Origin of the sequence: Gluconobacter kanchanaburiensis NBRC 103587 (assembly GCF_007988905.1) — a bacterium.
Classification (GTDB): domain Bacteria; phylum Pseudomonadota; class Alphaproteobacteria; order Acetobacterales; family Acetobacteraceae; genus Gluconobacter; species Gluconobacter kanchanaburiensis.
Window position 1 is genome coordinate 1 of the sequence record NZ_BJVA01000002.1, and the last position, 230686, is coordinate 230686.

Sequence of the window (230686 nt, forward strand, 5' to 3'; positions counted from 1 at the left end):
CACCATGCAAAGAGTAATAAACCCGCTTACCGCACGAAAATAGTCTCTTTTGAAGGCGCAAGGGTTATGAGGCGCTAGAGGCGCGTATCTTCGATGAAGCATTATGTCCGAAATCGCTCTGAAGGCTTGAGAATTATCAGTTTGACTTTGCAACATAACAAAGGACGAGAATGTAGATTAGATCATAAAAACAGCATAATCTTATGAAAAAATAATATGAATGATAGGCATATCATTACAAGCACATATTAGGCTCAGGACCCATTGGTTTCATTACCGAAATCCGATTCAGTCTCCCGCAAGGAGACTAGAGATGAGCGATCTGTTTTGGCTGACGGACGATCAGATTGAGCGCCTGCGACCGTTCTTTCCCAAGGGCGACATGGGGATCTTCGCCCGGATGATGGATGGCCCTGTCTACCGAAAAGGCGGAGCCTCAAACCATTTCGGAAGGCTCAAGGACTGGAGACGGGTCGCAGCGCACTATGATAGAGGCCCCGAGTGTCTGCTTTGGATCTCTCAATGCCCGATTACAGACATCGAGAGACGTCCGTTCGGAATTGAAGAAAAAGATAGTCGGCGTAGCCCTTCTCGTTTCAGCCGAAGAGCGTATTCCGCCCCCCCCCTCTCGTTCAAGCGGGGCACTCTGCCTTCAAGTGGGCGAGAAAGGCCGGATTTGTGAGGATCATCTTGCTGGAGACTTCCATGCCGGCGGGGTCTCTGGCGACGTATTTTCCGATATTTTAGCGCTGCCTATGACAGTATTATAACTGATACGATGGTTGGATAACGCAAAATATGCTGGAGAAATCTCAACCCGTTATCTGATTGTACTGGTAACCTACAGAATCAAAGGATCGTCTGCTCAATATCCGCATAGTCGGTGGACAGACATCGATCTTTCCAACGCAAAATATCTGCGCTGGTACGGGTGGAAGCCGCTGCCCACATTGCATGAGCATCGCTGCCGAGCACTAGACGTAGCGGCGCTCCGTTATCCTTGACGGCCTCGACCATGATAGACGCTGCGATCTCGGGGTTACCAAGCTGCCTGCCGGCATTGCCGGAAAGTTGTTTTTCGATCGGTCCGACAATCGGCGCATAGTCAGGGATACGAATGGCGGGACGGACGATAGTATCTCCCTCGAACTCAGTACGAAATCCGCCCGGCTCAACGAGCGTCACGCGGATACCAAGATCCCTGACCTCTCCGGCAAGCGCTTCGGTCCAGGCTTCGAGCGCGAACTTGGTAGCACAATAAACGCCAAGATCAGGTACCGCGACGAGGCCGACTATACTGGAGACATTGAGAATATGTCCCGAGCGGGCGGCACGCATATGCGGCAGGACGAGGCGGGTCAGCTCAATCGCGCCGAAGCAGTTAACCTCGAAGGCATCACGTACCTGCGCGATATCCAGCTCTTCCGCTGCACCATTAATGCCACGTCCGGCGACATTGGCCAGTACGTCGATCCGCCCAAATCGATCGAGGGCGGCCTGCAGAGCTTGCACTCGAGAGACGGTGTCGGTCACATCGAGTACGATCGCGAGGCCTTTACCGTCGGTATCGGTAACGATGTCTTGGAGCCGTTCGATCCTCCGGGCGCAGGCGACGACAATATCGCCTGACGCCAACGCTGCCTTTGCGAGTTCGCGCCCCAACCCTGACGACGCGCCGGTGATAAACCAGACCTTCTGCTCGGACATTTTTTAAGACTTTGTCATATCAATGACGAAACGGAATTTCACATCCTTGCCCACGACGCGATCAAAAGCAGTCGCAATTTGATCTGGACGGATCAGCTCTACATCGGCAGTGATTCCTCGTGCTGCACAGAAATCGACAACTTCCTGTGTCTGTGCGATGCCACCGATCATTGATCCCGATAGATTGCGTCGGGCTGTATTGTTCATCATCGCATTGTAGCCATCGATCGCTTCCAGTGCGCCGACATTGACCAAAGTCGCGTCTGTCTTGAGCAGGTTCATGAACGGTTGGATTGGAAAGGCCTGCGGTACAGCGGCGATGATCAAATCAAAACCCGGGCCAGAGCTGTGTATCTTTGTCTGATCGCTCCACAAGACTGCCTCTCTGGCCCCCATCCGCAACGCGTCAGCCTGCTTACCGGCCGACGTGGTGAAGACGGTAACTTCGGCCCCCTTCGCTACAGCAAGCTTGACCGCCATGTGCCCCAGCCCCCCCCCAGACCGATAACGCCGATCCTCATCCCCCGGGAAGCCTTCCAGTGCTGGAGCGGCGAAAAGGTGGTGATGCCGGCGCATAGCAACGGCGCCATGCCGGCCAGGTTCACACCCGGCGGGATCCGGATGACAAATTTCTCCGTGACGACGACCCCGGTCGAATAGCCGCCCTGGGTGATTCCACCAGATATCTTGTCAGGCGACGCATAAGTGAGCGTCATGCCATTCAGGCAGGCATGCTCGCGGTCTGCGAGGCATTCGACGCAGTACCCGCAACTATCGACCATACAGCCGACACCGCCGATATCGCCGATACGAAACTTGGTGACCTTCGGCCCTACTGCCGTTACGCGGCCGATAATCTCGTGGCCCGGCACCATCGGATAGTGCGCAGGCATCCATTCCTCGCGTACCATATGGATATCGGAATGACAGATGCCACTGTATAGAATCTCCATCTGCACATCGTTCGGACCGAGAGCGCGGCGTTGGATTTTCATTGGAACAAAACTGGATTTGTCAGTCGCCGCCCAGGCAGAGGCCGTAGTTGGTCCGAGATCGGAGGTCATTACCGTTGTTTTGGCGGCGGCCGCACCAGCTATCAGCCCAGTCGCCGCGAGGCCCGCGCTGCCGATGAGCAGATTGCGACGATCAAAAGACGCCACGATATGGTTCGGATCGTCGCATCGACTGCACATGATGAGAGCTCCTTTTAATATCCAATTTGAAGTGAGCAGACTTCACCCGTTCCTCTGGAAGGGGCGATGCCAGATCAATATTCCTGCGACGTCGGGCGGAAGAGGATCTCGTTAATGTCAACCTCAGTCGGCTGTTCAATCGCAAAGGCGACGACACGGGCAAAACTATCCGCCGGAATCGCGTCTTTGTAGAATTCTTTGATACCCGCCGCGATCTCGGGAACGCTGACGCTGTCGGGCAATTCGGTTGCGATTGCGCCTGGTGAAATAATTGTCGTGCGAATGTTGTAGGGTTTCACCTCTTGACGGAGCCCTTCCGAAATTACCCGCACTCCGTGTTTTGTCGCAGCGTAGACGGCAGTACCAGGGGACACTTTATGACCCGAAACCGACGATACGTTGATGATGTGGCCGCTCTTTTGCTCCTTCATTACGGGGAGAGCTGCGGCTATGCCATAGAGCACGCCCTTAAGATTGACGTCGATCATGCGATCCCAATCGTCGATCTTCAGCATTTCCAGCGGAGAGGAAGGCATGAGGCCCGCATTATTGATGAGCACGTCGACCCGGCCGAAGGCTTTTACTGTCTGGTCGACCAAGGCTTGCACCTGCTCTGCGCGGGTCACATCAACTGCGACAGCAAGCGCATTACCGCCGGCAGCATTGAGTTCTGAGACCAGTGCTTCAATGCGATCGGTGCGGCGTGCGCCGACGACAACTGTGGCTCCGGCAGCAGACAGGGTGCGAGCAGCGGCTTCGCCGAGACCGCTGCTCGCACCGGTGATAACCACGACCTTATTCTTGATGTTGCTCATGTTTGCTCCAGAGTAATAGTTAACTGGCAGCAGCCAGTCAGCCCCAATTGCAATGAGAGTATAATAGTGACATTATTTTTTCGATTATATGCAAATAAGTGTCTTTCTCTTGCCTATTTATGGCAATCCGCACAAATTTGAGAGATGAATGAACGAGATATCCGCTTTTGTTGCAAAGAGGCTCGCCACGGGGCCTAACGGGATTGATCCGACCGGAATAGAAGGCGTTCATGTCTTCTGGACCACCAGCCCGACACCGCCGGAACCGCTGGTCTACGACGCAGGGATCACGATCCTGTTGTGTGGGCGAAAGAATGGTTCGGTTTCCGAACGTAACTTCGTTTATGATCAGGATAATTATCTCGTTGTAACGCTACCAATGCCCCTTTTCTGCTCGCACGAGGCAAGCACAGATGCGCCGCTGTGTGGACTGTTCATAGCGGCTTCCCGTGAGGATTTATCCAGCCTGATACGGGACATGGATGATCGGCAACCGATCGCGCCGCGTTCAGGGGCCAGCGCGTTGGCACCGGCCCGCATCACGAACTGGATGAGAAGGTCGATTGAAAGAATGGTAGTCGTCATCGACGATCCGCTTTCCGCACGTGTGATTGGGCCAGCACTCCGTCGGGAACTGCTGTTCCACGCGCTCTGTGGTACGTGCGGCCCCTCGCTCGTAACCTATGCCCATCAGACCGGCGACGATGGCCGCCTGGATGCACTGATCGAAGCAATCCGGGCTGACATCGCCCAACCGGTCAGCGTGAAAGCTTGGGCAGAGGCGGCGGCTATGAGCCTGTCGGCATTCCACCGCGCCTTCCGCCGCCGCACCGGACAGTCGCCGCTACAATACGTGAAACGCCTCCGCCTCCATGCCGCCCGCGATATGATCCTTTATGATCGCGCCAGGGTCGGCGACGCTGCGCGTCGCGTCGGCTATGAAAGCGTCTCCCAGTTCAGCCGAGAATATCATCGGCATTTCGCCGTCGCACCTGCAACGGCCCGCCATATTACGGAGGCCCTCTAGTATCTGTTTTTACTGCCACAGGGGCTGTAACCTGTGAGACCGCTATGTCCCAAACGCGATCTTCCCGAAAATATCGGCTTTCACCCTCCACTCTTCCCACTGCAATGTCCGCCTTGAAGCATATGCCGTTGGTCTGCTTCAAATTTATTAAGCAGACCGGCAGAATGTTGGCTCAACCAAAGCCAGCTGACATTTTCTGAGAATGTTTGTCTCTCAAAGCCCAGTGAAGGGGCGTTCCGAGGATCAGGGAACAACGACGATTTTGCCGATCTGGGCATTACTTTCCATGAAACGGTGCGCCTCACTGATATCCTCAAGTTTGAACACCTTGGCGATAACGGGCTTGAGCAGATCATCCGCCAGCCCCTTGCTGATAAACGCCTTAGCGCGCTCCAGGCGTTCCTGATCTCTGGTGATTTCGAAAAGCTGGTATCCCCGAACTGTCAGATCTTTGCCAAGAAGCGACATGACAGGAACAGCAAGTGGGGTTGTGTCCAAGGCTCCATATTGAAAGAAAACCCCCAGATCAGACAATGCTTCAAGTATCGTTGCGACATATGGACCACCCACCGGATCGAAAGCCAGCCTTGCGCCCTTGCCGTTGGTAATCTTGCCGACTTCTTTAACGAGATCCTGCTCTTCCGTTGCAATAACGTGCTTTGCGCCATGCTGAAGAAGCTCTTCGCTCTTATTGGAGTGGCGTGTCAAAGCGATCGGCGTTCCCCCCAGCATGTTCACGATCTGAATGGCGGCAAGTCCGACACTGCTGGACGCCGCCCGGATCAACACCGTATCGCCCTTGGCGAGTTGTCCGATATCGACCAGCGCGCCATAGGCTGTGGTAAACATCATCCAGGTCGCAGCCGCCTCTTCCCAGCTAACATTCGGCGGGTTCTTAACGACGCCGAAAGCCGGTGCATTCACAAGTTCGCCATGAAGCCCGTATTCGCCCAGCATGAAACAGGGAATGACACTGACAGCATCTCCGACGGCAAAACCGCTGACATCTGGCCCGAGAGCCTCGATGAGGCCTGACGCCTCGTAGCCAATGATGGCGGGAAACCGAGGCTCCGTGACGTAGTTTCCCGTACGGAACATCACTTCCGCGCGGTTCAGACCCATTGCCTTTACGCGGATCTGAACTTCTCCGGCCTTAGGTGCCGGAACGTCCTTGTCCACGACCTCGAGAACCTCAGGCCCACCGGTCTTGTTGAAAATGACTGTCCTGGCCATGGGTCTTTCTCCTGATTACAAATATTGCGTTGCATGACGGCCGAGAGGAACCCGGTCGCTGTTTCAAGTCATGAGAAGTCAGTAAAGATTGGCGGTCTCATCCATCGGCACCGGCTCCGGGCGCGGCTGGTTGTTGAGCCACCATGCACCGTAACGCGTATACTGCGGCGGCACGCTAATCGTCGTTCTGAGCTGGTCTGCTGCACTGCGAACCCAGAAGGGATCACGCAACATGGCCCGGCCAATCAAGACAATATCGGCTCTCTCGTTGGATACGATGTCCTCGGCAAGATCGGCAGTTTCGATCATGCCGACCGCCCCGGTCATGATGCCAAGTTTTTCCTTAAGAAGCGTTGAGGCCGGAACCTGATATCCCGGATAGCTGTTCACCTTGACCCTGGCGATGCCACCAGACGAGCAGTCGATCAGATCAACACCTTGTTCTTTCATCCATTGGCCATAGATCATGAAATCTTCCGGCGTATTCCCACCCTCTACATAATCAGTGGTCGAAATCCTGACGAAGAGCGGGCCTTCCCATTCTGGCCGTACAGCCTCAAGAATATGACGCAGGATGCGATAGCGATTTTCATGGTTTCCGCCCCACTTATCTGTCCGCATATTCGCCAGGGGCGAGAGAAATTCATTCAACAGGTAACCATGAGCCGTATGGATTTCCAGCACGTCAAAGCCTGCCTCGCGGGCTCGGATCGCCGCGGCTTTGAACGCGGCGATGATATCAAGAATTCCTTCTTCGCTCAGGGCGTCAGGGGTTTTGTGTCCCTCAGCAAACGGAACCGCAGACGGAGCCACCGGAGGAAGGTGCTCTATTCCCAACATGCGACCAGCATGTCCGATCTGTGCGCCTGCCTTTGCTCCCATCTTGTGAATGATATCCACAAGACGGCTCAGGCCCGAGACATGTTCGTCGGACCAAATGCCAAGGTCTCCCGGACCAATCAGGCCATTTTCCAGAATACCAAGCGTTTCAGGAAATATCAGCGCGGCGCCGCCTAGAGCGCGGGCCCCGTAATGGATCAAATGAAAGTCGCTTACGAAGCCGCCCGTATCCGCCGAATGCATGCACATGGGAGACATCGCAACACGGTTTCTGAATGTCGCACCTCGAATGGTGAAAGGCTCAAGGAGTTTCATCGAAAATGCCTTTTCTTCTCGTCTTCCTCCTGTGAGAATAAGGCACTACAACCCATTATAAAAATACGGCTTAATTGTACATATACTATACAAAAGTATACTAAGGAGGGCGTTTTTATGCTTACGAAGAAGAAAAAACGCTGGGATGATATCCCCGGCTGTTCCCTTGAAGCCGCCCTGAACGTGATTGGGGGTAAGTGGAAAGGTGTTTTCCTTTTCCATCTTCTTGACGGCACCATGAGGTTCAATGAATTGTCCCGACTGGCTCAGGGCGCCTCCCCGCGCCTCATCGTCAAACAGCTTCGTGAACTGGAAGAAGATGGACTGGTGAACCGCAAGGTCTATGCTGTCGTTCCGCCGAAGGTTGAGTACTCACTGACCGAAGAGGGACACAGTCTCCATAATATCCTGCATGCCCTGAGTGAATGGGGGGATCTCTGGGTAGATAATCATCCGGTTGAACCCGTCACAAAACCTTAGATTTTGAGATCAGGAATGTAGAGCGTTAGGCTTATGACTTGAACATGGTGATTACTGCGAGGCAGCTAGCTGAGAAAGACAGTCGAGTATCTGACGTAGCGTGTACGACCGCCTGTCAATCTTTGAGTTATGCATCATAGGCGTACTCTCCAGACGCGCCGCCCACCCAAGAAACGGCGCGTCGTTCTTTCATACAGGAACAGCATCAGCCGCCGGATTGCGAAGATCGTCCAGCGTGATTGTCTCGCCGAATACGCCCCAATCAGTGGTCGGAACGTCACGTAGGACAATGTAGACTGGAACCAGATCGGCTTGATTCAAGCCAAGTGTCCTCGCGATCGCGCCCGTGAAACCAGAGATTAGTTTTTTCTTGGCCACGGCATCGAGGCCCCCCTGAAAAGCATTGACCTCGATACTGATAACCTTGCGACCTCCTGGCTTGCCACCATGATAGACGGTTCCGTCGTCATAATCGCGAAAGTAAATCCAGGTGGTGCTGCGCACGAAGGGTGTGTTGGGCAGACGCTCGGCATCAAGCGCGATTGTGGTGAGCGTGTCAGCAAGCTCATCCCGCTTCGCCGTCTCAAAAGTACCGACAGGAGCATTGATGTAAATCAGGGGCATGTATGTTCTACCTTAATTGAATTTCGTAACAACGACATAGCCGTTGGTTTCAAAGGTTGGCATGCGATCGAGAACCGATTGTACATCCTCAAGCGCTACCTCCTCGGTGATATGCTGGCTTGGTTTCAAGCGCCCTGCAGCAATCATATTCAGCAGACCAGGGTATTCTGATTGCGGGTTTCCCAGGCTGCCGGCCATCGACCATTCGTTGAACACCATCAAATCGATCGGCATGGTTAACTGGCCTTTATCCTCTTCGCTGCTGAGCCCGACTGTCGCAAGACGTCCTCCTTTGCGAAGGGAGTAAAGCGCGGTCAGTGTCGCTTTGCTGACACCAACCGCGTCGATTGAGACATGCACCCCACGACCACCGCTGATTGCCTTGACCCGCTCACCAATCTGTTCTGGGGTCAATCCATCAATATTGATCGTAGCGACAGCTCCGAGTTTTTTTGCTGCTGCAAGCTGGGATTGCTTGCGGTCCAAGCCAATGACCTGGGCCCCGAGTGCGTTGGCAATCTCTACCGCGGCAAGACCGACGCCGCCGAGCCCGACCACGGCAACAGTCTCACCACCACGAACAGCCGCGCGGGAATGCACAGCCCGATAGGCGGTCATGTAGCGACACCCCAGAGCCGCAGCGTCGAGTTCGGTGACGCCATCCAGCAACGCCACACAGTTCAGTGTTGCGTTCGGAACCCTGACGTACTCCGCCCAACCACCCGAACCCTCAAGTAAAAACGGCCACGAAGCGTTATCACACAAATTCTGTGTTCCGCTGACGCAGCAAAGACAATGCCCACAAGCAAAATTGAAGGGCACAGTGACCCGTGTGCCAGGCTGGTTACCGATCACCCGGCTACCGACGCGCTCAACAACGCCGCCTATCTCGTGGCCAAGTGTCGTGGGCATGGGCAGCTTAAGACCAACCCAGCTCCAATCGCCATTCCACAGATGCCAGTCAGTACGGCAGATGCCAGAGGCTGTTACTCTGACGAGCGCATCATCTTCGCCAATCTCTGGGATCGGAACGTTATGGATGACAAGAGGTTTGCGGAAATTCTCTACACGTAAGCTGCGCATGATTTTCTCCAGAAGAGGACACATACGAAGTTGCGCATTCATCAAAAAGTGCACAATGCTGAATGTTATGACAACGACATTCAATAATAATGAATTGGAAGGCCTTGGCCTTAACTTGCTGTTGGTACTCAGCATTATGGCCAGGGAACGCTCAGTCACGGCGACCGCACGCCGAATTGGAGTGGGTGGCCCTGCCGTTTCCATGGCATTACAGCGATTGCGGAATGTCATCGACGATCCACTCTTCGTGCGCACCAAGCAGGGAATGATTCCGACAGCACGTGCGCTTCAGCTTATTGCTTTAGTTGACCCGTTCCTCACGCAGATGAGGATTTCGCTTGCCGCTCCGGCTACGTTCAACCCACACACCACGGAGCGGACCGTCAGGATCGCAATTGCAGACGACCTCGAAGCAGTTATTTTGCCCGGCCTTCTGGAGGCTTTGCGCTCACAGGCGCCAGGCATTACTCTGATTGTTCGCGACGCGAATTATCAGGCAATCGATGCGATCATCGCGTCAGGCGATGCCGATATTGTTGTCTCTGCAATCTTGAACGAACATCCGACACGCGCACCGCACAGAATACTGTACCGTGATCACTTCGTGGCGTTATTTGACCCCAGTCAACTCGACACAGCGGGACCTCTGGAGCTTGGCACCTATACGAAAACTCCGCAGATACTTGTCTCGCCACGTGGCGAGACAAGTAGTCCGATGGATCGCATGCTGGAGGAATTAGGTGTTTCCAGAAATATTGTAGCCGTAACAAGCAAATTCTCTAATATACCGCCCATTCTGCAGCGCAGTGCATTACTCTGCAATATACCATCTCGGAGCGCTCTTGTACTTGCAAAAACATTCGGCCTTATGGCCAGCCCACTGCCTTTCTCATCCCCGGAAATCAATATCGGCCTTGCGTGGCAGGTTGCGCTTGAGCGAGACCCGCTCGCAGATTGGTTCATCGGCTTGATCGTCTCACAATTTGAGAGCGCGCTTGTCCCGACCTGAAGTGTCCACTTTGCGGACAGACGGCACAGATCCGACACATGGATGTGGGCAACAGGTGCGCTTACACCCTCATAGCCGACATCCAAGCGAGCGTAACGGTTTCCCGAAAGCCGACATTGCCATCAAAACAGACATAGCGGGCTGACAGGTCGGAATGCCTACTTATGGAGATTTGCGATAAGCTTTCGAAATGGGCTGCTTCATCCAGCACTGACAATAGATCGTGGCGGCGGTGGAGGCACTTTCAAAGCCTCTCCACCTTGAGTTTCGGATGCCCATGGTCCTCATGATTAGGGCTATTTTAATATAAACGGCACTTTAACGATTCGCTGACCGAACCGTACACATACATTAGCGTCCCCCACCCCGACTTGCATGATGGGCATAGTGATTCGGGAAATGGCGTCGTGCGAGCGCAACTCGCGCATTTTTCTCAGAAACAATCACGAGGTATCCGGATAGATACTTTAAGACCCGGCCCGTCGGTGCGACCTGATAATTCGATTGTGCCGTCGATTCTGTCGATAGCCCGGGCAACGATGGCTAGACCAAGTCCGCTCCCTATACCCGGCGTGTTGCCAAGCTGGTAGAATCGGCGGAAAACGTCAGCCCTGCTTGCTTCAGGAATACCTGGTCCCCGGTCGGAGATGTCGATACGGAGAAATTGCGAGCTATCTTGCCCTATCGCATAGAGCCGGACCTCAACAATTTTACCGGAAGCCGCGTGAATCATGGCGTTTTCGATCAACGCCGACAACGCTGTTTCCAGCAACGCGGAATCGGATGTGAGGATCGTCGGTTCGTCGCTGTCAAACGAGAATGCGATGCCGCTTTGCGCAGCAAGGAGTGCCTGTCGCGCTAAAATCCCACCAATAAGCTCCGCAACATCAAATTGTGTCCGGCTGGCGCTTCCCGCGTCCAGACGGGCCAACAGCAGCATGCTGTCTGTCAGCGACCGAGCCTGATCAATAGATTTAAGCAATGGGATCGTTTGCACGCTTGAGAGATCCGTGGTTCGCACCAGCAACTCAGTATACATGCGAATGGCGGCCAAGGGCGTGCGCAGCTGATGCGCGGCAGCATCGGTAAAGGCCTGTTCATGTTCGATGCCACTTCGAACGCGCGCGAAAAGCGTGTTCAATGTACCGATCAGGCCGCCGAGCTCTCGAGACCAATGGGATGGGTCAAGCGGGTCGAGATCCTGAAAGGAGCGGCAACCCAATTGCCTGTTTAAACGCCGCATATCCGCAAGACCACTGCGAAGCATGTTCCACAGCAAAAACGCACTAACAAGAACAAGAAGATTGACCGGAAATACGATTTCGTGAATCAGGCTTATGAGACTCCGGTTGATGTCGGCCCGACGCTCGCCAACAATAATCAACAGGCCATAATGCGGAACGTCCATCCCATATGAGCGCCATCGGTCTTGACCAAAAGTATGAAGACCTGGATTACGCGGGATGATGGCATCGGGTGGCGCATTCTCAGAATGAACAATGTCGGTTCCATTCCGAAAGACAGCGAACATGCGCTTTTGCTCGCCGGTACGGAAAGCCAGCCTGTCTTCTGCGCTCAGTAGGTCTTTCGGAAAATGCGTATCGGCACTTTCCGAAAGCTCTTCCTGCATCAGGGCGTAAAGCATGTTCGCACTGACCCTTAAGCTGCTGTCCGAGGCTCTGTCGATATCGGAACGCGCCATGACGTACGCGATGCCACCAGCCGCCGAGCCGAATGCGATCAACAGCAGCAGCATACGGATATAAACGGCAGCCGTCAGGGAGCGCAGACGCATCGACAGGATACTCTTTATGTCTCTATTTCGGGACGGTATAACCCAGTCCGCGCGCCGTGATTACGAAATCAGATCCAAGCTTGCGTCGAATGGCTGATATCGCGACTTCGATTGTGTTGCTGTCATATTCCTCACCATCATCATATAGTTCATTAGCTAGGTCTGCCTTCGAAACAAAGCGACCCGCACGGCGCGAAAGTAGCGCTAGCAATTTAAATTCCTTGGCAGTCAGATACACCGGCTGATCGTCCCGGTGCACGACACGCCCTCCTAGATCAATGTCCACGCCCCGGATGGACACGATGTCGGACAGGCGCCCCTCCTGCCTACGAATTTGCGCGCGTATGCGTGCCGCCAGTTCGGCAAGATCGACAGGCTTGACAAGGAAATCGTCTGCTCCGGCATCGAGACCCGCGACACGATGTCGGGGATGCTCCCGCGCTGTAAGAATGATGACGGGGGTGTAGGTGGATTGCCGACGGATCTGGCGAAGGATCTCTTCGCCAGACAGAACTGGCAACCCAAGATCAAGGAGCGCAACGTCAAACCGTGACTGTGTTAAGGCGGCGACTGCCGCCTCGCCGTCCTGACACCAACAGACATTATAGCCATCCTCTTCCAATGCGACCTTAATTGCCATTCCAAGCAGGTCATGGTCTTCCACAAGCAGAATCTGCATCGGATATCCTATCCCGGTGCGAAAAACAGCCCAAGGATCGCGGCCCCGCCCCATTACTGTAGTCGCCAAAACGACATTGTTCCACATAGCATCTGACGCGCCGGAGAGCATAAGATCGCATGATCCGCGAGCTATGTGGATCAAAACCCGGCCTTCAATGTCGCGACGATAGCCAGACCCGGCGCGATTAAATAGTCCGGCGCCGTGCCCTGCACTCCGTGTGCCGTCACGGCGTTTGTTGTCACACTCTGAACACCAGACAGGTAGTTATTGTTGGTAAGATTAATGAAATTAAGCTGGATCGTCGGGCTCTTCATCGGCCCGTATCCCGGCATCCGCGCGCCAACAGATGCGTTCATATCGTAATATCCTGGGATGTACTCGTCGTTCATGAAGGTGGAATATTGCCGTGACACGTAACGGATGCTGTAGTTCCAGAAAAACATGCCATTGTCCCAGTCGATGCCCAACGCTCCTGTCCAACGCGGCGAGCGCACGGCCGTCTTACCGCTGGTCGGCAGGCCGGCAATATTATTGTCGATCGTGGCATGCAAATATTGGCCGGAAACATAAGGACGAAAATGCCAGAACGGCCGCGTCCCTGCTTCAATACTGACGCCGTCAGACGTCTGGCCTCCAGCATTGATGTCAACCGTCTCCGCGCCGTTCGTGCCGGAAATGACGCTCTGGATCTGCCGATTGGTAAAATTATAGTGGAAATAGGTCGCGCTGGCGACGAGTAGCGGCCCGTTATAGCGATAGCCGATCTCTTCCGAAATCGAATACTCGTCCTTGATGTTCGTGATGCCTTGGACTGAAATCCCGTGCCCGTAATAGGCATTGTATAGGGTTGGGGTCGCTGGCGAACGGAAATTCGTCGCGACACTGGCGAAGATCTGGTGTTCCTTGCTGAACTGGTAGCGCGCCGAAAGCGCCGGCAGGGGCTGGAAATTGTTCAGGACAACCTTATATTGCGGGCCCGGCAGTTCATTAGTGCCATTGCGATTGACCATCGCTACCTTGAGTCCGGCATCTACCATCAACTTGCCGTCAAAGTAGGTTGCACGGTCCCCCGCGAAGAGCGCATTGACGGTCGTGATCGTCGAGATGTTCTGGTTGGCAAGTAACTGTCCATTGGAGAGTTTAATATTGTCGGTTTCGCCGAAAATACTAATGGGATTTCCGTTTAAGGTAACGGGCGACAAGATGACCGAGTCATGGTCGTTCGAATAATCAAACCACCATCCCAAATAGACGTCATGGTGCCTGCTGATCCTGTAATCGGTTTTCGCCGTGAAACCGCCCCGATATTGGTCGTTCTGAAAGGCCATTAACGTCATGGCGTTAGTCGTGCCATCTCCGGCCGGCTGGGCATAGGGCAAATGAAGCGATTGCGTGATGGATTCCGTACCAAGGAAATTACCGTTGGTATTGTTGATAAAGGCACCCGTCGAACTATTGCCGTAGCCATGCCAGAAATAGGGCGTGACATCGAGCTTCCAGTGATTTGTCAGCGTGATATGGGAGGGCGCGCTGAGCAACAGGTTGTCGTAAGGGTTCCGATTGAGCCGCCAGTAATTCTGACCCTCCGGCCCAAAAACATATTTGCGGTCCCATGTGAAATTGCGGCCATAGGTCTTCCAGTCTGCCATCGTCGTCGAGGGCCACGTGTTTTCAATGGAGTCACGATAGGCTCCGACGAAGGTGACGCGATTGTCGTCGCCCCATTCCTTCACCGCTTTCCAGTCCATGTTCCAGATTCGGTCGTGACCGGGGCCGCGCCAGGCATCATCTTGCTGATTGGCGTATGAAATATAAGCGCGCACACCGCTATGGCCGATCTCGCCTGTGTCGAAGCGGACAAATTCACGGTGATAGTTGAACGAACCGTAGCCGAGCGTCACAAGCCCCCCGTTTTTGTGCGAGGGATCACGGTCATGAAAGGAAAGCAGACCTCCCGAACCGTTGATGGTCGGCGTGTCAAGATTGGAAGAGCCTTGTTGAACGCTCATATCTTCCAGATCTTCGTTGCTGGCGAATTCCGACGTATCGATCGTATAGATCCCGACATCAGTGGCAGGGGCACCCTCCCATGTTATCGCCATTTCGGATTGATCAAGGCCGCGCAGCGAGATGGTACTCCCCGTTACGCCAAACGGATCGGCAGATCCCACGACGATGCCCGGCAGCAACTGTACCAATTGCAACGGATTTTGGGCCGGTGATTGCTTCTGGATAAAGTCTCGGCTGACGGTGCTAACCGATTTTGGTGCCGTCTCAGGCTTAATGAGACCGCCACCCGGTTGCAGCCCCGTCACGCCGTCCGCTGACCGGTGACGACGGAGCGTCACGATGATTTTTTCCTCAGCCGGCTTCATCGCGGCGCCGGTAAGGACTGGTTGGACTGGCTTGTCGGACCTCGTGGGGACGGAGGACGCGCGGTAAGCATGCCGCATAGGCAGGTTTTTAATTGGTTTCTGTGCATAGGCATGAACGCTCAGGAAGGCACTCGTACAGGACAGAAGGCATACATATGAGCGAAGACCAGCCATGATTTTAATGGAAACCAGCATCGTTCAGAACCATAAACCATCGGCCCGCGAACCGAACTTGTGCATACTGCTGCGCTGGCCATGGACTTCGTGCATCTGGAAGAGCTGCGTATAGCTGAACCGCACGCCATCCCAGATAAGGGCTTTTTCTAGTGCCATCTCTCCGACTACACTGATCATCGAGACATACGACGTATAACCCATTCGCAGGCCATTAGCGTAATAGCGATCCGTCAGGAACGCTGTGGCAATGAAGCCGTTTTCGTCCTGAAGGACGATGATGCTGTGTGGGTCTGCTGGCTGCAAATAAGTCGTCTGAGCTCTCGTTGGAAAAATATATCCGGCATTTACTAGAAAACCCAAGAACACGATCGGCAGTCTAGACCTTCGTATCGTGGCACTCTTCGACGCCTTGATATTATTTGCCACCAGAGACTCTCCTTTCTCACGTAAGGCTGACCTTGTAACGCATCAACCTGATGTGAACCTGAAGATGGTGGGGAGAGTAACGAAACCGCGACAATTACGCGGCTTGATCATATCGACCCGACCGAACGGGACATCCAGAGCAACACATCCAAGAAACGAAAATGTCACAGTTCAGCCCCTCCCCCGGCGACCGCTAGAACCATCGGGGATCAGCGGGAAGACTCTCTCATTGGACGTCTCAGGCATCAGGACCGTGGCTCATTCAAGCTGACCTCACAAAGTCAGCTTTGGCTCACTTTCCGCCGCACAGGGAATTGCGGTCACCAGAAAATCGTCATTACCACACAACTGCCGAATGGCGGCAGGCGGCTCAATTGCAGATTGGCTGACAGCTTTATGAGTGCTTGCGATCCTCCTCTCCCAATAACCGAATTCAGCCCTCGCCCTTAATCGCCTTTCTGCTCGGTCTTCTTTTAAAACTTATCAAGTTCACTATTTCTCCAGAAATGGCTCGCCTTAGTCGATTAACAGCGGTCGGGCGCGTCACCGTGCTATGGTCGTTCAACAGAAGACGCGGCGGCCTGTACAGTTCGATACCTCGGGGTGGACATCGAGGACGTTCTGGCACTGTCTGAAGCTACGGATCTCTGAAATCGAATATGCCTCGGAAATTCCCTACCTCCTCCCTGTTACGGTAACACCCAAGGAGGAGCCCATGAGGCAGCATCTTTCAGATAACGCACCGTCCCCACACAAAATCGGTGTGCGGGAGTTCCGGGGAAACCTGACAACGTATCTGCGCCAAGTCAGACAAGGCAGGGCGATCTCCGTAACCTCTCACGACCAGGTTGTCGCTGAACTGCGTCCGTCGGCTGCTTCCTATCGCCCGCGTCGTCAGCCTGGAGCTCTTCACGTGCAGATCAGAATGAGCGACGATTTTAACCAGCCCCCTCTCGCCGTCCTTGAGAGCATGGACCGTGATCTGTGAAGGTTCTACTCGATACGCATGCATTGCTGTGGAAGGGTTCTCTCTGCTGCCAATACAGCCTGAACACCTTCAGATCCTGATGTCTTTGCCTCTGCATCATCATGATCCGTTTGACCATCTCCTAATGGAGCAGGGAAAGCTGAACACGCCACATTCCTTTCGGAAGACGGACAAATGGATCAGTCCCCCATCACGCGAATACGCTGTTCGTAATTTGAGTAGGGTATTGATTGTGACGTGCTCCTCTTTTTGTATCCAGTTAAAAAGAGCACGTCAGGCATAACGATAACCGTATTGGCTCATTTAATACCAAAAACGGTCCAAACGAATGCCCCATGTACCGCTGTTTCAGGCGCCTTTGTCGTCCTCAAGAATGTAATGCTCCACATCCAGCTCGAGAACAGCACAGATCGCCCTGACAACCAGCATATGGTCGTCGCGCTGATCTAGTCCCGAGACGGTTACGGAGCCAATCATACCAGTTTTATCCAGCATGATCGGGAAGGATCCGCCAGAGGAAGCATAATCAAAGAGCGGCAGACCATAAAGCTCTTCAAGAGTCGCATCCTTGGCTGTCATTTCAAGCCCGATTGCATAGCTGCTCCTTCGATAGCGTTCGGCTACGTTGCATTTGCGACGGATCCAGTCGGTGTTGTCCGGCGTCGATCCGGGTAGGGCGAAAAAAAACAGGGGACGGTTAAAGGTTCGGACGTCGATGGTAATCGGTGCCCGGTTCGTATGCCCCCACTCCCTCAAGAACTGGCCCAATTGCCATGCATCGGCTTCATCAAATTTCGCAAAAACGAGTTCACGCTCCTGCTTTGCGATCATCCGCAGGTCATCTGCTATAGCCATGCAATCATTTCCTCTTTGGTGAGATCCAGCCCTACAGATTTTTTCTCGAAGGCGGATCGGTTTGCTGCTTCGATAACGGCCATGACGGCCAACGCCTGGATCGGCGGGACGGGGTTCGGGCCAATACCGGTCAGTGCGTCCGCAATGCCAGCATAATAGCGCCGCTGATCGCCCGTGAGTGCCGGAATTTCCTGTTCCGATCCATTTTCATCATAAGCATAAAGCGGGTCAGGATCATGCCCCCAACCGGTTTCACCAGGTAACATGTCCGCAAGGAGTTGGGCCTCCTGCTCATCCTGTCTACGCTTTATGATGCTACCTCTCTCGCCATGTACGACAAAACGCGGCACTCCGCCTGCAACGAGCATACTAGCATGCAGGATCACGCGATGCCGGTCATACTCCAGCACGACATGGGCCCAGTCGTCAGACAGTGCGCCTTCACGCTGCATCATCAAGTCGGCATGCACGGCGCGAGGCAGGCCAAACAGGCATAACGCCTGATCGACCAGATGCGGGCCAAGATCGAACCACAGACCGGCCCCAGGCTTGTTGCCTTCACGCCAGCGCTCACGGACAACGGGCCGAAAGCGGTCGATATGAGATTCATAGTGCGTCACTCGACCGATCAATCCGCCTGCAATCGCATTTTTCACGCTCAGAAAATCACTGTCCCAGCGCCGGTTATGGAAAACGGATAGCAATTTCTCCTGCTGCGTGGCCAAGGTTATCAGTTCGCGCGCCTGCGGCAGAGTTAGCGTAAATGGCTTATCCACGACAACGTTCTTGCCAGCCAGCAATCCCTGTCGTGCCAGTGGGGCATGAAATTCGTTCGGTGTTGCGATAACGACAAGATCGACATCCTCGTTCGCCATAAGGATTGCAGGATCGACATCAACTGCAACATCAGGCAGATCAGCATGGACCTTCTCGCTGTCGCTCGACGCAACCCGAGTAATCCGCATGCGCGGCTCTGCCATTAGCAGAGGTTTGTGGAATGTCTTGCCCGCAAATCCGTAGCCAATCAGGCCAACGCGGATTACGGGAGGAAATTGGCTCATGATCCGATACACCTTCAAGATGCTATGATGAACTCCGCATTTGACTGCTTTACATCCAGGCCAACCTGAGAACGGTCCGAATAGATACGGCAGAATTGCGCCAAATCAGCGACATGATGCGGTTCAACGTGGTCAAATTTCAGGTGATCAGCGAGCAACCACGCTTCGCTGGCAGCATTGATCATTGTCCGTTTCATGTCGGCATCGCGTTCCTCACCCGCGGTCACTGCTCCGCGAGCACTGACCGCGCAGGCTCCAAGGATGGCGATATCGGCACGATAGAGACTCAGAACGGATCGAGCAGCTGCACCGGAGAATAGCCGTTGCCGGGAATCCCATTCCCCACCCGCCAAGATTAACCGAAGTGCCGATCGTTCCTCTATCTGGCTGGCGATGTCGAGCGAATTGGTGATGACTGTCGCCGATACTGTCAGAGCTTCGGCCAATGCAAGCGTTGTACTCCCAGCATCAAGGAACAGCGTCGCCCCAGCCGGAACAGCCGCAGCCGCAGCTGCGCCAATCCTCTTTTTCTGCTCGGAAAACAGAATAGATCGTGCCGTGCGCGCCATTCCGCCAAGATTAATCGACACGGCACCGCCATGTGTCTTGTGAAGGGAGCCCTGTTTTTCCAGTTCGCAAAGGTCTCGCCGGATAGTGTCATCCGAGACGCCAAGGAGTACCGCTGCTTCTGACACGAGCAGTTCATCCGTGTCTGTTAGCATGGCGAGCAGACGATGTTGCCGTGAAAGTTTTCTCATATGCCGCCACTAACAAATACCGCATATAGATGCAATATAACGCATTATGCCGCATTTCGTACCCCACATAGATTAGGACTGAGGATGGCGACGCGGACATAAACTTCGGTGAGTCGACAGTTGAGCTCCAGGGTCGTCAGATGCTGTCCCAACAGATGAAAGGTTCTAAAAAATCCATGGTTTTGTGTGTATTTCCGCCGCCTGGCTTTTCTTTCAGGCGCTTGAGCGGCGTGGCGGGATTATCTGCGCGCCGGCCGTCATCAACAGCATCTGGAACAGTTTGATTCGGTGATTGGCGGCTACTGACCAATCAGACCGGCCTCAGCAGCTCACTTACAAAACAAATCCGCCCCTGCTTTAAGCCCTATTCTTTGCCCAGACAGCAGAAGAGGCTTTATCCAGAATGATCGTAGCGTTGTCATGGAGCCGTACGGCGGTGGCGCTTATCGCCTCGCTGACGGGGCCGTTAAGGGCTTTGTCGATGATATCCGCCTTGCCTGCTCCGACCGCGACCAGCAAAAGACGTCTGGCTTCAAGAATGGTACCCACCCCCATCGTCAGCGCATGCGACGGGACCTGCTCCGGATCATTATCGAACATGCTGCTGTTCTGACGTCGCGTGATGGCATCGAGCTTGACGACGCGCGTCCGGCTGTCGAACGCGGAGGGTGGTTCATTGAAACCGATATGGCCGGTCTCACCAATCCCCAGAAGTTGCAGGCCGATGCCGTTCGCGGTCCGAATGGCATTTTCATAACCCGCACATTCCGCATCCAGATCCGGCGCGACACCATCTGGAACATGGATCCCTCTGGCAGGCATATTAACATGCGCAAAAAGACGCTCGTGCATGTAGCGGTGATATGAATTCGGGTCCGTGGCCGGCAGACCGGCATATTCGTCCAGATTGAACGACGTCGTGCTGGAAAAATCCAGGGTCCCGGCCTCATGTTGCCGGACCAGGATCCGGTAGATGCTTTCCATCGTACGGCCTGTTGCCAGACCGAGAACCGGGGTCGAAGAAGCACGGATCTCGGCCGCGATCATGTCTGCGGCCTGCTCGAACGCCTGAGACGGCGTATCCGTGACGATAATTTTCATACTCTACGTTTCCCATTGACCCAGACTTCGATGACACGAAACCTGTCATCGAGAACCGTGAAATCTGCCAGAAGATCCGGCGCAATCATCCCTCGATCATGCAATCCGAGATAGGTGGCAGCATTTGTGCTGACCAGACGCGCCGCCTTCGGGAGCGACATTCCGGCGTCGATGGCGTTGCGCAACGCCTGATCCAGCGTCAGGACGCTTCCGGCGAGCGTTCCGTCCGGCAGACGCACCACGCCATCGCGGATCAGCACGTCCTGCCCGCCGAGCTGGCTTGGTCCATCGGGCTGCCCCGTGCCGCGCATGGCGTCCGTCACGAACAGCAGACGGTGCCCCATCACACGCTCCGCCAGACGGAAACTGGCGGGGTGAACATGATGCGTATCGAAAATCATTTCTCCATACGCCACGTCACTGCACATCAGGGCCGTGACCGGACCGGGCCGACGCCCCTCAATAGGAGACATGGCGTTGAACAGATGCGTGGCACCGACCGTTCCTCCGGCCGCACAAACCAGACAGATGGCACGTTCCGCGCCGGCATGGTCCGTTGTGGTATGCCCGAGACTGACCCTAACACCCGCCTGCGCAAAAGCCTTCATGGCCGCAGGTGCATGGTCCAGCTCCGGCGCGATGGTCACGACGCGGACACAGCCGGTCCCGATGGCTTCCGTCACATGATCGGCGGTCGGTTCGAGAGTGAAAGGCGGCTGGGCCCCTAGCTTGTGCGGACTAACGAACGGCCCTTCCAGATGCGCGCCGTAAATCCGTGGCCCGTCCCGCAGGCCCCGGTCACAGACCTCCGCCACGGCCCGCAACGCGTTCATGACATCCGACCAGGGCGCGGTAATCGTAGTCGGCAGGATCGTCGTCGTGCCGTGCCTGAGGTGAAAGCGGGAGAGCGTCTCGATGGCCGCCACCCCGTCCATCGTATCCGCCCCGCCGCCGCCATGGACGTGCCCATCAATGAAGCCAGGCAGGATATAGCGCTCCACCACCGCCGGCAGAGGCATAATTTCACGGATATGGCTGTCAAAACCGACGCGTCCCGACACGACACGGTCGCGCAGCACGATATTGCCCTCAAGATGCATTCTCATTGTTCCTGATCCAGAAGTAACAGACCTGTCTGACCATAACGTCGGGCATAAAGCAGAATGGCCAGATAGGACGGTAGGACGAGAAGCGAGAACGCGGCCTGAAAGCCGATGAACGGTTTCAATGCGACATAGATCTGCGGGATGATGCCGCCACCGCTAAACGCCATGACCATCAGGGCGGAGGCCAGAGGGGTCCATGCCCCGGCCCCCCGTATGGCGATCGGAAAAATGGTGGGCATCAGCATGGCATTGGCCGCTCCCAGAAGTGCTACGCAGAGCACGGAAGCATATCCGTGAGTCAGGAACGCGACGATGGTGAGCAGCCCGCCGGTGAGGCAGGACAGTTCCATGAACCGTTCCTGGGTCAGGAAGCGGGGAACGATCAGGAAGCCGGCAAGATAGCCGCCGAGCATTGCAGCGAGCGTCAGGGACGTGAAAAATCTGGTCTGGGAGAGAGGAAGACCAAAGCCCTGCCCGTAGGTTCCGATAGCGTCCCCGGCCATGACCTCGATGCCCACATACACGAACATCGCGACAATCCCGAACAGCAGATGAGGCCTGAAAATACGACGGCGGTCCGTCGGGAAGCCCGGCAGTGGAGCGGCCTGAAGATCCGGCAAGGGAAACATTGCCACACCGATCGCCGCAGCAAGCAGGATGATGGCCATCGTCATGTACGGAATGTAGATGGCCTGAACAAACCCGCTCAGAAGCGCATTGCGCGCCGCAGGATCAGCGGCTTCCTGCAAACGTTGGGAAATACCGCCGATATCGCCCATGACCACTGTCGCCAGAACGATCGGCGCCATGATTCCCGCGCATTTGTTGCACACGCCCATGATGGCGATGCGCTGGGCGGCCCTTTCGGACGGACCGAGCAGGCTGACGAGCGGATTGATAACCACCTGCATCAATGAAAGGCCCGCTCCCATCACCAGCAGGCCGCTCAGTGCACCAGCGTAGAAGCGCAGGGCAATAAACTGTCCGAACAGTGCCACGCCCGCTGCACAGAGAAGCAGGGAGCAGGAAAGTCCTCTCCGCAGACCCAGCTTACGGGCGAAAAACGATGCAGGCAGGGAGAACAGGAAATACGAGACATAGAACACCATCGGGACGAGGAAGGCGCTCATGTCGCTCAGGCCAAAAGCCACCCGAACGAACGAAATCAGCGGCCCGTTCATCCAGGTCACGAAGCCCATTATAAAAAAAACCGCCGCCGCAACACCAAGGGGCGCCAATCCATAACGGCCCGTCAGACCGTCCTTGCGTGCGAGGGGCATCACGACGTCAATCCAGCAGCACACAGTGCCTGAGATGTCCGGTCAATCCACGCGTCATCCGGGTTCCAGCCCGCCATGCGCGCGGCATTGAGGAGCCCTCCTCCCACCGGGGGAAGGCGTGGCTGAACCGGTGCGCCATGCCGGGCTGCGATAACATCGCGCAGAAACGAACTCTGGAAGGTCCCGCCCGCATAACTCCACGGCAACGATGTCCCCGAGAAGCGGCGCTGGGCAGCGTCGATATGAGAACCAAGATGATTTGCGGCTTCGCGCATCAGGCGTTTAGCAGGTTCAAGCCCCTGTTCGGCCAAGTCCGAAACATGCCGTGCAAGAGCTGCAACACGGGCACGGGGGTGCTCAAGCGTTCCATACCATGCCAGGAGCGCCGCACCGCAGGCCTCCGGTGCAGACGGAAGTCCCATGATGTCCGCGAAGGGTGCGAGAAAGGCCAGATCCTCCTGATTACGTCCATCCAGCAGCATCGTCAGCAGCGAAAGCGCCTGCCGCCCGATCCAGAAGGCACTCCCCTCATCTCCGAACAGCCCGCCCCAGCCTCCAACCTTGATCTGGCCGCCCCTTCCGTCTGTCGCCCATGCGACCGAACCGGTGCCGGACAGGAGAAGGACACCCGCATGTCCACCAAACGCGCCGGTACACGCCATTTCCACATCACTGGTAAAGCTGAATGGGCGCTCGAATGCTCCCCTGACCACATCTTCCTGTTTGCGGCCCAAAATACGTGTTTCACCGTAGCCTGCGATCCCAAGCGAGAGCGCTGCCGTGGTCGCCGGAATCTGTGTAAGTAGAGACTGCAAAACGCCCTGCCAATCACTCTGGTCGAAAGGATTGGAGCCCGCAGCACGAACCACAGGTCCTACTGCACCATCCCGGCCAAGAACGACCAGAAGCGTCTTGGTCCCGCCCCCATCTATCGCCGCGATGCAGGGGGCCGTCATCACGGAGGCCGGAGGGCTGATCTTTATGGTCGGGTGTAAAGCAGTCATGTCTCGACGTTTCTTTGGGGGCGGAGGGAACGGCTGGAGAAATCAGTATAGAGCACCCTTTACGCGGGGTTTATCGTGCTATCGCAGGACCGTAAAAACCAGTCTGGAAAAATGACCTCTCTCATAACGGATCACAACGTCCTTATGGTCACTGGCGTGGCTTGAACTCACGGCATCGGTCTGGACCTGAATCCGCATATTACCCGCTTCCCAGGAGTTTCTGTCGATTTTCAGTGTGTCCGCGCAGGGATCATGCAGCGCGAATGTCACATGGTCTTTCCATGACACCAGCGCCTGTCCCTGTTCGATCGTGACATCAGCCGCAGGGGTGTCAGAAATCCTCAGAGTGCCCACCTGTCCACAGGATGTGCGCCACTGAACGGCCAGAGGGTGGTACTGCGATCCTGCATCCACCCCCCGTTGTAGATGCGCTGTTTCTCCACCTGCCAGAAAATTCCTGTCGACGCGTGCACTTACACTCCGACTGCTGTCGATCCTGCGCGTCAGATCATGCGGCTGCGTCAATGTCAGAAAATCGTTCCCGATGCTGTCAGGAAGCGTAGCTTTCAGAAAGACGAATGTCGGCGCGAACCACAGATCCGCCAGATGCGGTGTCTCAACCGTCATGGTTGCCGGTAATGGAGCCTTCGAACGCGGCACGACTGTTCCAATCCAGTCTCCAACCAAGGCCACATAACTTTCCATGTCCATACCATAAGCACGGTCATAAGGACCGGCCAGGTTTTTCATGGGCGCGCTGTAAAACGTGGCGATATCCAACCATAGTCGCTTCGAAATATCGTCTCCCGACGATTTCATGAAGTTTGTGGATCCGTAGCGTCGCCACAGCCCCAGCCCGAACAGATCCACGCCGTAATAAGTCGGCGAGTTGTATTCCATAAATGACTGGTTCTGACGAAAGATAGCTACCGTATCATGAACCCACTTCTCCCTGATGCCAGCCATTGCACTGTCGCGCCTGTAAACGGCATCTTCGTCAAGCAGTTGTCCGAACATGATCGCTATATTTGTATAGGATGGCAAAAGACGTCTGTTATGCAATTCCCCCTGCACGGCCTGACGAATAGACTCATGCAGACGTTGACGCAGTTCTGGGGGAAGGCGTGATCCAAAGACATGCAACGTCAATGCAAACTCACAGCCGATGAATTCCCGCCAGTTCGGATCATATTCCTTCCAGGCAACCGCTTTTTCCGTCGGCAGCGGCTCATCGGGTGAACGTCGGAAACTGCCGGCCCACGGAGACTCATGGTCTGTTCCATCCTGTGCCGGATACTGATTGTCGAGAATAACGCCCAGAATACGCTCTGCACGCTGCTGGTCTGAAGGGCCGTTTCGCATCATGAGCCCAAACGCATACCAACTGCTTTCGCGTATCGGATGCGACACCGGATGAGATGAACTGAGAACTGTCCCGCGCAACAGACCAACAACAGGATCGTAACGCCCATCCATGGATGCCATGGCCTCTTGAAAAATCCAGCTCTGCCGAGCTTGATCTGAAATACGTGCTTCAGGTGCACTCCATGCAGGCATCGATAAGATCATACCTGCACTCAGACACAGAGCAACGGGCAGGAACCGGGGGAGGCGTGACAAAACCATGGACCTTATATCTCCAGACATAAATTTGTTCAGATCTTCAGGAAAATGCGTCGCCGCCAAAGCAGCAGATTCAAAACAAAGCACAGCCCCACATAAGTAAGAGCCCACCCAAGCGAGGCAATTTTTCCAGCACCGAACATTCCAAAACCATGGTCGTAACTCCACTGCCAGAGCGTGACAGGGAAAGTCCCCTCATGGACGACCAGCGTCGTCATCAAAGCGTGGCCGAGTTCTGAAAAAACGTAAGCAAAAATTGCGTTCGAGCCGAAAATGACGGCACCCCCACAAACAGCCTGCGCGAGACGAAAACGGCCTTGGATCCGGCGGATATCAAACAGTTCGACACATCCGGCGAGAAACAGGAAAGAGGCTCCCGCACAGACCAGGGCATAGGAACTGGTCCAGAGGTTCTTGTTCAGGGGAAACAGGAAAGACCATCCAGCACCGGCCAGGAAAGTAACGCCGCCAAGACAGAGCAGGCGCCAAACCTTCTCCCGGTCATTTTTTTCCTGCATGACAAGTCCCGCCAGTAGCCCGAATAGCGTCGTAGCAACACTCGGAATCGTGCTCAGGAGCCCTTCAGGATCTCGAAAACCATGGTGGAGACGTCCGGTATGAAACAGGGTCTGCGTCAGTGACACACAGGCCTGATCCAGCCAATTTGCAAGATTGTCATGAATATCGAGCAACGGAACCTCCGTTCCTGGCAATCCCAGGCCAGGAAGGGGCATCATGCACAACAAAACCCAGTACAGCAGCAAAAGCCCAAAACTTGTAACAGCGATGGAGACGAAGGATCTGGCATGGACGTAAAATAGAACTGCAACAAAATAACAGATGGCAATACGCTGAAGCACGCCGAAATATCGCATTGTTGTCCAGCCGAATGTCGGAAACACATTAATCAGAAGCCCGATCATGAAAAGGATCAGAGCCCTTCGTGCAGCCCGACAGAAAATAGTCGCGCGTGGAGTTTTCTCGCGAAAGGGGCGCCGCATTGCAAAGACTACCGAACTCCCCATCAGAAACAGAAAATTCGGAAAGACCATGTCCGTCAGTGTCATACCATTCCAGACACTGTGCTGGAGTTGAGAGAACGTATGGGAAGCGTCCATGCCGTCATTAACCAGGATCATGAAAGCGATGGTCAGCCCGCGATCCACATCAATCGCCAGTGAACGACCCTGCTGGGCGTCAGCGACCACACCCTCTTGCACCTTGCCGATAGAACTCATGAAAGGACGATCCCGCTCATTCCGGCTGCCTGAACGGCCGGAATGACTGTAAAAATATCAAAAGATGTGCTCGCCGCCGTCACAGGCCGGTGGAAATGGACGCCATGATGCCGAAATTCGATCCGACATTGTAATTAGGCGAGCTTCCAGAGATGGTCGTACCATAAATACCTTTATACGACCGGGCATTTGCGGTAACTCCGGCAATTCCGGAGAGATAGTTGTTGCCTCCCATATTCTGCATGTTCAACTGGATTTGCGGATGCTTGAAAATACCGAACTTCGGGGCAAGCCGATACCCGAGAGTGGTATTCGCCACCACGTAACCAGGCATCTTTTCGTCGTTCATGAACGTGGCATACTGGGAAGAAAGATAACGAAGCTGGAAATTCCCAAAGAAGCGTCCATCATCATACGACAGCCCAAGAGAAGCCGTAAAATGCGGGCTCTGGACTGCTGTTTTACCCTTTGTACGGAGGTAATCGTTACCAACCTGATAATTATTATCGATCCGCGCATCCAGATACTGCCCGGAAACATAGGGACTGAAATGATGCCAGGGCTGTAAACCAAATTCTACCTGCGCACCACGCACCGTTTCACCTCCCACATTCATCGTCTGATCAATCAGCGTGGTCGTACCGGCAATATATCCGCTGGAAGTCACCTGATGATTCGTCAGGTTCAGGTTAAACAGAGAAGCAGATACATTATAAAGACCGTGATGGCGGAAGCCGATTTCTTCTCCGATTGTATATTCGGGTTTGAGAGAACCCGGTTGCGAAACAGCCGTGGAAGAGGACGGGTCGAAGTCCTGCACTTGTGTCTCGCTACTACCTGGCACGCGGAAAGCTGTTGTGGCGTTGAAATAAACCTGATCGCGCTGCGTAATGTCGAAACTGGCTGCGACCTGCGGAAGCGGTTCGAAATAGTTCCGCACACTCTTGTAAGGGTCAGCACCCGGCATGTCTTCTGTGGCCTGACGCGAGACCATGGCAGCTTTGATTCCGGCCTCAAGATGCAGTCTGTTTTTCAAAAGATTCAATCGATCGGACAAAAACAGTGCATTCGTCTGCTGCAGCAGATTGAGATTATACCCTCTCAGCACTTTGCCATTCTGCAGGATAATGGGGTACTTCCCATCCATATTCGCAACATTGCCGTTCAGATCTACAGTGGAATAGGAATTTTCTTCCCAGTGTGTTGCATAGGAATACCAGTATCCAAAAGAGAGCGTATTATTGCCCCGTTTCCAGTCCAGAGACGTCGTCAGGCCGCTATTCTTGGCATTGTAATAACCAATCCCCATCGCTGTAACCTTGCCATTTACCGTATAAGGCTGGTTCAAGGGACCGGCTGGCTCGGTTCCATAGTAACTTCCGTCAGCAGAAAGATTTGAAGCCCCGGTGGCGGGCGAATACTGAAGAACAAAATATGGCGTTGCGTTGAAGGACAGTCCGCTTCCAAGATCAAGGTGAAGCGGTGCTACGATGGTGATACCATTACGGTTCTTCGTTTGGAATTTGTAATAGGCCGTATCGCCAGGCGTATATTCCTCATTAAAATTGAAACTGCGTCCGTATTCTTTCCACTGAGCCATGGACGGACGTCGAACAGAATTCCAGAAAAGGCGCGTATAGCTGAAAACAACTCCGAAAGAGTTCGATTTACCCCATTCTTTTACGAATTTTGCATCGGTATGATAACGCCGCAGCACACCAAAGCCTCGATCCATATGGCCATGTGTGTTCGAAAATGACAGAAAGCCACGGATTCCTGAGTGTCCAATATCACCCGTATCAAACCTGACGAACTCCTTATTGACGGAATAATTACCGCCCATCAGATCAAGATATCCTCCCATTTTATGAGACGGGTCGATCATTTTCGCGGAAATCTGGCCGCCAACGGTATTATACAGCGGCGCAGTCAGATCAGGCGATCCCTGTGCGACGGTAATACTGCCAATATTTTCGTTATCAACATAAGTGGATGTAAATGGCTCATAATTGAAAGCGTCGGCAACAGGAGCCCCTTCAAACAAATACCCGACTTCCGACTCGTTCATTCCGCGCATTGAGAGCGCGTCGCCCGTCGCACCCATAATATCCTGGCTTTGATAGGCGACACCCGGCATCGCGGAAATAAGCTCGTTGATATTGGCTGTGGGAGACTGCTTTGCTAGATAATCCCGGGTTACAGTACTCTGCGACCGCGGAACCCGCTGCACCCCCATCATTCCCCCACCCGGCGTCGTATTCGTCACACCATTGGCAGAAGTTATACCGGCATGAACGGTCATGGCCTCCTCGGAGCGCGCTTCAAGCGACCGGGGAACGAGACGTTTACTGGAGACCGCCGGAGAGGACTGCGTAGTCGCCCCTCGTCTTTTTCCCTGACCCGAGACTCCTGAAACATGAGTTTTATGAGGATGTTTTGTGTCTGTTGCCGCAAAAGATGCGGTGGCATTCATTGCTGAAATACAGCTTGTCGCAATGAGCAGGCGTCGTTTTGTATACCACATAACCAGACCTCATTTGACGAGAGGATTGTTCCGGATTCAAGACATATTCGATCTCGAATTAATTTCCCATAAGATATTATATGCTCTAAATAAATTTCTTAGAGAACTTATTGGTGGATCTAAAGCCATGAATGAAACAGTTTTTCCCGATGGCATCGCGCGTAACATCGTCGCACTTCTTGCACGGCAAGGAGGAATGACGCGGTCGGATATCGCTTCAAGCCTGCAACTGAGCAAAGGACGTGTATCGGTTATTACGGGCCAGCTTATGTCCCAGGGCATCATCGAGGAATACGCGTACGTTCCGAGCAGCCGGCGTCCGTCATCCCTGCTACGGCTCCATCCGAAATATGCGTCATTCATCGGGATCAGTCTTCACAACCGTGAAGCATCCGCAGTGGTGATTGATCCGAACGGTACGGTTCTGGCGAAGACGTTCTTTGAACGTGGAGATGATTATGAGACAAGCATCCGGCGCATGAGTGAAGCGGTAACAACTCTCAAAAACGAATGTCCGGAGGAAACAAACTTCGCGGCGGTAGGAGTGGCGCTCCCTGCTTATGTCTCGATGGACAAACAGGTCTGTATCACGTCGTCCGTTCTGGGCTGGGACAATCGCGACGTCAGCACGGCGATTTCAAAAGAAGTGGGGCTCCCGGTTTTCGTTGAAAACGATACGAATGCCCTGGCGGTCTACGAAAGCATGTTCGGTGGCATGCGTAATATCCCTGCGTTTGTCGTCATCGCTGTGGGGGATGGAATCGGCGTGGCCTACACAATTGATGGTTCGGTCCATCATGGTGAATATGGAGGTGCAGGAGAACTTGCCCATCTTCCCGTAGCCCGAAGCCTTACTGAGGAGGCGCCCCGTCCATGTCGGTGTGGAAACAAAGGCTGTCTGGAAACAGTTTCCTCATCTCAAGCTATCAGAGCTCGTGCAAAAGAAGTTGGCCTTCCTCCGAATATTCATCTGATCTCTACAAAAGCCCGCGAAGGAGACCCGGAGGCTCTCCGGATCCTGCATACCGCAGCCAATAGTCTGGGTTATGCAGCCGCCAGCCTGATTCAAATTCTGGATCCACGCCACATTATCATCGCGATTGAAGACGACCTACTGCATGGCGTTTTTACCGCAGCCCTGCGACAGTTTATCGAACAGAATCTGATGCCAAGTTTCAATCGACCTGAACGACTTCAGTTTACTTGTTATGACACTCTTGTATGGGCCATCGGGGCGGCAGGTCTGGCGTCAAGAAAGCATCTCTTCCGTTCACACTAACGAGTGCTGGGTTTGAAACAGTTTTATATTGCATGGGTAGAGAACACTGATCGCGAATCAATGCTTACTTCCAAGATATTTAATATAGAACAGAATAATGATCAATCCGTCTTCAACTCAAACCTTCGGAACATACCTTATTAAGGATCTATAGTTTCCTTTATTAAATTCAATCATAAAATTTTGAGCGTTTTGTTGACGATTTTCAAGGTGTTTCTGCAGTGACGCCGCGCCAGGGATGCAACCAGCCCAGGCCTTCGGATGTCGAAGCACGCGGGTTATATTCGCATCCGATCCAGCCACGATAACCGGCACGGTCCAGCAAAGCGAAAAGATAGGGGTAATTGACCTCACCTTCGTCCGGTTCATGCCGATCGGGAACGCTGGCCGCCTGAATATGGCCGATTGATTCAAACAGAGCCTCCAGTCGCACCGCAAGGTCACCCTGCATGATCTGCGCGTGATAAAGATCGAACTGGATCTTCACATTATCTGCCCCGATCAGATCACAGACCTTCTTCGTTTCTTCCTGATAGTTCACAAAATACCCGGGCATGTTACGCGTATTGATTGCCTCCAGAACGATAGTCAGCCCAAGAGACTTCGCCTGTGAGGCCGAATATTCAATATTCCGCAGATAGGTTTCCATCTGTCGTGCATACGGGATGTCATGATCGCGCAGGCCGGCCATGACATGCAGTCGGCTGTTCCCAAGAACCTGAGAGTACTCCAGTGCCAGCCCAATCGTACGCTGGAACTCCTCTTCACGTCCCGGGAGTGCCGCCAATCCACGCTCCCCCTGCTCCCAGTTTCCAGGAGGAGCATTAAATAGCGCAACATGCAGATCGTTTCCCGCTACGCGGGCCTTCAGGTCCTGCCTGTCAAAAGCATAGGGGAACAGAAATTCGACGCCTTTGAACCCATCGCGCGCGGCGGCGTCAAAACGCTCGAGAAATTCAAGCTCCGGGTAGTTCATGGTCAGGTTTGCGGCAAAAGCAGGCATGGCACGAGACTTCCTTTGTGATGAATTACGAGACGAACGGCCACAGGAGGCAGGTTGCCAGAAACCCCAAAATGCCAAGGGTCGTTGTTAGAACAGTCCAGGTCCGCAGACCGTCTGCAACATCAATTCCGGACAGTTTTGTGAAGATCCAGAACCCTGCGTCGTTCACATGAGACACCGATAGTCCTCCCCCCCCCCATAGCAAGAGCCAATAGAGCAAGTTGGTTGGGACTGGCATGCATCTCAGAAATCATCGGACCGAGAATTCCGGCGGTCGTCACAAGAGCCACCGTCGTAGACCCCTGCACCGCGCGCAGGATCATGCTCAAAATGAAAGCCAGTGCGAGGACAGGCAGTCCGGTTGTGCGAAGCATGTCGGAGATGACGTGGCCAATGCCACTTTCCACCAGGATATTTCCGAATACGCCGCCACATCCCGCAATCAGGATCACCATTGCGACGCCAGGCACTGCTGAGCCGATAACGGTCGAGACCTGTTCAAAACTCCATCCCCGGCGCAGTCCCAGCGTATAGCCTGCAAGAAGCGTATCAAGCAGAAGAGCTGTTATCGGCGAGCCAATGAGATGGGCCGTTCCTGCGTAGGAAGATCCGGACGGAAGAAAGATCGACAACATAGTCCCGAGCATGATGAGGACGATCGGAAGCAGGATCAGGCCTACAATCAACCAGAATCCGGGAGGCTCCGCCAAAGGCAGTGCGTGAATAGACGACTCTGGTTCAGCTTTGAACGTCTCGCCTTCACATCCGCTAATCGCTGAGCGAATATCTGGCGCGTAAGTGAACTCGCGTCGCGTCATACGCTGCGCAATCAGGGCACCTGCTCCACAGACGAGCAGGGTTATAGGCACCCCAAATGCCAGAATACGCCCCATATTCGCGCCAATCTGAGCCGCAGCAGCGGCAGGACCTGGGTGGGGTGGCAGGAACGAATGCACCGTCAACATGGCCGCGCACATCGGAAGTGCGAAAACCATGAGAGAGCGCCGGGTCACGTTCGAAACACCATACAGCAGAGGCATGACCATGATCACGCCAACCTCGAAAAAGACCGGAATGCCGATCAAGAAACCTGCGAGCGTCAGTGCAAGCGGGACGCGTCTGTCCCCAAAACGGGCGATAAGATCACGCGCGAGAACCTGAGCGCCACCTGAAATCTCAACGATTTTCCCGATCATGGCCCCGAGGGCAATGATAATGGCGATATGTCCCAGCGTTTTGCCCATCCCTGCTTCAATTGCAGGCACGATCTTGGCCGCCGACATCCCAGCAAAAAGAGCAACGAACATGCTGACGATCAGCAGCGTCAGGATCGGATGAAGCTTGAAACGGATAATCAGCACCAGCATCAGCACGATGCCGGCAATGGCGCTGGCCAAAAGAACCATCGGGGTCATATCAGGATCTCTCCTGCTTTCGAAAAGGCCAAGTCAGTCCCATTTCACCCCGAACACAGCCGCAATTTCCGCAAGTGCGGCATCATCCAACGGCGCGGGCCGTGGCGTGGTCATCAGCCAAAGGCGCGCCGTTTCTTCGAGTTCCGCCAGTGCATCACTGGCACTTGTCACGCTGCTGCCCCACACGACGGGTCCGAGCCGATCCAGCATGATGCCGTTGACAGAGGAAGCCAGTTCGGCCACCCGGGCTGCCGCTTTCGGTGAGCCCGGACGTTCATAAGGAATCAGCGGGACACGCCCGATTTTCATGACCTGATACGGCGTGATCGGGGGCAGGATGGCATTTTCGGCGTCCACCCCCGCCAGGGTCAGCGCAACAAGATGGGTGGAATGCGTGTGGATGATCCCGTTGCAGTCCGGTCTCTGCTCATAAATCCTGCGATGCAGAGTCACCGTTTTGGAGGCGCGTGGCCCGGAAACCTGATTTCCTGCAAAATCGGTTTTAGCAATTCCTTCAGGCGTAAGACGTCCCAGACACACATCCGTGGGCGTAATGAGCCATCCGTCCGAGAGGCGCGCGCTGATATTTCCCGCACTTCCGCTTGTATGCCCGCGCGTATACAGATCCCGCCCAATCGCACAGATTTCCTCGCGGCATGCTCTTTCATCAATCATGACTGATCTCCTGACAATGCCCGCAGCGCCTTTTCAAAGAAGTCAGCCTCACCGAAATTGCCTGATTTCAGGGCGAGTGCGAGCGACATGTCGCCCGTTGACACGGTTGCAGGAACGCCTGGTGCAATCGGCGCGCCGATACGCAGGCCTTTGACGTCAAGAGACTGGACGACGGCTCCTGACGTTTCTCCACCGGCGACGACAAAACGTCTGACACCCCGATCTCTTAAAGACCGTGCGATAAGGCCCAGCGCGTGCTCGACCATTTCTCCCGCCTTCTGGGCTCCTATTGCGGCCTGTACCTGCCTGAGTTCATCGGCCGGGCTGGTTGCATAAATAAGGACGGTCTGATCGGTATGAGCGTCGAAGAAGGCGATCGCCTCCTCTACAACCGGCTCACCGGCAGCCAGTTTCATAACATCAATCCGGTATGCTGGCCGCTTTGCCTCAATCCACCGTGCCACCTGAAGATTTGTTCTCAGCGAACCACTGCCGGCAAGCACAACGTCCTTTCCTGCCACGACCGGCAGAACAGCGGCATCAGCACCGGACAGTTCGTTATTCGTCCTGAAATTTTCGGGCAGCCCCAGCGCAATCCCCGACCCGCCCGTAATCAGGGTATGATCATGGCAGGCCTGTCCGATCACTTTCAGATCAGCTTCGGAAATCGCATCGACAACAAGGAGGGTAGTCCCCTCAGCCTGGGCCTGTTCGATTGCTGCCCGGACATGTTCCGCGCCCTTCAGGACAGTCGGAAAATCGATCAGTCCAACAGTTCCCTTTGACTGCGCCTGAAGCACGCGTACGAGATTGGCATCCTTCATCGGTGTCAGAGGATGGTTCTGCATCCCGCTTTCATTGAGAAGCGCATGACCGACAAAGAGATGGCCATTATAGACCGTACGCCCATTAGCGGGAAAAGAGGGCGCGGCAATCGTGACCTGCTGGTCTAAAGCTCTGGCCAGAGCTTCCGCAACTGGGCCGATATTGCCATGTTCCGTGGAATCAAAAGTAGAGCAGTATTTGAAAACAATCTGTCGGCAGCCTGCGGCCCGCAGGAAGTCCAGAGCGGCCAGTGACTGCTCCACGGCGTCCCCGGCGGCAATCGTGCGCGATTTGAGGGCGACGACGATAGCTTCGGCATCCGCGATCATCGGATCGTCTGCCTCAGGAATACCAATACTCTGCACCGTTTTCATACCGGCACGGACCAGTGTGCTGGCAATGTCGGTCGCGCCTGTAAAATCATCAGCGATACAGCCGATAAAGGCCCCGCGCCCGCTCATGCTTTTTCTCCCCCATCGGAAGAGGGAAGCGTGATTCCGGGAAAAATCTTGATGACTGCCGAATCATCTTCCCGACCATGTCCGGCCGCAGACGCGTTGAGGAACATCTGATGCGCGGTCGCCGCCAGAGGCAGGGGAAATTTCGTCCGACGGGCCGTATCAAGCGCGAGACCAAGATCCTTGACGAAAATATCCACCGCTGACAGCGGCGTATAATCTCCTGCAAGAATATGGGGCACCCGGTTTTCGAACATCCAGGAATTGCCGGCACTATTGGTGATGACTTCATACAGGGTCACCGGATCGGCGCCTTCGCGCAGGCCCAATGCCATGGCTTCGGCGGCCGCTGCGATATGAATCCCCGCCAGATGCTGATTGACGATTTTCACACGCGTGCCGACACCGACCTTAGTCCCGAGCCGATAAACCTTGCCAGCCATGGCAGGCAGAACCTTTTCGGCACGGATGTAAGCGTCTTCGGGCCCGGACGTCATCAACGTCATCTCGCCGGAAGCCGCCTTGGCGGCCCCCCCGGACATTGGCGCGTCCAGCAACCAGATATCATGCTTTCTCAGACGCGCCTCGAGCCCCTCAATGAAGGCTGGCGCTACGGTCGCACAGGAAATGACCAGAGAACCCGGTTTCAGCGCCTCGACTGCTCCCTGCTCTCCGAAGAGGACCTGCTCGGTTTGCTCTGCGTTCACGACCTGAATGATCAGGACGTCACAAGCCTCGGCGAGAGCGGTGGGCGCAGTATACGCCTTCCCTCCTTCAGCTTCGAACGCAGTCAGCGCTTCCACACGCACGTCATATGCACCGACACGAAACCCTGCACGCAGCAACGATTTCGCGACACCATGACCCATCGCTCCAAGGCCGATCACTCCAATCTGACCGGCCTGATCCTTACCGTGCATCGCCATTCCCCATCTGAACCGTTAAAGTGTTCCTTGCACCCTCCGTACAGAGCAGAGGCGCCTTAAGGAGAATAGTTCACAGATTTTATGATAGGTCTAATGCAAAAAACGTTATGTTTCATGTTCTTCATGTTATGTTGAGTTCATGCAAGAGAAGCAGCTTTTACCCCCCTCCTGGTTCGTCGATATCCGGCTGAAATTCCGGCATCTCCAGCTATTACAGGCTCTTTCACGCCACAACACGCTTCAGAATGCCGCTGAAAGCCTCGGTCTGGCACAGCCAGCCGCGTCACGGCTTCTAGGGGATCTCGAAGATGTGATTGGTATCCCCCTTTTTCAGCGGGAAGGACGCCGCCTTGTGATCAACGCATATGGCAGCGTCCTGACCCGACACGCCAACAACCTGCTCGATGAGCTTGACCGCACCCGGGACGAATTCAATGCCCTGCTTTCAGGCGGAGCAGGGAACGTCTCCATCGGTGCCATTGACGGACCCGTTGTCGACCTGCTGACGACGGCCGTGCTCAATATCCAACGAGACAATCCGGACATATCGCTCGAAATCCGTACCGGATCGAGCATTGGTCTTTTTCATGATCTGATGAACGGGGATATCGACATCATGATTGGTCGTCCGCCAGAAGATACGCGGAGCATGGCGTGTCATTATACTCCAATCGGGGAAGAACCCATGGTCATCGCGGCGCGTCAGAACCATCCTCTTTTCAGGAAGGCGACGCCGGTTCGACTGGAGGACATGGCACCTTTTCCCTGGGTCCTGCAAAGAAAAGGGGGAAAATCACGCAGCAGGCTGGAGAGCATCTTTCAGGACAGAAACCTACCACTCCCAAAAGACATCGTCGGCAGCGACTCTCTGGTGATGACACTCGCTTATCTGGAAAAAACAGATGCGCTGACCGTGCTCTCCGCTGCGGTCGCCAATCAACAGGCCAAATACAGGCAGATCCAGATTATGTCGTCCGATGTGAACATCGCCATCAGTTCATACGGAATTCTGATGCTCAAATCGCGCAATCAGTCCCGCCCCACCATGACGGTTCTTGACGAACTGGAAAAAACGCTGCGCCCGGTGACGGGGCGCTGAGCCTAGTACCCTATGTCCTGAGAGGGAATCCCGGGCGTCTGGCGAGACACCCGGTTGGCACCCTAACAACTGGGTTTGAACAGCGAAGTTTCGTCAAATGTGGAGAATACGAAAGACCTTTAAGATCCCTCCAACCATTCAAAATACTCATTTCAGCTCATATTCATTGAATACCAGGTCCTCTGAGCCTCCATTCGTAATAACATATGTCCCGGGATCAATGAGAAATGCATCCGCATCCTGGGTTGTAATTTGCGTCACAGTTGAATTTTTCTTGGTAGAAATAATCCTATTTCCTTTAAATACTACACGAACACCCGGCCCTTTTACCGTGTAAACACCTGTACTTTCTCCCGGTTTCAGCTCAACGTGCCAGCCATAGACAGTGGGTTTGTCCAAGGCCAATTTGAATCCTTTAACATCAGATCGATCTCCTGCACCGAAGCCCTGTGGACCGTTCTTCTTGATCTCAAAAGCAATCTGATGGTTGAGAGTTGTACCTGTATTGGTAATCCTATCCACTTCGGATTTACCTTGATGAGGTCCGAAACGAATATGACCTGTTTCCATAACAGCATATTTCACCGGTTGACCAATATACTCAACTTTGACCGGGCTGCCGCTAATATGAGTATTCACATAATCCAAATGCTGCTCATGCCACATTGTACGAACGCCCGGAAGCAACAGCACACGCATTACTCGAACGTCTTTGGTTTCATATATGACGTGATGTAATGGCTCATCTTTCGTTTCCACTACAGGCTCCCCATCTGGCCCTTTCGATGGGAAAGCATATCCACACCCCACAGATGAGAGATACAACGCCAAAAAAAGAACCAACGAATAACGACCATTAATATTCATGATACGACTCCCATTTATATTTGTTTCATCATTTACATGAGAGGCCATTTTTTTAGATGCACCCCTATAACCCATGCCTAATATCCATTCACAAAAGCCGCCCCAACTGTAAGGTCTACAGAGCTGAATACTTGTTTCAATCACCTGCAGGCCTCCTTTCATCCGTTGTTGCCTGCCGGATCTTCGCCACTTGTGGCGCCGTCATTGCCGCTCCGTGATTGCCCCAGCTCTGACCAAGAAAAGTGACAAGATCGGCAATCTGCTGATCGTCCAGAACTTCCCGGTAGGAGCCCATCACCAGAGATGACGGCGCAGCCGAAACTCCGGGAAGCCGTCCGCCACTCAAAATGATATGAGCGGTGGAAGTTGCATCCGGTCCCTGAAGGACCGGGTTCCCGGCAAGAGGGGGAAATACGCCGGGATATCCCCGTCCGTCCGTCCGATGGCAGGCCGCGCAGCGATCAACATAAATCTTCGCCCCTTCCGACGGCATCTTTCCGGCGAATAACTGGCGTGACACCGCATCATCATAACGGAACGTCTCGACCGAAACGCCTGGCGGCGGACCAAGCGTCTTCAGGAAAGCCGCGATCGCCGCCAGATCATGGTCATTCGTCAGAGAGGTCGAGTGCGTGATGACACCGTTCATCGCACCGAATGTCGCGCCATGCCTGTTACGCCCCGTTTTCAGGAAAGCCACGATATCCTCGGAGGTCCAGCCCACAAGTCCACCGGCGTCATCACTCCGAAGACTGGGCGCAACCCAGTTGTCTACGATGAAGCCGCCGGACAGATATTTCGGCCCATCCGCTGCAGTCTGAGCCTTTTCGGCGAGAACGAGATTGCGAGGCGTATGGCAGCTTCCACAATGCCCGGGACCTTCCACAAGATAACGGCCACGCTCGACCAGAACATCGGTCGTCTCATCATGAGAGGCAGATGGTAATGGAGGCGCAGGTGAAGGCGCAAAAAGCAGACGCCAGATCGCCAGAGGCCAGCGTGCTGACAATAACCATGGAATATCAGGCGCCCGGTTCTTCAGGCTAACCGGCGCAACACCCTGCGTGAGGTAGGCGTAAAGGGCACGCAAATCCTCATCCGTCATTTTCGAATAGGACGGATACGGCATCGCCGGATAAACGCTCGACCCGTCTTTTCTGATCCCGCGACGCATGAGACGCACGAAATCATCGTAGCTCCAGGTACCTATCCCGGTGTCACGATCAGGCGTGATGTTGGTGGAGTAAATTGCCCCGAGCGGCGACTGAAGGGCCAGTCCACCCGCCAGATACTTGCCATCATGAGCGGTATGACATGCTTCGCAGTCGCCCAGAACAGCGACATACGCTCCCCGTTTGATCAGATCTGCATCATCGGCATATGCCCCGGATGACTGCAGAACGCAGATCGCTCCCGCCAGTACCGGAAGAAGGCGCCGTTTCATTGTTTTCCGCTTCTTCATGCCTGCACCATTGGTCCGGGAGACTTCAGATAACGCTCCCTGATTGCCTTTGCAGACCAGTAAGCCAGAGCCGCAACGATACCCGTGGGATTGTATCCGATGCCCTGCGGAAACGCCGATGATCCGATGACAAAGAGATTGGACACGTCCCAGTGCTGGAGATAGCGATTGACTACACTGTCCTTTGGGGAAGTTCCCATGATCGCGCCACCCGCGATATGCGTCGTCTGATAATGACGAAGGTCGAATTCCTCTCCGAACTCCTTCGTCTCGACCGACATGGATTCAGGCTTCATGGCCCGACCGATATCCGCCATCCGGTCCGTCACGTAGCGGATCATCTTCACATCATTATCGTGCCAGTTGAACGTGATCCGCAGCAGCGGACGCCCGGCAGTGTCGCTATAGGTCGGATCAAGAGACAGGTAGCAGTCGCGAAATGCCATGTTGGTGCCATGGGCATGGATCGATATCGTGTGCTGGAAGTTGTCTTTGACGGCTTTCTTCCAGTGCGCGCCCCATTGCGGTGTCCCCTTGGGCACCGTGGCGCTGCTGATCGGCTTGCTTCCGGCCTGATTGACCCAGATGGGCGCGCCACCAACAAAGCCCAGCGGCCCATGATCAAAATTATCCGCATTGAAATCATCGATCGCAACACCGTTGCCTCCGGCCCCGATGAACGGATTGGTGAATTTGTCCTGCCCGAAGAATAGCGTTACGCCGGATTCATTCTGATAGACAAAATTACGTCCAACAGTCCCCTCGCCCGTCTTGGGATCGTAAGGCTGTCCGATCCTGGACAAAAGAAGCAGATAGGGGTTGTTGTAGGCAAAACTGGCCAGAATGACGATATCGGCGGTCTGACGGATTTCCTCTCCTTTGGAGGTCCGATAGATCACGCCCGTTGCTTTCTTGCCTGATGAGTCCGTCTCGACTTTCAGGACGTCACATTCGGCTCGCAGTTCAAAACGACTTTCGCGCTCAAGTGCCGGCAGGATGTTCACATTCGGAGACGCCTTGGAATAGTTGTAGCAGGCATAGCCGCTGCAAAACCCACAGAACGTACAGGCTCCCATTTGGCATCCATAAGGATTGGTATAGGCCTGTGACGCATTGGCGGACGGGATGCGGAAAGGATGATACCCGCATTCCGCTGCGGCCTTGCTGTAGAGTTCGGCGGAATAGGTATTCTTCATGGCTGGCAATGGAAAAGGCGTTGAACGATCCGCATCGAACGGATTGCCATTGCCTACGATCTTCCCATTAACCTTATAGGCCTGCCCTGACGTCCCGAACACGCTCTCGGCGAAGGCAAAATGCGGCTCAAGCTCTTCATAGGACACGCCCCAGTCCTGAATAGTCATGTCCTGTGGAATAAAGTCCTTCCCGTATCGTTCCTCGTAATGACTGCGCAGACGGAGTTCGACCGGCGAAATGCGCCAGTGACATCCCGACCAATGCAGCCCGGCGCCACCGACCCCCGTTCCCGGCAGAAATGCCGCAAGCTGTCGGTAGGGAGCCGCCACCTCACTATCACGATGGCGCACCGTCACCGTCGACTGCGAGGGCTGAAGGAAAAGAGCATGCCGGGTGTTGTGCGTAAGTTCGTCAATCGACGAGGGATACGCCCCTTCAGGCCAGGTGTCGCGGCGCGGACCACGTTCCAGCGCAACGACGTTCAGCCCCGCCTGCGTCAGTTCCCGCGCCATGATGGCACCGACCCAGCCAAAGCCGACAATCACCACATCAGTATGTTTTTCGTTACGAGAAACCATCATACGCCTCCCTGCACACCATGACCGCCAACTGAAACAGGCGGGAGGGGATAGCGCGCCCCATAACGATCAACCCAGTCTGTAAAATCTGCACGGGCACCGGGGAAGCCGATCATTTTCCAGGCTCCCATTTCGTAGTTCCCGCCATGTATCGGATCAGCGAAATAGCCTTCTTTGCAGTTTTTCAGGATCTGCCCGAATAGAAGCTTCGACGGTATGGGCGACAGCGTGATGCTTCCCTTCTCCATCTCGCCGATAATCCGGTCACGTTCTCCCGCATCAAGCTGATGGAATGGCTTGCCATAGCGTTGCATGATCGCACTGTGCAGCGCGGGAAGACCCTGTTGGTAGATATCTCTAGGCGTAAAAAGGAATTGATAGCCTAACGCAGCAGAGGTCTTCATCATAGGCGGCCGGAGATACCATTCGCTTCCGTGGCCGTAAGGCGTATTCATCTGCCGATCAATGAATTCAGGCACATGCGCCTCAAGCGCACCCGGCCCTTCGGCATCCGCGGGAATCAACCGGTCTACAAAGCTGTTCAGTGTGTGCCAATCGTTATCGGGGAAAAATACGGGCCGATAAGCATATTCACTGTCGGCAGCTTCTGACACGCCCTCCGAAGGGAAATAGAGCAAAGCTGCTGCAACAAGACCCAGCGCCGTCCCCTGAAGCATAGCGCGACGACCACAAACCAGTGGACCGTCCTTTCGCGATCTAACGCTCATTCTCCAGACACCTTTGCAAATTCGGCAACATTGCCACGCGTGTCGATGAAATCATCTGCCGGGATGCAGATCAGAACCGCTTTTGATGCTCAGGCGCGCAGCAGCAGGCGCATCCTCTGGACGGCTGCATCCGGCGCGGCAAGCACCGGAATACTGACAGCAGCCTCCACCGCTTTTAGAGCTTCAGATGTTGAGAAATGGGCAAGCATGATGACATCACAGTGCTTCAGACGCGGCGCATATTCAGCAACTAGACGATTATGTATTTCAACGTCACCACGACGCAGTGCATCAATGGCGTCAGGCACAATGATTGTTTCCAGTGTAGCCTTTGACGATGCCTGCTCCCGGAAAGTCTCAAACTCCTGCTCCATTGTCACCACGGATGGCGCAAATGTCGCCAGCATCCCGATACGCGTACCCTTTTCCAGCGCTGCGCGGAACATGGCCTCATTGGGACGGAGCACAGGAATCGTCAGCTCGTTTTCCAGCACGTCAATTGCCGGACCAAATGCAGAGCACGTGATCATCAGACCCTGCGCCTGCATGGACGCCCCATATTTCCCCAAAGCGACAAATCGCTCCGACAGATCCGGAGACAGATCAGCACTTTTTTTACGATCAATCGTCAATCCATCATCAAGCAGGTTGACGATCTCCGCCTCCGGCCAGAGACGACGAAATGCCTTCTGAATAGGCATCATTGCCACCGGAGTAGCATGAAGAAGGACAATACGCGGGCTCATTTCATCATTCCCTGAAAACAGACCACGGCATTACAAAAGCCGGAATAAATGTAAACGCTTTCATATTTTGAATACCCGGTAAAGTGCAAACTCATATTTGGCCCCTCACGAGATCGTAACTTGCTGAACGACGGGTAAGTCATGCCAGGAAAAACCAGTTTTCCTTTCATCAGCCAATCTGCGGTACGCCTTGCGTCGCAAGGGTCAGGCGATAGATGGATGTATGACATGCCATGAAAAGCTGATTTCGATGAACGCCCCCGAAACAGACATTCGGACAACGTTCGGGCAGGTCAATATGTCCGATCTGCCTGGCCTGCGAATTGAAAATCGCAACCCCGTCCAGACCCTCACCTGATCCCCATCCACACCACAGGTTGCCGCTGATATCCGCACGCAGCCCGTCCGCCGCCCCTTCTGCACAATCCAGGAAAACCCTTTGGCTGGAGACCGTGCCATTTGCGGAAACATCATACGCCCATATCTGTCGATGAGGGGTGTAACGGGATGCGATGACATAGAGGGTCTTTTCGTCGGGAGAGAAACATAGGCCGTTTGGCCCAGGCACATCCTCCAATACAGCCTCGGTCTTCCGCGTCCGCGGATCGATCCGATAGACGCGCGCAGCCTGAACGGGCGGCAGATCTCCTTCGGAAAAATTCGGCCCGAAAGCCGGATCCGTAAACCAGATGGCACCATCAGAAGTGCAGACGATATCATTGGGAGAGTTGAAAGGTTTGCCGTCAAACCCGTCCGCAAGAACAGTGATCCGGCCATCGGCTTCCGTACGAGTGATGCGCCGGGTGGCACATTCACACGTCAGAAGCCTGCCCTGACGGTCAACCGTATTGCCATTAGAAAAATTCGATGACGCCCGGAAAATGGATGTCTCTCCAGTCGCCTCGTCCCATTTCATGATGCGATTGCCACGGATATCACTGAAAAGCAGAAGATTCGCCTCTCCCAGCCACACAGGGCCCTCCGTCCATTCAAATCCTGTTGCGATCCGCTCCACAACGGACAGAGCGTTGACGCAGGCTTTGAAAGCAGGATCGAGGATCCTGACGGCAGGGTCCGGCAGCCTAAGTGAGGCCTGCCACATAGCCGCATGAGCGGGATGCCACGACGAAAGAGACGCGGCTGCACCTACCAGCGTCACGGAACCGAGAAATGATCGACGGTTCAATATGATGCTCATCTCATCCCCGCAGATTACCTTCCAATAGCAATTGAAAGCGTTTACATCTTTGGTCTAAATGTACCATCACCCAATTTGATATTTTTGTATCACTTTGTTGTTATTTATGGATAACAAATCACAATGACTCACCGACCCTCCTCAGCCACCAAACAGTCCCGACAGCAAAAAAGACGACGTCTAAGTCCGATCACAGGAGCCATCCTGTGCGCATTTTTCGTGCAGGACGTTCATGCGGCAGAGCAATGGGCTATCTCGGCAAATGACGGCCATACAACGACCAATACTGCCGGAAAAATGATCACTGCCCGGACGATCGTTCCCGACAGCCTCTCCCTGATCCGATTCGAGCATGGCTTGCCTGCGTTGGGAAAGACCCTTGATCTACCCACCTCGGTCGAAGGACCTCCAACAACAGTCTGGATCGCTCCGGATTCACACTGGGCCATCGTCACAGCCGGGTCGCACGCAGGCGCACATGCGGGAGATTCTGTTATCGAAGATGATGTCGTATCGGTTGTAGCCATCGACCACGCCACCCCGCATCTCGTCCAGACGCTCCACGCGGGCCTGGGCGCAAGTCAGGTCACCGTGTCACCGGATCAGAAATGGGCACTCGTTGGAAACCGGAAAAGCGGAACAGTCTCTGTCTTTTCCGTCACACACAGGCAACTTCACCCTGTCCAGACCCTGAACATGGGGGCCGACAGCAACCCGGCCTCGGTTCTTTTCCTGCCGGACGGGCAACATGCCGTGGTTGTACTGCGCGGCCGTCATCAACTCGCTCTCCTCGACAGGCGCGGAGACGGTTTTGGCATACGAGAACAGCGTCTTGATCTTGGCCATGCCCCCAATACGATGGACGTCACCGGATCGGGCCTCATCGCCATAGGAGATCAGGACCCCGCACACCCCACCGTGCACCTGGTGCGATTTAACGAGGGGACGTTAAATCTGCTCAACACAGTCCCAGTTGCCCCCGGCCCCGAACCCCTCCGTTTTTCTCCGGACGGGCGCTACCTCGCCGTAGGTGCTGTCGACAACTCCAACAAAGATCCGTCGAAACACGGAACTCTTACACTCTATCGTGTTGACGGAAGCAGCCTGGCGCCCGTGGCGAGTGAAAACGTCGGACGCTGGCCCCAAGGCATCATGTTTTCTCCAGATGGTCACACCCTTGTCGTGCAAAACACGACTGACAAGACCATGACTGTTCTGAAATGGGACAGTATAAGGCTGCATCCGGTCGGCACCCTCCCCATGACAGCCGGGCCGGCAGCGGCCGCAACGTCATGGTAAAGCCCCCCAGACCGCTAACGGAAACGCAAGCATTGAGCACAATGAACCCTGACCACCCATCGCCCAGAAAAAACAGGAGTTCAAACAGCGACGGTCGCACGCGCCTTCCGGTCGCGCAGGATGTCGCGGAACTCGCGGGCGTTTCCATCGCCACAGTGTCCCGTACCCTGAACGAACCCGAGAAAGTGAGACCGGCAACACGCGAAGCCGTCATGAAAGCGGCTGCGGAACTTGGCTTTGTGCTAAACAGTGCCGCACGCGCGCTGAGTACGCGTCGCTCCTCAACAGTTGGCGTGATCGTGCCCAGCTATGGAAACGAGGTGTTCGTGCGTGCGCTTTCCAGTTTTCAAAGAACGATGCGGGCTGCGGGATATCAGGTGCTGGCGGCCAGTTCCGAATACGATCTCGCTACCGAAATGCAGGAAGCTGCGTTTCTCTTGCAGCGCGGCGTTGATGGGCTGATGCTGGTTGGTGGCATCCACGATCCAGACCTGTATGCGCGCGCGGAACGCAGTCAGGTTCCCATCATCCAAAGTTTCAGCCTTTCAGACCGTGAATACTGTGTTGGCTTCGATAACCGGGAAGCCACATTCCGGGCCGCAAACTACCTGCTGGATCTCGGCCACAAACGACTTGCCGTCGTCACCGGCACACGTGAAAACAATGACCGAGCAGCCCCACGAGCCGAAGGCGTGCATCTTGCCATGGCAGAGCGCGGACTGGAACTCAGTCCGGCGCATGACCTGATTGTCTCGTCAGGAATTGTAGCTGGTCGGGATGCCTTCGGCCAGCTGATGGGCGGTCCGAAAGAGCAACGACCGACAGGCATTATTTGTGGAACGGATGAAATCGCACTGGGCATCATGAGCGAGGCATCAGAGAGAGGCGTCGATATTCCCCGCACTCTTTCCGTAATCGGTTTCAACGATTCAAGCTTCTCCGCCGTTCTCTCGCCACCCCTTACAACCATTCGTGTCGATGCCGATGAAATCGGGAAGTCATCGGCTCTCGCTCTACTGAACCTCATGGGCGCCAAAACGATGGTCCAAGTCACCCGGATTACCCCGGAGCTTGTCCTTCGGGGAACTGTAGCCCCGCCGGACAAGCTCTAGGGACAGACCTTTCTGACGAAGCTTTCGTTCAGCTCTTCGACGGAATTCACACCCAGCATCGCCATGTCGCGCATGATTTCGTCGCGCATGATGCTATAAGCATGCTCCACCCCTCTCTGACCGTCATAAGCTGCGGCGAATAGAAAAGGCCGTCCCATCAGCGTGAAATCCGCTCCCAGAGCCAGAGCCTTGAGGACATCGGACCCCCGGCGAATACCGCCATCAATGATGACCTTCATATCTCCCTTTTGGGACGCGATCTCTGGCAGAACACGCAGAGGCGCCATCGCATAATCAAGTTGACGGCCACCGTGGTTGGAAAGAATGATGCCGTCCGCGCCATGATCCCGCGCCATGAAGGCGTCATGCGGGGAAATGATGCCCTTGATGACCAGAGGTCCGGTCCAGCGCTTGCGAATAAACGCAATATGCTCCCAGGTCAGCTTGTCTCGCGCGACGGTATTGCGAACTTTGCGGGACATCATCGGCGGACCGCGATCGGCTTCCGTATTTTCAAAATGCGGCGCACCGTGCTTCACGAAGGTTCTGGCCACAGTTCCCAAAAGCCAGCGTGGATGGGTTACACTCTGCATCATCACACGGGGAGTAACCCGGATCGGCATAGCAAATCCTGACCGGATATTATGTTCGCGATTGCCAAGTATCGGCGTATCGACGGTCACGACGAGATTTCTATAACCCGCGGCTTCGACCCGGTCGAGCATGCGCGTGATCCGATCAAAATCCCCGGCAAGATACCCCTGAAACCAGGCATCAGGATTGACGGAAATGACGTCTTCCAACCGGATCAGTGAAGAGGCGCTGAGAATCATGGGGATGTTGCATGAGCGGGCCGCACCCGCCAGCGCGAGATCCGCACGATAGGCGACGAACGCTGCCCCCCCTAAAGGCCCGATCGAAAATGGCGCGGAATACGTTTTCCCGAACAGGCTGGTCCGCGTGGAGCGTGCCGAAGTATCAACCAGCGCACGAGGTGTGAAACCATAATCCTGATAGGCTTGGCGGCCGTTGCGCATGGCGCTTTCCGTTTCCACACCGCCTGCGACGTATTGATAGATCATGCGCGGAAGTAAAGGCTTGGAGTGTCGCTCAAAATCATCGAGCGCGAGAACATCCCGCAAACGTGCCGGAAGAATCCTAGGCGCTGCCTTAAGCGCTGTGGAAAGAACAGGAGGAGCAGTCTGCGGAAGACCGTCCGCCGCTTTTATGATGTCACCCATTTTCAGACATACTCCTGCGCTCAAATCCAATATGTAAGCCTTTACATTCTCTTTATGTCCCTTTCTGCGCCTGTTGCAAGGGATACATGGTATATCCTCGCAGTTTCAGCTGTTTATCCATAACGTCAAATTTTCGAAGAAATAAATATATGTTATTGTTTTTGTTTTGTTTTTTTAATTTGTTCCGCCAGAATTCTGTGACCTGCCACTTGGCAATCACGCAAAAATGAGCCTCATTTCACGGAGGGTTATTACCCCCCCCTCAAGAATATGTAATCGTTTCCAAATTGCTATTCGAGATTCCAACTCACGTAAGACAGGAGAACTTATGACTTGCGGATTTTTCGCCTATGTCGGCTGCTACACGACTGCGGAGCGACAGGCACATGGCCGGGGGATCAACGTTTACCATGTGAACGACGCATTCACGGAGTGGAAGCATCTTCAGAATATGCCGACACCCGACAACCCCTCGTTCCTTTCGCTGGATCGCAGCGGAAACCATCTCTGCGCCGTCCATGGAGACCGCAACCATATCTCGTCTTACGCTATCGATCGCCAGAACGGCGTTCTCCAACACAGATCTGGTGTTGAATGCGGCGGACGCAATCCCGTTCATCTCGTTTTTGATACGACCAACCGCTTCATCGCGATCCCGAATTATGCTGACGGTACGCTCACGTCAGTTTCTTTCGATGCAGCAAACGGCATACTCGGTGCAGTCACGTCATCCACAACACTCCCGGGAGAGCGTGGTCCTCACCGTGTCGAACAGCAGTCCTCTCACCCTCATGGCGTGACATTCGACCCCGCAGAACGCTTTCTGTATGTCCCGGACAAAGGCTTGGACCGTATTTTTGTATTCCGGTTCCAGGAGGGCAATCTTCGAATCGTCGACAGCATATCAACACGTGAGGGCGCAGGCCCAAGACATATTGTCTTTCATCCAACCAAACCTTACGCCTATGTCATCAACGAACTGGACTGTACGGTAACGTATTATCGTCATGATTCCGAAACCGGTAAGTTGACCCCTCAACAGATTGTTCAGGCTCTTCCCGAAAATTATACAGGAAACGGAAGAGGAGCAGAAATCGCCCTTTCCCCGGACGCAAAGTCGGTCCTTGTCTCCCTTCGTGGCGCTGATCTGATGAGCGTCCTCTCCATAGACGATAATACCGGAATGGTTCTGCTCACCCAATCGACCGGGAGTGGAGGCAAAACGCCAAGATTTTTTACAATCACTGTACCTACATCAACAGTTCTGATCGCCCACGAAGCGTCGGACACGATAGGCCGCGTCGCCTTTACGGCTCACAAACTGGACATTACGGGTGTTCAGCACTGTGTGGAGGTTGCCAGTCCGAGCAGTATTGTTCTCACGCCGGCACCAGATCAACCGGCCTGAAACACCAGAAAACTTTCGACTGGCAAAGACAGGCATATCTTTTTACTAGAAAATCTGAACCGTCGATTTAAAGCCTAGAACATGCGCCGTCCGCAGATTTCTTTGACCGTTCGGGTTAAAGAAAATCTGATAATCCGGCGCAAACGCAAACCCCCGGGTTACCTGGATCTGATAATTGACTTCAAAAACAGCGGCATTTTTCTGGACACCCGTCGCATGATTGGGCATCAGACTTACCGCTCCCTCTTCAAGATAATTCGCCTCCGTAGCACTAACGCCACCAGCAATTTTTTCATACATCCCTATGAAATTTAGTGCATCCTGAGGACGTGAACGAATAAACCCACGATTGATAAAGCCGAAATAAGTCTCCCAGCGTCTGAGGGCAATGCGTGGATCATTGAGAATGAATCCCCCAATTAGTGTGGTGCCTGACGAAGCAGGCGCTCCCTGTGGCTGCCAGATTTTCTGATCCGTTTCGAACCATGCACTCCAGCTCCTATTATGCTGCATCGCCTTTTTGCGCGTCACGCTAAGCGGCAAACCGTTAACATCATAATAGTTATCCGAAACCGGAACCGTCAGTAGGCGTGCGCCAATTTTATAATGGCCCGCGAGTTTGTGTTTCGCCCCAAACTGCGGCTCCCACCCTACCTCGACGGGTATCGACTGGCCAAGAACGGCCGACCCGCCACTGAATTTGAAGCCACTCCGGTTGTAGAGGTTGGAGAACATACTTTTCTCAGGAAAATAGACAGCGGCCTGAATATAAGTATAGCGAGAGGGGCGTCCACGAATGCGGGTTCCCCAGACACCAGCTGGATAACGACCAATATAATCATTATCACTCACAGCCCTGGGACGGCCACACAGACTGTTGTTGATAAAATTACAGAACAAGGGCGAGTTGGAGAAATCCGCTAGTTCAGTCATACGGCCGCCTGCAATCGCCAGTCGACCGCCGAAAAGGTTTTCCTCACCATAAGCCATAACCAGATGGACGACGACATTCCCCCCTCCGCCATAGATTTCCGACGCATGACCCAACCAGTCACCAAACATGCGGTTGGCCGTCGTACCATAACGGCTTGTAAAAACGGTATGTGTTGCAAAACCGCGCAAACCAATCAACTTATCCCAGTTCATATGTAGAATCGTACTGATCTGCCCCGCGTTACTTGCTCCCTGACGATAATTTCTGAAACCCGGCGTAGGTTTGCTAACAGCCCCTGTAAATTCATTTGTATTAGACATCAGGAGCGCGATTCCGTGCGCCCTCAACCAAGCTTTCACACCGAAAACATCAGGTAATAATGCGGGGGGATTTTCAAATGGCGGCACCACCGGTCCATTCAGAGGCGTGGCGGGAAGCGGCTTTGCGACCCGAACGCTGGCATCATAAGTTGGCTCAGCCTCCTGAATCGTTTGAGCATATGCGGAACCACAGAACAGGGCTGCACTGCCGATCAGCAATGCAGCCGAATACCTCACAGAACCAGAAATCATGATCGTTACTTCTCGCGATTTACCTGGGCTCAAGACCGGATTTTCTGAAACGTTCCACTGATTTCGGCTCACGCAGGAAGGCAAGAAATGCCTCAACCCTCTCTTTCTGGAAGCTGTCAGCCAGAGACGCCCCCGAGAAAGCCGTGACTTTCTGAATTTCTTCAGGAAGGCCTCCTACGATTTCTGTTCCTTCGATTGCCAGAAGCTCGCTGATCTGCTGGACAGCGAGATCAGCCTCTCCCGTTCTCAGCTTTTCTGCGGAAAATCCGGAAGGAATGCGGGTCGCCCGAGCATTAACCGCTTCAGCAATGCCAAGCCGCTCGAGGAGAGGTGCAAAATACAGACCGCTTTGACCACCAAGCGAATAAGCAACCGAGCGGGCCTTCAGCAACGTCGCCTTGAAAGCATCGACTGTCGCTATATCAGGATGCTTCGCCCCACTGGCGACACCGATGCCAATTTTCGAAACCACTAGTGGCACCAAGGCATCTGGCGCGACAATTTTCTTCTCAACAAGTCCCTCCAGCGCGTCATCAGTTACAATGATCCCGTCAGGTCTTTTCCCTTTTTCAAGCGATGCAAGAATGACCGTCGTAGGGGCCCATTCAATAACAGGCTCCAAGCCCGTTTTCCGGACGAAATCCTGTAGAATTCCGTCATCGAATGCACCCTTTACAACCAGAGCCACGCTCAGTGAAAACTGCCCTTGCGACATATCCGCCTATCTCCTTCGCGCAGATAAAACAAAGAAAGCCACGCCAATCTCTCGAAAACCAGAATCTGCGCGGCGTCAATGAAAACGCTTACACTAGACATTTTCTTTCGCGTTAAACACGTATATGTGATATATATCACAATTATATGGTATATGCATCTATATATCTGATTATAGGAGATATTTTTATTTTTTTATCTTTCTAAAAAGCCTAAAAATCACTGCCTCATATTCTTGTCTCAGCTTTTTGGATTGTTTGAGCGGCACGCATATGATGTAAGCGCCTTTCATTAGAGCGCCATATGGTCTGGTTCTGGATATAAAAACGGCTGGGTAAATCAATGCCCGCCACTGAGGTGTATCGTGACAAAAGGACGCTACAGACTGGTCATTGCCGTGCTGCTGTTTGCGCTTGGAATGATCAATTATACTGATCGCGCTGCTGTCGGCATTCTAGCGCCTCAGATACAGCGCGATCTTCACATCACGCCCTCGCAGCTGGGTTGGGTATTTAGCGCCTTCTTTTTTAGCTACGCAATCTTTTCCTTTCTGGGCGGCTACCTGTCCGACAAATTCGGGCCAAAGCGCACCTTTGGCGTTGCAGTCGTGAGCTGGTCGGTTTTCTGCTCGTTGACCGGAGCGGTCGCAGCGCTATTCCCACTCATTATCGTGCGTCTGTTTTTTGGTGCTTCTGAAGGGCCGATGAACTCCACCACCAACCGAATGGTCACAAACTGGTTTCCCAGAAAAGAAACAGCCCGTGCCCTGGGCTTCACACTTTCGGGACAGAACCTCGGGAGTGCGGTGGCCGCACCACTGGTGATTTCTCTGGGGTATTTCTTTGGATGGCGACTGGCATTCGTTATGCTTGGCGCCATCGGTATTCTCTGGTGCGTCCTGTGGCTAACCTTTGCATCCGATCGCCCCGCGGAAAGCCGCCACGTCACGCCCGAAGAGCTGGCGCATATCACGTCCGACCGCTCGGAAGCCATCCTGCCAAAAGGAAGCGCGCCTCTGAGACATTACATTCTTCGGCAATCCACCTGGGGTCTGGCTCTCGGGCTATTTGCCCTCCTTTACCCCCTCTATATTTTTGTTTCCTGGATGCCCAGCTATTTCACGAACGTCATGCATGTCACGCCAGCGGGACTTTCCGTTGCGGCAGGCGTTCCATGGATTGGCGGTTTTCTTGGATATTTCCTCGGTGGCTTTATTTCAGACCTGTTTTTTAAACGCAGTGAAAACGGACTGAAGGCCCGTAAAACGACCACGATCGTACCCCTTCTTTTGGCCACGATCACCCTTTCCGTCATCCCGAGCGTTCACTCCGTAACCGCGGCTGTGGCACTTTTCACGTTATCCCTCTTCGCGCTGTCGATGGGGACCCAATCGCTCTGGGCCATGATCCATGAAGTCACACCCGTCATCTATATGGGTACCGTCGGCGGCTTCATCCATTTCCTTGCCAACATGTCAGGAGTCATTGCCCCTGCCCTGACAGGCTACGTTATCGAACACGCCACCAGCGGATATGCGTCCGCCTTCTGGATCGCAGCAGCCGTAGGCCTTTTGGGGGGCCTGAGCATCCTAATGCTGGTGCATAACAAGCGAATTCCTTCGCACGGCCATAATCCGTCGGTAGCATCTCTGACAACGGGACGTTCCTGATGCGCAAAATCTCCACCTCTTGCAGCACCAGAGTGGCTATATGCCTTGTAGCGTGCTCGGCACTGGCGTCCCTGCTGCCCAAGGCACAGGCCGCGGACGTGACGCTCGCTGAAAAAGGTCGATATATTGCGACCGCAGCCGATTGCCTGGCCTGCCATACCGCACCTGGTGGCAAACCCTTTGCGGGTGGCTACCCGATCATAACACCTGTCGGAACAATCTATTCGACCAATATCACACCAGCCCCGAAGAGCGGCATTGGTGACTACACAAAAACAGAGTTCTTTGATGCTGTTCGCCGCGGAATAGGACACAACGGCAAACGGCTCTACCCGGCCATGCCATATACGTCCTACGCTGCCATCACCAATGACGATATGGAGGCGCTCTACGCCTTCTTCAGGTCCGAGGTTGCACCTGTCGAACAGGAAAACAGGCCCGATAATATCCGTTTCCCATTCAGCATCCGCTCGGGCATGGCGCTGTGGAACTGGCTTTATCTTGATACACGCACGTTCCAGCCACGACCTGGAGAAACATCACAGGTCGCGCGTGGCCGTTATCTGGTGGATCATCTGGAGCATTGCGGTACATGCCACACACCGCGCACTCTCTTCATGGGCCCGGCGAATGGACGCGCTCTATCGGGCTCGGTCGTCGGTGCGTGGTACGCCCCCAATATCACGACTGACAAGATCGCCGGCATCGCTGACTGGACAGACAGCGATCTCAGGAATTACCTGACATCGGGTCACGCGATGAATAAAGGCCAGGCGGCAGGCCCAATGGCAGAAGTCGTCACAAACAGTACTCGCTTTCTTACGCCAGACGACGTCGATGCCATGATCGCATATCTGCGGGAAGTCTCCCCGATTGCCAGTAAGGAAAAACGTTCCCGGACATCCTACGGCTCCACAGAACCGACTGAAGATATCGCACGTGGGCAGACAAACCCTGACGACAGGGGCTGGAAAATTTTTAGTGGTTCCTGCGCATCATGCCATCAGGCACAAGGACAAGGAATCAACGTCTACCCCTCCCTGACGCACAACTCTGCCACTGGCAGCACCAACGCCCGCAACCTTGTGGCGACCATCCTGACTGGGGTCGAGAGGCAAACCGGTGAGAATGCGGTCTTCATGCCGGCGTTCGGGCCCGGGGCACTTTGGGTCAATCGTCTCTCGGATCAGGATATCGCTGATGTCAGTAATTTCATTCTGAAGGCGTTCGGCAATCCATCTGTGCAGATCGACGCACGCTATGTCGAGAAACGCCGTGCCGAGCTGACGCCATGACCAGATCCTATGTCCGTTTGTGGAGCGCTAAACCATGAAACAACAGTCTCTCTTCGCAACGGCTGTATGTCAGGTGTCCAGACGCAGGCTTCTGCTTGGCGGTCTGGCATTCGGAAGTATGGGCCTTCTTGCGCCCCGCGGGCTGACCAACACGCCCAAAGCTTCTGATGTAACAGATTTTCTTATACTCTCCGAATTTCTGACGGGCAGGAAGACCTTGAGCGTCACCTTGGCACGACGGTATTATCTTGGCCTGCAGGATCAGTTCCCGGACCTGGCAGTCAGGATCGCAAACCTGTCCCGGGAGATTCACGCCTCGGGGGTTCAGACCATGGATGACTACCTCAGTCATGGCCCCTCCCCCGAAGCACGAAACACCGCAACAACCATCGTCTCCGCCTGGTATCTCGGTGTAATCGGTCAGAATCCGAAAAAACAAATGATCGCCTATTCCGACGCCCTGATGTTTCAGGCTGTCGCAGGAGCCCTGGTCGTTCCCTCATACGGTGCCGGCCCCCTCGCATGGGGCAACCGTCCTGAACCTTATATGATGCTCAAGGGAGTGTCCGATGAGCAGTGAAACCCTACATGCGGACGTTGTCATTGTCGGCTCAGGCGTCTGTGGCGCCCTGATCGGCGCTCAACTGGCAAAAGCGGGAAAATCCGTTCTCATTCTGGAGGCCGGACCGCGGGTCAAACGTCGCGACATCGTTGAAACCTACCGGGATGCTCCCGTCAAACTGTCTTTGGCAAACATGAAGCTTCAGGGAGCAGGATCGCCGTTTCCAAGCCTTCCTCACGCTCCATCCACTTATGGCGACTATCTGGAGCAGAACGGGCCGGTCAAATACAACACGAGTTATCTTCGGGTTGTCGGTGGCACGACGTGGCATTTCGGCTCCGCACTCTGGAGATTGCTGCCCAGCGAATTCAAACTCAATTCGCTATATGGTCGCGGGCGGGACTGGCCGATCGGCTATGACGACCTCGAAAAATATTATGACCTAGCTGAACTGGAACTTGGTGTCAGCGGAACGGATGATCAGGACGAAAGCGGGGCTGGCGGAAACCCCTCTCCGCCACGCACAGCACCCTATCCCATGAAGCAGGTCCCTCTGACCTACATGTTCAAAACACTGGCCGAAAAACTGTCAGCCGGAGGATATCACCCGGTCTGGGAGCCCCATGGCCGGGCAACGCGTCCCTATAATCAAAGACCAGTCTGTGCTGGAAACAACAACTGCAACCCGATCTGCCCCATCGGCGCGAAATATGATGGTTCGATGCATTGCGACATCGCCGAAAGCCGTGGGGCGACCATCATACCCAACGCTGTTGTCTACAGACTTGAAGACGATGATACGGGACGAATTCAGGCGCTGTGGTTCAAACGTCCCGACGGTTCAGAACACAAGGTTACTGCAAAGGTTTTCGTCGTTGCCGCTCATACGATTGAAACACCCAAGCTCCTTCTGATGTCCAAAACACGACATTCCCCGAACGGAATTGCAAACAGTTCGGACATGGTCGGTCGCAACCTCATGGATACCACCGGCATCAGCGTCACCATGAAAACCCGCGACCCGATGTGGCCCGGACAAGGGCCGACAGAACTGCTGGTCTTCAATAAGCGTGAAGGCGATTTTCGCCGCAACGCTGCCCAGTACAAGATCAAGGTCCGCAATACGACCCCGGTATCCCAATACGCTGCTACTCTTCTGGAGCAGGGCGTTCTGGGCACAGAACTTGATCGAAAAATTCAGGAGCTTTCCGCCCATACACTCGCCTGGGCCGTAGACTTTGAAGTTCTGCCTGATCCCGCAAATCGTGTGACTCTCAGCACGAAGAAATTCGATGCTTTGGGACTGCCCGTCCCGTCACTCTACTATAATCTCGACGACTACTGGCATGCGGGCACCGAGCTTGCCATGCAGGATCTCAACAACTTCACGCAACTTCTTGACGCGGACATTATCAAGAAGAACATGAAATTCGAAAATCGCCAGCACCCGTCCGGTACGACAATCATGGGAGATAATCCCAAGGATTCTGTCGTGAACCGTGACTGTCGTGCTCACGATCATCCCAATCTCTACATCGCAGGAACCAGTGTCATGTCTGCAAGTACATGTATGAACCCCACCCTGACGGCTGCAGCACTGTCCCTGCGAATAGCTGAAAGGATACAGGGCGAAGTATAAGGCCTGAAAACCGGGACATTTCCAACTCGGAATCCATCTTTCTCCAAAGCAGAGTTCCGAGTTGGAATTTAAGGGGTATCGATCATCCGATCCTGCGTTTTCGTCTCAAAATCAGAAGCGTCGTGACGTTCACGAAGCTGGCTCGACGGCTCTCCGAATGTTCGATTGACCATGCGACCACGTTGAACGGCTGGCCGCTCCAGAAGTCGATCCGCCCATGCTCTGAGGTGGGGATAGTCCTGAACACTCAGGAACGTGGCAGCGTCATTATAGAGCCAGCCTTCCACAAGTCCTCCGTACCACGGGAAAATGGCCATATCGGCAATTGTATAGTCTGGTCCTGCTACGAAAGCACTTTCCGCAAGGCGCCGATCAAGCACGTCCAGTTGCCGTTTAGCCTCCATGGCAAAACGATTGATCGCATACTCGATTTTCTTCGGCGCATAAGCATAAAAATGCCCGAAACCACCCCCGATATAGGGCGCGCTGCCCACCTGCCAGAAAAGCCAGTTCAGGCATGTTGTCCGGAGAGCGATATCTTTGGGAAGAAAGGCACCGAATTTCTCGGCCAGATACAGCAGGATCGACCCGGACTCAAAAACGGCCAGAGGCTGGTCACCGCTGTGATCGACAAGAGCCGGAATCTTGGAATTGGGATTGATCTCCGTGAAACCTGAGCTGAACTGCTCCCCCTCGCCAATCCGGACAAGCCAAGCGTCATATTCGGCCTGTGAATAACCCGCGGCCAGCAGCTCCTCGAGCATGATTGTGACTTTGACCCCATTGGGGGTGCCCATAGAGTAGAGCTGAAGAGGATGTCGACCAACCGGAAGCGCCTGTTCGTGCGTCGCGCCTGCGATCGGGCGGTTTATGCTAGCAAATTTACCGCTTGGAGCCATCCAGGTCCAGACTTTGGGTGGTGTATAATCAGGGGAGCCGCTCATGACACTGTTCCTTTTGACACTGTGGATAGACTGGTGGGGTACATGGCCTGACGCGCGTCTTCATCCATCACGGTCTTGAACACGTGCCCGTTCACAATGGCATGTGCACGATCGACTGCAGGACGAGCGTTCATCATCTTCATGAAACGCCTCAGATTGGGCCAGCGTTCAAGCGGTCTCTCTTCACCTTTCATAACCCGCGCTGCCCGGTCCAAGCCAGCCCCATGCCGACATGTCCGCAATCGTATAATGATCGTCGAGAATGAAAGATCGATTTTCCAGATGATCATTCAGGAACTGTATAATGCCGGTTCTGCTATCCCGACGTTTCGTTAGCAAACCTGCCTCTCGCACAGAGATTACTTTTTATTTATACAGAATTATCGAAATTCGTTTTCCACAAGAAATTCTGCATAAATGTTTTTTTAATTTTAACAAAAATAATAAAAAAATCTCCATAAATCACGATTTAAAAGACGTTGTATTTCCAGATCCGTATCGTCATGGTTCCCTTCTTTGCTACCCTTGTCGGGAACCGAGCTGAATGAATGCCATCGTCGTCACCGCACTAAGGCGACCACTCACCTTTGTCGTCCTATCGATCATGATCGTGCTGCTTGGCGTGATGTCGATCCTCAAGACGCCGACCGATGTTTTCCCAAACATCAAGGTTCCGGTCGTTGCGGCAATCTGGACTTACCCGGGACTTCTGCCCCAGGAATTTGCAGGTCGTATCACCTATAACTTCGAACTGGCCGTAACCACGACCGTTCAGAATATCGAGCATATGGAGTCCAGCTCCTATTACGGCCGCTCGATCGTCAACATCTATTTCCAGCCCGGAACATCGGTCGGGACCGCCGAAGCCGAAGTATCGGCTATCGCGCAGACCGTGCTGCTCGGGCTCCCGCCCAAAGTCCCGGCACCGATGATCGTGGCCCTGAACCCGTCGCAGGTTCCGGTCATTGCCCTTCAGATGACGTCTGACAAACAGACGCCCTCCGATCTTTTCAAGCTCGGTGTCATTCGCGTTCGTCCGCTCCTCGCCACGGTTCCCGGCGCCATCGTCGCCCATCCTTACGGCGGCATGGACAGCTTCGTCATGGTCTCTCTCGACCAGAAGCAGCTTCAGGCCCACCACCTCTCCGCAGCAGACGTTCAGGCAGCCCTGACCGCCCAGAACATTGTTCTGCCAGCAGGTGACCAGAAGATCGACGCGACGGACTGGATGGTTCAGACCAACGCTGCCCCGGAATCCATGGACGATATCGCCAATATTCCGGTCAAGCGCGTTGGCAATGCGGTCATCTATGTGCGCGACGTAGCCTCGGTTTATCGCGGTGGCCATCCCCAGACGAACCTTGTGCTGGTCAAAGGCCGCCAGGGCGTCGAGATGATCACCCAGAAAGGCGGCACGGCTTCCACGCTCGATGTGGTTGCGGCCACCAAAGCCCTGCTCCCGCGCCTGAAAGCGATCCTGCCGCCTGACGTCCATATCTCCATCCTGTCCGACGCCTCCATCATGGTGAAGGATCAGATCAAGGATGTGGTTCAGGAAATGATTACCGCGTCGTTCCTGACCGGTATCGTGGTTCTGCTCTTCCTCGGTTCCTGGCGCTCGACGGTCATTATCGCGACCTCAATTCCGCTGGCCATCCTGTGCTCGATCATCGCGCTTGGATGGGCCGGTCAGTCGATCAACGTCATGACGCTCGGTGGTCTCGCGCTCGCAGTCGGTATTCTCGTCGATGACGCCACGGTGATGATCGAGAACATCGATACCCATCTCGAAATGGGCAAGGATCTCGAAACTGCGATTATCGATGCGGCAAACCAGATCGTCATCGCGACCTTCGTCTCCACGACCTGCATCTGCATTGTCTGGCTGCCGCTGTTCGAGCTGGATGGCGTTGCAGGCTACCTCTTCATGCCGATGGCTCTTGCCATCATGTTCGCGATGATCGCGTCCTTCATCCTGTCGCGAACCCTTGTTCCGACCATGGCGAAGTACCTTCTCGCAGGACATGTGCATCACCCCGTCGGCGCACCTGGTCCGGATGAAGACCCGTACGGAATTCATGATTCTGCGATCGACATCTCGAATCCGCATGCGACCCAGCGTCCGCCGTCCGGCTTCTTCAGCCGCTTCCAGAAGGGCTTCGAGGCGCGCTTCACCAGCTTCCGTGAAGGATACAACACGATCCTCACACGCTGCGTGGAACGCCGTGGCGCTTTTGTCGGCGTCTTCATGATGCTGTCCATCGCATCCATGGGGCTCTATTTCATCGCAGGACGGGACTTCTTCCCCGAAGTGAAATCCGACGCCCTTCAGATGCACATGCGCGCACCGCTCGGAACGCGTATTGAAGTCGCAGGCCGGATTGCCGCCCTCGTGGATGACCGCATCAACCAGCTTCTGCCGGGCAAGGTCGAGAACATCATCTCGAACTGCGGCCTTCCCGAAGGACCGCATAACCAGGCCTTCATCCCGACCCCATCCATCGGGACGCAGGATTGCGATCTGACGATCGCCCTGAAGAATTCAGAATCCCCAGTCTGGGATTACCGTGCTCTCCTGCGCAAAGATCTCTCCAAGCGCTTCCCGGGAACGGTCTTCACCTTCCAGCCTGCGGATCTGACGAACAAGATCCTGAACTTTGGTTCCGCTGCTCCCATCGACATCCAGCTTTCCGGCCCGGATGCCATGGAGAACTACAACTATGCCAAGCACCTGATCGGGCTGATTCGCCAGATCCCGGGCACGGCGGACGTGAATATCCAGCAGACAATGTCTACGCCGACACTGTTGGTGAATGGCAACCGAACCTTCAGTCAGGCGACTGGCGTGACAGAGAACGATCTTGCAACCAACGAACTGCTGACGCTTGCCGGTTCAGGCGTCGTCGATCCGCAGTTCTGGCTTGATCCGGTCGACAACGTTACCTTCCCGCTCAACGTCTACACGTCACAAGACCAGCTCACCCATCTCAATGACCTGCTGACCATCCCGGTCGACAAGGGAGACGGTGACCCCAACGACAAGACCCAGCTTCTGGGCGCCATTGCCAATGTCGTGGCAGCCGGCACCCCGGGCGAAGTGTCGCACTACAACTCGATGTCCGAAATCGACATCTATGTGAACATCGAAGGCACCGATATGGGTTCCGTGCTGGACAAGGTGCGTCAGGTCGTCGCCCACGACGATCATAACAAGCCGACCTCCGCCGAAGTCGATATCCACGGTCAGGCCACAACGATGGCAGGCGCCTACAAGCAGCTCATCATCGGTCTCGCAATCTCGATCGTCCTGATCTATCTGCTGATCGTGGTGAACTTTCAGTCCTGGCTGGACCCGTTCATCATCATCACGGCCCTTCCGGGAGCACTCGGCGGCATCGCATGGGCTCTGTTCCTCACACAGACACGACTGTCCGTGCCGGCCCTGACGGGTGCCATCATGTGCATGGGAACCGCAACCGCGAACTCGATCCTCGTGGTATCCTTTGCCCGTGAACGACTCGAAATCCACGGCGATGCACTTAAAGCCGCTATTGAAGCCGGGTATGGCCGTATCCGACCGGTCATCATGACCGCGCTGGCCATGGTCGTGGGCATGATCCCGATGGCAACATCGAACTCGACCAACGCGCCCCTCGGCCGCGCCGTGATTGGTGGCCTGATCGTCGCAACGATCTCGACTCTCCTCTTTGTTCCCTGCGTATACGCAATCCTCCACAACCGCACATCGCGTCAGAAGGAAATCGCCTGATGGCTACCTCCCCCAAACTCATCGCCGCTGCGGGAGGGTGCCTCCTCGCGCTCTATGTCGGCTATATCGTGGTTGACCGCATTCATGTCTCTACCGCCCTCGCGGTCGAGACCAAGGAAAATGCTCTGCCCGACGTTGCCGTCGTCAAGCCGATCCAGTCCCCCAAGAAGGTCGCCCTGACGCTGCCCGGCAATATTGACGCCTGGTATCAGGCCCCGATCTATCCGCAGGTCTCGGGCTATGTGAAGATGTGGTACAAGGACTACGGTGCCCGCGTGAAGCAGGGCGATGTTCTGGCCGAGATCAACGCCCCGGCGCTGGACGCGCAATACGCACAGGCGAAGGCCGATCTCGCGTCGATCATGGCCAAGTACAACCTGTCTAACGTCACGCTCCAGCGTTGGCAGGCCATGGGCCGCTCACAGTCCGTCTCGGGGCAGTCCGTCTCGGTCGCACAAGCTGACCAGCAGTCCGCCAAGGCGCAGGTCGAAGCCGCCGAACGGAACGTTGCTCATTTCGAGGCGCTCGAACGCTTCAAGACGATTGTCGCACCCTTCGATGGTATCGTTACCTCACGTGACATCAATGTCGGCGACTACGTCCATGACGGCGGCGGCAATCTCAACGCTGCTGGTGCGGCTTCCGAACTCTTCACCGTGGCTGACGTCCACAAGCTGCGTCTCTTCGTCTCCGTGCCGGAAGTTTTCCAGTATGTCCTTCAGCCGGACATCACAGCCGACGTCAGCGTGCCGCAGTTCAAGGACCGCAAGTTCAAGGCGAACTTCCTGACGACCGCACGCGGCTATGATCCGAACACCCGCACCTCCACCACAGAATTCGAGATGGATAACCCGAACGAAGTGCTGTGGCCGGGCACCTTTGCTTCGGTGGAGCTCAAGGCGAACAATGAGAACTCACATCTCTACGAAGTTCCCACGAGTGCTCTGGTCTTTCAGGAAAAGGGCATGCAGCTCGCTGTGGTACGGGACGACAACACGGTCCATTTCCAAAATGTGACGGTCGGACGCATGGCTGATACGGCAACGGAAATTCAGGCTGGCATCGGCCCGAACGACCGCGTGATCGCCAACCCGCCAGCGGATGTGCTCGAAGGTGACAAGGTCAACGTGACCGTGCCGCAGCGCGGCTACAACCAGTCCGGCTTCGGAAAAGAGAACGAGTAAGATGATTCCATCCTTCTCCCGCCTCCGCCGCACCGGTTTGGTCTGCGGCACCGCCCTGTCGCTGCTCGGTCTGTCCGCGTGCGATCTGGCGCCCACCTATAAGGCTCCGAATCTTGTCGTCCCCGCCTCATGGCAGGGGCAGGCGCCGTTTGCCGTGGCCACACCCGCGGATACGGCACTGCCCACCAATTGGTGGACCATGTTTCAGGACCCACTACTGAACGATCTTGAAGCCCGCGCCACCTCGGATAACGGCGACATCCAGGCCGCTGCCGAGCGCTTCATTCAGGCGCGCGCCCTTGTCGTAGCTGCGCGTTCGGAACTGCTTCCGCATGTCGCTCTTGAAGCCGGGGCGTCGGACAACAAGCAGTCCGCTGACCGTCTGTTCCGCAACGGCGCGACCTTGACCCAGACCGAAGAGGAATATGGCGGTCTGGCATCATGGGAGCCTGACTTCTGGTCGTCCATCCGCAACCGCGTCCGCGAACAGAAACAGTTCGCCCAGCAGCGTGCGGCCGATTTCGCGATGGCCCGTCTGAGTACTCAGGCCGAGCTTGCGCGCGACTATATCCAGCTTCGTGGCTACGATGCGCAGGATGCGATCTATGCGCAGTCCATCGGCTACTATGAGCGCGCCGTTCATATCACCGAGAATCAGGTTCAGAACCAGGCCGCTCCTCGCCTCGATCTGGCGCGGGCACAGGCGCAGCTCTACACCACACAGGCGGCGCGTCTGGATATTCAGGCCGCAAGACAGGTTACGGAACATGCCATCGCGGTGCTGACCAACATCTCACCGTCGAGCTTCCATATCCCTGCCAGCCCTGAGTTCCATTTCGTTCAGCCGACGATCCCCACGAACGTTCCTTCCACCCTGCTCCAGCGTCGTCCGGACATCGCATCATCCGAACGCGAGATGGCACAGGCCAATCGTGAAATCGGCATTGCGCGTGCGGCTTTCTATCCGCATATCGCCCTGCGCCTGAATGGTGGTTTCTCCGCCAATGGCTTTGATCTGGCCAATCTGGCCAACTCGCTATGGACCTATGGCGCAACGCTCGACATGCCGCTCTTTGATGGCGGACTGCGTCGGGCAGAGCTTCAGAGAACATGGTCAGCCTATCGGGAAACGCGCGACGACTATCGCATGAAAGTTCTGTCGGCCTTCCGCGAAGTGGAAGACGGTCTGTCTCTGACCGAACGTCTGACTAAGGAAAACGCGGCGCTGGAACAAGCGGTCAAAGCCAATCTCGCCACGCAGAACATGACCATGACGCTCTATCAGGGCGGCGTCGGAACCTATCTTGAGGCCATCTTCAGTCAGGAAAACACGCTGGAAAGCCGCATCCATCAGGTCGAGATCGCAACCCGTCTGTACCACGCGGACGTGGATCTGATCCGAAGCCTCGGCGGTGGCTGGAACGTGAAGGACCTGCCGACCATGGACCAGACGCTCTCGATCACTCCGCTGCAATACGACAATCTGCACCACCCGAAACCTGTTGGAGACGTCACAATCTCACAGCATCCGGAGCAGTTCGAAAATATAACGCAGCCGATAGTTTCCCGACCCTGACGCCATACAGTCACTGAAGGCAGTCATCGAAGGAATTTTTTTGGGAAACCGCTGGCATCCTCGATCAACTCGGGAATGCCAGCGACACACTGAAACTAGCCACGGATTTTCCTGCCGTACTTTAGCAAAATAATTTGCCATCTGGACCATTATCGGTGTTTAGGCCTTCTTCAAAGGAGGTGACAGGCATGCTAGCCGAGTAGCTCTACAGGCTCAGGACCCATTGATTTTTATGGGGAATTTTGATTCAGACTCTGTAAGGAGACTGAAGGTGAGCGACTTGTACTGACTACAGGATGACCAGATGGATCGTCTGCGGCCGTTTTTCCAAAAGCCACGGTAAATCTAGCGTTGATGACCGCCGCGCGCTGAACGGCATCATCTTTGTGAACCGTAATGGCCTGATGCGCCCGGGAATACGGCCCCCACAAGACGCTCTACAACAGCTGGAAACGTTGGGGCGACATGGGCATATTTTCATGCGGATGATGGGCGGTCTGGCCGCCGAAAAGACAGAGCCTCAGACCATCATGATTGATGCGACCTATCTCAAAGCACATCGCACGGCTTCAAGCCTGCGGCTAAAAAAGAGGATCCAGGCCGCCTGATCGGTCGCACCAAAGGCGGTATGAATACGAAGCTACATGCGCGATCACGGATAAGACCGGACGACCGCTGAGCTTCTTCATAACGACGGGACAGGCCCGTGATTACACCGGTGCCGCTGCTCTGCTGGACAGCCTCCCTATGGCACAGTGGATGCTGGCGGACCGGGGTTATGATGCTGACTGGTTCCGGGGTGCTCTGGAGGAAAAAGGGATCAGGCCCTACATTCCGGGACGGAGATCCCGCGGAAAACCAGTCAAATACGACAAACGAAAATATAAACGTCGCAACCGCATCGAGATCATGTTCGGAAGGATCAAGGACTGGCGGCGGGTCGCAACATGCTACGACAGATACCCCACCGTCATTTTCTGGCTATGTGTCCTGATCCTAGGACGGACTTAACAGCTTTTAAAACGATACATCCTCAGGATAGGCCCAGAACAACCGCAAGGCCGATTGCCCGCGTAAATTCCCGCTTTATCAGAATCTGCTCAAGAATACGTCCGACGACATACAGAAAAGCAAACAGACCGCAGAAGACATATGCCGATGTAGGCGAAAATTTCTTCGCCTTTTTCTCTTTGTCCCCGGTATCGTCTTTTTTTTCTGGCGCCGGTGCACCCAGAAATTTATCGATGGAATTCATCGGAGGAACTGCGTCTTTTTTCTCGCCGGGACTTTTCTTGGCGTCGATCGCCGCCGATGATGCAACCGAATGGGATGCCGACGTCAGCAGAGCTGGTTTCTGATGATCTCTTGTGAACTCGAAGACTTTTGCAAACCCGAAAAACAGTGCTGGCGCCAAAAAGCAGAGCAAGAGTGTCCGACTGACGAGATTATATCTTAATCTTCGTCCGTGCTCACTGGCTTCCACGTTCAGGACGCCAGAGTCAAATATCGACATCTTGTCCTGCGAAGGCTGGTTTTTTTTCTTGAAAACCAGCCTTTCCTGAACGCGATCATATGTTGTCCCCGGGACCTGGAACAGAGCATCAAGTTTTTCAAACGCCTTGTCGGTCGAGAGATCCGGTGCGAGTGGTACACTACCCCGAACACACCAGATCCAGTCTATGAAACGCAGGTTCAAGTGTCGTTCCTCTCTAAGGGAAATTACTGCCAAACTCGTTTCAGCTCACACGGCTCCGCACAGAGGCCGGCTGTATTCCAAGGCGCTTTCTGATCTTGCGCCTGACTGTCTTGAAAGCCTGAAGGTAAGGATAGGTCATCTGCTCGCGCACAGACATCCGACGACCGCCCTCCATACCCAGAAGCTCGGCTTCACCATCCACACAGGTTCCAAACATGCGATCAATGAAAATATAGGTATTGGAAAAATTACTGCGACTGGCCTCAAAATCCCTGGAATGGTGCAGGCTGTGATGTTCAACGGTATTGAACAGATATCTCCACCACCTGGGTGTATTGAAGCGGACATTGATGTGCTGATAGACGGAAATCGCCATGGTCATCGCGCCTGCAAGCAGGAAAGCGCGCGGCACGAAATTGAAAAATCCGCCCATACCCAGTCCAATCAGGAAGAGCTCAAGCGGATTGCCGACTGAACCCTTATTCACATTCAACTGGGTAATGTAATGATGCACGGAGTGCGGCAGCCACAAGGGATACCAGTTATGCATCCCACGATGCATCCAGTACTGCCCGAAATCAAAAATAAAGGAAATTAGAAACGCCTGCACGAGTATGGGAAGCCCTAGAAACCAGTCCAGCTTTCCAACATGCAGGTAGCCCTGAATATAATCAGCGACCGCATCGCTACCGGCATAAATTTCGATATACTTAATGAGAGTATAGCCCAGACCGACATAGAAGAGATCAGTGACCAGCTCTTTCCATGTCAGTTGCCAGCTTCTGTAGCGAGGATTGACCCATTCCAGTCCAAGCAGAACAGCCTTGAATACGACAGAGATCCAAACGGCCGTTGATGCCTTCGCAATCGAGTTCGGCGCGTAATACCAGAACAGGATCAGTCCGAAGAGAACTGCTGGCTGAAAATAAGTGAAGAAAAAAAGCTTCACCGGGCCGCCTTCGACCTTGGGAATGTTTTCCCAGCCGATCGTTACCGGAGCTTGTGTTCCAATCACCCGTTTTCCGACACGAATTCCGTCCATTGTAACCCCCTGCAGGCTTGTAGCCAGATTGGTACGGACCAAGATTGATTCGGAGTTAATCAGAAACTTGCATTCGAGGTCATTACGTCAATCGACGTATAATTGCGCGACAAGCATATTTTTCGGAAGAAACTCTCTAAAAATACGCCCTTCCGCTTTAATAAACACAGGATGTCACGCGATTTGAGCAACCTCACAAAGATTATCATTTTTATACACACGCGATGACCGCGACAGCCTGCCCTGCACGGACCGGCTTACCAGGAGAGGCCCTGATTTCGCGGATCACCCCGTCGGCAGGCGATTGCACAGCGATCTCGATCTTCATGGACTCCAGCACCACGACAGTCTGACCAGACGTTACAGTATCCCCTACCTTGGCCAGAACCTGCCAGACGTTTCCGGCAATATCGCTCTCTATGGCCAGTTCACCCTCTGCCAGTAACGTCGCGTCTTCGTCCTGTGCAGACGTTTCCTGGGTTTCGAAATGGTCCAGACCGGCTTCGATCCAGTACCGTCTCTCAGCCTCAAAGGCTTCTGCCTGGCGCGCGCGAAACTCCGTGATTCCTTCCGCCTCACGCTCAAGAAATTTTTCATAGTCCGACAGGGACAGTTCGCTCTCTTCAATCCGCAGATCATAGCGTCCGACCGGAAAGTCGCGCCGGATTTTTTCAAGGGTTTCGGCTGAAACCGGAAAAAACCGTAACTGATCAAAAAACCTCAGCAGCCACGGCTTTCCTTCAAAGGCTTTCGGCAACGTGTAGCGGGCCCACATCTGCAATGTGCGTCCAACAAACTGGTACCCGCCGGGCCCTTCCATCCCGTAGACACACAGATAGGCCCCCCCGATACCGACGGAATTTTCAGCCGTCCATGTTCGCGCGGGATTGTATTTTGTCGTCACAAGCCTCTGCCGTGGATCAAGGGGCGTCGCAACAGGGGCTCCGAGATAAACATCTCCCAGCCCCATGACGAGGTAACGTGCGTCAAATACGGTCTCCCGCACGTCCCCGATCGTTTTCTGACCATTGATCCGGCGGATGAACTCGATATTGCTGGGACACCACGGAGCATCCGGCCGCACCGTCGTCATGTATTTCTCGATGGCCAGCCGGCAGGCAGGATCGTCCCATGAAAGCGGAAGATAAACCGTTCGGGACGCAACACGAATATCCCTGCGTTCGATCACGTTCTTCCAGAGACCCGCAATCTCAGACAGCAGATCGGAGAGAGGCAGGCGTTCAGGCACGAAGTGAACCTGAAGCGAACGTATGCCGGGCGTCAGATCAATCACGCCCGGTGCCCGGACCTGCTCCAGGGCTTCCATGAGAGCATGCACGCGGAACCGCAAGGCGATATCGAGCCTGGCGTCTCCAATCTCCAGAAGCAGCGACGTGTCTCCCGCCAGCCGTCCGACCAGACGCTCCTCCCCTTCTCCGATATCCAGAACAATCGGAGACCCGAGCGGGCATTGGGACCATTGCGACGGAAGAGGGGAAAGAGAGGCAATTTCCTCATTCTGGCTCCGGGCAATCTCACGGGCGGTCTGCACCGTGACAGGCACGAATCTGATACGGTCCCCGGCTCTGAGTTGTCCAAGTTGCCAGAGATCGGCCTCGATCACGGTCGCAGGGCAGACAAATCCTCCAAGGCTGGGCCCATCCGGCCCAAGGATGACGGGCATATCTCCCGTAAAATCCACTGCCCCGACCGCATAGGGATTGTCATGGATATTGGAGGGATGCAGTCCTGCCTCCCCTCCCGTATCACGAACCCATTCCGGACGGGGACCGATCAGGCGGATCCCTGTCCGGTTTGAATTGAAATGAACTTCCCACTCAGATTCAAAGAACCTGTCGATATAGGCAGGTGTGAAATATTCAGGCGCCCCGTGCGGGCCATAGATCACACGGATCGTCCGTATTCCACACGGACTGGCGCACAACTCTGGCGCAAGGGTCCGCTCCTCCGGTTGTACTGCGGCAACGCCAACATGCAGGACGTCGCCAGCCCGCAAAGGCCGACCGGCATGACCACCGAATTTGCCAAGCGTAAATGTGGACCGGCTACCAAGGTAAAGCGGGACATCCAGACCTCCACTCAGGCACAGCATGGAACGGGCACCGTCCCGCGTCATGCCGAAGCGCAGCGTCTGCCCGGCACGGATACGGAAGACCGTATTCATCACGAGCGGAACACCATCAAGGGTAATCGCGATATCCGCGCCGGTCACAACAGCAGAACTCTCGACATTGAACCGCAGAGACGGTCCCGTCATGATGATCTCAAGACCTGCTGCGTCCGAAGAGTTTCCGAGCAGCGCATTACCAAGGCGGAAGGCTCTGCTGTCCATGGGACCGGAGGGTGGAACACCGACAGCCCAGTATCCCAGCCGTCCCGGAAAGTCCTGAACCGTCGTCTGGGTTCCGCCCGTCAGAACGTCGATCGTGGAAGGACGATAAACAATCTGTTCAAGGCATCGCGTCCATGGAGCACCAGACGTGAACGGCACTTCAGAAAGGATCTGCCGCAGATAGGCCCGGTTCGTTTCCACGCCGTAGAGCGATGTTTCTGCCAGCGCCTGATCAAGTCTCTCGATCGTCTCAGCCCGCGTTGGTGCAAAAGCAATGACCTTGGCGATCATGGGATCAAAGAAGGGGGAAATTTCGGCTCCTGCTTCGAGCCAGGTATCGATACGCAGCCCATTTCCTCCTGCCCGGGGAAAGCTGACTTCGGTCAGCAGACCCGGTGCGGGCTGGAAATTTTTCCCTGGATCTTCAGCATAAATACGTGCTTCGATCGCATGTCCTTCAGGCTTCAGTCGGGCCGCGAGGACGGTGAGAGCTGGAAGAGCACCGGCGGCAAGTTCGATCATCCAGCGGACCAGATCGACCCCCCAGACCTCTTCGGTTACACCATGCTCGACCTGAAGACGTGTATTGACTTCAAGAAAATAGAAATCTTCCGCGATCGTATCATAAACAAATTCTACTGTGCCCGCGCTTCTGTAACGAACGGCCTCGCCAAGACGGATCGCCGCAGCGCAGAGAGCGTCCGCCATACCAGACGGCAGACCTGGAGCTGGAGTTTCTTCTACGACTTTCTGATTGCGTCGTTGGACCGAACAGTCCCGTACGCCAAGCGATATGACTCCTCCTGCTCCATCGCCAAAAATCTGGACTTCAAGGTGACGTGCGCGTTCGATGTATTTTTCGACGAAAACGCCGGAATCACTAAAATTGTTCTCGCCCAGCTGCCGAACAGTCTCATAGATTCCAACGAGTTCCTCCTCGGTCCAGCAGACGCGCATCCCGATGCCACCGCCCCCGGCAGTGCTCTTGAGCATTACCGGATACCCCACCCCGGCCGCAGCCTGGCGGGCGTCTTCCACGGACTGAAGCAGAGGAGAGCCCTGCAACAGGGGAACGCCCTGCGCACAGGCAAGAGCACGCGCCTCATGTTTCAGGCCAAAGGCCACGAGTTGCCCTGCCTCTGGGCCAATAAACCTGATCCCCGCAGCCTCACAGGCGTCAGCGAAAGCCGCATTCTCCGATAGGAAACCATATCCAGGATGAATCGCCTGCGCACCCGTCTCAAGGGCAATTTCAATGATACGCTTTGCATTCAGATAGGTCTGCGAAGGACCGCCCTCTCCGAGAGAGACCGCGATATCTGCGTCTCTCACATGCAGACTCGCCACATCCGCTTCGGCATAAACCGCAACTGAGCCGATGCCCATCTGTCGTAACGTTCTGATGATCCTGCACGCGATTGCACCACGGTTGGCAATAAGGACGCGATCAAACATGGCGCGACAATCCATATGATGAGCGGGAAAGGAAAGGTGTCATGGCTTCGAAACTCCGGTCACACGTACGCCAAACAGCCTTACAGGCCGCTACGGCTTTCATCTCCCGGGCTTTTGTCCCGCCGTGTAACCTCGAAGCCGAGGCCGCGTGCTCTCGGACCAGACTCCCAACATTCATTGGGGCGGAACCCTAGCGCGCCATTGCCATCAATCTTGTTCCGTTCAGAAAACGGGTCAAGGAGAAATTCAATGTTTCGCGCGGATTTTAATCCGGAAAGAGAATCCGTTTTCCGATCGCAATATTGCCCTTGCAACTTCATACCATGACCGATATGAAAATATGAAAGCCGCTAGGGTTCCGGTCCAGTTTTTCTGGATGGCTGGTCCGAGAGCGCGCGGCCTCGGCTTCGAGGTTACACGGCGGGACAAAAGCCCGGGAGATATTGAGATGCCGGAAATGGCGTCGCATATCTTTCGTGATGTGTGCGCCATCTCCGTCTGAATAGACCGGAGAAGAACGACAATGAAGCCGACTTTATGTCTTCTCGCCCAGGCCTGTAGCCGGAAACGGCGGGGCTGTTCACTCACGGCTCGGTACGTCCGATGATCGGCGCCGATACGGTCAGGCCTTCTCCCGCATCCCCACCGCATAGTGTGGACAGCGAGTATCTCGCCCGTCTGGGATATCAGCAGGAGTTGCGGCGGGACCTCGGGCCATTCGCATCCTTTGCTGCCGGATTTTCATTTGTCTCGGTCCTGACCACCGTCTTCGAAATGTTCCCCCTGGGTTATTCTTTCGGCGGTCCGGCTTTTTTCTGGACATGGCCGCTCGTTTTCTTCGGGCAGTTCTGCGTAGCTCTCTGCTTTGCCGAGCTCGCTTCCCACCTTCCGGTCGCCGGCGCCATCTACCAGTGGTCTTCGCGTCTATCGGTCCGAGACGTGGGATGGATTGCAGGTTGGCTGACGCTGATCGGATATATCGTCAGCGTTTCCGCGATTGCCATCGCCATGCAGTCCATCCTCCCCAGCCTGTGGAGAGGGTTTCAGTTCATCGGGACGAACCCTGATGTGACGACCCTGAGCGGCGCAGAAAATGCCGTCATTCTGGGAACAATCACGATCCTTGCGAGCACGATCATTTCCTGCGCGGGAGTGCGCATTTCTGCATTCGTCACGGTTGCCGGGGTCTATGCGGAAATTGGCGGATTATGCCTGCTTGTCGCGGCGCTCTTTCTGAACACCAGACGGGGTTTCGAAGTGACGCTCGATACATCGCACATGGCGCCGGGCATGTCCGGGCATGGGGCATTTCTGGCTTCAATGCTCATGGCGGTCTACGTCATGTACGGGTTCGACAGCGCAGCCGAGCTCTCGGAAGAAACACATGATCCCGCCCGCACGGCGCCTCGTGCAATCGTAAGATGCCTTCTTCTGTCTTTCGTAGCGGGTGGACTTGTGATCCTTGGAGCCCTGATGGCTGCGCCGTCGCTGTCTTCGGGAGAGCTTGCGACGATCGGTGTGCCGTATGTCATCAATGCCATCACATCAGGAATCGTGGGGCACCTTCTGTTGGCCACTGTCGCGATTTCCGTTTTTTCGGCAACGATTGCGATCCAGACATCCGCCTCACGCGTTCTTTTCTCCATGGCGCGGGACCGGGTCATTCCCGGCTGTGAGCAGCTTGGGCGAATTTCCAGCCGCACCGGGACGCCGATCGCCGCGACAGTCTTCGTGGGCGTCCTCAGTGCCGCGTTCCTCGGGGTTAATTATGGCGACGCGTCGCTTTTCGGCGCGATTACATCGTCCGCCGTAGGTGTGACGTATTTCGCCTATCTATTGGTAACGGTTCCGCTGCTGTTCCGACGCTGGCAGTGGCTAAGATCGGACGACGACTCCTCATTTGAGTTTGAGACGAAGGGACGCGTCCGCCGTGCATTTGTTAATCTCTGTGCCGTTCTATGTGGGGCGCTATTTCTTCTCAACACGCTCTGGCCCCGCACCGCGGTCTTCGATCCAGGTGGAGAACGGCCTTACATGGTCGCATTTCCTACCGCGTTCCTGATGCTCGCGCTTGGCAGCGGGATCATCGTGAAGAAATTCCAGAAAACCCCCTCCGAAGCCTAGCCCCTTCCAGACGGCGACATGACAGGCGCCACCGACAAGGAGACACTCCATGGCCAATCCGGCTGAATTTCCGACACTCACCCCGACCCTCTACCGGGAAACCATTCCCGGAGGTGGCCACCGCTCTCTTATCCTGCGCGCAGGGCAGAAACTCCGCCTGACCGACCTTGAAGGGGGCGCAAACCTTTCGCTCATGGCTCTCAACCCGAGACAGATGACCGAGCGGCTCAATCTTCCTGACTCCCTCAAGGCCCAGCACACTGCTTTCGTCACGGCGGGACACTGTCTGTATTCGGATATGGGGCGCGTCCTGCTCGCGGTCACGGACGATACCTGCGGCTGGCATGACTGCTTTGGTGGCATTCTGAATGCTGCCGAAGTTCATGAAAAATATGGCGATGGTCGTTTTGGAGATCTGCGGAACGGTTTTTATCGCAACGGTTTCGAAAACCTTCTCGTGGAAATGGGTAAGTGGGATCTGGATGCGCCTGACATCCAGATGGTCGTCAATTTCTTTAGCAAGGTCGCGGTCGCGGATGGCGGCTTCCTTGAGTTTGTCGAGGGCAATTCAGCGCCTGGCAATTACGTCGATCTTTACGCACCGATGGAAACGCTCGTCGTGATGACGGCTCTTCAGCACCCCATGGACCCCTCACCTCATTACGCGCCCAAACCTGTGGAATTCTCTGTCGAGGATGTGCGGGACACCAGCATTACAGCCGCATGTAGGCAGTCATGCGCGGAAAACGGACGCGCTTTCTACAATACGGAACTCTTCTGCCTGTAAGGACCCGAAACGATGTCGATCATCTCCAGCACGCTCGACCCTGCCGATGCCGTCTCCCGTCATGTCATCGGCGCCGGAGAGCCGTATGTTTTTGACGTCAAAAAAGGCCAAACGCTCCGTCTTCTCGACCTCGAAGGCAATCAGGCCATCGATACGCTTTTCTACAATGCCACCAATACCCGCGAGCGCTACGACGTCCAGCGCACTATCCGGCGACAGAAAGCCCTGTTTCTGACAACGGGCACCGTGCTGTATTCCAATCTTGGAAATCCGCTGGCCACGATTACCGCAGACACCTGCGGACAGCATGACACGCTGGGCGGCGCCTGCTCGCAGGAAAGTAATACGGTCCGCTACGCTACCGACCGCTATTACATGCACAGCTGTCGCAACAATTTTCTGTGCGGCTGTCTTCAGGATGGGCGCCTGACCAAACGCGATCTGGCGCCGAACATTAATTTCTTCATGAATGTGCCCGTGACGCCGGACGGTACGCTGGTCTTTGCAGATGGCGTTTCCGCCCCGCTGAAATATGTTGAGCTGCGCGCTGAAGTCGATCTGATCGTCGTCATCTCCAACTGTCCCCAGCTCAACAATCCCTGCAATGCGTGGAATCCGACCCCAGCAGAAGTGCTCATCTGGGACTGATTTTCATAACAGACGAAGGACTGGACGATGTTGACAACCCTGCCCGACCTTGCCCCGCACACGCTGCTGACTTCATATCGCGATGGAACACTCACGCCCCGTGATCTGATTACAGCGCTTCGGGAAAAAGCCCTGGCGCTCAACAGCGATTATCATGCCTTCATCCATGTGCTCGACGAGGATGAAACGGAGCCCTATCTCCAGCGGCTCGAAGCTCTGGAAGACAGGAGCCTTCCGCTCTACGGTATTCCATTCGTTATCAAGGATAATATCGACCTCGTCGGAATTCCGACGACCGCAGCCTGTCCGGCCTTCGCGTATAGTCCCGACGAAACCGCTACCGTGGTCCGTCGCATTATCGATCTGGGCGGTATTCCGGTCGCCAAAGCAAATCTTGATCAATTCGCCACCGGCCTGAACGGTACGCGCTCGCCATATGGGATCTGCCGCAACAGTGTGCTGCCCGAGTATCCGTCGGGCGGTTCAAGCTCCGGCTCATCACTGGCCGTGGCACTGGGTGTGGCGAGTTTCGCCCTTGGCACGGATACGGCGGGAAGCGGCCGTATTCCCGCTGCCTATAACAACCTCGTCGGTCTCAAGGCCACGCGCGGGCTGATTTCGACCCACGGGGTCGTGCCAGCCTGCCGGACCCTAGACTGCACGACGCTCCTGACAGCCTCTGCAGAGCAGGCCAGCATGCTGTTCTCCCTGCTGGCCCGCTTTGATCCCGCCGATGATTACAGCCGGCACAACCCGCAATGGAACGCGGCTGCGGCATTCGGAAAGGTCCGGCCCGGTTTCCGGTTTGGCGTGCCGGCACATCCTGATTTCGCAGGATGCACGGAAAGTAAAACCCTGTTCGCAGACGCTGTGGCGCGTCTGGAAACCTTGGGCGGTATCGCCGTTGCAGTGGATCTGTCCCCCTTTCTGGAAGCTGCGAGACTCCTTTATGAAGGTCCATGGGTTGCAGAACGTCATCTTGTCGTCAGGGATCTACTGACACGCGATCCCGAGGCCATTCTTCCCGTTATTCGCGCCGTTCTCGAAACCGCGCCGGGCTACAGCGCCGGGGATCTGTTCTCAGCCCTTTACAGACTTCAGCACCTCAAGGCGCGCTGCGATGCCGTGATGGACGATCTGGACTGTGTCCTGACCCCGGCCATGCCACGCCCCGTCACGCTCGCTGAGTTGCAAGAACAACCTGTGGCCGCGAATTCCCTGCTCGGCGTCTATACCAATTTCATGAATCTGCTCGACTATTCAGCTGTCGCCGTCCCATCGGGTTTCATGGCGAATGGTCTACCTTGGGGAGTGACCATCTTCGGCCGTTCCTTCACGGACCAGTATCTTCTGAGCGTCGCCGATGCGTTTCAGAGAACATCGGCGCTGCCTCTGGTGGGCGGTCAGACGCTCGGGGCGCCTGTTGTCGGACGCGCGGCCTCAAACGACAGGGCGAGAGTCGTTGTCTGCGGCGCGCATCTCGATAATCTGGCGCTCAACTGGCAGCTTCGGGACCGACACGCGCGCCTCGTCAGGGTCGCCAGAACCGCACCAGATTACCGCTTTTACGCCCTTGCAGGTGGCCCGCCCCTGCGGCCGGGACTGGCACGTTGCGCAGAGGGGGGGCAGGCCATCGAAGTCGAGGTCTGGGAACTGCCCTCAGCCGAACTCGGTTCGTTCCTGACGCAGATTCCCGCGCCCCTGGGGTTGGGTAAGGTCGAGCTCGAGGATGGCAGCTTCGAAACCGGGTTTATCTGCGAAGGCGCGGCTCTCTCTTCCGCTACGGATATTACGTCCACCGGGGGATGGCGGGCGTGGCTCTCCTCGGGCGGCCCGTCAACAATATCGCCCTGACACGGCAAACACCTACAGTCAGGCAGGTTTCAACCAAGCTTCCCGATAACGGAGCGGATCCGTTGGGAAGCAGTTCCGCAACAACAACGCAGCTCCGCAGCCTGTGGGGGTCGAACAGGGAGAATGCAATGTATCAGGCATCCACCGAAAGGCCTGCACACGGCCAGACAGAAAGGCGCCCTACCCGGCGCCCTGAAAAACGCATCGGGCAAGGTGCCAAAAAAGGTACTCCCATGCGGGAAGATCAATGGTCGCAGGAACGTCCCGGATCAGGATTTCCACGAATACTTGTGGCCGATACACCCTCTCCTTCCCTGCGCCGTCTGGCCGAGGCACTCGAACAGGCCGGGATGACTGCCATGACAGCGCCGAACGGCGAAGCCATGCTCGACACGCTGAAAGCCGTCTCGCCGGACCTTGTCGTCATGGAAGTCGCGCTGCCGGGTCTGGGTGGTTTTGAAGTAGCCAACCGGATCAGACACGATCCAACCTTCAGCCATATTCCGTTCATTTTTAGAACGGAACAGATGGACACGCAGAACGTTCTGCGCGGACTGGCGGCAGGAGGTCTTGACTACATCTCCAAGTCCCGGCCCGTTGAGGAAATGGTAGCCCGGATACAGGCCCATCTCCGAGTCACCTTCGAGACACGCACATTGCGTCTGACACTGGATGCCTGCCACCGGCCCACCATCGGCGTGACGGCGGATGGCTGTCTGTCATGGCATACCCCGGCTGCTGCTTCGCTGCTATCCGGGCTTTTCGTCTCGTGGCAACCCCACATGCCACTTCCGTCAGCACTTCGCGACGTCTGTGCTGAACTGGCGAAACAGGGGCCTGCGTCGGGACACAGGACTATCGAACTGAACGGCGCGATGAGAAGTACGATCGAAGGTGGAAGCCTGGAATGTATCGCCGGGGCCGCAATGCCTGATGGAACACTCGGCGTAACCCTTCTGCTGCGTCGAGCCGGGGAAGAAGAACGGCGCCTCGCTACGCGCCATAATCTGACCACCCGAGAAGCACAGGTTCTCTTCTGGATCAGCCGTGGCAAATCGAACCGGGACATCAGCGAGGTGCTTGGAATCAGCGCCCGTACTGTCAACAAGCATCTCGAGCAGATCTTCGCAAAACTGGGGGTGGAAAATCGTGCCTCCGCGGCTGCCATCGCCGTCAAGACTTCGACGAAGTAACCGGGAATGCGACAGCTCTCTCACAACATCCCCGGCAACATCTCCCCGTCCGGAAAGATAGATCTTAAGCGCGTCCGCGCACTGCTTCAGGCAGGTCGGCCGCTGGCTGCGCGACAAATGGCGATAAGCCGGGCTGTTCGCGACCCAGCCAGCGCAGAAGCAAGATTTCTTCTGGGCATCAGCGAGATAACGCTCGGCAGGATCCGAGAAGGGGTCGGGCATCTGCGTGAGGCGATTTCTCTGGCACCCTCGGCAGAATATCATGCCCAGCTCGCGCGATGCCTGCTAATGCTGAGAAAGGACGGGGAAGCACGTTCGGCCCTTCAGAATGCTGCCGACTGCCTTGCGGGCGACGGAACAGCAGATGCCCTGACCCATGATACGCTCGGATGCGCCTATGCCCGGCTGGGGGATCACACGGCGTCCCTTCCACATTTTGCCGCTGCTGTACTGGCGGAACCCGGCAACGCTCAGTTCCGATACAATCAGGCCATCGCACTGAGTTTCGTGGGCGATGTAGAGGCATCCGAAAACGCTTTCGAAGCCCTTCTGCATCGCGAGCCTCATAACGCCCGTGCCCATCACGGGCTTGCCGGGATCCGGCGCCAGACGGCCGCACGCAATCACGTTTCCCGCCTACGGACAGTCAGGAACAAAGCGCAGGATCAGGAAGCGCGGCTTCTGCTGGGATATGCACTCGCCAAGGAGCTGGAAGACATTGGTGACGCGCAGGATTCGTTTCGCTGCCTTCTCGACGTTAACAACGAATATCGCAGCCAGATCTCCTATGATTTTGCCGAGGACGAACGGATCTTCGATGCCATTGAAGCCAGCTGGCCACAATGCGCTATCGCTCCCGTCACAGATCCTCCGGCCCAGGCGCCGATTTTCATCCTCGGGATGCCACGAACAGGCACAACGCTCGTCGATCGCATTCTTTCCTCGCATCCGGATGTGGTCAGCGCAGGCGAGTTGCAAGCCTTTCCACTGTCGGTCAAAGCCGCCTCGGGAACACGCTCGCGCAACGTGCTCGATGTCGAGACAGTCCTTCACGCCGCTGGAAAAAATCCCGGACAGATCGGCCGATCCTACATGGAACGCGCCGCCTCTCATATTCCGCCAGATGGTCTGCGTTTCGTCGATAAATTTCCGGGGAATTTCCATTATGCCGGGTTGATCGCACGCGCCCTTCCCAACGCTACGATCCTCTGTCTGCGTCGTCATCCGATGGATACAGTAGTCAGCAATTTCAAAAACCTGTTCGCGACGACCTCCCGCTATTACCAATACAGCTATGATCTGCAGGAAATCGCGCAGTATTACGTTCGTTTCGACCGGCTGATGGCTTTTTGGAAAAAGGCTGTCCCGGGCCGAATTCTGGAAGTGCGGTACGAGGATCTCGTCGAAGATCAGGAGCGTACAACCCGACGTATTCTGCAACACTGTTCCCTGCCTTGGTCCGAAAACTGTCTGGCATTCCACGAGAACGCCTCCCCCGTTTCGACCCCCAGTGCAGCGCAGGTCAGGCGTCCGATCTACCGCGACGCACTCGCCCGCTGGCGCTTGCATGAAGAAGCCCTTGCCGAAGCACGGGCGATATTCACGGCAGCCGGCATCCCTGTCGAGCCCATAATTTCAACCGGAGTTATGGGCGTTTCGTCGTCCCGGACGTCATGACGGCGGATTGGGAGCGCAATGCCCACTTCCCGCCAGACATCATGTCTTCACACACCATCTTCAAAAGAAAGAGAGTTTCATGAGCGACACTTCCCTTACCCCGACGCCAGACGCCTCCGCCCCGACACCTGTTCTGACGGTCTGCGTGACCTGCCGTCGCGGCCTTTCCACGGCTGAACTTGGTGATGCCCCGACACCGGGACGCCAGTTTTTCAATGCACTGGCGGATGAAGCCGACGAGCTCGGAATTATGCTTCAGAGCGTGGAGTGCATGTCCCTGTGTGGTCAGGGAGGCACCGCCACGATTTCAACAACCGGCAAACGGACCCTCCTGCTGGGAAACCTCGGCATGGAAAAGATTGACGATTTCAAGGAGTGGCTCAAACTCTACAGCGCCTCGAAAACGGGCATGGTGCCGGCCTCCCGACGCGCTGCCAGCCTTTCGGACATGATCATTGCGCGACTTCCCCCCGATCTGACCACTGACAAAAAGTAAGGAACAATTTTGATGACGGAACCTGTCGTCCGCCGCCTCGACATTGCCAGTGCCCCGCTCTCGCGGCGGGAACTTCTGATCGGTGGCGGGCTTTTACTGGCGTTCGGCAGGTCCCGTCCGGCCCGAAGCGAGGTGATACCCAATCGTCCCAAGCGGGATCTGATCTCCGGCCCCACAATCTCCTTTGATGGGCTGATCCGTATCGCATCCGACGGAGTGGTCACATTCGTCGTCCCTAATATCGAGATGGGACAGGGCATCTACACAACCGAAGCGATGATGATCGCGGAAGAACTCGAGATCAGCCTGAATGACGTAAAAGTCGTAACAGCCCTGCCACAGGATGTGGACAGTACTTCCTCCGACATCCTCAGGACCCTCTCAACGGGTGGCTCCCGCTCCGTTCGCAAAAACTGGATCCCACTTCGGCAGGCGGCAGCATCTGCGCGCCTGATGTTGATTGCTGCGGCAGCGGAACGCTGGAAAGTGGATCCGGAGAACCTTGTTGCAGAAAAGGGCTTAATCCGGGACAGAACCAACACCCTTCACGCGTCCTACGGAGACCTTGCACAGGATGCTGGCCGCCAGCCTGTCCCCCGGGATATCCCCCTAAAACCTGCAAACCGCTGGACGCTGATCGGCCATCCGGTCCCACGCATCGACATTCCCGTAAAGGTTAACGGACAGGCCGTCTTCGGCATCGACGTCCACCTCGAAGGGATGCTCGTCGCGGCCGTCACAGGGCCGCCGCGCTGGGGGGCTACGGTCGTCACTGTCGACGGCCAGGCAGCAAAGACCATCCCCGGCGTCATCGACGTCGTCCACACCGCCACACATGTCGCCGTCATCGCAACACGTTATTGGACGGCTCGCAAAGGGCTCGCCGCGCTAAACATTCACTGGAACGAAAATAACGTTCCGGATGTCTCTTCCAGCGAGATCAGGGAGATGATCGAAAACGCTGCACAAACCGTGCCCGAGATCATTGCCCATGACGATCCCGGAACCGATGAAGCCCTGAAACGCGGACGAAGAGTTCAGAGCACTTATGATCTTCCGTTTCTTGCACATGCGCCAATGGAACCTCTCAACGCGACCGTCCATGTACGGTCCGATGGTTGCGACGTCTGGGTCGGAACACAGGTTCCAACCCGCGCACAACAGGTCGTCGCAAAAATCACCGGATTGCCCGAAGAAAAAATCGCCATCCATAACCACATGATAGGCGGCAGCTTTGGACGCCGGCTTTCGACAGACTTTCTGGAACAGGCAACCATGCTGGCCTCCGGGATCAATCGTCCGGTGAAATTCATCTGGAGCCGCGAAGAAGACTTCCGTCAGGACCTGTATCGCCCCGCCTATCACGACAGAATCGAAGCAGCTCTCGGCAACGATGGATTTCCTCTCGCCTGGCGCCATCAAATCACAGGACAATCCGTCGTCGACCGCTTCGCACCCGGTGGTCTGCCTCAGGGTAGTCTGGATGCTGACGCCGTCGCGGGTGCTGTGGACATTCCTTATAGCATACCCCATCGCCGGGTGGGGTGGGTCCGGGCCCGGACGCCCGTCCCTGTCGGATGGTGGCGGGGTGTAGGTCCGGCTCATAATGCCTATGTCGTTGAAAGCTTCATCGACGAACTTGCAGTGGCTGCCAACATTGATCCGATTGATTACAGACTGAAACTTCTGGCTCATAACCCACGGTCCGTTGCGGTTTTGCAACTTGCATCCGCTGAAAGCCACTGGACCATGCCGCTTCCCCGTTATTGTGGCCGTGGCATCGCATTGCATAACGCGTTTGGAACACATTGCGCAGTCATTACGGAAGTCAGCGCAGCACCAGGGGAAGCAATTTCAGTACGCCGTGTGACAGCAGTAATCGATTGTGGAGTGGCCGTTAACAGAGACGGTCTGAAAGCACAGATCGAAGGCGGAATCCTGTTCGGATTTTCGGCGGCGCTTTATGGACGCCTCAGCTTTGAGAACAGCATGCTGGAACAAAATAATTTTAATAGCTTCAATGCCATGCGCATAAATGGCACGCCCGAGATAAACACGCTCATCATTGATAGCCACGAAGATACAGGCGGTATCGGAGAAGTTGGGACAGCGGCAGCGTTTCCCTCTCTTGGTAACGCCCTTTTCAGCGCTACAGGTCAGAGACAGCGCTCCTACCCCTTCAGCCCCCATCCCGCAGCATGAGAGTTATCTTCTGTTGATCCAATAAATTTCAATCCGGGTTTCTGGAACCATTTAAGAGATTATTTCATGGCACGCGACGGCTCAAAAACCGGCGCTGCTTAAACGTGTTCGAAGCAATAATCTACAATATTTTCCATAAGATACGTCAAACAACATATATCAATATCAAAACGAAATCTTCAGAATGAATGACGTTGCACAAGCATTCTCCAGACCCATCAAGGAGCCGACATGGCCGTGATCTCTTCGCAAAAACTGCGTCTGTTTTGCGCCACCGCCCTCGTTGGCTGCGCCGTTGCACCCGCTTCGGACAGGGCTCTGGCAGCAGTGGTCCAGCCTCTTCCACAGACCGGAATGAAAAAAAAGCCGTCTGCTGATGCCAAAGTACAACCGCCAGAAAAGCGGCCCCAGATTGTTGGGGCGAGTGCAAAAACAACGTCCAATGCAAAGTCGATCGAAGCTGCGGCGGATGAATCAATTGTCGTGACATCTAGCCGTCGCGCGACAAGCGTTCAGAACGCTCCTACGAATATTACCGCGATCAGCGCGGAAACGATCAAGAACGAACGGCTGGATGATATCAAATCTCTCGGGGCGCTTTTACCAGGTGTAACGGTCGTCAATTCTGGGCCAAATGGCGCCGGCACCATCGTTATGCGTGGTATTTCCACAAGCGGAACGAGTACAAACGGCGTTTTTACGAACAATGCGGTTGGCGTCTACCTCGGCGAGGTGCCGATGTATCTTGATTTCATGCTTCTCGACATCAACCGGGTCGAGTCCTTGCAGGGGCCGCAGGGAACGCTGTTTGGCTTGGGCACCCTTGGCGGTACCATTCGGTATATGCCAAACCGCCCGAATACGGATAAATATTCGATATCGGTGCATGGTCGGGTTTTTGGTCAGTATCACTCTACCGCTCCTGGCGGCGATGAAGACGTAACCATCAACCTGCCGATCTGGAAAGACCATGTCGCGTTCCGTTCCGTGACAGGTTATTATGATGATCCGGGCTATATCGATTACAATTACGTTCTTAAACAGCCTGGTGTCTCCAACCCGCAGCCCGCCGGTCCCAACAGTTTCGGCACCTCGGCACAGCGGTCGGAAAATTTCAGCCGCCATAGTGGTGTAAACTTCAATCATACCCTGACGACACGTAACCAGCTTCTGCTGCGTTACAACGACGATCTCAAGATGTATCTGACATACGCCCATCAGCAGACCAAAACCGACGGCCGGTCTGCTACCGGCGCGGGCGTCATGAGCACGGGTAACTGGGATGGTCCGTGGCGATACCTGGAACCGGTTGACAGAACCGGCGATCTTTTCAGTGCGGAAGTGCACGCAAACCTCTTTCATATCGCGCAGTTCGTCAGCACCACGGCATTTACACATCAGGTCATCGACACGAAATACGATAATACGGATCTGCTGCTGGATCTGGATTATGGATATCAGGCTTTTCCGCAGTTTTCGTCATGGAACAAAACCCATGATGACTATCGACAGTTCAATCAGGAACTCCGACTTGTCTCCACCCATAAAGGTCCGTTCAGTTGGGTCGTCGGCGGCTTCTACAACAAATTCAACACGAACTCAGTCTATCGTGAGCATGTTCCCGGCTTCTCCGAATGGGGTGTCGCAAACGGCTTTGGCAACGTTTACCGCCCGGATGAACTGGAATATGCATCCCGCGTCGAAACCCAAACTGCAGAACGCGCCCTCTACAGTGAAGGCACCCTGCATCTGATGAAAGACCTCCAGATCACAGGAGGAATCCGGTATTTCGATTATGATGCTTCAGACAGCGGTGGCTCAGGCCTCCCTCTCTATCAGACATATCCGACAATCAAACTGTCGAACGCAGGTGGTGGAACCGGCTCCAATGGCATCGTCTGGAAAGCAAACGCATCCTACCGTTTCAACCCTCAACTCATGACGTATTTCACCTACAGCACTGGTTATCGTGTAGGTGGGTATAATCGTGTGGCCCCCTGTATTCTGCCTCTAAACACATCGGTACAGAATATCTGCGCCCTTTCCAATGAAATCAGCTATAAACCAGACAGAACCCGCAACATCGAACTGGGTTTCCGTGGGAACCTGTTCCATAATAGGTTCATCTTTTCAATCGATGGCTATCATATTGACTGGCTCAACGTGCAGGTCCCCAGCCAGACAGTTTATGGCGCGGTGGGTATTACCACCAATGGCGGGCGCGCCGTTTCGAACGGTTTTGAGTTCTCGGGCTCGCTCAGGATTACCCGCCATTTCAACCTGACGGCCAACTACGCCTATGTCGATGCGCATCTGACCGAGGGTGTGGCCAATCTGGTCAATGGTGTCGCCAACGCCTATGCGGGTGATCGTTTGCCAGGTTCCATGAAGAATTCCGGTGCCATCACCGCCACATACATTCTTCCGATTGATGACAAAAGCACGCTCAGATTTAACTGGATGGCGGCTTATTCCGGCTCGATCTACTCGACTGTAGGGCTTCGGGATTACGGAACGCGCATTCCAAGCTACGTTACACACCGGGCTTCCATTTCCTATCGTATCGGAAAATGGAGCACGTCGTTTTTCGTGAACAATATCTTCAATCAACGTGCCATTACGGCTGTAAGCCATCAGAGTAATACGCTTAATGCACAGGTGACAGGCGTGACAGAACGGTATTATGCGGAGAGCATCCTCCCCCCCCGTGTCATTGGTGCAGAAGTAACGGCAAATTTCTAGGAGGCCTTGTGTGACTTTTCCGGTTCCGACAATTCTGACTGAGTGGAAGTGACTATGCTCCAGTTCCCATCTTCCTGGACACAGTCAATAGCCCTGACCGCTGCTTTTCCACTCCTGCTTGCCGCCTGCGCCAGCCAGCCTTCCGCAGCCCCGCAGGAACATGCTCAGGTGGTTCCCGGTTTTGCGGATTTCATTGCCGTGGATGGCCAAACGGTCTGGCTCACGAACAGAGGCCGCGTGGAACACTGGTCCCGTAACGGCAAATTGGCACAGGTTCCCCTACATCATCCATGCGGTGGCATGTCGGTAGGGTTCGGTTCCCTATGGGTAGCGGACTGCGCCGACGGGGTTCTCAACCGGATCGATCTGAAAACCGCGACACTGTCGGCCGTTGTGAAAACCGGAATTGCAAATCCAGAGGGCGAAATGAACGTCGTCGTAGGCGACGGCTCTGTCTGGGTCGCAAGTAGCAGACAGGGCAAAATTACCCGTGTAGATCCGCGCGACAACAGTATCGCGGCCGTTATTCCAGTAGATGCCGATACCTTTTATCTTTCTTTCGGCCTGGGATCACTGTGGGCGACAACGCCCACGCTCAGAGAACTTCAGAAAATAGATCCTGCAACCAACACTGTGGTCCACAAAACTCCCCTTGGGGCCAATCCCGGATTTCTCGTAGCAGGAGAAGGCGCCGTGTGGGTGCAGGAACAGGGCGACGGCACTGTCGCGCGCATTGCCCCGGATACCGGAGACGTAACCGGCCGCGTAAAAATCTCCAAAACCCTGAAATACGGCGATATCGATGCCGGTGGCGGAAAAATCTGGCTGCGCACAACTACCGACCAGACGTATGTCGTCATCAACCCGTCCACGCTTGGCATTCTCGCACGTACGGGAAAACAGACTGGGAGCGGCGCTTTGCGTTATACCAGTGAGGGTGTGTGGACAACATCACACGACATTCACACACTCTCCTGGTGGTCTCCGGCATATAGACCCGCAAGTCTGAGTCAGTAGGCCAAGATCTAAGGGGCTCGTCAGTTCCCTCCGGCTACAGTGAGGACTAGACGGAGCCCGCTTCAGACGCTCAGTGAAAGCCACCGGCGGCGATCAGGATCTCTCCCGTAAGCCACCGGGCATCGTCAGAGGCAAGAAAAACGGCGATCGGTGCGATATCGGACACCTCGCCTACGCGTCTGAGAGGCGTCTGTGCGATGACAGCGCGTTCGCGTTCCGTCGGAATCATATTCGCTGTCTGGGTGCCTTCCGTTCTTGTCAGGCCCGGATTGATCGCATTGACACGGATCTGCCTTGGTCCAAGTTCTTTGGAGAACGATCCGGTTATCGCATCCACCGCTCCCTTTGTGCCAACATAGACCGCCGCATTGGGAGGGGTGACGTGGGAGCAGACCGAACTGATGTTGATGATACTGCTTCCCTCACCCAGATGGGGAACAGCAGCCTGGGTCACCTGAATCAGCCCCAGGACATTGACATTGAACTGCCGATGGAAATGTTCCTCGGTAATATCCTCAATAGGACCAAACTCGTAAATTCCGGAATTATTGACAACAATATCCAATCGTCCAAACGCTTCGACAGCCGCGGAAACAAGAGTCACCGCGCTTTCCTTCCGTGACACATCACCCTGCACAGCCAGGGCGTTACCTCCTGCTTCGACGATAGAGTTTACAACAACGGCCGCCTCCTCTGCACTTGCAGCGTAATTGACAATGACCGCTGCCCCTTCCGCCGCAAGGGCTCTGGCGATCCCTGCCCCGATCCCTTTTGACGCGCCTGTAACAATCGCCACTTTTCCCGAAAGCTTGCCCATCACCAATCCTGCTCGCAATGCGTCGTGCCTGTGCATCGTATTCAATGCGGCAGCAGCGTAGCAGATAGGCGTGAGTGAGGCGCGCCCTTTATTCCGAAAAAAGAACGACATTACTCCAGAGTGCCGCTCCTGTGCTGCCACGTCGGTGAAAGCAGGGAGCCTCAGTGCGGTCAGCCGTAAATGATCATGCCACCATTGACGTGCAACGTCTGTCCCGTCACGAGGAAGGAGGCTGATGTTTTCCAAGGAAGCGTCGCAATCCTGTTCAACATCCGAAACCGGCAAGTGTTGCGTCACGATCCTAACAGATGACTGATAACGGCCTTCCCAAGCCACTCAGGGAGTAATCCGCAACCTACTGGCCCTGACAATCGGACTAAAACGCATGTTTGCTAAGACACAGTTTGTGATCCCAGCAATTAGTTTTGAAACCGTTCTCGTAAGCCAGAGGGTTTCAGGTATGGTCAGAGTGAGCTGGGACGGTATTGTTCGCCGTAAAGTCTACGGGCTTGAAATCCTTGCAGATGGATCCACAGACCATCAGATTGTCGAGCGACTGATACTCGATCTCGACTATCCCCAAGAACTGGTTCGTCCGCGCTCCACGCCGCCCGCAATGATTATCAAACGGTGTCGTATAAATGGGCATATTATAACGCACTGTCTGCATGTAGAGGGTGCGAAATGGGGTTTTTTCAGAACTCTCCACCTTCAATTTGCACGCTATAACCCTGCAAACACGAGCCAAACGCATCAACCAACGGTTCTTCGGTCCCTCCAGATGTCAACCGCCAGACACCTCCATCTCTTCACCATCATGCCGTCATCAAACCCTGAATTTATCACCTCATGAAAGTAACGCGTGTTACAGTAGGATGGAATTTGCGCAGGGTCCGATATGTCTTTCTTCCGCTTCGCTGTCATCTCATCTTTCGGGATTATTGCTGTCTCAGCCCTCTTTCCCGTTTCTGACAGCCGCGCGGAAGGGAATTCTCCTTCCCCTCTCACCTTTCAAAGAACGTCTCTCGATGCCACAGGCGAACATCCAGCCATCTGCCTGCATTTCGACCGGAACCTGAACGCCCGGGACGCCTCCACGCTCGCTCATTTCGTTCATCTCCATCCGGCCATTCCCTACACGCCGCGCATCCAGGGCAGCTTGTTCTGTCTGGATGATCTTGCCTTCGCGCAGGCCTATCGTGTGACGGTAGACCCCTCCTTTGCCTCGGCCGACGGTCGCCATCTCGTCTCGCCCCTGCTTCTGAATGCACGCTTCGGGCGACGCGATTCAAATGTGGCTCTCAGTGGTGACGGCTTCATCATACCGGGCCGGACATCCGAACGTGCCACCCCTCTGGCCATCGAGAGCGTCAACGTTACGAGTGTCCGGGTGCGTGTCTTCCGCGTAGCGCCACCCCGGCAGGGCTCAGGTGTCACGACAGTCGACAGCAATGCCCTCAATCTCAGCCAGACGCGCTTTCAGCCCTGGACGTTCCGGCACCTGCTGGACACAAGCATGCGCGAAATCTGGCACGGTACGATGGCCATCGACAGTGCTCCCGACCGAACGGTCACGACAGGCTTTCCGCTGGCGGATACCATCGGCGCGGGCCGCTCAGGACTTTATCTCGTCACTGTGGAAGACGCGGCACTTCCCCGCAACAAAAGCCCCGTCGAAACCGCTCTCGGCAAAGGCGAAGACGATTTTTCACTCCTGCAGGACAGGTCTATCTCCGCTCACTGGGTCAATCTCAGCGATCTTGGCCTGACAATGCTCCGGGGCGAAGACGGCCTGACCATCAGTACACGCTCATTGATGACCGGTCAGCCCACGCAGGGCATCACCCTGACGGTGCAGGCGCGTGACGGCGGCATTCTGGGAACCACCACGACCGACGCCAGCGGACTTGGCCGTTTCAGTGCCTCCCTGCTGCGCGGGACCCGGGCCGACCGTCCCGCGATCCTGCTGGCCGAAAAAGGCGACGATTTCGGATTTCTGCGCCTTGATCGACAGTGGTTCGACTTCTCCGAACATCATGTCGAGGGAACGGACGACGAAACGCCCGCAGGTAATCGCGCCCTTGTGCAGCCCGACCGCGGCATTTACCGCTCTGGCGAAACCGTCCATCTTCTTGCCCTGCTGCGGGACCACGCGGGCAGAGCCCTCCCCAATATACGCCCGACGCTGGTCCTACGCCGTCCTGACATGATGGAAGAGCGCCGCATTCTTCTGTCCGATGGTGCTGATGGAGGGTATGCGGTCGCGCTGCCGTTGAGCGCAAGCGCTCCCACGGGTCTATGGCGCGCGGAGATCCTGCTTGACCCTTCGCTTCCACCTGTCGGTTCCGCGCGGTTTGCCGTGCAGGATTTCGTTCCCCCCATGATCGAGGCCAGCTTCAGGGCGCCCGCTTTCGCAACGGCAGGCCAGGATGTGGTGATCGACGCTTCGGCCCGCTTCCTGTATGGCGCGCCCGGCACGGGCCTCAAAAGCGACAGTTCCTATCGTATTGTGCCCGCCACAGATCCTGTTCCCGGATACAAAGGCTGGGCGTTCGGGTTCGAGAACGAGGATATCCCGACAGGCGGCGGCGATATCAGTGCGGCGCCGACCGATCATGACGGGCATACGCGGCTCGCATTCACGCCGGACATTCCCCAGGGCCTTACCCGGCCTCTGGCCATCGATATCCGCGCCGGATTTCTGGATCCCATGGGACGTCGTGTCGGCGAAAAGCTGACTGTGCCTGTTCGCCGCACCGCTCCCCTGATTGGCCTGCATATGGCGGCGGACGCCTCTGCAAGCACCGGAAGCGCCGCCGTTCCAATTGATCTCGCGGGATTCACCCCGAACAACACACCTTTCGCCCGCGCCAAAATTCACTGGACGCTTTCACGCGTCAATCAGATCTATAACTGGTCCCATACCGCCGATAACGGCTGGACCTTCAGCAGCCACACGGTGGACGTCCCGATGCGGTCGGGGGATGTGACCACCAGTCCTCAGGGCACGGCGCGCATCGCGCCCGTTCTGGACTGGGGCGAATATCGCCTCAGTGTCACGCCATCTGACAATGACGGCGCCATCGGGAGTTCGCTGCATTTTCAGGTGGGCTGGGGCAGCAGCGGCAATGCCAGTGCTCCGGACCGTCTGCCCCTCAGCGTCCGCGATCCCCATCTTGCGCCCGGAGCCAGCACCGTCATCCATATTGGCGCCGGTTTCGCGGGACAGGCGCAGGTCACGATTGCAACGGACCGCGTGCTGAATACCCGCATCGTGGACGTGCCGAAAGACGGACTGGATGTCCCGGTGACCGCCAGGCCGGACTGGCATTCCGGGGCCTATGCGCTGGTCACGCTCTATCGCCCGCTGAACGGCCCCTCCGGCCTGCGCCCACATGATCCTGTCCGTGCGGTCGGCGTGGCGTGGATCGGTATCGACCAGAGCGCGCACCGGCTGGACGTAGCGCTCGACGCGCCCGCCACGATGGTTCCGCGCCATCGGATCACCGTCCCCGTCACGGTCCATGCCAGAAACGGCCTGCCGGTCAGCCATGTGCATGTCGCGGTATCGGCCGTGGATCAGGGCATTCTCAATCTCACCCATTTCAGGCCGCTGGACCTGTTCGACCACCTGTATGGCCGTTCCCGTCTCGGACTGGACATGCTGGATAATTACGGCTCGCTCCTGCTGAGCGACGCAAAAACCGGGGCCATCCGCTTCGGCGGCGACGGCGCAGGGGAAAGCGGCGGGGCGGACGGCCCACCCATCCGGACGACAGAAAGTGTAGCGCTCTTTGACGGACCCGTTACGCTCGATGCCGCCGGGCGGGGGAGTGTCTCGTTCGACGTGCCGGATTTTGACGGACAACTCCATCTGATGGCAGCGGCCTGGAGCGAAGATGCCGTCGGTAACACACAGCGCGACATCACAACGCGGGACCCGGTTTTCCCGGATCTTGGTCTGCCGCGCTTTCTTGCACCCGGTGACAGCGCACAGGCCCAGGTTTCAATCGTGAATGTCACCGCTCCCGCAGGGCGTTATGACGTGGACGTCACGACAGATGGACCATTGCACGTCGTGGGGCCGGCCAGGGTGAATGCCACCGTCCGGACCGGAAGCCGCGTCGATCTGCGCATCGGACTGGCCGCGGCCGCAGGACTGCCGCAGCGCACCGCGATAGGTCATGTTCATCTCACCCTGCATCGACCGGGATCGTCCGTCCCCCTTCTGACAAGAAGCTGGCCCATCGGCATCCGGATGGCGCATATCCCCGTCACCGCCAGTCAGACGGCCCTGCTCCAGCCAGGCGCCACGAAGATCTGGGACCGGGCGGGACTTGCGGGTTTCGACCCGATGAACACACGGATCACACTGGGTATTTCTGCATCGGGTGGCATCGACACCGTAGGGCTGATGCAGTCCCTGCAAGCCAGCGTCTGGGGGGATTCAGACACGCTCGCCGCACAGGCCCGTGCCCTGCTGCAAATGCCTGCTCACACTCCGGACGGGGAGCCGGGCAGAAATGTCCGAAGCGTCATCGACATGCTTTTCGATCGCCAGAACCCATCCGGCGAAATCGGCCAGTGGGAACGCTCCGATGGCCGCAGCCTTCCCGACGATCTGGACTACATCGCCGATTTCCTGACCCGCGCCAAAGCGGCCGGATATAAGGTGCCGGACGATCGCTTCGGCCTCCTGCTGGATTATATCGAGAGCGGGCAGATGCAGTCCGGCTCCTCCTATGACGACGATCCCGGCAGCGACAGGGAAGCGGCGAAGCTGAACACGCGCGCCTATGCTGCTTATGTACTGGCACGTGCAGGACGGCTCCATCCGGAAGGCGTCCGAAATCTCGCAGCCCTGCTGGTCTCCAGACAGGACGGCGGGCATGTCAGCTATGTCTGGGCGGGAACGGCGGGGTCCAGCGCGCAGGCCCCTCCGATGGCGCTGGGCCATCTCGCGGTCGCACTCGCGCTCGATGACGCTCAGGACGATGGAAGTGCCACTTCCCCGGGGGCACTGTTTGATGCTGCGGTTGCAGCCCTGGGACCGGCTCGCACCGGAAAGCCCGGCCTTCTGGACTATGGATACTGGACCTATGTCCGCGACCTTGCAGGCCTTGCGGCGCTGACGGCGGAAGCGGGGGACGACCGCCGCACCCGCCTGCTCATAGACCGTTTCGGTCAGCTCACGCTCGCTCCCGACGCCCTGCTGGACGCCAGCAAAACAGCCCTTCTGGAAGCCGCAGGCGCCATGAACGCCGATACGGAAGGCCGGGCGGTCAGGATACAGGGGCATCCTGATCCCAGACCGCTTCATCTGCCCCTCGTCTATCCCGTCACGCCTGCCACGCTTGAAAAAAATGTGCGCGTCGAAAACACAGGCCGGAAATCCCTGTTCAGCACATTGACTGTCTCCGGCGAACCGGCGGGGAATGTCGGCCCTCTGTCCAACGGACTGACCCTCGACATGCAGGGATACACCCTGAGCGGCACCCCCTTCGATCTGACGCATATGAAACAGAACGACCGCTTCATCGTCAGTCTTCAGGGCAAGGCTCTCAATCCGGGAAGGTATACGGTGGGTATCACCAGTCTGCTCCCGGCAGGATGGGAAATCGAGAGTATTGTGTCCCCAGACGATGCGGCCGGAGCACAACGTTTCGGACGGGACGATGAGGACGACCGCACGAAACCGCCCTATGCATTTCTGGGTGTCCTGAGCCAGACAGAACATACAGCCGCGATGGACGACAGGTTCAGCGCGGTCGTGAATTTCAACATGGCCACGCCCAATCCGGCAGAGCGAGGCTTTCATGTCGCCTATGTCGTCCGGGCCATCTCGGCGGGTCATTTTGCACTGCCCGAAGCCGTCGTCAGCGGGCGTTATCGTCCGGGTCTCATGGGTCGCACCGCTGCGGGAACGGTCGAGATCGCAGCTCCGTGACAGCAGACGAGCACCCTGCCGAAAAAGCGGAGAGCAGGCCAGCACGAGCCTCTCTTCGGGCGGCGCGTCTGGCCTGTCTCCTAGCCGCTATCGTGATCGGTGCCCTGTTTGTGATCGATCGTCTCAGCCCGCCGGACCTGCATCGCGCACAACAGGCAGCCCTTCTGGTTCAGGCCCGTGACCATACACTGCTCGACGGTCATACGGCCTCTGATGGCCTCTGGCGTCTGCCCGTTCAGGCATCCCATGTAGACCCGGCCTATCTTCAACTTCTCATGACAACGGAAGACCGCCGTTTCGATGATTATCCGGGCGTAGACCCGGAAGCACTCGCACGCGCATCCTGGCAACTGGCACGACGGGGGCATATCGTTTCCGGCGGTTCGACACTGGCCATGCAGACGGCCCGTCTCCTTGCGCCCCATCCTCATACATGGTCCGGAAAACTGCGCGACATACTCCGCGCTCTTCAGCTTGAATGGCATTTCGGACGGTCCGGGGTTCTGGACCTGTACCTGACCCTCGCCCCGGAAGGCGGCAATATCGAGGGTATACGAACGGCATCCCTTCTCTATTTCGGACACGAGCCGGATCACCTCACCTCCGCCGAAGCCGCCATTCTCGTAACACTTCCCCGGCGTCCTGCTGCCTTTCGTCCAGACATGCATCCCGATGCCCTGAAGGCAGCGGCGTTACGCACCCTGCGCCGGGCCTCTCTCGCGGTCCCTGCAGACACATGGCCCAGTAACGCATGGTCGGCTCCGACAAGCCACGGCGTCCCCCACGAAGCCCCCGAACTGACCGGACATTTTCTGAGTGCAGGGCGCGGAGGAGTCGTTCTCACAACGCTCGACGCATCGTTGCAACGGAGTGTCCGGCACGTTCTCGCCAGCCAGGCAGCGCCTTTGCGCGGCACCTTCGCGGCTCTGGTAGCGGACCATGAACGACGCATCATTGCCTGGGTTGGCGGCGCTGAACACATGGCTCCGGGAAACGCGATTGATGCCGTCCTGACAGCCCGCTCGCCCGGCTCCGCCCTCAAGCCCTTTGTGTATGGCATGGCGTTCGAGAAAGGCTGGATGACTCCCCGCACCCGGCTGAACGACAGTCGCCTCGCCATCGGAGGGTATGCGCCGCTGGACTTCGACCATACGTTTCGGGGCGAAACCACTGTGAGCGAAGCACTCCAGCTTTCCCTGAACGTTCCGGCCATTCAGGCGCTGAATCTGGTGGGACCAACCCGTTTCATGGAGCGCCTGTCCAACAGTGGAGCGCGCCTGCATCTACCGAAAAATCCTGATGGTACTCAGAATGCTCCCAGTCTGGCCATCGTTCTGGGCGGTGTCGGAATATCACTTCATGATCTGACAATGCTTTATGCAGCGCTCGACCATGATGGGCGTGTCGCCCCGCTACGCATCGAATTGACGGAACCGGGAACGGAAAATGCCGCTTCCGGAACGCAGCTTCTGTCTGTTCGGGCGAACGCTGATATCCGTACAATCCTGCGTGGTACGGCCCCTCCGGCAGGCGTGGCCTCATGGGATCGCGTCGCATTCAAGACAGGAACCTCCTATGGAAACCGCGATGGATGGGCGATGGCCTCCACTCCGCAGGCCACCATCGGGATCTGGGCAGGCAGGCCGGACGGCACAGCCTCCCCCGGTCTGACAGGACGCGACACAGCAGCGCCCTTGCTGGCGGATGTCCTCTCGCTTCTTCATCCAGACACGGCCCCAGAAACCACTCCGATGAGTGCTCACCATGCGGGTGCAATCTTGTCCCCTGCGCTCCAGACCCTGTCGCGCGGAAAAATGCCCCAGATTATCTTCCCGCATGATCACGCCGATATCGAAAGCCGCTCCCCGGATGGCGGGATGCTTCCCATTGGTCTGGAAGCATCCGGCGGCCAGCCCCCCTATCGCTGGTTCGTTAACGGCATGCCGCTGACACTGCCACCCGGTGCGCAGCCGTTCTGGACGCCGGATGGAACAGGATTTGTCCATATTGCACTGGCGGATGCGGGGAATGGACATGCGGCCGTAGATATCCGCGTGCGCTGAAAATATGGGGGAAGCGGATGATCCCCCAATGCTTTCAGTAAGATGACGTACCGGCTGTTCCCTTAACGATTGCAATTCCGGAGCTGGTGCCCAGGCGGGTGGCACCAGCGGCGACCATCGCGTCCGCAGCAGCCCTGTCCCGCACGCCGCCGGAGGCCTTGACGCCCATATCCGGGCCTACCGTCTCCCGCATGAGCTGAACGTCCGCGACCGTTGCGCCGCCTTTGGAGAAGCCGGTGGACGTCTTGACGAAGGCCACGCCGATATTCTGACAGATCCGGCACGCGGCAGTTTTCTCCTCCTGCGACAGAAGGGCCGTTTCAAGAATAACCTTGAGCGGGACGTTGCCGCAGGCCTCGAAAACCTTGCGGATATCGTCTTCGACCGCGCCCAGATCGCCGTCCTTCAGCCAGCCGATATTCAGCACCATGTCGATTTCGCGGGCGCCCTGCGCGATGGCCTGCCGCGCTTCGAAAGCCTTGGCGTCGGGAAGCATCGCGCCCAGCGGGAAACCAACGACGGCGCACAGAACCACCGAGGAATTCTGAAGCAGACGTGCACAGAGGGGGACACGGCCTGAATTGACGCACACGGAATGGAACCCGAATTTCCGGGCGTCCTCGCAGAGGCTTTCAATCTGCGCGCGCGTCGCATCGGGCGCGAGCAGCGTGTGATCGATCAGTGTAGCGTAGGAGGAAGCGGTCATTGTTGTCATGGTCATTTCAGTTCCCTGTACTGTTCCGGGAGGACGTTTCCTGGTCGAGACCGGCGAGCGTGGCGTCGTATTCCTGCGCGTTCAGCAGACCGGTATGGACCGAGAAAGACGCCTTCTGGCCGGGTGAGAGCTGCCGGACATTGCCCTTGCGGCTTTCCGCCAGATACCCTTCCGGATCGCAGGTGGCGGGCAGAACGAACCCCGCGACATGATAGTCGGGGTCGTGAAGGACCCAGCGCGTTGCATGCGTGAAGTCTTCCGGCGCGTAGCGGGTATAAAAAGCGGCGCCATCAGGATGTCTGAGAAAGAAATGGGCATTGCCGCCCTGATCGGTGCCGACATCCCCGAGAAAGCTGACGATCTCCGGTTCATACATCGCCGGGGAGTCGAGTTTCCGCATCAGCCGCGGGTCCCTGGCCAGTTTCGCGATATAATCGCGCCACTGATCGGTGGGATGGACATGGGCAGGCACACTGGTGCGGACCCTGATCTCTCCGACGCCCAGAGGCTCCACGAAAGTGCCGTCAGGAACATAGGCGTAATTGGCATGGGCCATATACATGAGGTCCATGGATTTTCCGCCCCGGTTGAGGACGTCCATTCCGATGTCGAAGGTCGCCTCCCCTGCGCGCAGGGTGACGGACGGCGTTGCGTCATAACGGTTTCCGAAACCTTCGACGTGCCGGTAAATCCCGCCCAGCGTCAGGGCTGAACCGTCTTCGCTGATTTCAAGCCAGGCCTCGTCCATCCGGGCACAGGGCATCTCTCCGTGCAGCGGATGAGTGTCGTCCGGGCCGGGACAGCCGTTCCGCAGCAGGCCCGCATGAAACATGAAACAACCATATGTGCCGAGGATCGTCGGGCTCGGCACCGGCTGGTCGAAAACGGACGTCATGCGCAGGTCCTGCCCGTCAAAAACAGCCGACCAGATCATCTGCCCCATGAACGGCAGAATAATCAGGCCGCCCCGCTCATTTTCGAGCGAGACGGCAATTACACCGGACGGATAGGTCCAGCCGCTGACGGTAAAGGCACCGGATCGAAGCAGCGTGCGCTTTTCAAAGCCAAAAGTGCTTCTGTCGAGAGGAATATGGATCGTCACAGACACTTACTCCGCAGGCACCAGAGGCGAGACAGGCAGGGTGCGGGCGATCGGGCGCCTGTCGCAGTAACGACCGAACATCACAATCACGACGAAGCAGACGAGCGGCACGATATAGGCCATCTGCATATTGCCGCCCGAGGCGTCGGAAATCAGGCCCTGAATGAGCGGCAGCACACCGCCGCCCACGATGCTCATGACCAGAATGGAACCGCCAATGGCCGTATCCTTCCCGAGCCCTTCGATCGTCAGGCCATAGATCGTGGGCCATGCCGGTCCCAGGAAAACGCTGACGGCGACGGCCGCATAAACGGCGGAAATATTGGGGACAAGAATGACGTAGAGCAGGATCGCGATGCACATCACGGAATACAGGGTCAGCACGCGGGCGGCCGACATGCGCTTCATGAGAACGTTGGCGATCATTTTTCCGAGGAAGTAGGCCGCGAACGTTCCCATCAGGAACCATGAGGCATCATGTTCGTGCATGTGCCCGAGTTGCATCGCCAGGCGGATGGTGAAGCTCCACACACCGACCTGTGCCCCGACATAGAGGAACTGGGTCGCGACCCCGAACACGAATCGCTGGTTCCGGAACAGCCGTCCGAGGGTCTTGCCAATACTGGAAAAATGCTCGTCCTCGGCGCCTGTGGCCGTGTGATACAGGCCCTTGCAGGCCGGATAGCGCGTGCAGACGATCAACACGAAAATCACGATCAGAACGGCGATCATCCATTTGTAGGGGACAAGCGTGTCCTGGATCATGGCCAGCTGCTGCTGGGCAGACGTCATGCCGGCCGTAGCGGGAGCAGGCTCATGGAACATGGCATGGCTGCCGACGAACACCCCCGTAATCGCACCAAAGGGATGAAATGTCTGGGAGATGTTCAGCCGGCGCGTACTGCCCTCGCGGGGGCCGAGAAGCGTGGAATAGGTGTTGCTCGAGGTTTCCAGAAAGGACAGGCCCGCGGCAATGACGAACAGCGCGCCAAGGAACATTTCATATCGGGCGAAATAGGCGGCGGGAAAAAACAGGCAGCAACCGACCATGTACAGCCCCAGCCCGAACAGGATCGTCGCCTTGTAGCTGAAGCGGCGGACAAAAAGGGCCGCCGGGATCGCAAGGAAAAAATAGCCCAGATAGAAAGCCGACTGGACGAAAGCCGTCTGAAAGTCCGAAAGGACGAAAGCTTTCTTGAAATGCGCGATCAGCACGTCGTTCATGCTGGCGGCCGCGGCCCACAGCGAAAAAATACAGCATAGCAGGATGAAGGCGAACCAGGGCGTACGGTTCAGATACAGCCCGTCGGGGGTTTGTTGGATCGGCTCTTGATTCATGATTGACCTCGGTCGGCCGGGCGCGACGTGCCCATGTGCGTGTGATGTTTCAAAATCTGGTCAGGCGGCGGTGCGCTGGTCCCGGAACCGTTCGAAAGCGGCGCTGTCCGGATAGGAGGACTGCGTGCCGAAGGCCGTTACGGAGCATGCGGAATAGGCGACGGCCTCTTCCATGGCCGTGCGGATATCGTGAGTTTCACTCCAGACTTTCGCGAAACAGCCGACGAACGCATCTCCAGCGCCGGTTGTATCAACCGCGTTCACCCGGCAGGCAGGAATGTGCCATTCACCTTCGCAGCCAACATAGAGTGCGCCTTTTTCGCCCAGTGTCGCGATGATGTGTGTGCAGCCATTGTCAACCAGGCTGCGGGCCGCGGCCTGTGCCGTTTCAAGAGAGGTAACAGGCATCCCGCTCAGCAGCGCCAGTTCCGTTTCGTTCGGTGCAAGGAAATCCAGCTTTGCCAGACGTGCCGGATCCAGCCCCGCGACGGCGGGAGCGGGATTGAGTAGTACGGGAATCCCGTGTTCGGCGGCGAAATCGATGGCCGCATAGACGACCTCAATCGCAATTTCGAGTTGAAGAACGATCAGCGACGACTGCTTCAGAGCATCGGCGGCATCCTTGATCGCGATGGCATCCATCGCGGCGTTGGCCCCCTTGATGATGAGGATGCTGTTGCCGGAATCCGGTCGCACAAAAATAGGGGCAACGCCGCTGGAGGCGCCGGGCACTTTCCGGACATGGCGCGTATCGATGCCGCAGGCCTGTAGATTGGCGATCGTGCCGTCGGCGAAGAAATCATCGCCGACGCGTGTGACGAAGACCACATCCGCGCCCAGCTTCGCAGCCGCGACTGCCTGATTGGCGCCCTTCCCCCCACAGCCCAGCGAAAAACGGGGCGCTTCGAGCGTCTCACCCGCTTCCGGCATCCGATCTACATATGTGATCAGATCGACCATGTTGCTCCCGATAACAGCGATACGATTCATTGATCCCACCTTTCCGAATCCTCTCGGACGGTGTGATACATAACATTAGAATTCCGCCTGTCATCACATTTTATAGTTATAAATATAACTCTATAACGTTACCATTTAGGCTATGTTGATTTCCCAATCCGGACAGCTCCCGGTCCACCGCCATTCATATCAATGCATAAAAATGATATATCGGACTGAAGACTATAAATTCAGTGCATCTGATGGAGATGACATGGGCATTCTGGAACGCAGCCATCTGACGATCATTCGGGAAGTGGCGCGTGAGGGTTCGCTTACCGCGGCAGGTGCGCGCCTCAACCTGACGCAACCGGCTCTCAGTCATGCCGTCCGCAAGATCGAGATGCAGCTTGGTGTAAAAATCTGGCGTCGAGAGGGGCGGACGCTCGTTCTGACGCAGGCGGGGCAATGGCTTTTATCGCTTGCGAACCGCCTTCTGCCGCAGTTTTCACTGGCCGAGCAGCGGCTGGAACAGTTTGCCAATGGCGAGCGTGGAACGCTGCGGATCGGGATGGAGTGTCATCCCTGCTATCAGTGGCTTCTCAATGTCGTCTCACCCTATCTCGAACGCTGGCCGAAGGTGGACGTTGATGTGCGGCAGAAATTCCAGTTTGGCGGGATTGGGGCCCTGCTGGGAAACGAAATTGATATTCTTGTAACGCCGGATCCGCTTCACAAACCGGGCCTGAACTTCACGCCGGTGTTTGATTACGAACTGGTTCTGGTGGTGGGCCACGGTCACAGGCTGTATGGCACGCCGTCCGTCACTCCCGAGCAGCTTGCCAGCGAAACACTGATTACCTATCCAGTGCCTCCCGAACGTCTGGATATCTATACCCAGTTTCTTCAGCCGGCCGGTATTGCGCCTCGTCAGCAGAAGCAGATCGAAACCACGGATATCATGCTGATGATGGTAGCCCATGGACGGGGGGTGGCGGTTCTTCCGCGCTGGCTGGTCGATGAATATGCACCACGCTTCGATCTGCATGCCCTGAAGCTCGGGGACGAGGGCATTGCGAAACAGATCTTCCTTGGTCGGCGCGAGACAGACGACGATATCGAATATCTTACCGATTTCGTAAAATCTGCCTCCGAACCCGGAGCCGTCGTCTGACAGCATCGCATATGCCTAAAGGCGCGGAGTGGGTGAGGCCACCCCGCGCCTTTAGAACGACCGCAGAACTGGAAAGATCAGGCCGCAAGTTCTTTCCGGACGATCTCGGCACCGGCGCACAGAGCATCCAGCTTGCCTCTCGCAACGCGACGTGACAGGGGTGCCATCCCGCAGTTGGTGGACGGATAGAGCTTGTCGGCGTCCACGAACTGCAAGGCCTTTCGGAGCGTCGCAGCGACTTCTTCAGGCGTCTCGACGGTGTTCGTCGCCACGTCGATGGCGCCGACCATGACCTTCTTGCCGCGAATGAGTTCGATCAGATCCATCGGAACGCGGGAATTTTGACATTCCAGGGAGATCAGATCGAGGCTCGACTGCTGGAGTTTCGGGAAAATCTCCTCGTACTGACGCCACTCGGACCCGAGGCCTTTTTTCCAGTCGATATTCGCCTTGATGCCGTATCCATAGCAGATATGGACAGCCGTCTCACACTTGAGACCTTCGACCGCGCGCTCAAGGGCGGCGATGCCCCAGTCATTGACTTCATCAAAAAAGACATTGAATGCGGGCTCGTCAAACTGGACGATGTCCACACCCGCAGCTTCGAGTTCCCGGGCTTCCTGATTGAGGATCTTCGCAAATTCCCAGGCGAGTTTCTCGCGGCTGCCGTAATGGGCGTCGTGCAGCGTATCGATCATCGTCATCGGGCCCGGAAGCGCCCATTTGATAGGCTTGTCCGTGAGCTTGCGCAGATATTTCGCGTCCTCGACGAAGACGGGCTTCTCACGTGTCACCGCGCCCACAACGGACGGCACACTCGCTTCGTAACGATTACGGATCTTGACCGTCTGGCGGTTTTCGAAATCGACGCCATCAAGATGTTCGATGAACGTCGTGACGAAATGCTGGCGTGTCTGTTCTCCGTCACTGACGATGCTGATCCCCGCACGATCCTGATCGTCGAGTGTCAGACGGAGGGCGTCCTGCTTGCCTTCGACAAGCTCTTCGCCTTCCAGTCTCCAGGGGGACCAGAGCGTTTCCGGCTTCGCGAGCCAGGACGGCTTGGGCAGACTACCAGCGGTAGAAGTGGGAAGCAGTGTTTTCACGATTGATGACCTTGTGTTTTCGATTGATCAGGCAGGAAACCGGGCAGACCACTGCTCGAGAATGTCGCGATGTGGCCTGATGAAGGTTTCTTCAGTGAAGCGCCCCTGCTCGATAGCCAGTCTGCTGCGTTCCTCGCGATCATAGATGATGCGCGTTGTGGAATAGTCCTGATGGCCGAGGCTTGGACGGTAACAAGCCGCGGCCGGCGAGTTGGCGTTATAAATTTCCGGGCGGTAGACCTTCTGGAAGGATTCCATCGTGCTGATGGTGCTGATCAGCTCAAGGCTGGAATAATCGGCCAGAAGATCGCCGAAGAAATAGAAAGACAGCGGCGCAGAGCTGCCTTCAGGCATGAAATACCGGACCTTCATGCCCATTTTCCCGAAATACTGATCCGTCAGGGAAAATTCCCGCTGCTCATATTCGGCGCCGAGGATCGGGTGATGGTTGCCTGTCCTGTGATAGGTCCTGTTGCTGGACACACTGAGGCAGATTACCGGCAGCTTTCCGAACTTCTCCCGATAGGCCGGAGACTGCACGAAAGCCTTGAAAAGATTGCCGTGTAGGTCTCCGAACCGGTCGGGAACCTGGAATTCGGTGCTGTCGCGGTTATGTTCCAGAAGAAGAACACTGAAATCATAGTCCCGAACATAAGACGAGAAATTGTTTCCGGTCATTCCCGGAATACGAAGTCCCGTGACGTTATCGATGATGGACGTGTTGAGGATTTCGATCAGGGGAAAGGTTTCAGCAGTGCCACCAAATGCCGTTTTCATGTCCACCGACACGATATCGAGCTCGATCGCATACCGGTCAGCCTGCGGATTATCCCAGGACGCCAGTGCATTGAAGCGGTTATCAATCATGCGGAGAACATTACGCAGGTTTTCCTGACGGTGTTCCCCTCTGGCCAGATTGGCGAAATTGGTTGTCAGACGTGTATTTGCAGAAGGAACATAGTCCTCGTCAAACCTGAGCATTTTTACTTCAAATGAAATATTCGTGGACATTTCCGTCTCTATCCCATCCCCGGAAATACACCTAACCCTCTACCGGACTTATACGGCATGGTAGGCGCATTTCATTTAACCGGCAGAGAGCTTCATGCCGTTTTATGTTGCCGACGTTGAGGAGGGTTATGCCGGAACCTTTCATTGAACAAAAATGATTTTATTTCATAAATGTATGAATTTCGTTCATGCGGTTCTGAATGACGATTTTTAATCGACATCCGAAAGGTCCGGAAAAAGCCACGGATTGTGATCTGATAGCGATTATTTCATCTACAAAACATGTATAACAATAATTCGTTGCAATCAGGATCCGTACGCCTTGCAGCATCCCCTCGCAGGTCACAGCCAGTTGGTGGGTATATTGGTGATCGGGGTCTGGGCAGCAGGAATCTGGCGTGAGGGCGAGCAGAAACCCTGACAGACGCGCCGGGTTCGCGTGTCATTCTCTACAACATCCTATTGCTGGCTAGTTCGGAGATACTGGCGGACTTCGGCAAAATCGTCGCGAACAACAAGGTGAACGTCGCCTCCGCATCTTTCGACGAAGGCGAAAACGCCTATAGCGATCCTCTTCCCGCCAGGGACCCGTTCGGGATCAACAATGCCCTATGCCGAAACGGCGGGTACTTCACAGAGCGCCTCCAATCCGGAACGGACGACGCCTGCGCCACATCTTTCAGTAGAATTCGAGATTGTCCGCCTGAAGCCAGGCCGTCGAACCCGGTGCGCAGGACAGGCCGATTTCGATATCGGTGATATCCCGCCCCGTCCATTCACGCCGGTGGGGATTGACCGTGGCCGTCAGCCCGGAGAACGGAATCCGGATTTTCTGCCACCGATCCGAGAGTGGGAAAGAGCTCGACCAGGACGCTCCGACCGTGCCGTTCGCAGTCAGGCTGGCCTTGCAGGCCGCACCACGGACCTGAAAGGCAATTCCGTGATACGACGAGACGTCCACGGGCAGGACCGCCCCCGCTGACAGTGGGACGGACACACCAGCATAAGGCGTTTTCTGCTGCGCCATGACGGCGGTGATGAACAGCACATGCCCCTTGCCGCCATCACGCAGCATGACGCCGGAGACCTCCACCGTACGATCCGGCCCGCGATCCATCGTATTGGTCCGCAGCGTGTCGAGAGACGAACGCCCGTCCGGCCGCTCGAAATCATCGACCAGTTTCGCGGCTTTTTTCGGTGCGGGCCAGCCAGGCCTTGCGGCTGCAGGAGGCGCATCGAGCCCGTACAATGGCTTTCCGTCCACCATGGTCATCGCGACATTATGGATGTCGGCAATCCTGTTCCAGGGTCTGCCGTCGAAAACCGTGATATCGGCACGCATCCCGACGGCAATTACGCCCCGGTCCCGGTCCTGTCCGATCAGGACAGCGCTGGAATGCGTCGCAGCCGTGAGGGCCTGCGCCGGTGTGAGACCGGCACGGACCAGAAGCTCAAGCTCATGCAATGTCGACAGGCCATGCGGGGTTGCGGGCATCCCGGCATCCGTACCCACGCCGATGACAACGCCGGCACGGAAGAGCTTGCGGACATTGCGCAGGGCATTGTCGAACAAGGTCGTGTTCGCAACGACCTTGTGACCGGAAGAGTGAACCCATTTGTCCGGATCAAAAACCGAGAGTGTCGGGATTTCACCCATCCCGCTGTCCCGGATGAAACGGACTTCGGCATCAGTCAGCACCCGGTCCTGAAGACCATGCGCCAGCGAATCAACCTTTGCCCGCGCCGCAATCAGCCCCCGTTCGACGGTCAGGGTATGGGTCATGACCTTGAGACCATTGGCATGCGCCTCCGCCACGGCGGCGGCCAGCGTGGCCTCGTTCATGCTGGTATTGTCGGGCATGCGGTTGTAACGCCAGCCATCCGAGAAGATCTTGATAAGGTCCGGATGATAGGCCACGACCGCGTCGATCGCCGCCTTGGCGCTGTCCGGCGAGTTGATCCAGCGCGTGGTATTCTGGTCCGCCCAGTCCGCTCCATGGCCACCTGGCGTGCTGATCCGGGCGGCGAAATTGACATGCGGCGCCTCAAGCGTCGCAAGCCAGGCCCGCAGCGGTGCATAGGCTTCAGGCGCCTCGTTGAAATCGCTGACGGTGGTCACGCCCGAACTCAGATAGGCCGCGGCAATGGACGGAAAATCGGACGGCTCTCCCGCAACGGTCCAGTGCGTATGAAGATCGTACAGCCCCGGCGTAACGGCCATGCCATGCACATCAATGACATGCGCATCGGACGGGACGGGAAGATCTTTTCCCAGTCCGGCGATCCGTCCGTCACGGATGACAATCGTCTCGTGCACCGCAGGCGCGCCCGTTCCGTCGAATACCAGCCCTCCCACGATCGCGGTCGTCTCCGCCATCGTCAGCGGCGCCATCGCGAGCATCAGGACCGTTCCGAGGCCCATGGTCATCAGGTTGCGTTTCATCATGAGCGTCTTTCTGTTCTTGACGGTCAGGGTTACAAGGGGCGTACGACCGGATCAGATGGGGGCATCTTCCGACAGCCATCCGCCCTCACCGCCGATGGGTGTTCCGGGCGGGATATTGGCCGCGGGTCGCGCCGTTTTGGTGGCTTCGCGGCCCAGTCGCGCCTGATCCTTCAGCAGGGCGCCCATTTCCTGGCACCATACGGCATCATCGCCCTGCCCGCTCACCGCAGTGAACCGTCCACCAAGCTGCCGGATGGCCCCCGACAGCGCCAGGGCCACATCCGGCGTCGTATGAGGGTCGTCGCGTGTCTGCGCTATGCTGAGGATGGTCCGGTATGCGATGCGTCTCTCAAGGGTCGTCTGGTGGCGGGAGGCGACCTCCGACGTCAGACGACCCAGCAGATCATCCAGGCCCGGAAGGGCCGGGTCACGGGCATGCTGGAGCACCAGCCGTTCCAGACGGCTTGGAGCCAAAAGGGAATGCAGAGTGATTTCCGCCGCCGTTTCCGCAGCGTTGAGCGGATCGAAAGTCGAGGATCCCGCCATCCGGAAGACTTCAGTATCATACTGGGGGTCGGGGTTGCCGTTCACCCCCGACGACAGCATGAGCGTCAACGCGGGCGAAATCCCCAGTACTTTGGGCGACAGCGTCTGCAACAGGGCGTCGATTGCCTCGCGCTGCTGCCCGCCATCAACCGAGACAGGAAGCGGGCTCTGACCGTCCACCACGGCATAACGGTAATCAAGTCCGCCAATCAGCTTGCCGACAGCCTCGACGTCGTAACGGTGCACCAGCCACAGCGGCACGAATTTGCGCCGGAGATCGGACAGCCGTTCGCCGGGGTGCAGGACGTGGGGTCCGAAACGGGACAGTGCGATTTCCCGGATCTTCAGCATCTGCTTCAGATCCGCAGGCGTATCGGCGCCATCGGTCCACATATTGTTTCCGGCCATCGCGGAATCACTGTCCCGTCCGTCGATGTCGGTTCCGAAACGCAGTCCCTGCGCCTCGATCGCGTGGGCCTTACGGGCGGCGGCCACGTCAGGATCCTCGCCCGCTCCGGGCTGGCCGTACAGCCAGTCGATGGCATAACGGTCCCAGACGCCGACGCCTTTTGCGTAAGCGTCCGAGAAATCCAACCGGTCTCCCACGATTCCGATCCGGGGGCCGGGATAATCCATTACCGATGCCCGGTTCTGCGTGCTGGCGTGGAAGTTATGCACGAGACCCAGCGTGTGACCCACTTCGTGGACGCCGAGCTGTCGCAGCCGGTCGAGCGAAATTTTCACGGGATCGTCCGCACGGCCCGTGTTTTCATTCTCCGTTCCCGCGAGGGCTTCGAAAATGATGATATCCTGACGCAGACGCAGGCCTTCGAGAACCACATTGCCGCGGATGACTTCACCCGTCCGGGGGTCGATCACGCTTATCCCGTAGGAATAGCTGCGGGTCTGGCGTTCATTCCAATTGACGATGTTATAGCGGACATCCTGCGGATCCACTCCGGACGGCAGGATCCTGACCTGAAAGGCGTCAATATAGCCTGCGGCCTCGAACGCCTGGTTCCACCACGCCACCCCTTCTGCCAGAGCGGAGCGCACCGGCTCAGGGGCGGCGTTGTCAATATAGTACACAATTGGCTTGACGACCCGCGAGCGCGGCGCAGACGGATCGGTTTTGACCAGCCGGAAACGGTTGGCGTACTCGATCAGGACATTCTGCCCCAGCGGTGCCCCAAAATCATATACTGCCGTCCCATGACTGCCAGAGCGGATGTCCAGTCTACGCGGTACATATCCCGGGCCGGGAAGCCGCACGAGCGAGTGATGGACGATGAAACTGATCTGATGGGGGTCGGGGGAAAGCTGGCTGATTTCCTTGCCCGGAGCGTCGGAGGCGAAAGTGAGCACAGCTTCGGCCTCCACGTTGTCGGTAAAGGCCTTCACCGTGGTGGAATCGACCTGGCTCAGGGCGGGAACCTGATGGAAGCCCTTCCCGCCAGACTCCACCGTATCGGGCAGCTTCATGCCGCCGCCATTCAGCGTCTCGGCAATCGCCATCGTGTCGTGCGTATAGAACGGAGACAGATCGACGACCGTTTGTCCGGACGGCCCCGTCGAGACGATATCAAGCATCGCGATGACACTGAACGGGAAGCTTCTCTTGACCCCCTCGCGAGCATCGTCGTCGCCCCGCGACATAAATTTCGGGTTCTCGAAAACAACCGCAACCCGTGATCCGATCCGGCGGAACGCGAGGATCCGGGTCGGGCCGAGCATTCCATGATCGAGACGGATATTGGCCGAGCCAATCCCGGTCCGTAGGGCGCTGGCATAAAGATAGCGCCCATAGACACCGTCGCTGTCCGGCGCGGGAAGCGTCACCAGTGTTCTGCCGTTATGCGCATCGGCATGAACGGCAAGAAGCGGCGCCTCAGTGAAGTGCTGAGCCTGATCCTGCGCCGACGCTCCCGGAACGGCACTTGCAGCGACAATGGTGCTGACGAGAAGCAGCAGGCGGAAATTCCGTACGGATCGAAAACATTTTAAAGCGAACATCAAAAATTTCCTGCATTTTCCCCAAGGGAACGCAGAGATTTTCAGAAGAAACGCCTGTCAGCTTCGAAAAAATCCACGTTCCTGCCGATACGATGCCGTGCCGGTTTCAGAAACTTGTCGTCACCGCCACACGGAAAACACGTCCGAGATAATTGTAAAGTGATTCATTGGTCTGGGCGAAAGCCGGGACGTTATTTCCATCCGGACCGTTGCCGACCAGAACCGGTTTCGAGTTCAGCATGTTGTTCATGACGAATGTCGCCCGCACCGGATGATCATAAGCCGTGAAATCATAAGCAATCGACGTATCGAAATAGACCGCGCCCTTGATACGGTTGTTATTGATCGTGCGGTGCTGGGGCGTCGAGACAGGGCAGTTCGTGGTGCACTGGACGTAATCATTGCCATACACACCGGAGCTGAAGCCGCGCGCGACAAGATTGAAGGTGAGGTCATCGACCTTGTAGAATGAGCTGATCCGGTAATTCCACTTCGGCGCACTGTAATCACCCGCCAGGCTTCCACCGTTCACACCCGCGTAGTTGATCGGATAAACGTTGTTATCAACCGTGTTGGAGATGTAATGCGTGATTTCTCCATGTACTGAGAATGAGCCCGGCAGTTTTTTCCAGATCTTGGACAGGCGGAACCGGTAGCTGGCCTCGATATCCAGTCCGCGCTCTTTCTGGCTGGCGAAGTTGAACGGCTGAAGCAGGATGCTTTGCAGGACACCATTCGAATAATGGATGTTATTGCACCATGCCGTTCCGCCGGAATAGCAAAAATCTACCGCATTCTGACCGGTCACAGTTCCGATCGCGTTGCTGATATTGATGCTGTAATAATCAAAGGACGCCATAAATCCGGGCAGGAAACGCGGGCTGATGACCGTTCCCACAGTCCAGGTGTTGGACGTCTCCGGGGAAAGGTTGCGATTTCCGGTCCGGATCTGTGTGAAAGGCTGCGATCCGGGATCGGGGGAGTTTGCAGGCAGGACGACCGTGTTGTTCAGCGACGTGCCTGCGGCATAAAGCTCATTCAGGTTGGGCGCACGGATATCGTGGCTATAAGTCCCACGGAACTTGATGTCCTGAATGGGCGCATAGGTAGCCCCCGTCTTCCAGGTCTCGACGCTTCCGGATGTGGAATAATCCGTATACCGCCCGGCACCATTGATATCGACGCCTTTCAGAACGGGCAGGTCAAGCTCCACATAACCTTCCTTGACATTGTAGGAGCCCTTGTTGGCCAGAAAGTTGCCGTACTGCCAGCCTGACTGATAGGCGGAGTTCACATAACCGGACACGGACTCACGGCGCCAGTCTCCGCCCATGGCAATAGCGGCATTTCCGCCCGGCAGGTGGAACATGTCTCCGCCGATATCGAAGGAGGCGACGTGCTGCTGGAGAACCTGTTCGCGCGCCGGCTGTCCTGTCTGGCCACCATAAATATAGTTCAGCGCCGCAGCGGACGGGCCACTCGTTCCCAGTCGGTCAATGGGCACGCAGCCGTTGCCGGGATTGGTGATCGTGGACCGGCACATGATCTGCCCGTTATGCATCACCGCATCCTGGGCCAGAGCCATGCGGGAAAGATTCCATGTATTCTTCAGACGGATATCGTCGAGCGTCCGACCATACTGATAGTACCAACCCCAATGCCAGTTATTGCCTGCAAACTTGAACTTCCCGTTCATGCCGCCGACATAGCGGAAGACCTGGCGGCTTACATCGCTGCCCGGCACCGGGAAACCCGCATTACTGGTTCCCATGTTGAAAGAATTCAACCCCGCAGCCGCCATCTGGCTGGCAACCTGGGAGTAATCCCGGTTCAGATAGGCATTATCGCGATTGATCGTTACACCGGTGCTGGGGGTCTGCTGATAATAGCTGCTCCCGATATATTTATTCCAGGAAAACTGGCCGAAGATCTCGGTATGCTCGCTGATGTCATAGGACGTACGGTTGAAGACACTGATCCGTTCCTCGCTCGGTGTGAGCGAATTTGTCCCGACATGTCCTTTCAGGGTCTCGTCCGTATCCCCGCCGATCATGTAAGGGCTGGAAGCCGTACTTCTTACCCCATATTTGAGCTGACCTGTCTGGCCGGGCGCACCGAAATAAGTTCCTGCAAGCGGGCCAGAACTGATCAGGCCACCTGACGTATATGTAGACGGCCCGAAGCCCGACCCCACCAGACGCTGGGGCTGCCCATTGGTAGCGGTATAGGTAGGGTTATTGATCTGGAAGTATCCGCTGTCGTTCCAGGAACGGTCGATCGTATCGACGCCGAACTGCTGATAATACTGCGCATCAAGCAGGACATGAAGTTTCCCGTTCAGGAACGTCTTTCCCATCGTTGCATTGAGCGTATAGTTCGGATCATCCGCATAGGTCGTGAAGCCTGTATTCGCTGACAGTTTCAGACCTGAGAATTTCTTGTTCAGGACAAAATTGACGACACCTCCTACCGCATCCGAACCATACTGCGCGGAAGCGCCTCCCGTGACGACTTCCACGCGCTCAACAAGATTCTGAGGAATGGTATTGACGTCCACCAGTCCGGTAATCGAGGACGCAACGGACCGCTGACCATCGATCAGGATCAGGGTACGGTTCGCACCGAGACCACGCAGGTTGACAGCATTGATACCGGCAAGGCCTGATGACAAAAATCCAGAACTGGTCGCGGATGTGCTCGCCTGAGTTACAGCAGGTAGCTGGTTCACCAATTCCGAAATATTGGCGGGAACCTGCGCGGCGATATCTTCCCGACCGAGAACCGTGACCGGAGTGGGCGAACTGAAGCCGTTACGGACAATATGGCTACCCGTCACCGTCACCTGTTCGGCTGCGCCACCGTTGACTGAAGCAACCTTGTGCAGTGCTTTCCTGCGAGAACTGGCACTGGTCGTCGTCGCATGCGCAGATTTAGATTCGGATACGGAATGTTCTGAAGAATTTTTTTTCTTTTCAACAACTGACGGAGCGTCAGCCCCTTTCACTTCAGCGGCACAGACAGCTGTCATCGGCAGGACACACAGGATCGACGTTGAAAGGAGAGAGCGAGAAAAAAGACCCAGCGGGAATCCTGATTGCGCCATGGGAGTAAAGCCCTATGCTTGATAGTATGAAAATAAAATTTACATACATTACAATGCAGAAACAACTAGAATTGTTCCGCAGTCGCGCTTTGTCGTGATGGCGTTCCGGGAAGCAAAAGGCGGTCTGCCGGAGGGCCTTCCCGACAGACCGCCTTTTGCTGCTTCAGGTCTCGGAGGCGTCCGGTTCCGGAGTGTTCGCTGCACAGGCGGCGCCGAAGAATGAGACTGGCGTTCTGGCTTCTTCATTAACATGCAGGCTGAACACGTCCGGACGGGCGTAATGCCCGGCAACATCCAGATCGTATTTGCCACGGATAATGTCATCGAGGTCGATATCAGCTGTCAGAATTGCCTCGCGATCATGGACCGGTCCTGCAATGATTTCTCCCAGCGGGCTGACGATGACACTACCGCCCCGGATGAGGACGGTCTGCGGGTCGCTCCCCTGATGACAGACATAGTCTTCCGGCGCGTCCCCTCGGGTCATGAACTGGCAAGCACTCAGCACAAAAGTCCGCCCCTCATAGGCGATATGCCGCATGGAGGCCTGCCAGATATCACGCTCATCGACAGTTGGGGCACACCAGAGGCTGATCCCGCGGGCATACATGCTCTGGCGTAGGTCCGGCATATAGTTCTCCCAACAGATGGCAGCGCCCAGACGTCCGATTTCTGTATCGAACACGGGGATGGTGGAGCCGTCTCCCTGCCCCCAGACCAGACGTTCCGTTCCCGTCGGCATCAGCTTGCGATGTTTGCCCAAAAGCGCACCGTCGGGGCCGAAAAAGAGCGCCGTGCAATACAGGGTGGCACCGTCGCGTTCGATCACGCCCACCACCAGATGCGCCGCCATGTTCGCCGCGAAGGAGCCGATCCGGTCCGTCTCCGGCCCTGGCACCGCGATCGCCGATTTCCAGTATCGCAGATAGTCGTCCCGACCCTCGGGGAAACGGCTGCCCAGTACCGCTCCGAAATTCAGGCCCTTCGGATAGCCGCCAACATAGGCTTCAGGGAAAACTGCCAGTTTCACGCCTTGCGCCGCCGCGGCCTCACAATGCGCCTGCATGCGGTCAAGGGTGGCAGGCGTATCAAACAGGGTCGTTCCCGCCTGAATGACGGCAACGCGTAGCTTGGTCATAGATGCTCTCTCGCGTAATGGGTCGGGACGGTCGTCCGCTAATCGTCTGGCACCACCAGACGGCAAAGACGATAACAGTCCTGACACCAGACGCCAGAATCCGCCTTCAGAATTCGCTAACTATAGATGCCGGGAGTGACGGGCTCTCTTACAAAGTGACAGGGGCGCTCATGCAGGGTGTTCCCAAACACCCCAAGACGTTCCGCTCGCAATCATTGAGAACGCCCCGGCCGTGGTCAAGATTCTGCCAGAACCGGAGCGGCAAAGCGCCTGTTTTCCAACACAGGCAGGATCTTCCGGGCGTGAGCGATCCGCGCAGGGTCCAGCGTTGCGAAGCCCAGCGCCGGCGATTCTCCGAGAGCCAGCGTCACGACGCCCAGCGGATCGACAACCATGCTGAAACCTGTGTTCCGGGCACCACATTCCCCGACAGCGACGACGTAACAGGTGTTTTCGAGCGCACGCGCCACCGCCATGATTTCCCAGTGCCGCTCCTTGCCCGGCCCCCGCACCCAGGCGGCGGGCAGCAGGATAGCATCCGCGCCGGACAGGGCGAGATGACGCGCCAGTTCCGGGAAGCGGACATCATAGCAGGTCATCAGACCGACTTTCATGTCTCCGATCCGGACAATGGGCGGCAGGTCCAGTCCCGGCGAGGTCCGCTGGGATTCCTTCATGCTGAAAGCGTCATAAAGATGCAGCTTGCGATATGTAGCGAGGAAGGCGCCATCGCGCAGCACAAACTGGGTATTAAAAAAGCGTCCTTCTCCATCCGGAACGTTGACACATCCCACGACGGCGATGCCGTCGCTGGCATTGCGCAGTCCTTCCATGAACGGACCGTCCAGAGGCTGCGCCGTCCGCGGCAGAAGTTCCGGATTGTTAATGTCCTGCGCGAGAATACCCTCTGGCAGAACCAGAAGTTCGGCACCGCCTTCCCGCGCCTGCGCGATCAGATCCAGACACTGACGCTGGTTGGTTTCCCAATCCGGCGCTACGGCAAACTGTCCCAGAGCAACTTTCATAATGACGTCCTTCTCGCCCGGGTCATAACAAATGCCCCGCCATGTCCATCGTCACCATGCCTCACCGGACAGAAACCGTGAAGACGAAGACGTCGGCTTTCATGGTCTTTCAGAGCCGGAGAACGTGCCTGAGGCGGCCGATACTTTTTCTCACACCATACCCGCCTACCGTTCGAGGGGAATATTTCGAAGAAATCTTAATGGTTTAACATTCCCATTTTCATATATCAGGACATTCATCAGAATTATTTAAATATCCAAAAAAAATTATCGCCGATTTTTGAAGTCATTGGAAAGAATCCATCCAGAATGAAAGAAATTTTGTTTTTAGAAAAAATAGCCTCAGACATAACGTTCACAGGAAAATTGCAATCACACTCTCGTGAATCCAACTCCGAATCATGACGCATATTTCCAGAACGCTGGTTGCATTCAGAGCATCGTTTACGTCTCCGGAGACTGAAAATCTTTTTAAAAGCTATCCCATGCCAGTTCATGCACATGCTCTTAGACATCTTTTGACATGGGGAACTTACTTGAGCCTGCTTGATTTCCGCGCGCCGCGTTCACGAAAGTTTTCGGGACGTGGATATCTGTTTCTCGGAACGGCCTTGGGTCTGTTTCTGCTGGGGAGCAGAGCGAGGGCTGACGACGATATTGTTTCGAAAATGGAACAGGAAATGAGTCGCCTTCAGGCGGCGCAAGCCCATGTGCAGGAAGAGCAGCGCGCCATCAATCACGACATGGCCATACTGAAAGAGGAAATCGCGCGACACCATACGTCGGCCGGCGGCGCTTCAAGTGTTTCCCATGGTGTCGTGGCTGGAGGCCCTGCCGCCCATCAAATTAGTGAACCGCTCTCCGAATCTTCCGGTCATGCTGGTCGCGTGACGACAGCAGCGCTTCGTCGTCACGCGACCAGCACAGGTGAAGCTGTGACGCCTGTTCGGAACATTAACACGACTTCCAAGGAGAGGCATGGATCGGAGTCCGCTTCCGGTATGCCACATGGCGGCGTAGCACGTCGGGACCTCTCCCTATCTCCCACTGGCCGCGGCCTCGTCGATACCGACAAGGGATCGGAGTTTGATGTCGTGGGTCATCGCGCCGAAGATGTCGTCGTTCATTTCGCGGAAAACGGTGTGGGTCCCCATCCGCGTGAAACGCTCGGCGCGCAGGCCGCCGGTGCGGTAGGCGATCACGGCGTCTTCCATCTCGGGCCAGTCACGCTCATGCTAGGCGGCTTTGTCGATACGGCAGCCGTGCTCGAAAACCGCCATATCGCCTCCGACACGTTCAACTACTGGCAGGACATGCCGTATCCGAACGAGCCGCGCTATCACACCAACAATTTTGACGGCGGCGCCCGCTACAGCCGCCTGTCCCTGCTCGCACGTGGAAATATCAACTCCGAAGCGACGATTTCCGGCTTTTTCGAATCCGATTTCGGTGCGGGCGCGGTCACTACCGACCCTTATGAAAGCAACAGCTATTCCTTCCGTCTCCGCCAGGCGTACCTTGCCTATGATGACAACAAGGCGGGCTGGCATTTCCTTGGCGGTCAGGCGTGGAGCCTCCTGACGCCGGGCCGTGCGGGTATCGTCGCGCGACAGGAAAGCCTTCCGGAAACGATTGAAGCCTCCATGCTCGCGGGCCAGACCTGGTCGCGACAGTGGCAGGTCCGTATCGTGAAAGACTTCTTCCATCACCGTCTGTGGACCGGCCTTTCTATCGAAAATCCAGCCACGCTCTATGACACGACCGGCTTTTCCACCAGCAACGGTGCTGTGTCGATGCCCAACGGCTCCACCGTCACGATCGGCGAAAATGGCGTCGGCCTCACCAACGACACAACCAATTTCTCCAACGAAATCGCACCCGACGTCATCGGCAAGGTCGCCTATGATCCCGTCTGGGGCCATTATGAAATGGAAGGCATCCTGCACTTCCCGCATGACCGCGTGACGATGGGCCATACCGGCCATAACAACACGGCTATTGGCGGTGGCGCGGGTGGCTCCATGATCCTGCCGCTCATCCCCGGCAAGGTGGAACTGCGGATGGCGGGCCTCGCGGGCTGGGGCATCAACCGTTACGGTTCCGTCCTTCTGCCCGACGCCACGATCAAGGCCAATGGCAGCCCGGACCCTCTCTTCGGCGTTCAGGCGCAGGCCGGCGTCATCGCGCACCCCAATCCGCGCATCGATGTCTATGGTTATGTCGGCACCCAGCGGGTCGGCCACTCCTATTTCAATTCAAATGGCGCGTCCTATGGCTATGGCAATCCCGGCTATTCCAATGCCGGTTGCCTTCAGGAACTCTCCACGCTGGCCTGTACGGCCAATACACGCGCCGTCTCCGAAATCACGATTGGTGGCTGGTGGCGTTTCTTCAAGGGCCGTTTCGGAACCGTCGAAGCGGGCACGCAGCTCGCTTATGCGCGTCGCCAGATCTGGTCCGGTATCGGGGGGGACCCGCATACCAGCATGAGCCAAATCTTCTTCGATTTCCGCTACCTGCCATTCCAGTAAAACCCGGCGTCCCAGTCAGGCTTCTGTCCTGTCCGGGACGGTTTTTCTGTCAGTGCCGAAAAACCGCGCATAGAGCGTTGGCAGAACGAAGAGCGTAAGGAGTGTGGAGGAGACGAGCCCTCCGATCACGACGGACGCCAGAGGGCGCTCCACCTCCGCGCCCGATCCGCCCGAGAACGCCATCGGGAAGAAACCCAGACTGGCCACGGATGCCGTCGCCAGAACAGGCCGCAACCGGCTTCGGGCTGCCTGAAACGCCGCATCTGCCGCCGCCAGCCCCTGCTCCCGGAATACGCGGATCTGGCTGACCAGCACCACACCGTTCAGGATCGCCACACCAAAGAGTGCAATAAAGCCGATCCCCGCCGCGATGCTGAACGGCAGCCCCCGCAGCGCCAGCATGAAAATACCGCCTGTTGCCGCCATCGGCAGATTGGCGAATACGAGCGAGGCCGCGCCGAACGACCCCAAAGCTGCCACCAGCAGCAGGAAAATCAGCGCCAGCGCGATGGGCACGACGATGAACAGCCGGTGCAACGCGGATTGCAGGTTCCGGAACTGCCCGGCCCAGACCATCCGGTAGCCCTGCGGCATCTTTATTTTCTGCGCCACTGCCTGCTGGGCCGCCGCCACGAACGAACTCACATCCCGCCCGCGGATATTGGCCTGCACGATCACCCGACGGTGAATATTATCCCGGTCAATCCGCGCCACGCCGTCCGAAAGCGTGATATCCGCGACCTGCGACAACAGGACCCAGCCTCTCCCGTCGGCACGCCGCACCTGTAGATGTCCAATCCGCTCCGGAGAGCTGACAGCGTCTTCCCGCAGACGAACCTGCGTAGGAATAATTGCCCCCTGAACCGTTACGGGTTTGCCCACATGCCCACCCACGGCCTCCACCACGGCCAGAACATCCGGGACCGAAACCCCGAGCCGACCCGCCGCATCCCGATTCACGTCGATATGCAGAAACGGGACCGTGCCACTCCCCTGCAGGGCGACGTCGGCCGCGCCGGGGACGGTTTTCAGAACGCCGACAATCTGCCCCGCGATCCGGTCCAGCTCCGCCAGATCGTCACCATAGACCGAGATCGCAAGCTGCGTCCTCACACCTGCCAGAAGGTCATCCATCCGCATCTGGATCGGCTGGGACCAGGAATAGGCGGCATCGGGACGTGCCTTCTGAAGGGCGTCATTGAACGCCGACACCAGTCCGGCCTGTGTCCGGGCGGTTTTCCACTGGTCATGCGGCCGCAGGAAAATGAAGGTGTCCGTCTCGTTCGTGCCCATCGGATCGGTCGGGATCGCCGCCGTGCCCGTGCTGCTGACGACGGTCCGGACCTCCGGAAAGGAACGCAGGATTTTCTCCTCTGCCGTCACACCGTCCAGAACCGTATCGAGGGACGCGCCGGGCAGTCGTGTCGACGTCAGGACGAGCGACCCTTCTTCAAGCTGGGGCACAAACTCTCCGCCCAGTCGTCCGCCCACGACCATCGCCAGCAGAAATGCCGCCACCGTTACGACCAGAAGTCGCCCGCTATGGTGCTCCGTCCAGCGCAGGCCGGGTTCATACCAGCGCCGGATCTGCCGCACGAAGGCCGTTTCCCGATCGTCCTGTCGCGCGCGCATCACAAGAGCCGCAAGGACAGGCACGCAGACGAAGCAGTAGGCCAGTGAGGCCAGGAGCGCCATGATGACCGTCTGCGCCATCGGCCGGAACATTTTGCCCTCGATCCCCTGGAGGGTCAGCACCGGCAGATAGACCATGACGATGACGAGGATCGCGAAACTGACTGGCCTTACCACAGCTCTGGCGGCATCCGCCGTCAGTTCGGTGAAAGGTTTGCCCGCCCGGTTTTCGCCCCGTTCGACCATGATATGTTCGACCACGACGAGCGAGCTGTCCACAATCATTCCGAAGTCGATCGCGCCCAGACTCAGCAGATTGGCCGAGACGCCGAACAGCCGCATCCCAGCCATCGCCGCCACCAGAGACGCCGGAATGACGGACACGATCACCAGTGCCGCCCGCCAGTCTCCCAGAACGACCACCAGCACGACGAGCACCAGAATTGCGCCGATCAGCAGGTTTTCCTTGACCGTATGAATCGTCTGGCCCGTCAGGTCCGCCCGGCTGTAGAACGGTTCCAGCGTAACGCCCGGCGGAAGCGACTGACGGATGGCCGGCAGGGCACGCCTTATGGAATCCAGCGTCGCATTCGAACTTGCGCCGGTCTGCATCATCACGACACCAATGACCGCCTCGCCCTGCCCGTCCCGCGTTACCGCGCCGAGCCGTGTGCGGGGTCCTGCGGACACAACGCCCATATCCCGAAGACGGATGACGTGACCATCAACGCCGAATTTCACGGGTATGGCGCCGAAATCCGCCAGACTACCCACGAGTGCACGCCCGACCACGACGTTCTGTTCGGCATGATGCGCAATCCAGCCACCGCCTGAGGAGGCATTATTGGCATCCACCGCCTGCACGATATCGCCAACCGAAACACCAAAGGCCCGGATCCGCGCAGGATCGACCGCCACCTGGTAGGTCTCGACCGCGCCGCCATTGACGTTGACGTCCACCACACCCGGCACAAGCCTGAGCTGCGGTACCACCGTCCAGGTCATGAGACGGTTCAACTCCATCAGGGAGTGGCCGGCTCCCCTGATCTGGAGTTGCATGATCTCACCCATGCCCGTCGCCAGCGGTCCCATCGACACGCCGATCCCGGGTAGCGTGATGCTGTCCCGTGCACCCTGCAGCCGCTCCGCGACCCGGGCACGGTCCAGATCGATATCGGTCGCGTCATCAAACTGGAGATAGACCGCCGACACACCGGTTCGTGACACGGAGCGCAGGTCCGTCACCCCCGGAATGCCCGTCAGGCTGGCCTCGACGGGAAGGGTAATGAGTTTTTCAACTTCTTCCGTAGCCAGTCCGGGCGCTGTAACCGACACCATCACCTGCTTGGGAGAAATATCCGGCACAGGCTCGACCGGCAGACCGGGCACCGTCATCAGACCGCCGATCATGAGTGCAACAAGCAGTCCCAGCAGGACCAGACGGTTGGACTGGAAAAGGCGCAGCATGAATCCGTTCAGTCCGTATCCAGCCCGCTGAGGAGCGACATGGATTTCAGCGCGAAACTGCCCTCCGTTACCACCCTGTCACCAGCACGCAGAGGACCTTCCACAACGATATCATCATCAGTGGCGAGTCTGACCTTCACTTCACGGGGCGCATACTGCCCCTCGGCCGTCTGGACATAGACGAGATCGTGCCCCTCGATGGTCTGGAGGGCCCCGACAGGCACGATCAGACCGTCAACGGCCTCGCTGGTTTCCAACGCAGCGTCCAGCATGATACCCGGCCTCAGAAAAGCCGAGGGCTTCTCCACCACACAGACCACGCGTACCAGACCCGTCACCGGGTCCGCCACGCCATCAATGGTTGTGATGTTTGCGCGGAACGGCGCGATATGGGCATTGCCAGAAGGTCTGACGGTTACGACGGCGCCCGAAGCAATGCGCGATACTTCGTCGGGCCGAAGATCCGCGACGATCCAGACTCCCGAAAGGTCCACGACCGTCGCCACGGCCTGCCCCGGCGTTACATCTGACGCCACGGATGTCTGGATGGACTGCACCACGCCACGCACGGGCGAAATCAGCGTCGACGCCTCGTCCTGCACGATTTTTTCCGTCACGGAGGTGAATTCCTCCGTCAGGCGGTGCTCGATCAACCCGATATCCGCTTCCCGCGCCACAACCATGCTGCGCGCCTGCTGCACCGCCGCCTGACGACGCCTCACTTCTCCGGCGGACACTGTACTACCGACAAGGGCCTGCCCACGCCGGTACGCGAGTTCGGCCTCGCCGAGCGCCGCCTTCGCCGATACCAGCGCCGCCTGGTTCTGCTCCATCTGAAGGTGTAGGACATGCAGTGAATGATCAGTGTAATCAATGAGTGACTGACCCGGCGCCACGGCCTGCCCGGGTGTGACATGCACCGCCGTGACCTTTCCGTCGCCACTCGTGCGGATGATGACCGTCCGCGACAGATCCGCACTGACCCGCGCCAGAGCCGGGATGGTGTCATGCAGCGTACCCGAGCGAACCAGTGCGGTTCGCAGACGCTCGCCTTCGCGCGCCTCGCCCCCCAGCTTCAGAGGCTGCATCCAGTCCGGCCTCCCGGCGCTTCCTTCGCCGGCCCGGGCCATGCCGAACGTACAGACAGTAAGGCCGCACACCAGAAAACGCATCAGCCGGCTCATGGAATGGTCCCCGTGGCGATCCCCATCCGGATGACTGCCGCATGCCAGGCAATCTCCGAACGGTTGAGATCCAGAAGTGCACGATACGCATCCACCCGCGCACGGAGCGCCTCGATCAGTGGCGTTTCTCCGACCCGCCAGGAGCGCTCCATCCCGTCGGCCCGGCGCAACATGGAACTGGCCTCAACCCTTGAATTGGACAGGGTCGCGGTTGCAGCCACCAGATGCGCCCGGACCTGGGCCATCTCGTTACGCACGGCGCGGCGCGCTTCGACTTCCTGCCGTGTGGCCGCAGCCATAGCGTCGCGGGCCGCGGTTTCACGCGGCGTATTCGTTACGGCACTCGGCAGGGGCACCCGGAGGTTCACTCCTACCTGCGTATCCCATGGGCTCTGATACTGCCCCTGATCGATAGCGGCGACGCCGATTTCAGGGTTGGGCATGAAGCTGCGGCGCACCAGTTTCATCTGGTCCTGCGCCGCAATCACCGCCTGATGCGCCGCGCGCACCCGCGGGTCGATATCCTCGACCCAGCGTGAGTCACCGGCGCGTGTCCGGGACAGCCACTGCTCGTCCGCCTGCGTGATATCCGGCACCCCCGGCAGGCCTGTCAGGGTTCGCAACTGGCTCGACGTGGTTTCAGTTTCCTCGAGCGCCATATCCGCTTCGCTCCGCGCCTGGGCAAGCTGGGCCTCAACGGCCTGCCGGTCCGAAACCGCGATTTCTCCGGCATGTTCGGCCCTCTGCACATCGCTCTCGATCCGCCGCAGGGCCGCCACCGTGGCCAGAGCGGCCGTCCGGCGGCGCATTGCCATGATCACGGCTCCCGTCGCGTCCACGACCCGCACCGCAATCGACATCCGCTCCACATCAAGGCGGACCAGCGCCGTTTTCGCCTGGGATTTCGCAACGTTTTCCGTGGCCGTTCCCTGCCCCGGCAGCCACAGCGGCACAGAAACGCCTCCCTGCCAGGTGATATATCCATGATTGGAGCCGCTGATGCGATCATCATAATAATCGCCTGTCAGGGTGGGGCCGCCGGCAAACCAGGACTGTGCTGCTTTCGCCCGCGCATCCGCGGAGTCCTGATTGATCTCAAGCTCGGCCCTGACCGGATCTGCCTTCCAGGCGGCCGCAATCGCATCATGGATAGACAGTGGCGCTCCCAGCCCCTCTGATGCACAGGCAGGCAACACACCACAGACCAGCGTCAGAAGCCAGAAGACTCCCGCATGGCTGCGCCACGCCTGCGCGACAGGAAGGGAAGGAAATGCCATTCCCGTCTATTCCCCTTCCCCGCCGGACGTGTCAACGCAGACCCATCCGCCCGGCCGTGTCGATTGCCGGTTTCCCCAAACGGTCTTATGACACAGGAAATAAGATCCATTCTCAACTGATCCCATTTCCCGGAGTGCTGTTTCATGCTCATCCATGTGCCCGGCGTTCTTTCGCCTGAAGAAGTCCGGTATGTCCGCGAGCGGCTGGAGGCCGCCGAATGGACCGATGGCCGCATTACTGCGGGCGAGCAGTCCGCAAAAGCCAAGCTGAACCTCCAGATCCCACAGGACTCCTCCGAATGCCGTGAACTTGGGGAAATCGTCCTGCGCGCGCTTGGCCGGAATCCGACCTTTAACAGTGCTGCTCTCCCCCTGCGGGTCTACCCGCCGCTGTTCAACCGCTATGACACCGGCATGCATTTCGACGCCCATGTAGACAATGCCATCCGGCCGATCCCCGGCGCGGGCATGCGCATCCGTACCGACGTTTCGTCCACGCTCTTCCTGACCGGACCGGACGACTATGAAGGCGGAGAGCTCGTCATTCAGGACACATACGGCACCCAGAGTGTCAAACTTCCCGCTGGAGATATGGTCCTCTATCCCTCGACCAGCCTGCACAGCGTCAACCCCATCACAAGCGGCAGTCGCTGGGCGTCGTTCTTCTGGTCGCAGTCCATGGTGCGCGATGATACGAAGCGCAGACTGCTCTATGAATTCGACTGCTCCATTATCGAAACACGCAAAGCGCTGCCCGACAGTCACCCCGCTGTTCTTGGGTTGACCTCGACCTATCATAATCTTCTGCGACAATGGGCCGAACTCTGACCCCGACGACCAACCCTCGAACCTTTACTCTGTGACTCCAAATAAAAACTAACACAATAACCTGAAGAAAAAGATATACCAGACAAGTCCCGAAAATTTCTTTCGAAATGACCATCATAGCCTTTTAACGAACGCTTAATTATTATAGGATAATACTCAGGCCTCCTATCGAGAGAGTCAACCTGAGTGATGGAAAAACATGAGGATGCAGGTAGAAATACCCTAAGCTATGGGAATCACTGGCCCCAGAGCTCACGCGATGACTTCGTGCTACATGCTCTGGACTGCTCCGCCATCGTCGCCGTCACCGATACGAAAGGACGAATTCTTTCCGTCAACAGCCGGTTCGAGGAAATCAGCGGTTACAGCCGCCACGAGCTCATCGGCAATGATCATCGCATGCTGCGCTCCGGTCAGCATGACAGAAAATTTTTCCGGAACATGTACCGGACAATTGCCTCAGGTCATGTCTGGCACGGCGAGATCTGCAACCGCCGACGGGACGGGTCTTTCTACTGGGTCGATACGACCATCGTTCCGCATGTCTCCGAAAACGGCAAGGTTACAAGCTATGTCGCGATCCGTTTCGACATCAGCTCGCGCAAACAGGCCGAACATCATCTGAAATCCAGCCGCCAGAAGCTTCAGAAAGCCGTCAATACCGACTTCCTAACGAAAATTTCCAACCGGCTTCATTTCTCCCACACCCTGCGCCGTGTTCTCCGGACGAGCACAGCCAGTCATATCTGTCTGGCACTGCTGGATGTGGATACCTTCAAGACGATCAACGATACATCCGGCCATGACTCCGGTGACCGTCTGCTACGGAAGGTCGCGGAAAAGCTCCAGTCGTTCCAGAGCGAGCACTGCTTCATCGCCCGCATCGGGGGGGATGAATTCGCCATTCTCATGACGGGCAGCATGCCCTCAGCATTCGAAGCGATTCTCGAGGATATTCTGGCCCGGATGCGTTTCAGCTTTCGCAGCCGCACCATCAACCATGCCTGTACGGTCAGCATCGGCCATGTCTGCGTTCCACTGGCAGATGCCCGGGAGAAATCTCTTCTAAAATGTGCGGACCTGGCTCTTTACGCCGCTAAGACCAGCGGGAAAAACCGTATCCGCGGCTATCATCCCGTCATGGAAGAAAAACAGGATCTTGCGGCCCGTCTCCGCCGACGTGTCCAGACCGGGCTCCGCAACCAGAGCATTTCGGTTTTCTACCAACCAATCTTTTCCTTGAACATGCCAGGACGCATTTCCTTCGAAGCGCTCCTCCACTGGGACCACCCGCAACACAAAGTCCTTTCCCCCCAGTATTTCCCGGAAATCTTTGGAGACCCCCGTCTGGCCTTGGCCCTCAATACGTTCGTGACACATCAGGTCATGAAGGACATGCGCCGCCTGCATGAACAGAACATCAGTTTCGAACGGATCGCCATCAACGTGATGTCCTCCGACCACGAGGGCACGGAAGTCTTCCGCAAAATCGCCTCATGCGCCGAAGAAATGGGCGTTCCTCTTGATGCCCTGGCTCTGGAAGTGACGGAGAATATTTTCGCCCGTCCCCATCACAAACAGATCGAGGACGAACTCGACACCCTTCACCGCAAGGGCGTACAGATTTCTCTTGACGATTTCGGGACGGGATTTGCGTCCCTGACCCATCTCAAGACAATCACGTTCGACTATGTGAAAATCAACAGGGCTTTCGTAGCAGGGCTCGAACGCCATGGAACCGATGCCGCGATTATCCGGGGTGTGATCGATATCGTCCATAGCCTGGGTCGAAAGGTCGTGGCTGAAGGCATCGACAATGCAACGCAGGTTCGCGCCCTGTTGGAGATGGAATGCGATTTCGTACAGGGAGATTTTCTGTGCGAGGCGGTACCGGTCATCGATATTCCGGCCGCTCTGGAAAAGATCCGCTGCAAGGCACTCCTGTAAAAAGCCCCACAGCAGGATCACCCTGACGGATCGCTGGATCCGTCAAGGGAAGGTCTCAGAAACGCTGATCAATACCGGTTAGAATCGTGCGGCGCAGACCATATTGTGGCGCGCCCACACCGATGCCACTGCCATCACGCAGCAGATATGTACGATCGAACAGGTTCGTCACGTCCAGACGCAGTTGGGTGCGCTTGAGGAAGGGCACATGGAACAGATTGTTGAACGACTGGACGAGTGAGAGGTTGAACGTCGCATACTGCGGGACGGAAGCCCCGTTCGGCGTTGCGCCATCGGCACGCAGGCCACTGCCGTAAACCATTGTGGCGGAGAGACGCAGCGGATGGCCCGTGCGGTGGAAGAACGAATAGCTTCCGCCTGCCGAAGCAGTCCAGCGCTGGTCATGATCCAGATGGATCCAGTGCTTGCTGGTATAGGCCAGATCATCCGGATCAAAGTTCCACTGGGCAGTGGTGATGTCCTTACCGATAGCCCGCGACCACGAGAAATTGCCGTACACACTGAACGCGCCCCGGGTGTAGTCGGTAGCAAATTCGTATCCGTTGACCTGACCGCGCCTGTAGTTAAACGCCGAGAGAATGACCGGAGAGCCGAACTGCCCTTCATCGATCATGTTCTTGGCCAGTTTCACATAGGCATCGAACGACGCATGCCAGCCGGGCAAAATCGTCTGGGAGAAGCCCGCGTCGAAGTAATGGTCACGCTCTGCCTTCACGTTGCTGTTTAGGAACGTGCCCGGGGCGGCGGATGTATTGACGAACTTGTTGAGCGACGTGCCACCAACCAGTTCAAACGGCGGCGGCGTGAAGTAACGCGAATACCCCGCATGGAACGTACCACCGCGCCAGGGCTTGTAGACGATGTTCAGACGCGGGCTGACCTGCTTGGCGTGCGTGTATTCATCCACACCATCAAAGCGCAGACCGTAATTGACTGTCAGGTTCTTCACAGGACGCCACTCATCCTGCGCGTATAGTCCGTACATCCAGCCCGTGCGGCCCGTTCCGTCATGGATGGTCAGCGGATTGTCGGAATAAACCGCATCACCGTCCGCATCCTCGCCACTCTGGGGGTAAACGGTCGAATCCGACTTGGACACGTTCCGCTCCACATAGATCTGATAGCCGAAGCGAACCGTATGGTCCTTCGCGGCCTGCCAGGTCGCGTCCGTCTGTGTTCCGGTTGAGAAGACCGAACGCGCCGCACGCTGGGCAATACCGTTATAGATCAGATCGCCCAGCGGGTCGGGCGAATAGCGCAGGGAGCTGTAACGCATGACGGCGGAGGTCTGGAAACTCAGCTTTCCCATGTCTTTCTGCAGGGACAGAATGCCGAAATCCGTGATTTCCTTCTGATGCTCGGTTAGGCTGGAGCTGTCACCGTTGCCATAGAGTTTCTGGGACAGATCACTACTGGCAAAGGACGGGCTGGCGAACTGACGCTGCTGTCCCGGATTATTGGGAAGCTGGTACTCCGCATTGGAAACGCCGGCCGTAAAGCTGATCCGGGTGTTTTCATCGACCGTGTAACGACCATGCCCCAGAAAATGATACTGATTGGTCAGGTCATGCAGGGCGTTGAAGCTCGACGTTGTATTTTCGATCCCGACACGGTTGTGAACGAAATCACCAGTGGCGAACCAATCCCACTTTCCGTGATGTCCCCCGAACTGAGCGGACGGGAAGAAATAATCTCGTGCCCCGCCGTAGATCGAGACGTCGCCACCGGCATCGGAATAACCGTTCTTCGTTGTAATATCGATCACACCAGCCTGAAGGAAACCATACTCGCTCGGAAGGGCACCCGTCGTCAGCGACATGGAATGGGCGAAACGCGTCATGAGCGTCTGTCCGAAAACGCTCATACCTTCTGGAAGCGCCACACCGTCGAGGCGGAACTGAACTTCGTTATGGTCGCCACGGATATGGATCTGGCCATAGCTGTCCTGGGCAACACCGGGTGCCTGAAGCAGCAGACTGTTCATACCCGCGTTGTCGCCGCCCGGATTGGTCTCGATAGCCTGCCGCGAGAAGTTGTATGTCGTGGCACCAGTGGAGGGCTGGAGCGCGGCGCGCGCGCGTTCGAGATGGGCGTTGACACTGACATTGTCCTCACCGAGACGGCTGACTTCGGTGGTCGTCGTTCCATGTTCGTTATCGGAATGACCAAATCCGGCGCGTCCGACGGTGCCGGCGCTGTCTTCGACCGGCCCTGAAACTGGCGTCGAAACTGGTGCCGAAACCAACCTGGCGACCGCAGTGCGAACAGCGGGCTTGGCTGCCGTCGTTTTTGTCGGGGATGCGGACGTGGTCATCTCCGTCATGGTCTGGGCAAACGCCGGACCGGCCAGGGCTGTAGTGCACCCCAGAAGCAAAACAAAGGAACGCGCGGACACGAAGGATGGCATGAAACCCCCGGTTAAGGATGAAATCTGGCGATGAAAAGAGATCGGACGGAGTGGCATCCGGATCGGGTCGATCTTTTAGGATGTTATATCATAACAATTCAAGGGGTTTTACGCCTTAGGGCAGCTCTATTATAAGCACGCCTGTCCCAATCGGTTTGCGGTGTGTCTTTCCGGCACGATTCCGCTTTTTGTTTCTTTCTGGAATCTCCTGTGACCCTGCCGCTTCGCAAGGCGCTTTTCCTGAGCGCCACCCTCCTTGGGCCCTCCCTTTCCGCCGTATCCGGCGCCTGTGCGGCACCTCATGCAAAACAGACGGGCGCGCAAACCGGACATTCCGTGCCGCCAAAACACTCCTTTCCGTCTGCCCGGCCAGTTCTGCACGAGGCAGCCCCACACAGACCGGCGCGCACGCCTGCTCCACAAAACCTTCAGTCGCATAACGCCGAAACGATTGCCGTCACGGCCCGACGGACGGACTTCGCCTTTGCCGCAGCACAGCATAGCCCGGACGCCGACACGCGCCTGACTGCCGACCGCCTGACCCAGCGCGGTGTCGTGACCCTGCGCGATCTGGAGCGCGTAGCCCCGAACCTGACGATCCAGTCCATCAACGGCACAGCCTCGACCAATTTCTACCTGCGCGGCGTCGGCTTCAACGACTTCACGATGAACAATATCCCGACCGTCATGACCTATTTCGATGACGTGCCATTCGCATTCTCAACCATGTCGAGCGGCCTGATGTTCGATCTGGCAGACGCCACCGTCACCCCGGGCCCGGTCGGCACCACACACGGCCAGTCCGACACAGGCGGCGAAGTCCGCCTCCGCACAGCCGACCCGACCAGCACCCTGCATTACGGCGTCAGTCAGGACATCGCCTCCTACGCCCGCAGCCGGAGCGAGGCCTATATTTCCGGCCCGATCGCCAAGGGGCTGGATTTCCGTCTGGCCGGGCAGATCCGACAGGGCGGCGGCTGGCAGACCGACCCGCAGAACGGCGCCCATCTTGGAGACGCGGATTCCTATGCCCTTCGCGGCAAACTACGCTGGCACTCGGACGACAACCGCACCACGATCCTGCTTTCCGGCCATTTCGTGCAGGACAACAGTCAGGTCGTCACCAGTCAGGCCGTCCACCGCCTGATCGGTACAGCCGCTCTCCCGCATCTTGACCAGACACAGGCCGAATGGTCCTCCCGTTCGCAATTCGACAAACTGATCGGACGCCCCGAAGGCCTCAAACCCAGCGAGCACAACCAGTTCTGGGGCTGGGACCTGCATATGGACCATGATTTCGGCTTCGCGAAAGTCACGTCCGTCACGGCTTTCGAAACCGAGCGGCAGGGCGAATATACCGATCAGGACGGTACGTCCCGCTCCGAAGCCGACACCTACCGTACCATCAGCGCCAATGCCTTCACGCAGGAACTGCGTCTGGGTTCCAGCAATCCCGACAGCCGCCTGCAATGGGTGGTCGGGGCGTTCTATCAGCGCAGCCGCATGAAACAGCGCTTCTTTTTCGATTACACGGACTATGCAGCCCGCGGTTACATGATGGCCACGTCCTTCTCCATGAATCAGGAGAGCACGTCCGAATTCGGCCATATCAGCTATCGCCTGCCACATAACATAACGCTGTTCGCAGGCCTGCTGCACGAAATCGACGACCGCAGCCTCCCCGGCCTGACGTCAGAAATCTTCGGCGGCAGAACCAGATCCTTTCACGGGGAGAGCACGGCCGCAGCCCAGTTTGCGGGACAGGTTGGCGTGTCATGGCAAGCCACGAAAAACACGCTCGTCTATTACAAGATGAGCAAGGGCTTCAAACCCGGCGGCTTCAGCGCCAACAACACCCAGATCCAGGCCCAGCTCGACCCGTTCGGCCCCGAAACGGTTCTGACCTATGAACTCGGCTTCAAGAGCGACCCAATCCCGAACGTCCTCCGCCTGAACGGAGCCGCTTTCTACAACGACTTCCACAACCAGCAGGTCGTGGGCACGGTGCTGATCCCGAATTACGGCCCGCTTAGCGAAATCACGAACGTCCCAAAATCCGAAAGCTGGGGCTTCGAAGGCACAATCGAACTGCACCCGGTGCGGCATGTGTTCGTCACGCAGAATATCGGCTGGCAGCGCGGCAATTATCAGGACTTCCTGAACGTCAATCGTGCCGCGACCAATGCCGCCTATGCCAAGACAGGCGTCTGGCGGGCCGTGAACAGCAATTTCGCGGGCGTGGATAATGGTCAGCCCAAGCTGACACTCAACGGGCAGGCCGAATGGCGGCAGGCGCTGACGCCGGGACTGGGCTTCGATATCGGGCCGGACTGGTCCTATCGCGGTAGCCAGGCCATCGCGGTCGGCGGCACAGGCTTTTATCGCCTGCCGCCCTATTTCCTGCTTGGCGCCCATGCGACCCTGCGTCCCTCATCGGGAAAGTGGGAAGTCACGGTCTACGCCTCAAACCTGCTCAACCGCAGCTTTTTCGAAAGCGGCGGTATGGCAACAACAACCTATTTCTATATCCCCGGTCCGCCGCGCTTCATCGGCGGTCGTGTTTCATACGGCTTCTGAAGCGCGCCGGCGGATCAGCAAGAAATCAGACAGTGCGCCAGCGACTGGATTTCCTGCACGTTCTTTTCAGGATTCATGGGCTCCCGTCCCAGCATGTTCATCGCCCGAAAATGGATTGTGCTGAGAAGCATGTCGAGAACCGTGTCCGGGTCCTGGCAGAAAACCCTTTCCCCCCGCCGGGTTGCGCGCTCAAAAAAGAGAGCCATCTGCGCCCGGGCTGGAGCCACGCTGGTTTCCCACAGGACCTGCCCGAATTCCTGGTCGTGAACCGCTTCACCCAGCAGGGTCCCATAAGTCCGCCCTAGCGGAGTGGCGAGAAACCGGACGCGGGCGGCGATCAGAGCATCTACGTCTCCGGCGAAGCTCCCCGTATCGATCTGGGGCGTCAGGTCGTCACGCCACAGCCGGATGGCATCGAAGAACATTGCCTGTTTCGTCGGCCAGCGACGATAGACCGTTGCGGTCGAGACGCCTGCGGAGCGGGCGACGCGGCTGATGGTCAGGCCCTGATACCCTTCCTCCACCAGAACCTGCGCAATGGCTGCAAGGATATTGTCCTTGAGCTTCAGATTGACAGGCCGCCCCGGCGCACGGGGAGCAAGGCGTTCACGGCCGAGAACGCGAAAATTCTTTAGCGGTAAAGTTTGTGTCACTACAGTCTGCGACATGTGCTGTTTCCCCGACCGTTTTCAGTCAACTGTCATCATTCCTGAATACTAATAGCTATTCAGATATGGACTGAGCGTTACAAGACGCATTTGCGTTTATAGGGTAACAAAATATGTCTGTTTTCTTCAGGGTAGTCCGTGAGATGCGACAAGGGCCTGTCTTTTCGCCCCGATAGCCGCCGCATCCATGGGCTGGGCTCTTGCAGACGCCACGTCAGACAGCGCAATACCCGTGGAAGCTGTTCCAAGACCTGCCGCGTAGGTTACGACAGCGGCAATCTCGTCATCGGACAGCATCCGGAACGCGGGCATGAACCCGTTATAGGATTGCCCGTTGGCCAGGATCGGCCCGTGCAGACCGTTCAGCAGCACAGCCGCCAGATAGGCTTTCCCTGCATCTGTCCTGGCGATCTGCCCGACGCGTCCGGCGAGGGGCGGGAAATTTCCCGTTCGCCCCGCACCCGAAGGCCCATGACACATCGCGCATTTGCCGCGATAGAGCGCCGCGCCGTCCACTCCCGTGTCCGCAGCCACACCGGATACCGGACCCGACGTCATGAGCGCCGATCCGAGAAGAATCCCCTGAAAGGCCGCAAGCATGATCCTGAAACCGTAACACCTTGTCATGGCCTGAAACCCTCCGGAATGTGCAGTACCCTAGCAGTAGAGAGGGATACTACCCCCCGACCACTCCAAAAGCCATCGGCACACTTGCCCTTGCGCGTCTTTCTCAATCTCGCAAACACGCCTATTCTGCCCATACTTTCCTGCCGGATATCCGGCGCAGCCGGCAGAGGTTCCGCATGGCCCAGAGCGAAACACCCCCGTCCCCGGACGGCACAAAGCGACGGGACCTGCTTGCGACCGGAACCCTCGCCCTTGGGTGCGCCGGAGCGTGCGCCCTTGCCGTTCCCTTTCTTGAAAGCCTGAAAAATCCGGCCGCCTCCTTCCAGTCGGGCGGCATGCTGGACGTTGATTTATCCAGCCTCGCTCCTGGACAGGACATGACCGTTCAATGGCGGGACTGGCCCGTTTTCATCCAGCGTCGGACTCACGAAATGCTGGCTGCGCTCCAGAAACCTACCCATCTCGCGACGCTTCGGGATGCGGACTCGAAAATCCGCCAGCAACCTGTGGACGCCGCGAACTGGCACCGCTCGGTGCGCCCGGACTATGGTGTTCTGATCGGGATCTGCACTCATCTGGGCTGTGTCCCGTCGTTTGAAAAACCCGGTTCGACGCCAGGGGCAACAGGCGGATATTTCTGTCCCTGCCACGGTTCGCATTTCGATGCCGCAGGCCGTGTCACGCAGCGCGCGCCCGCCCCGTACAATCTGCCCGTCCCCCCCGTGACTTTCCTGTCCGACACGAAAATCCGCATCGGCCGAAGCGCAGGCGAGCCGGGATTCAGCATGTCCGATATCCAGCAGATCTGAGTTCCGAAGACATGCCCGCCCCCACCAGGAAACCCGCCCCATCTTCCAACTGGCTTGACCGGCGCTTTCCGATCAGAACGCTTCTCCATCGAGAATATGTCACCTTTCCGATGCCGCGGAACCTCAATGCGCTTTGGAGCTTCGGCGCCTTTCTGATCGTGACGATAGGCTTTCTGATTGCCAGCGGCCTGTTCCTTGCCATCAACTATACGCCCGACATCGCCCAGGCCTTCGCCAGTGTTGAAGCCATCGACCGGCAGGTTCCCTCCGGCTGGTTTCTGCGCAGCCTGCACATGGGCGGTGTCACGATGCTCTTCGCCTGCCTGTACATCCATTTGGGGCGGGGACTGTGGTACGGGTCCTACAAAGCTCCGCGTGAACTGCTCTGGCTGACGGGGCTTGGGCTGATGCTGATGGTAATGATTACGGCTTTCGCAGGCTATGTTTTGCCCTGGGGACAGATGTCCTACTGGGGGGCGACCGTGATCGTGAACGCCATGCGCGCGGTTCCGCTGTTCGGCAGACCCGTGTCAGAACTCCTTCTGGGCGGTGAGGGCCTCGGCAATATCGCGCTGCACCGGCTGTTCGTCCTGCATTTCGCGATGGCTTTTGCAATTCTGGGCGCCATTGGCGTGCATGTCGCCACACTGCATGTCGTGAAGTCCAACAACCCGTCCGGCATCGATCCCGCCACACCCCGGCAGACCCTGCCATTCCATCCCTATTACACAAGCCGGGATGCCTTCGCTCTGTGCCTCTTTCTGATGGTGTACGCGGGGCTGGTCTTCTTCCTCCCTGATCTTCTGACTCTCGCGGACAACTACGTTCAGGCCAACCCGCTCGTGACACCTCGAGATATCCGTCCAGAATGGTATTTCGCGCCGTTCTACGCCATTCTTCGCGCCGTTCCGTCCCGTCTCAGTGGGCTGTTTCTAGCCTGCGGAAGCCTTGCGGTTCTGTTCGTACTTCCCGCACTCGACCGCTCTCCCGTCCGTCCGGCCACCCTTCGGCCGCTGGTAAGACTGTCGCTTCCTCTGGCCTTCCTGTCCTTCATTCTGCTGGGGATTGCCGGCATGCACCCACCCACCGAAACCTGGCTGATCGTCAGCCGGTTCGCGATGGCATGGTGGTTCATTCACTTTTTGGTCGTGATGCCCCTCGCATCGGAACGGGAGATCACGTCATGATCCGCCGGGCCTTCATTTCCGCATCCGCTTTTGCGATCTTCTACGGACTGACTGTCGTCCCGGCCTCCGCCGAAACACCCGCCCAGCGCGGTTTCGCGGTTTTCCAACAGGTCTGTAGTGCCTGCCATGGTATGGAGCATGTACATTACGGTGATCTGACCGCGCTGGACATCTCCTCGGACACATTACGGAAATGGGCCGCGGATCAAGACTTCCCCGACGGCGTGGATGACAACGGCGATCCGAAAACGCGTCATGGCACGCTCTCGGACCCCATTCTTGCACCCTACCCGAATGCCGCCGTAGGCCGCCTCGCCAATCATGGCCTCCTGCCACCCGATCTGTCCCGACTGGCCATGACACTTCCTGGCGGGGCGCACGGCATCCGGAACATCCTGCTGTCCTACGCCCCCACCCCGCCCGGCGTAAAACTGGATGAGGGCCGGTATTACAATACCGCTCTGAAATGGAAGCATATCGGTATGCCTCCGCCGCTTCAGGACAACATGCTGACATATGCGGACGGCACCCGCGCCACCACTAACCAGATGGCCAGCGACGTCTCGGTGTTTCTCGACCGTATCGCGCATCCGCATGCCCTTCAGCGCAGGCGGATCGGCGTCTTTGTGCTCGCCTATCTTGCGGTCATGGCTGTTCTGACATTCCTGCTGCAACGACGGATCTGGAAATCCTGATCCTCCGTCCCTGTCCTGAGAGGCTTACATCCGCGAAGGATCATCCATGCGATGGGCGGCATGATAGGTCAGGGGCATGACCGTAAGCCCCTGAACCGTCTCGATCACGTCGAGCTCCCGATTTCCCATCAACTGGATCAAAGCCTCTCCCGCAGTGTAGGTTCCCTCAACGAAAACGCTGCGCGCCCCCTGCAAAAGTGCTGCGTCAACCAGAACGGGACATTGCGTTCGCCGCGCCAGTTCCGCGACCGCCTGATCGAGAGATTTCGGCTCGATCCGCACCATCGTCCTGCGGATGGGGCAGAGATCTTTCGTCCGCGTCACGTCATCGGCCAGACCCGCGCCCGTCGCAGACAGCAGGCACAGTAACGCTGCCACGGCAGGCCCCAGCCGCGAGAACCGGTCGACTACAGGACTCAGGACACGTCCTCTCTGATGCAGGCGATCCCGCATGGTTATGGCTCTCCGCGCTCTGCGCATTCGTTCCACCCATCACATGGACGACTGCATCAGAACGGACAACGTCCCGTATAAGGGAAAGCCGGACTGCTCCCGTTCTTTTGACCAGACGGTTAGAAGGTTGGCGGCGTGCAGGCGCTGACGATTTCGCATCCCTCAGGACTTACACACCGGAAACGATGCGGCTGACGACTGTCAAAGTGATAGGCATCTCCCGGACCGAGAACTTCGCTCTTCTGACCGACGGTGATTTCCACCTCGCCGCGCACGATGAAACCGCCCTCTTCACCCTCATGGGCATAGACTGCCGTTCCCGTATCTGCCCCTGGCGCATAAATCTCCCGCAGGATCTGAAGACTGCTGCCGAACTGTGGAGCTCCGACCTGCCGAAAAGTCACCCCTCCCTGTTCAAACGCTACAAGATCATCAGAACGGTGAAAGATCTTCTCCGCGCCTTCGGGCGCAATGCTGAAAAACTCCCCCAGCGTTACCGGAACGCCATCCAGAATCCGCTTGAGCGTGCCGACAGACGGGTTCATGTCCCCGGACTCGATAAGGGAAATGGTGGAGTTGGTGACGCCTGTGCGCTTGGCCAGTTCCCGCTGTGACAGGTTCCTGGCCATACGGACAAACCGCAGGCGTGTTCCCAGATCCATTCCCTCGCCTTCCTTCCTGTCGCCACAGCAGTATGTCATATCGAAACAGAAAGGAAACCTGTAAAATCGGTTCCTGACGGGGCATTAGGAAGCATCCTGCATACCCGTCTGCCATTTCGCACGAAGATCAGGGCGGAACGTCTGGCCGCAACAACCGTTCTGGAGTAAAGATCCTGCCGGAGCTAGCAGCTCCACAAGACCTGATAGATCTCTGGACTTTCCGGACATCCGATCAACACTCAGGGAATACACGCGGGAACACCAAAGGCCAGGAAGGATTACAGATGCTTTACGCTTCGACAGGATGCTTCACCATTACGGTGGCCATGGGCATCTGGCTCGCCATCTTCGCGGCCCGTTACAAACGACCTTTCAGCTTCCTTACCCCCGCACATGTCGGATCGGCTGTGGCGGGTGCGATCTTTCTGGTTATTGCCCTGACAAACGGTGACAGCCGTCTGATGCTGAATGTCGCACTGGCCGTGGCCATTACAGCCTTTGGCGTTCTGATGGCCTTTTTCCGCAGGCGTGGCGCCATGATCGCGCCACTTTACATGTGTCACATCCTGCTGGCGGTAATGTTCTATTTCTCAATGGTCTGCTTCACCATTTTTCCGAATTTTGGTCTTAACTGACTTACAGAACCGTCAGGCTCATCCAGATCATATAGGCCGCAACCATGAAGATGACGCAGGCAAAGAACGTCGTCAGGGCCGCACCCGAACCAGACAGGCGCTTTGCCGCCCTGGTACCTAGGAAACTGCCGATTACGCCGCCCGTCACGAACAGCGCGCCCATCACCCAGTCCACATAGCCTGAAAGCATATAGCTCAGCGCCGTACTGGCTCCCAACGCCGCCACAGCGACCAGCGACGTGCCCACTGCGTTCAGGATAGGCATCCGCGTACAGGCGATCAGCGCGGGGACAATCAGAAAACCGCCTCCGATCCCGAAAAATCCGGACAGCACGCCTGTTCCAGCTCCCGCCATCATCACGCGCGGCATGTTCTGGCGGTTGCAGGCTGCCCCCGCCTCACCCTTGTTCCGCCGTCCGCGGATCATGAGGATCCCCACGACGACCATCAGGATGGCAAAACAGAAAAGCAGTTTCTCGCCGTTAACCGCCTTACCTGCGGCAGCACCAATCAATGCGCCCACCACGCCGCAAGGCGCGAAAATCCCGGCACATTTCCATTTGACCGTTCCTGCCCGGGCATGGCCGACCAGCCCGGCCAGCGCATTAACCGCCACCGCCATGGCACTCGTTCCAATGGCAACATGGGCATTTTTCACGCCCACGACATAGACCATCAGGGGGACGGCCAGAATGGAGCCGCCTCCTCCGATCAATCCGAGCGTAAACCCGATCAGAACGCCGCAGAGCAATTCAAGGGCAATATGCACAATCCGCTCAGCCGCCCTTTTTCGCAGTCAGCGGCTTGGGCGCAACCATGAGTTCGCGTCCTTTGAGCATCCCGTCCCAGTACATCAGGGGCATGACGTATTTCTTGAGCCACCATGCCAGACGGGTTGGTTTCTGCCCGTTCAGGAGCCATTTCGGCATCGTCGGCGCAAGCTTCCCGCCATACTGGAACTCGGCCAGCACAATCCGTCCGTTTTCCACAGTCAACGGGCAGGCGCCATAGCCTTCATATTCCGAAACCGGAGCCTGATGCTTCAGGAACGCCAGCACATTGGTCGCGACCACAGGCGCCTGCACCCGCGCCGCCGCGGCCGTCTTCGCGGAAGACGTTCCGATCACGTCCCCGATGGCGAAAACATCCGGGAAACGGACATGCTGAAGTGTCGCCGGATTAACTTCGACGAAGCCATCCGCCCCCGCCAGAGCGCTCTCGCGAATGATCTGCGGCGCGCTCTGCGGCGGCACGACATGCAGCATGTCGAAGCTCCGCTCGACCCGCTCCACCGTGTCCCCAACCTTACGCTCGAAAATGGCTTTGCGGTTTGGCCCGTCCACTTCCAACAGCTTCGATCCGGTCTGAAGGTCAACGTGATAGCGCCGGATGTATTCCATCAGCGGCGGCACGAAGTCCTTCACACCGAACAGGCCCGGCGTGGCGGTATCGAATTCGACCGAAATACCGTCCAGAACGCCCCGGCGTTTCCACGCATCGCACGAGAGATACACGGCCTTCTGCGGCGCACCCGCGCATTTGATCGGCATGGGCGGCTGGGTAAAGATCGCCGTGCCACCTTTGAGCTGCTGCACGAGCTGCCATGTATAAGGGGCCAGATCGAAGCGATAATTCGACGTCACGCCGTTCTTACCCAGCGTTTCCGCCAGACCGGGGATGGCGTCCCAGTTCAACGTGATGCCCGTCGCCACGATCAGCGCGTCATAGGATACGACCGATCCGTCTCCAAGAACGACTTCATGCACATCCGGCCGGAACAGCTTCGCCGCCTGCTTCACCCAGACGACATCCTTCGGCATGACGTCAGCCTCCTTGCGGCGCGTCTGGGCGGCCCGGAAAACGCCACCCCCCACAAGCGTCCAGCCCGGCTGATAGAAATGTTCGTTCGACGGCTCGACCACACCGATCGACAGAGTCCGGTTACGCCGAAGCAGGCTCCCCGCAACCGACAGTCCTCCTGCCCCGCCGCCGATAATCAGCACCTGAAAATGGGCAACATCCCTGCGCGGCATTCCCGACCCCGCCGGGACAGAGACCGAAGGAGAAGAAGCCGCGAGTTCCTCAAGGCGCGGCCGCAGGGCGCGTACATCCACACCCGCCTTTTCCGCTGCGGCAACGATCTGTGCGACCGGGCGCTTTCCTGCTTCCGCCAGCGCCCAGATATGGGCCGCCCGCGTCCCCGACCGGCAATAGCCGACAACGGGACCGGGAAGCGTATCAAGGGCCTGCCGCGTTCTGGCGATCTGATCCGCATCCGGTACTGTTCCCGTTCTCACGGGGATTGCTGCAAACGCCATCCCGGCTTCCGTGGTGGCCTGTTCGATCGCCGTCATGTCCGACTGATCAGGAGCTTCCCCGTCCGGCCGGAAACACAGGATCGTCCGGAAGCCCTCCGCTCTGAGATCCGCCACGTCTTTCACGGCGATCTGCGGGGAAATGGCATAGCTTTCAGTAAGGGAACGTGTCGGCATGGGAACTCCACCAGGGGACGTGAAACAGGAAAACAGGCGCGTTTGCACACCGTCTCTGACACCGCGGACGCAGTGTCAGAGACGGTTGACCGGGATCTTGATGTAGCTCACGCCATCGGCTTCCACCTCGGGCATGTGACCGCCGCGCATGTTGACCTGAACGGATGGCATCAGCAGGCGTGGCATCGCCAGCGTGGCATCCCGGGCCGTCCGCATTTCGACGAATTCATCCTCGCCCGCACCATCATGGACATGAATATTATAAGCCCGCTCGTGGCCAACAGTCGTCAGCCACGCATATTCGTCCCGGCCCGGCGCCTTGTAGTCATGACACAGGAACAGCCGCGTCTCGACCGGCAGGGACAGAAGCCGACGAATGGACCGGAAAAGCTGCCGCGGATCGCCACCTGGAAAATCAGCGCGGGCCGTTCCGAAATCCGGCATGAAGATTGTATCGCCCACGAAGGCCGTATTGCCGATCACGAAGGCCATGTCGGCTGGCGTATGCCCGGGGACATGCAGCACCGTGACCGGTAATTCGCCGATCCGGAACGTTTCTCCATCCGTGAACAGGTGATCGAACTGCGATCCGTCCCGCGCAAAACGCGTCCCGGCATTAAAGATCTTGCCGAACACCGCCTGAACACGAGTGATATCCGCACCGATACCCAGTTTCCCGCCAAGCTGCTCCTGAAGCCAGGGAGCCGCCGACAGGTGATCGGCATGCGCATGAGTTTCAAGCTGCCAGTCCACGAGCAGATCTTCGCGCACGACATAATCAACAATCGCCTGCGCCGATCCATGCGACGTACGCCCTGCCGCAGCGTCATAGTCGAGCACGCTATCAATCACGGCGGCGTGCCGTGTTACGGGACAATGAACGACATGACTGGCAGTATTGGTGGCTTCATCAAAGAACGTACAGACGACCGGAGCAGGCGCCGCGCCTTCGTTGGTTCGCCCGATCTGAGCGGTCGCGGCCTGGATTGCTGCGTCCTGCATGGCGCTCACCTTCTGCCTGTGGAATAGCTTTACGATACTTTCATTAACTGTTAAGTTAATATTGTAAGTATTGCATGTCAAGCGCCCTGATGCTTTTGGAACCGGATCATGATCGCATCTTCCTCCGTCGAGACTTCCTCCCTCCCCAGATGCACCTCCCTGCGTATTGGCGACCGCGCTCCGGATTTCAGCGCCCGCACCACGCATGGCGAGTTCATCATGAGCGCCCTGCGCGGGCACTGGGTGCTGTTGTTCGCGCACCCAGCGGACTTCACGCCCGTCTGCACGAGTGAATTTATCGCCCTCGCCCGAAGCGCCGAAGAGTTCCAACAGCGCGACTGTGCCCTGCTCGGGATTTCGGCTGACAGCCTTCCCGCCCACCTGGCCTGGGTCGAGGCCATTCATACGCAATTCGGAATCCAGATCCCCTTTCCCATTATCGAGGACCCGTCCCTTGCCGTGGCCCGCGCCTATGGAATGATCGACGGAACAGCGCAGGACAGCGCAACAGTGCGTTCGGTTTTTATGATCGACCCCTCCGGCACAATCCGCTCCATCCTGAACTATCCCGCCACGGTCGGGCGCTCCGTACCCGAACTGCTGCGCCTGCTCTGCGCCCTTCAGGAAGTGGATCGTGCCGGCACCCTCACCCCCGAAAGCTGGCAGCCGGGCGACCGTACCGTGGCTCCACCACTCCAAACGCAAGCGGCCGTGGAAAAAGCGGGGGCAAAATGGTTCTTCCAGCCCGCGGGAAAAACACGCCCATGACGGTCCTGCTCCCGCTGGAAAAGAGCCGCGAACTGGCGGAATGGCTTCGGGTGCTAGCCCAGCCGCAACGGTTGATGATCCTCTCGGCCCTGCTTGACAGCACCCATGCCGTCAGCGAACTCGAAACCATGACGGGGATCGGCCAGCCGACGCTGAGCCAGCATCTCGGCGCCTTGAGGCGCGCCGGCCTGATCGAATCCCAGCGCGAATCCCGTGCCATCCATTACTGCTGGAGCGATGGCGCAGACGCACGCCGGGCACGGGTTCTGTTGATGAGTCTGCAACCCGGCGCTCTTCCGCCAGAACTGCCCGCCCCCGCAAACACGACCGATACCCCGTCCGCACCGGCGGCAGCCGCACGGTTTGCACGTATTCTTTATCCCTGACAGTCCTCAAACAGGAATTCTACGGTCCATATTGGACAGATCACACGCAAAAGCAGTTGTGATAAAGTCTCGCCTGAGTGAAACCGGGAAACCACCCACACGCTTACCTGAGGGTAAGGAGAATACATATGAGCCGTTATTTCATCGCCCTGACCGCTCTCACCGTCACCGTGGCCCTTGGGCCGGTTCAGGCAGCCTCCGCCGCAACCCGCGACCAGCAGAAGGCCGCCTGCCAGGGAGACGCCATCCGCCTGTGTACGTTCGCCATTCCCAATGAAGCGAAAATCACGGCCTGCATGAAAAAGAAGCTCGACCAGCTCTCCCCGAAATGCCGCGCCATGTTTGCGCCACTCCAGTCGTCCCAAAAAAAACCGGCCCCGAAGCCCAAACCGGTCTGATTTCCCACCTTGCAGAAGGCATTAATACAGAATTTTATGTTTTCACAACTCCTCCCGCGCCCGTGACTGGTTCACACGCGGGAAAAACGCTATGACGATGGTAGTAATTTTTGAGAGAACACTGACACCCTATGGCGTGCGTCAGGGCAAGATCTGACATGACGGATCAGGTGTCATTACTGGACAGACCGCAACAATGACGCGACAACACGACCGCCGCAAAGTAACCCTCAAGGATGTCGCGGCGCAGGTTGGCGTCTCCCATACCACAGTCTCCAATGCCTATATCCGCCCCGGCCAGCTCTCCGCCGCCCTGCGCGAGCGGATCCTCGCAGCGGCACAGGAGCTCGGCTATACTGGCCCTGACCCGGCCGCCAAACAGCTTGCTACCGGACGCGCTGGCGCACTGGGCTTCCTATTCAGCGAAGACCTTCCCTATGCCTTCTCCGATCCTGCCATCCTGAGCGTTCTGAATGGCGTTGCAAAATCCTGCGATGATCTTGAAACCGACCTCGCCCTGATTTCCGCTGGAAGCAACCTCCGCAACCGCGCCGCTCCCGTATCGCTCGGCAATGCAGCGGTAGATGGCTACATTCTCTATTCCGTGGCGCCTGACAGCCGCTGCGTCCTGATGGCGCAGCAGCGCAATGTGCCCCTTGTGGTGGTGGACCAGCCACGCCTCAGCGGCGTGCCCTATGTCGGGATCGATGACCGGGATTCCGCACGTCGTGCCGCGAAGACCCTGCTTGATCTGGGGCATCGCCATTTCGGAATCCTCTCTCTCAAGACCGCTCATGATGGCTATTCCGGCCCGCTGACGGCCATGCGCCGCGCCAATATCGCCCACAGCACGATCGCCATGCGGCTTGAGGGCTATCTTCTGGCCCTGAAAGAGGCAGGGATTGCCCCCGAAGACGTGCCAACATGGGAAATCCCCATCAACTCCGAGGAAATGGGGGCGGAGGCTGTCCGTCACCTGCTGAAACAACCACGCCGACCCACCGCGATCCTTGCCATGAGCGACCGCGTGGCTATTGGTGCGATGGGCGCCATCCGCTCACTCGGACTACGCGTTCCCAAGGACGTGTCGATTTTCGGCTTCGATGATATCCCCGCGGCCCAGACCCACGACCTGAGCACCATCCGCCAGCCTCACGAACGCAAGGGCAGCGAGGCCGTGCGTCTTCTCGGAGCAGGAAATGGCGGCGAAAACGTCATTCTAGAAACAGAATTAGTGCTGCGCGGCAGTATCGGTACGCCCGCCTGACAGAAAATCCATATCTCGCAACCTGGGTCCGGAATAATCCGTCGCGTCCCGACAGATCACGGGATATCAGGCCAGCCCGGATATACAGACAGAGTCGGGCCTGATATCGTCCTGAAAGATTTCAGCAGGACCATGTCGGTAGCATTGCACGGGAAAGACAAAATCATGCAGCACGAGTTGCAGCGTTGCGCCCTGATTACACGCTGGGGAACCGTGGTGACCAGAGGCGATACTCCTGGCACCCTGAAACAGGCCCCCATCAACGCCAGCACACCTCTTGAAGACTGCTTTCCCGTCTATTCCGACGCCCTCAGGCTGAAGACCGATATTGAAGGTATCGGGCCTTTCATTCTCGAAACCGAGGCGGGTCATACTTATCTCAAGGCCCGGGATGGCTATCTCACAGCGCATGAGGACGGCTCGGTCAGGCTGTTTCAGGAACTTAAAAATCCCTGGGAGCAATTTCTGGTCCTGACCCGACAGGAATTCGAACGCTTCTATTTCTTCGTCACCAATAGCTGGATCGACGAAGATGGCCACATCATCAGACCGTCAGACATTGAATCCCTTGAATACATGCGCCTGCGTGTCGGGGAGAATTTCTTCAATATCGCGGAGACATTCATCAACAATTCCGACGGCCTCGTCTGCCGGACCCGGGGAGACTACATCTCGGACATGGTCGTGTGGAACGACCTGTGGATGCCGCATCGCTACAGGCTCTATCGTCCACTGGTCTATCTCTGCGCTTTCGGGATCCGCTATCTCGACACGCTGGATCTCTGCCTGCGCTCACTATCCGAGTTCGGAAAACATACCGGCGATATCCTGATTGTCAGCGATCTGGATGAAGAGACGCTCAAGGAACACTGCCCGGCGACAGCACTCTTCAACTGTCATGTTTGGACCCTGCATGGACAGGCAGGTCTCGACTTCTACACCGCACGTTTCCGCATCGCGCAGTGGAAACCGATCTACCAGTTCAGCCCGCTGCTTTACATGGACACCGATGTCGTCGTGGACAACGATCTCAACGGCTTGTTCGAAGACATTTTCCGCAGCGACAAGATGTCTGCGCAGAAGGAGTTCTTCACGCGCCTTCAGACCAGCCCCTCGATTGGCTCCCAGCTTTTCGAGAAAGACGAACGCTGCCACTCGCGGGATCTGAACGTTCCGGGTTTCAATTCTGGCATTCTATCCATTCCCCGGATTGAAGAGTTCGACTTTGTCCTCAACATGATCCAGTCCTGCATCTACCGTTTTTCGGAAAAAGTGCAGAACCGGCACGAACTCAGCCATTTCGATCAGAGCATCGCGAACTATATCGCAGTGCTGACACAGAGCTTCGACCTCGACTTCCTGACGGAAAAAGTCAGCTACTACGCGACGGGCGCTATTCGTTCCAACGATTTCCATACGCCCGAACGCGAACAGATGAATTATACTGGCTTCGTCCATTTCTGGGGCACGGGCGAACGGATAGAAGCCATGTCCACCTACATGCAGTCCATACGCGATCACGTTCCTTTCGAAGGCTGGACTGTCGCAACGCCGGAAGATGTGGAAGACGAAACCGCCGCCGGAGAGGGGGACTTCGCCGGCGGCCTGATCACGCAGAACGCGGCCTCCGAGCAAGAGGCTGCGCAGGACTGACGCGAAAGCGTCAGCCCATCCTCTGTGCCAAGCCTGCTTTCAGAGAGGGATGTTCAGGATCCCGCTAAAGGCATCGATCCGCAGATCTGGCTGGAGCGCCTCGCATTGCGGCGCGCTTCCATGGCCGTAGCTGGCCCAGCATGATGCGATCCCGGCATTGCGGGCGAACTGGAGGTCGGCGGCCGTATCGCCGACCATCAGGAACTCCGAGCGCGACCTTTGGGGAAACAGCGGCAGAACGCGCTCCGCCATGACGCGGGGATCCGGCTTGTGCGGAAAATTCGGCTCCGAGCCGATGACGCCAGCGAAGAAGGATGTCAACCCGAACCGCGCGAGGCTCGCACAGACCGTGGGCGCATGTTTATTGCTGAGAATGGCGAGGATTTTCCCCTTCTCCTTCAAAGCATTCAGGCTTTCCACGACACCGTCGAACAGGACGGTCTCTTCCGCGTCCGCCTTTGGATAAAAGGTGCGGTAATGCCGGACGAACGCAGCAGCATCGTCTTCGTCACTCTCCGGAACCATGGCCTGGAACAGCGTCTGGAGAGTGCCTCCGCGCGTCAGTTCCTGCCGAAGCGCTTCAGGAGACGGAGCGGCAATGCCACTGGCGCCGAACGCTTCTGTCAAGCTGCGAAGAATGGCTGGCTGCGTCTCCGCCAGCGTGCCGTCATAGTCGAGAAGGAGGATCGGAAAACGTGTCATGCCTTCCTTTTCCCCTGCCGCGCAGTGAAAATCCATCCCCTGCGCCACAATCCGCAATGCTTGTCGGCCGCAACGCTTATCGGCCGTTCATTTCAAGGAGTGCCTTGATCCCCGGCAGAATCGCGATCAGCAATCCGCCCGGCGGTTGCGGAGCATGGAAAGACGCCAGCATGCTGGCTGAATTTTCAAAGGCCGCTTCCTGCTCCTGAAGCAGACGGTTCGCGTCCATTCTCCAGGCCGAGCCGTTTCGTCCGTTGAGGACATTCAGCCCGGCGCGGGACAACTGGCCTACGGCATGGGAGACAGGCACAACGGCCTCAAGAGCCGGAAGTCCTTTCGCACTGGTCACGAATGCTGCATCGTTATCGACCCAGCGCTGGAGCATCCGTTTCAGCGGCTCAGCCAGCGCCGTTTCACCCTGCGCATAACGCCCGGCCATCGTATTGAACTGTATCGCCCCGAACGAATCCGGCTCAGCCACCGTCACGGGAGCCGACAGCATCGCCCCGTCACTGGCAGTTACGAGATGGTTGAGCGCATAATTGCGGACGGGAACCGTCACATCCGTCAGAACCGCCAGAGGTCCGGAGTGCCCGGGCACCATGGCCTCACGCAAGGCATCGCGATGTTGCGTTGCCTGCAATCCTGTCACCTCAAGCTCCGCCATCACGACTGGAAGACGGCGCTCCAAATCGGGAATATCCCGCACGTCCTGCGCAGACCAGAACCGCTCGGCCAGCGCGGCCATCCGGGGCCACAGCCGCGACTCCAGCATCGGTTCGGTGACCATTTCCGCCCAGAGTGTCCCCTCCGCCCCCAGCACCAGTTTTTTCTGTCCGTCATCCAGAGACGATGCCTGAGGATCCAGCGTGAAAGGGCGATAGAAATCCGGATTTTTGGGCGGAAATTTCGCAAGCTGCTCCGCCGTGATGCCGTCTGCCCGCGTATCAAACGGATCGACAGCGTAATGCGTTGCCGACGGGCGCAGCAGATCAAGATAATATCCTGCGGACACGACAACCGGATGTCCGGCGCGTGTGGCGGACCCTGTCCATTTCGACGCGCGCCAGGGTTCGACGACCACGTTTTTCGGGATGGGAGCTTCGCTGACTTCGTCCCACCCCATCATCACATGCCCCTGCGCCGCAATGATGGCGGCGACCTGACCCGTGAATGCGGCCTGAAGCGCCTGCGCCGTCTCATAGCCATGCGCTTTCATATAAGCTACGATCGCCGGGTTTTTCGTCCACTGGGAAGACACCACCTCGTCGCCGCCCGCATGGATATAGCGATCGGGGAAAAGATGCCCCATCTCGCCATATAGCCCCCGCACAAAGCGCAGGGTCTGCGGATTGGTCGGGTCCAGCGCGGCGTTATTGAGGTTCAGCCCCTTATTGCTCATGTCCGGCAGCGGCTGCGCGCCAAGCTCCGGATAGGCCTGCACGATCGCCAGCGCATGTCCCGGCACGTCAAATTCCGGCACGACACGAATGCCGCGATCAGCCGCGTAGGCCACGACCTCGCGGATCTGCGCCTGCGTATAATACTGTCCCGCAGGCGCCTTGGTCTGAAGCTGGGGGTATATGCGGCTCTCGACCCGGAAGGCCGCCCCGTCACTCAGATGCCAGTGCAGCACGTTGAGTTTGACCAGTTCCATCGCGTCCAGCTGACGCTCGACCGTTTCAACCGTATCGAAATGTCGTGCCACGTCCATCAGCAGACCGCGCCATGCAAACCGGGGCGCATCCTCGATATGCAGACGCACGAGGACCGCTCCGTCCGGCGTCGAGCGCACGAGTTGCAACAACGTTGCCAGCCCATGAAGCACGCCCGCAGGCCCGTCTGCCTCCAGCCTCGCGCCGGTTTCAGACGTCGTGAGGGCGTAACGCTCCTTTTCATCAACGCTCAGATACGCCCGGTCCTGCCCTGCGGAGATATGCAGCACATATGGCTCGCCTTTCTCCTCCGGCCCGATGGTCGCCGCAAGATGCGTCATAAATCGCGTGACCGCCCGTTGCAGCAGAGGCGACGGGCGCGTATCCCACACGACCTGCACTCCAGCCCCAATCGACGCTACGCCATTGGAAACCGAAACGCTCTGCGGAACCGGCAGCAGCGTCCCGTCCGCCCTGGCCTGAAAGGTTACAAAACCTGCCAGAACGCTTCCTGCAAGGAGCAGTCTCACCGCGCCGCGAACCCCACGGCGAATGACCTGGCCGCGCCGTGAAACTGTCTGCATCATCTGAAGCTGTTCCTGAGTCTGGATTCAGTAGGACTGGGTAGGTGTGTCAGGGCGTATCGGAGGGAGGAAGAGCCTCAAGCATGCGCTGCGCATCACGGGCTGAAAGCGCGATACCATAGAATTCATGATAGAAAGACCGGATCGAGCGGATCATGGAGGGGACATCTACCTGTCCTGTCCGGACGATCTGCCTCGCCCAGATCACCTGCAGCAACAGTTCCGGCCCATAGCGGTCCCACGGGAACAGGCCTGCGGGGTTGCGGTAGACCCGGCCGGACTGAACTGCCTTCACCTTCGACCAGACAGGATCCTGCTTCAGGCCTGCCGGATCGCCTGTGTTTGCGCCAACGATGACGATGTCCGGATTCCACGCCAGAACCTGCTCTACGGATACGGGCTGCTTGTTGCCGTGAACACCCTGCGCGGCATTCCGGCCGCCCGCACTGCGGATCCACTGATCGATGATGCTGTCATCGCCATCGACCCGAAGCGGTTTGAGCGATTCAACATGCAGGACACGCGGCCCCTGCGGATCGGTTGGCGCCTGTGAGACCGCCTGAAGGAAGGCGATCCGATAGGCCTGGGCCCGTTTTGCTGCGATCGACGTCTGGAGCAGGGTGGCCGTACCGTCCACGCAATCGAGCATGGCATCGAAGCGGTCGAAGCCTTCGGGCGCCACGTTCAGTCCCGCCCGTTTCAGGGCATCGGCGGAATGACTGGAACTGGTAACAAAGACCAGATCGGGATGAAGGGACAGAAGCTCCTCGGCGTTCAGATTCCCCGGGTCCAGCGTCTCGGCCTTAGCCAGAGACGGCACCAGCCGGAACATCCACGGCAGCATCGAGGGACGCGCGACCGTCCCTACGATGCGCTCCTGCGCCCCCAGCATGATGAGCGTCGCATTATGCGCGTACCACCCTTCCACGATCCTTGACGGGGGCGCGGCGCAAGCGTCCGACACGGGCAATCCCGCAAGCCCGAAACCGCACAGGGCGGCTCCGAGCCCCCCCCGAAGCAAAACCTTGGGGAATACAGGAAGCAATGCCCTGAAGGATCTGCCGGAACGCAGTCTGTGGCGACACTTCAGGATGCCTGACACTGTCATTCGTCTTCCTCTCCCTGATGGAAAAAGCGGTTCCCGGCATGATCCGTCTGATGCAGAGGCACACCGTAAAGCGCCGTCATCCGCTGCGCCGTCACAACATCGCCCGGCACGCCGTCCGCCTCGATCCGCCCATGATCGAGGATCAAAACCCGGCTGGCGCGGACATACAGCTCCTCCGGCCGGTGTGAGGTGAGCATAACAAGACGCCCCTCACGTGCAAGCTCCGACAGCAGCGCCATGAGACGGATCTGATGCCCGTAATCCAGCCCCGCCATCGGCTCGTCCAGCAGCAGCCCTGCTGCATCCTGCGCCAGAGCCCGTGCCAGAACGACACGCTGGCGCTCTCCGCCCGAAAGCTCCGTTACTGGCCGTTCCGCCAGTCTCTCAAGACCCATACGCTCCAGCGCGGCCTCCACCGCCCTGCGGTCTTCCGGCCCTGATCGCCCCGTCAGTCCGGAATGCGGTACCCGGCCAAGCTCCACCATCCGTCGTACCGTATAGGGAAACGTCGCGGCATGGGACTGCGGCACATAGGCCAAATGACGCGCAATGGCGGAGGCGGAGCACGCCCGCAGGGACTTTCCCGCTAACAGAACCTCTCCGGCAGAAGGTTTCAGAAATCCCATCAACAGGCGCAACAGCGTGCTCTTCCCGGCCCCGTTCAGCCCCAGAAGCCCGACCAGTTCGCCGCGTTCCAGCGAAAGATCGATACCTTCAAGAACGGGATGCTTCCGCCCCGGCTGGGTGAACGTCAGATTCCGACAATACAGGAAGCTCACCCTACCCCCCGACGCAGACGTCTGAGAACGATGATGAAGGCCAGAGCCCCAAAAAGCTGGGTCACGATCCCCAGCGGAACTTCTCCGGCCGTCAGACTCCGGGCGCAGGTATCGGCCAGTACCAGCCCGGCCGCCCCCAGCAGCGCACAGACCGGCATCATGTTCCGGTGCTCTGCTCCCGCCACCAGCCGCGCAACATGCGGCACCAGCAACCCGATCCAGCCGATAATTCCTGCCATCGAGATCGTCAGGGCGCAGGCGAACGTGGCGAGGACAATCACCATCGGGCGCATGACACGGACGGATACGCCCAGACTGCGTGCCTCGTCATCTCCCAGCGACAAAACATCCAAAACCGGGGCGCACAGGACCAGCGCTGCCGTCAACCCGATCAGGGGTCCCGACACCCAGGCCAGTTCCTGCCAGCCACTTGGCGCCAGACTGCCCAGAAGCCAATCCACGATGGCGGGAAGCTGATCCATCGGATCGGCAAGATATTTCACAAGCGACAGCAGAGCCGTGAAGATGGCATTGCCAATCAGGCCACCGAGCAACAGGCTTAGGATTCCGCCCTCTGGGAGTGATCTGCCGATCAGCAGCCCGCATCCGACAGCCAGAAGGCCGCCGGCGAACGCCCCACCCTGCACGACCGATACCGCGCCCCCCAGAATAATGGCGACCGCAGCGCCAAATGCCGCCCCGCTCAAAACGCCAAGCAGGTCTGGTGAGACCAGTGGGTTGCGAAACACAGCCTGATAGGAGGCCCCTCCGCAAGACAGGGCACTTCCAACAAGAAGAGCTGCCAGAATACGTGGCAGCCGGGCCTGCATGACGACAGTCCGCGCCACCGGATCATCAGTGGATGACAGGTGCAGAAAATATCCAAAAACGCCCAGAACGCGTTGCGGCGACAAGGGAAAACGACCGAGACAGAGCGCACACAGCACGCTCAGCACCACCCCCGTCAGGGCAAGCCACCGGATCAGGACAGGGCTGGCGGAAATGGCGGTTCCTTTCGATCGAGACGACGGACAGATCCGGCGCAGAGCGAGCATAGGCCATGCATCCACGAGTCACCAGAAGCTGATCCGGCCTCTTCCGGACCGAAAACCTTCGACTCAAACAACCTCGGGCAATCATTTAAAGAATAGGATTTTTATGGCACCCGGTGTCATTATATTCATAGCAAACCAGAGCGCTTACCGAGGCCAATGTAACAGCCTCAAGGATAAAACCTGCAATATCCTGACCGTAATCGGGGCGGATCGATACGTCGGAATACTGCAATCAGGACCGATAAACTCCCGAATTTATGCCTGATTCAATCAAAACCTGTGGTATTTTCATGACGGTGACTGCATTTATTGCAGGAGACATACGGTTTTGAGATAACGCAATCTTCCCTTTCACGGGCTCGTGCCCTAGGTTGCACGCAACAGTCGCCTTTTGTGGCAAATGATTTCAACTCTGCCGGGACAGTTCTAGCATGCTCAAACGGATAGCTGCCGCCGTCATTGGCCTTGGCGCAGTGGGAGGCATCGGCTTTCTTGCCTATGCTTGGTACCCCGCCATCGCCCCGATCCCGCGGCCTGCCGCGTCCTCCTTCTCCGCGGACGCCATCAGCCGGGGCGCCATCGTCGCCAATGGCGGCTATTGCGCGGAGTGTCATACCCGCGTGGATGGCAAGCCCGGCCCAGAACTAGCCGGCGACTTCAAGATGGCCACACCCTTCGGTGACATCTTCTCGTCCAACATCACGCCTGATGAAGAATGGGGAATCGGCAACTGGTCGCTGGCTGCGTTCAAGCGCGCCATGAACAAGGGCATCGCCCGCGACGGTTCGCAGCTCTACCCGGCCTTCCCATTCGACCACTTCACCAAGGTCAACGATCAGGACGTTTCGGATCTCTACGCCTATCTGATGACGCGCCCGGCCGTACATCTGAAGCCGCGTGACAACACGGTTCCCTTCCCGATCAACATCCGTCTGACCGGCCAGGGCTTCTGGAAGCTGCTGTTCTTCACTCCGGGCCGCTATCAGAACGACCCGAAGCACGACGCACAATGGAACCGTGGTGCCTATCTCGCCGAGGGCAACGAACACTGTGGCGCCTGCCATACGCCGCGCAACCTTCTCGGCGCAGAGAAGATGAGCAACCTCTATGATGGTGCGGTCATCGACGGCTGGATCGCCCCTCCGCTGAACGACCACAACCCGACGCCGGTCGTCTGGACCGAAGACGAGCTGTTCCAGTATCTGCGCTTCGGCGTGGCGCCGCTGCATGGCTCCGCCGCAGGCCCGATGTCGCCCGTTCCGCACCGCTTCCTCTCCAAGATCCCCGAGGCAGATGTGCGCGCCATCGCGCATTACTATGCGGACGTGGACAAGGCCGCTCAGCGCAGCAGTGGTGATCAGGCCGCGATTGCACGTGCCATGCAGATGTCGGGTCGCGACCTGACTGGTCCGCAGACACTGGACGCAGATGCCCGGCTGTATCAGGCCGCCTGTGGCGCCTGCCATTACAACTCCGGCCCGAACCCCGTTTCGGGACGTCCGGAACTGGCGCTGAACAATGCTGTCTGGCTGGATGAGCCGAACAACCTCTATCAGGTCATGCTGCACGGCATTACCGCCGAGGAGGGTCAGGATCACATCTCGATGCCGAGCTTCTATACCGCCCTGTCGGATCACGACATGGCACGTATCGCAGCCTATCTGCGTCGTACACGCACCACGCTGCCCCCCTGGACGGATCTGGAGAAGAAGGCCGCAGCCGCGCGCGCCACGCTCGAAGCTCCGCCCGTCAACGCTTCGCACTGATCCGGGCAGGACTGGGAAAACAGGACATGACCACGAAATTTGAACTCAACGGACAGCCCGTCACGGTCGACGCCCCGGCAGACACCCCCCTGCTCTGGGTCATCCGTGATGATCTGAACATGACCGGCACCAAGTTCGGTTGCGGCATCGGCGAATGCGGCGCCTGCACCGTCCATGTCGGCGGCCGCGCGACGCGCTCCTGCATCACACCGCTTTCCGCCGTCGAAGGTGCTTCGATCACGACGATCGAAGGTCTGGACCCGGCAGGAAACCACGTCGTGCAGGTCGCGTGGCGTGACCAGCAGGTGCCACAGTGCGGCTACTGCCAGTCCGGCCAGATCATGCAGGCTGCAAGCCTCCTGAAGGACTATCCGAACCCGACGGATGAGCAGATCGATGGTGTGATGGGCGGCAGCCTCTGCCGCTGCATGACCTATATCCGCATCCGCAAGGCCATCAAGGACGCTGCTTCGAAGCAGCAGGAAGGCGCCAACAATGGCTAAAATCGAACAGATTGCGAAGAAGAGCGACGCCACGCGCCTCTCCCGCCGCAGCTTCCTGATGACGGCAGCCGGCAGCGGGCTGATGTTCGGTTTCGCCCGCAAAGCCAGCGCTGCCGTGACCTTGCCCACCGCCATGCCTCCCGAAGCTGCGTTCGAACCGAACGTCTGGTGTGCCATCGCGCCCGACGGGTCGATCAACGTCAATATCGTGCGCGCCGAAATGGGCCAGCATGTCGGCACCGCGCTCGCCCGCATCATCGCGGACGAAATGGATGCGAACTGGGACAATATACGGATCACCGAAGTCGACACCGCTCCGAAATGGGCCGGAAAATACGTCACCGGCGGGTCCTGGTCAGTCTGGGATACCTGGGACACGTTCCGTCAGGCCGGTGCCGCGGCCCGGACCGTGATGCTGGAAGAAGGTGCAAAGCTCCTCGGCACCACACCGGAGCGCTGCACCGTCAGTGAAAGCGTCGTTGCTGCTGGCGGCAAGAGCGTATCCTTTGGCGATATCGTCGCCCGCGCCAAGCCGACACGGAGCTTCACGCCGGATGAGATGGCGAAACTGCCGCTCAAACCGGTCACGAACCGTCGTCTCATCAGCAAACCTGTCCCGGCGCTCGACATCCCGGACAAGACGACCGGCAAGGCAATCTACGGCATCGACGTCAAACTCGACGGCATGGTCTATGGCCGCCCGAAGATGCCGCCGACACGCTACGCCGCAAAGGTCATTTCCGTTGACGACAGCGCGGCGAAAAAGATCCCGGGCTATGTCCGCTATGTCGTACTGGACGATCCCTCCGGCATCGTTCCGGGCTGGGTCGTGGCTCTGGCCAAGACCTATCCCGCCGCGATCCGCGCCGCGGACGCCCTGAAGGTCCAGTGGACGCCCGGGCCCACGATCAACGTCTCGGAAGCCGACATCATCGAACACGGGCGCAAGCTGACGCTCGATCCGAAGAACGGCACCCGCGTTTTCAACGACAAGGGCGTGGATGAGGCGCTCACGATCCATCCGGCGCAGGTCTTCGAGCGCAGCTACACCTGTGCCTCGGTCGCGCATTACCAGCTTGAACCGGTCAATGCCGTGGCCCGTCACGTTGACGGGATGTGGGAAATCCACACCGGCAACCAGTGGCAGTCGCTGATCCTGCCGCAGCTCGCCAAGGCGCTTCAGGTCCCTGAAGAGCAGGTCGTCATGCGTACCTATATGCTCGGCGGTGGTTTCGGGCGTCGTCTGAATGGCGATTACTGCATCCCGGCCGCGCTCGCATCCAAGGCAATCGGTGGCGCACCGGTCAAGCTGATCCTGACCCGCTCCGACGACATGGAACTGGACTCCATCCGCTCGCCGTCGCTCCAGACGATCAGGGTTTCGCTGGACAACGATCGCAAGAAGATCACGGCGATGGATTACGTTGCGGTAGCCGGCTGGCCGACGCAGGTCATGGCGCCTGCCTTCCTCGCCACGGGCGAAGACGGCAAAAAATATGATCCGTTCGCCATCGCGGGCGCGGATCACTGGTACGAGACGGGTCCCACCCGCGTCCGCGCCATCAGCAACGACCTCGCCAACGCCACGTTCCGTCCGGGCTGGCTGCGTTCGGTCAGTGCGGGCTGGACACCCTGGGCTCTGGAATGTTTCCTCGACGAACTGGCCCATTCCACGAAGCAGGACCCGCTGGCGTTCCGCCTGTCGATGTTCACCGCACAGGGTCGCAATGCCGGTCAGGCTCCGAACTCCGTTGGCGGGGCCAAGCGTCAGGCTGCCGTACTCCAGCGTCTGGCCGACAAGATCGGTTACGCCAACAAACAACTCCCGGCTGATACCGGAATCGGTATCGCCACCAGCTTCGGCCAGGAACGCGGCATGCCGACCTGGACGGCCGGTGCGGCGCAGGTCCATGTCGACCGCAACACGGGCGTCATCACCTGCCAGAAGCTCTGGCTTGTGCTTGATGCTGGCACCATCGTCGATCCAGGCGGCGCTCTCGCCCAGACCGAGGGCGCGGCGCTATGGGGCCTGAGCATGGCCATGTTCGAGGGCACCGAGATCGTCAACGGTACGATCAAGGACCGCAACCTCAACACCTATACGCCCCTGCGTATCCCCGATGTGCCCGACATGGACATCGAATTCATCCAGAACACCGAAAAGCCCACAGGGCTTGGTGAACCGGGCGTCACGGTCATCGCGCCCGCCATTGGTAACGCGGTCTTCAACGCCGTAGGTATCCGCCTGCGTCACATGCCGATGCGTCCCGCGGATGTTCTGAGCGAACTGAAGCAGCACAAAGGCTGAATGCTCAGCATACCTTGCAAAAAGGCCGCAGTTCCGAACCGGACTGCGGCCTTTTTCATGGACCTTTCCGATCTGGAAAATCCAGAGACAACAAGGATGGGTCTTGCCAAGCCTCCCAAAAATCGTGAGAGACTGACCCGTTCTGGAACTGGCACAGCAGCAGGAACCGGAACGACGATGCCCCGCCGGGAAGAGGACGAACTGTGAGCTGGTTTTACGAGGAGCATGGCGCCCGCAAGGGACCAGTAACCGCCGACGGCATGAAAGCCCTCGTCACGGAAGGGATCATCGGACATTCCACCCTGTGCTGGACTGAGAGTTTCGGTGGCGAGTGGCACCCTGCGGGAAGCTGCGTTTTCTGGCCGCCCCAGCCGGAGGGCGTTCCGCCGGCCCTTCCCACCAGCCTGATCTCGAACCGCTGGCTGTGGCTCAGCCTGATCGGCCCGTTTTTTGGCGGCATGGTGATTGGAATACTGGAAGGCTTCGGCCTTATTCCAGAATTCGCTAGCAATATCGGTTCCACGATCTTCCGTATCGGCATTTTCTACTGCGCGCTGATCATGGACCGTCGAAGCCTGCTCGCAGCGGGTTTCCGTCCTGGCACGATGCTATGGATCCTTCTGCCGCCGCTTTATTTCTGGCGGCGCATCCAGATTGTCGGACACGGAATGCTGCTTTTCTTCCTGTCGGTTCTGCTCTTCCTATGCGAATTTCTTCCGGCCCTGACCAATGTCTGGCACATTCTCCCCGATGGGGGACTGTCCAGCTATGTATCGCGGCGCTCCTACGACCTCTGAGCCGTCAGCAGTAGCGGCGGTAAAACGCTTCCACGCGGGCTGCCGCAGTGGCGATCCGGTAACGCGACATATCCCATAGGCAAGCTGAAGACCCTTCCAGCCGTCGCAGCCCCTTCATCAGGTCTTCCAGACTGTCCGGAGCAAAAAGACAGTCCGGCATATCGCACAGGATGTCCTTCAGACCGCCGACCGCCGAAGCACAGACCGGAAGCCCCGCCTCCATCGCTTCCAGCAGCACCAGACCGAACGCCTCGTGACGCGACGGCACAACAAACGCGTCAAACGCCGCCAGCAGATCAGGCATATCCGTACGATACCCGGCGAAAACAATATCACGCCGTCCTGCTGCTTCCGCTTCCAGCGCCCTACGTTCCGGACCATCTCCCACCAGAACCAGCCGGGTGCCGGAACACAGAGCAGCCTGTTTCCAGGCCCGGATCAGAAACCCGAAGTTTTTCTCCGGCACCATGCGCCCTGCAGCCCCGATCACGACTGCTTCCGGGGAAAGATTCCACTCCTGTCTCAGCTGTGTCCTGAGTTCAGCCCGCAGGAGGGGCGTGGACGAAGAAGGCAGTGTCCAGTTCGGAATGACCGCTGAAGCAGCACGTTGCCGTTCCGGCAGCCCTGCCTGCTGCCATGACGCCACACAAACAAGCCCGTCGTGAATACTGTAGCTGCGTCCGCGATAGTCTGTATGCAATGTGGCCAGAAGGGGAGCGCGCCCCGCCAGCCCCGCCCGTTTCAGCCAGCTTGCCCGGGCCGAGGCCCGCCCGAGATGGGTGTGGACGATATCATAGTGGCCGCTCCGCATCTCGCGCGCCAGTGTGCCCAGATATCCTGCGGCCCCTGCCCTGAGTATTCTTACACCCGGGCCGAGATAGCGGGTGATATCGCCACCCGTCCGAGGATCGGCGGTCCTGCGTTCAAGCAGGAGCGTGACGTCATGAATCTGCGCCTGAATGGCTGTAAGTTCCGCAACATGACGCTCCGTCCCCGCGAATTCGCAGGTCGACAGACAGTGCAGAATTCTCAGTTGGGACGTCACACGCTGCGTTCCTTCCCGACGACGTGACGGGCCATCAGGACCCGATCCGTCCCCCGGCACTCCATACACCTTCGATAACAGTCCCACGACGGCCCGCCATGCGCTGACGAGGCGGGTGCGGCTGACAGGCCACGAGATAAAGCCCCACGGAGAACAGGATCATGGAGATCGTGTTCAACTGATCGATCAGCCAGAAGGCGCCTGCCGGGGCGCCCATGTTCCGGAAGAACTGATAAGCCAGAAAACCAACGGAGAGCAGCCGCATCGCCCGCAGCATGGGGCGGAGCGGGTTGAGCATTCCGGGGCGCACCATCGGCGCGGAGCGGCGCATCCCAAGAAAGAAGGCCAGACTGACGCCCCAGATCAGGATGCCGTCAATCATCGTCCCGAGCGTGGCGCCGAACAACAGAACTGGCAGCAGGAGCGAAAGACCGTTCAGCATCAGCGCCCCAAGCTGACAACTCAGACCAAGATGCAAAGCCGTCAGGCGTTCGGGCAACCGGTCGGCCACGGACTGGAACAGATGATCGATCAGCCAGTCATCCATCCGGACAAGAGTTTGGGATAGGGTCATTGCGGGAAGTCTAGCCAGCCCTCCGCTGCTCTGCACATATTTTTTTCTTCATGAAACGCCGGATGTGCGTCCAGAGAGCAGCCGTGAGAGGCCGATGCTGGACAGCGGCCGTTACAGACGGTTTACTTGCGACGACATCACGTTTTCCACTGGAAAGTCTCCGCTTCATGTCCGCACTCTCCCGTCTGTCGCGCCCTTCCCTGCTGACCGCTTCCCTGCTGGCGGCCTCCATGCTGGCGCCGCCGGTGCTCGCGGAGGCCCACGCCGCCGCCACACCCGAAGCGGTCGCCAGCGCGGCTACAGCGACAGTGACACGGGCGACGCTCTCCAACGGTCTGCGGGTGATCGTGGTGCGTGATACGCTCGCTCCGGTCGTGCAGACCATGCTGAATTATGAGACCGGCTCGGTGAACGCGCCCAAGGGTTTTCCTGGCACCGCGCACGCCCTTGAACACATGATGTTCAACGGTTCGAAAACTCTTTCGCGCGACCAGCTCTCCACCATCAGCGCGCAGCTCGGCAACAATGACAACGCCGACACGACGTCGGACGTCACCCAATATTACTTCAAGGCCCCGGCCAGCGACCTGGACGTCCTTCTGCGGATCGAGGCCGGACGCATGCGCGGCCTGAACATCACGGAAGCCGAATGGGCCCATGAAAAGGGGGCGATCGAACAGGAGGTTTCCCGCGACCTGTCCAGCCCGATCTACCGCTATCTGTCACAGATCCGCGCAGCCCTCTATGCCGGAACGCCTTACGAGCAGGACGCTCTCGGCACCCGCCCGTCCTTCGACGCTACAACCGCCCCGCTACTGAAAAAATTCTATGACTCCTGGTATGCGCCCAACAACGCCGTTCTGGTGATCACCGGTGACGTAGACCCGCAGGATACGCTGAAGAAGGTCGAGGCTGCTTTCGGCAGCATTCCCGCCTCCACCCTCCCCGCACGCGGGATCGTTTCCCCGACCCCGGCCAAGGCACAGAGCATCGCACTCGATACCGATCTCCCGATTGGACTGGTGACGATGGCCTGGCGCATGCCGGGGCAACGTGATCCCGATTATGCCGCGACCACCCTGCTTGCCGATGCCATCAGCAGCCAGCGCGCCGCCCTTTTCGACCTCGTGCCGTCCGGCAAGGCGCTCGATACGGGTTTCATGTATGACCCCGACGCACAGGCCGGTCTGGGCGTGGTCTATGCGGGCTTTCCCAAGGGCAGCAATCCCGGCGCGGTGCGGGCCAGCGTCGCCGCCATCATGGAGAATTTCCGCACCCACGGCATTCCGGCCGACTTGATCGAAGCGGCCCGCCGCAAGGAAATCGCGGCGCTGGAATTCAACGCCAACAGCATTTCCGGCCTTGCCGAAACCTGGTCCCAGGCTATCGCCATCCAGCATCTGAACGACCCGCAGGATATGCTGGCCGCTTTCCGCAACGTCACGAAAGATCAGGTCGATGCACTGGCGAAGAAACTGCTCGACCCGGCCCACGCCATCAGCGCGACCCTGACGCCTAGCGCCTCCGGCAAGCCGGTGGGTGAAAAAGGTTTCGGTGGCGCAGAATCCTTCAACACACCGCCTTCCGGCAAAGTGGCCCTCCCGGACTGGGCGCAGCAGGCCCTCGCACGCCTGACGATCCCTGCCGCGGCGCCGCTTCCCGCCGCCTATACACTGTCCAATGGACTGCATCTTCTCGTCCAGCCCGAGCATGTGAGCCATACGATCGAACTGGTCGGCTCCATTCGGCAGAACGCGGATCTGGAACAGCCCGCCGGTCAGGAGGGTGTGGCCGATGTGACGCAGCAGATGTTCCTGTATGGCAGCAAAACGCATGACCGTCTGGCGCTTGCCCGCGCACTCGACGACCTGTCAGCAGATGAGGAAGCCGGTTCCTCCTTCTCACTGAGCACCCTGACGCCGAATTTCAGCAAAGGCCTCGCCCTGCTTGCGGATCATGAGCTGAACCCCGCTTTCCCGGAAAAAGCCTTCCGCGTCACCCAGATGCAGGCCGCGCAGGCACAGGCCGGCGAACTCCAGTCTCCGGGCTATCGTTTTGGCCGCGCGGCACGCAAAGCGCTCGTTCCCGCTCAGGATCCGACGCTGCGTGAAGCGACCCCTGCCACGATCGGAAAGCTGACCCTCGCCGACGTTCAGGCCTATTACGCCCACGCCTATCGTCCGGACCTGACCACCATCGTCATCGTCGGCGACATTACGCCAGAGGCCGCACGGGCCGAAGTTGAAAAAGCCTTTGGAGGCTGGAAGGCCACAGGACCAAAGCCCGTGGTCGATCTGCCTGAAATTCCCCTCAGCCGTGCCTCCCATGCCGTGGTCGCCGATCCCGGGCGCTCCCAGGACGAAGTCAAGCTGGTTGAGACCATGGGCATGAAAGTGACCGATCCGGACCGCCATGCGCTCGCCGTTGGCAACACCATTCTGGGAGATGGCTTTTCATCGCGCCTGATGCAGGATCTACGCGTCAAGACGGGGTATGTTTATGGCGCAGGAAGTGGTTTCAACTATTCCCGCACCCGGAGCGGCTTCGGCATCACCTTCGGCGCGGATCCGGACAAGGTCAGCAAGGCACGGGCTCTTGCGGTCAAGGATGTCGAGGACATGCGCAATACACCTGTCTCACAGGAAAGCCTTGATCTTGCCAAGGCGTCCCTGCTGCGGAGCCAGCCGATGTCGCGCGCAAGCTTCACCGCTCTGGCCGGCAGCTACCTGTCCCTGATTGCTTTGGACCTGCCGCTCGACAGCCCGGCAAAAGCTGCCCAGGCTATTTATGACATGACCCCTCAGCAGGTTCAGACCGCTTTCCACAAATGGGTCCGTCCGGCAGATCTTGCCCAGGTCGTAATGGGCCCGCAGCCGAACTGACAGGGCGCCAACCACCTCCAGCAAAAAAGGCCGCGGATTGCTCCGCGGCCTTTTTTCGTCTGTTTTCCCTAACCGGATCAGGGGCTCGCCCAACAGAAGCGAATCGGCTTTTCAGCCGATCAGCCCCTCGTCCTTCAGAACGCGCAACGCATACTGGATACGATGCTTGTACAGATGTTCGGACTGCGTCCGGGCCTGTGCCTTGCGCGCCATCGTGACGCGCAGATCATTGTTCTCAAGATAGGTACCGACCAGCCGTTCGAAATCCACACGGTTGGAGAACACCGGGATCTCGTCTGCGGAATAGTAGCGACGGATCTCGTGCGTATCCTCATGGAAAACCTGAAACGCCCCTGCCAGCGCGGCTTCGAACGTCCGGGGTCCCGGCGTGGACGGCGCGATGATGAAACGCTTGTTCTCGAAGCTCAGCGAACGGCCAAGGTTCAGCACCAGCTTGGAACGGCGATAGAGTTCCACAAGCTGGGACTTCTCGATCCGGGCATCGGAGAACCCGATGCCCAGTTCACCCCAGCCCGGTCCCACGATCTTGATGTTCAGGTCCCGCAGGACCGGGAGAAGATTGCGAACGATGTCCTTGCGGTTGGTGAACGCCACACCGCAGAACAGAACGTCGATCGTCTTTTCCGAGTTCGCATCAATTTCGCCGTAATGCAGCTTCGGGCTGGCTGCCAGCGGCAGATGAAAGACGCGCTCACGCTGGTAGAAATTGTGCCCCCAGCGGTCGCAGGAGAAAATCACGTCGAAATCGTCAGCAATGCGGTAGTTCGCATCCTGCTCATAGGGATCTTCCGTCGCCCAGAAGACCGTCACGGCACCGATCTTCTTCGCTTCACGGCAGACCTCACCGAAATATGTGCTTTCCGGCAGATAGGAACCAATGGCGAAAACGATCGTCGGCTTCAGGATCCTGATGGAACTGGCAGCGGCCGAAATATGAACCGCCGTGACATTATCCTCACCGAAACAGTCCGCCCAGCCATCCATAATGGATTCACGGATCTGCGCATTGGCCTGGCTTTCGTACCTACCTCCGCTGCAGACAAGAACCCGGCCGGTCAGGCTGGCATTTTTGCTCCGGTCTTTTGCCGGCTTCACGGCCGTTTCATTCACTGCGTCCATAACGTTCCTGTTCTCCCCAACCCTTCTTGACCGTTTTTTACCGGTCATGTCATGCAATGCAGGTCTTGATGATATCCGAAAGTTGCTGCCGGAACCGGACCGGAGAGCAATCACGTTCGATCGCACCGAGCGCCCCCTGCCGCAGATTTTCCCACAGTTCCCTGTCCTGATAAAGCCGCTCCACCGCATTCGCGAACGCCACAGGGTCGTTCGCGGGTGCAGCGAGCACCTCCATACCGTCCGCCCAACCCACTTCTTCGCGAAGGAGCGTCGTTACCACCTGCGGCAGACCATAGGAGGCGGCTTCATGAACCTTGAAAGGAATTCCCCCCGCAAAGCGGGTCGGCGCCACGAAGACCCGATGCCGGTCGAACAGTTCCCGCGGATCTCCGACTGGCCCCATGATCTCGACCCGGCTGTTTCCGGAAAAAACAGTCATGTCCACATCGGGGCCGACATAGCCCGCAATCGTGAAATGAATTTCCGGCGGCAGCATCTGGTCCAGTAGCGGGAGTACGTCCTCCACGAACCAGATCAGACTGTCATGATTGGGAGAGCCTTCATCATGGATCGCGCCGAAAAAGAGAATGTTGTGACGCGCCTCAAACGGAGCCGGGGTCGGCTGTGAGAAGAGCTCGTGTCCCAGCACGGAGACATGATCATAACCCGCACGGCGCACAAGATCCGCATCATGAGCGGTCACCGCAACGATACGCTGGCAGAATCTGGCACAGTCCAGTTCCTGATGAAGCATGTCGTCCAGACTGATATCGGCTTCCGGCAACCCAAGAACCCTGATGCGCTCCAGTGTCCGGGGAGTCGCGATCACCTCGGTATCCAGAACCGGCCCCGCTGCTGGCAGGTAGCGATTCGACTCATTCAAGAGTGGCAGCAGACGCGCCATGTTATGCGTCCGGCCGATCCACAGAAGATCGTAGTAGCCGACGCGTTCCTGTAGAAAGTCAGCAAAGTCAGACAGATCCTGATCGACGATCAGCTCGACCGTTTCAGGAAAATCTCCAAACAGGTCAATCGCGGTCTGGTCACGGCGCATGATCGGAAAAACCGTGACCTGATATCCCAGCGCCGTCATTTCACGGATGATGTCGTTGGAGCGGACATATCCCGACCCCAGACGACGCAGCGGGAGACGATCCTCAATGAAAAGGATCCTCTTGCGCTGACTGATCCGGTGTTCCCGTCCCAGAACGGCGTTCCGGATATGGGCAGGCTGTTGGTAACGCAGGAAATCCTGCTGGAGCCGCGCAAAGGTCTTGAGATTGCCCTGAATCAGGGCATGCGAACCGGCAGCCCCCGAACTGCCGAACTCCAGATGCTCAATCGCCACACCGGGATCATAGACGATCCGCATTCCGGCCCGAATGATGCGCACGCACAGATCCGCATCTTCGAAATAGGCCGGCATGTAACGGGTATCGTATCCCCCGAGACGCCGCAGCAGGGCCGTTCTGACCATAAGGAAAGCAGCGGAACAGTAATCGACGTCCCGGACAAAATTCGCTGTTGTCAGATTGGGGTCATCTTCCCGCAGATACCCGTAGGTCGCTCCATCGCGCCAGATGATCGAACCCGCTTCCTGAAGATGCATGTTGGTCCGGATGAGCTTGCCGCCCACGGCCCCGATCCCCGCATCAGAGCGCAGACGTGCGAGAGCATGGACAATGGCATCCGGATACAGGCGCACATCGTTGTTCAGATACAGGACAAAAGGCGCTTCCGCCTTTTCAAGAGCAAGATTGCACCCCTGCAGATAACCGATGTTATGCCGATATCGCAGGATCGTGGCGCCACGGACCATGCGCCCGATGTGACGCGTCTGGTCGTGGGAGCCCGAGTCCACCAGAACAAGCTGGATGGCACCGGCGTAATTGGCCCGCAGGGACGCCAGCGCCTGCGCTGTCAGAGCGATCCGGTCATAAACGACCATCAGAACACTGACTTCTGGAATGCCGTGGACCGTAAAATCCAGGGGATGCCGGACCAGCGACGGCAGAATGGCCTCGGCTTCACGCTCGAAAAGAATCCGGGAGTGTTCTTCCGGCAGTTCGGAAACTGAAGCAAGAGCAGCCATCCGTCCTTCGCCCAGCCCCGTCCGGCCCGCGACCAGATGCGCAAAAGCGCTGTCATACAAGCGATTGCGGACGTCGTTACGGACCTGTGTCTGCGCCAGATGCGCTGCCAGATCGACCCCTTCCTGGGGGATACGGCCTTCCTGCGCACCATAGCGCACGAAATGATCGTACCCGTTTCGGAAATAGCCATTCTCCAGAGACGGCACCATGTCGGGACTGGACTGGGCGTAATATTGCTCGGAGAAAAATTCCTGCGGATCGAAGAGCCTCGGCGTCTCGTTCGTCAGGTAGTGATGCAGGGCGCTCGAATACTGACCTGCGGCGATCTCCTGCCTGACTTCCGGATACCGCGTCAGATACCAGACCGGATCGAAATACCATGATACGCGCCCCGCATCGGCGACATGCGCCGGCAGGCCGAGCCACGAGCTGAACAGGCCGATCCGGCTGTCAAAATGGTCGGGAAATGTCAGGGACAGTTCGCGGCAGAGTTCCTCATCAAAAAAGTGATGCCCGCGATAGTAATGGCTTTCCCCGGTTTCAAGGTAGTGATCGTAGCCATTACGAAAACCGTTTTCGTTGAAGAAACGCTGGGTCAGCTCGGGGTAGCGGCGGCGATAGCCGGGTTCGTCGAACAGCCAGTGCGGCGAATGGGTTTTGTACCCCGTCGCCATGTAATGTTCGAACCCCGACGCCCAGTCCTCGCGGATCAGGCCCTGACGCACATCCTTATGGGCGTCCCGATACCACATTTCATCAAAGTAGCGGTTGGGAGAATGTCCGTAGCGCTGGCCCGTCTGCAGGTAGAACGCATACGGGTCTTCCTGCCCTTCCTCCCGCATCCAGTCCCGCACCTCGGGGTACCGCAACAGATACCACTGGGTATCGAAGCGGGACCACCGAGGCTCGCGGTTTTCCCTCACAGGCCTTGAAACACCATCGGACATCAGGGCAAACCTCCCGCCTGCGGGTCAGGAAACGACTTTTTCCGCAAGCAGGCGCTCTGCCCGTTCGATGTTCCGGGATTGGACCTCCGCATGCTCCACGGACAGGACTGCGCCGTTGTCGAACGTCACGGAAATATCCGTCATCCGCGACCCGAAAACATCTCCCACCACGTTGACGAGAACGAAGCGGTAGACGCCATCCAGCGGCCGCGCATAGCCTTCAAGCGGCATGAACTGACCGCTGAACCCCACACACAGAGGTGCATCGCGATGCACTGTGCCGACATCCATGCGTGAGACGCGCTCCATCGCAAAGAAGACGATGTCATCACGGCTTTCCGAAACCAGGCCACCATAAATCTGTCCCGCACGGGACAAGTTCCGGAAGAACATCCAGCCACGAACCGACAGAGCCCCGTCCGGCTGCAGTTCGGATGGGGGATCACCAATCAGGCCACTAAAGCCATCAATGTAGTAATCGAGGCTTCCGGCCGTATAGGGATGCATCTGATGCTTACCGATCCCGGACAGCTTGATACCGCGCATCAGACCATCACTGTGGGACACGCGCCGGAAATCGGAGAGGACGGTATCGTTGGACGGTGCAGAGCGGATGATCTTGTGAATCTTACCGCCTTCGACCTCGATCTGCATAGGCGTGAGCTGGAACGCGCCCTGACCGTTGATCACGTTGATCAGGCCGATCCGGAAACGCCCTTCACACCATTTACCGCGCAGAGCAACCTTGCCGGAGAAACCGGCACGACGAGGTGCATTGCCGAAAAGCTCCGCAATATCCGCACGGATCTCACGCTGGCATTCAAGGAAGATCATGGCGCTGTCAGCATCGTCGCCCAGCAACACCGCAAACATCTGCCCCGCGGAGCTGATGCCCGGAAGGATCATCCAGCCGCGAATATGGAATTCCGGCGCGCCCAGGAACGGCTCTTCCTCGATATCGGAAAAGACATGATGGCAGATGTCGTCAATGTAGCATTCCGCGCCTTGAACCGAGAACCAGTCGGTAACGGGAACCGGCATTTCGACAGACAGGTCGCGAGCGGTCGGCGGATCGAAAATATGACGCGGCGGAGCCTGATGGCGCCAGGACGCATGCGGAAGCAAATGGACCTGCCCGGCGTCAAGGCGGAGTTCCGACACGCCCATTTCCCGGCGGGGCGCCATATGGTGATAGAGGCTGAGCAGTTCGTCAGCGTAATCCCGGGCATGCGTCCAGAGCGCCGGCGTGATGTTCTGCATGATGGTACGGCGGAGCGGTTCGGAGGAGCGCAGCAGTTCCAGACGCTCAAGCACCATGCTCGGACGGCTGATGGGTACCTTGAAGCCGTTGACGCCGTCCTCAACGCGATCCCCCAGTGCTCCCACATCGGTCACGATGGGGATCAGTCCGTTCTGCCAGGCTTCTGACAGGGAGATGCAGTAGGTCTCGGGCCAGATGGAAAGGTTGAGTGCAACATCTGCGACCTTCAGCGCCTCGATATCACCCATATCGTAACGGCCATAGATCTTGACATTCGGACGCGGGGTGGCGGTCAGAACGGCTTCATATTCCGGATGCACATATCCAAAAATATGAAAGACGAAATGATCCGGGTGGGCGATATCGATCAGGTTCAGAATCGTATCGGCGCCTTTGGTCCGCAGGAAGTTCCCGACAATGGCGACGCCCAGCGGACGGTCCCCCAGCGGCTCGTAAGGCTTCATCAGAACCGGGACAGTGTTGTCCGGGCTCGGGATCCCCATCACCAGACTGCGCTTGGTATCGAGAACCGGATAGATCTCGTGCGTCAGATCCCGCGAATGGACCGTGCCAAACAGGATGGCATCAACGGAATGCAGCATCTTGGCCACGAAGGCGCGTCGGGTCTGCTCGCCGCCGTGATCAACGTTTTCCGACGCCTTGAGCGTGATGTCGGCAGCGAGAACGGAGCGCACCTCGTCTTCGACGTAACGGAGTTCATGGTTGAGCAGGTTGTAGCGGGCCGAGAGCAGCCAGAAATCATGGGCTGAGAAAATGACGCCCGCACCATTAGCCTTCGCAATGATGGGCAGGGACAGCGCATGATGACCCAGATGCTGGAAATGAACGATGTCGATATTGTACTGGCTGATAACGCTCGAAAACGACATTTCCTCGGGCGAATCGCACAGAGCATCCTGCCAACCCACTTCCGGCACGTCGAAACGTTCAAGCTCCTGCCCGTTGGCCGTCGTGAGGCGGCAGAAATTGCCGCGACGCAGCCAGTAGAAATATTCCACATCCCGCGACAGAAGTGTGCACAGACCCTGCTGGTAGACTTCCACGCCACCCCATGCCTGTTCATGGATAGTGGAGTGCGTGCACATCAGAACCCGCAGTCGCCGACGGCGGCGCAGCGGAGCAGGCGGCTCGGCGTGACGTCCGAAATCTGCACCCGTAATGTCACGCATCTTCTGGAGCCTGTGCTCATAGAGATGCTGGGACAGGACAGACTTCTGAGCAGCCAGTGCCGCGGTGCGACGCGCCCCCTTCTGCTGGAGAAGCTTAGCGATGGCGTCCACGACCTGATTGGCGTCACGCGCAAGGGCAATGCCATTTACGGTCTCGAAATGCTCGGCCCCCATGCTTTCCGGCGCCTCCACGACCTGTGCCGCACCCGCGAGTGCCAGTTCGAAAAAGCGCGGTCCCGGTGCGGTCGCCTGACTGACATCTCCATGACTGGCATAGTCGCGGAACATCGTCAGGGTGACGGCGCTGACATTCGCAAAATCGATGAAGGCTTCGTGGCTGATCGGGCGCTGGATGGCTAACGCAGCCAGATCTGCCGGAAGGGGCGGCAAGAACTCATTTGTGGGGCAAACAAGCTTCAGCCGGGCATCGGGAAATGCAGCGATGACCTTGCGCAGGGTATGGACCCGATTCGGCCACATCGTTCCAGCGAAGAAAATATCATATTCCAGCTCGGCGGCAGGAAGAACGCTGCGCTCATGAATCGACGGACTGGCGGCGAGCGGGAGATAATGCCCCTTGCCGTGATAGTGCTCGGCGCAAGAGGGATCGTTGGTGAAGACGTAGTCGAAGAGTTCAGCATTCTCGACGTTGAAATCCCGCATGAACGGATCTTCGAACGTCCAGAGAACCATGGTCTTGAAGGCAGGGCGCACGCGACGAATCAGCGGCAGGTTGATTCTCTGGGCGTCCAGGCAGATCAGAACGTCATGCTCGCCAGCGGCTGCGATGCCTGCCAGGCTCATGTTGTCAGCGACAACGACCTGCTCCTTGCCGAAGAGCGTCTGAGCCGCCCTCTGGACGGCTAGCGTCAGATAGGAATTGGGATTGTGGGTATAATTCGTATTGTAAATGACCGCCATCAATCTCCTGGGCGCGGACGCCCACTCCCATTTCTAACTGGACCGCCGTTTTCTTCCCGGGACATGCATCCTGTCGATGACATTAATATCCCGCATATTTTGTAGCTGATGACTTGAAATATCAAAAGCCCATCGTGAAAGATTAACGTCAAACAAAAAAAGGGTCGCCGAAGCGACCCTTTTCATATCTAGCCGAAGGAGCTTCCGTTCCCTCCGCCCACCGAAGCAAAAGCTCAGGCGTCCGTGTTACGACGGCGGATGGCGGCACCAAGGATATCGCCCAGGGACGCACCCGAGTCAGAAGACCCGTACTCGTTGATCGCAGCCTTGTCTTCCTCGACCTCGCGGCCACGGATCGTCAGGGCCAGCTTGCGCGATGCGCGGTCAACGGAGACGACCTTGGCATCAACCTTCTCACCAACAGCGAAACGCTCCGGACGCTGCTCGGCCTTGTCGCGGGCCAGCTCGGCGCGACGGATGAAGCCGGTCAGGACGTCGTCCACCTTCACTTCGATGCCGTTGCTCTGGACAGCGGTCACGACGCAGGTAACGACAGCGCCCTTCTGAACGCGGGACAGCGTGTCAGCTGCCGGATCTTCCTGAAGCTGCTTGATGCCCAGGGAGATGCGCTCCTTCTCGGGATCCACATCGAGAACCTTGGCCTTGACGACCTGGCCCTTCTCGTAGTGCGCCATGGCTGCTTCGCCCGGCTCGTCCCAGGACAGGTCGGACATGTGAACCATGCCGTCGATGTCTGCGGAAAGACCAACGAACAGACCGAATTCGGTGATGTTGCGGATCTCGCCTTCGATGATCGAACCGACCTTGTGCTCTTCCTCGAACTGCTCCCACGGGTTGCGCTGAACCTGCTTGAGACCGAGGGAGATGCGGCGCTTGGAGCTGTCCACATCCAGAACCATGACGTCGACTTCCTGCGAAGTAGCGACGATCTTGCCCGGATGGACGTTCTTCTTCGTCCAGGACATCTCGGAAACGTGTACCAGACCTTCGACGCCCGGCTCCAGCTCCACGAATGCACCGTAGTCGGTGATGTTCGTGACGCGGCCCGTGAAGCGTGCACCAGCCGGATACTTGATGGCGACGTTTTCCCACGGATCAGCTTCAAGCTGCTTCATGCCGAGGGAGATACGCTGCGTGTCCGGGTTGAAGCGGATGACCTGCACGCGAACCGGCTGACCGATCTGCAGGGCTTCGGACGGGTGGTTGATGCGCTTCCAGGCGATGTCAGTGACATGCAGGAGGCCGTCAACGCCGCCAAGGTCAACGAACGCACCGTAATCGGTGATGTTCTTGACGACGCCGTCGAGGATCATGCCTTCCTTCAGGCCCTGAATCAGCTCGGAACGCTGTTCCGCACGGGTCTCTTCGAGAACGGCACGACGCGAAACAACGATGTTGCCACGGGCGCGGTCCATCTTCAGGATCTGGAACGGCTGCGGCTGGCCCATCAGGGGTCCGACGTCACGAACCGGACGGATGTCGACCTGGCTGCCCGGAAGGAACGCCATGGCGCCGCCGAGATCAACCGTGAAGCCGCCCTTGACGCGACCATAGATCGTGCCGTTGACGCGCTGGTTGTTGGCGAATGCACGCTCCAGAGCGGTCCATGCCTCTTCGCGGCGAGCCTTCTCGCGCGACAGGACGATGGAGCCGTCACGGTCTTCGTAACGCTCGACATAAAGCTCGACAACGTCGCCCGGCTTCACATCCGGGGCAACGCCGACGGGGCCGAATTCCTTAAGGGAAACGCGGCCTTCGCTCTTGAGGCCAACATCGACGATGGCAAATTCATCGGTCAGGCGGACGACGCGGCCCGTGACGACGGAGCCGTCAAAGCCGGTGTCGCGGCCCAGGGTCTCGTCGAGGAGAGCTGCAAAATCTTCGTGAGCGCGCTCGGTCGTGGGGGTCTGAGTGGCTGAAGCCATGTAGATACGATATTCCCGGATGCCCGTTCCGCAGGCGGAGCAGATATCCACGTCTGCGCCAGATTCATGAAGAATCCGACGTCTCCCCGCTGCCGATGAACGGTCAGATCGGGTTATTGGCTGTTCGATCCGCCTGCCAGACGCGGGACGGACCATCCCCCTCCCCTTCGGGGCGGGCGATACGGTGCACCAACACCGTGCGGGGGCGCGATGTCAATAAAAAAAGCCGTTTTTCAGGCGCTCCGGCGGCAGTTCAGCCTCGCGGCCGACGCAGGGCCACGATTTCGCACGCCTTATCAAGGACCTCAGCGGCGGACAGGCTGTCCGTCTCGATCAGGACCGCATCCGCCGCCTGAACCAAAGGCGCCGTTTCGCGCGTTGAGTCACGTTCGTCCCGCGCCACGATTTCCGCGACCGCAGCCTCCAGAGCCTTACCGTCTAGCGGAGTCCCGTCCGTCACCTGATGGTGGCGACGCAAAGCGCGGGTGCGCGGAGAGGCCGTGATGAAGAACTTCACATCGGCGTCCGGAAAAACGACGGTTCCGATATCGCGTCCGTCCACGACCGCGCCGGTTTCGGACGCGAAGACCCGCTGACGTTCCAGAAGCGCGGCCCTCACCGCGGGCTGCGCCGCCACGAGAGAAGCACCACGATCAATCTCGGGAACACGCAGATCCGTGCGGGCCAGGTCTTCCTGTTGCAGGGCCTGCGCTTCGCTGGAGGCATCGCCAGCCGGGTCCAGCCCGGCATTCACCACTCGGCGGGCGACAGCACGATACAGCAGGCCGGTATCGAGATAGGGAAGGCCCAGTTTCGCGGCCAGGGCTTTGGCAAGGGTGCCTTTCCCTGCCGCCGCAGGCCCGTCAACGGCGATGACGAGTGGGCGAGCCGTCACGCCGTCAGCCCCGCACCCAAAGCGTTCATCAGGTCCACGAAACCGGGGAAGCTGGTTTCGATGAAGGCCGTGTCGTCCACCTTCACGGGCTTTGCAGCTGCCAGACCCAGCACCACGGCGCTCATGGCAAGACGGTGATCCATATGGGTTTCGACCGTTCCGCCGCCGAGGGGCGCATGAGAGCCTTTCACGATGAGATCATCTCCGATCACTTCGGTCTCCGCGCCGTTCACGTTCAGCAGGGCGACAGTGGACGCCAGACGGTCACTTTCCTTCACGCGCAGCTCCTCCAGCCCCCGAAGACGGGACGAGCCCTCCGCGAAAGCGCAGGCCACAGCGAGGACCGGGTATTCGTCGATCATGGACGGCGCACGCTCCGGCGGAACCTCCACCGCTTTGAGCTGGCTGTGACGGACGTGCAGATCCCCAACAGGCTCGCCCCCTTCCACGCGCTCGTTTTCGATAGAGAGCGAGGCCCCCATTTCGATCAGCGTCGTGAACAGCCCCGTCCTCAGCGGATTGAGGCCCACGCCTTCGATCCAGATATCCGACCCCGGCACCAGCAGGGCGGCAACAATCGGGAAAGCCGCCGATGACGGATCGCCCGGAACGATAACATCGCGGGCCGTCAGCCTGACCGGCCCCGTCAGGGTGATCCTGCGTCCTCCGGCCTCGAAACGCGACACGTCCACATCGACGCCAAAATGACGCAGCATGTTTTCAGTATGATCGCGGGTTGCGACGGGTTCTTCCACGATCGTAGTGCCCTGCGCATTCAGGCCGGCCAGCAGAATGGCGGACTTGACCTGCGCGGAGGCCACCGGCAGGCGGTATTCGATTGGTCGCGCCTCGCCTGTTCCCCGAATCGCCATGGGAAGGCGACCGCCCTCACGCGTCAGAAACTCCGAGCCGTTGGCAGCCAGAGGGGTCGTCACGCGCCGCATGGGGCGCGAACGCAGGGACGCGTCCCCCGTCATGACACTGTTGAAGGCGTGCGATGACAGGATCCCGGACAGCAGACGGGCGGCCGTGCCGGAATTGCCCATGTCCAGTACGTCTGCGGGTTCATTCAGGGCTCCTACGCCGCGGCCATCGATGATCCACTCGGCACCGTCCCGAGTAATGATCGCGCCAAGCGCGCGCATGGCGTCAGCCGTCCGCAGCACATCTTCGCCCTCAAGCAGGCCACTGACATGCGTGCGGCCGGAAGCGAGGGCGGCGAGCATCAGTGAGCGATGACTGATGGATTTGTCACCCGGAACACGGGTGCGGCCGGAAAGTCCCTTGGGGGACGCGGAGACGGTCAGGGGGCGCGAGACTTGCATGATGATGTTCTTGCTGGGGTGTCCCGCACCTGTCAATCACCTCGTGAATCATGCCACATCGGCGCAGTCATGCGCCAAAAAACCGTCAGGAATCATGCTGCAGGATTTGACAGGGCGCGCACAAGCTGGCATGGCCGCGTTCCTTATTCGAGGCATCAGCAGGTTCCCGCACAATGGCAAAACCCGAACTTGGTCTGAAACGGACATGCGTTGAGTGCAACGCCCGCTTCTATGACCTGAACCACGTCCCTGCGGTGTGCCCGAAATGCGGCACAACGCAGCCGGATGATTCCCGTCTCAAGCGCAGCGAACTTCCCCTGCCGGAAGAGAAGGATCCGAAGCCCCAGGCCAACGAGCATGAGGACGACGTGGATCTGGAAGTCGCCGATGACGAGGACGACGATGATGTGATCGCTCCGGACGACGATCTGGACGATGACGACGATCTCAGCAACGACATCGAAGTTCCGAACGACAAGGATGACCGCGACGACAACTAAGGTTGTCCTCAGAGTCTTCCACGCTGTCATTCTGGCAGCACTGATGGGCGGCTGCACTGATCCGGAAGGCGTTTTCGCTCCGGACAGCGCAGCCGTTCGCGCGTTCAGGGCCCGGCTCGACAGCCAGCCCAGCGCCACGGCCGTACTTCAGGCCGCCTGTGCGCTCCCGATCCGGGTCCAGCATCTCGGCGTGGACCGGCCGGTCACGGAAGACATCCTGACGCTTTTGCGCGTGACTGAAACCCATCAGGTTATGACACGTCACGTCCGCCTGCTCTGCGGCGATACAGTCCTGTCCGACGCCTGGAACTGGTATGTACCCGAGCGGCTGTCTCCCGCCATGAATACCCTGCTGGAGCAGACCGACACGCCTTTCGGGCGCGTGGTCCAGCAGACAGCCTTCAGACGGCAGAGACTCGAAACACTCTTTCCGGGACGGCATTCGGGAATCGTGTTGCAGAACCGTGCTCTTCTGCTGCGTGGGGCCGATGACGCACCGATTTCCCTCGTCGTGGAAGATTATCTTCCCGCGGCCCTGCGTCCCTAAGACTTCAGGATGCGGGCGACCAGTTCAGATGCTGCCCGCTGTCGAGCGCCAGCATCTGTCCTGTTACGGAAGGAAGCGCGAACAAGGCCAGCACGGCATGAGCAATTTCTTCCGGAGAAGAGCCGTGCCGTAGAGGGGTGCGGGCGCACATCTCGTCGAAATGCTCCTGCGTCTGACGTGCGGCTGGCAGAACCGGGCCGGGACCGATGGCGTTGACCCGGACTCTTGGCGCCAGAGCAAGCGCCATGGTCTGCGTCAGGGTCCACAGCCCCGTGCGGGACACGGTATAGCTGACGAAATGCGGCGTCAGGTTCCATACCCGCTGATCCAGCATGTTCAGGATCAGCCCTTCTGCTCCTTCAGGGAGCGCCTGCGCCATGGCCTGCGACAGGACAAAAGGCGCCCGAAGGTTGCTCTCCAGATGCAGGTCCCAGCTTTCACGGGTCACACTGCCCATCTCGTCGCGAACGAAAGCAGAGGCATTGTTGATGAGGATGCCCACCGGACCGAGCGCGGCTTGCGCACGGGGCAGAAGCGCTTCGACCTCGTCCTCGCGCTGCAAATCCGCCTGAAGGACGCATCCTCTGCCCCCGATCCGGGCCAGCAGCGCTTCGGCATCGCTGCTGCTATCACGGCAATGAATGGCGACGGCGAATCCCTGCTCCGCAAGCATGCCCACGAGCGCCGCGCCGATGCGCCGGGCACCGCCCGTCACCAGAGCGACACGGGGAACATGCGGCGAAATCCGGAACGGCATCATGCTTGAAGAGTCCCTTCTCAAAGAGACCGACGGGCTGTCAGCGCGGCGGCGAGCGTACCGTCATCCAGCACGTCCAGCGCGCCTCCCATCGGCACACCATGGCCGACACGCGTGACGGTCACCCCGGTCGACAACAGGCGCTCCTGAAGCCAGTGCGCCGTGGTCGCACCTTCAACCGTGGCGCTCAGGGCAAGAATAACTTCCCTCACCCCGCCTTCTTCGATCCGTTCGAACAGGGGACGAACGTTCAGATCATCCGGGCCAAGACCCGCCAGCGCGGACAGCGTTCCGCCCAGAACCTGATAGACACCCCGATGAACACCTGCGCGCTCCAGCGCCCAGAGATCCCCCACGGTCTCGACCACGCAGACCAAGCCCCGGTCCCGTCCTGAATCGGTACAGATATGACACGGATCTACGGTATCCAGATTACCACACAGGCTACAGGTTTTCACACTCGTCGCCGCACGCTCCATGAGATGGGCGAGCGGCAGCATCCGGCTTTCGGGCTGGCGCAGAAGTGCGAGCGCGGCCCGACGGGCGGAGCGCGGTCCCAGCCCTGGAAGACGGGCGAGCATGGTAATCAACTGATCGATGTCGCCGTGACCCATCATGGGCGGGATATCTCCGTCAATCGGGTCAAAGACGCTGCGTCAGAAAGACCGGATCAGAACGGCAGCTTCAGACCGGCCGGCAGATCGAGACCACCCGTGACGTCCCGCATGGCTTCGGCGCTTGCGGCTTCGGCCTTCGTCTTCGCATCCGTATAGGCGGCGACGATCAGGTCCTGAAGCGTTTCGATATCGCTCGGATCGGCAAGCTGGGGGTCGATTTTCAGATCGCGCATTTCGCCCTTCCCCGTCAGCCTGACCGTCACAAGACCAGCACCCGCCGCCCCTTCGACGACCAGCGACGCCAGACTGCTCTGGGCCGCTTCCATCTTGGCCTGCATCTGGCTGGCCTGCTTCATCAATCCGGCAAGGTTCTTCATTGTATCGTCCTGTTCAGTTCAGATCATCTTCATCAAGGAAATCGGCATCCAGTGGCGCGAATTCCAGATCGGGCGGTTCATCATCGGTCAGCGGCACCGTGATTTCCGGCGGCAAACCATATTCATCAAGGGAGTGATCCTGCACTTCGCCGATTTTCGCGCCCGGAAAGGTTCTCAGAATGGCCTGTACCAGCGGATGCTGCTCCACAGAGGCCTGATTGATCGCCACGACCTCGGCGCCCTGTTCGTCAAGCGTCGGCTCGCCCGCAGCGGTCGAGGCACTGACGCGCCACTGGCCGGGATAGACACGATCCAGAAGTTTCTGGAGCTGACGTTCAATCCGCGCCTGCGGTTCTTCGGCCCGGATCTGCACATCTGGCGGCGAGAACCGCACAAGATGAACGGCATTGCGCAACAGACCATGCAGCACCGGCTCGCGTTCACGCGCCACCATCGCCACCATCTCGCGCCATGTGCGCGGTGCGGGTTCGGGCTGCGGTTCAGGTTCGGGTAACGGCTCGGCGTAACCAATGCCCGGCTCGATGATTTCGCCGCCGTTGGCAACCAGCCGGACATGCGCGCGCGGTGACGGACCACCGGATGTCTCACTAACACTGGCGCCTGCCAGACCCGCCGAAGACAGGCCGTCGGCGGAGGAGCGTGTCGTGGGAGAAAAGCCTTCTCCCGCGGACGGGGATCCGGTTGACCGGGATACCGGCAGAGAGAGATCCTGCCCGCCTTCCGTCAGCTCACGAATCAGCCTGTCCGGCGTCGGCAGCAGGCTGGCGTGACACAGACGGATCAGCAGCATCTCCGCCGCCTGACGGCGATCAGGCGCTGTCTCGACCTCCTGCACACCTTTGAGCAGGATCTGCCAGGCCCGCCCCAGAACCGTATTGGATAGCCGATCCGCCAGCGCCATGCCCCGCGTACGTTCGGCTTCCGGCAGGTCCCGGCTCTCCCTGAGCGAAGGAATAGCCTTGAGGCGCGAAATCAGATGCAGCAGATCCAGCAGGTCCACCAGAAGGACACCCAGATCGGCACCCCTCGCATAGGCCTGATCGGTGAGGTCCAGCGCATCGGCGACCCTCCCCGCCATGAGAGCATCCAGCAGATCGAAAACCAGCCCCCGATCCGCCAGACCGAGCATGTCGGCCACGGCATTGGCATCGCTGGCCCCCTGCGCGATCGCCTGATCGAGCAGCGACAGCCCGTCACGCACCGAGCCGTCAGCCGCACGGGCGATCAGGGCCAGCGCGTCTTCCGAAAGGGTCGCCCCTTCCTTCAGCGCGATATTGTGGAAATGCCCCGCCAGAAGGGACTGCGGGACACGACGCAGATCGAATCGCTGACAACGCGACAGGACCGTGACCGGCACCTTGCGCAGTTCTGTCGTCGCGAAAATGAACGTGACCTGCGGTGGCGGCTCTTCGAGGGTTTTGAGCAGCGCATTGAAGGCGTTGCGCGACAGCATGTGGACTTCATCGATGATGAAGACTTTCATCCGCGCCTGCATCGGACGAAAACGCGTTGCCTCGATGATTTCGCGCACGTCATCCACACCGGTGCGGGAGGCAGCATCCATTTCCAGGACGTCTGGATGACGGTCCGCCAGGATGGCCGTGCAGTTGGCGCAGACGCCGCACGGATCCGCGGTTGGACCACCCGTGCCGTCCGGACCAATGCAGTTCAGGGCACGCGCAATGATGCGGGCCGTCGTCGTTTTGCCGACGCCACGCACGCCGGTCAGCATGAAGGCATGCGCCACACGCTCAAGCTCGAAAGCCCGGCGCAGAATCCGGACCAGCGAGTCCTGCCCGATCAGATCATCGAAAGTCTGCGGACGATATTTGCGGGCGAGAACGCGATAGGGCGTCGCTTCGGCAACCGGAGTCGTGGCGATTTCCTCTGCTGGCGCGTCTCCGAAAAAGCCGCCGCCACTTTCGGGCGGCAGGGGGAGATCATCGTTTTCATCAGTCATGGAAATGTCGGACCCTCGACACGGAGGACGGGACCGCATGGGAGCGGTCGGGACGCTGCACAAAAGGCGCATCCAGTAACTGTGTGAGGTAGGAGGCCGGACATTCAACCCGGATAAAACTCACTGCGGCTGCTTCCTTCCGGACCTGACCGGGTTGGCAAGGTATCCGTCCAAAGCCGACCTCCCGGCGCTCTCCTAACACGGAGATGGGGGTGTCTGACAACCCCCAATCATCAGGCTGCGCCCTCATGCTCACGCCTTACTCTCCGACAGCCGCACCGCCCATGTGGCGCGGGTCGGCCGCACCGTAGATCAGACCAGTCTTCGCGGCGGACAGGCTCGGATGATCGGCAAGAATACCTTCGGCCACACCCCAGGGACGATGGGGCGACAGCGCATAGCCTTCGGCACGAAGGGTCTGCATGGTCTGGTCGGTCAGGGCACCCGGCTCGATCTCGACCGCGGACGGCTCCCACTGCTCGTGGATCCGCGGCAGATCCACGGCCTGGCGGATATCCAGACCGTAATCGAGAACACCCAGAATAACGGACAGGGTAATCGTTGGAATCCGTGAACCGCCGGGGCTTCCGATCACCATCACCGTCTTGCCGTCACGCGAAACAATGGACGGCGACATCGAGGAGAGGGGCGTTTTGCCCGGTGCGATGGCATTGGCTTCCGAACCGACAATCCCGAACATGTTAGGGGCGCCCGGCTTGGACGAGAAATCATCCATCTCGTCATTCATCCAGATGCCGGTATGCCCACCCATCACACCTGCACCGAACCAGCCATTGAGCGTGTAGGTCGCGGACACCGCCATGCCGTTGTGATCGAGAACGGAGAACTGCGTCGTCTCATGTTTTTCCTGCGTATCCGGAGCGGCCTGTTCAACGGGTACTGGAAGGGGCTCCCCTGCCCGCAGCGTGCTGGACGAGAGGGCGCGATCCGTCGGAATCCCCTGCCGAATCTGAGAGGCATAGGCCGGATCGATCAGGTGTTCGACGGGATTATGGACGAAATCCGGATCGCCGAGATCGCGTCGGTCGGAATAGGCATGCCGCATTGCCTCGACCTCCCGCTGAACCGCGGGCGCGGTATGCAGGCCGAGCGCATGCATATCGTAGCCGGACAGAATGTTCAGGATTTCACACAGCGCAACACCCCCACCGCTCGGCGGCGGGGCAGTGTCGATCGTGTAGCCGCGATAGGTACAGCGGATCGGTTCGAGATGACGAACATGATACGCCCTGAAATCGGAAAGCTGGAGAATTCCGCCTCCTTCCGTGCTAGCCCGCACGATTTCCTGCGCGATCGGACCTTCATAAAAGGCTTTCGGGCCGTCTTTTGCGATCAGCGCAAGAGACGCCGCAAGATTTTTCTGGATCAGGCGGTCTCCAGCCTGAAGCGGAGTGCCGTCAGGACGCAGATAGAAGCTTCGGGCATAGGAGTCGCTCTGGAAATAACGGGTCGACGTGTGCAGGAGGTCTGCGTCGCCCTCGTTCAGCACAAAACCGTCGCGGGCAAGCGCAATGGCGGGCGCCATGACCTTTGCGCGCGACAGTTTCCCCCATTTCTGAAGAATGGAGTCCAGACCTGCAACCGTGCCTGGAATGGCAACTGCCTTCCAGCCCTCAGTTGACAGTCCTGGAATGACCTTGCCGGAAGCATCCTGATACATGGCGGCGGTCGCGGCACCGGGCGCGTGCTCCCGGAAGTCGATGAAGACCGTCTGACCAGTTGCAAGCCGCAGGGTCATGAACCCGCCACCCCCAATATTGCCGGCTGCGGGATAGACCACCGCCAGCGCATATCCGACGGCCACTGCAGCATCGACGGCATTACCACCCTGCGCGAGGATCTTTGCTCCCGCATCGGAGGCCAGATGCTGGGCGGAAACCACCATGCCATGCCGACCTGATGCCAGAATGCCAGCGCTGACATGGTCCGGACCGAACGCCAGCGGATCATGTGCGGAACTGAGAGTTTCCGTCGCCGCCCTCGCCAGAGGCGTGCTATCCAGCGTCGTGGAACCGAGGACGAGGGCGGCGAAAAGAAGCGGGAACGCTCTCATGCGCTCTCTCCATAAGGGGGTTTGGTATAACCTTTGGGGGACAGGGTAAAAATCTCGCACCCATCTGCCGTTACACCGATCTGGTGCTCGAACTGGGCGGACAGAGTGCGGTCGCGGGTAACGGCCGTCCAGCCGTCATCAAGAATTTTCACGTCGGGGCGACCGATATTAAGCATGGGCTCGATCGTGAAAACCATGCCTTCCACGAGCTTCACACCCTCTCCCGGGCGTCCGTAATGCAGGACATTCGGTTCTGCATGAAAATCGCGACCAATCCCGTGACCACAAAAGTCCCGCACAATGGAGAAGCGGTTGGCTTCCGCGTATTCCTGAATGGCATGACCGATATCGCCTAGCGTGTTGCCGGGCCGGACCTGAGCGATGCCTCGCATCAGGGACTCATAGGTAACATCGACCAGCTTCTCGGCCTTTTTGGGGGCCTTGCCCACAATATACATGCGCGAACTATCGCCGTACCAGCCATCCAGAATGGACGTTACGTCGATATTGACGATGTCTCCGTTGGCGAGTTTTTTGCTCCCGGGAATGCCGTGGCAGACGACATGATTGATCGAGATGCAGCAAGATTTGGGATAACCGCGATAATTCAGCGGTGCGGGCGTTGCACCGTGAGAGATCGTGAAATCATGAATGAGACGATTAAGCTCTTCCGTGGTGACACCTGGCTGCACATGGGGCGTGATCATATCCAGCGTCTCTGCCGTCAAACGGCCGACGCGATGCAGATGTCTGAAATCGTCCTGATCGTAAAGAACGATACCCCGTGCGTTGTCCATACCTGCTGCCCGATCCTTCAATCTTCATTAAAGCCCGGACAAAATGCGTCTGTCCGGGCCGGATCGCAAGGCAGCAGGTCAGATTTATCAGTTCTAGCTGTGACGGGAGCGCTTTCTGTGAGCGACGACATGCCGGGCGCTAACCATGCGGACGGCGGCTCCATGACGGGTAATTCTACCATAACGTCGCGGTGATGACGGCGCGTCTGCAACTTCCATCGGCCGGGAAGCGGCGAGCATGATCCCGTGACGGAAATGACCGCGGCGACGGGCAGACGCCATGAGCACACCCGAAGGTCCTGCCGGATGAAGAAGCGGCTGAGGTGCAACACCTTCATCCGCGAACCCTTTATCGAGCAGCGCCACCATTTCCATGGAACGACGCGCGTTGCTGGAAGACCCCATGACCACACCGATCAACCGGACATTCCCGCGCTGAGCGGACGTAATGAGGTTATGTCCGGCGAGATCCGTATATCCGGTCTTGAGACCGTCCGCACCCGCGTAGATCTTCAGCATCGGATCGTGGTTTGGCACGATGCGCCGGTGAAAAGCGAAGGATGGAACATTGAAATAGTGATAATACTGAGGGAAATCAGCAATCAGATGCTGTGAAAGCAGGGCAAGATCATGAGCGGTCGTGACCTGATCCGGATCGGGCAGACCCGATGCGTTGCGAAAGGTTGTATTTGCCATTCCAAGCGCACGGGCCTGCTGAGTCATGAGCTGTGCGAAGCGGACTTCGTCACCGCCGCCCAGAAACTCGCCCAATGCACATGCAGCATCATTCGCGGATTTCGTAACAAGCCCCAGAATTCCCTGCTCGACCGTAAGCCGCGTTCCCGGGACCAATCCAAGCTTCGACGGCGCCTGAATGGAGGCATGAATGGACACCGGGACCTGCTCATCCAGCGTAATCTGATGCGCTTCGAGGGCACGGAACGTCAGATAGAGCGTCATAAGTTTGGTGAGGGAGGCCGGATAGCGCTGCAAATCAGCATCTGCTTGGGAGAGGACCGCGCCGGTTCGGGCATCCATCACATAACTCGAGACATGCCCCGCATACTGTGCCCGGGCCGACCCCAGTCCCATGACTGTCCCCATGGCTGTCATGGCGCAGAACAGAAAAGCTTTCTGAAACGGGAAACGCATGTGTCTGACAGCCTCTGAACGGAACGTCGTCGCGGAAAGGAAGCGTGGCGTCTGAGCCCCCTGATATTGAAGTACTCTAGGCTCAATAAAAACTTCCCGTCCACCAGCTTTGGCGGACTTTGCTTAATTTTTCGTAAGCAACAGCGAAACGAGGCATCATCATGGCAAAAGGCGCATAAAAACCTTATTTCTACGGGTTCCGACCCTTCTCAAGACTGGAAGTCGCACCATATCATACCGGTCATGTCTTCTTATGATCCCTTTTCCCGGCTGAACAGTCACTCCGATGTCGCATCTCCGCGTCTGGGGCCGGATTCGCCCGACTCCATTCCACCCATTGGTCCCGGAGACGAGGATCATGACCTTGAAATCAGTGTTGTGGTGCGCCCCCGGACACGGACACGCAAACCTGCGATGTACAAGGTTCTGATGCTCAATGACGACTACACGCCCATGGAGTTTGTCGTGCATGTCCTCGAACGGTTCTTTGCAAAGAACCGGGATGAGGCAACAGCGGTCATGCTCCAGGTACATCAACGGGGTGTCGGAGTCTGTGGGGTGTTCACCTATGAAGTTGCTGAGAGCAAAGTCACGCAGGTGATGGATCTGGCCCGCCAGAACCAGCACCCGCTTCAGTGCACGATCGAGAAAGACTGATCCGTCTGACAGGCAGAAAAGCCATCACGCAGGATAATTTGTTGTTTCCTGCTGCGTTTCTGACTGGCGTTACACGTTACTCCGCGACAAGATACCTTTCCTACGAGAGGTCGAGAGGAGCGCCATCCCATGCTGTCCCGTACGCTCGAACAGACGCTCCACCGCGCCCTGACATTCGCAGGTGACCGGCGTCATGAATATGCAACCCTCGAACACCTTCTGCTCGCGCTGACGGAAGATGACGACGCCCTGACGGTTTTCCGGGCGTGCGGCATCGATCTGGACAAGCTACGCTCTGACCTGAAGGATTTTCTGGATAAGGATCTGGCAGGACTTGCGGCGGAACGTCCGACGGAACCCAAGCCAACTGCGGCCTTCCAGCGTGTTATCCAGCGTGCAGCAATTCACGTCCAGAGCACGGGACGCGACGAAGTCACGGGGGCAAATGTTCTCGTAGCGCTCTTTGCCGAGCGCGAGAGCCATGCGGTCTATTTCCTGCAATTGCAGGACATGACACGACTCGACGCTGTCAACTTCATTTCTCACGGCATCGCCAAGGCTCCGGACCGTGGCGCGGGACGGCGTCCGGCCGCGGCTTCCAAGGACACGTCCGAGCGCGAGGAGCGCAAGGACAGTGCCAAGGAAGGTGCACTGGCGACCTATTGCGTCGATCTGAACGAGCGGGCGCGTGAAGGGCGGATTGATCCGCTCATCGGCCGCGATCAGGAAATCGAACGAACGATCCAGATCCTGTGCCGCCGCACCAAGAACAACCCGCTTTATGTGGGTGATCCGGGCGTCGGCAAGACAGCTATTGCCGAAGGTCTGGCCAAGCGGATCGTGGAAGGCGAAGTGCCTGAAGTTCTGCTGAACAGCACGATCTATTCGCTCGACATGGGCTCGCTTCTGGCGGGCACACGTTACCGTGGCGATTTCGAGGAGCGGCTGAAGGCTGTCGTGACAGAGATGGACCAAACTCCTGGTGCCATCCTGTTCATCGACGAAATCCATACGGTCATCGGCGCGGGAGCGACATCGGGTGGGGCAATGGACGCCTCCAACCTGCTCAAGCCTGCCCTGGCCGCAGGGACCCTGCGCTGCATCGGTTCCACGACCTACAAGGAGTTCCGTCAGCACTTCGAGAAGGATCGGGCGCTCGTACGCCGGTTCCAAAAAATCGACGTGCCGGAGCCTTCGATCGAGGATGCGATCAAGATCCTGCGCGGCCTGAAGGGCAGCTACGAGAAGCATCACAAGGTTCGCTACACCGACGAAGCCCTGCGCGGCGCCGTCGAACTGGCGGCCAAGTATGTCCATGACCGCAAACTGCCAGACAAGGCGATCGACGTGATCGACGAAGTCGGCGCGGCGCGGATGCTCGTACCCGAAAACAAGCGCCGCAAGACCGTGACGCTGAAGGACGTGGAAGAGGCCATCGCCAAAATCGCCCGCATCCCGCCCAAAAGCGTCTCGGCCGATGATCGTGAGACCCTGCGCCATCTGGAGCGGGATCTCCGCAACATGGTCTTTGGGCAGGACAAAGCGATTGACGCACTGGCGGCAGCGATCAAGCTGTCCCGTGCGGGTCTGCGGGATGCGGAAAAGCCGATTGGCAACTATCTGTTCTCTGGCCCAACGGGCGTCGGCAAGACAGAAGTGGCGAAGCAGCTTTCCAACTCACTTGGGATTGAGCTGATCCGCTTCGACATGTCCGAATACATGGAGCGTCATTCGATCTCCCGTCTGATCGGTGCACCTCCGGGTTATGTCGGTTTCGATCAGGGCGGTCTGCTGACGGATGCGATCGACCAGCATCCTCATGCAGTCCTGCTTCTGGACGAAATTGAAAAAGCCCATCCGGACCTTTTCAATGTCCTGCTTCAGGTCATGGATCATGGTCGCCTGACGGATCACAACGGCAAGGTCGTTGATTTCCGCAACGTGATCCTGATCATGACCACGAATGCGGGCGCGGCGGACCTGTCCAAGGAGACGATTGGGTTTGGCCGGACCGTGCGCAGCGGTGAAGACGAAGAGGCGATCAAGCGCCTGTTCACGCCGGAATTCCGCAACCGTCTGGATGCAATCATTCCGTTCGCCAACCTGACGCCGGAAACGGTGGGCCGTGTGGTCGAGAAGTTCGTGCTGCAGCTTGAAGCCCAGCTGGCCGACCGCCATGTCACGATCGAGATCTCCTCGGCCGCCAAGGAATGGCTGGCAGAACGTGGCTATGACCGCCTGTATGGTGCGCGTCCTCTGGGACGCGTCATTCAGGAGCATATCAAGAAGCCACTGGCCGAAGAGTTACTCTTCGGGCGGCTGGCGCAGGGCGGCGCGGTCCGGATCGGACTGAAGAACGGCGCACTCGACTTCGACATCATCGAAGGACGGAACGAGCCGAAAGGCGAAGATGGCGCTTCGAAAAAGGATGAAGCCACAAGCTGACGCCGTGGCACATCCGAAAAGGCCCGGAAGACAAGTGTCTTCCGGGCCTTTTTTTACTGGTAGCGATTACCGTTCACGACGACATAGCCGGGCCATTGCCATTTGCGCCCGGTCCCGTGGTGGGTCCAGTCCACACCCTGGCGGCGAAGACTATCGTAATAATACCGTCCCTGCACCTCGACCTGATCGCCTTTGCTGACCCACGGCCATTGCGGCGCACTCATCTGGTCCAGATCAGAGACGATCCGGATGGAAACGCCCTGCCCGACCGACATATAAAAATATCCATGCCAGCCACTACGTGTCCTCTTCGCGCGTGGAGATACGGCAATCACCTGCCCGCACAAATGTTCGGGCAGATCGATGCCGGTGGGGCCAGTCTGTTCAAGCCCCTGCTGATCCGCGAGGAAGCGGCCGTTGTCACACGCTACAGGCATATCGTGGCTCTGAGCTGAGCGGTCACGACCGAACAGACCCTGCGCGGATACCGACAGAGGCATGCACAGCGCCGCGGCGGCAATAACGGGTAGCAGACGGAACGTCATGAACATTTTCTCCTATACGGGCGAAACTGGCGGGTTCTCATGTGGACCAGCCCCACGCATCGGGTACAAAAAAAGGCCCGCTCCAGATGAGAGCGGGCCTTTTGAGTCCTGAAAAAGATCAGGGCGCTTCGCTGGCGCCTTCGCCTGCGGCAGGTTCAGCCTTGACAGCGTCGCTGGCGACCGGGCGAACAGCCACGCCATCCGTGATCATTTCAAGCTGACCCGTGATCTGACCACCATCCTCAACCTGCAGGCGACGACATTTGACCTTGCCGATCAGACGGCCGGTGGCGCGGATGGTCAGGCTGCCGTTCACGGTCAGGGTACCGTCGATCGTGCCTGCCAGTTCCGCGTCTTCAACTTCGACGCCACCACGGAAAACACCGCCATGGGCAACCTGAAGTTCGCTAGCATGAATCAGGCTGGATTCGACCGTCCCCTCAACAACAAGGCGCTCAGCGTCCTGGACCGAGCCTTGAACGCTGATGCCACGTCCTACAACGAGCGTGCGACGCTCCGGGCCGGTCTGGCGCGGTGCGCCCGGTACGGCAGCCGCGCCGGGGCGCGGTGCCCCTGCCGGCATCGTGCCCGTCGGAGAATTGGAAGACGGCGGCGCCGGGAAAGGGGTACGACCCATGGGAGCGGGGTCCTTCTGCTGGTTGGGCTGCTGACTGAACGGCTGTGAACTGGCGGCGGATCCAGATTCCGACGTGGAGGCCGGCTGACTGGGCGCCTCGGGCCGGTTAGGGAAAATGGGCTGGCCTGCGAGCTTGCTGTTCTCTGCAGGTTTGGAGTCATCCTCCGGTTTGCGTCTTCTGAACAAGGAAACCCCGCTGCGGATCTGAAAAAGAACACCTTCTGTCTCGGGCATCTCCCTAAAGCCCCGTCATTAAGAGGGAACTGTCGGGCGGGCCTGTCGACAACGCTACACGCTGATCGCCGGACGGGACAAGACGCGCATTTCCATAAATGTGACGAAAGATCACCTATGGAAATGGCCTCTGACCATCGCGGAGTTGGCGTGGACCTACAGGGGACCTATGATCGTGTTGATTTAATGGCGCTGACTGTCCGTTAGATGTTTTTTCCTTGCTTCCAGCCTTCTGTCCGGAGTTCCAATGTCCGTACCAAAACATGACCTTCTGTGCATCGGCAATGCGATTGTCGATGTTCTCGCGCCTGTAAACAAGGATCTGATCGAAGGTCTCGGCGCCGCAGCCGGCAGCATGACCCTGATCGACGCAGCGACGGCGCATGCCATCGAGAGCCGCGTTGACATCGAAAACGTGACCGGCGGCGGGTCCGGCGCGAACACGGCCGTTGTGGCGGCACGCATGGGCGCAACGGTCGCCTATCTGGGCAAAGTGGCGGCAGACGAAGCGGGCGACCACTTCAGCCGCGATATCCGCGAACAAGGCATCACCTTCCCGTCCACCCCCCTCCCGGTAGCCGATGGCACACCGACCGCACGTTGCATCGTTCTGGTCACGCCTGAGGGCCAGCGCACCATGTTCACCTATCTCGGCGCCTGCACGGAATTCACGCCCGAGGACGTACATGAATCCATCGTGGCCGATGCAGCCATCACCTATCTGGAAGGCTATCTCTACGACAAGCCACAGGCCCAGGAAGCGTTCGAGCACGCAGCACGCCTGGCCCGCAAGGCCAACCGTCAGGTTGCTCTGACTCTGTCCGACACGTTCTGTGTGGAGCGCCACCGCGCTGCCTTCCATGAACTGGTGGCAGGCCATGTGGACATCCTGTTCGCCAACGAAGCCGAACTTCTGGCCCTTTACGAAGTCACGGATTTTGAAGAGGCCGTGGCTCAGGTTTCCGATGAAACGAAGCTGGCGGTCATAACGCGTGGTGAAAAAGGCGCGGTCGTGATCAGCGAGGGTGAGCGCCATGACGTGCCGACCACAGAAGTAAAAGTCGTGGACACTACGGGCGCGGGCGATGCGTTCGCAGCGGGCTTCCTGGCCGGTCTGAGCAAGAAGCACGACCTCGTCACCTGCGCGAAGCTGGGCAATCAGGCTGCCGGTGAGATCATCACCCGTTACGGCGCCCGCCCGACTGAGGCGTTCACGCTGACGGCCTGAGACGTGTCGCTGGACCGGTCTTACAGATCGGCCCAGCCGATGCGGGCGACCCCATACCGGTCGAATGCCTCCCGCACAGCCGGGTCCAGAAGGGCGGCCAGTTCGCCCTCCTGCTCATAGCCCGGCATGAAACGCTTCATCATGGCGTCCTGAGCCGTGGCGGGGTGAAAGTAGATTTCGCTCGTGCCCGTGGGCAGGCGCGGAACAAGACTGCGGATATGGTCCGGCGTCATATGGCCGGACCAGCGCAGCCCGAAACACCAGTCATTGGTTTTCAGCCCCGCTTTGCGAATCTGATGCCGCAGCACGCCGATCCAGTGGCGTAGGGCGCGGTCTCCCAACGTATCGTTGGCCTCGACAGGCTCCGGCGGCTCGAAGGGCGAGCGGACAGCCCGTAATCCATGCTCCAGGCCGGACTCGATCAGGAATCGTCCCACCGTCGGATGCAAATGCATGTGTTTATGGGCGTTGGCGTGATCGAGCGCTAACCCGCTTGCGACAAAATTACGGAACTGGGCTTCGATTTCGCGCCGCAGGGCACTCCGAGCCTGCGGGCTGAAGAAATACTCCACGCCAAGGCGCAATTGGTTGCGCCCAAACCAGCCCTGCTCGTCCGTAATGGCAGGCAGATCGAGGACGGACTTGCCCTCGATCGCCACCACATGCAATCCGACTCTCAGATCCGGCATCGTCTTCGCACGTCGGATGGCATCCTCGGCCGCATCTCCGGCAACCATCAGACTGGCCGTGGACAGGATCCCGTTTCGATGGGCCTGTTCAATGGCCTCGTTGACTTCAAAACTCATACCGAAATCGTCGGCGGACACGATGGCGCGGCGCAGGGAGCTGGATGTCATGGCAGGTCTCATGAAAAAGGGGCCATGACATGCGCCATGGCCCCTAGGTAGCAATTCGTCAGGCGCGCACCGTTCAGGCGGCGTGACGGTCCTTGAGGAACTGGAAGAACTCCACACCTTCGCGCAGACGACGCTTCATCATCTGCGGGCTGCGGATCATCTCGTTGACGATGGAGGCGATCTTGGAACCGCGGAAGTAGAACTTGCGATAGAATTCCTCGACGCTCTCGAAGATTTCCGTATGCGACAGGTGCGGGTAATGCAGCGGTGCGATCTGCACGCCGCTCTCGTCGATCAGTTCGGCTTCCGCTTCGTTCAGCCAGCCATTTTCCGTCGCCTGCTTGTGCAGGAAGGTGCCCGGATAAGGCGCAGCCAGCGAAACCTGCAGGGTATGCGGGTTGATTTCCTTGGCGAACTGGATCGTCTCCTGGATGGTCTCCTTCGTCTCGCCCGGCAGGCCGACGATGAAGGTTCCATGGATCTTGATGCCCAGCTTGTGACAGTTGCGCGTAAACTCCTTGGCCGTCTCGACCAGCATACCCTTCTTGATGTTGTGAAGGATCTGCTGGTTGCCGCTTTCGTAACCGACCAGCAGCAGGCGCAGACCGTTTTCCTTGAGAACCTTCAGGGTCTCGTAAGGAACATTGGCCTTGGCATTGCAGGACCATGTAACGCCGAGCTTGCCCATTTCGCGGGCAATGGCTTCGGCGCGCGGCAGGTCGTCCGTGAAGGTATCATCATCGAACATGAATTCCTGCACTTCGGGGAAGTACTGCTTGGCCAGACGCACTTCAGCGGCCACGTGCTCGGGGCTGCGGGTCCGGTAGCGATGGCCGCCAACCGTCTGCGGCCACAGGCAGAACGTGCAGCGCGACTTACAGCCACGGCCCGTATAGATCGAGATGTAGGGGTGCTTCAGATAACCGATGAAGTAATCGTTGATGTTGAGGTCACGCTTGTAGACCTCGGTTACGAACGGCAGGCTATCCATATCCTCGATCATCGCGCGATCCTTGTTCGCGACGATCTCGCCCTTCTCGTTCCGCCAGGTGATGCCGTCCACTTCCGCAAGCGGCTTGCCTTCGGCGATTTCCTTGATGGTGAAGTCGAACTCGTTGCGGGCCACGAAGTCGATCGGGCTACCCTTCTCCATGCTCTCGGTCGGCTGAACAGCCACCTTCGCACCGACCATGCCAATCATGATCTTCGGATTGGCATCCTTGATCATCTGCGCCACGCGAACATCGGAAGCGAAGGACGGCGTGGACGTGTGGATCACGACGAGGTCGCGATTCTTCACATCCTCAAGGATGGGGTCCATGCCCATCTTGGCCGGCGGCGCATCAATCAGGCGCGATCCGGGAACAAGAGCGGCCGGCTGGGCCAGCCATGTCGGAAACCAGAAGGACTTGATCTCGCGCTTCGCCTGATAGCGGGAGCCAGCGCCACCATCGAAGCCGTCGAAGGAAGGAGGCTGGAGAAAAAGGGTTCTCATCATGATCGAACACTCCTGTGGGTGGCGTCGGCCTGGAGCGAGGTGGCGCCGGACGCGGAATTTCGTTTTCTTCGGGCGATATGGACCGTTCTGCCCCGCCATGCAACGCGTGATCCGCGCGCACTGCCGACCATGATGGCTGCGGACAACCAATCACGAACAGGCAGAAGAAGGATCGCAGCAGGCAGCGGGCAGGACGTCGCACGGTCGACAATGCTACTGCCAAAAGCCCGCACAAGCCATGTGAGAGCCAGCAGAAACCATGTCCACCAGGCATTGGGACGGAAAAGAACAGCCGTAACAGCCCAGAACAGCGGAAGCTGGATCGCGGACAGCCCGTAACCGACGGGCGCGACGTTCTTGACCGTCCTGCCCCAGCGCAACTCATGCGCGAGGAGATCACTGAGCGTATGTTCGCCAACGGTCGTATGCGTCAGGCTGGGAGCAATGGCGATCGTCTCACCCCTCGCCCGGACAAGCTGCCCCAGTTCGGCGTCGTCGGCCACGTGATGGACAAGCGCCTCAAGCCCCCCAATCTCTTCGAGAACCTGTCGACGCAGGGCCATAGTGGCTCCCAGACAGTCCTGACGCCCCAGAAAACGGGACATCATAACGCCTGGAAGGAAGTTGTGATTGATCTGGCAGGCCCCGATCTGCTGCACGAGACTCCCTTCCGCAGGTCGACCCGCGTAAAGGGTGGTGACCAGTCCTGTTCCGGGCTCTTCAAGGCTTGTCACGACATGCTTCAGATATCCGGGGCTGACATGAATATCCGAGTCGGAAATAACGAGAACATCGTGTCGGGCTTTCCCGTACATGTTCAACAGGTTGCCGACCTTGCGATTGGGACCATGTTCCCTCGGGTCAATGACTACGCTGACCGGAACATGCGGATAACGGGTCCGCAGCCGCTCGATGACCGGCAGAGCGGTATCATCCGCATCCTGAACGCCGAAGACAATCTGGAAGTCGGGGTAGTCCTGCGTGAAGACGCTATCCAGCGCCTCCTCCAACAACGGCTCGTTACCGTGCAGAGGCTTCAGCACGGTAACCGGAGGCCATGATCTGTCAGACAGTTTCAGGCCGTCCTCGGCATTCCGCTCCGTACGGCGAAAACGGGCGAGAAGGGCAGCACCTGCCAGCGCCTGCAGGTTACCAGCGGCGGAGACACAGGCGCAGAAACCGGCCGCAATCGAGAGAGGTATGGACACGACGGCTTTCTAACCTTCCCCAACACTTTTAGGAAAGGCTTCTGTCGCAGGGACACACTCAGTCATGAAGGAAGTGTGCTGTCTTGCTGTCCAGATGATCGGCCAGTCCGCTGGCACCACCCTGACTCAGAGCACCACCGAAATCAGCACGCTGGGCAGCAACCTGACTGATATGCGCATTCAGCAGGATGTCTGTAATGCGCCATCCCGAAGCACCATTGGTCATGATATAATCGATCGGCGTGACATCTCCACCATCAGTACCGCCAATGGTGGTATCCACAATCTGCCCTCCTGTTGGATTGGGGCGGGTCTGCGGTAACACCGTGAAGACCACCTGCGATTCCGGCTTGAAAGACGACGCGTAGCGGGCGATCGTGAACTGGCGGAAAGAGCCAAGAAGCCGAGTGCGATCAGCCGGGCTGAGGCTATTATAGCGCACGCCGACCGACCGACGAAGAATCGTCTCAAGATCGAAGGCGTGGTCCACGGCGGGTGCAATCATCGTGGCGCGCTGCTGGGCCGTCTTGCCCGCCTTCTGGGCCGATTTCAGCGCTTCATACAGAGCAGCCACGGGGGCCGCAGCAGACGTCGTTTCGGCAGATGTCGCAGCGTTAGAAGCTGTCTGTGCAATGGCTTCCGGGAAAACCGCCTTCAGGGAAACCGGCGCCGCAAGAAGGCACACGGAAAGAAGGGACAATGTCACTTTCGGGGAAAAACGGCAAATCATGATCACGCTTTCGTCCTGTAGGCGGTTCTTGGCACAGAGATCGTGTTCATGACACACTGTATCAAGTTCCGAAGATCAAGTTCTGGCTTCCATAGATCCATCTGTGCTCGATTAGCCACAGGGCTGACGCGAATTATGCAGCCTGACATTGAGGCGAACACGACAATGGGTCTATAGGCAGTCAATCCAATGCTCGATGGTCCTTCGTTTTTCCCGGTTTTTTTAGGACCGGGACAGGGAAGACAGCCACGGGCCATCCAAGATGTAAAAGGCTCCGGGTGCCCTTACGGGCGCCGCACCGGAAACTAGAACCAGAGGATTATAATGGCCGTTCCTTTGATGCAGGCTGTCCGAGTCGGACGGTACGTTGTCAAGCAGCACCTCACGGGCCGCAAGCGCTATCCGCTGGTACTGATGCTCGAACCGCTGTTCCGCTGCAACCTGGCCTGCGCCGGCTGCGGCAAGATCGACTATCCTGCACAAATCCTGAACCAGCGTCTCAGCCTTCAGGAATGCCTGGATGCCGACACGGAAGCCGATGCCCCCGTCATTGCAATCGCCGGTGGTGAACCCCTCCTGCACAAGGAAATGCCCCAGATCGTCAAAGGTTTGATCGGGCGCAAAAAATACGTCTACCTGTGCACCAACGGCCTTCTCCTCGAGAAGAAGCTCGACGATTACGAGCCCTCTCCGTTCTTCTCCTGGGACGTGCATCTGGACGGTGACCAACTCATGCATGACGCTTCCGTCTGCCAGGACGGCGTCTTCGAGCGTGCAACTGCCGCCATCCGCCTTGCAAAATCCCGCGGTTTCCGTGTTTCCATCAACTGCACCCTGTTCGATGGAGCCATTCCCGAGCGCGTGGCGGCCTTCTTCGACGAAGTCATGGCCATGGGCGTGGATGGTATCATGACCGCGCCAGGGTATGCCTATGAGCGTGCACCAGATCAGGCTCACTTCCTGAACCGTCAGAAAACGAAGCAGCTTTTCCGCGATATCTTCCGTCTCGGGAAAGGAAAGAAGTGGCGCTTCACCCAGTCGCCGCTGTTCCTGAACTTCCTGGCAGGCAATGAAAACTATCATTGCACCCCCTGGGGCAAGCCTCTGCGCACGGTCTTCGGCTGGCAGCGCCCGTGCTATCTACTGGGCGAAGGCTATGCCAAGACCTTCCGCGAGCTGATGGACGATACCGCTTGGGAGCAGTACGGCACTGGCGCATACGAGAAATGCGCTGATTGCATGGTGCATTCCGGTTACGAGTCCACCGCTGTGATGGATGCCGTGGCGCGCCCCTGGCATATCGCCAAGGTCGCCCTGTTCGGACCCGAAACTGAAAAGCCGATGGTTCCGGAAATCTCCCTCGCCAATCAGCGTCCGGCTGAATATGGCTATGAGGAGCAGGTCCAGAAACAGATGGAACGGATTTCCACCGGTGCGAAGCCGGCACGCGGCCCCCGAGTACGTGTCAACGGCCGTCCGGCTGCAAATACGGTCTCGGAAGCGGCTGACGCGGCCGACTAAGGCGACGTCGTTTTTCCAGTAAAAAAGCCGGCTCCCAGTGAGCCGGCTTTTTTTTGCCCATCCGTTTCATCAAACTTCCGAATGAAGAACATGGCATCAGTCCGTGGTCCTGTTATGATCGCAAGTTCATTATTCTGGCCGGACCATGCTGACCCCTATTCTCGTTATCTGTCTGCTCATTTTCCTCAATGCCGTCTTCGCCATGGGAGAAATGGCTCTCATTTCGGCAAAGCGGCCAAGGCTGGAAGTTCTGGCCAAACAGGGCGTCAGAGGAGCGAACACCGCACTCCGGCTTGCAGAAGATCCTCATAGCTTTCTGCCGACTGTCCAGATCGGCATGACTCTGGTCTCCATCCTTGAAGGTACGTTTGGCGGAAGCCAGATAGAAAGCACTGTTACAGCCTGGATTGCCGCCATTCCTTCGCTGCGGCCCGTTGCCAGCGAAATCTCGATTGTTCTCGTCGTGGCCGTCATCACCTTTGCGATGCTGGTCTTCGGGGAACTCATTCCGAAACAGATCGCCCTTCAACAGCCGGAAGCCATAGCTTCGCGACTGGCGTGGCTGCTGGTGGGAGTCGCACGTGCTGCCCAGCCGATCGTATGGCTGCTCAGCGGAACTTCGTCACTGGTCCTGCGCCTCCTGCGCGTCGGTCCCCTGACACGGGCAGCCGTGACGGAAGAGGAGCTGAAAGCCGTTCTGGCTGAAGGCGCGCGGGCGGGCGTTCTTGAATCGGACGAGCAGGCCATGATTGAACGTCTTCTGCGCCTCGCAGATCGCCCGGTCCGCGCCATCATGACCCCACGCAACGAGCTTTTCTGGATCGACAGACATGCAGATGAAGCAACGCTGGTGCGCAAGCTTCGTCAGACTTCGTATGCCCGGATTGTCGTCTGCGAGGGGGATGTAGATCATCCCGTAGGGGTAATCCTGGCAAAAGACATCATGGATCGGCTTCTTTTGAAGCTTCCGGTTTCCGTGGATGCCGTACTGCGTGAGCCTCCGGTCATCCCGGACAGCCTCAGCGCGCAGGACATGATCGAACGTATGCGCGGCGTCAATCTCGGGATCACCTTCGTTCTGGACGAATATGGATCTTTCGAGGGAATCGTAACGCCGTCCGATGTGTTCGAGGCAATTGTCGGCGAAGAAAAAACCGAGGCCTCATCGTCTGAACTTCAGACCAAGGAGGGTGTGGATGAATATGTGTTCGACGGCTTCATGCCGGCGGATGAACTCCGTTCCCGTCTGGATCTGCCCGAGCTTCCGGGCGCCGGAGGCTATCATACACTTGGCGGGGTAATGCTTGCCCTCCTGAGACGTGTTCCCGCCCGTGGCGACAAGGTTGCTTTTGGCGGATGGCTGTTTGAAGTGCTGGAAATGGATCGGCGACGGGTGGGTAAAGTCCGAGTCAGCCGTCAGATTCTCGCCGAAGACTGATCCCGCGGACATCAGGCATTACTGTTGAAGAATGCCTGCCTGTCAGTTACCGGAGCATAATCGCCCTGGTTCCCATAATTCTGAGGCAACGAGGCGACAGGTTTGGCGGTCAGCAGTTCAATCACGCGCTTCTGGGCGGTAATCGCACGTTGCAAAAGCTCGCCATTCCTGTTCCCGAGCTCCATCATCTGCTCGAGCAGCTCCCGGTACGGCAGAGCCGGTAAAAATTCACCGACCGAGATCCCGTCGTCATCTTCGGAGCAGCGCGGACACTGTCCTTGTCTGCGATCATTGGCCGCTGCGACTTCCTGTTCCAAAATTCTGGCCGCCGCCTGCTTATCAGGCAGCAGGGTGAGTGCATCTGGAATGCGCGCCTCTTCCAAAGCGGAATTTTCCGCTTCCAGAATCGAGATCAACCTCTGCATGGCAGGGATAATGGAGGCGCTCATTTCTGCTCCTGCATTGCCAGCATCTGACGGTCAATGGCGTCCGTCAGACCTATTCCGCCGTTATTTTCCATCTGCTTGGCAATCTGCTCCACCAACATGGGGCGAAACTGTTTTTCTCCAGCGCCCCCGCTGAACATGCTGTCGCTGTTGTCGTCGGTCGCAAACATTGGCTGGAGCATCTGGTTAATGGCCATCGACTCGAAGCTCTGAGCAGACTTCAGGGTTTTGGCGGGGTCCACTTTCTGCCCGCGCAGAAGGAGCCCCTGAAATGACGTTGCAGTCGTCGAGGATACAGTCATCAACGCATCTCCAGTTCTGCCTGCAGGGCCCCGTCCGCTTTGACGGCTTGCAGGATGCTGATCATGTCTCGTGGCCCCACCCCAAGCGCATTCAGACCCGAGACAAGCTCTCTGAGCGTTGTTCCACCTGGTACGACGGCAAGGTGATGCGTTTTGCCCGTATCCACCTTCACGTTTGTCCGCGGCACAACAGCCGTTTGGCCGTTCGAGAATGGCCCTGGCTGGGACACCTCCGGAGTTTCGGTCACCTGGACCGTCAGATTGCCCTGAGCCACAGCAACTGTACTGATCCGGACATCTGCCCCCATGATGATCGTGCCACTGGCCTCATCAACAACGACCTTGGCGGGCGTATCCGGCGTTACAAGCAGATCGCCAATCCGGGAGAGGGTCGAAACAGGATCATGACTGCTCAGGTCGAGGAGAACCGTTCTGGGGTCCTGCACCACCGCGAGAGGTCCAAACGTGCGGTTGATCACAGCGGCGATACGACTCGCGGTTGTAAAATCAGGGTTTCGCAGGCTGAGGTGCAGGTTCGCACGGTGACTGAGGTCAAACGGCACCTCACGTTCGACAATACCGCCATTGGCTATATGGCCGCTGGTTGGCACGTTCCTTGTAATCGACGCTGCTGCCCCCCGCGCGGAAAATGCATTAGTGGCCAGCGATCCCTGTGCAACGGCATAGACTTCGCCATCAGCCGCCATCAGGGGCGTCACCAGCAGTGTTCCTCCCGTCAGGGAGGAGGCATCACCGGCCGCCGAAACCGTGACGTCAATCCGGTTTCCACCATGTGCAAACGCTGGGAGGTCAGCCGTAACCATGACTGCCGCCACGTCATGGGTCTGAAGCTGGGTTTCCTGATCGCGGATATTCACACCAAGCCGGTTCAGCATTGAAATCAATGTTTCCCGGGTAAAAATCGTATTGGTCAGCCGGTCTCCGGTACCATTCAGACCCACGACCAAGCCATATCCGATTAACTGATTGGAACGGACGCCTTCCATATCCGTGATGTCCTTGATCCGAACGCTGGCAGCCAGCGCGAACCCTGGAAAGAGCAGCAGCCCCACACAGACAAACGCGGTTAAACGTCGCATCCGGGACAGAAAGGAAAATGAAGATCGCATGGGAAAGCGCATGGTCGACGACGGGTATCCTGATACCTGCAAAACAGGTTTGGGGGGCTCAGGCGTCGAGAATGGGGGGGCGAAGTAAAGAAACCCCTAACAGAGACGCAGATTTCCGCGCTTTCCAGCAGGGGGAGAGTGCAGGTTCGGGGTTGGCGGATGCGTGGGAGATGGCTATAAGCCGCGCGTTATCGCCTGCGGCTGTTGGAAGCGGACGTTGGCAGACCAGCCAGGGATTGGATGCGCATGATTACGCTGCCGCCGGATTATAGGCCTTCCGACAACGAAGAATTCATGAACCCGATTCAGGTCGAGTATTTCAGGCAGAAACTTCTGCGCTGGCGGCTTGACCTTCTGAAAGAAGCGGACGGAACGCTCGCGAGTCTCTCAGAAGGTGGAATTCATGAATCCGACATCACGGATCGTGCCAGTGTGGAAACGGACCGGGCTTTCGAACTCCGCACACGTGACCGCGCCCGCAAGCTGATCGCCAAAATCAACATGGCGCTCGAACGCATCGACGATGGAAGCTATGGTTTTTGCGAGGAAACAGGAGAGCCCATCGGCCTGAAGCGCCTTGAAGCCCGGCCGATCGCCACACTGTCCATCGACGCTCAGGAGCGTCATGAGCGCATGGAAAAAGTCCATCGCGACGATTAAGGGTTGCACTTGGCCTGCTGACCCGTTACGAAGCGCGCCAAGGCAACGGTATGCTGCTGTAGCTCAGTGGTAGAGCACTCCCTTGGTAAGGGAGAGGTCGACAGTTCAATCCTGTCCAGCAGCACCATTTTTCCTTGTTTTTCAGAGACTTAAGATTTTGAAGGGTCTCACTTCCCACTAGCTTAGTGCTAGCATAGGGGCAGAAAACAAGGCTTTTGCGCGTGGATAAGCATAGTTCTAGCGTAGTTTCCGCACCATATAATGTGTTCAAACAGACCGGCTCTGCTAACTGGTCAGTTCGTTTCTCGATTCCCGGACAGGGACAAATCCGAAAATCTTTAGGAACGAGAGATCGCCACGAAGCGGAAAAGCTTGCTCAGAGATTCTATTATGAATCCCTCCTGAAAGCTGAGAGCGGTCTGAACGTCCGTGCGAAATCCATCTCACGCATCATCCAAGACTACATCACTCATATGGAAGCACGTGTTGCTCAAACACGTATGCCTAAAAATGTAGCACTCCAGAACACAGCCATCCTCACTCGGTATGTCGATGGGTACTTTGGCGCACACAATCCTAACTTCATTTCCAGCAAGACAGTGGATGCCTATCTCTCATGGCGTTCTGACTACTGGATTTCAGGACCGGGAAAAGACATTCACTTCATCACATACGAACGCAACGGAAAAACCATCACTTCCCCCATCACAGACAAGAAGCGAGTGCGCCCTACTCCCGCGACGTTGAATCGTGAACGTGCTGCCTTGAGTGGGTTCTTTCAGTTCTGTTTCGATTCGCAGTACATCAAAACCATCCCTGAAATCCGGACTGCCAAGGTTGGTTACACAGCGCGTCCTGGCTTCTCATGTGAGGAATACAAACGCTTTAAGAACCATGCGTTCCTACACATCACAGAGGAGAATCTGAATCCTGATGTGAAGTACGATCGCGTCCTTTTCTACTGCTACATCCAGATCATTGCCCTGACAGGCATGAGACCCACAGAAGTGAAGAACATGAAGTGGGGCGACGTGATTGGTTTGAAGTTCAATGACAAAGGAAAGCCATACGCGGATGACGTACATCTGAGAGTGTATGGAAAGGCGAAATCACGCGAACTGATCCCGCATAGAGAAGTCATACACACTGTCATTTGGCTTTATCGCACTTATCAGGAACTCGCTTCCTTCTCGCCAGACAAAAACGATCCGCTGTTCCTTCATCAAGACAAAACCCCATTCAAATCCTTCACAGGGCAGTTCACACGCGCCTTACAAGCATGTGATCTTGTGAGAGATTATCGTGGGGTTAAGCGAACGCCTTACAGTTTGAGGCACTTCTATATAACTGAGCAGCTTAAGAATGGTGTTGATGCGTACATTCTAGCAAGAAACACAGGAACGAGTGTGCAAATGCTAGAAGCACACTACGACCACAACACAAATGAGAAGTACAAGGACATGTTACGCCCTAAACGGGATGACTAATCCCGTAGATATGGACCGTTAATAAGTTCGGCCTCCTCAAAAAGGTCTGTATGTAAATTTTTCTCTTTCATAGCAGTCGCTATATCAACATAGTTCTTGTAAATTTCTTCTGGAGGCGGGAAATTTACAGGAGCATTTTCAAACAAAGATCTTGTCAAATATTTTGACAAGAATTCCCATACCAAATCAGTTTTTATACTCTCAAGAAAATACAAGATCAGATTATCCTTAGATTCCGAAGAAATTTTTGAAAAATTGACTTTGTTTTTAAAGCTATGAAAAGACTGGTTTATTTCTTCGGAAGACTGTCGAATACCCTGCCAACAACTAGCACATGTATCACCAACATTTAATCCTGCGCTTTTTTCTTCACGAATTTTGTCGTGGAATGTTTTCATAATCTCCCGCAACTTTATGAGTTGCGAGTTTACATTTTCTGATTTCGTTTCTGAAAGATTACTAAAAGATATAAATGTACTATTCTCATTTGCTATATCAGCTGCTTTCTTGCTCAGCCACACAGCACACACTGCTGCGATGAGAGCCAAAAAAGCTACCCCCGATCCGACCCATGTGGCGAGATCACCCCACCTTCCTGTGTTCTCACCTGACCACACGAACACAAAAGCGCACAGCAAAAACCCTATTACAAAGGAAAATGCTGCTGCTCCCACGCAAATGACTTTATTCACTTAAGGCCCTATAGACTGACATGCGGGAGATATTCAGCTTCTTAGCTATGTCAGTGACAGAAACACCCTCAGACTTCATCTTTTGAATGTCCTGTGATTGAGCCATAGCTGTTGGCTTTCTTCCGCGATATTTGCCTTGTTCCTTCGCTTTGGCAATTCCTTCGCGTTGTCTTTCTTTCATAAGTGCGCGTTCAAACTCAGCGATTGCGCCAAGCATGGTGAGCATCAGTTTCGAAGTTGCGTTGCGTGTGTCTAACTGAGTCCCTCCCATAGACAGGATGACAAGTGAGCATCCCTTGTGTTCGAGAAGTTCAATCAGTTCGAGCAGGTGCTGTGTGTTTCTGGCGAGCCTGTCTGGCTTCGTCACATACAGAACGTCGCCTTGTCTGAGGTTATCCAGCAGTTTGGTGAGTTCAGGTCTTGTGCGTTCCGTTCCTGACACCTGTTCGGAATACACGCGCTCACACCCCTGCCCTTTCAGTTCGTCAATCTGAGCCTGAAGGCCGTGTTGCTGGTCATGTGTGGAAGTGCGTGCGTATCCGAAAATCATTGTATGCTCTGTCACTTTGAAATCTTAGACATACAGAACATAATGTCACAAAATTATGAAAGCGATTCCAAAGTGACAGATTTATGAGTGCGTGCGCTTATCACACATGGGCTTGCTCTAAAGTGACAATCAAATAAGTCCCTTCTGGCGTAGGGACTTTATCGCCTCGCTGAACTCGCCGATCTTTGTTCCAGTGCCAGGCACATAAAGGAGTGTGTCATACAGTTCGCGCACTTCTTGCTCGCCTAATCCCACTTGAACCATCAGGAAGTGACAAAACGAATAGACGCCTTTGTGAGAGCGTTGAAAGTTCTGAACCGCTTTCTTTTTCGCGTTGTCCTTTGCTTTTTTGCCTTTCTTGGCAAGGCGTTCTTGCTTTTTTTCCGTTTGTGCGCGTTCGTATTCGTCCCACTTCTCTTTGTTCAGAAGTTCTTGCTCAAGTGGCCCTGTGATTTCATATGGTTGTTTGTGTATGGATTGCTTGGTGACGCACTTCAAATGAGTGGATGAAGAACAAGGCAAGTACCATATGCGAGACATATTCTTGCATTGCTCATCAAGAACAATATCTTTTGCGACAAACATCTGATTGAAATGATTGAAAAGTAACTCGTTTTCTTGTGGAGATTGAAGTGCTTCCGACAACTCCAAAATCACTCTAAACTTATGATGCTCTGGTTTGTGTGAGTGCGTTGTATATAGAAACCAGTTACATCCCATCTCGTCCAGAACTTCACATGTCTTTTCGATTGAGTTGTTTTCGGAATCAAAATCCAACCCAAACAAGTCAGTACCAAGCGCGTTATCGTTCGTACGTTTTCCTTGAAATGAGCACAAGGAGAACAAAGAATTATCCTCCTTGTTCTCATACACACGATCAGCTTGTTCAGTCAGAAATGAACAGAAAGAACTGAATGTGTCAAAATGCTCTGATTTTCCGTAAATCTCCTTTGTTGATGCGTAATGTGTAATCTTAGTCATTTGTGTTTTCTCCGTATTTGTTGAGCCCTTTCAATGAGTTGTTACGTTCTCTTTTAGCTATATGGATCACGTTTGAAGCCAGCTCGTCTATGCCGCCAGATGAGAAGATTTCTTGTTCTTGTTCTTCTGGTGCGTACTTATCCAGAAGGGCTTGTTGAACAATTAACCCTTGATTGCCTTTTGGTGCGAACCATGTGGTGTGTTTAATGCGTAATTTCTGCATTTCAGAAGTGAAGAAAGCCAAGTCCATCGGCTTGTAACCGAACGTCTGTTGCCATGGGCAGAATTTCTTATGTAACTTTATAAATGAAATCTGTTTACCAGCACCCAATTCAGAGAAAAATGGTAAATTCGAGAGGACAAATCTTTCCGTGATGGAGAGTTTGTTTTCTCCGACATATTCTTTTTCTTCTGTTTCAAGTGACTTATTGATCATTTTATGATCACATTTGATTTCAGATAGTAATTTACAAAGAGAATGAACGAATTTTTGTTCGGGATCATCACGCTCGTTCTCAACCACGAAGTCTCTAACCATATCCTGAATCTGTTGTGTGGTTAGGTTGTCGTGCTTGGCAGGATCAAATGTTGATATGTACGAAAGTCTTCTCGATTCCTTACTGAATCCGTTTAGGATTTCTACCAAATTTCCTGTAATGACTATGTTTGCGATGTTAATAACTGTTGAGTCATTCATAAACTTAGTGCGTATTTGAATGGTCTCATCCGTTCCGTACTTCTTAACGAACGCACTCAAAATTTTTGGATTTTGTGTGTCCTGCTCATTCAAAATGAGAACTTGCTTGCCGATAATTTCGTTGTTGAACTTGTTAGGATCAACCTGATTTTCGTCCAAGTCACCAATGGCAGTTGTGCCGATTATATGCTGCATGAACTTCATGAAGGAGCCTTTTCCGCATCCTTCAACTGGACCGATCAAAGCTAGTGTCGTGTGGTGCTTGATGCCCGGATTTTGATAAATCGCAGCAAACCAGTGGAGCATGTACAGGAACGGATAGAACTCAGTTCCTTTCCATAAATCGGTTGGAGTAGTGAATAAGTTATCAGGCAGTTCATTGGTGACGTTCGTAAGTGAATGTGCGTAAAGCCTTAAACCTCTCTTCAACAATTCATCGTCACATTTTTCAGGCGCATAAGTGAGAGAGTCATTTACGTATGAGTTGAGGACATAGTTGCTTCTGAATTTAACAACTTTATCCGGAACAAACGGCAAACACATTTCGTTTTTAATACGCGGAGATAATTCCCATGCGATGAAATCTTTGATGTTTTGTTCTGTTATTATGGGTTGTTGGCCATGAACAAATTGAGGAATAGGTTTGTTCAGGAACAGCTTTTCCAAGGCAACCTGAAATGAGAATGCTGAGGCGTACTCATTTCGCATGTTGTCATTTTGAACATTGACCAAGCCATATCTGCCTGTCTTTTCAACAATGTAAGTTTGTTCAGCTAAAAATTTGAAAATCGCAAATGAGATCTCATCTGATTGCTGAACCTTTGTGCCAAATTCTTTTCTGTAGTTATAAGGTTTGTATAAGCGGGAGTTAATCCCTGTTGTTCTTGTTGTCATCTCTATAATCCTTCTTTTTAAAATAAGACAAAATAAAACCCGACACGAAATTGCAGTTCATGTCGGGTTTTGTCCGTTCTTGTCTTAAAAGAGGGATTATCCTTATTTAGCGAACTGCAATTTCGCTGTATGTTTCATTTCTATTTATCTTGTGGATATTCAATCAGTCATTCTCTATACGCATATCAGCCATACTTTAACTTAATGGGAGAAATGAGGACACCCCTAAAGTGGGAAATGAGAACGCAAAAGTAGGAAATGAGTAGGAAGGAATTTCCCACTTTTCCTGGTATTTCCTTGTTTTTCCAGAAATGAGGACCAGCGGAGCGTAAAAAGTAGGAAATGAGACCAAAAAAGAAGGAAATATTTCCTGAATTGAGCAGTTCTATTTCCCACTTGAGCCTATTTTTGCGCTCTCATTTCCCACTTTTCGCCTGTTTTTCCCTATTTACGCACTTATTTCCTTGTTTTCCTTCTTTTTCTAAAATTCATAATTATGTAAGTATAAAGCAATAAGTACTATTTTCAAAAAAGAAGGAAAACAAGGAAATGAGTACGCGTTACTTATTTGCTCGTTTGTCATGACTTACTTACGAAGTTATCATACTCCACTCATTTCCGATACTGTTTTAAATTAAACGTTTTAAGTGAGGGTGCTTCTGCGTGTGCTCATTTCTGGAAAGGCGGTTCAACAAAAACAGTATATGGATTTCGCTTCTATAAAATTTCTTCTGGCAGGCGCTTATTCCTTTGAGGCTTTAGCAAATGAAAGAGGGTTATCCCCTTGAGCTAATTTAAAGCCCACACATGCCCCTAATCGTTAAGTTATGCGGAAAGATACCCCACACACTTAAAGCGCCCTACAGGCCCATCCTCGCGCCTCTCAGGGGCTAGAGAAGTGCGTGCCATGAAAAAGTTATTTTAAATTTCAAAATCACTACGCACAAAAAAATAACTAGGGTGTGCGTTTGCGCTCGATGATGAAAAGTTTCTAGAGGTGTACCCCCTGAGTAGGTTTTAGTGACTGGGTGAGCGGCAACAATTCATTCAACGTTTGCCGAACTGCCTCATTGATCAGGTCGATGCTCTCACTTCTGTATGAAACCCCGCCCGCTTCCAATTGAAAGCCAATCTTTATGGTTATCAGGGTGCCATCAGAAAAATCCACAATACCGCCATCTCGAATTGGTGGCAGTTTCTCGTGGCCTTCCTTAGGTTGGACAGACATTGTCGTCGAATTAGGTGTTCGCTCGTCAACGGCAAATTTACAGGGTACCAAGTGAGAATAAGCTGGCATAAGAAAGCGGTGTTTGTCCTGATTGCTGAAGTCACACAGCAACGACAATCCCTCACCATACTGAGCACGCGCACGTTCTATAGCTTCCAATGCCTCTTCAGAAATACATTTGACTGAGCCTCTCTCATCTCTGTTCAAACGCACTCCTTTTCTGCCAAACGGAAACTGAACACGCTTCAAATCGGCGTCTGGATTACTCAATGTGACCAATGCACACGCCACATAATCCAAAGAACTCCTCAAACTGTGAATAAAATCACCAAGTATCAAACTCAACAAAACATCTGGATGCTTTTTAAAGCGAACAATTTTCTTACTCGAATCGCCTGCAATAGAATTGAAATCAAAGTTATCCAGCTTCTCTTCTAGCCTCAATTGTTCTCGCAATTTCTCAAGATGATTTTGAGCGTACCTGTAGCGGATATACGCAGAATGACTCCTCAGCACCGGGGACAAACTCATCACTCAGATTCCTTCGAAAAGCAGCAATATAAGAAACACACCACATAACGATTCTAGGACTTGAAATTCTAGCATAGTCCTAGCATATTCGGTCTGTTGAGATTTTAAGTTTCTGTTTTACAATGGTTTTATGACTGCATAGATCCCTTGGTAAGGGAGAGGTCGACAGTTCAATCCTGTCCAGCAGCACCATTTTTCCTTGTCTTTCCGAGACTTGAGATTGCAAACAATCTTATGCCCGACTAGCTAAGTGTTGTCACAGGGCAGAGAACAAGTCTTTTACGCGTAGATAAGCGTAGTTTCCGCACACATATAATGTGTACAGACAGAATCGCCACTAGCGAAAAAACTCGCTTGAAGAACAGATTCTCTTCTTTTCAAAAACCAAAAATAAAAAAGCTATCTCCCCGGTTGGAAAGATAGCTTTCAAGGCTGAGATTAAAGATCAGTCGCGCCGGTCGCGAATTTTTACATAAGCAATCGCTGCATGTTCGGCACAATACGGTTTACCCGGCAACGGAGTCGCCCCGCAGAAATGAAATCCTGGAGTTCCCGGATCTCCGATCGGCCAGCAGCATGACGGGCCACGACGGGTCGGACGATCAATCCCTGCCGTCGAAAAACGCGGAGGTGTTGCAGGACGCGTTATAGGAAGAACGCGTGGCTCTGGCTTGACCGGCGTCACAGGCTCGCGACGCGGCAGCGCCGGCTCGGGGGCTGCGACTTTGGGAGGTAGCGATGCTGCGACGCGAGGCACGGCAGGCTGCGGCACGACACCGGTTTCTTTCGGAACAGGTGCGACCACCTTTTCTTCGACAGGTGTCTCCGCGACGGCGGCTTCTTCCTTTTTTGGGAACAGATCAGACGCTGCGGTGGCAGCCGGTGCCTTAGCACGCGAAGGACTTTTGCGACGGGGTGGCGCATCCGTCGTCACGGCATCTCCCTCCCCGGCCTTGCGGTTCCGGATGGGAGAGGGACGCGGTGGCAGACCCAGACGGTGCGCCTTGCCGACAACGGCATTTTTGGTGATGGAGAGCTGGCGGCCGATTTCGGCGGTCGAAAGTCCCTGACTCCACAGATCGCGAAGTCTGGCGATCGTCTCGTCCGTCCACTCCATATGTTCGTTTCCCTGTCGCGCTTCGGTGCCTAGACTGGCCCGATATCCTGTTGATTTTCAGTCCTGGGCCACCGGACCCAGAACATCTTCGGGACGTTTCTTACCAGAAACTCCCCGCTACGTCGAAGGCGGTTCTTACGCGATCGTTTTCGCGACGCGCTGAAGCTCCACCAGACCATTCACGACGGCCAACGCGATCTCGCCACGCACCAGCGCCTGGGCATCCAGACCGAAAAGCTCACGACGCCAGCCACGCAGCGCGCCGACATCCGTTTCGCCCAGAGCAATCAAATCCAAATCGTCCGACGAGGCGACCAGACGCGGCGCCACCTTGTGTTCTTCGCACTTGGCCGCAAGAAGAACCCGCAGAAGCGCCACGAGAGCCGTGGACGGCCGGGAACGGTCGGATTTCGAAGGGGCTTTGGGAAGGTCGCATTCCGGAAGCTCCTGCGCGATCAGGATCGCTTCGAGCAGTCCCTTGCCCATCTTGCCTTCGGCAAACCCTCTGGTGACGCCCCGAATGCGGCAGAGAGCCTCGACCGTATCAGGATGGACGGCCGCAATCTCCAGCAGGCTCTCGTCACGGATAACGCGCTGGCGGGGAATATCGGCGTTCTGGGCTTCCTGTTCACGCCAGGCGGTGACTTCACGCAGGATACCGAGCATCCGGCGGTTGCTGGTCCGGGCCTTCAGCTTTTCCCACAGGCGGCGAGGATCGGGACGGAAGGTCTTTTCTTCCGTCAGGATGGCCTGTTCGGAATCGGCCCAGTGCAGCCGCCCCTGTTCGGCAAGCTGTTTGCGCAGCGCTTCATAAACCGTACGAAGATGGGTCACGTCGGCAGCAGCGTAGGCTATCTGTGCGTTGCTCAGCGGACGCGCCGACCAGTCGCTGAAACGATGCGCCTTATCGATGCTGCGCCCTGTAATCGCGCCTACCAGACTGTCATACCCGACCTGATCGCCAAAACCGGCCACCATAGCGGCAACCTGCGTGTCGAAAACCGAAGCTGGAAGACGATCGAAAATATGAAGAAAAATCTCAAGGTCCTGCCGCGCGGCGTGGAAAACCTTGATGCAGTCCGGCTGGGCCAGAAGATCACCCAACGGCGCAAGATCAATACCGGGAGCAAGCGTATCGATCAGAACAACGTCTTCGGTTCCGGCTAACTGAACAAGGCAGAGTTCCGGCCAGTAGGTCTTTTCCCGGACAAACTCCGTATCGATGGTGACGAAAGGCTCATGCTGCAATTTTTCACAGATACGGGCCACCTCCTCGCTGGAGGTCAGGAGAACGGGAGTCGGGAAGGTCGGAGCTTTCGAGCGCATGACACGATCCTACACAAAGCGCAGGATCGTGACCACGCCCCTCACGTCCTTCCCTTACCCGTTTTCCGGGCAGCTCAGAGGCAAACGATCAGAGAGACTGGTCGATCCAGGCCTTGAGCTGGCTCTTGGGGAGAGCACCCATCTGCTGCGCGACCGGCTTACCGTCCTTGAAGACGATCAGCGTCGGGATGCTACGCACGCCATACTTGGTCGGCGCTTCCGGATTGGAGTCGATATTGACCTTCGCAACCTTCAGGCGGCCCTGATACTCGGCGCCAATTTCCTCAAGCGCCGGGGCGATCATCTTGCAAGGGCCGCACCATTCTGCCCAGAAATCAACCAGAACCGGACCTTCGGACTTCAGGACGTCTGCATCGAAGCTGCTGTCGCTGACGGCAACGGTATTTGCGCTCATGAGGGTATTCCTTGTGGCGAATGAAGTTTCTGAAACGGATATCGGCTGCCCCGCCCCTGACTGCAAGGGGCTTTTGATCTGCATCAAGTCCCGGAGCGTACCTGATCCAGAAGTGAGGACGGGAGTGTGACAACGGCTGGTCCTTCCGTCCAGACCAGCGAACAGTGAATGTCGTAGCCAGGATGAAGTTGCTCAAGCACGGCACGATAAGCCGCCATCTGACGCAGATAGACGACGGGCGTACGGTCCGCACGAAGCCGCGGATTACGATTCGTTTTGTAGTCGCAAATCCAGATCTGCCTGTCCCCGATCCGCAGACGATCAACCTGTCCGAGCACGACACGCCCATCACTGACACCCGAAATCGGCTGTTCGGCGCGACTGCCGGGTGCAAAGAGCGGTGCGAGTTCCGGGTGAGAGAGAACGCCCAGCACCTGTCCGGCCAGATGTTGGATGTCCGGTTCCGTCAGACCCAGCGCCCGGCGGGACAGCCAGCGCACCGCCACGGCTTCACGCTCTGCCGCCGGGGTTTCCGGCAGAAGCTGGAGCAGACGGTGGATCATCGTGCCTCGTCGCATGGCCTGTTCGCGGACCGGCGTTGGACGACCGGCCAGCAGCTCCAGCGGGGAACGGGCAGCGGGGAGTTCGCCAAACTCAGCCCCATCCGGACGGCTAGGCGCGAGCGGACGCGTCATGGCATCCTCATGAAGCATGATAACAGGCTTCCAATCCGGTGCCAGGCCTATCCAGTCTGGTAGCGTTGCACAAGGCGGTTCGGCAGATCCAGGCTGGAAGGCAATGGGGGCAAGCGTACGCGCTTCTTCCAGCACGAGCCGTTCGCCTTCCCAGCCCAGATCCATGGGTTCGGAACGGGCATTGGCCAGTTGCCGGAACCCGACCTCACACTGACGATACCAGCTTGTATCCGCAGGTTCGCGCTTGGCCCCTGCTCCACAGATTACCAGCCAGTCACTGGCACGGGTTAGGGCGACGTAAAGCAAGCGATTGCTTTCGGCGCGGGCCTTTTCAGCGTCCCGTTCGGACAGGACGGTCGTAACGTCCGTCCCCATGTCCTTTTTCGGCACCCAGAGCGGGAGTTCGAACGCCCCCGCTTCTTCCCAGAGGAAATCACTACCAGGTGGAGGTTTTGACGTTGTATCCGGCATCACGACCAGACGGGCCTGAAGCCCCTTGGAGCCGTGCACGGTCATGACGCGAACGGCACCCAGATCGCTCTCGGCCTCGCGCTTGCTGGTGATCTCGCTGGCTTCGAGCCAATGCAGGAAGCCCTGAAGCGACGGCGGATGCAGCCCTTCGTAGCGCAGGGCTGCCGTCAGCAGTTCGTCTACCGGTTCAGCGGCTTCCGGTCCCAGACGCCGCAGCAACCGCGTACGACCGCCATGCTGGCCCAGCGTTTCAGCAAGCAGCCGGTACGGAGACGCATAATCGACGCGCGCATAAAGCGTGGACAGCATCTCCCACGCCGCACGCCAGTCCTCGCGCTCCCGATGCCGTTCGCGTAGAACGGTCCAGAGCGGCTGACCTTTCGGACCGAGGGCATGGGACGTCCCGTTGCGGGTGGCGAGCGCCATCAGCGAGTCGTCCGTCAGTCCGCCGAGAGGAGATGTCAGGACGGAAGCCAGCGTCAGGTCATCCTGCGGCAAAAGCAGGGCTGCGCAGAGCATCATGAGATCGCGGACGGCGACCTGCTGCGTCAGCCCGACCCGGACCAGGGTGGCAACCGGCACATTGCGCGATTTAAGAGCCCGGATGAGCGAACGCAGGAACGGCGAGCGTCGGGGGACAAGGATCAACACATCGCCTGCGGTCAAAGGCGCCTGGCCCGGCTGAGGCGGACGCCCGATCTGCTGATCAATCCATTCCGCAAGCGCCTCGGCAAGACGCTGTGGCGCGCTGCGCTGCCCTGTATTGGCGGAAGGAGCGCGCCAGGGCGTCAGGCCCTCGTCATCGTCTTCACCCTGAACCACAGGGACGAGCGGCCAGAGTTCCACACGCCCTCCCTGCCCCGGACGAGCCGAGACATGCGGGCGGAGCGTCTTTTCACCTTCCTGCAACAGACCATGCGCTGCGAGAGGCTGGGAAAACACCGCGTCCACGAAGGACAGAACAGGTGGCACCGAGCGAAAGGAGACGTTCAGTTCCGGATCGCGCCACAGCAGCCCGGCATTGCAGACCCTGTCCGCGAACTCAGTGCGCCAGCGATGGAATTCTTCTGGCTGAGCGCCCTGAAACCCGTAAATCGACTGTTTGTAGTCGCCAACTGCAAAAATCGTGCGCGGACGCGGCCCCATGTCCCACGCGCCGTCCCCCGCAAAGAACTCGGATGTGAGCGCACCGGCGATTTCCCATTGCAGACCGGAATTATCCTGCACCTCGTCCAGCAACAGATGGTCGATGCCACCATCAAGCTTGTAGAGCACCCAGGCCGCACCCGGATCGCGCAGGAGATTGCGGGTTTCCTGAATGAGGTCGTTGTAATCCACCAGACCACGAGCTGACTTGCCGTCCTGAAACGCCGTCAGCATGGGCGCGGCCAGCCCGAGCAAGGCGCGGTTCAACAGAACCAGACGCGCGCTTTTGAGGCTGGACTGAAGATCTAGAAGACGCTGCGCCTCGTCCTCCAGCAGAGGCATAATGCCCGGAAAAGCCTCCTGTGCCTTCTTGGCGACGATCCGGTTCATCTGCCGCACGGTTCCCTTGTCCGTCAGCAGGCATTTCGCCCAGATGGCAGGCGCCCGCTCGGCCCGGTCCGTCCCGAGCCATCCCAACATCTGCTCGACGTTGACTCGGGCGGCGGGAGTCACGAGCCCGAGCACGTCACGCAATCCGGCCCGCAGATCGTCTTCCTTCGGCGGCTGGCAGGCGAGGCTTTCAAGATCTTCAAGGCTCTGCTGCCCGGCGTCCAGCGCCTTACGATAGGCACTAACCACACTGTCCGGCAGGGTTGCCCAGCGTTCCAATAGCGGACGGGCGCGGCTTTCTTCCATGTTCAGCGTGCGGATACGCTGAAAGAAGCGGTCCAACCCCACCGTCCCCGCCACATCCGCCGCAAGCTCCGGCGAACGGGCCAGACCGTCTTCCATCGCCTCGCGCAGAGCCAAGGTGGTGTCGGTGTCTTCCATCAGCGTGAAATGTGGATCGACCGAGGCTTCCAGCGGAAAACGCCGCAGCAACGACTGGCAGAAGGCGTGGATCGTCTCGATCCGCAAGCCGCCCGGCAGATCGAGCACGCACAGAAACAGAGCACGGGCGCGGCGGCGGGTTTCGTCCGTATTGGGAACATCGAGGCTTTCAAGCTCCGTACCCAACGTCTCATCAGGCAGAGAGACCCAGCTTCCCAGCTTTTGTTGAAGGCGGTTGGCCATCTCGGCAGCGGCGGCCTTGGTGTAGGTCAGGCACAGGATGCGCGAGGGGTGCGCGCCATCGGCCAGAATGGTGTCGCCCTCCTCGGTCTGCACATAAAGCGGCAGCATGAGCCGCAGCAGACGGTCGATCAGCAGCTTCGTCTTGCCTGAACCCGCCGAGGCCGAGACGAACACCGAAGCACGGGGGTCGGACGCCTGACGCTGCGTGCGATCGGCAGCGGCAATGACTTCATCGCGGGTGATGGAACGGGAGACAGGAGGCATATCGTTCATTCGCCCTCTCCTTCCGCATAGGCGGCGCGCCATTCATCCACGCGGGCAAGCTGCGCGTAATCGGTGTAGCGCGGGACATGCCCGGCCCAGGGCTGGGAGCGATAAGGCTGATCGGGATTGTCGTATTCGTCCACGAGAGCCCGGAGTTTTTCCATTGCCTCACCGATCAGGGTCGGCGCATCCGTGCCGGAACGTGAGCCAGGGACTTCGCTTTCCTTGCCTGGATCATCCCCGCCGGTCAGGTGCCAGTAGAGCAGTTGCTTCGTTTCCACGGCCGGAACGTCTTTGAACGCCCCTTTGGCCAGCAGCGCGCCTTCCAGCACGAGCTGCACGGACCAGCCTTCCGCAACATTCTTTCCACTGGGCGGCTGCCCGGTTTTGTAATCAAAGATCGTCGCTAGACCATCCGCATCAATATCGATCCGGTCTGCACGACCGCGCAGTTCGAACGGCGCAACAGCCGCCTGAAGACGGAAAGATGCCGTGACCTCCACGAAGCGTCCCTGCGCCGGGCCGCTGTCTTCCATCTCAAGCCGGTAAGCGGCTTCCTTTTCCGCCACCCAGTCCGCAATTCGAACCAGACGCGGCCCCCACCAGTTCACAAGCGCCGGACGCATGTTCGCTTTCGCCAGTTCCTCAGCAAAAACACGTCGCAGAATAACGCTCGCATTGGCTGGCCAGCGCTCGGGGAAGTCCCGCAGGACGCGCTCCATCGCATCATGCACGATCATACCGAAATCAGCGTGTTCCGCACCTTCCTCCAACTGCTTGAGCGCCCGGAGCTTCAGAACATGCTTGGCATAAATCGCGTACGGATCCTGCATCCAGGTCTCGATTTCCGTAATACTGAGACCCCGAGGACGCAGAGCGACGGGTGGACGCGGTTCGGGCGGCGCCACGGCCTCGGCGCCTGCGAGCGGCTGATCGAGACAGCGCTGCCAGTCCAGCGCGGGATGCACCGGCAGATTCTGGGAGCGCCCACCAAGAAATGCATCCATTCGGACCATCCAACGCGCAGGAACGCCGGGCGCGCCCTCGCGCCGAGCCGAACTGGCGAACACGGCTTCCTTCGACGCCAGAATGGTCGAAACGAAATCATGCGCGCTCACACCCGTCTGCCGCTCCGGGGAGGGTAGACCGACACGCACGCGCATCGGGCGGCTCAGCCAGGGGCCCGGATCGCTCGCGGGAGGCCAGACACCTTCGTTCAGGCCGCCCAGCACCACGACATCGAACGCCAGAAGCCGCGCTTCCAGCACGCCCAGGATCGAGACACGCGGATGCGCCAGTTCCACACCGCCGCGATGCGCGCGCAGACCGGTCAGCATCTGCCCGGCCATGGACGTGTTGAGGAACGAATCCAGATGCGTCAGCCGCTGCGGCGGCAGAATACCGGTATTGACGATCAGCGCCGCCAAATGCCGCGACAGCGCCTCACCATCCTCGCCCAGCCACAGACGCGCGCCCGGATGACGCGGCTCCTCCTCCGGAGCGTCCAGTTCGTCCGCCGTGGCCGCCAACGCTTCCGCCGTGTGGATCAGGCGTTCAAGCAGTTCCGGCAGGGGAATGGCGCCTTCGATGGACAGAAGCGGATCGAAAGCCTGCTCGATGCGTGCGATGAAGGTGGCGGGACCCTCCGGCTCGTCCGGGGCATCGGCGCTGGCGCCGTGATCCGGGGCATGTTTCTTCTGCGTATAGTCATGCAGCGCGGCCTTCAGCCCGGCAATGCCGGGCGCAGGGGACGGCCCGCGCAACAGAAGCCGTTCCAGACGCCGGGCGGAGGCGTGGCAGTCTCCCGGCGTACGTCCCAGCGCGGCGAGTGGATGTTTCAGAACGGACAGGAGCGCCACGGGCGAAAGCTGCGCCTCGGCAGCGGTCGCAATCAGACGCAAAAACACTGCGGCCGGAGTCTGGGACAGGGATTCGCCCGCACTGTCATCGGCATGGATCCCGAAACGCAAAAGCTCGGTCCCCACACGCTGCGCCAGCGCCCGGTCCGGCGTGACGAGCGCGCAGGTTTTCCCGGCTTCAGACACGACATCGCGCAGGATCAGCGCAATGGCCTGCGCTTCCTGCTGCTGATCCTGCGCGGGCAGAATGGAAAGACCTGCGATATCACGCGGGCGGCTGTCCTGCCCCCAATGGGCGATACCCTGTTCCGGAAGCAGCACCTCGCGCAGTATCAGCTCACGTCCACGGTCCCGCCCGCCATTCCAACCCGTCAGCTCCTTACGGGACAGCCCCAGATCCGCAAGGATTTCCTTCAGACTGGCCTGCGGATGCGACGGCGGCAGGGCATCCCAGATCTCGTCCGCCATTCCCAGATCCACCCCCGGCAGGATCACGACCCCGGCGGGCAGCCGCGCCACCACGGCCAGAACATCCGATACCGCCGCAGACCCGTCCGCAAATCCCACGCCCCAGACGGGCGTGAGCGGCGGTTTTTCTTCCCAGGCGCGGGCCTGCGCCTTCAGACGTGCGATCTGCCGCGCCACCGGGTTACATAGCCCCTCTTCTTCCAGCCATTTCGGCCAGACGGCAGTGACGATCTCAAGAAATTTCAACGTCTGCTGCCAGTGATCGGAGAAGCGCTCCTCCACCGCGTCCGGAAGCCGCTCGGCCAGATCGACACCGCTGCGTTCGGCCTCGTCCATCAGATCCGCCAGTGCCTTGGCGAGCGGCCAGGCCCGGTCAATCCCCTTGGTGCTGTCCACCCCGACACTCACAAGGGGGGTCTGAAGGATCAGCATCGACAGCACTGCCAGACGCCGCTGCGACTCCACTGCAGGAGGCAGAACGACGTCGATCCCGATGGACGCCAGAGCGTCTTCGTCCACGTCATTGATCGCGACGATGCGCGGCAAAAGTGCGGCCTGCGTGTCCAGAACCCGCAGGAACGCCTCCATCAACGCACGGCCAGCACGACGGCTGGGAACAAGGATCAGACCGGGACCATCCGTTCCGGCTGCCGGGTCCTGCTCAAGCCATTCCTGCGCCACACGGTCCAAAAACGGTTCCGTGCCCGCAATGGTAACGACGCCGCTCATGGGTTCAGTCCTGTCAGGCGCTCCTCAGGCCAGCCCGTCAGTTCCACGACGCGAGAATCTTCGGTGTCTCCTGGGGTAAATGTGAGATGCAGTGCGCCTTCCGGCAGCAAATCCCCAGCCCGTTCCGGCCATTCAACCAGCATGATGCCCTCGCACGCCTCGTCCCAAGCCAGCTCATACAGCGCATCCGGCCCGTCCAGACGCCACAGATCATAATGGTAAATCGTTCCTTTGGGCGTCTCGTAAGGCTGTACGAGCGCGAAGCTGGGGCTGGGAACTTCCATCTGCGGGTCCTGAGCCAGATGGCGGAGGAAACCCCGGGAAAACGTGCTTTTTCCGGCTCCCAGACCGCCGGAGAGCGCAAAACAGTCTCCGGGCGCACAACGGTCGGCAATCAGGGCCGCCAGAGTTTCGGTCGCAAGCTGGTCATCAAGGCGTATCTGCATGCCGCCAATGTGGACCCGACGCCCCTGTGCCAGCAAGGGCGTTCGGGAGCAGATCAGCGACTGCCGTTCTGGAGAAGCTCCATCCAGAGCGCCATGACAGGCTCTTCCTGAAATGCTGCAGCCCGAACCCGGGCAGCAGCCGACATGGCCTGACGCCGTTCGGGCGCGCGCATCAGCTCCAACAGGGCTACAGCCAGGGCCTCCGGCTCTTCCGGCGGGACCAGCAATCCGTTCTCGCCGTCGCGCACGATTTCCGCAGGCCCCGTCTCACAGTCGAACGCCACGACCGGCACCCCTGCTGACATGGCCTCGAGTAGAACCATCGGCAGCCCCTCATAACGTGAGGAGGCCACGAAAAGCGCGGCGCGGGCGTAATCAGCCTCGATGTCTCCGGTCGCAGGCACGATCGTCACGCGATGCAACCCTTCCGCCTGTTGCAGCAAAGCATCACGATCCGGCCCATCTCCCCGGATCAGGAGGTCCCAGCCCATGCTCGCCGGGTCCTGCTCCACAATCCGCCAGGCCCGCAGCAACAGGTCATAGCCCTTCTGTTCGGTCAGGCGTCCCGCCGCCAGAACCATACGGGAGGTTGCCGGATAAGGCCTTTTCGTCACGGGGGGAGCCATGTTCGGAATGGCAGTCAAACGCGCCCGAACCGTCGTCCCCTCACGCCACAACGCCGTATCCCGCCGGGTCAGAACGACGACATCGTCGGCCCAGCGCGCGGCAATCTGCCGCCCCCAAACTCGCTTGCGACGGTTCAGCGTCACGTTGAAATTGAAATGCTCCCACACCACGCAGCGCACACCCGCAAGCCGTGCCGCCGCCACGCCATAGAGCGCATGCGTAGATTCCACGACCACTAGCGTGTCAATCTTCTCCCGTTTCAGAAAACGCGACAGACGCCAGACAATGCGGAACCAGGAATTGAAGATCTTTATCGACCGGTCGAACAGAGATGTGACGGAAATTCCGGGGGCAAGCGGGAAGGCCGGGGCGTCCCTGCCGACCAGTTCCACCAGCCGCACGTCGCAGTCCCGACGCGCCAGTCCGTTCATGATGACGGAAGTCGAACGCTCCGTCCCGCCGAAGCCCTTCAGGTCCTGAATTACAAACGCATATCGTGCCTTCAATGCCCTACCCCAACCCCTTCAAACCGATTATGAAACAGATCATGACGACTGCATCCCAGACCCTCAACACCGATGTCGCGATTGTCGGCGCCGGTCCGACCGCTCTCTTCGCCGCGTTTGAATGTGGCATGCTCAAACTGTCCTGCGTCCTGATCGACGCGCTCGACAGCGTCGGCGGACAATGTGCTGCGCTCTACCCGGAGAAGCCGATCTACGACATCCCGGCCCATCCCGCCATCGAAGGCGGTGCGCTGATCGAGGCTCTCGAACAGCAGATCGCACCGTTCGACGTGCCGCGCCTGCTGGGTTCACGGGTCGAAACGCTGGAAGGCCAGCGTGGGGCTTTCACGCTGAAGACGGCACGCGGCGACGTCATCAACGCGAAGGCCGTCATCATCGCAGCCGGTGCCGGCGCATTCGGGCCAAACCGACCACCACTCGACGGGCTTGAAGCCTATGAGCGCACGGGGGCCGTGCAGTATTACGTCAAGAAACGCGCCGACTTTACCGGCAAGCGCGTTGTAGTCGCCGGCGGTGGCGATTCCGCGCTGGACTGGGCCCTGTCCCTCTCCGAAGTGGCCGCCCAGGTCTATCTGCTGCATCGCCGGGACCGCTTCCGCGGTGCACCCGAGACGCTGTCTCGTATCGAACAGCAGATCGCGGCCGGGAAAATCGAAAAGGTTGTGCCCTATCAGCTCCATGCCCTGCACGGCGCGGACGGTGTGCTTTCCACTGTGGAAGTCACGACCCTTGAAGGCACGTCACGCCATATCGAAGCCGATGCGCTTCTGCCGTTCTATGGCCTGTCCACTGATCTGGGGCCAATCGCGCTCTGGGGCCTGGACACGCATCGCAACACCGTCCCCGTCACCCCGGCCACACTGGAGAGCAGCACGCCGGGCATTTTCGCGATCGGGGACGTGGCGACCTATCCGGGCAAGCTGAAGCTGATCCTTCAGGGCTTCTCCGAAGGCGCCATGGCGGCCCATGCCATCCATGCCATCGTCCATCCCGACACGGCCCTGCATTTCGAATATTCGACCAGCAAGGGCGTTCCGGGCTAACGGGGCGGGGCAGCTTTTTTTTGGCGCTGAGCCGATCGCGGTCAGTTCAGGGCGCTTCTACAGACGACAACGCAGCAGGACAGATATGAAAGTCATCGTCATGGGCGCCGGGGTCATCGGCGTTACAACGGCCTGGTATCTCGCTCAGGAAGGTCACGAAGTCGAAGTTATCGACCGTCAGCCGGGTGTGGGTCTGGAAACGTCCTTTGCCAATGCGGGTCAGGTCTCCCCCGGCTATTCGACGCCCTGGGCCATGCCGGGCCTGCCGTTTAAGGCCGCGAAATGGATGTTCGAAAAGCACAGCCCCCTCGTCGTGCGCCCGCGCCTCGACACGGCCATGTTCCGCTTCATGGGCGAACTGCTCATGAACTGTACGGAAAAGGCCTATGACATCAACAAGGGACGGATGCTGCGGATTGCGGAATACGCCCGCGACCGCCTGGACGCCCTGCGCGCCGAGACCGGCATCACCTATGATGGCGCCCAGAAGGGCCTGATCCAGCTTTTCCGCACGGATAGTCAGGTCGAATACGCTGCCGAAGACATGCGTCTGCTGGCCGAAAGTGGCGTCGAGCACAAGCTGCTGACCGTGGACGAGATCCTTGCCCGCGAGCCCGGCCTCGCCCATGCACGACATCTGCTCAAGGCCGGTCTACTGCTCCCCGGAGACCAGACGGGCGATGCCCACCTCTTCACACGTCGTCTGGCCAAGATGGCCGAGGAAAAGGGCGTGAAGTTCCATCTCAGCGTCAGGATAGAAGCTCTGGAAGCCGCCAGCGACGCCATCGTCAGCATCCGCACCAGCGCAGGACGTATGACAGCGGACCGTTACGTTCTGGCGCTCGGCAGCTATTCCCCGCGCTTTCTCAAGCCGCTGGAACTGCGTCTGCCGATCTATCCGGTCAAGGGTTACTCCCTGACCATGCCGATCACGGACGAAAGCCGCGCCCCGGTCTCGACCGTCAATGACGAGACCTACAAGGTCGCCATCACGCGTCTGGGCGACCGCATCCGCATCGGCGGCACAGCGGAGCTGAACGGCTTCAACCTGCGCCTGAGCCCGGACCGTCGCGAGACGCTGGAGCTGTCCTTCAGCGAAATGTATGGCGGCGGGGACCTGTCCTCTGCAAAATACTGGACCGGTCTGCGTCCCTGCACGCCGGACGGCACGCCGATCGTCGGCCCCTCACCGCGCTATGGCAATCTGTGGCTCAACACCGGTCATGGCACGCTGGGCTGGACGATGACGGCCGGCTCCGGCCAGATCGTTGCCGACCAGATCTCCGGTCGCCAGACGGCCATTCCGTCGCTCGACCTCTCACTGGATCGCTACGGCGTCTGATCCGGTCTCCTGTCCGCCTCTACGGACGGGAGAAGAACGCCCGGACATCCTGCATCGAGACGCTCCCGTCCCGACGCAGGAGTTCGTCCTTGCCACCGACATGATGCGGCATGACCATCAGTGGCGCTCCCTCATCCATGAAGCGGATCCGCAACTCGTCCCAGCGCGGTGCCACGTATCGCCGGAACGACTGGACCAGCGCACACTGGTCGATGCACCAGTTGGTCGGATTTGCAGGATCATAGGAGACCTGAAGATAATCGTGCAGGAAAGCCGCGATTTCCGGCAACCTCTCCGTCTCTCCAAACCATGAGATCCCGGCTCCGAACCCCCAGGGCTCTCCAAAAGTCTGCCGCCCTTCATGGTTATAGGCATAGAGACGGAAGCCATAATCGGCCGTTTTCCGCAGATCATCGAACAGAGTCAGGAAATCGTCGGGAAAATAACCGTCACAATCAGCAGTGATGACCGGACAGGAATAACGCCGTACCACCTCTGGCATCATCAGATAGCGGATGGCCGTATAGGTCGCCGCATCGCGCCATGTCAGGCTGCCGTAAGCCAGTGTGATATCAATGCCGACATCCCATTGTGAAACAACATCAATCAACGTCCGCATAAACGCAAGCTGCTCGGGCGTCGGCGTATCGATGCCCAGACACAGGCGGATCCGGAACGCAGGGTCAGGACGGCGCGCACAAACCCGGAGAAGCGAAAGCAGCAGTTTCGGCAGAAAACGAAAATATCCTGAGTCACAACCGAAAACGAGACAGAGTTCAGGCTCAGGACGACCAGGAACGTCACTGGCTTCCCAGTGCCAGTTTCCCATTCCCAGACGGTCCGTGACGGGACCGGGAATGCCATGTTGCGCTGCCCCGCCCAGCCATGACAGGACACCGCAGTTGTAATGGATCGGCATGAGACCGGTGCGGATCGCGAGCATTTTTGCCGTTGCGTAATGCCGGTCGGCTGTCGGCGTCTCTTCGGCGAGCCAATACTGGTGCCCGTTGCACAGCGCGTTCCAGTAACTCTCTCCGTTAAAGCGCCTGTCCAGAAGCAGAAGCGCTTTCCTCGCGTCCATCCCCAAACGCAGGGAAGTTTCTTCAAAACGATGTCCGTAGATCTGACGGATATCGCGTGCATCGCCCCCAGCAAGAGGCATGGGCATCAGAACACGGTCGAACATGTCATCAAAGGGCGCGAGGCCAAGACGATGCAGATGATCGGGCAGCAGAAACAGCGCGTTTTCGCCCTTCATCAAGCGGGCATGAAAATAACCTGCCAGGTCGCGGAGGTCCCGGTCAGGAAACCGCAGGGTGAGGGCAACGGACAGAAATTCGGCTGCCTGCGGATATCTGCCACATCGCATGGCCAACAAAGCGGAAAAATAGTGAAGATCCGGCCCTGGATTGTCCAACCGATCCAGTTCCAGAGCGCGCCCGGCCAGCGCAAGTTCACCACAGTCTACACAGATCAGCGCCAGATAGCGCAGCCGGGACAGGTCATGGGGAAACAGCGCGACCTTGAACGCTTCCGACTGAAGCCCGGCATACGAATCGCGGATCCGGACCTCCGGGTCTGGGTCTCCCTGCCGCACCACGCGGCGCACATCTTCTAGCAGGCTCTGAAGCGGAGAAGACGGACAGGGTTCCAGTTTCAGGGCAGCGGTCTGCCCGTCTGACACGAGGAACGAACCGTCTGGAGCGCGGTCGACCGCAAGACGCTCCAGTTCCACGCTCCATTCCCCAACCCGCAGCTGGAAATCCTCAATGACCGGCCGCACAAATGACGGCCTGGCACCGGAAACATGCCAGACGCAAGATGCCAGATGATGCAGATCGGGGAGACAGGCAAGCGGCAGCGCCAGAAAATGCTCCCAGCCCTGAAGATGCGACGCAGTTCCCATCTCATATCCGGGAGCAGCAGTCAGATAGGTGTTGCCTGCACGTAGCGCATGAAATGGCCGTCCAGAGGACGAATCCGTCGCCAGCACATCAAACAGCCCGTCCTCCGTATCGGGAGCGACAGATTGGACCAGCCCGGCGAGCACGTCGGACGGGGAGACCAGACGAAGCGATAGCCCTTGCCGTGCGACAATCGCACCATGCCAGCTTATGAGACAGAAAGTCATTTTAGTAGCGTAGTGGGGGTCGAGACCATGTGCAAATGATTGTCGCGAGACAAAAAAAACGGGGCCTGCGTGAGCAGACCCCGTTTCACTGCTCCGCAGCCTGTCAGGCCGCAGGCCGGTCCTCAGTTGGAAGGAGCGGCGTCAGACGTCGTCGCATCCGTCGATGCGGACGTCTTCTTGTGGTGCTTGTGCTTGTGATGGTGCTTCTTGTGATGGTGCTTCTTAGGCGTCGTGCCAGCAGCATCAGCCTCGGCTGCGGGGGCCGTTGCAGGAGCGGCTTCAGCAGCGGTCGCAGGAGCAGCGGCAGGAGCCTCAACTGCGGGAGCGGCAGGGGCCGTTGTCGCAGGAGCCGTCTGGGCAGGATCGGCGAAAGCCGGGGCAGCCGTCAGGGCCAGAGCGGAAACGGCGGCGATCAGGGAACGGTTGAAAAGGCGCATCTAGAAACGAAGCTCCACAACAGAATAAACAGAGACCATCATTCAGTCCTGCTGACGTGGCCTTGAGGACGAGCATACCATTCGCATTCTACGTGGTCGCGCATTAACTTTATGAAATTTCAGGGGCTTGCGCGCCTGTTCCTCAAATACGCCTCAATTCAGACAAACTCTATTGCAGACCAACAAAAAAGGCGTGCCCCGAAACTCGGAAACACGCCTTTCTGTTGAAATCCGATCCCGGAGAGGCCAATCAGCCTTCGCGGGACTTGGAAGCGCGCTTGCGCTCATGCGGATCCAGATAACGCTTGCGGATCCGGATGGCGGACGGCGTGACTTCGACCAGTTCATCGTCTTCGATATAAGCGATGGCCTGCTCAAGGCTCATGCGGCGCGGCGGCGTCAGAAGCAGGGCTTCGTCCTTGCCGGATGCACGCATGTTGGTCAGCTTCTTTTCACGGACCGCATTGATGTCGAGGTCGTTCTCACGGGAATGCTCGCCAAGGATCATGCCCATGTAGATCTTCTCGCCAGCATCAACGAACATCGTACCGCGATCCTGCAGGGAGAACAGCGCGTACTGCGTCGTCGTTCCGTCTTCAGCGGAGATCAGCGAGCCATTGCGACGGCCTTCGATCGAGCCGACATATGGCAGATAGCCGTGGAACAGACGGTTCATGAGACCCGTGCCGCGCGTGTCGGTCAGGAACTCGCCGTGATAGCCGATCAGGCCGCGCGACGGGATCAGGAACGTCAGACGGACCTTTCCGCCACCGGACGGACGCATGTCCTGCATGACGCCCTTACGGAGCGACATCTTCTCGACGACAACGCCGGAATACGGCTCGTCCACGTCGACCAGGACTTCTTCGAACGGCTCTTCGCGCTCGCCGGTCTCTTCATTTTCACGGAACAGAACGCGCGGACGGCCGATCGTCAACTCGAAGCCTTCACGACGCATCGTCTCGATCAGAACGCCGAGCTGAAGTTCGCCACGACCGGCCACTTCAAACGCTTCGCTTTCCGGGCTTTCCGTCACCTTGATGGCCACGTTGCCTTCGGTTTCCTTGAAGAGACGGTCGCGGATCTGGCGCGATGTCACCTTCTTGCCTTCACGACCGCCGAGCGGGCCGTCGTTGATGCGGAAGGTCATGGACAGGGTCGGCGGATCGACCGGGCGGGACGGCAGCGGAGCATCAATGGACGGATCGGCGATCGTGTCGGGAATCGTCGCTTCGGACAGACCGGCCACGGCGACGATGTCACCGGCTTCGGCTTCTTCCACGGGCACGCGGTCGAGGCCACGGAACGACAGCAGCTTCGTCAGACGACCGGTTTCGACGATCGTGCCATCCGGACGCAGCACGCGCACCGGCATGTTTACCTTCGCACGGCCCTGATCGATACGACCCGTCAGGATACGGCCCAGGAAGTTGTCGCTCTCAAGAATGGTGGAGACCATTCCGAACGGCGCATCCTTGTCCACGTTCGGCTGCGGCACGTGGCGCAGCACGAGGTCGAACAGCGGGGCGAGGTCCTTCTTCGGTCCGTCCAGCTCCAGATCGGCCCAGCCCTGACGGCCCGAAGCATAGAGCATCGGGAAGTCGAGTTGATGCTCGTCGGCGCCGAGGGACGCGAACAGGTCGAAGATCTCTTCGTGCACTTCGTCCGGACGGGCGTCGGAACGGTCGATCTTGTTCACGACGACGATCGGACGGATGCCACGGGCCAGCGCCTTGCCAAGCACGAACTTGGTCTGCGGCAGCGCGCCTTCGGCGGCATCGACGAGGATGATCGCGCCATCCACCATGCTCAGGATACGCTCAACCTCACCACCGAAATCGGCGTGGCCCGGCGTATCGATGATGTTGATGCGGGTTTCTTTCCACACAACGGACGTGCACTTGGCGAGAATGGTGATGCCACGCTCGCGTTCGAGGTCATTGCTGTCCATCGCACGATCAGCAACATGCTGATTGTCGCGGAAAGAGCCGGACTGCTTGAGAAGCGCGTCAACCAGCGTGGTCTTACCATGATCGACGTGCGCGATGATGGCGATATTACGGAGTTCCATGTGGTCTTCCAGACGGGAGGCATCGAAGAGAGGATTTGCGCCGTCTTCTGCACCGAATCCCGCCAATATGCAAACTCTGTCACCGTCTTTTCGCCCCGAAGACGCCTTGAGCCCGCGGGAAAGCTGGGCCACATCTCACAAAACACCGCCCCTTTGAGGAATTCAGACCATGTCCAACCACCAGCCCACTGGTCCCTCCGCACCCGGTACCGACGCCCTCAGTCAGCTCGGCCGCGCCACCACGACACCGCAGAGCCCCGAAGAAGCCGTGCTCGAACGCGTCCCCTCCCCGCATCAGGGACGGCAGTATGTCGTGCGCTTCACGGCCCCAGAGTTCACCTCGCTCTGTCCCGTGACCGGACAGCCGGATTTCGCGCATATCGTCATCGACTACATCCCCGGCGAATGGATCGTAGAGAGCAAGTCCCTCAAGCTCTTCCTGACCAGCTTCCGCAATCATGGCGCGTTCCATGAAGACTGCTCCATCGCCATCGCTGAGCGTCTGGTAGCCCTGCTCGACCCGCAGTGGCTGCGCATCGGAGCCTACTGGTATCCGCGCGGTGGCATCCCGATCGACGTCTTCTGGCAGACGGGCGAGCCACCGAAGGGCGTGTGGATTCCCGCGCAGGACGTACCCGGCTATCGCGGTCGCGGCTGAACCGTGACCGAAGCCGCCGCCATCGCCCGCTCCAGCGGCCCTGTGACGCAGGCGCGGCTGGTGGTGGATCTGCAACGCCTCGGCGTCCTGCCGGGGATGGCACTGCTGGTTCACACATCCCTGAGCCGGATCGGTTGGGTCTGCGGCGGGGCACGAACAGTGATCGAAAGTCTGCTTCAGGCTGTCGGCCCGGACGGCACGATCATCATGCCCGCACAGTCTTCCGAACTGAGCGACCCGTCAGGCTGGTGCGATCCTCCCGTGCCCGAAACCTGGTGGGAGACGATCCGCGCCACCATGCCGCCTTATGATCCGCATCTGACGCCGACGCGCGGCATGGGGCAGATCGCTGAAGTTTTCCGAACGTGGTCCGGCGTGCAGCGCAGCGCCCATCCGCAGGTTTCATTTACTGCTCTAGGACCGCTGGCTGCGGATATTCTGGCGACTCAGCCGCTGGAAGATCCGTTCGGCATCCGCTCTCCACTTGCGGCATTATCGAGCCATAATGCGCAGGTTCTGATGATAGGGACGGGCTGGGACACCTGCACGGCGTTGCATCTGGCCGAGCGCCTCGCCGAGCCTGACGGGCCAAGATTCCAGGATGGAACCTGCATCACGGCGGACGGGGAACGACGTTGGATCCGCATCAGCCTCCCCGAGACGAAGACGGAGCGTTTCACGCCTTTTGGCGCAAGGCTTGATGGAAACGCCCTGCTCAGGCACGGGCATATCGGTTCGGCGGCCTCACGCCTGTTCCCGCTCACCCCGGCCATTCGCATGGCCGTGCAGGACTGGAGCAGGCAGGAACAGTCGCCGCAGAGCGATCAGTAAGACGCGCTGATCTCGCCAAGGAACATTCGTCCGGCGGACGGCGTGGCGCGGTTGGAAAACAGACTCTGGTAATTCAGGCGGTTCGCCAGATTGTAGCCGTTCATCGACACTTTCCAGTGCTGATTGAAGCGGTGTGAAATCATGGCGCTGAAATCCAGATTCGCCGGAGCCCGCAGCGTATTGGCCGCATCCAGCCACACATGCTCGCGCCATGTCAGGCCGCCGCCGAACGTCACGTTGTAAGGCTTGCCTGCGAAGGCGTTATAGGCCGACCACAGCGTTGCCTGATTATGCGGCACATACTGCACGTTCTTTCCACGATTGGCCTTCGTGGCGGAATAGGTGGTGCTGCTGTCATACAGGGCATAAGTGGCGGACACGTTCCAGCCCGGCAGAATGATGCCACCAACGGACAGCTCGAGCCCCTGATTACGCTGCCGGTCAGACGATCCCGTAATTTCGCCCGTTACCGGATCCGCATTCAGCGCATTGCCCTTGTCCAGCCGGAAAAGCGACGCCGTCACGCCCAAACGGTCGTGCAGGATGCTGTACTTGGCCCCAAGTTCATAAAGCTGCGCCTTTTCCGGGCTTGCGAAGGAATTGGTGCCTGGACGGATGGGCACGGAGCCGTTGGTCACATACATGCCCATCGGCGTCGTGGAATTGGCCCATGTAAAGTAATAGGTCTGATGCGAATCCGGCGTCAGCACGAGGCTGGCATTGGGATTGAACACCCCGCTCACATCATGGAAATGCTGGTCAGGGTTTTTCACAACATCTCCACCCGTCAGGTTATAGCTCGTCTGCCAGCGGTCCCAGCGGAACCCACCCTTGAGGGACAGCCAGTTCGTGAACCAGATCTGGTCGAACAGAAACAGGCCAGTGTCGAACCCGTATCCGTTGCTGTGTGATTTCGCTCCCAGAGACCCTAGCGTGACAAGCCCGCCCGGATTCATGTCACCAGGAACCAGATCCAGATTGCCGACATGCGGGTTCGGATTGACCAGGCTGGCATACGGCTTGGGCTTCAGATAGGTCGACTGCGACCGAACGTCATTGACGCGCTCGATATCAAAACCTGCAACGACCTGATGGCGCAGGAACCCTGTGTGGAAATCCGCAACCATTGAGCCCACGTTCTGCACCGACCAGCTCGTCTGCTGATACGGCAGGGGCGCCATATACGTCCCGGCCCCCGTCCCAGCGCCTGCACCGACCGGCCCCGAACGCGCCACGAGCGCCTTAGACGGATCGCCACTGAAATAGTTGTTCACGCAGGTCGTATCGCAGGTCGCCTTGGAGGCCGCGAACGTCCGGTAATATTCCCCGCCGCGCAGATCGTCATAGAACGTGATGTGTCTGTTCAGCTTGAAGCTGAAACGGGCCGTTTCCATATTGGCGTTCGTTGCGTTCTGGTCATTATCCGTCCCGTACCAGTTGGTGCGGCGGATGCCATATTCCGTGATGGGCTGGCCGTATTTCGCACCCGGCTTCGTCACGACCGGCACACCAAAATCCGGAATCGAATTTTCCTGCTGGTGCATGTATTGCAGAACCAGCGTCGTTCTCTTACCGATCCCGAAAGCCAGCGACGGCGCAATGCCCCAACGATGAGAATAGAGATTGTCGCGCCCAACGATATTGTGCTCGTCGCCCATGCCCGTGATGCGGAAGGCCGTTGAGTCGTTGATCTTCTGATTGACGTCCAGCGTGCCGCGATAATAGCTACCAGAACCGCCAGAAAACTCAGCATTATAATGATTTTTCAGACCGGGCGTTTTGGTGACCATGTTGATCGCACCACCCGTCGTCCCATTACCGAACACTTCGGAAGACGGCCCCTTGATGACCGAAACGGTCTCGAAATTAAACGCATCCCGCGAATAAACGCCGAAATCCCGCAGTCCATCTTCGTAAATGTCGTTCTGGGCCTGAAAACCGCGGATCAGGAACTGATCGCCATTCATGCCGCCCGCGCCCTCACCAATGGACGTCGTAACACCCGGAACGTTCCGCAGCGCCTCATCGAGGGACTTGACGTTCTGCTGCTGCATCAGGGCCTGCGGCACCACATTAATGTTCTGGGGCGTGTGCATCACGTCCTGCGGCATTCGCGACAAGCCAGTGGACTCATGCATGGTGTTAAAACCATGTCCCTGCACCGTCAGGTATTCAGCGTCGGCACCTTCAAGGCCCTGCGTCCTGTTCAGGGATTTTGCCGCAGAAGGCGCTTTGGGGTCCGGTTTTTCATCCTTTTTGACGGGATCCGCCGCATAACCCTGTGAAGACATCAGCAGCGTTCCCGCGACTGACAGTGAAGTAATGTGGGTGCGCAGCGAACCGGTCATTGAATGCCTCTTGGTTACGGACATGTCTCGTTATGTTGCAGAGGCCAATATTATAAATAAGAATCATTCGCAACAAATTTCTGAAGGAATGGCTTTCCTTTTGTCAGAAAAACGCTTTACCGGCTCAGAAACTGTCCAAAATACATCAGGCTCCCCACCCCAGACACAGCGGATGGAGAGCCTGTCAGATCTCTTCAGAACATTGCAGACCTCAAAGCGTAATGCCGAGCTGCCCCTGAAAGTACAGCAAAGGTGCGCGGTTTTCGTCGAGTTCCAGCGAAACCGGGCGCGCCATGAACAGGGCATGCGTGCCGCCCTGAAACGTCTCGACCAGTTCGCAGTGCATCTTCACCAGCGCGTCCCGGACAAAGGCCGTGCCATCCGGTGCGCGCTCGATCACATCCGAGCCGAACTTGTCGCCTGTACGGCTGGCAAACAGCATCGCCACATCCTTGTGGTCATTGCCCAGAATGCTGAGGCCAAACGTGCCGACTTCCGCAATCGCGCGATAGGTCGCGCTGGCACGGTTAAGACAGATCAGCAGCAGCAGCGGATCGAGAGACACGGAAGTCAGGGCACTGATGGTCGCGCCCTGTTCGCCTTCGCTGCCTTTGGCGGTCACCACGGCCACACCCGTGGCGAAGTGGGACATGGCTTTGCGGAAATCGCTATCGTTCGGAGTCGTCATAACAACGTCCTTGCCATAATCCGACGCCGAACGCACCTCCCCTTCAGAATCCCAGTGTCATGTCCGCTCCAAACAGGATGCGCCCCATATGATGCCCGTCATCGAACGGACGCGTGCCGTTAAGCGCACGATCAAAGCGCAGCTCCGGCCGGAACTGAAGCAGCTTGACATGATGCCCCACATCCGGCCGCCACACGGTATTGAGCGTCAGCGCGCCATAAGTCGTGGCAGGAGCGGATTCCGAACGCGTCGGATTGCCGAGCATGGCCTGCGCATAGCCTTCATTCTCCGCAAAACTCGCCACGAAACTCCCGGTATTATCCCGGTACAACTCAGCCCGCGCATTGACAGTCAGGTTCGGGTGAATGTGCCACCCGCCCCAGACGACCGCGCTGTATGTATCGGCATGCAGGCCTTCGTCATGAAGCTGGTTCAGCTCCGCCGTGACGCTCCATTTTTTCGAGAACGCCCAGGTCCCGTTCAGATCGTTCCAGTACCGCATGGCACCATTCGCCCTTGCCCCAAGAGAGCGCACAGCATTCTCCGGCCCGACCCGCAGCAGATAGGTGAAGGACAAATGCCCGTCCGCCAGAGTGTTGCCTGTGACACCAATATAACCAGCCGGACGGCCATTATTGTCACCGCGCCCGAACGACGTCTGGTTGCCGGTATCCGCACCGAACTGGAGATCGAAATGATCGTCCAGATGAAGCTGGAACATGGCGCCGACATGCTCAAATGGCGTGGAATATTCAGTCGTATAAGCCAGCGTATAGAAGGCACGGGTCGAGGGATCGAGCGTCTCCACACCCATCGGGGACGGCAGGATCCCAATCTGCCCATCCAACCCTCTGGCCGTAAACCATGGCATGTGAAGCGCGATATTGGCGAAGACCGGCATGGCCTGATAACGACCATTGATCCAGCGATCAGACACGCCTGCGATCGTGTAGCTCCGTGCATCGGAGCCATAAAGCATCCGCAGGTTCATCCCCAGCCCGTACCCGCCGCCGATCGGATCGACTGGCTTGGTGAGCGTGAAGGTGAGCTGATTCAGCGTCGCCTGATCGGCATAGGGGGAGAGGAGTTGGCCAAAATTAAGGTTACTGGCGGGATGGCTGAAACTACCCATCACCCCGCCCTCGATCTGCGCACCAAAGGAAACGTCAGAAAACCACTCATCCGTCCAGGCCTTGCCTTGCCCGGATGCGGTCTGCTCCCCCACGGTCTGGGCACCAGCAGCGGAGACTCCGAGCTCCGCAAGAACCGCCAGTATCGCCCCCAAACCCCGACTGAAACGCTGCCTCATGCCATCCACCTTCCGGTTGCATGAGGCATGCCCATAGCACAGGCCCTGTTTTTTACTTAATGTTGCTAAACAGGAATATTCATCAGAATTTCGCCGTATTTGGGTCAGCGCCCATCCGGCCATCCCTGCGATCCATCTGACCGATGACCTGCATGTCGTCCGTATCCAGCGCAAAGCCGAACACGTCCAGGTTTTCCGCCAGACGCTTTGGATTGGCCGATTTCGGAATGACGATCAATCCGCTCTGAATATGCCAGCGGATCACGACCTGAGCCGGAGTGCGGCTGTGCTTCTCGGCGATCTTCCCGATCCGCTCATTGCCCAGGACCTGCCCCTTGCCCAGCGGACGCCAAGACTCGGTGCGAATGTTGTGCTTCTCGTGGAATTCCCGCAGGGCGCGCTGCTGGAAATCGGGATGAAGCTCGATCTGGTTGACGACCGGGACTTCACCAGTCGCATCCATGATCCGCTCCAGATGTTCCGGCTCGAAGTTAGACACGCCGATGGACTTCACACGGCCGGATTTTTTCAGCTCGACCAGCGCCCTCCAGGTCTCAACATACTGCCCCTGAGTCGGCATCGGCCAGTGGATCAGGTACAGGTCCAGTACTGGACGGCCCAGCAGGCGCGCACTTTCCTCGTATGCCCGCAACGCACTGTCATAACCCTGTTCGTCGTTCCACAACTTCGTGGTGAGGAAAATCTCGGGATGATCTTCCAGACCTTTACCGACACCTTCCTCGTTTTTATACAGTCGCGCCGTATCGACGGAGCGATAGCCGAGCCTTACGGCCTCCTTTACAACATCCGCCGTCTCATCGGGCGGCGTCTGCCAGACACCCAGCCCGATCTGCGGCATGGTGTGACCGTCGTGAAACGAAATTGTGGTCTGGGCCTCGGCTGATGGTACCTCTGACGACATATCTGTCTCCCCTGGTCGCTCAAAAAAACACGCGATCCGTACTTGGCATCCTGCCCGTCTAACGCCTGCGCCGAACGCAGGGTTCAGCCGTCCTTGAGCAGAAGAGCAAGTTTGCGACTGAACGCCGCGACCGTAAAGGGTTTGACCAGAAGCGCGCAGCCGGGCCCAAGAGGCTGGTCTCCCAGGATGCTCTGCTCCGCATAGCCAGTGATAAACAGGACTTTCAGTGTCGGCCATTTCTGGAGCAACGCCTCTCCCAGCTCCCGGCCATTCATTCCGCCGGGCATCCCGATATCGCTGATCAGAAGCGTCGGCGGCGCGCCTTCGATGGCCCGAGCCAGCGCGGAGGGACCATCTGACGCGGCCAGAACCGTTCCGCCGAGATCCGTCACCATATCGGCCACCACCATCCGGACGGCGTCTTCGTCATCCACGACCAGAACACGCTGCCCCTCCAGCAGTGCTCCCTCGGAGGAAGCCGGGAGTGCTGCCGGTTCCGGGCGGAAGGTCCCCTCTCCCTGATAGCGTCGCAGCCAAAGCGAGACGACCGTTCCCTCGCCCGGTGTGGAACGGATTTCGACCTGACCGCCGGACTGCTGGGCAAAACCGTAAATCATACTCAGCCCCAGGCCCGTGCCTTCCCCAATGGGTTTTGTCGTGAAGAACGGGTCGAAAGCGCGCTGGACAACTTCGGGGAGCATCCCGCACCCTTCGTCCTCCACCGTCAGGATGACGTAATCGCCTGCCTGGATGGACATGTCGGACGCGTTCTCCACCGTCAGGACGTGGTTCGCGGTCGCAAGCCGAAGCGTCGTTCCATGGCCGTGCATGGCGTCACGGGCATTGATGCACAGGTTCAGGATTGCGTTTTCAAGCTGGTTGGCGTCCACCCGTGTCAGCCATAAATCGGGCTGAAGAACAGAAACGAGCTCAATCCCGGGTCCGACTGTTCCGCGAAGAAGGCTCTCCAGCCCCCCCACCAGAAGATTGACGTCCGTCGGAGTGGGATCGAGGGTCTGACGGCGTGAAAAGGCCAGCAGGCGGTGCGTCAGGGATGCGGCCCGACGTACAGCTTCCTGCGAGGCAGCAATATACCGTCCCAACCCTTCGGTCCGCCCCTGTGTGATCCGCAGCCCCAGCAGTTCGAGCCCTCCGCCGATCCCGGCCAGCAGATTATTGAAATCATGTGCCAGACCGCCCGTCAGTTGCCCTACGGCCTCCATTTTCTGGGCCTGCCGGAGCTGTTCTTCAAGCTCATTGCGTTCGGTCAGGTCACGCCCGACGGCATAGATCTCGTCACCCTCGTCGTTATAGCTCCAGTTGTAGGTGCGCCACGCTCCGTCAGAACGACGCATGCGGACGTCCAGCCCTGCTGTCGGCCAGGGTGTTCCCTCCAGCAGCCGCGCAAACGTGTCGCGAACGATCTGCTTGTCTTCGGGATGACAGAGCGCATCGAGACGCAGACCTGCCAGTTCGTCGACCCGGTATCCCTGCGTCTCTTCCCAGCTCGGACTGACGGCAACGTAGTAGCCAAGGCGGTCAATAATGACGAACAGGTCTTTTGCAATGTTCCACAGCCGGTCACGTTCGCGGGTGCGCTGGAGAATGCGCTCCTCCAGCATAACGTTAAGATCCCGGATCTGCTGCTGGGTGCGGGCCTGACGCATGGACACATGGGTCCGGTCGGCCACGGCACGGGTAAAGACGATCTCTTCTTCCGTCCAGGGATGCGGCGTTTCATGACAGACGAACATCAGACCTACGAAGCGCCCGAACTTGAAAATCGGAACACTGAGGAAAGCCACGATCCCCTCGGCCTCATAACGGGCCTCGCAGCCCGCCGTCAGCGGATCGGTCCGGACGTCGGAAATGGCCACGGACTCCCCGCGCGCCAGAAGAGTCCTGAACTCCCCGTAATCCTCAAACATCCTGACGCCCGGCAGCGGACGACCTTCCTCAGACACGCCCCCCACCGTCATGCCCGTCCCGTCATCATTGACGAGACCATATCCCGCGCCACTCGCATCGAGTTCACGGCAGATGATCCGAGCCGCGACCTCTTCCATCATGCCGGTATCTTCAAGGGCACGAAGCTGGTCCCCCAGTTCGACGAGCGCGGCCTGCCGCAATGCCTGACGTTTGCTCCGGTCGATGTCGAAAACGATCCCGGGGAAGCGGGCCACACGCCCTTCATCGCCCAGATCGCAGCGACCGTTTCCCTCGAACCAGTGCGAGCCAGCCGCCGTTTCCACCCGAAACTCGAAACGGCATCGTCCACCCCGCCGCGTCGCCGCGGTCACGGCCTGCACCACGGAAAACCGATCCCGCGGATCTACCGAATCATAAATGACGTTCGGCATGACACCCTCCCGCAGACGGTCTGGGTCCAGGCCGAGCGTCTGGGCCAGCCGGGCATCACCTGTCATACACGACGTGCTGTCGTCCCACATCCACGTTCCCGCAATCGCGCCCGCATCCAGCGCAAGCTGAAGCCTCTCCGACGACTGGTTCGCTTCCGTCAGGTCCCGTCCGATCGCCAGCAGACGCTGAATGTCACCGTCCTCGCCAAAAACGGGGCTCACGACCACATCCCAGAACCGGCGCTGACCGCGCATGGTCATGGCGTATCCCTGAAAGCGCGCCGTCTCGCCACCCAGGGCGGTCTGAAGCGCCTGCGCCGCACGCCGCCGCGGCTGGCCACGCCACAAGTCAATCCACGGCCGGCCGTGCATGGTGATCGGAGTGTCCATTTCCATGGACCGGATCCCGCCTTCGTTGACGAAACGAATGCAGCCTGCACAATCAAGAATATGGATACAGTCAGGAAGGTTCGACAGAAGCAGCCGCGTGAAGGACTCGCTTGAACGGAGCGCCTCCGCTGTCGTGGACGCCGACGAGACATCCATCGCCAGTCCGACGCTACGCCGCCTTTCGGGCCGCTTTTCATCCTCGCGCCAGCCACGCAGAAGAACATGACGCACCAGCGGCCTGCGGGGCGTGTAAGATGGCGTGCGGGTCTGAAGGTCTGATACATGACTGGCAGACTGAGGCGGCTGGAAATGCACAAGGATGCGGAAGCGCAGTTCGTAGAACCCCTCGTTCCGCAGTTCCTCTTCGAGGCTACCGCCATAAATAATCCGGTCATCCGGATGCAGGGAGGCTACCAGTTCGCTGATGGGTACGCCGACCGCAAGCCTCTCTGGCGCCAGCCCCCAGATACGGGCAAAACGGGCATCTCCCGTCACCATCCGGGTGGCGAAATCGCAGCGATAGAACGCGACTTCCGCCGTATCGGCCATACGCTGCATCCGAAGCTGCATGCGTTCGACAATCCCATTCTCGCCGGAAGACCGGAAGGCAGCATGTTCCCGCAGCAGTTCATCAACCTGAAGGGCGCACAGGGCACGGACATGATCGAGCGCTGGCGCATTGTGACGTACGCACAACCAGACCTCCACAATCCCAGTCCGGACCGGGAGAAGCCGCACCGTACAGGCGTCTACAGCCTGACCATCCATGAGGCAGGCGGCACCTTCATACGCGATCGTACTACTTTCTCCGCCCAGAATCCGCACGCCATCCGCGTCACGCACCAGAAGGGCTGCTTCTCCTCCACCCTCGGCAGCTGCGAGTGCCAGAAGATGCACACACAGGACGGATGCACGCCCACCGGCGAGCGGCGGTGACGGCATCAGTGCGCCGGGTTCATCCTCCGTACCCTCCACACGATCCATCATTCCTCCCTCTCCCGCCCTGACCATCCGGAAGCATGCCGCTTCATAGCAGATCCCGCGTCTTTCGCATCCTGCCGCAAAACTCCGACTTAAAGACTCTGGCACCAGAACCGGTTTCCCGAACTCCGGCACAAAACTTTTTCAGGCCCTGACGCTCCTGCCTAAACGTGATCACATTTTCAAGAGTCCGCCCATATTGAGCCTCGATCTGAGAGGCCGTACCGCACTCATCACCGGCTCGACCGGCAGGATCGCGGCCGGATGCCCCCAGCCTCAAAGTATCGGCCCGAGGGCTTTCCATCAGCGGATGGCATGATCTGGATCGCTTCAAAGCCCTTCCAGCAACCTGAGCAGACCGCGTGACAGGAGTTTTCCAACGGTTTTCCGGCGGTTTTTCCAGGCAACATCTGTGTCCCGGATACATCATCCCGGCAATCAACACCTATAATCACATATAGTTTTGAATATTTTCCCAAATTCCTGTTATACTTTAAGGGTCAAGATGGCGAATCATTGTGCCTGCCACAGAAGAGCCTTCTCCCGTCTTCCCCCGTGCAGGCTGTCCTGTCCGGTTTTCCTTTCTGTTTCCCTGACAGGCCTGCCACAGGTTTGCCCTGCGGGTCGCCGGAGTTTTCGCCGCCATGAGCGACACAGTGCTCAATCCTCCTTCCGTCTCCACCCCCGGCGTCAAGACACCCATGGTCGGACGCATGATGTTCGCCGTCATTCTGGCTGCCATCGCCGGACTGATGTTCGGGCTGGATGTCGGTGTCATTTCCGGTGCGCTGGGCTTCATCCGCGACGAGTTCCATGCTTCCGATTTCGAACAGTCCTGGATCGTGTCGTCCATGATGTTCGGCGCGGCTGTTGGCGCGTTTGGGTCGGGGCGCATGTCCTATGCCTTCGGACGCCGTCGCTCGCTGATCTTCAGCGCTTTCCTGTTTGTGGCCGGTGGTCTGATCTGTGCGCTGGCCTCCTCCGTGTCCGAGCTGATCATCGGCCGCACCATGCTGGGTCTGGCGATCGGCGTCGGCAGTTTCGTTGCTCCCCTCTACATTTCCGAAGTCTCGGACGAAGCCCATCGGGGCAGCCTCGTTTCAATGTACCAGCTCATGATCACGTTCGGCATTCTGCTGGCTTTCGTTTCCAACGCCATCCTGTCCTACAGCGGCTCATGGCGCTGGATGCTCGGGATCATGGCCATTCCGGGCGTGTTTTTCCTGATCGGGTCGTTCTTCCTACCCGACAGCCCGCGCTGGCTGATGCTGCGGGGCCGTCATGAGGAAGCGCTCTCGATCATGAAGGAGCTGCGCCATGACCCTGAACACGCCCATCAGGAAATCCGCGACATCCGCGCCCAGATCCATGACCGTCAGCGCGGCCTTGCGATGTTCCTTGAGAACCCGAACTTCCGCCGGGCCGTCATGCTGGGCATCGGGCTTCAGATCGCGCAGCAGCTCACGGGCATCAATGTCGTGATGTATTATGCTCCGCGCATTTTCCAGGAAGTCGGTTTCGGCTCCAGCGGGCAAATGTGGGGCACGGCCATCGTCGGCGTCGTGAACTGGCTTGCGACCTTCATTGCCATCGCCTTTGCGGATAGCTGGGGCCGTCGCCAGATGCTGATCACGGGTTTCGCGATCATGGCAACCGGGCTGGCCATTCTCGCGGCCATCATGTCGGGCGGGGCCGGGACGTCGGACCTGTCGCACTATCTCGCGGTTGCGGTGCTGTTGTGCTTCATCGCGGGCTTTGCATTCTCCGCCGGTCCGCTGGTCTGGGTCCTGTGCTCGGAAGTCATGCCACTTCAGGGACGCGATTTCGGTATCACCTGCTCGACGGTCACGAACTGGATCACGAACATGATCGTCGGCGCGACATTCCTGGGTCTGCTGAGTTCGCTGGGGTCGTCCAACACATTCTGGCTCTACGCAGGTCTGAATGCGCTCTTCATTTTCATGGTGCTGTTCTTCGTACCCGAAACCAAGGGCGTCTCCCTTGAGGCGATCGAAACCAAGCTCAATCAGGGCATCCGGATGCGTAATATCGGGCGCTGAAACAGTCGGTCTTCAGGCATAAAAAAAGCCCCCGCTCCGAAA

The 230686-nt window shown here is 57.7% G+C and carries 175 protein-coding genes, 2 tRNA genes, 1 other RNA gene, 2 pseudogenes and 2 riboswitches; of the genes and pseudogenes, 65 read left to right on the forward strand and 115 right to left on the reverse strand.

The features are described 5' to 3' along the window. Window positions 1-313 precede the first annotated feature (313 nt). Window positions 314-405, forward strand: a pseudogene (locus tag GKA01_RS14055) (IS5/IS1182 family transposase); the annotation flags it as partial. A gap of 444 nt (window positions 406-849) precedes the next feature. Here the strand turns inward: GKA01_RS14055 and GKA01_RS01765 are convergent. From GKA01_RS01765 to GKA01_RS01775, 4 genes are all read right to left on the reverse strand, one after another. Beyond that, the gene (locus GKA01_RS01765; RefSeq protein WP_146858651.1) at window positions 850-1707 is read right to left on the reverse strand and encodes an oxidoreductase; all 858 of its coding nucleotides are present in this window, start codon (window positions 1705-1707) and stop codon (window positions 850-852) included. A gap of 3 nt (window positions 1708-1710) precedes the next feature. Further along, on the reverse strand, window positions 1711-2187 hold the full coding sequence (locus GKA01_RS13955) for a zinc-binding dehydrogenase (protein ID WP_280177775.1): 477 nt from the start codon (window positions 2185-2187) through the stop codon (window positions 1711-1713). Further along, window positions 2166-2900, reverse strand: coding sequence for an alcohol dehydrogenase catalytic domain-containing protein (locus GKA01_RS13960; protein ID WP_280177776.1), 735 nt, complete (start codon window positions 2898-2900; stop codon window positions 2166-2168). The genes GKA01_RS13955 and GKA01_RS13960 overlap by 22 nt, the downstream gene beginning before the upstream one ends. Window positions 2901-2974: 74 nt before the next feature. Next, window positions 2975-3715, reverse strand: coding sequence for an SDR family oxidoreductase (locus GKA01_RS01775; RefSeq protein WP_146858653.1), 741 nt, complete (start codon window positions 3713-3715; stop codon window positions 2975-2977). 148 nt (window positions 3716-3863) lie between these two features. Here GKA01_RS01775 and GKA01_RS01780 point away from each other — a divergent pair, with 148 nt between their 5' ends. Further along, window positions 3864-4742 (forward strand): AraC family transcriptional regulator, encoded by an 879-nt coding sequence (locus GKA01_RS01780; RefSeq protein WP_146858655.1) that lies wholly within the window; start codon window positions 3864-3866, stop codon window positions 4740-4742. A 243-nt stretch (window positions 4743-4985) separates the two neighbouring features. Here GKA01_RS01780 and GKA01_RS01785 read toward each other — a convergent pair whose 3' ends face one another. Together GKA01_RS01785 and namA are read right to left on the reverse strand one after the other, a co-directional pair. Beyond that, complete coding sequence (locus GKA01_RS01785) at window positions 4986-5975, reverse strand: zinc-dependent alcohol dehydrogenase family protein (protein ID WP_146858657.1); 990 nt, start codon at window positions 5973-5975, stop codon at window positions 4986-4988. 78 nt (window positions 5976-6053) lie between these two features. Next, the gene (gene namA, locus GKA01_RS01790; protein ID WP_146858660.1) at window positions 6054-7130 is read right to left on the reverse strand and encodes an NADPH dehydrogenase NamA; all 1077 of its coding nucleotides are present in this window, start codon (window positions 7128-7130) and stop codon (window positions 6054-6056) included. Between the two features lie 117 nt (window positions 7131-7247). Here namA and GKA01_RS01795 point away from each other — a divergent pair, with 117 nt between their 5' ends. Further along, complete coding sequence (locus GKA01_RS01795) at window positions 7248-7610, forward strand: winged helix-turn-helix transcriptional regulator (protein ID WP_146858662.1); 363 nt, start codon at window positions 7248-7250, stop codon at window positions 7608-7610. A gap of 189 nt (window positions 7611-7799) precedes the next feature. Here GKA01_RS01795 and GKA01_RS01800 read toward each other — a convergent pair whose 3' ends face one another. Together GKA01_RS01800 and GKA01_RS01805 are read right to left on the reverse strand one after the other, a co-directional pair. Continuing rightward, window positions 7800-8234, reverse strand: coding sequence for a tautomerase family protein (locus tag GKA01_RS01800; RefSeq protein WP_146858664.1), 435 nt, complete (start codon window positions 8232-8234; stop codon window positions 7800-7802). Window positions 8235-8246: 12 nt separating this feature from the next. Next, the gene (locus GKA01_RS01805) at window positions 8247-9359 is read right to left on the reverse strand and encodes a zinc-binding dehydrogenase (protein WP_167506298.1); all 1113 of its coding nucleotides are present in this window, start codon (window positions 9357-9359) and stop codon (window positions 8247-8249) included. A gap of 25 nt (window positions 9360-9384) precedes the next feature. On the opposite strand from GKA01_RS01805, the gene GKA01_RS01810 reads away from it, so the two are divergent. Further along, a complete protein-coding gene (locus tag GKA01_RS01810; protein WP_167506299.1) occupies window positions 9385-10326 on the forward strand; it encodes a LysR substrate-binding domain-containing protein in 942 nt (313 codons plus the stop codon). Between the two features lie 433 nt (window positions 10327-10759). Here the strand turns inward: GKA01_RS01810 and GKA01_RS01815 are convergent, their stop codons facing one another. The 4 genes from GKA01_RS01815 to GKA01_RS01830 all read right to left on the reverse strand — a co-directional run bounded on the left by GKA01_RS01815 (window position 10760) and on the right by GKA01_RS01830 (window position 15658). Beyond that, entirely contained in the window at window positions 10760-12121 is a 1362-nt protein-coding gene (locus GKA01_RS01815) for a sensor histidine kinase (protein ID WP_146858668.1), read from the reverse strand. A 22-nt stretch (window positions 12122-12143) separates the two neighbouring features. Next, window positions 12144-12800 (reverse strand): response regulator transcription factor, encoded by a 657-nt coding sequence (locus tag GKA01_RS01820; RefSeq protein WP_146858670.1) that lies wholly within the window; start codon window positions 12798-12800, stop codon window positions 12144-12146. 140 nt (window positions 12801-12940) lie between these two features. Then, complete coding sequence (locus GKA01_RS01825; protein WP_244289152.1) at window positions 12941-15118, reverse strand: TonB-dependent receptor; 2178 nt, start codon at window positions 15116-15118, stop codon at window positions 12941-12943. A 258-nt stretch (window positions 15119-15376) separates the two neighbouring features. Continuing rightward, entirely contained in the window at window positions 15377-15658 is a 282-nt protein-coding gene (locus tag GKA01_RS01830; protein WP_146858675.1) for a lipid A deacylase LpxR family protein, read from the reverse strand. An 838-nt stretch (window positions 15659-16496) separates the two neighbouring features. On the opposite strand from GKA01_RS01830, the gene GKA01_RS01835 reads away from it, so the two are divergent. Beyond that, window positions 16497-16769 (forward strand): type II toxin-antitoxin system Phd/YefM family antitoxin, encoded by a 273-nt coding sequence (locus GKA01_RS01835; protein WP_146858677.1) that lies wholly within the window; start codon window positions 16497-16499, stop codon window positions 16767-16769. 348 nt (window positions 16770-17117) lie between these two features. On the opposite strand, the gene GKA01_RS01845 is transcribed toward GKA01_RS01835, so the two are convergent. The 10 genes from GKA01_RS01845 to GKA01_RS01890 form a co-directional block, all read right to left on the reverse strand. After that, the gene (locus tag GKA01_RS01845) at window positions 17118-17624 is read right to left on the reverse strand and encodes a heme-degrading domain-containing protein (RefSeq protein ID WP_146858679.1); all 507 of its coding nucleotides are present in this window, start codon (window positions 17622-17624) and stop codon (window positions 17118-17120) included. Continuing rightward, window positions 17615-18685: an oxidoreductase gene (locus tag GKA01_RS01850; RefSeq protein WP_146858681.1), complete on the reverse strand. Its 1071-nt coding sequence runs from the start codon at window positions 18683-18685 to the stop codon at window positions 17615-17617. Before GKA01_RS01850 ends, GKA01_RS01845 begins: the two co-directional genes overlap by 10 nt. A gap of 14 nt (window positions 18686-18699) precedes the next feature. Then, window positions 18700-19443 (reverse strand): DeoR/GlpR family DNA-binding transcription regulator, encoded by a 744-nt coding sequence (locus tag GKA01_RS01855; protein ID WP_146858683.1) that lies wholly within the window; start codon window positions 19441-19443, stop codon window positions 18700-18702. 357 nt (window positions 19444-19800) lie between these two features. Further along, the gene (gene nagB, locus GKA01_RS01860; protein WP_146858685.1) at window positions 19801-20544 is read right to left on the reverse strand and encodes a glucosamine-6-phosphate deaminase; all 744 of its coding nucleotides are present in this window, start codon (window positions 20542-20544) and stop codon (window positions 19801-19803) included. Further along, window positions 20541-21650 (reverse strand): N-acetylglucosamine-6-phosphate deacetylase, encoded by a 1110-nt coding sequence (gene nagA, locus GKA01_RS01865; RefSeq protein WP_146858687.1) that lies wholly within the window; start codon window positions 21648-21650, stop codon window positions 20541-20543. The genes nagB and nagA overlap by 4 nt, the downstream gene beginning before the upstream one ends. Then, entirely contained in the window at window positions 21647-22930 is a 1284-nt protein-coding gene (gluP, locus tag GKA01_RS01870) for a glucose/galactose MFS transporter (RefSeq protein ID WP_146859095.1), read from the reverse strand. Before gluP ends, nagA begins: the two co-directional genes overlap by 4 nt. Continuing rightward, window positions 22930-23934 (reverse strand): N-acetylglucosamine kinase, encoded by a 1005-nt coding sequence (locus tag GKA01_RS01875; RefSeq protein ID WP_194265821.1) that lies wholly within the window; start codon window positions 23932-23934, stop codon window positions 22930-22932. Before GKA01_RS01875 ends, gluP begins: the two co-directional genes overlap by 1 nt. Window positions 23935-24012: 78 nt before the next feature. Next, window positions 24013-25419, reverse strand: coding sequence for a hypothetical protein (locus GKA01_RS01880; protein WP_146858689.1), 1407 nt, complete (start codon window positions 25417-25419; stop codon window positions 24013-24015). Window positions 25420-25589: 170 nt separating this feature from the next. Continuing rightward, entirely contained in the window at window positions 25590-26795 is a 1206-nt protein-coding gene (locus tag GKA01_RS01885; protein ID WP_146858691.1) for an acyltransferase family protein, read from the reverse strand. A 79-nt stretch (window positions 26796-26874) separates the two neighbouring features. Beyond that, window positions 26875-29097: a TonB-dependent receptor gene (locus GKA01_RS01890; protein ID WP_167506300.1), complete on the reverse strand. Its 2223-nt coding sequence runs from the start codon at window positions 29095-29097 to the stop codon at window positions 26875-26877. A 136-nt stretch (window positions 29098-29233) separates the two neighbouring features. On the opposite strand from GKA01_RS01890, the gene GKA01_RS01895 reads away from it, so the two are divergent. Then, entirely contained in the window at window positions 29234-30598 is a 1365-nt protein-coding gene (locus GKA01_RS01895) for an ROK family transcriptional regulator (RefSeq protein WP_146858695.1), read from the forward strand. Window positions 30599-30803: 205 nt separating this feature from the next. Here the strand turns inward: GKA01_RS01895 and otnI are convergent, their stop codons facing one another. Genes otnI through ltnD form a run of 6 tightly spaced genes read right to left on the reverse strand, consistent with a single transcriptional unit; the run spans window position 30804 to window position 35894 of the window. Then, window positions 30804-31601: a 2-oxo-tetronate isomerase gene (otnI, locus tag GKA01_RS01900; protein WP_146858697.1), complete on the reverse strand. Its 798-nt coding sequence runs from the start codon at window positions 31599-31601 to the stop codon at window positions 30804-30806. Window positions 31602-31626: 25 nt separating this feature from the next. Then, window positions 31627-31779, reverse strand: a complete 153-nt coding sequence (locus GKA01_RS14060) for a GntT/GntP/DsdX family permease (protein ID WP_371859239.1) — start codon at window positions 31777-31779, stop codon at window positions 31627-31629. Next, a complete protein-coding gene (locus GKA01_RS01905) occupies window positions 31724-33016 on the reverse strand; it encodes a GntT/GntP/DsdX family permease (RefSeq protein ID WP_208653384.1) in 1293 nt (430 codons plus the stop codon). Before GKA01_RS01905 ends, GKA01_RS14060 begins: the two co-directional genes overlap by 56 nt. 33 nt (window positions 33017-33049) lie before the next feature. Next, window positions 33050-33691 (reverse strand): 3-oxo-tetronate 4-phosphate decarboxylase, encoded by a 642-nt coding sequence (gene otnC / locus GKA01_RS01910; RefSeq protein WP_146858699.1) that lies wholly within the window; start codon window positions 33689-33691, stop codon window positions 33050-33052. Further along, entirely contained in the window at window positions 33688-34977 is a 1290-nt protein-coding gene (gene otnK / locus GKA01_RS01915) for a 3-oxo-tetronate kinase (RefSeq protein WP_146858701.1), read from the reverse strand. Before otnK ends, otnC begins: the two co-directional genes overlap by 4 nt. Further along, window positions 34974-35894, reverse strand: coding sequence for an L-threonate dehydrogenase (gene ltnD, locus GKA01_RS01920; protein ID WP_146858703.1), 921 nt, complete (start codon window positions 35892-35894; stop codon window positions 34974-34976). The genes otnK and ltnD overlap by 4 nt, the downstream gene beginning before the upstream one ends. A gap of 145 nt (window positions 35895-36039) precedes the next feature. Between ltnD and GKA01_RS01925 the strand changes: the two genes are divergently transcribed. Next, window positions 36040-36999, forward strand: a complete 960-nt coding sequence (locus tag GKA01_RS01925; RefSeq protein ID WP_146858705.1) for a LysR family transcriptional regulator — start codon at window positions 36040-36042, stop codon at window positions 36997-36999. Window positions 37000-37146: 147 nt separating this feature from the next. Here GKA01_RS01925 and GKA01_RS01930 read toward each other — a convergent pair whose 3' ends face one another. From GKA01_RS01930 to GKA01_RS01955, 6 genes are all read right to left on the reverse strand, one after another. Beyond that, complete coding sequence (locus tag GKA01_RS01930; RefSeq protein ID WP_208653385.1) at window positions 37147-38010, reverse strand: hypothetical protein; 864 nt, start codon at window positions 38008-38010, stop codon at window positions 37147-37149. Then, window positions 38003-39310 carry a c-type cytochrome gene (locus GKA01_RS01935; RefSeq protein WP_146858707.1) on the reverse strand — a complete coding sequence of 436 codons (1308 nt, stop codon included), beginning with the start codon at window positions 39308-39310 and terminating at the stop codon, window positions 38003-38005. The genes GKA01_RS01930 and GKA01_RS01935 overlap by 8 nt, the downstream gene beginning before the upstream one ends. Window positions 39311-39324: 14 nt before the next feature. Beyond that, window positions 39325-41103: a GMC family oxidoreductase gene (locus GKA01_RS01940; protein ID WP_146859102.1), complete on the reverse strand. Its 1779-nt coding sequence runs from the start codon at window positions 41101-41103 to the stop codon at window positions 39325-39327. Next, a complete protein-coding gene (locus tag GKA01_RS01945; protein WP_146858709.1) occupies window positions 41103-41831 on the reverse strand; it encodes a gluconate 2-dehydrogenase subunit 3 family protein in 729 nt (242 codons plus the stop codon). Before GKA01_RS01945 ends, GKA01_RS01940 begins: the two co-directional genes overlap by 1 nt. An 89-nt stretch (window positions 41832-41920) precedes the next feature. Further along, window positions 41921-42577: an arylsulfatase gene (locus GKA01_RS01950; RefSeq protein WP_146858711.1), complete on the reverse strand. Its 657-nt coding sequence runs from the start codon at window positions 42575-42577 to the stop codon at window positions 41921-41923. Window positions 42578-42746: 169 nt separating this feature from the next. Beyond that, window positions 42747-43775, reverse strand: a complete 1029-nt coding sequence (locus GKA01_RS01955) for an SMP-30/gluconolactonase/LRE family protein (RefSeq protein WP_146858713.1) — start codon at window positions 43773-43775, stop codon at window positions 42747-42749. A 219-nt stretch (window positions 43776-43994) separates the two neighbouring features. Here GKA01_RS01955 and GKA01_RS01960 point away from each other — a divergent pair, with 219 nt between their 5' ends. Continuing rightward, the gene (locus GKA01_RS01960) at window positions 43995-45074 is read left to right on the forward strand and encodes a lactonase family protein (protein WP_167506301.1); all 1080 of its coding nucleotides are present in this window, start codon (window positions 43995-43997) and stop codon (window positions 45072-45074) included. A gap of 41 nt (window positions 45075-45115) precedes the next feature. Further along, on the forward strand, window positions 45116-46186 hold the full coding sequence (locus GKA01_RS01965) for a LacI family DNA-binding transcriptional regulator (protein WP_146859103.1): 1071 nt from the start codon (window positions 45116-45118) through the stop codon (window positions 46184-46186). Here the strand turns inward: GKA01_RS01965 and GKA01_RS01970 are convergent. Further along, window positions 46183-47427 (reverse strand): alpha-hydroxy acid oxidase, encoded by a 1245-nt coding sequence (locus GKA01_RS01970; RefSeq protein ID WP_146858717.1) that lies wholly within the window; start codon window positions 47425-47427, stop codon window positions 46183-46185. The genes GKA01_RS01965 and GKA01_RS01970 overlap by 4 nt on opposite strands. Before the next feature lie 328 nt (window positions 47428-47755). On the opposite strand from GKA01_RS01970, the gene GKA01_RS01975 reads away from it, so the two are divergent. Next, a complete protein-coding gene (locus GKA01_RS01975; protein ID WP_167506302.1) occupies window positions 47756-48835 on the forward strand; it encodes a lactonase family protein in 1080 nt (359 codons plus the stop codon). Window positions 48836-48880: 45 nt separating this feature from the next. Here the strand turns inward: GKA01_RS01975 and GKA01_RS01980 are convergent, their stop codons facing one another. Then, a complete protein-coding gene (locus GKA01_RS01980; protein ID WP_146858721.1) occupies window positions 48881-50341 on the reverse strand; it encodes a carbohydrate porin in 1461 nt (486 codons plus the stop codon). A 19-nt stretch (window positions 50342-50360) separates the two neighbouring features. Continuing rightward, the gene (locus tag GKA01_RS01985; protein ID WP_146858723.1) at window positions 50361-51056 is read right to left on the reverse strand and encodes a substrate-binding domain-containing protein; all 696 of its coding nucleotides are present in this window, start codon (window positions 51054-51056) and stop codon (window positions 50361-50363) included. A gap of 363 nt (window positions 51057-51419) precedes the next feature. On the opposite strand from GKA01_RS01985, the gene GKA01_RS01990 reads away from it, so the two are divergent. The 4 genes from GKA01_RS01990 to GKA01_RS02005 are packed head-to-tail and all read left to right on the forward strand — an operon-like array spanning window position 51420 to window position 56220. Continuing rightward, a complete protein-coding gene (locus GKA01_RS01990; protein ID WP_146858725.1) occupies window positions 51420-52724 on the forward strand; it encodes an MFS transporter in 1305 nt (434 codons plus the stop codon). Next, entirely contained in the window at window positions 52724-54019 is a 1296-nt protein-coding gene (locus tag GKA01_RS01995; RefSeq protein WP_146858727.1) for a cytochrome c, read from the forward strand. The genes GKA01_RS01990 and GKA01_RS01995 overlap by 1 nt, the downstream gene beginning before the upstream one ends. Before the next feature lie 34 nt (window positions 54020-54053). Next, window positions 54054-54599, forward strand: coding sequence for a sugar dehydrogenase complex small subunit (locus GKA01_RS02000; RefSeq protein ID WP_146858729.1), 546 nt, complete (start codon window positions 54054-54056; stop codon window positions 54597-54599). Continuing rightward, window positions 54589-56220 (forward strand): GMC family oxidoreductase, encoded by a 1632-nt coding sequence (locus GKA01_RS02005; protein WP_146858731.1) that lies wholly within the window; start codon window positions 54589-54591, stop codon window positions 56218-56220. The genes GKA01_RS02000 and GKA01_RS02005 overlap by 11 nt, the downstream gene beginning before the upstream one ends. Window positions 56221-56288: 68 nt before the next feature. Here the strand turns inward: GKA01_RS02005 and yghU are convergent, their stop codons facing one another. Next, complete coding sequence (yghU, locus tag GKA01_RS02010; RefSeq protein ID WP_146858733.1) at window positions 56289-57164, reverse strand: glutathione-dependent disulfide-bond oxidoreductase; 876 nt, start codon at window positions 57162-57164, stop codon at window positions 56289-56291. Between the two features lie 544 nt (window positions 57165-57708). On the opposite strand from yghU, the gene GKA01_RS02020 reads away from it, so the two are divergent. The 4 genes and pseudogenes from GKA01_RS02020 to GKA01_RS02035 all read left to right on the forward strand — a co-directional run bounded on the left by GKA01_RS02020 (window position 57709) and on the right by GKA01_RS02035 (window position 64704). Further along, entirely contained in the window at window positions 57709-60933 is a 3225-nt protein-coding gene (locus tag GKA01_RS02020) for an efflux RND transporter permease subunit (RefSeq protein WP_146858735.1), read from the forward strand. Continuing rightward, window positions 60933-62117, forward strand: a complete 1185-nt coding sequence (locus tag GKA01_RS02025) for an efflux RND transporter periplasmic adaptor subunit (protein ID WP_141353516.1) — start codon at window positions 60933-60935, stop codon at window positions 62115-62117. Before GKA01_RS02020 ends, GKA01_RS02025 begins: the two co-directional genes overlap by 1 nt. A gap of 1 nt (window position 62118) precedes the next feature. Further along, a complete protein-coding gene (locus GKA01_RS02030; protein WP_146858737.1) occupies window positions 62119-63693 on the forward strand; it encodes an efflux transporter outer membrane subunit in 1575 nt (524 codons plus the stop codon). Window positions 63694-63997: 304 nt separating this feature from the next. Beyond that, window positions 63998-64704 (forward strand): annotated as a pseudogene (locus GKA01_RS02035) (IS5 family transposase). A gap of 22 nt (window positions 64705-64726) precedes the next feature. On the opposite strand, the gene GKA01_RS02040 reads toward GKA01_RS02035, so the two are convergent. From GKA01_RS02040 to uca, 3 genes are all read right to left on the reverse strand, one after another. Further along, window positions 64727-65389, reverse strand: coding sequence for a hypothetical protein (locus GKA01_RS02040; RefSeq protein WP_146858739.1), 663 nt, complete (start codon window positions 65387-65389; stop codon window positions 64727-64729). A gap of 40 nt (window positions 65390-65429) precedes the next feature. Next, a complete protein-coding gene (locus GKA01_RS02045) occupies window positions 65430-66431 on the reverse strand; it encodes a sterol desaturase family protein (RefSeq protein ID WP_146858741.1) in 1002 nt (333 codons plus the stop codon). Between the two features lie 211 nt (window positions 66432-66642). Continuing rightward, a complete protein-coding gene (gene uca / locus GKA01_RS02050; RefSeq protein WP_146858743.1) occupies window positions 66643-70239 on the reverse strand; it encodes an urea carboxylase in 3597 nt (1198 codons plus the stop codon). 101 nt (window positions 70240-70340) lie between these two features. Continuing rightward, window positions 70341-70444: riboswitch (guanidine-I (ykkC/yxkD leader) on the reverse strand. 135 nt (window positions 70445-70579) lie between these two features. After that, window positions 70580-70681: riboswitch (guanidine-I (ykkC/yxkD leader) on the forward strand. Window positions 70682-70842: 161 nt separating this feature from the next. Here uca and GKA01_RS02055 point away from each other — a divergent pair. The 10 genes from GKA01_RS02055 (at window position 70843) to GKA01_RS02100 (ending at window position 84979) form a co-directional block, all read left to right on the forward strand. Then, the gene (locus GKA01_RS02055) at window positions 70843-72363 is read left to right on the forward strand and encodes an amino acid permease (RefSeq protein ID WP_146858744.1); all 1521 of its coding nucleotides are present in this window, start codon (window positions 70843-70845) and stop codon (window positions 72361-72363) included. Window positions 72364-72412: 49 nt separating this feature from the next. Beyond that, complete coding sequence (locus tag GKA01_RS02060) at window positions 72413-73150, forward strand: urea amidolyase associated protein UAAP1 (RefSeq protein WP_146858746.1); 738 nt, start codon at window positions 72413-72415, stop codon at window positions 73148-73150. 12 nt (window positions 73151-73162) lie between these two features. Then, on the forward strand, window positions 73163-73798 hold the full coding sequence (locus tag GKA01_RS02065; RefSeq protein ID WP_146858748.1) for an urea amidolyase associated protein UAAP2: 636 nt from the start codon (window positions 73163-73165) through the stop codon (window positions 73796-73798). 27 nt (window positions 73799-73825) lie between these two features. After that, a complete protein-coding gene (atzF, locus tag GKA01_RS02070; RefSeq protein ID WP_146858750.1) occupies window positions 73826-75652 on the forward strand; it encodes an allophanate hydrolase in 1827 nt (608 codons plus the stop codon). Between the two features lie 290 nt (window positions 75653-75942). Beyond that, entirely contained in the window at window positions 75943-76845 is a 903-nt protein-coding gene (locus GKA01_RS02075) for a response regulator transcription factor (RefSeq protein WP_244289153.1), read from the forward strand. A gap of 6 nt (window positions 76846-76851) precedes the next feature. After that, complete coding sequence (locus GKA01_RS02080; RefSeq protein ID WP_146858752.1) at window positions 76852-78522, forward strand: tetratricopeptide repeat-containing sulfotransferase family protein; 1671 nt, start codon at window positions 76852-76854, stop codon at window positions 78520-78522. 79 nt (window positions 78523-78601) lie between these two features. Continuing rightward, complete coding sequence (locus GKA01_RS02085) at window positions 78602-79018, forward strand: DUF1636 family protein (protein ID WP_146858754.1); 417 nt, start codon at window positions 78602-78604, stop codon at window positions 79016-79018. Window positions 79019-79030: 12 nt separating this feature from the next. Beyond that, entirely contained in the window at window positions 79031-81220 is a 2190-nt protein-coding gene (locus tag GKA01_RS02090) for a xanthine dehydrogenase family protein molybdopterin-binding subunit (RefSeq protein WP_146858756.1), read from the forward strand. Window positions 81221-81451: 231 nt separating this feature from the next. Next, entirely contained in the window at window positions 81452-83962 is a 2511-nt protein-coding gene (locus tag GKA01_RS02095) for a TonB-dependent receptor (RefSeq protein ID WP_146858758.1), read from the forward strand. A 54-nt stretch (window positions 83963-84016) separates the two neighbouring features. After that, window positions 84017-84979 carry a Vgb family protein gene (locus GKA01_RS02100; protein ID WP_146858760.1) on the forward strand — a complete coding sequence of 321 codons (963 nt, stop codon included), beginning with the start codon at window positions 84017-84019 and terminating at the stop codon, window positions 84977-84979. Window positions 84980-85049: 70 nt separating this feature from the next. On the opposite strand, the gene GKA01_RS02105 is transcribed toward GKA01_RS02100, so the two are convergent. Further along, window positions 85050-86132: a glucose 1-dehydrogenase gene (locus GKA01_RS02105; protein ID WP_244289154.1), complete on the reverse strand. Its 1083-nt coding sequence runs from the start codon at window positions 86130-86132 to the stop codon at window positions 85050-85052. Window positions 86133-86250: 118 nt separating this feature from the next. After that, entirely contained in the window at window positions 86251-86445 is a 195-nt protein-coding gene (locus GKA01_RS02110) for a hypothetical protein (protein ID WP_146858764.1), read from the reverse strand. A gap of 249 nt (window positions 86446-86694) precedes the next feature. On the opposite strand from GKA01_RS02110, the gene GKA01_RS02115 reads away from it, so the two are divergent. Both GKA01_RS02115 and pbpC read left to right on the forward strand, forming a co-directional pair. Beyond that, complete coding sequence (locus GKA01_RS02115) at window positions 86695-91743, forward strand: alpha-2-macroglobulin family protein (RefSeq protein ID WP_146858766.1); 5049 nt, start codon at window positions 86695-86697, stop codon at window positions 91741-91743. Further along, entirely contained in the window at window positions 91740-93806 is a 2067-nt protein-coding gene (pbpC, locus tag GKA01_RS02120; RefSeq protein WP_146858768.1) for a penicillin-binding protein 1C, read from the forward strand. Before GKA01_RS02115 ends, pbpC begins: the two co-directional genes overlap by 4 nt. Before the next feature lie 34 nt (window positions 93807-93840). On the opposite strand, the gene deoC is transcribed toward pbpC, so the two are convergent. From deoC to rbsK, 4 genes are read right to left on the reverse strand one after another with little or no spacing between them, the layout of a single operon-like run. Then, window positions 93841-94527 (reverse strand): deoxyribose-phosphate aldolase, encoded by a 687-nt coding sequence (gene deoC / locus GKA01_RS02125; RefSeq protein WP_208653386.1) that lies wholly within the window; start codon window positions 94525-94527, stop codon window positions 93841-93843. Between the two features lies 1 nt (window position 94528). Beyond that, a complete protein-coding gene (locus tag GKA01_RS02130; RefSeq protein WP_146858770.1) occupies window positions 94529-95623 on the reverse strand; it encodes an aldose 1-epimerase family protein in 1095 nt (364 codons plus the stop codon). A 6-nt stretch (window positions 95624-95629) separates the two neighbouring features. Continuing rightward, entirely contained in the window at window positions 95630-96961 is a 1332-nt protein-coding gene (fucP, locus tag GKA01_RS02135) for an L-fucose:H+ symporter permease (RefSeq protein ID WP_146858772.1), read from the reverse strand. A gap of 60 nt (window positions 96962-97021) precedes the next feature. Continuing rightward, a complete protein-coding gene (gene rbsK / locus GKA01_RS02140) occupies window positions 97022-97951 on the reverse strand; it encodes a ribokinase (protein ID WP_146858774.1) in 930 nt (309 codons plus the stop codon). 223 nt (window positions 97952-98174) lie between these two features. Here rbsK and GKA01_RS02145 point away from each other — a divergent pair, with 223 nt between their 5' ends. Further along, window positions 98175-99074, forward strand: a complete 900-nt coding sequence (locus tag GKA01_RS02145; RefSeq protein ID WP_146858776.1) for a LysR family transcriptional regulator — start codon at window positions 98175-98177, stop codon at window positions 99072-99074. 77 nt (window positions 99075-99151) lie between these two features. Here the strand turns inward: GKA01_RS02145 and GKA01_RS02150 are convergent, their stop codons facing one another. The 7 genes from GKA01_RS02150 to GKA01_RS02180 all read right to left on the reverse strand — a co-directional run bounded on the left by GKA01_RS02150 (window position 99152) and on the right by GKA01_RS02180 (window position 111462). Beyond that, window positions 99152-100180 (reverse strand): methionine synthase, encoded by a 1029-nt coding sequence (locus GKA01_RS02150; protein ID WP_146858778.1) that lies wholly within the window; start codon window positions 100178-100180, stop codon window positions 99152-99154. A gap of 27 nt (window positions 100181-100207) precedes the next feature. After that, complete coding sequence (locus GKA01_RS02155; RefSeq protein ID WP_146858780.1) at window positions 100208-101191, reverse strand: DUF1852 domain-containing protein; 984 nt, start codon at window positions 101189-101191, stop codon at window positions 100208-100210. Between the two features lie 679 nt (window positions 101192-101870). Then, window positions 101871-103637, reverse strand: a complete 1767-nt coding sequence (locus GKA01_RS02160) for an amidohydrolase family protein (RefSeq protein WP_208653387.1) — start codon at window positions 103635-103637, stop codon at window positions 101871-101873. A 51-nt stretch (window positions 103638-103688) separates the two neighbouring features. Next, window positions 103689-106196 (reverse strand): zinc-dependent metalloprotease, encoded by a 2508-nt coding sequence (locus GKA01_RS02165; RefSeq protein ID WP_146858781.1) that lies wholly within the window; start codon window positions 106194-106196, stop codon window positions 103689-103691. A gap of 106 nt (window positions 106197-106302) precedes the next feature. Then, on the reverse strand, window positions 106303-109032 hold the full coding sequence (locus GKA01_RS02170) for a TonB-dependent receptor domain-containing protein (RefSeq protein WP_208653388.1): 2730 nt from the start codon (window positions 109030-109032) through the stop codon (window positions 106303-106305). Window positions 109033-109462: 430 nt separating this feature from the next. Further along, window positions 109463-110437, reverse strand: coding sequence for a carbon-nitrogen hydrolase family protein (locus tag GKA01_RS02175; RefSeq protein WP_146858785.1), 975 nt, complete (start codon window positions 110435-110437; stop codon window positions 109463-109465). A gap of 236 nt (window positions 110438-110673) precedes the next feature. Next, on the reverse strand, window positions 110674-111462 hold the full coding sequence (locus GKA01_RS02180) for a deaminated glutathione amidase (protein WP_194265823.1): 789 nt from the start codon (window positions 111460-111462) through the stop codon (window positions 110674-110676). A gap of 536 nt (window positions 111463-111998) precedes the next feature. On the opposite strand from GKA01_RS02180, the gene GKA01_RS02185 reads away from it, so the two are divergent. Next, a complete protein-coding gene (locus GKA01_RS02185) occupies window positions 111999-113993 on the forward strand; it encodes a hypothetical protein (RefSeq protein ID WP_146858789.1) in 1995 nt (664 codons plus the stop codon). A 15-nt stretch (window positions 113994-114008) separates the two neighbouring features. Here the strand turns inward: GKA01_RS02185 and GKA01_RS02190 are convergent, their stop codons facing one another. Genes GKA01_RS02190 through GKA01_RS02200 form a run of 3 tightly spaced genes read right to left on the reverse strand, consistent with a single transcriptional unit; the run spans window position 114009 to window position 119553 of the window. Then, window positions 114009-117092, reverse strand: coding sequence for an efflux RND transporter permease subunit (locus tag GKA01_RS02190; RefSeq protein ID WP_146858791.1), 3084 nt, complete (start codon window positions 117090-117092; stop codon window positions 114009-114011). 8 nt (window positions 117093-117100) lie between these two features. Then, window positions 117101-118276 (reverse strand): efflux RND transporter periplasmic adaptor subunit, encoded by a 1176-nt coding sequence (locus GKA01_RS02195; RefSeq protein ID WP_146858793.1) that lies wholly within the window; start codon window positions 118274-118276, stop codon window positions 117101-117103. Continuing rightward, the gene (locus GKA01_RS02200; protein ID WP_146858795.1) at window positions 118273-119553 is read right to left on the reverse strand and encodes a TolC family protein; all 1281 of its coding nucleotides are present in this window, start codon (window positions 119551-119553) and stop codon (window positions 118273-118275) included. Before GKA01_RS02200 ends, GKA01_RS02195 begins: the two co-directional genes overlap by 4 nt. 144 nt (window positions 119554-119697) lie before the next feature. On the opposite strand from GKA01_RS02200, the gene GKA01_RS02205 reads away from it, so the two are divergent. Together GKA01_RS02205 and GKA01_RS02210 are read left to right on the forward strand one after the other, a co-directional pair. Continuing rightward, window positions 119698-120381: a Fe2+-dependent dioxygenase gene (locus tag GKA01_RS02205; protein ID WP_146858797.1), complete on the forward strand. Its 684-nt coding sequence runs from the start codon at window positions 119698-119700 to the stop codon at window positions 120379-120381. Window positions 120382-120570: 189 nt separating this feature from the next. Next, a complete protein-coding gene (locus tag GKA01_RS02210; RefSeq protein WP_146859112.1) occupies window positions 120571-122328 on the forward strand; it encodes a putative bifunctional diguanylate cyclase/phosphodiesterase in 1758 nt (585 codons plus the stop codon). A gap of 55 nt (window positions 122329-122383) precedes the next feature. On the opposite strand, the gene GKA01_RS02215 is transcribed toward GKA01_RS02210, so the two are convergent. Next, window positions 122384-124756, reverse strand: coding sequence for a TonB-dependent receptor (locus tag GKA01_RS02215; RefSeq protein ID WP_146858799.1), 2373 nt, complete (start codon window positions 124754-124756; stop codon window positions 122384-122386). 375 nt (window positions 124757-125131) lie between these two features. Here GKA01_RS02215 and GKA01_RS02220 point away from each other — a divergent pair, with 375 nt between their 5' ends. Beyond that, a complete protein-coding gene (locus GKA01_RS02220; protein WP_371859244.1) occupies window positions 125132-127333 on the forward strand; it encodes a TonB-dependent receptor in 2202 nt (733 codons plus the stop codon). A gap of 14 nt (window positions 127334-127347) precedes the next feature. Here the strand turns inward: GKA01_RS02220 and GKA01_RS02225 are convergent, their stop codons facing one another. Continuing rightward, window positions 127348-128001, reverse strand: a complete 654-nt coding sequence (locus GKA01_RS02225; protein WP_146858801.1) for a TetR/AcrR family transcriptional regulator — start codon at window positions 127999-128001, stop codon at window positions 127348-127350. Window positions 128002-128127: 126 nt separating this feature from the next. Next, entirely contained in the window at window positions 128128-128628 is a 501-nt protein-coding gene (locus tag GKA01_RS02230; RefSeq protein ID WP_228119845.1) for a c-type cytochrome, read from the reverse strand. A 176-nt stretch (window positions 128629-128804) separates the two neighbouring features. Between GKA01_RS02230 and petA the strand changes: the two genes are divergently transcribed. Genes petA through GKA01_RS02245 form a run of 3 tightly spaced genes read left to right on the forward strand, consistent with a single transcriptional unit; the run spans window position 128805 to window position 131319 of the window. Further along, window positions 128805-129437: a ubiquinol-cytochrome c reductase iron-sulfur subunit gene (gene petA, locus GKA01_RS02235; RefSeq protein WP_146858803.1), complete on the forward strand. Its 633-nt coding sequence runs from the start codon at window positions 128805-128807 to the stop codon at window positions 129435-129437. Between the two features lie 11 nt (window positions 129438-129448). After that, entirely contained in the window at window positions 129449-130624 is a 1176-nt protein-coding gene (locus GKA01_RS02240; RefSeq protein ID WP_146858805.1) for a cytochrome b, read from the forward strand. After that, entirely contained in the window at window positions 130621-131319 is a 699-nt protein-coding gene (locus tag GKA01_RS02245; RefSeq protein WP_146858806.1) for a cytochrome c1, read from the forward strand. The genes GKA01_RS02240 and GKA01_RS02245 overlap by 4 nt, the downstream gene beginning before the upstream one ends. A gap of 24 nt (window positions 131320-131343) precedes the next feature. On the opposite strand, the gene GKA01_RS02250 is transcribed toward GKA01_RS02245, so the two are convergent. Beyond that, window positions 131344-131772: a hypothetical protein gene (locus GKA01_RS02250; RefSeq protein WP_146858808.1), complete on the reverse strand. Its 429-nt coding sequence runs from the start codon at window positions 131770-131772 to the stop codon at window positions 131344-131346. A gap of 119 nt (window positions 131773-131891) precedes the next feature. Beyond that, on the reverse strand, window positions 131892-132434 hold the full coding sequence (locus GKA01_RS02255) for a cupin domain-containing protein (RefSeq protein ID WP_146858810.1): 543 nt from the start codon (window positions 132432-132434) through the stop codon (window positions 131892-131894). 284 nt (window positions 132435-132718) lie between these two features. Here GKA01_RS02255 and GKA01_RS02260 point away from each other — a divergent pair, with 284 nt between their 5' ends. Further along, on the forward strand, window positions 132719-133069 hold the full coding sequence (locus GKA01_RS02260; RefSeq protein ID WP_146858812.1) for a hypothetical protein: 351 nt from the start codon (window positions 132719-132721) through the stop codon (window positions 133067-133069). A gap of 1 nt (window position 133070) precedes the next feature. Here GKA01_RS02260 and GKA01_RS02265 read toward each other — a convergent pair whose 3' ends face one another. The 3 genes from GKA01_RS02265 to GKA01_RS02275 form a co-directional block, all read right to left on the reverse strand. Further along, window positions 133071-133838: a sulfite exporter TauE/SafE family protein gene (locus tag GKA01_RS02265; RefSeq protein WP_146858814.1), complete on the reverse strand. Its 768-nt coding sequence runs from the start codon at window positions 133836-133838 to the stop codon at window positions 133071-133073. Between the two features lie 7 nt (window positions 133839-133845). Beyond that, complete coding sequence (locus GKA01_RS02270; RefSeq protein WP_146858816.1) at window positions 133846-135561, reverse strand: bifunctional protein tyrosine phosphatase family protein/NAD(P)/FAD-dependent oxidoreductase; 1716 nt, start codon at window positions 135559-135561, stop codon at window positions 133846-133848. Between the two features lie 75 nt (window positions 135562-135636). Next, a complete protein-coding gene (locus GKA01_RS02275) occupies window positions 135637-136563 on the reverse strand; it encodes an MBL fold metallo-hydrolase (RefSeq protein WP_146858818.1) in 927 nt (308 codons plus the stop codon). Between the two features lie 108 nt (window positions 136564-136671). Between GKA01_RS02275 and GKA01_RS02280 the strand changes: the two genes are divergently transcribed. The 5 genes from GKA01_RS02280 to GKA01_RS02300 all read left to right on the forward strand — a co-directional run bounded on the left by GKA01_RS02280 (window position 136672) and on the right by GKA01_RS02300 (window position 141035). Continuing rightward, window positions 136672-137331, forward strand: a complete 660-nt coding sequence (locus GKA01_RS02280; protein ID WP_146858820.1) for a peroxiredoxin — start codon at window positions 136672-136674, stop codon at window positions 137329-137331. Then, window positions 137328-137717 carry an ArsR/SmtB family transcription factor gene (locus GKA01_RS02285; protein WP_146858822.1) on the forward strand — a complete coding sequence of 130 codons (390 nt, stop codon included), beginning with the start codon at window positions 137328-137330 and terminating at the stop codon, window positions 137715-137717. Before GKA01_RS02280 ends, GKA01_RS02285 begins: the two co-directional genes overlap by 4 nt. Window positions 137718-137845: 128 nt before the next feature. After that, on the forward strand, window positions 137846-138115 hold the full coding sequence (locus tag GKA01_RS02290; protein WP_146858824.1) for a hypothetical protein: 270 nt from the start codon (window positions 137846-137848) through the stop codon (window positions 138113-138115). Window positions 138116-138311: 196 nt separating this feature from the next. Next, a complete protein-coding gene (locus GKA01_RS02295; RefSeq protein WP_146858826.1) occupies window positions 138312-139382 on the forward strand; it encodes a LacI family DNA-binding transcriptional regulator in 1071 nt (356 codons plus the stop codon). Window positions 139383-139547: 165 nt separating this feature from the next. Continuing rightward, window positions 139548-141035: a glycosyltransferase family protein gene (locus GKA01_RS02300; RefSeq protein WP_146858828.1), complete on the forward strand. Its 1488-nt coding sequence runs from the start codon at window positions 139548-139550 to the stop codon at window positions 141033-141035. A gap of 39 nt (window positions 141036-141074) precedes the next feature. On the opposite strand, the gene GKA01_RS02305 is transcribed toward GKA01_RS02300, so the two are convergent. The 5 genes from GKA01_RS02305 to GKA01_RS02325 form a co-directional block, all read right to left on the reverse strand. Further along, on the reverse strand, window positions 141075-141737 hold the full coding sequence (locus GKA01_RS02305; protein ID WP_146858830.1) for an HAD family hydrolase: 663 nt from the start codon (window positions 141735-141737) through the stop codon (window positions 141075-141077). Between the two features lie 76 nt (window positions 141738-141813). Then, the gene (locus GKA01_RS02310; RefSeq protein WP_228119846.1) at window positions 141814-143979 is read right to left on the reverse strand and encodes a family 20 glycosylhydrolase; all 2166 of its coding nucleotides are present in this window, start codon (window positions 143977-143979) and stop codon (window positions 141814-141816) included. Window positions 143980-144025: 46 nt separating this feature from the next. Next, complete coding sequence (locus GKA01_RS02315) at window positions 144026-144940, reverse strand: ABC transporter substrate-binding protein (protein WP_244289156.1); 915 nt, start codon at window positions 144938-144940, stop codon at window positions 144026-144028. Window positions 144941-145080: 140 nt separating this feature from the next. Continuing rightward, complete coding sequence (locus GKA01_RS02320; RefSeq protein WP_146858833.1) at window positions 145081-145863, reverse strand: ABC transporter ATP-binding protein; 783 nt, start codon at window positions 145861-145863, stop codon at window positions 145081-145083. Further along, complete coding sequence (locus GKA01_RS02325; protein ID WP_146858835.1) at window positions 145860-146918, reverse strand: FecCD family ABC transporter permease; 1059 nt, start codon at window positions 146916-146918, stop codon at window positions 145860-145862. The genes GKA01_RS02320 and GKA01_RS02325 overlap by 4 nt, the downstream gene beginning before the upstream one ends. 431 nt (window positions 146919-147349) lie before the next feature. Between GKA01_RS02325 and GKA01_RS02330 the strand changes: the two genes are divergently transcribed. The 4 genes from GKA01_RS02330 to GKA01_RS02345 all read left to right on the forward strand — a co-directional run bounded on the left by GKA01_RS02330 (window position 147350) and on the right by GKA01_RS02345 (window position 152292). Continuing rightward, window positions 147350-148684: a c-type cytochrome gene (locus tag GKA01_RS02330; RefSeq protein WP_146858837.1), complete on the forward strand. Its 1335-nt coding sequence runs from the start codon at window positions 147350-147352 to the stop codon at window positions 148682-148684. 26 nt (window positions 148685-148710) lie between these two features. Next, entirely contained in the window at window positions 148711-149187 is a 477-nt protein-coding gene (locus tag GKA01_RS02335; protein WP_146858839.1) for a (2Fe-2S)-binding protein, read from the forward strand. Continuing rightward, window positions 149180-151495: a xanthine dehydrogenase family protein molybdopterin-binding subunit gene (locus tag GKA01_RS02340; protein ID WP_146858841.1), complete on the forward strand. Its 2316-nt coding sequence runs from the start codon at window positions 149180-149182 to the stop codon at window positions 151493-151495. The genes GKA01_RS02335 and GKA01_RS02340 overlap by 8 nt, the downstream gene beginning before the upstream one ends. Window positions 151496-151698: 203 nt before the next feature. Beyond that, window positions 151699-152292: a DUF4339 domain-containing protein gene (locus tag GKA01_RS02345; protein ID WP_146858844.1), complete on the forward strand. Its 594-nt coding sequence runs from the start codon at window positions 151699-151701 to the stop codon at window positions 152290-152292. Between the two features lie 4 nt (window positions 152293-152296). On the opposite strand, the gene GKA01_RS02350 is transcribed toward GKA01_RS02345, so the two are convergent. Together GKA01_RS02350 and GKA01_RS02355 are read right to left on the reverse strand one after the other, a co-directional pair. Further along, entirely contained in the window at window positions 152297-153337 is a 1041-nt protein-coding gene (locus GKA01_RS02350; RefSeq protein ID WP_194265824.1) for a glycosyltransferase family 4 protein, read from the reverse strand. A 34-nt stretch (window positions 153338-153371) separates the two neighbouring features. Next, a complete protein-coding gene (locus GKA01_RS02355; RefSeq protein WP_146858846.1) occupies window positions 153372-153911 on the reverse strand; it encodes a hypothetical protein in 540 nt (179 codons plus the stop codon). A gap of 167 nt (window positions 153912-154078) precedes the next feature. Here GKA01_RS02355 and GKA01_RS02360 point away from each other — a divergent pair, with 167 nt between their 5' ends. Further along, complete coding sequence (locus tag GKA01_RS02360) at window positions 154079-156793, forward strand: M16 family metallopeptidase (protein ID WP_146858848.1); 2715 nt, start codon at window positions 154079-154081, stop codon at window positions 156791-156793. A 111-nt stretch (window positions 156794-156904) separates the two neighbouring features. Here GKA01_RS02360 and GKA01_RS02365 read toward each other — a convergent pair whose 3' ends face one another. The 6 genes from GKA01_RS02365 to aroA all read right to left on the reverse strand — a co-directional run bounded on the left by GKA01_RS02365 (window position 156905) and on the right by aroA (window position 168511). Continuing rightward, the gene (locus GKA01_RS02365; RefSeq protein ID WP_146858851.1) at window positions 156905-157933 is read right to left on the reverse strand and encodes a CgeB family protein; all 1029 of its coding nucleotides are present in this window, start codon (window positions 157931-157933) and stop codon (window positions 156905-156907) included. Between the two features lie 49 nt (window positions 157934-157982). Continuing rightward, window positions 157983-160973 carry a glycosyltransferase gene (locus tag GKA01_RS02370; protein ID WP_146858852.1) on the reverse strand — a complete coding sequence of 997 codons (2991 nt, stop codon included), beginning with the start codon at window positions 160971-160973 and terminating at the stop codon, window positions 157983-157985. Between the two features lie 24 nt (window positions 160974-160997). Beyond that, on the reverse strand, window positions 160998-164345 hold the full coding sequence (locus GKA01_RS02375; RefSeq protein WP_146858854.1) for a glycosyltransferase family protein: 3348 nt from the start codon (window positions 164343-164345) through the stop codon (window positions 160998-161000). A 233-nt stretch (window positions 164346-164578) separates the two neighbouring features. Further along, window positions 164579-166291: a 30S ribosomal protein S1 gene (gene rpsA, locus GKA01_RS02380; protein WP_146858857.1), complete on the reverse strand. Its 1713-nt coding sequence runs from the start codon at window positions 166289-166291 to the stop codon at window positions 164579-164581. A 253-nt stretch (window positions 166292-166544) separates the two neighbouring features. Further along, entirely contained in the window at window positions 166545-167186 is a 642-nt protein-coding gene (gene cmk, locus GKA01_RS02385; protein WP_146858859.1) for a (d)CMP kinase, read from the reverse strand. Further along, a complete protein-coding gene (gene aroA, locus GKA01_RS02390) occupies window positions 167183-168511 on the reverse strand; it encodes a 3-phosphoshikimate 1-carboxyvinyltransferase (RefSeq protein ID WP_146858861.1) in 1329 nt (442 codons plus the stop codon). The genes cmk and aroA overlap by 4 nt, the downstream gene beginning before the upstream one ends. A 173-nt stretch (window positions 168512-168684) precedes the next feature. On the opposite strand from aroA, the gene GKA01_RS02395 reads away from it, so the two are divergent. Together GKA01_RS02395 and GKA01_RS02400 are read left to right on the forward strand one after the other, a co-directional pair. Further along, a complete protein-coding gene (locus tag GKA01_RS02395) occupies window positions 168685-169011 on the forward strand; it encodes a TIGR02300 family protein (RefSeq protein ID WP_146858863.1) in 327 nt (108 codons plus the stop codon). Beyond that, window positions 168992-169558, forward strand: a complete 567-nt coding sequence (locus tag GKA01_RS02400) for a chorismate--pyruvate lyase family protein (protein WP_228119847.1) — start codon at window positions 168992-168994, stop codon at window positions 169556-169558. The genes GKA01_RS02395 and GKA01_RS02400 overlap by 20 nt, the downstream gene beginning before the upstream one ends. 4 nt (window positions 169559-169562) lie before the next feature. Here GKA01_RS02400 and GKA01_RS02405 read toward each other — a convergent pair whose 3' ends face one another. The 8 genes from GKA01_RS02405 to GKA01_RS02440 form a co-directional block, all read right to left on the reverse strand. Then, window positions 169563-170318 (reverse strand): SDR family oxidoreductase, encoded by a 756-nt coding sequence (locus GKA01_RS02405; protein WP_371859241.1) that lies wholly within the window; start codon window positions 170316-170318, stop codon window positions 169563-169565. Between the two features lie 17 nt (window positions 170319-170335). Beyond that, window positions 170336-170932 carry a recombination mediator RecR gene (gene recR, locus GKA01_RS02410; protein ID WP_146858865.1) on the reverse strand — a complete coding sequence of 199 codons (597 nt, stop codon included), beginning with the start codon at window positions 170930-170932 and terminating at the stop codon, window positions 170336-170338. Window positions 170933-170985: 53 nt separating this feature from the next. After that, window positions 170986-171309 (reverse strand): YbaB/EbfC family nucleoid-associated protein, encoded by a 324-nt coding sequence (locus tag GKA01_RS02415; protein ID WP_146858867.1) that lies wholly within the window; start codon window positions 171307-171309, stop codon window positions 170986-170988. A gap of 13 nt (window positions 171310-171322) precedes the next feature. Further along, entirely contained in the window at window positions 171323-173290 is a 1968-nt protein-coding gene (locus GKA01_RS02420) for a DNA polymerase III subunit gamma/tau (protein WP_146858869.1), read from the reverse strand. Window positions 173291-173378: 88 nt separating this feature from the next. Beyond that, window positions 173379-173475, reverse strand: an RNA gene (ffs, locus tag GKA01_RS02425) — signal recognition particle sRNA small type. A 74-nt stretch (window positions 173476-173549) separates the two neighbouring features. Then, window positions 173550-175364, reverse strand: coding sequence for a gamma-glutamyltransferase (ggt, locus tag GKA01_RS02430; RefSeq protein ID WP_146858871.1), 1815 nt, complete (start codon window positions 175362-175364; stop codon window positions 173550-173552). Next, window positions 175361-176161 carry a type I methionyl aminopeptidase gene (gene map, locus GKA01_RS02435; RefSeq protein ID WP_146858873.1) on the reverse strand — a complete coding sequence of 267 codons (801 nt, stop codon included), beginning with the start codon at window positions 176159-176161 and terminating at the stop codon, window positions 175361-175363. The genes ggt and map overlap by 4 nt, the downstream gene beginning before the upstream one ends. A 93-nt stretch (window positions 176162-176254) precedes the next feature. Continuing rightward, the gene (locus tag GKA01_RS02440; RefSeq protein WP_146858875.1) at window positions 176255-177313 is read right to left on the reverse strand and encodes a D-alanyl-D-alanine carboxypeptidase family protein; all 1059 of its coding nucleotides are present in this window, start codon (window positions 177311-177313) and stop codon (window positions 176255-176257) included. Window positions 177314-177556: 243 nt separating this feature from the next. Between GKA01_RS02440 and clpS the strand changes: the two genes are divergently transcribed. Continuing rightward, window positions 177557-177970, forward strand: coding sequence for an ATP-dependent Clp protease adapter ClpS (gene clpS, locus GKA01_RS02445; RefSeq protein ID WP_228119848.1), 414 nt, complete (start codon window positions 177557-177559; stop codon window positions 177968-177970). Window positions 177971-178099: 129 nt separating this feature from the next. Further along, entirely contained in the window at window positions 178100-180415 is a 2316-nt protein-coding gene (gene clpA / locus GKA01_RS02450) for an ATP-dependent Clp protease ATP-binding subunit ClpA (protein WP_146858877.1), read from the forward strand. Between the two features lie 53 nt (window positions 180416-180468). Here clpA and GKA01_RS02455 read toward each other — a convergent pair whose 3' ends face one another. Continuing rightward, the gene (locus GKA01_RS02455) at window positions 180469-180960 is read right to left on the reverse strand and encodes a DUF3465 domain-containing protein (protein ID WP_167506303.1); all 492 of its coding nucleotides are present in this window, start codon (window positions 180958-180960) and stop codon (window positions 180469-180471) included. A 118-nt stretch (window positions 180961-181078) separates the two neighbouring features. Continuing rightward, on the reverse strand, window positions 181079-181597 hold the full coding sequence (locus GKA01_RS02460) for a bactofilin family protein (protein ID WP_146858879.1): 519 nt from the start codon (window positions 181595-181597) through the stop codon (window positions 181079-181081). A 481-nt stretch (window positions 181598-182078) separates the two neighbouring features. On the opposite strand from GKA01_RS02460, the gene GKA01_RS02465 reads away from it, so the two are divergent. Then, on the forward strand, window positions 182079-183059 hold the full coding sequence (locus GKA01_RS02465; protein WP_146858881.1) for an adenosine kinase: 981 nt from the start codon (window positions 182079-182081) through the stop codon (window positions 183057-183059). Between the two features lie 20 nt (window positions 183060-183079). Here the strand turns inward: GKA01_RS02465 and hpnK are convergent, their stop codons facing one another. The 4 genes from hpnK to GKA01_RS02485 form a co-directional block, all read right to left on the reverse strand. After that, window positions 183080-183916 (reverse strand): hopanoid biosynthesis-associated protein HpnK, encoded by an 837-nt coding sequence (gene hpnK, locus GKA01_RS02470; RefSeq protein ID WP_146858884.1) that lies wholly within the window; start codon window positions 183914-183916, stop codon window positions 183080-183082. A gap of 73 nt (window positions 183917-183989) precedes the next feature. Next, entirely contained in the window at window positions 183990-185414 is a 1425-nt protein-coding gene (gene hpnJ, locus GKA01_RS02475; RefSeq protein ID WP_141350770.1) for a hopanoid biosynthesis associated radical SAM protein HpnJ, read from the reverse strand. Further along, window positions 185411-186622 (reverse strand): bacteriohopanetetrol glucosamine biosynthesis glycosyltransferase HpnI, encoded by a 1212-nt coding sequence (gene hpnI / locus GKA01_RS02480; RefSeq protein ID WP_146858886.1) that lies wholly within the window; start codon window positions 186620-186622, stop codon window positions 185411-185413. The genes hpnJ and hpnI overlap by 4 nt, the downstream gene beginning before the upstream one ends. A 58-nt stretch (window positions 186623-186680) precedes the next feature. Further along, window positions 186681-187352, reverse strand: coding sequence for an ABC transporter substrate-binding protein (locus GKA01_RS02485; RefSeq protein ID WP_228119850.1), 672 nt, complete (start codon window positions 187350-187352; stop codon window positions 186681-186683). A gap of 324 nt (window positions 187353-187676) precedes the next feature. On the opposite strand from GKA01_RS02485, the gene hpnH reads away from it, so the two are divergent. Then, entirely contained in the window at window positions 187677-188873 is a 1197-nt protein-coding gene (gene hpnH / locus GKA01_RS02490; protein ID WP_146858890.1) for an adenosyl-hopene transferase HpnH, read from the forward strand. Between the two features lie 145 nt (window positions 188874-189018). Further along, window positions 189019-190311 carry a hemolysin family protein gene (locus tag GKA01_RS02495; protein ID WP_146858892.1) on the forward strand — a complete coding sequence of 431 codons (1293 nt, stop codon included), beginning with the start codon at window positions 189019-189021 and terminating at the stop codon, window positions 190309-190311. Between the two features lie 11 nt (window positions 190312-190322). Here the strand turns inward: GKA01_RS02495 and GKA01_RS02500 are convergent, their stop codons facing one another. The 3 genes from GKA01_RS02500 to GKA01_RS02510 are packed head-to-tail and all read right to left on the reverse strand — an operon-like array spanning window position 190323 to window position 192159. Then, window positions 190323-190760: a flagellar protein FlgN gene (locus GKA01_RS02500; RefSeq protein ID WP_146858894.1), complete on the reverse strand. Its 438-nt coding sequence runs from the start codon at window positions 190758-190760 to the stop codon at window positions 190323-190325. Continuing rightward, complete coding sequence (locus GKA01_RS02505; protein WP_194265826.1) at window positions 190757-191059, reverse strand: rod-binding protein; 303 nt, start codon at window positions 191057-191059, stop codon at window positions 190757-190759. The genes GKA01_RS02500 and GKA01_RS02505 overlap by 4 nt, the downstream gene beginning before the upstream one ends. Further along, window positions 191059-192159, reverse strand: coding sequence for a flagellar basal body P-ring protein FlgI (locus GKA01_RS02510; protein ID WP_228119881.1), 1101 nt, complete (start codon window positions 192157-192159; stop codon window positions 191059-191061). Before GKA01_RS02510 ends, GKA01_RS02505 begins: the two co-directional genes overlap by 1 nt. 276 nt (window positions 192160-192435) lie before the next feature. Here GKA01_RS02510 and dksA point away from each other — a divergent pair, with 276 nt between their 5' ends. From dksA to GKA01_RS02525, 3 genes are all read left to right on the forward strand, one after another. After that, window positions 192436-192849 (forward strand): RNA polymerase-binding protein DksA, encoded by a 414-nt coding sequence (dksA, locus tag GKA01_RS02515; RefSeq protein ID WP_146858898.1) that lies wholly within the window; start codon window positions 192436-192438, stop codon window positions 192847-192849. Window positions 192850-192901: 52 nt separating this feature from the next. Beyond that, window positions 192902-192976: transfer RNA gene (locus GKA01_RS02520), tRNA-Thr, on the forward strand. A 94-nt stretch (window positions 192977-193070) separates the two neighbouring features. Next, window positions 193071-194336 carry a tyrosine-type recombinase/integrase gene (locus GKA01_RS02525; protein ID WP_146858901.1) on the forward strand — a complete coding sequence of 422 codons (1266 nt, stop codon included), beginning with the start codon at window positions 193071-193073 and terminating at the stop codon, window positions 194334-194336. Here the strand turns inward: GKA01_RS02525 and GKA01_RS02530 are convergent. From GKA01_RS02530 to GKA01_RS02550, 5 genes are all read right to left on the reverse strand, one after another. Then, the gene (locus GKA01_RS02530) at window positions 194333-195028 is read right to left on the reverse strand and encodes a hypothetical protein (protein ID WP_146858902.1); all 696 of its coding nucleotides are present in this window, start codon (window positions 195026-195028) and stop codon (window positions 194333-194335) included. The two genes, GKA01_RS02525 and GKA01_RS02530, sit on opposite strands and share 4 nt — an antisense overlap. Further along, window positions 195021-195578 carry a recombinase family protein gene (locus tag GKA01_RS02535; protein ID WP_146858904.1) on the reverse strand — a complete coding sequence of 186 codons (558 nt, stop codon included), beginning with the start codon at window positions 195576-195578 and terminating at the stop codon, window positions 195021-195023. The genes GKA01_RS02530 and GKA01_RS02535 overlap by 8 nt, the downstream gene beginning before the upstream one ends. 129 nt (window positions 195579-195707) lie before the next feature. Then, window positions 195708-196559, reverse strand: coding sequence for a hypothetical protein (locus tag GKA01_RS02540; protein WP_146858906.1), 852 nt, complete (start codon window positions 196557-196559; stop codon window positions 195708-195710). After that, on the reverse strand, window positions 196552-198150 hold the full coding sequence (locus GKA01_RS02545; RefSeq protein WP_146858908.1) for a primase-helicase family protein: 1599 nt from the start codon (window positions 198148-198150) through the stop codon (window positions 196552-196554). Before GKA01_RS02545 ends, GKA01_RS02540 begins: the two co-directional genes overlap by 8 nt. Window positions 198151-199141: 991 nt before the next feature. Continuing rightward, on the reverse strand, window positions 199142-199909 hold the full coding sequence (locus tag GKA01_RS02550) for a hypothetical protein (protein WP_146858910.1): 768 nt from the start codon (window positions 199907-199909) through the stop codon (window positions 199142-199144). Between the two features lie 108 nt (window positions 199910-200017). Between GKA01_RS02550 and GKA01_RS13560 the strand changes: the two genes are divergently transcribed. Beyond that, window positions 200018-200101, forward strand: a tRNA-Leu gene (locus tag GKA01_RS13560). Window positions 200102-200354: 253 nt separating this feature from the next. Here GKA01_RS13560 and GKA01_RS02555 read toward each other — a convergent pair. The 7 genes from GKA01_RS02555 to GKA01_RS02585 form a co-directional block, all read right to left on the reverse strand. Next, on the reverse strand, window positions 200355-201026 hold the full coding sequence (locus GKA01_RS02555) for a GcrA family cell cycle regulator (RefSeq protein ID WP_146858912.1): 672 nt from the start codon (window positions 201024-201026) through the stop codon (window positions 200355-200357). Between the two features lie 135 nt (window positions 201027-201161). Next, entirely contained in the window at window positions 201162-202352 is a 1191-nt protein-coding gene (gene rnd, locus GKA01_RS02560; RefSeq protein ID WP_146858914.1) for a ribonuclease D, read from the reverse strand. A gap of 88 nt (window positions 202353-202440) precedes the next feature. Further along, on the reverse strand, window positions 202441-202767 hold the full coding sequence (trxA, locus tag GKA01_RS02565; RefSeq protein ID WP_062029874.1) for a thioredoxin TrxA: 327 nt from the start codon (window positions 202765-202767) through the stop codon (window positions 202441-202443). An 83-nt stretch (window positions 202768-202850) separates the two neighbouring features. After that, entirely contained in the window at window positions 202851-206426 is a 3576-nt protein-coding gene (gene addA, locus GKA01_RS02570; protein WP_146858916.1) for a double-strand break repair helicase AddA, read from the reverse strand. Continuing rightward, window positions 206423-209473 carry a double-strand break repair protein AddB gene (addB, locus tag GKA01_RS02575; protein WP_146858918.1) on the reverse strand — a complete coding sequence of 1017 codons (3051 nt, stop codon included), beginning with the start codon at window positions 209471-209473 and terminating at the stop codon, window positions 206423-206425. Before addB ends, addA begins: the two co-directional genes overlap by 4 nt. Further along, on the reverse strand, window positions 209470-209919 hold the full coding sequence (tsaE, locus tag GKA01_RS02580) for a tRNA (adenosine(37)-N6)-threonylcarbamoyltransferase complex ATPase subunit type 1 TsaE (RefSeq protein WP_146858920.1): 450 nt from the start codon (window positions 209917-209919) through the stop codon (window positions 209470-209472). The genes addB and tsaE overlap by 4 nt, the downstream gene beginning before the upstream one ends. A gap of 53 nt (window positions 209920-209972) precedes the next feature. Beyond that, a complete protein-coding gene (locus tag GKA01_RS02585) occupies window positions 209973-211052 on the reverse strand; it encodes a glycosyltransferase family 4 protein (protein ID WP_146858922.1) in 1080 nt (359 codons plus the stop codon). A 41-nt stretch (window positions 211053-211093) separates the two neighbouring features. Between GKA01_RS02585 and GKA01_RS02590 the strand changes: the two genes are divergently transcribed. After that, entirely contained in the window at window positions 211094-212116 is a 1023-nt protein-coding gene (locus tag GKA01_RS02590; RefSeq protein ID WP_141350734.1) for an NAD(P)/FAD-dependent oxidoreductase, read from the forward strand. A gap of 85 nt (window positions 212117-212201) precedes the next feature. Beyond that, a complete protein-coding gene (locus GKA01_RS02595) occupies window positions 212202-213458 on the forward strand; it encodes a D-amino acid dehydrogenase (protein ID WP_146858924.1) in 1257 nt (418 codons plus the stop codon). 19 nt (window positions 213459-213477) lie between these two features. Here the strand turns inward: GKA01_RS02595 and GKA01_RS02600 are convergent, their stop codons facing one another. From GKA01_RS02600 to typA, 3 genes are all read right to left on the reverse strand, one after another. After that, a complete protein-coding gene (locus GKA01_RS02600; protein ID WP_146858926.1) occupies window positions 213478-215589 on the reverse strand; it encodes a hypothetical protein in 2112 nt (703 codons plus the stop codon). A 122-nt stretch (window positions 215590-215711) separates the two neighbouring features. Next, window positions 215712-216026 carry a hypothetical protein gene (locus GKA01_RS02605; RefSeq protein WP_146858928.1) on the reverse strand — a complete coding sequence of 105 codons (315 nt, stop codon included), beginning with the start codon at window positions 216024-216026 and terminating at the stop codon, window positions 215712-215714. A 250-nt stretch (window positions 216027-216276) separates the two neighbouring features. Next, a complete protein-coding gene (gene typA, locus GKA01_RS02610) occupies window positions 216277-218097 on the reverse strand; it encodes a translational GTPase TypA (protein WP_141350977.1) in 1821 nt (606 codons plus the stop codon). 169 nt (window positions 218098-218266) lie between these two features. Here typA and queF point away from each other — a divergent pair, with 169 nt between their 5' ends. Both queF and GKA01_RS02620 read left to right on the forward strand, forming a co-directional pair. After that, window positions 218267-218755: a preQ(1) synthase gene (queF, locus tag GKA01_RS02615; RefSeq protein ID WP_099286259.1), complete on the forward strand. Its 489-nt coding sequence runs from the start codon at window positions 218267-218269 to the stop codon at window positions 218753-218755. Window positions 218756-218758: 3 nt separating this feature from the next. Beyond that, window positions 218759-219586, forward strand: a complete 828-nt coding sequence (locus GKA01_RS02620) for an aminoglycoside N(3)-acetyltransferase (protein WP_146858930.1) — start codon at window positions 218759-218761, stop codon at window positions 219584-219586. On the opposite strand, the gene GKA01_RS02625 is transcribed toward GKA01_RS02620, so the two are convergent. The 5 genes from GKA01_RS02625 to GKA01_RS02645 all read right to left on the reverse strand — a co-directional run bounded on the left by GKA01_RS02625 (window position 219580) and on the right by GKA01_RS02645 (window position 228590). After that, window positions 219580-221934 carry a TonB-dependent receptor gene (locus GKA01_RS02625; protein WP_228119851.1) on the reverse strand — a complete coding sequence of 785 codons (2355 nt, stop codon included), beginning with the start codon at window positions 221932-221934 and terminating at the stop codon, window positions 219580-219582. The two genes, GKA01_RS02620 and GKA01_RS02625, sit on opposite strands and share 7 nt — an antisense overlap. A 211-nt stretch (window positions 221935-222145) precedes the next feature. After that, on the reverse strand, window positions 222146-222622 hold the full coding sequence (locus GKA01_RS02630; RefSeq protein ID WP_146858932.1) for a flavin reductase family protein: 477 nt from the start codon (window positions 222620-222622) through the stop codon (window positions 222146-222148). Between the two features lie 43 nt (window positions 222623-222665). Beyond that, window positions 222666-223931, reverse strand: coding sequence for an outer membrane beta-barrel protein (locus GKA01_RS02635; RefSeq protein ID WP_146858934.1), 1266 nt, complete (start codon window positions 223929-223931; stop codon window positions 222666-222668). 82 nt (window positions 223932-224013) lie between these two features. Then, complete coding sequence (locus GKA01_RS02640; RefSeq protein ID WP_146858936.1) at window positions 224014-224853, reverse strand: aldo/keto reductase; 840 nt, start codon at window positions 224851-224853, stop codon at window positions 224014-224016. Between the two features lie 83 nt (window positions 224854-224936). After that, window positions 224937-228590, reverse strand: a complete 3654-nt coding sequence (locus GKA01_RS02645) for a PAS domain-containing protein (RefSeq protein WP_228119852.1) — start codon at window positions 228588-228590, stop codon at window positions 224937-224939. 638 nt (window positions 228591-229228) lie between these two features. On the opposite strand from GKA01_RS02645, the gene GKA01_RS02650 reads away from it, so the two are divergent. Continuing rightward, window positions 229229-230644, forward strand: coding sequence for a sugar porter family MFS transporter (locus GKA01_RS02650; RefSeq protein WP_146858938.1), 1416 nt, complete (start codon window positions 229229-229231; stop codon window positions 230642-230644). Window positions 230645-230686 lie beyond the last annotated feature (42 nt).

What these genes read in the sequence shown, in the direction of transcription:
- GKA01_RS01765 (WP_146858651.1), bottom strand. Translation starts at nt 1,707, where the DNA reads ATGTCCGAGCAGAAGGTCTGGTTTATCACCGGCGCGTCGTCAGGGTTG.
- GKA01_RS13955 (WP_280177775.1), bottom strand. Translation starts at nt 2,187, where the DNA reads ATGGCGGTCAAGCTTGCTGTAGCGAAGGGGGCCGAAGTTACCGTCTTC.
- GKA01_RS13960 (WP_280177776.1), bottom strand. Translation starts at nt 2,900, where the DNA reads ATGTGCAGTCGATGCGACGATCCGAACCATATCGTGGCGTCTTTTGAT.
- GKA01_RS01775 (WP_146858653.1), bottom strand. Translation starts at nt 3,715, where the DNA reads ATGAGCAACATCAAGAATAAGGTCGTGGTTATCACCGGTGCGAGCAGC.
- GKA01_RS01780 (WP_146858655.1), top strand. Translation starts at nt 3,864, where the DNA reads ATGAACGAGATATCCGCTTTTGTTGCAAAGAGGCTCGCCACGGGGCCT.
- GKA01_RS01785 (WP_146858657.1), bottom strand. Translation starts at nt 5,975, where the DNA reads ATGGCCAGGACAGTCATTTTCAACAAGACCGGTGGGCCTGAGGTTCTC.
- namA (WP_146858660.1), bottom strand. Translation starts at nt 7,130, where the DNA reads ATGAAACTCCTTGAGCCTTTCACCATTCGAGGTGCGACATTCAGAAAC.
- GKA01_RS01795 (WP_146858662.1), top strand. Translation starts at nt 7,248, where the DNA reads ATGCTTACGAAGAAGAAAAAACGCTGGGATGATATCCCCGGCTGTTCC.
- GKA01_RS01800 (WP_146858664.1), bottom strand. Translation starts at nt 8,234, where the DNA reads ATGCCCCTGATTTACATCAATGCTCCTGTCGGTACTTTTGAGACGGCG.
- GKA01_RS01805 (WP_167506298.1), bottom strand. Translation starts at nt 9,359, where the DNA reads ATGAATGCGCAACTTCGTATGTGTCCTCTTCTGGAGAAAATCATGCGC.
- GKA01_RS01810 (WP_167506299.1), top strand. Translation starts at nt 9,385, where the DNA reads ATGACAACGACATTCAATAATAATGAATTGGAAGGCCTTGGCCTTAAC.
- GKA01_RS01815 (WP_146858668.1), bottom strand. Translation starts at nt 12,121, where the DNA reads ATGCGTCTGCGCTCCCTGACGGCTGCCGTTTATATCCGTATGCTGCTG.
- GKA01_RS01820 (WP_146858670.1), bottom strand. Translation starts at nt 12,800, where the DNA reads ATGCAGATTCTGCTTGTGGAAGACCATGACCTGCTTGGAATGGCAATT.
- GKA01_RS01835 (WP_146858677.1), top strand. Translation starts at nt 16,497, where the DNA reads ATGAGGCAGCATCTTTCAGATAACGCACCGTCCCCACACAAAATCGGT.
- GKA01_RS01845 (WP_146858679.1), bottom strand. Translation starts at nt 17,624, where the DNA reads ATGGCTATAGCAGATGACCTGCGGATGATCGCAAAGCAGGAGCGTGAA.
- GKA01_RS01850 (WP_146858681.1), bottom strand. Translation starts at nt 18,685, where the DNA reads ATGAGCCAATTTCCTCCCGTAATCCGCGTTGGCCTGATTGGCTACGGA.
- GKA01_RS01855 (WP_146858683.1), bottom strand. Translation starts at nt 19,443, where the DNA reads ATGAGAAAACTTTCACGGCAACATCGTCTGCTCGCCATGCTAACAGAC.
- nagB (WP_146858685.1), bottom strand. Translation starts at nt 20,544, where the DNA reads ATGAAAATTATCGTCACGGATACGCCGTCTCAGGCGTTCGAGCAGGCC.
- nagA (WP_146858687.1), bottom strand. Translation starts at nt 21,650, where the DNA reads ATGAGAATGCATCTTGAGGGCAATATCGTGCTGCGCGACCGTGTCGTG.
- gluP (WP_146859095.1), bottom strand. Translation starts at nt 22,930, where the DNA reads ATGCCCCTCGCACGCAAGGACGGTCTGACGGGCCGTTATGGATTGGCG.
- GKA01_RS01875 (WP_194265821.1), bottom strand. Translation starts at nt 23,934, where the DNA reads ATGACTGCTTTACACCCGACCATAAAGATCAGCCCTCCGGCCTCCGTG.
- GKA01_RS01880 (WP_146858689.1), bottom strand. Translation starts at nt 25,419, where the DNA reads ATGGCATCCATGGATGGGCGTTACGATCCTGTTGTTGGTCTGTTGCGC.
- GKA01_RS01885 (WP_146858691.1), bottom strand. Translation starts at nt 26,795, where the DNA reads ATGAGTTCTATCGGCAAGGTGCAAGAGGGTGTGGTCGCTGACGCCCAG.
- GKA01_RS01890 (WP_167506300.1), bottom strand. Translation starts at nt 29,097, where the DNA reads ATGACCGTTCATGCCGGTATAACTTCTGCCAATGGTGTGACGAATACG.
- otnI (WP_146858697.1), bottom strand. Translation starts at nt 31,601, where the DNA reads ATGCCTGCTTTTGCCGCAAACCTGACCATGAACTACCCGGAGCTTGAA.
- GKA01_RS01905 (WP_208653384.1), bottom strand. Translation starts at nt 33,016, where the DNA reads ATGACCCCGATGGTTCTTTTGGCCAGCGCCATTGCCGGCATCGTGCTG.
- otnC (WP_146858699.1), bottom strand. Translation starts at nt 33,691, where the DNA reads ATGATTGATGAAAGAGCATGCCGCGAGGAAATCTGTGCGATTGGGCGG.
- otnK (WP_146858701.1), bottom strand. Translation starts at nt 34,977, where the DNA reads ATGAGCGGGCGCGGGGCCTTTATCGGCTGTATCGCTGATGATTTTACA.
- ltnD (WP_146858703.1), bottom strand. Translation starts at nt 35,894, where the DNA reads ATGCACGGTAAGGATCAGGCCGGTCAGATTGGAGTGATCGGCCTTGGA.
- GKA01_RS01925 (WP_146858705.1), top strand. Translation starts at nt 36,040, where the DNA reads ATGCAAGAGAAGCAGCTTTTACCCCCCTCCTGGTTCGTCGATATCCGG.
- GKA01_RS01935 (WP_146858707.1), bottom strand. Translation starts at nt 39,310, where the DNA reads ATGAAACGGCGCCTTCTTCCGGTACTGGCGGGAGCGATCTGCGTTCTG.
- GKA01_RS01940 (WP_146859102.1), bottom strand. Translation starts at nt 41,103, where the DNA reads ATGGTTTCTCGTAACGAAAAACATACTGATGTGGTGATTGTCGGCTTT.
- GKA01_RS01945 (WP_146858709.1), bottom strand. Translation starts at nt 41,831, where the DNA reads ATGAGCGTTAGATCGCGAAAGGACGGTCCACTGGTTTGTGGTCGTCGC.
- GKA01_RS01950 (WP_146858711.1), bottom strand. Translation starts at nt 42,577, where the DNA reads ATGAGCCCGCGTATTGTCCTTCTTCATGCTACTCCGGTGGCAATGATG.
- GKA01_RS01955 (WP_146858713.1), bottom strand. Translation starts at nt 43,775, where the DNA reads ATGAGCATCATATTGAACCGTCGATCATTTCTCGGTTCCGTGACGCTG.
- GKA01_RS01965 (WP_146859103.1), top strand. Translation starts at nt 45,116, where the DNA reads ATGAACCCTGACCACCCATCGCCCAGAAAAAACAGGAGTTCAAACAGC.
- GKA01_RS01970 (WP_146858717.1), bottom strand. Translation starts at nt 47,427, where the DNA reads ATGGGTGACATCATAAAAGCGGCGGACGGTCTTCCGCAGACTGCTCCT.
- GKA01_RS01975 (WP_167506302.1), top strand. Translation starts at nt 47,756, where the DNA reads ATGACTTGCGGATTTTTCGCCTATGTCGGCTGCTACACGACTGCGGAG.
- GKA01_RS01980 (WP_146858721.1), bottom strand. Translation starts at nt 50,341, where the DNA reads ATGATTTCTGGTTCTGTGAGGTATTCGGCTGCATTGCTGATCGGCAGT.
- GKA01_RS01985 (WP_146858723.1), bottom strand. Translation starts at nt 51,056, where the DNA reads ATGTCGCAAGGGCAGTTTTCACTGAGCGTGGCTCTGGTTGTAAAGGGT.
- GKA01_RS01995 (WP_146858727.1), top strand. Translation starts at nt 52,724, where the DNA reads ATGCGCAAAATCTCCACCTCTTGCAGCACCAGAGTGGCTATATGCCTT.
- GKA01_RS02000 (WP_146858729.1), top strand. Translation starts at nt 54,054, where the DNA reads ATGAAACAACAGTCTCTCTTCGCAACGGCTGTATGTCAGGTGTCCAGA.
- GKA01_RS02005 (WP_146858731.1), top strand. Translation starts at nt 54,589, where the DNA reads ATGAGCAGTGAAACCCTACATGCGGACGTTGTCATTGTCGGCTCAGGC.
- yghU (WP_146858733.1), bottom strand. Translation starts at nt 57,164, where the DNA reads ATGAGCGGCTCCCCTGATTATACACCACCCAAAGTCTGGACCTGGATG.
- GKA01_RS02020 (WP_146858735.1), top strand. Translation starts at nt 57,709, where the DNA reads ATGAATGCCATCGTCGTCACCGCACTAAGGCGACCACTCACCTTTGTC.
- GKA01_RS02025 (WP_141353516.1), top strand. Translation starts at nt 60,933, where the DNA reads ATGGCTACCTCCCCCAAACTCATCGCCGCTGCGGGAGGGTGCCTCCTC.
- GKA01_RS02030 (WP_146858737.1), top strand. Translation starts at nt 62,119, where the DNA reads ATGATTCCATCCTTCTCCCGCCTCCGCCGCACCGGTTTGGTCTGCGGC.
- GKA01_RS02045 (WP_146858741.1), bottom strand. Translation starts at nt 66,431, where the DNA reads ATGGACGGAATTCGTGTCGGAAAACGGGTGATTGGAACACAAGCTCCG.
- uca (WP_146858743.1), bottom strand. Translation starts at nt 70,239, where the DNA reads ATGTTTGATCGCGTCCTTATTGCCAACCGTGGTGCAATCGCGTGCAGG.
- GKA01_RS02055 (WP_146858744.1), top strand. Translation starts at nt 70,843, where the DNA reads ATGATCGGCGCCGATACGGTCAGGCCTTCTCCCGCATCCCCACCGCAT.
- GKA01_RS02060 (WP_146858746.1), top strand. Translation starts at nt 72,413, where the DNA reads ATGGCCAATCCGGCTGAATTTCCGACACTCACCCCGACCCTCTACCGG.
- GKA01_RS02065 (WP_146858748.1), top strand. Translation starts at nt 73,163, where the DNA reads ATGTCGATCATCTCCAGCACGCTCGACCCTGCCGATGCCGTCTCCCGT.
- atzF (WP_146858750.1), top strand. Translation starts at nt 73,826, where the DNA reads ATGTTGACAACCCTGCCCGACCTTGCCCCGCACACGCTGCTGACTTCA.
- GKA01_RS02080 (WP_146858752.1), top strand. Translation starts at nt 76,852, where the DNA reads ATGCGACAGCTCTCTCACAACATCCCCGGCAACATCTCCCCGTCCGGA.
- GKA01_RS02085 (WP_146858754.1), top strand. Translation starts at nt 78,602, where the DNA reads ATGAGCGACACTTCCCTTACCCCGACGCCAGACGCCTCCGCCCCGACA.
- GKA01_RS02090 (WP_146858756.1), top strand. Translation starts at nt 79,031, where the DNA reads ATGACGGAACCTGTCGTCCGCCGCCTCGACATTGCCAGTGCCCCGCTC.
- GKA01_RS02095 (WP_146858758.1), top strand. Translation starts at nt 81,452, where the DNA reads ATGGCCGTGATCTCTTCGCAAAAACTGCGTCTGTTTTGCGCCACCGCC.
- GKA01_RS02100 (WP_146858760.1), top strand. Translation starts at nt 84,017, where the DNA reads ATGCTCCAGTTCCCATCTTCCTGGACACAGTCAATAGCCCTGACCGCT.
- GKA01_RS02110 (WP_146858764.1), bottom strand. Translation starts at nt 86,445, where the DNA reads ATGCCCATTTATACGACACCGTTTGATAATCATTGCGGGCGGCGTGGA.
- GKA01_RS02115 (WP_146858766.1), top strand. Translation starts at nt 86,695, where the DNA reads ATGTCTTTCTTCCGCTTCGCTGTCATCTCATCTTTCGGGATTATTGCT.
- deoC (WP_208653386.1), bottom strand. Translation starts at nt 94,527, where the DNA reads ATGACCATGACAACAATGACCGCTTCCTCCTACGCTACACTGATCGAT.
- fucP (WP_146858772.1), bottom strand. Translation starts at nt 96,961, where the DNA reads ATGAATCAAGAGCCGATCCAACAAACCCCCGACGGGCTGTATCTGAAC.
- rbsK (WP_146858774.1), bottom strand. Translation starts at nt 97,951, where the DNA reads ATGAATCGTATCGCTGTTATCGGGAGCAACATGGTCGATCTGATCACA.
- GKA01_RS02145 (WP_146858776.1), top strand. Translation starts at nt 98,175, where the DNA reads ATGGGCATTCTGGAACGCAGCCATCTGACGATCATTCGGGAAGTGGCG.
- GKA01_RS02155 (WP_146858780.1), bottom strand. Translation starts at nt 101,191, where the DNA reads ATGTCCACGAATATTTCATTTGAAGTAAAAATGCTCAGGTTTGACGAG.
- GKA01_RS02160 (WP_208653387.1), bottom strand. Translation starts at nt 103,637, where the DNA reads ATGATGAAACGCAACCTGATGACCATGGGCCTCGGAACGGTCCTGATG.
- GKA01_RS02165 (WP_146858781.1), bottom strand. Translation starts at nt 106,196, where the DNA reads ATGTTCGCTTTAAAATGTTTTCGATCCGTACGGAATTTCCGCCTGCTG.
- GKA01_RS02175 (WP_146858785.1), bottom strand. Translation starts at nt 110,437, where the DNA reads ATGACCAAGCTACGCGTTGCCGTCATTCAGGCGGGAACGACCCTGTTT.
- GKA01_RS02180 (WP_194265823.1), bottom strand. Translation starts at nt 111,462, where the DNA reads ATGAAAGTTGCTCTGGGACAGTTTGCCGTAGCGCCGGATTGGGAAACC.
- GKA01_RS02190 (WP_146858791.1), bottom strand. Translation starts at nt 117,092, where the DNA reads ATGCTGCGCCTTTTCCAGTCCAACCGTCTGGTCCTGCTGGGACTGCTT.
- GKA01_RS02195 (WP_146858793.1), bottom strand. Translation starts at nt 118,276, where the DNA reads ATGAGCCGGCTGATGCGTTTTCTGGTGTGCGGCCTTACTGTCTGTACG.
- GKA01_RS02200 (WP_146858795.1), bottom strand. Translation starts at nt 119,553, where the DNA reads ATGGCATTTCCTTCCCTTCCTGTCGCGCAGGCGTGGCGCAGCCATGCG.
- GKA01_RS02205 (WP_146858797.1), top strand. Translation starts at nt 119,698, where the DNA reads ATGCTCATCCATGTGCCCGGCGTTCTTTCGCCTGAAGAAGTCCGGTAT.
- GKA01_RS02210 (WP_146859112.1), top strand. Translation starts at nt 120,571, where the DNA reads ATGGAAAAACATGAGGATGCAGGTAGAAATACCCTAAGCTATGGGAAT.
- GKA01_RS02215 (WP_146858799.1), bottom strand. Translation starts at nt 124,756, where the DNA reads ATGCCATCCTTCGTGTCCGCGCGTTCCTTTGTTTTGCTTCTGGGGTGC.
- GKA01_RS02225 (WP_146858801.1), bottom strand. Translation starts at nt 128,001, where the DNA reads ATGTCGCAGACTGTAGTGACACAAACTTTACCGCTAAAGAATTTTCGC.
- GKA01_RS02230 (WP_228119845.1), bottom strand. Translation starts at nt 128,628, where the DNA reads ATGACAAGGTGTTACGGTTTCAGGATCATGCTTGCGGCCTTTCAGGGG.
- petA (WP_146858803.1), top strand. Translation starts at nt 128,805, where the DNA reads ATGGCCCAGAGCGAAACACCCCCGTCCCCGGACGGCACAAAGCGACGG.
- GKA01_RS02240 (WP_146858805.1), top strand. Translation starts at nt 129,449, where the DNA reads ATGCCCGCCCCCACCAGGAAACCCGCCCCATCTTCCAACTGGCTTGAC.
- GKA01_RS02245 (WP_146858806.1), top strand. Translation starts at nt 130,621, where the DNA reads ATGATCCGCCGGGCCTTCATTTCCGCATCCGCTTTTGCGATCTTCTAC.
- GKA01_RS02250 (WP_146858808.1), bottom strand. Translation starts at nt 131,772, where the DNA reads ATGCGGGATCGCCTGCATCAGAGAGGACGTGTCCTGAGTCCTGTAGTC.
- GKA01_RS02255 (WP_146858810.1), bottom strand. Translation starts at nt 132,434, where the DNA reads ATGGATCTGGGAACACGCCTGCGGTTTGTCCGTATGGCCAGGAACCTG.
- GKA01_RS02260 (WP_146858812.1), top strand. Translation starts at nt 132,719, where the DNA reads ATGCTTTACGCTTCGACAGGATGCTTCACCATTACGGTGGCCATGGGC.
- GKA01_RS02270 (WP_146858816.1), bottom strand. Translation starts at nt 135,561, where the DNA reads ATGCCGACACGTTCCCTTACTGAAAGCTATGCCATTTCCCCGCAGATC.
- GKA01_RS02275 (WP_146858818.1), bottom strand. Translation starts at nt 136,563, where the DNA reads ATGCAGGACGCAGCAATCCAGGCCGCGACCGCTCAGATCGGGCGAACC.
- GKA01_RS02280 (WP_146858820.1), top strand. Translation starts at nt 136,672, where the DNA reads ATGATCGCATCTTCCTCCGTCGAGACTTCCTCCCTCCCCAGATGCACC.
- GKA01_RS02285 (WP_146858822.1), top strand. Translation starts at nt 137,328, where the DNA reads ATGACGGTCCTGCTCCCGCTGGAAAAGAGCCGCGAACTGGCGGAATGG.
- GKA01_RS02290 (WP_146858824.1), top strand. Translation starts at nt 137,846, where the DNA reads ATGAGCCGTTATTTCATCGCCCTGACCGCTCTCACCGTCACCGTGGCC.
- GKA01_RS02295 (WP_146858826.1), top strand. Translation starts at nt 138,312, where the DNA reads ATGACGCGACAACACGACCGCCGCAAAGTAACCCTCAAGGATGTCGCG.
- GKA01_RS02300 (WP_146858828.1), top strand. Translation starts at nt 139,548, where the DNA reads ATGCAGCACGAGTTGCAGCGTTGCGCCCTGATTACACGCTGGGGAACC.
- GKA01_RS02305 (WP_146858830.1), bottom strand. Translation starts at nt 141,737, where the DNA reads ATGACACGTTTTCCGATCCTCCTTCTCGACTATGACGGCACGCTGGCG.
- GKA01_RS02310 (WP_228119846.1), bottom strand. Translation starts at nt 143,979, where the DNA reads ATGATGCAGACAGTTTCACGGCGCGGCCAGGTCATTCGCCGTGGGGTT.
- GKA01_RS02325 (WP_146858835.1), bottom strand. Translation starts at nt 146,918, where the DNA reads ATGCTCGCTCTGCGCCGGATCTGTCCGTCGTCTCGATCGAAAGGAACC.
- GKA01_RS02330 (WP_146858837.1), top strand. Translation starts at nt 147,350, where the DNA reads ATGCTCAAACGGATAGCTGCCGCCGTCATTGGCCTTGGCGCAGTGGGA.
- GKA01_RS02335 (WP_146858839.1), top strand. Translation starts at nt 148,711, where the DNA reads ATGACCACGAAATTTGAACTCAACGGACAGCCCGTCACGGTCGACGCC.
- GKA01_RS02340 (WP_146858841.1), top strand. Translation starts at nt 149,180, where the DNA reads ATGGCTAAAATCGAACAGATTGCGAAGAAGAGCGACGCCACGCGCCTC.
- GKA01_RS02355 (WP_146858846.1), bottom strand. Translation starts at nt 153,911, where the DNA reads ATGACCCTATCCCAAACTCTTGTCCGGATGGATGACTGGCTGATCGAT.
- GKA01_RS02360 (WP_146858848.1), top strand. Translation starts at nt 154,079, where the DNA reads ATGTCCGCACTCTCCCGTCTGTCGCGCCCTTCCCTGCTGACCGCTTCC.
- GKA01_RS02365 (WP_146858851.1), bottom strand. Translation starts at nt 157,933, where the DNA reads ATGGACGCAGTGAATGAAACGGCCGTGAAGCCGGCAAAAGACCGGAGC.
- GKA01_RS02370 (WP_146858852.1), bottom strand. Translation starts at nt 160,973, where the DNA reads ATGTCCGATGGTGTTTCAAGGCCTGTGAGGGAAAACCGCGAGCCTCGG.
- GKA01_RS02375 (WP_146858854.1), bottom strand. Translation starts at nt 164,345, where the DNA reads ATGGCGGTCATTTACAATACGAATTATACCCACAATCCCAATTCCTAT.
- rpsA (WP_146858857.1), bottom strand. Translation starts at nt 166,291, where the DNA reads ATGGCTTCAGCCACTCAGACCCCCACGACCGAGCGCGCTCACGAAGAT.
- aroA (WP_146858861.1), bottom strand. Translation starts at nt 168,511, where the DNA reads ATGCAAGTCTCGCGCCCCCTGACCGTCTCCGCGTCCCCCAAGGGACTT.
- GKA01_RS02395 (WP_146858863.1), top strand. Translation starts at nt 168,685, where the DNA reads ATGGCAAAACCCGAACTTGGTCTGAAACGGACATGCGTTGAGTGCAAC.
- GKA01_RS02400 (WP_228119847.1), top strand. Translation starts at nt 168,992, where the DNA reads ATGACCGCGACGACAACTAAGGTTGTCCTCAGAGTCTTCCACGCTGTC.
- GKA01_RS02405 (WP_371859241.1), bottom strand. Translation starts at nt 170,318, where the DNA reads ATGATGCCGTTCCGGATTTCGCCGCATGTTCCCCGTGTCGCTCTGGTG.
- recR (WP_146858865.1), bottom strand. Translation starts at nt 170,932, where the DNA reads ATGATGGGTCACGGCGACATCGATCAGTTGATTACCATGCTCGCCCGT.
- GKA01_RS02415 (WP_146858867.1), bottom strand. Translation starts at nt 171,309, where the DNA reads ATGAAGAACCTTGCCGGATTGATGAAGCAGGCCAGCCAGATGCAGGCC.
- GKA01_RS02420 (WP_146858869.1), bottom strand. Translation starts at nt 173,290, where the DNA reads ATGACTGATGAAAACGATGATCTCCCCCTGCCGCCCGAAAGTGGCGGC.
- ggt (WP_146858871.1), bottom strand. Translation starts at nt 175,364, where the DNA reads ATGAGAGCGTTCCCGCTTCTTTTCGCCGCCCTCGTCCTCGGTTCCACG.
- map (WP_146858873.1), bottom strand. Translation starts at nt 176,161, where the DNA reads ATGGACAACGCACGGGGTATCGTTCTTTACGATCAGGACGATTTCAGA.
- GKA01_RS02440 (WP_146858875.1), bottom strand. Translation starts at nt 177,313, where the DNA reads ATGCGTTTCCCGTTTCAGAAAGCTTTTCTGTTCTGCGCCATGACAGCC.
- clpS (WP_228119848.1), top strand. Translation starts at nt 177,557, where the DNA reads ATGTCTTCTTATGATCCCTTTTCCCGGCTGAACAGTCACTCCGATGTC.
- clpA (WP_146858877.1), top strand. Translation starts at nt 178,100, where the DNA reads ATGCTGTCCCGTACGCTCGAACAGACGCTCCACCGCGCCCTGACATTC.
- GKA01_RS02455 (WP_167506303.1), bottom strand. Translation starts at nt 180,960, where the DNA reads ATGACGTTCCGTCTGCTACCCGTTATTGCCGCCGCGGCGCTGTGCATG.
- GKA01_RS02460 (WP_146858879.1), bottom strand. Translation starts at nt 181,597, where the DNA reads ATGGGTCGTACCCCTTTCCCGGCGCCGCCGTCTTCCAATTCTCCGACG.
- GKA01_RS02465 (WP_146858881.1), top strand. Translation starts at nt 182,079, where the DNA reads ATGTCCGTACCAAAACATGACCTTCTGTGCATCGGCAATGCGATTGTC.
- hpnK (WP_146858884.1), bottom strand. Translation starts at nt 183,916, where the DNA reads ATGACATCCAGCTCCCTGCGCCGCGCCATCGTGTCCGCCGACGATTTC.
- hpnJ (WP_141350770.1), bottom strand. Translation starts at nt 185,414, where the DNA reads ATGATGAGAACCCTTTTTCTCCAGCCTCCTTCCTTCGACGGCTTCGAT.
- GKA01_RS02485 (WP_228119850.1), bottom strand. Translation starts at nt 187,352, where the DNA reads ATGATTTGCCGTTTTTCCCCGAAAGTGACATTGTCCCTTCTTTCCGTG.
- hpnH (WP_146858890.1), top strand. Translation starts at nt 187,677, where the DNA reads ATGGCCGTTCCTTTGATGCAGGCTGTCCGAGTCGGACGGTACGTTGTC.
- GKA01_RS02495 (WP_146858892.1), top strand. Translation starts at nt 189,019, where the DNA reads ATGCTGACCCCTATTCTCGTTATCTGTCTGCTCATTTTCCTCAATGCC.
- GKA01_RS02500 (WP_146858894.1), bottom strand. Translation starts at nt 190,760, where the DNA reads ATGAGCGCCTCCATTATCCCTGCCATGCAGAGGTTGATCTCGATTCTG.
- GKA01_RS02505 (WP_194265826.1), bottom strand. Translation starts at nt 191,059, where the DNA reads ATGACTGTATCCTCGACGACTGCAACGTCATTTCAGGGGCTCCTTCTG.
- GKA01_RS02510 (WP_228119881.1), bottom strand. Translation starts at nt 192,159, where the DNA reads ATGCGACGTTTAACCGCGTTTGTCTGTGTGGGGCTGCTGCTCTTTCCA.
- dksA (WP_146858898.1), top strand. Translation starts at nt 192,436, where the DNA reads ATGATTACGCTGCCGCCGGATTATAGGCCTTCCGACAACGAAGAATTC.
- GKA01_RS02535 (WP_146858904.1), bottom strand. Translation starts at nt 195,578, where the DNA reads ATGATTTTCGGATACGCACGCACTTCCACACATGACCAGCAACACGGC.
- GKA01_RS02540 (WP_146858906.1), bottom strand. Translation starts at nt 196,559, where the DNA reads ATGACTAAGATTACACATTACGCATCAACAAAGGAGATTTACGGAAAA.
- GKA01_RS02545 (WP_146858908.1), bottom strand. Translation starts at nt 198,150, where the DNA reads ATGACAACAAGAACAACAGGGATTAACTCCCGCTTATACAAACCTTAT.
- GKA01_RS02550 (WP_146858910.1), bottom strand. Translation starts at nt 199,909, where the DNA reads ATGAGTTTGTCCCCGGTGCTGAGGAGTCATTCTGCGTATATCCGCTAC.
- GKA01_RS02555 (WP_146858912.1), bottom strand. Translation starts at nt 201,026, where the DNA reads ATGGAGTGGACGGACGAGACGATCGCCAGACTTCGCGATCTGTGGAGT.
- rnd (WP_146858914.1), bottom strand. Translation starts at nt 202,352, where the DNA reads ATGCGCTCGAAAGCTCCGACCTTCCCGACTCCCGTTCTCCTGACCTCC.
- trxA (WP_062029874.1), bottom strand. Translation starts at nt 202,767, where the DNA reads ATGAGCGCAAATACCGTTGCCGTCAGCGACAGCAGCTTCGATGCAGAC.
- addA (WP_146858916.1), bottom strand. Translation starts at nt 206,426, where the DNA reads ATGAACGATATGCCTCCTGTCTCCCGTTCCATCACCCGCGATGAAGTC.
- addB (WP_146858918.1), bottom strand. Translation starts at nt 209,473, where the DNA reads ATGAGCGGCGTCGTTACCATTGCGGGCACGGAACCGTTTTTGGACCGT.
- tsaE (WP_146858920.1), bottom strand. Translation starts at nt 209,919, where the DNA reads ATGCAGATACGCCTTGATGACCAGCTTGCGACCGAAACTCTGGCGGCC.
- GKA01_RS02590 (WP_141350734.1), top strand. Translation starts at nt 211,094, where the DNA reads ATGACGACTGCATCCCAGACCCTCAACACCGATGTCGCGATTGTCGGC.
- GKA01_RS02595 (WP_146858924.1), top strand. Translation starts at nt 212,202, where the DNA reads ATGAAAGTCATCGTCATGGGCGCCGGGGTCATCGGCGTTACAACGGCC.
- GKA01_RS02600 (WP_146858926.1), bottom strand. Translation starts at nt 215,589, where the DNA reads ATGACTTTCTGTCTCATAAGCTGGCATGGTGCGATTGTCGCACGGCAA.
- GKA01_RS02605 (WP_146858928.1), bottom strand. Translation starts at nt 216,026, where the DNA reads ATGCGCCTTTTCAACCGTTCCCTGATCGCCGCCGTTTCCGCTCTGGCC.
- typA (WP_141350977.1), bottom strand. Translation starts at nt 218,097, where the DNA reads ATGGAACTCCGTAATATCGCCATCATCGCGCACGTCGATCATGGTAAG.
- queF (WP_099286259.1), top strand. Translation starts at nt 218,267, where the DNA reads ATGTCCAACCACCAGCCCACTGGTCCCTCCGCACCCGGTACCGACGCC.
- GKA01_RS02625 (WP_228119851.1), bottom strand. Translation starts at nt 221,934, where the DNA reads ATGACCGGTTCGCTGCGCACCCACATTACTTCACTGTCAGTCGCGGGA.
- GKA01_RS02630 (WP_146858932.1), bottom strand. Translation starts at nt 222,622, where the DNA reads ATGACGACTCCGAACGATAGCGATTTCCGCAAAGCCATGTCCCACTTC.
- GKA01_RS02635 (WP_146858934.1), bottom strand. Translation starts at nt 223,931, where the DNA reads ATGAGGCAGCGTTTCAGTCGGGGTTTGGGGGCGATACTGGCGGTTCTT.
- GKA01_RS02640 (WP_146858936.1), bottom strand. Translation starts at nt 224,853, where the DNA reads ATGTCGTCAGAGGTACCATCAGCCGAGGCCCAGACCACAATTTCGTTT.
- GKA01_RS02645 (WP_228119852.1), bottom strand. Translation starts at nt 228,590, where the DNA reads ATGATGGATCGTGTGGAGGGTACGGAGGATGAACCCGGCGCACTGATG.
- GKA01_RS02650 (WP_146858938.1), top strand. Translation starts at nt 229,229, where the DNA reads ATGAGCGACACAGTGCTCAATCCTCCTTCCGTCTCCACCCCCGGCGTC.